Here is a 230053-nt window from a genome sequence, read left to right on the forward strand (position 1 = left end):
CCTGTTTTTGTCCCGTGGGTTACCGAAACCCGGGGGGCCCGGGTCGTTTTCCCGCCGGGGGCCCACGGCTTATCCGTTCACCGGGGCATTTACGGGGTGACGATGTTGAACGACGGGTCCGGAGCGTCGAACAGGCCGACCAGCTTGCCGAACGCGGTGACATCACCGTCGATCTTGATGGCCCCGGACTGCGCCGCCGCCTGGATGTCCTGTCCACCCAGCAGCAGGCCGATCAGGGTGGGCCGGGTCAGGGTGAAGGTGACATCGGCCGCGGGGACCTTGTCGCCGTCGTGCCGATCCCAGTGCAGCAGTACACCATTGCGCAACTGCAGACGCACCGTGCGGTTCTCGTCGGTGAAAACCCAGTCGCTGGCGGCCTTCTCGTGCCACGCCTTGGGGCCGTCGACGCGCAGCGCCAGGCCGTCGAAGACCATGTCGACGGTCATGGCGGCCAGCATGGTCTCCGGCAGTTCCTTGGTCGGCGTGCCGAAGTTGCCGTTGCGCAATTCGTAAGCGCCGGAGAGGAAGAAGTTGCGCCACGGGCCGTTCTCCGCGCCGAAGGCCAGCTGTTCGAACACGTCGGCCTGCAAAGACTTGGCGGCCGCGTTGGTGTCGTCGGCGAAGATGACGTAGTTGACCGCCTGCACCACCCAGCGGTAATCGCCCTCGTCGAAGGACTTGCGCGCCTTGGCCAAGACCGCGTCCGCGCCGCCCATGAATTCCACGTGCCGCTTGGCGCTCTCGACCGGCGGGTGCTCCCACAGGTGGGCCGGATTACCGTCGAACCAGCCCATATAGCGCTGGTAGATGGCCTTCACATTGTGGCTGACCGAACCGTAGTAGCCGTGCGCGGCCCACGAATCTACCAGGGCCGGAGGCATTTCGATGGATTCGGCGATCTCGCTGCCGACATACCCCTGGTTGAGCCGGCGCAGGGTCTGGTCGTGCAGGTAGGCGTAGAGGTCGCGCTGCAACTCCATGTACTCGACGAGACGCTCGGTGCCCCAGGTCGGCCAGTGGTGCGAGGCGAACACGACATCGGAGTCGCGACCGTAGAGGTTGATCGACTCGGTGAGGTACTGCGACCACACGTGCGGGTCGCGCACCAGCGCACCGCGCAGGGTGAGCAGATTGTGCAGGGTGTGAGTGGCGTTCTCGGCCATGCACAGTGCGCGGAAGTCCGGGAAGTAGAAGTTCATTTCCGACGGCGCTTCGGTGCCGGGCGTGATCTGGAAGACGATCCGGACCCCGTCGATCGTCATCTCCTCCCCGGTGGCGGTGATGTCGTGCGTCGGGGCGATGAGGGTGATGGTGCCCGTCGAGGTGGTCTGGCCCAGACCCGCGCCGACCTGCCCCTTCTCGCCGCGCGGCAGGGCAGCGCCGTACATGTAGGCGGCGCGCCGCGCCATGGCGACGCCCGCGTAGACGTTCTCGGCGACCGCGTGCTCGAGGAATCCGGCGGGGGCCACCACCGGGATGCGGCCGGACTCGGCGTCCTCCACGGTCATCACACCCATGACGCCACCGAAGTGGTCGACATGCGAATGGGTGTAGATCATGCCGGTGACCGGCTTGCGCCCGCGCTGCGCGTAGTACAGCTCGAGACCGGCCTTCGCGGTCTCGGTCGAGATCAGCGGATCGATGATGATCACGCCGGTCTCGCCCTCGATGATCGTCATATTCGACAGGTCCAGGCCACGGATCTGGTAGATGCCCGGAACCACCTCGTAGAGGCCCTGTTTCACCACCAGGCCCGACTGCCGCCACAGCGACGGGTGCACCGAATGGGGGCAGGAGCCCTGCAGGAAGCCGTAGGAGTCGTCATCCCAGACGACCTCACCCTTGTCGTTCTTCACGATGCCGGGCTCCAGCTTGGCGATGAACCCGCGGTCGGCGTCCTGCTGATCGGTGGTGTCGGCGAACGGGAGTTCCTTCAACGCGCGTTGGTTCTGGTCGATGATGAACTTGCTCGGTTCGGTAGCCGCACTCACTGTCTGCCTCCTGTAACCGCCGGGATCTCCGGCATGGATTGGATCGATACAGCTGGTTTCTTGCCCGGGTCGGTGAGTCCGATGACGAGCGCGACACCGCACACCGCCAGCACCGCGACCGTCGCGATGACGATGACCCGCTGGCCGTGGTGCCAATGCCCGTGGTGGAGTGAGTTGTTGCGCACGAAGCTGAGCCCCGCGAGGAACAGCAGGACGATCGCGGCGAGGGCGGGGGCGATGGCCGCCGGATGCCAGCCGCTGGTCGCGGCGTGATTGGCGAACAGGGCCGCGGTGCCCATGGCGGCGATGGCGGTGCGCCGCCAGGCCAGGGCCGTGCGCTCGGCGGGAAAAGTGGGCGGGGCCGTCACGGCCACGCCGTCGCGATGGCCGCGAACACCGACACGACCGCGATACCGGCGGCGAGGATCGGGACCAGCAGCGGGTTGCGCAGCGGCTCACCCCGTTCCATCCGGGTCTGCACGTCACGCCAGTGCGTGTACGCGCCCGCCGCCAGCGCCACCGCGAGCACGATGCAGCTCAGCGAGAGTGCGCGCCGGACACCGGCGTGATGGAACGGCTGCACCAGGGTGTGCACGGCGACACCGGCGGCCAGCAGGCCCAGCGCGGTGCGGATCCACGCCAGGAAGGTGCGTTCGTTCGCCAGGGTGAAGCGGTAGTCGAGGGGTGCCTGGTCCGGCTGACCGGAGTCCTGGCCTGGGTTGTCCACTGTCACCACCTGTCCGGTGTCGCGGCCGCGGTCCGAGTACAGCAAATGATCAGCAATGGCGATCATTCCATGAAATCGGGGACGACGCCCGAGGCTCGATATGGGACAGGGCCGACAAGTGACGCATGCCCGCAGTCTGACCGGCAGACGTCCACGAGACCTCGCCCGTTTCGGGTGAAGTCCCGGCAATCCGATCCCGGCGGGTCGGGCACGGGCCTTCCACGCCGCTTGCGGCTTCAACTGCGGGCGTTCGCCCGCAATTCACGGCCGCCGCGCGGTCCGTTCCCGTACCATCCCGGTTTACCTGCCGAACAAGAGATTTCACGCCGGAGGCGCGCCATGCAGTATCGGCCCACGGCACCGGAGTTGCTGACGGCACTCGCGGATCTGCTGGAGACCACCCTGCTGCCCGCGCTGCCGCCGGACCTACGGCACCAAGCCCGGGTGGGGGCACATCTGGCCCGGATGCTGGAACGCGAACTCACCCTCGACACCGCACCCGAACCGCCGTCCAGCAACGACGACACCCTGGCCTGGGCGGCGCTCGTGCCGATCGTGCGCGCCGATCTGGCCGTCGCCAAGCCCGGTTACGACGCTTGGGAGGGGGAATGAGCGGCGAACTCGCGGAGGGGCTGGCGCGCTTCCTGTCCGAGGACATCGGCCGCGCGGTGACGATCTCGGGGGTCGAGCCGCTGTCGGCGGGGGCGCGGCGACGCAATATCGCCTTCGACGCGGATCTCGGCGGGTGCGTGCTGCGGATGGTCGCGACCCTGGTGCCGGGCAGCATTCAGTTGCTGCCGGTCGAGGTCGAGGCGGACGTGCGGGAGTTGGCGCGCGAGCACGGGGTGCCGGTCCCCCATGTGCTGGCGGTGTGCGGCGATATCGGTTATGCCGGTGAGCCTTTCATGCTCTCGGAGCGACTCGACGGTGAGACGGTGCCGCGCCGCGTGCTGCGGCTGGTCCAGGAGGGCGGCCTCGGTGCTGCCGTCGGCGAGCAACTCGGCCGGGCGATGGCGCTGTTGCACGCCATCGATCCGGAACAGAGTTCACCCGAATTGCCCGGTGCGGCGGTGGGCAATCCCGCCGAACTGCTGCTCGCGGAGGCGGATTCGGCCGTGGCACGATTCCTTCCCGACCGGCCCGTGTTCGCGCTGGCGTTGCGTTGGCTGGCCCGCCACCTGCCCGTCGCCCCGGACCGACTCACCCTGGTACACACCGATATTCGCAACGGCAACCTGATCGTCGGCCCCGACGGCCTGCGCGCCGTGCTGGATTGGGAAGGCACGCAGCGTTTCGGAGATCCGATGCGCGATGCCGCGTGGTCGGCGCTGCGCATGTGGCGCTTCGGCATCGATGATCGCGAGTTCGGCGGCTTCGCCGACCGGGACACCTTCGTGCGCGGATACACCGGTGCCGGAGGCGAATTCGACGCCGACCGTTTCCGCTGGTGGAAGACCGCCTGCACGCTGGCCTGGGGCACCATGCTGGCCGGGCAGGCCGCGGCGTTCCTGGACGGCACCGTGCCCAGCATCGTGATGGCCGCCAGTGGGCGGCGCATCCCGGAGATCGAATGGGATCTGCTCATGCAGATCCGACCCACCGGATCGAGGTGACCGCCATGGATTTCGAGCTGCCCGACCATCTACGCAAGTATCTGGCCGAACTGGACGAGTTCATCGACCGGGAGATCGTCCCGCTCGAGCAGGCCGGGGACAATATCCGCTTCTTCGACCATCGTCGTGAGGACGCCCGCACCGACTGGCATCGCGGCGGCCTCCCCAACGGCGAGTGGGAGGACCTCCTCGACGAGTCCCGCCGCCGCGCCGACGCCGCCGGGCACCTGCGCTACGCCTACCCCGCCGAATACGGTGGCCGCGACGGCTCCAACCTCGATATGGCCGTCATCCGTGAACATCTGGCGCGACGCGGCCTGGGCCTGCACTGCGATCTACAGACCGAGCACGCCATCGTCGCCAACAATGTCGGCCTGCTGCTCATGCACGAATACGGTTCGCCCGCACAGAAATCCGAGTGGATCACCGACCTGGCGACCGGCGAGAAGTTCTTCGGCTTCGGCATCACCGAGCCCGCCCACGGCTCCGACGCCACCTTCCTGGAGACCACCGCCGTCCGCGACGGTGATGATTGGATCCTCAACGGCGAGAAGACCTTCAACACCGGCATGCACCGCGCCGACGCCGACCTGATCTTCGCCCGCACCTCCGGCAACCCCGGCGACGGCGTCGGCATCACCGCCTTCCTCGTCCCCGTCGGCACTCCCGGCTTCACCATCGCCGAATTCCTGTGGACCTTCAACATGCCCACCGACCACGCCCACGTGGTGTTGCAGGACGTTCGAGTCCCGTCCACCACCGTCTTCGGCAAGGAAGGCCGCGGCCTGGCGGTGGTCCAGCATTTCTTCAACGAGAACCGCCTCCGCCAAGCCGCATCCAGCCTGGGCGCAGCCCAATACTGCATCGACCGCTCCATCGCCTACGCCAAGCAGCGCAAGACCTTCGGCACTCCCTTGGCCGCCAACCAAGCCATCCAATTCCCGCTGGTCGAACTCACCACCCAATGCGAAATGCTCCGCACCTTCATCCACAAAACCGCCTGGTCCATGGACCGCTACGGCCCCTTCACCCAATCCGCCCAGGTCTCCATGGCCAACTACTGGTCCAACCGCCTCTGCTGCGAGGCAGCCGACCGAGCCATGCAAATCCACGGCGCCCTCGGCTACTCCCGCCACACCCCCTTCGAACACATCTACCGCCACCACCGCCGCTACCGAATCACCGAAGGCAGCGAAGAAATCCAAATCCGCCGAGTAGCCGGCTACCTCTTCGGCTTCATGCAACAACGAGCCCCGAAGGGAGTGTGACGAACCCACCCCGGATCAAGGAGCGTGGCCATACCGGGTGGTGAGACTCGCGAGGACCTCGGCGACCGCGTCGGAGATCATCCGGCGAACCTCCTCGAGTGGAACCATCTCCGGCTCGGTGCCGTAGGCGAGACGCAGGTCCTGCTCGATCAATCGGCGGATATATGCCGACTTGCTGACACCCAGTTCCCCCGCACGCATGCCACACATCATGTCGAGGTCGTCGGGCAGCTTCACCGAGCGCGCGACCATGCCGGGAGCAGTGTCCGCAGCCGACTCCGGAGCCATCTCGTCACCGAGGTTCAACGACTCACCGGTGGGCCTCAGTCGGGCCGTCAGCGCCTCGATCTCCTCCGGCGTGTTCGGAAATTCGTTCTTCATCGCCGCGACTCCCATTCCTCGAACTCTGAAATCTGTTGCGGGTCAAGATATCCAGCATGGAAGAACTGAATATCGTGACCGATGACCCGGCCATGCACCGCCACCACTCGACCGTCGTCCAGACGTGACCAGATCATCACGGTGTGAATGCCGGTCGCCGGGTCGACCTGCGGCCTCAGCCAGCGTGGCCGAAACTCGAGAAACCATGCGTTCACCAGCCGTCGCAGATCCGAGGATGTGATCCCCTCACCGGCGCGGGCCAAGATCTCATCCAGCCACTCGTTGTATTCGAATCCCACGGCCGCGAGACTACTGCGCCGTACCGACAGACTACCGACGTTCCGCGCAGCATGCCAGCTATGACCGGTTCCGTTGCACCCTTCGCAGAGAAGGCCCTCGCCTCGAAGGCACGCGCGTTGAGATCGAGATCATCGCGCGCCAACTCCGGGTGGTGGGCGTGCACCATTCAAGATCAGGGAGCTCTCACTGCGGAAATTTGTCCGCTTTCCCTCGCTGGCAGCTCCCTGACCTTGCCGCCGCGTTTGTTCGATGTGTGCGTTCGACCTGGGCCGAGTTCAGGGCTCCTGCTCTGGCTCGGCGGGGCCACCGACGTGCCACCACAGGTCGCAACAGGAAGCCAGTAGATGAGTGCGGACGGGTCCGGCGGAACTGCGGTGTGCTCCGGTTGTGACTGTGGAATCCATCAGTAGGTCTCGCACGTAGCCGTCGCGGGTGTCTACGCCGTAGAGGTCGTCGCCGCCTGCGATCGCGAACGGGGTTGCCGGGATGCGCTGGATGCGGTCTTCCACCGACGCGGGGGGCTCCGGGTCGGGCAGGCCGGAGACGCGATAGTTGTGGAGCTGTTCGGAATTGCGGCGTTCTTCGTGAATCTGTTTGCGCGCGATTGCTTCTCGCCAGCGAGTGCCGTCACGGATGTCGTCGGCCGAGAGGATGTCGCCGATGCGCCAGTAGGGTGTCGACAGTCCGTTGGACGCTGCCAGCAGGGCACGATGCTCCGGGTGCAGCGTGCCGCCGAGGTGGCGGTCCAGGGTGTCGAGTTCGGCGTCGGTCGCGCCCGGACGCAGGATCGGCCCGAGCGGTGTCGGCCATGGGGGTGTGGGGTCGCCGATGCGGATCAGTTCGTCGATCTTGGCGACGATCTCGGCGATCGTGGGTGGATCGGTGCGCAGATTGCGGCCCCACCACGGTTGGGAGTATTCACCGAGCTCCGACTGATCGGCGAAAGCCACCATGGCGTCGAGTTCCCGGCGCAGATAGGTGTACAGATCGGGATAGGTATCGTCGTTCGGCAGCGGCACACCGGCACCGGTAGCCAACCGGTGCGCCTGCCCGACGAACAGGTACAGCGTGCCGCTGTAACCGTTGTCGTTCTCGATGACCAGGTGATACTGCGACGAGTCGTGTGCGGCACCGATCTCTTCGGCCCATTCCTCGTACTCGAACCACTCCCTGGTTTGCTCGATCCCGAACTCCCATCGCCGCCCGGCACCGATGTCGTCGGTGCCCAGCAGGCTGTACGAGATGAAGAAATGCTCCCAGCCATTGGCCACAGACAGCAGTTCGCGGTGCTGCGGATCCAGCGACCGGCCCAGCCGGTCCTCGGCAGCCCGCAATTGCTCCTCGGTCGCGGGCGGATTCGGGCGGGTATCGGACTCGTACTCACTGAACTCGACCAGCCGCCGCTTCTGCGCCACCATCTGGTCGATCAGCTCTGCCCACACCGCCCGTCCCAGCCGTACGCCCATCGCGAACTCCCAGCTCCGGCCAATCGACACTCGAAGACAACGGCACAAACCTATCCCGACATGTCAATGTAGCCGAATGGTAGCTATTGAGCGAAGGGTAGCTACCGGCCCACGTGACCTATCGGCTCACCGCCGAAATGACTGCGGCGTTACTGATTTCGAGCAGGCGACGACGTGCCTTCGCATCGTCGGCTTGTGCGTGCGGATGATTCGGTCTGGTGCCGTTGAAATACCGGCCTGTGATCTGCGAAAGGCCCGGATCGCAGATCAGTCGGAGGGTTGCGTCGGCGCCTTCGGCGACCGTACTGATCGGGGTGACGCCGGCTTCGCGCACCATGGTTGTCGCCATGAGGGTGGCTGGGTGCAGGGCGTTCACGGTGACGCCGGTTCCGGAGACTTCCTCGGCGTACTCGATGGTCGCCATGATCATCGCCAGCTTGGCTCTGCAGTAGGCGGCATAGGGGTTGTAGTCGTGCTCAGGGTTCGGATCGTCGAGGTCGATCTCCTGCTGACCAGCGGAGGCTACGTTCACCACCCGCGCCGGAGCCGAGGTCTGCAGTAGCGGAAGCAGTCGCCGTGTCAGTCGATACGGGGCCAGATGGTTTACCGCCCAGATCAATTCGTTGCCGTCGGCACTGAGCGCGCGTTTCCCGTCCGACCGGCCGCCGGAGCCGGCATTGTTGACGAGCACATCCAATCGCGAAGTGCGGGCGATGATCTCGTCTGCCAGCCGGTCCACCTCCGCGAGCCGCGACAGGTCGGCCAGGATGATCAGCGGAGCGTGGCCGCCCGCGGCTGTCACCTCGGCGGCGACCGCAGCGGCCCGATCGGGGTTGCGGCCATGCAGGATCAGTCGGGCACCCGCTGCGCCGAGCCGCACCGCGAGTTCGCGGCCGAGTCCGTCCGTCGCACCTGTGATCAGCACGGTTCGACCGTCCATGCGATCGATATCGTTGTCGCTCATAGTTTTTCCTCGCGTCACTGCATTGCCTCCGCCGTGGCGACGAGCGTGGCCCGGCCCAGGATGTGGCCGGCGATGGTGAATCCGAGCAGAGCCGGCGTGGAGTCGGCGGCGATGCCGAGGTCTTCGACGTCCAGCGCGTGCACGGTGACGAAATAGCGATGCTTTCCGTGTCCGACCGGCGGTGCCGCACCGATGTATCGAGGTAGGCGCGCGTCGTTCGGCAATTGGATGGAGCCGACCGGCAATCCGCTGCCCAGATCGTCTCCGACGCCCTCGGGCAGGGCCGTCGTCGTGGCCGGGATGTTGGCGACGGCCCAGTGCCAGAACCCGGAGCCGGTGGGGGCATCGGGGTCGTACACGGTAACGGCGTAGCTCTTGGTTCCCGCCGGAGCGCCGCTCCAATTCAGTTGCGGGGAAACGTCTTTCCCGCCCGGGGTGCCGGAGGACCACTGCGCGGGCGGCCAGGCGCCGCCGTCGCTGACCGTGCTGCTGGTGACCGTGAATGCTGCCGCCTCGGGGAGGCGGGCGAAGGGATTGTTTGCGCTCATCGTGTCGCGCCTTTCGGGTCGTACCGAACGAACAAAATCGACGATAGCAGAAATAATCGATTATTGGTCAAATCGTCTACGATCGAGCCATGACTCGGTCCACGTCCACCCCACCCCAGCCGGCGAAGCAGATGCTTTCCGAGCAGGTCTACGCACAACTGCAGACCGCGATCATGCGCGGCGAGTACGCGCCCAGCGCCGCGCTCAAACCGCAGGATCTGGCCAGGCAACACGGTGTGAGCCTGGCGGTGGTGCGCGAGGCGCTGGTACGGCTGGTCGGCGAGGGCCTGGCCGAACGGCTCACCAATCGCGGCTTCGCGGTGCCGGCGCTGTCCGCTCAGCGCTGGCAACAGATCGGGGAGGCGCGCCGCACCATCGAGCCTGTCCTGCTTCGCATGTCGATCGAACGTGGTGACGTCGACTGGGAAGGCAATGTCCGAGCTGCCCACCATCGTCTGGCGCGCACACCGGTTTTCACCCCGCAGGACGGCGAGTACTACAGCGAAGAATGGGCCGAGGCCCATCGGGTGTTCCATCGCACCCTCTTGGAAGGATGCGGCAACCCGGTACTACTGGAAACCTTCGACCGCCTGTGGGTCGCGAGCGAGCTGGCCCGCCGCTGGTCGGCCCACCGCGACCCCGAACGCGACGGCGTTGACGAGCATCGCCGATTAGAGGAAGCCGCGCTGGCCCGTGACCCTGACACCGCCGCCGACATACTGACCCGACACCTCACCCTGACGACGGCCGCACTGGCAGGACAAGAAGGCTGACCGCCCCAGCCCGTCTTTTCGACCGGCCGGGGCCCGGTTCGCTCAGTTCAGGAGGCGGCGTTCGGTTGCGATCGCTACGGCGGCGGCTCGGGTGTCGACGCCGAGCTTGTCGTAGATGCGGCCGAGGTGGGTTTTGACGGTGGCTTCGCTGATGTGGAGGGCTTTGGCGATTTCTCGGTTCCCCAAGCCGTGGGCTAGTTGGGCGAGAATGTCGAGTTCCCGGGGAGTCAGGGTGGGTTGAGGGTTTCGGAGGCTGTTGAGCACTCGGTCGGCTATCGGTGAGGAGAGGGTGGTCCGGCCTTGGGCGGCGGCGTGGATGGCGGTGAAGAGTTCTTCGGGGCGTTCGGCTTTGAGGAGGTAGCCCGTCGCGCCGGCGGCGATGGCGCGGGTGATGTCGGCGTCGGTGTCGTAGGTGGTGAGGACCAGGACGTGTGGGGGCGAGGCGGTGGCGGAGGTGATGCGGCGAGTGGCTTCGATGCCGTCCATGTCGCCGCCGAGTTGGAGGTCCATGAGGACGACGTCGGGGTGGAGTCGGGCGGCGAGGGCGACGATTTCGGGGCCGCTGCCCGCTTCGCCGATCACTTCGATGCCGGGGGCGCTGTCGAGTAACGCCCGCAGGCCCGCGCGGACCACCGCGTGGTCGTCGCAGATCGCCAGCCGGACAGGGGAATTCGAATCTGTCACGGGCGCTCCAGGGAATTCGCGGCGGTCACGGTCGGTGCAGGGGCATTCGCGGCGCTCATGGTCGGTCCAGCGGGATTTCGGCGGAGATGACGGTGCCGTCGCCCGGGGCCGATTCGACGGTGAGGGTGCCGCCGAGTTGGCGTAGGCGGGCGTTCATGGCGGGAAGCCCGTGGCCGCGGCCGGGGGCGGCGGGGATGGTGGCAGGGTCGAAACCTGTTCCGTTGTCGGCGATGTCGAGGACGAGGCGGTCGCCGAGGTCGGTGAGGGTGAGGGTGACCGTGGTCGCATCGGCGTGCTCGCGGGTATTCGCCAAGGCGCCCTGTGCGATTCGCAACAGCGCGGCCCCGACTCCGGGAGGTAGCCGGATCGGTGTGCCCTCCACGTGGATTCGCACGGTGAGGGTGTCACCGGCCTCACGCGCGGCCATCGTTTCGAGCGCCGGAACGAGGGAGCCGCCCGCGAGATCGGTGGGGGTCAGATCGTGGACGAAGCGGCGGGCCTCGGCCAGGTTGTGTTCCGCGACAGCCGCCGCGCCGCGCACATGCTCGCGGGCCCGTTCCGGGTCGGTGTCCCAGATTCGCTCGGCGGCCTGCAGCAGCATGCGCTGGCTCGAAAGCCCTTGGGCGAGCGTGTCGTGGATTTCCATGGCCAGCCGCTGCCGTTCGGCGAGGGTGCCTTCGCGGCGTTCGGTGGCGGCCAGTTCGCGGCGGGTGGCGCGCAGGTCGTCGATGAGGGCGGCCTGGCGCTCGGTCTGGCGGCGCAGGCCGACGAACAGCGCGGTGGTCAGCGCGGCGACGGCGGGTGGGGCGAGCAGCAGGTTGGGGTCCACCCAATCGGCGAGTTGCAGTTGGGCGTAGACGACCAAGGCGGTCAGCCCGGCGACCAAGGCTGCGGCGCTGCGCAGCGGCAGGATGCGCAAGCCGGTGTACAGCAGTGGGACCGCGCACCACGCGAAACTGGGTGCCAGGACGACCAATACCGACCAAACAGTCACCAGCAGTGCGAACCACAGGATTCGCCGCGATGCGCGCAGTTCGCTCACCACATAGAGCACGGCAAGCGTGATCGAGAGTCCGATCACCCACGGCATGCGCGGGTTGTCGTGGTGGCGCAGCAGATACCGCAGCAGCGAGGCGGCCAGCAGCACGTAGAAGGCGCTGTGCACGATGGTGACGAGCAGCCGGGCGTCATCGCGAGGCAGCGTCGACACCTGACCGCGAGGCAAGGTCGGCACCTGACCGCGAGGCGGTGTCCCCGGCTGACCACCAGGCGGTGTCGACATCTGGTTGTGAGCGGGCACGCGGGCACCTCCTCGGCGGCATTGACGTGGGTAAACATCCTCATTCTGCCGTGCCCGCACCCGGGTCGGGGTCATCCGATCGGCTGATACGGGTGTCGACCGGACTGCGCGGGGATTCCCACCCACTGCGCCGATGTGGCACGGGCCGCGGGCCAGCAGGCTGGAAGTCGAACAGAGCGAACCGCTTTCACCCGAGTTCCACGGAGGATCCGATATGGCCGAGCAGCAGTCCCATTCCAAGCGCACCAAGCTGATCATCGGCGGTGCCGCCGCGGCGGTCGTCGCGGCCGGTGTCGTCGGCGTCGTGTCGGTGAGCGCCCAGGACCCGGATCCGGGCGCGAAGACGCCGGTGGTCGCCGATGTCGCGAATGCGAATCTGCAGCAGAGCACGCATCTCACGATCGCTGCCGCCACAAAAGCCGCGCAGGCCGCCCTCGACGCCGCGGTCAAGGAGAACCAGCACGTGACGGTCGCCGTGGTCGATCGTGACGGCAATACCGTGGTGACGTTGCGCGGTGACGGCGCGGGTCCACAGTCCTACGAGTCCGCTCAGGAGAAGGCGTTCACCGCGGTCTCCTGGAACGCGCCGACCTCGGTGCTGGCCAAGCGTCTCGACGGCGCACCGCATCTGGCCGACATCAAAGGCACCCTGTTTCTCGCGGGCGGCACGCCGGTCACCGCGAAGGGTGGTGCGCCGATCGCGGGTATCGGGGTCGCGGGGGCGCCCAGTGGCGATCAGGACGAGAAGTTCGCGCAGGCGGGTGTGGCCGCGCTCGGTAGCTGAGAGGCTGCCGCGACCATGGGAAACGGTTGCCGGGTGCGGTATCGGGCGCGCCGACACTCGGCACGATTCCGAACCGGTCGGCAGGGAGTACTACCCTTCTCCCGGTGACCGAGTCCGCTGACGGATTGCTGCCCGACCCTAGTGGGGTCGGGTCCGAGGCGTTTCCGCATGCCGACCGGCTGCGTTTGTTCTCCTTCGCCACGGCCGAGAAACGGGCCGATTACCTGTGGGTGCTGCGGGCTTTCGACACCGCCCGCGCGGCGTACGTGGTGCTGCTGCACGCCTCCGATGTGGCCGACACGCTCAATCGTTGCCCGGGCGCACCGGGATTGACTCCGACCGAGGTCGGGCCGCTGCTCGAGCAGTTGCATCAGTGGGGTGTGCTGGAACGCAGCTATGACGGGACGCGCGCGGCCACCCTGGCCGAGTATCGCAACCGGCACTTCGTCTATCAGTTCTCGCAAGCCGGATATCAGGCATATCGGGCGGTTTCGGATGTGCTGGACGCCCGCCTCGACGAGGCCGCGCTCTCGCGATTGGTGCTGCCGGAACTGCTCGCCGATCTGCACACGCTGTCGGAGGCCAACAAGAGCGCCGACGCGCCCCGCGTCTACCGGGTGCTCAACCGGCTCGACCGCGCGCTGTCGGATCTGGCCGAGCGGGCCGCGCATTTCTACCTGACCCTGGGCGATCTGGTCCGCACCACCGAGGCCACGCCGGAGGCGTTCCTCGCCCACAAGGACGCGCTACTGGCGCACATGCGCGAATTCTCCATGGACCTGGCACGTTTCGCGCCGCGCCTGGCCGCCGCCATCCGCGAGGTGGAGGCCACCGGCGTCGAGGATCTCATCGAACGCGCGGCCCGCTGCGATGAGCGGGTGCTGCTCAACAATGCCGAGCGCCAAGCGGATTGGCGGGCCCGCTGGCAGGGATTGCGGGCCTGGTTCATCGGTGACGACGAGGGCGGGCTGACCGAGTGTGAGCGGCTGCGCGAGGCGACCATGAGCGCCATCGCCGCGGTGCTGTCGCTGCTGCGCCGGGTCACCGAGACCCGCAAGGGCGGGGTCAGCCGCGAATCGGCGTTGCGGCATCTGGCGGGCTGGTTCACCGCGACCCCCAGCACCGAGGCCGCGCACGCGCTCTACGATGCCGTCTTCGGCCTGGGCCGCCCGCGCCACCTGGCCATGACCCATCCGGACGCCGATGTCATTCCCGCGATCCGATCCTGGTGGGACGCACCACCTTTGGAGATCGCCCGCACCCTCGCCGAGACCGGCCGCCCGCCCACACCAGGCGCTCCCGCCCGGCTGCAACGCAATGACGCCGGCATTCGCCGTCTGCGCCAGGTCCAGCTCGACGCCCAGCGCGCCCGCGCCGAGGCGGCCCGCTCCCTCGCCTCGGCCGACCTCCACGAGCGCGAGCTCGACGAGGGCGAAACCGAGGTACTGCTCAAGCTTCTCGACGCCGCCTCCACCGCCTGGGTCCCGGTCAGCGGCCGCGTCCCCGGCACATCCGGCTCGGACAACGGCGTGACCCTGACCGTGTCCGAACACCCCGGCTCCACCCTCGTCCGCACCTCCAAAGGCGTTCTACACCTGAACAATCGCCGCCTGGAAGTACGCGAGACCACCTCGGTCCGCACTGGTAAGTCGGTGCCGCGACCTGATCGGGCGGCGTCGACCCCCGGTCATCGGGCCGCCGGTGGCACCCCGGGGCCGACCGTCGGCGCGCCCGATTCCCCAGCACCAGAGTCCCGCACGCCAGCGCAGGCTTCGGCGGCCACCACCGAGGACCTGGTCGGGTCGGCCCGCGAAGCTTCCGATTCGTCAGCGCCGCAGCAGGATCCGCCGGTGACCACCGCCGACGGCGGGGAGGTGGGCTGATGCATGCGCGGAGTATCGATTCGCTGGCGCTGGACAGTTATCAGCGCGCGGCACGGGTGATTCTCGCGAACCACCTGGTGACTCGGACCTATCCGGATCGTATTGCGCTGCCGTTGCTGCGGCGGTGGGCGACGGAGTTGCGGGAGGATCTGGCCGAGTTGTTCGGGTATCGCCTGGAGGTCACCGAGACCACCGCGCGGTTGTTCCCGGTGCTCGATCGGCTGGAGTCCGGGCGGCCCGCGCGTACTACCGGTGACCGGCTCTTCGACCGCCGCCGCTACGCCTACCTGGCGTTGGGGCTGGCGGCGCTGGGGCGGGCCGGGGATCAGATCACGTTGTCGGAGTTGGCCGATCAGGTCGCCGCCTATACCGAGCGGGTGGAGGGCCTCGAACTCGCGCCGGACCGTGCCGCCGATCGTGACGCGTTCGTGGACGCGGTGGGCTGGCTGTCCGCCCGCGGCGCGGTCACCCTGGCCGACGGTGACGCCGGTGGTTGGGCGAGTGACCCCGAGGCCGGTGAGGCCCTCTACGACATCGACCGGTCGGTGGTCTTCGCCCTGTTCCGGCCGCCCCGCGCGCTGCAGCATCTGCAGAGCGTCACCGGCCTACTGGGCGAGGAGGCGGGCGGCGCCGATACCCGCTCCCCCGCAATGGCTCTCGCGGCACGCAAGGTGCGCCGCGCCTTGGTCGAGCAGCCGGTCGTGTACGCCGACGAGCTCGATGAACCCGAGCGTTCCCTGCTCGCGCAGGAGAAGCTGGTCACCGAGGTCGAGTATCTGACCGGCCTGCGGGCCGAGCGGCGCGCGGAAGGTGTTGCGCTGATCGACAGTTCGGGTCGCCTCACCGATGTCCGCTTCCCGGGTACCGGAACTCTCGCCCAGGTCGCCCTGCTGCTGGCGGGTGAAATCGCTGATCTGGTCCTAGATATCGACAATCCGGTGGAGCGCAGGCCCCGGCCGGAGCGCCCGTTCACCGATCTCACCGAGCAGTTGGACAGCGCCATACCGATGACGACCGTGTTCGCTCCGCTGGCCGATCCCGTCGACATTTTCGGCCCACACGACGATGCGGATATCGAGGCGGAGGAACCGGAGATTCCGGACTACCCGTTCCTGGAATCGTCGTGGATCCGCGACACCGTGCAGATGCTCACCGCCCGCTACGGCAATACTTTTGCCGCGCAATGGCAGGCCGATGTCCCCGGTCTCACGGCCGAGGTGGTGTCGCTGCTGGAACGCCTGCGGCTGGTCGAGCTGATCGACGGCGGCCTGCTCATCCTGCCCGCGCTGGCGCGTTATCGCGGCGCGATCGTGACCATCCGCACCCGTGCGGAGACCGAATTGTTCATCTCCCCCACGCAACTCGGCGCTGAATCATCGACCGGGAACGCGGACAGCTCGACAGAGAAGGGATCCGGGAACTGATGGCCGACCACATTCACGGTGGAGTGCGCTTCGTCCCCACCCGGGCGGGCATCATCAACCTGTGGGACTACCGCGACCAGGAGTTCTGCTTCGCCGACGGGCGGCTGGTGCTGCGCGGGCCCAACGGTTCGGGCAAGACCAAGGCCCTCGAGGTGCTGTTCCCGTTCGTGCTGGACGGACGCATCGAGCCGCGCCGGCTCAACCCGTTCGCGGGCGAGGAACGCACGATGAAGTCGAACCTGTTGTACCGCAAGCAGGAATCGGCGTACTCGTATGTGTGGATGGAGTTCGCGCGCGGCACCTGGGATGCCCCGGAGACGGTGACGATCGGCATCGGGATGCGCGCGACCCGCTCCAACGACAAGGTGACGCGCTGGTATTTCGTCGCCGACGGCCGGGTGGGCGTGGACTTCTCGCTGCTGGGCCCCGACGATCGGCCGTTGACGCGTAAGCAGCTGGCCGAGCAGATCGGTTCCGATGCCATTGTGGATCGGCCGGTGGAGTATCGAAACGCCATCGACGCCCGCATGTTCGGGCTCGGTCAGCAGCGCTACGACCAGTTGATCAATCTGATCCTGACGCTGCGCCGCCCGCAGCTGGCCAAGAACCTGGATCCGCGGGGGCTCTCGCAGGCACTGACCGACGGTTTGCGGCCGCTCGACGAGCAGCTGATCCTCGACGCCGCCCGCTCCTTCAGCGATATGGAGGAGGTGGGCCGCACCCTCGAGGGGCTGATCCAGGCCGACACCGCGACCCGCGATTTCGTGAAGGTGTACCGCAAATATCTTGCCGTGCAGGCGAAGTCGGATATCGACCAGGTGCAGACCCGCCTGGACGCGGTGACCCACGCGGGCACCGCCCTGCATGCCGCCGCGGCCCTGCGCAAACGCCGAGACACCGAACGCACCGCCGCCGAGACCCGCGCCGAGGACGCCGACCGCGCCTACGAGCAGGCCCTCGCCGACCGTGAAACCCTGCAGCGCTCCAGCGCTTACGAGGGCAAACAGCAGCTCGACGACCTCGCCGACGCGGTGCGCCGCCTGGAAACCTCCGCCGCCGTCCACAACGACAAGGCGCTGAAGTCCCGGCAGACCGTGGATCAGCGCGCCGAGGAATCCGAACGCGCCCGCGCCGCCGTCGCCAACGCCTCCTCCGCTCTGGCCCGCGGTGAGGACGAATTGCGTGCTGTCGCAGAGGAAGCGGGCATCGCCTGGACCGCGCTGCCGGAGTCGGCCCGCACCGACCACCTCACCACCACCGTCCGCTCGCATGCCGAGGAACGCGATGCCGACGTCCGCGCCGTCCGCCGCGCGCTCACCCTGGTCGACCAGGCCGTCACCGAGCGCACCCGAGCCGAGCGCGCGGGCCAGCGCGCCATCGAGTTGCGTGATGCCGCCACGGCCGAACTCGCCGAGGCCGAGGCGGAAGTGGCCCTGGCGCGCGCCGATGCCGCGACCGCGCTGCGCGATTGGTGGGACACCCACCGCGAGGTCTACTCCCCCATCCGGACCGGTCTGTTCGAAGCAATCAACGACTCGCTCGCGGCCGTGGGCACCGAGCAGGTCTCGCGACCGAGCAAGGCAGCCGGCAAAGGTAAGAAGGGGCGCGGCGGCGGTGCTGCGGCCCGTGACGGCGAGGCGCGGGGCAGCAGTGCCGGTGACGGCGAGGCCCTGAGCAGCGCGGCCGGTGACAACGCGGCGCGGGGCAACGCGGCCGGTGACGGTAAGACCGCGGCCGGAAGCCGCTCCACGACAACGGGATCCGGTGGTGACGCGCTCGCGGCGGCTGAGACGCGCGCGGCGGTCGCGGCGGCGCTCGAGGACGACACCACGCCCGCTACCCCGGCCGAGGCGCTGGCCGAGCGGACCGAACCGCTGACCGACGAGATCCGCGCGCGGCGGCAAGAGGCGCGTACTCGTGGCGCTCAGGCCACCGCACGAGCGGGTGAGCTGCGCGCCGAGCGCGAATCCGTCGCGGCCGAACGTGACGACGCGCCACCGGCTTTCGCGGCTCGCAGCGATGTCCGGCCGGATCGTCCGGGCGCGCCGCTGTGGCGACTGGTCCGTTTCGCGGACGGTGTCGGGGCGGCGGAGGCCGCCGGTATCGAGGCGGCATTGCAAGCCACCAACCTGCTCGACGCGTGGGTGTGCCCGAGCACCGAGCTGCCCGATCACGCATCCGACCAGTTCCTGGTGCCGCTACCGGCTCAGGAGCGGCCCGCCGGGCGCACGCTCGCCGACGTGCTGGTGGTCGAGGACGACACCGACTCGCTCACCGTGCCGCGACAGACCGTCGCCGATGCGCTCGCCTCGATCGCCCTGCACGAGTTCGCGGCAACCGCCAGCCAGACGGCGCAGCAGGCGTCGGGTGATGCGGCGCAACCGCTTTCGCCCAGCGGCGTCGCGGTCGCCACGGACGGCCGCTACCGCCAGGGCGTCCAGGTCGGCCGCCACTTCAAGGCGGACGCCGAGTTCATCGGCACCACCGCCCGCGCGCGTCGACGTGAGTTGCGGCTGGCTGAACTCGCCGCGGCCATCGACGCCGCCGTGATCGAGGCGGATACCGCCGGGGCCGAGGAGCGGGCCGCTACCGAGGAGCTGGCGCGGATTTCGGCCGCTGCCAAGGCGCTTCCGCGCACCACCGGGGTGACGGCCGCGCTGCGCGGGGTCGCCGAGGCGGCGGGCATGTTGCGGTCGCGGTCGGAGGCGGCCACGCAGGCCGAGAAGGATCTCGATCAGGCGGTGGCCGATTACACCGCCGCCGACAAGAAGGTGCGCGCGATCGCGGCCGATCACCGCGCGCCGCGGGATCCGGCCGAGCTGGATGCTTTGGCTGCTGCGGTAAGGCATTTCGAGAACGCGGGGACCGCGCTGCTGCGCTTGCGCGGGGATCATCAGCGTGAGCACGAGCGTTCGCGGGAGGCCGGGGACCGGCTCGACGAGTCGAAGGATCTGGCCGAAGCGTTCGCGGAGGAGGCCGAGGCCGCGCGCTCCGGGTACGAGGAGCAGTCGCGCAAGCTGGAGATGCTGCGGGAGGCGCTCGGAGCCGGTGCGGCCGATATCGATCGCGATCTCGAGGCCGCCCGCGCGAAGATCGATGCGGCGCGCGCGGAACAGAAGTCGGCTCGCAAGGCGGCCGCCGAGGCCATCGAGGCGGTCGGTACCGCCGAGGGTGCGCATCGGGCCGCCCATGACACGCTCGGCACCGCGTTGGCCGAATTGCTGTCGGATGTCAGGCATCTCGCCCCGTACGCGCGGCCGGATCTGCTGAGCCTACTGGGCGCCCCCGCCGAGAGCCGTTGGCCCAGTAGCGATGCCGCGTGGTCGACGCCGGAGCAGTTGCTCTACCGGATCGAGAACGGGGATCCCGAGCAGGAGCTCACCGTGCTGCCGGTGGAGGTGGCCGGGCTGTTCGAGAATCTCGCCGCCGCAACGGCTTCGGTGCGGGTGGGTGAGGCGGCCCGCAAGTCGACGCGCAGCGCGGTCACCACCGCACTGCAGGAGTTCGACGCCGCGCTGACCGCGGCCCGCCAGGATTACCGCCTGCACTGGGATGCCGCCGACGGGCTGACCGTGGTGCAGGTGCACGACGATCACGGCCTGTCCGCACTCGCCGATTTCGCCGAGCGGATCGGTTCGGCGCGCCGTGACCAGGAACTGCTGCTCACCGACGCGGAGCGCCGCATCCTGGAGGACGCACTACTGACCGGTCTGGCCCAGCAGATCCACGAACGCACCTGTGACGCACGCGAACTCATCTCTCGCATGGGTTCGGAGATGAAGCAGCGCCGGATGTCCTCGGGTAACACCATCGGCGTGCACTGGGTGCTGGCCGACAACCTCTCCGAGCCCGCCCGCGCGGTCTGCAAGCTGCTCGACCGCGACTCGTCGGATCTGACGCCCGAGGACCTCTCCACCATCCGCGCCTACTTCGCGGCCGAGATCCGCACCGCGCGCGCCGCCCACCCGGAGCGTTCCTTCCCCGAAATCCTCGCCGCCACCCTGGATTACCGCACCTGGCGCATCTTCTCCTTCACCATCCTCAGCGTCGACGGCACCGAGGACCGCCTCACCGTGGCCCGCCACAGCGCCCTCTCCGGCGGCGAACAGTCCGTCTCCCTGCACCTCCCGCTGTTCGCGGCCGCCCACGTCATGCTCGACTCCGCCGACCCCCAGGCCCCCCGCCTACTGGCCCTCGACGAGGCCTTCGCCGGCGTCGACGACAACGGCCGCAGCGAACTCCTCGGCCTCTCCGTCCAATTCGACCTCGACCTCTTCATGACCGGCTACGACCTCTGGATCACCTACCCCCACGTCCCCGGCTGCGCCCACTACGACCTCGCCCACTCAGCAGCCGAAAACACAGTAAGCGCCACCCTCCTCGTCTGGGACGCCGCCGACCTCCTCGCCGAACACGACGGCACCGACCTCACCACCGCCCTAGGCTCCCCCAACCGCCGCCGCCTCCCCCACGGCTTGGAGGGCGCGATCCCCATGGACGAGGAACTCGAAACCGTGAGCTGACAACCAAGTTCGCCGCCTTCCACGGCATGATCTGGGCCACCGTCCCGGGGTTCGCGATGCTCAAACTCACCACCGACGACGAGAACCTCGCGTATCTCCTACGCCTGCACCGGATTCCGAATCCCAGGACCGGCCCGTCCGTCTGATCCACCATGGAGTGGTGACACTCGACGGGGGCGACTGCGCACCATCACCAGGCACCACACCATCACCGCAGACACCGCGATCACTCTTCGCGCAACGTCTCACCGACCTGTTCACCGCCGCGGGCAACCCGACGCTCGAACGCGTAGCCGCCGCCACCGACCGCAGGCTGCGGCCGAGCCAAGGCCGCGACGGCGGAAAACCGGTGAGCTTCAAGCGCATCAGCGACTGGCGGGCGGGACGCAATGTCCCGGCCAGGTTCGAGACCTTGTCCCCGGTCCTGGTCACCCTCATCGACCTGGCCCGAGGCACCGGGCAACCCGTCCCGGCGCCCCTCTTCGACCTACGCCAGTGGCATACCCTCTGGAAGGCCGCCGTCGCCTGGCGTTTGGACACCCTCGACCCCGAAGCTTCCTGCCCGTACCGGGGACTGGCCCCCTACGGCACCGAACACGCCACGTGGTTCTTCGGCCGCACCACCGCGACAACCGAATTGACCGAGCGCGTCCGCTCCGCCGCGGCCGGAGGCGGCGGGATCGTCGCCCTCGTCGGCGCCTCCGGCGCGGGCAAATCCTCACTCCTGCAGGCAGGTCTGATCCCGGCGGTCACCGCCGGCATCGAGGGCTGGCAGGTCGCCACCATCACCCCTGGCCCGGATCCGCGCGCCGCTCTCACCACTGCCGTCGAAGGCACGATCGGCCGATGGTCCCCCGGGAAACCCGGTCTACTGGTCATCGACCAATTCGAGGAACTCTTCACCGCCTGCACCGAAGACACGGTCCGGGAGCAATTCCTCACCGCTCTCCAGGAACTGACCAGTGCCGACGAGGAACCTCGCGTGGTGGTCCTCGGCATCCGCGCGGATTTCTTCGCCCGCTGCCTCGACTACCGAGTACTCGAGAACGCCCTCAATGAGCGCGCATACATGCTCGGCCCGATGCGCGCGCACGAGCTGGCCGACGCGGTAACAGGACCGGCGACCCTCGCAGGCCTGCGACTCGAACCCGGCTTGGCGGATCTGGTCATCACCGAACTGCGCGGTCCCGCCGACAATTACGATCCGGGCGCACTCCCACTGCTCTCCCATGTCATGGCAGCAACCTGGAACCACCGCGAAGGCCGCCAATTGACCATCGAGGGCTACCGCAAAACCGGCGGCGTAGTCGGTTCGGTTGCTGGCACCGCCGAAACCGTGTGGAGCAACCTCACCGAACCCCAACGGGCACACGCCCAGCCGCTCCTCGTACAGCTCGTCGACGTTGATCCGGACCACCGGGATACCCGGCGAATCGTCACGCGACAAAGCATCGTCGACAGCTCGGAGGATCCTGGTGCAGCCGGCGCAGTGCTGGAGGCGCTCGTCCGGGCTCGACTGGTCACACTCGATGACCGACATGTCCTGTTCACCCATGAGATCGTGCTCAGCGCCTGGCCGCGGTTGCGGGCCTGGATCGAGGAGGATCGGGTCGGCTATCTGGTCCAGCAGCGGCTGGAATCCGATGCGGCGGATTGGGCTGGGGCGCGACGAGATCCGGCCCTGCTGTACCGGGGACCGCGCCTGGAGTCCGCCGGGGCCGCAGTGGGTCGGCTCCGGTTGCCGCCGACCCGCACAGGCGCGGATTTCCTCGCGGCGGCGCGCCGGTCAGCCCGGCGTGGTCGTCGCCGGACCGCCGCGATCCGGACCGTGCTCGCGCTGCTCGGGGTGGGCATCCTGGTGCTGGCAATAGGGATTGTCGCCGAGGTCAGGATCAGCGAGACCCGGCGGGCCGCAGCCGATCTCGAGACGGTGCTGGCCGAAGCGGACGCCGTGCGCACTGGGGACCCGACATTGTCCGCGGAGCTGGATCTCGTCGCGCACAGCATCAATGCCGGGGACGGAACGGTGCGGTCACGGTTGCTCGCCACTCAGAATCTGCCGCTGGCCACGAGCCTGCCGGGGCATGGGCAGACGGTGCGGGGAATCGCGTTCCAGCCGGGCGGGACGATCCTGGCCACGGGCTCGACCGACCACACCATCCGGCTGTGGCGCACGGCATTACCGAATCCGCAGCAGGTCGGTACGACGATCGACTGCGGCGCAGCGGTATCCGGGGCCGCGTTCACCCCGGACGGGGCAACGCTCGTCGCCGCGTGCGGCACGACGTTGCGAACCTGGAGTGTCGCCGATCCGGCCGATCCGCGTGGGCTCGCCACTGTGGAAACCGGCCGGGCGGTGACCATGATGGCATCGACGACTTCGGGCGGGATGGTGGCGGTTGCCACCGATGACAATGCCGTCGCGCTGTGGAGCCTCGAATCGCCCACCGCGCCACGGCTGATCACCGTACTGCCGGGCACACCCGATCCGGTCACCGCGCTGCAGTTCGTACCCACAAGAGCGTGGCTGGCCGTCGCAGGCGCGAACACGGTGCGGCTGTGGTCGGTGCCCGACGGGCATTCGGGGGTCGCCCTCGGGCCCCCGATCACCGCACCGGACCCCGACATCCAGGCGATCGCCATCGATCCCGCCGGGCGGACACTTGCCATCGGGACGGGCACGACCGAAAGGCGATCCGAAGGTCGCGCGAATGCCGTTGTCTCTCTGTGGGACGTCGGTGATCCGACCCAGGTCCGGCAGCTGGGTCAGCCACTCACGGTCGCACATGAATCGGAGCTGCGCTCCCTGGCGTTCGCTCCCGATGGCGAATCCCTCGCCGCAGGCGATCACTCGGTCGTGACGATCTGGAACATCGCCAACCCCGCCCGGATCTATCCCCTGGGCGAGCCCGTGTCGATCTCCTCACCACCGTGCCCGATCCCGAATACGCTGCAGCCCTGCGTGGACGGCCCGACGGTTCTATCCTTCGGCGCGGATGCGCACACTCTCGCAGTCGGCGGGGACCTCGGTTCGGTGCGAATCTGGTCGCTGCCGCCCGCCGCCATCAGCGGAGTGCTCGGCTGGGGCGCCCGGCCCGTGCTCAGTGACAACGATCGCCTGCTGACCGCCGTTCTCGACCAGGACGCATATCTGTGGGACGTCCGCAATTGGCACGCGCCAAGGCAACTCGCGGATCTGGGACCCGGCCCGTCGGGCGGCTGGGTCTACTCCGCAACCCTCAACCCAGCCGGTACCCTCGCGGCCGTCCCCTCCGGATCGCCACCGACGGTTCGAGTTCTCGATATCGCCGACCCTGCCAGCGTGCACGAATTGTTCGAACTGCCCGATACCGCAGTCGCCTGGTTCGATGGCGTCGCCGACAGCCTCTTGTTCAGCATGCCCCTCGGTGACACTCACGCCCTCCAGATCTGGCGGGTGACCGACCGGACTCACCCCGTCAAGATCGGTCCGCCGGTGACGTTCGACCCGGCTCCGCTACGCGCACAGCCTGACCCCGCACAGACGAGCCAGACCCTGTGGTTCGACGCCGCGTCCGACACGACCCTGATCACGCTGGCCACCGACCTGAAGGCGGACGGTACTGTGCCCTCCGCCATTCGATTCTGGGACTTCTCGGACCCGGCCCATATGCACGAAATCGGCCACATCGACGCCGATCCGGGCCACCCCTTCGCCGCCCAGCGCAGTACCGAAGACGGCGACCTGGTGGTGCTGACCGGAGACCTCTTGCAGACATGGGATATTCACGATCCGACCAATCCGCACAAACTCGGCCCGCCGGTCGCGACCAACGGTCTCAATATCCAGTCGCTCGAGTTCAGCCCTGATCTCGACACCATCGTCACGACGAGCGCCGATTCGTCGGTCCGCCTGTGGGACTACCACGATCGCGCCCATCCACGGCCTATCGGACAGTCCATCGCGCCGACCGCGCCGACTGCTTGGCACCTGAACTTTGCGTCGGCCGACGACCTGATCGGGACTCGCAACGGTGCGATGGCGATCTGGGATCTGGATGAACAGCATGCGATACAACGCATTTGCAACGTGACGCGGGGGGCGCTGAGCCGGGAGGTGTGGGCGGCTCATCTCCAGCGGCTGGCGTATCGGCCGCCGTGCTGACGACGTTTTCTCCAAGGGGTTTGTCCCGAACATCCCACTGGTCCGATCCGGAATCCATTTGGGCGCGAAGGGGGTCGGCAACCCCACTGGACGGGGAGGTGGGAGGGGTTTCCGAACGGCGGTGACTTCCAGCCCAATCCGCGTGTCGCAGCGCGGCGCGCCGTAAGGATTGGACCATCGGCAAATCAACAGTTTCGCGGTTGGGCAAACATCGACTAGAAATGTTCTCCGTGCCCACCGGAATCACCTGTCAGCCATCGGGACTCCTTGGACGGGAGTCCAGATGACAATTGAACATCCGCGCGAGGACGACGTCAGTCAGCTGGCGCAACGGGTCGAGAAGGCCCGGGGGCGGCTGGCCTACCAGTACGATCCCGCGCTCACCGATGCGCTGTCGGAGACCGAGCTGGTCGCCGAGCGCGACCTAGCCGAACGCATTCGCGAGCAGGAGCGGGCTCAACGCTGGAAGCAGGCCGAGGCCGCGGCCGGTCAGGCCGACCGCGCTCGGCAGACCACCGAGGAAATCGAGAAGGCCGACATTCGCGACTTGCTGCTCGCCCGCAAGGCGATCGCCGCACAGCGGCGAGAATCGAGCCCGCACGCCAAACTGGCGTCGCTGTACAAACATCGGGCGTGGAGCCAGCGTGCGCTCGCCGGTGTGGTCGCGGCCGGCATGCTCTGGTCCGCGGTCAACGTGCAGCACAATATCGCGCCGGGCGGTGCGAGCGATCCGCTCTACTGGTTCAGCTACCTGCTCGAAGGCATGATCAGCGTCTGCCTCGTGATCATCATGATCGGCACCAACAAGGTGGCCGAGTGGGGTGTGATCGACAGCCGCCGCCAGGTGGTGGTCGCCGAGATGGCGCTGCTGAGCTTGACGGTCATCCTGAACACCTACCCGTACATCAAGACCGGTAGCTGGTACGACGTGGCCGTGCATGCCATCGCACCGGTGATGATCGGCGTGTCACTGCTGATCCACAATGCCGCGGCCGGACGCTACGGCCTGGCCATCGTGCGCGCCACCGACCAGATTCGGGATCTACCCGACCCGGGCGAACAACTACGCCGCGCCGCACCGACCGTAGTGTCGTGGCCGTCGCGTCCGCAGCCGACGCCCATGCCGACCCAGACCCCGGCGCTGACCGCGGCTCCCGCCGAGTCCGCGCGGACCGTCGAGGCCGAGGCCCAGGTGATCGAGCCGGAGACCCGCGCCACCCGGTCCGAGAGCAACGGCAATGGCAACGGCAAGTCCGAGAGTCATTCGGACAACGGCAAGTCCGTGAACAAGGAGCGCCGTTCCGCCACCGGCAAGCCCCGCAAGGCCGAGGAGGACGAGCGCTCCCCGCTCGCCGACCTGGCCGACCCGGTCCCCCCGCTCAATGTCTACGACACCGGCCAGTTCCGGATCGCCGAGACCCTCGAGCAGGAACTCGCCGAACTCCAGGCCGCCCGCCGCCGCGCCCGCGCCGCGTCGCGCTCCCGCAACGGCAGTGGCCTCGACGACGACTGACATAACTTGTGAGCCGAATCGGCCGATGCCCCAGTGACATCGGCCCGATAAGCCGAACACCCCGGTGATCCGCAGCCAGCGGCCCACCGGGGTGGCGTCGTTTCAGGGGCCTGGATCGACGCAGCCGACACGGGATCGCCCGGCCGGACCCTGAGTGCCGACCGACCCCGAATCGCCCGAGCGGAGCCGTGAAGGGAATCAGCCGCGCGGCACATCTTCGCGCCCTGGCAAGTCTTCGCGCCCTGGCACATCTTCACGCCCTGGTGACCCTCCCAGCGCCGCACGGGAATCGGTTCGAGTCGGGCATGGATCGCCGCACTCGGATCCGGATCGAGTCGGCGGGAACGGAACTCGCGTGGGCCGTACCGAGATCGGTTCGGCCGTCCCGGGATCAGCGCGGCCGAGCGTGGATCGGTGAAGGGAGCAGGGTTCGATTCAGGGAGGCGGAATCGGTTCAGGGAGCAGGAGCCTCGGCCGGGACGACGACGGCCGAGCGGGGTTGGGCCGGGGTGCCCGCGTGCTGGAGGTAGCCGAGCCAGCCGGTGCCGACGAACACCGCGAGCAGCACCGCCGTGGGCAGTTCGAAGATGAACCAGCCGGTGGCACAGAGCACCTCGCGCATGGAGTGGGCGGGACGCGCCGCGCGGGGCGGGCGAACGGTGCGGGTGGCGCGGAGGGGTGGGCGCTGATGCCGGAGTGTGCCGTGATTCGAACGGTACTGCCTGCCCTGCCTGCCCACCGTGCCTCCGTACCTAGAGAAGTGCCGTACCCAGCATGCCCAATCGAAGGTGCGCGCACAGCGGTGAACGACCGGACATTTCGATGTCCGCTCGGGGCGCGCATCAGGCAGTATGCCCAAAGGCCCGGACATCCGGGGCACAATGACCGGACATACCGGCAGGTCTCGAACCCGGTGTGTCGCGCGCGAAATCCGTTCGCCGCCGGGACGGTTTCAGCCGTTGCTGCCGCGCAGCCCCGAGAAGTCGCGCAGCACAACATGATTGCGGTCCACACAGCTGCCGAGCGCGTGGTCGGGGTGTAAACCCAGGTACTGGCTGCGGGTTCGGGTGCTCCAGCGCCGCGCCGCCTCCGACCGCGTCTTGTAGAAGTTGACCATGTATCCGCCCTCGTAGATCCGCACCAGGCTGTACCCGCCCGGGTACTCCTTGACCGCGCCCACCTCGAGGAATTCCACGCCGATCCCGGAGTCCGGGCGGCTCAGCCGATTCCGGTGGGTGTGCCCGCTGTGGTGCAGGAACACGCCGGGTGCGTGCGCGTACAGGCCGTGCAGCGAGGCGGCGCTGAAGCGGTCCAGCACGAAGCCGGGTCCGCCCGGATTGCTCACCGCCGCATGCCTGGTCACCGGATGGTGGCCGAAAACCAGTGTCGGCCGGTCCGGTTCGCCGCGCAGCAGTTCCCGCAGGTGGGCCAGCTGGGGTGCGGCGAGGGTGCCGCCCGCCCCGCGCACCCGGGTGGTGTCGAGCCCGATCAGCCGCAGCCCGCCGACGAAGTACTCGACCAGCCGGTCGCGCGCGTGGAACACCTCACCCCAGTGGTCGGTCTCCTCCGGCGGCCGGATGTCGTGATTTCCTCTGCACGCGAAGTAGTCCCGGCCCAGGGTGCCCCAGTCGTCGAGGCGGGCACGCACGCCGCGCGACTGCTCGGCGGTCCCGGAATCAGTCATATCGCCCGCCACGACGAGCTGGTCCACGGCCCGGTCCGGCAGCCGCAGATCCTCCAGCACGGCCTGCAGCATGAATTCCGGGTATTCGTCGGTGCTGTGCCGCAGCCCTTCGAACAGTCCCGCGAACAGCCCGCTGGCCGGTTCCCCGTAGTGCAGGTCATTGGTCAGCGCCAGGGTGCGCAGCAGTCGCCCGGGCGGTGGCGTCAGGGTGGTGAGAATGCCGGTGGATTCGGGTGTTCCGGACCGCCGGGTCACCAGGGTGCGGGCCGGTGCGGCGCGGCGGCCGTCGGAGTACGCCTCGAAGCGATAGGCCCGCCCCGGTTCCAGATCCCGGATCTCCGCGTAGTGATAGGCCGTGCGCCGCCCCTCGAAATGCCAGGTGCGTGGCGCGGAGCGGCCGTCGGCGGGTGCGATGCGGACCTCGGTGTCGGCCGGGACCGGCCGTAGTCGCCCGCCTCGGGTGCGGGCCCGGGTGGTCCAGGTGATGACGGCCGAATGATCGGTCACCGTGACGACTTCCAGGTCCGAGGCCACCACGTCCTCGCCCTGCGCTCGTCGCGCCTGCGGATCGAACAGCGGGCGCTGAGCCGCGAACAGCGGGCGCGGAGCACGCACGGCCACCGCCGCTCCCGCTGTCGCCGCATTGGCCAGCCACATGGTTCGAAGTCGTGGTTCCAGCATCACATCTCCGTCCGCCGAAGCTCCCTGAAGGCGACGGTACGGTTACCAGATAAACCTCCAGGTGCCCGCACATGACCGATCAGCTTCCAATTTCGGACATTCAGGTCATCTCCGGGCTTTCCGGACGTCAGAACGGTTTGGTGGGCAGGTACTTTCCGTCCAGGGTGATGACCGCGCGCTCGCCGCCCTCGGGATCGGCGACCTTCTTCACCTCGAGCTTGAAGTTGATCGCGGAGATGATCCCGTCCCCGAACTGCTCGTGCACCAGCGCCTTCAAGGTGGTGCCGTAGACCTGCAGCATCTCGTAGAAGCGGTAGATGGTCGGATCGGTCGGCACTCCACCGGGAATCGAGCCGCGCATCGGGATGGTCTGCAGCAGCCGGGCCGCGTCCTCATCGAGGTCGAGCAGTTCGGCCACCGCGAGTGCGGACTTCTCCGGCAGCGGGTGCTGACCCAGGATGGCGGCGGTGACGAACGCGGGCGAGAGCCCGGCCGCGTCCGCGATCTGCTGCCAGGTCAGGTCCTTGGCGATCTTGGCGGCGACGGCGATATCGGCCAGCGCCTCGCGGGCGGTCGGATCGAACTGTGCGTGCACCATTTCGGTGACTCCTTTCGGGAAACCGCTGCTCGCGGACGCGAGAACGGTGGTGTGAGAGGGAATTTCGGATTCAGGCGGCGTGGAATTCGCCGGCGGGATCGAGCGCCTCGACGCGCCCGCTACCGATGTCGTACACCCAGCCGTGCAACGCGAGAGCGTCCCGCGTCAAGGCCCGCGCCACCGCCGGATGGGTGGCGAGGTTGGCCAGCTGTGCCACCACATTGTGGCGAACCAGCGCCGATACCGCTGCGGCACCGGTGATCTCGGGATCGACGCGGGCCCGGGCGGCGTCGGCGTGCGAGAGCCAGTCCGCCACCGCGGGCATCCCCGAGAGGTCCTGCCCCTGTGCCAGCGCGGTCATCGCGCCACAGCCGCTGTGCCCGCACACCACGATGTCGGTGACACCGAGCACGCTCACCGCGTACTCGACGCTGGCGACGACGCCGTTGGCCGCACCCCGCGCATACGGCGGCACGAGATTGCCGGCGGTGCGGATGACGAAGAGTTCTCCGGCCTCCGCGGAGGTGATGAGTTCCGGCACCACCCGGGCATCGGAGCAGCCGATGAACAGCGCACCGGGCCGATGGTCGTCGGCGAGCCGGGCGAACAGTCCGGCCTTGGCCGGGAACACCTCGCGCTGAAACCGCCCGAGACCATCCGTGAGGTTCGGCATGGGAACTCCTCTCCGATCGTTCCGGCCCCCTCGGACCGGCGAGTTCCACACTGCCTGAACTGGCACTATAGTGTCCAAGTCGCACTACTGATCGCATCTATTGCCCTCATCTATAGTTGGCCTGTGACACCAGAACTCCGGCATCTGCGCTATCTGCTGGCCGTCGCCGAGCACGGCAACTTCACCCGGGCCGCCGAGGATCTGCACGTCTCGCAGCCGACGCTCTCGCAGCAGATCCGCCAGCTCGAGCGACTGATCGGGGTGCCTTTGCTGGACCGCACCGGCCGCTCGGTCCGGCTGACCGACGCCGGGGCCGTCTACGCCGAGCACGCCCGGCGAGCACTGCGCGAACTGGCCGCCGCCGATCTCGCCGTCCACGATGTCGAGGACCTCACGCGCGGTCGCCTGCGGCTCGCGGTGACCCCGACCTTCACCGCATATCTGGTCGGCCCGCTGATCGCCGAATTCCGCGCCCGCCATCCCGGCATCACCCTGCACGTGCTCGAAACCGCCCAGGACGCCATGGAATCCGCGCTCCTGGCCGATGAGATCGACCTCGGCATCGCATTCGCCGACACCCCGATCCCCGGCCTCGACACCACCGCCCTGTTCGAGGAGGACCTGAGCCTCGTGGTGGGAGAACACAATCCGCTGGTGCGCGCACCCCGTTCAGCGCGCAAACCGCTGCCGATCGCCGCGCTCGCCGACCAGGAACTCGTCCTGCTCAGCCGCGACTTCGCCACCCGCGGCCACATCGACGACTACCTGGCGGCGCACGGGGTGACACCCCGGATCGCGGTAGAGACCAATGCCGTTCCCTCGGTCCTCGAGATCGTGCGGCACACCACCCTCGCCACCGTGCTGCCGCCCGCCATCGCGCACGCCCAACTCGGACTCGACACCGTCACCCTGGAGCCGCCGATGCCGACCCGGACCGTCGCCCTGCTGCGCCGCGAGCACGCCTATCCCTCCGCCGCCGCGCGCGCGTTCCTGCGGCTGTCCGGGGCGTGGGTTCACGCCCATCTCCCGCCCCCGCGAATTCCGGAGCGGAAAACCGAAATCCAAGCCTGAGCAGCCGATTCCCATGCCGTCCCATGGCGACCGCTCGGTCTGCGGCCGATGGTGGGTCCAACCCGATCCGGGCCCGGCCCGGACCATCCCCGACCCGCTCGCCAGGGAGCCGCCATGAATCCACCGCAGTATTCACCGCTGATCGATCTGCCGTCCGGGCGTTTTCATCCCGGCGGATTCGGGGCGCGGGTGGCGGCGCGGGTACTCGACGCGATGGTCGTCGCCATTCCGGTCGGAATTCTGGCCGCGTTCATCATCGCGGGCTCGGCCGACGACTCCGGTTATTCCACCGACGATTCCGCCTCCGGTGTCGCGGCCGCGCTGCTCATTGTCGCGCTCGCCGTGGCGCTGAGCGGACTCTACGAAATCGCGTTCGTCGCCGCGAGTGGCAGCACCCTCGGAAAACGAGTCCTCGGATTGCGAGTCGTCAACGCCGACACGTCTTCTCCGCCCCGCGACGGCACCGGCACGGGACCGGCCTTCACCCGGTGGGCCACCCTGTTCATTCCCGGTTTGCTGACCGCCGGCGGGTGGACGCTGCTGTGCGTGCTGTCGTGCGCGCGCGGTGGCCCCGGACGTCAGGGCTGGCACGACCGCACGGCCCGCACCTATGTGATCGCCGAACGATAGCGGCGTTGCGGCACCCGATTCGCTTCGCCGACAATCGCCCGAACGCCGTCCGCCGTGCGCAATAATCCCGACAACACCGAATGAGATTGCGGCGCAGTCGAAGCGAGCGGGAGGGTCCGGTGGAGGGGGAATCCGGTGGGGGCCATACGCCCCGGGAGGAATTCGCGCAGCGCTTGACCCAGCTATGGGATTTCGCGGGAAATCCGACGCTGCAGCGGGTCGCCGACGCGGCCAATCAGCGCATGGCGGCGGCGAGCCCGACGGCCAGAAAGGTGAATGCCCAGCGCATCAGCGATTGGAAACGCGGCCGGAATCTGCCCGCGAAATTCGATACCGTGCGCCCGGTCCTGCTCACCCTCATCGAGCTGGCCCGCAAGTCCGGCGCGGAGGTGCCGACCGGACAGCTCGGACTGCCCTTCTGGCGGCAGCTCTGGGTGAAATCGGTTGCCTGGGCACCGGACTCGTCGTGCCCGTATCGCGGCCTGGACTCCTTCCGATCCGGCGACGCCACCCTGTTCTTCGGCCGCGACCGAGCCATCACCGATCTGGTGGCGTTGGTCGAGCGGACCGCGCGGGACGGCGGAGGGGTCGCGGTGCTGCTGGGCGCGTCCGGGGCGGGTAAGTCCTCGCTGCTGGCCGCCGGACTGCTGCCGCACCTGGGTCCGGAATGGACTGCCGCCCAATGCACTCCGGCACTCGGCCCACCGAGAACCTGGCGACCGCGCTCGCGGCCGCAGGCCACGGCCGCCGCTTGATCGTCATCGACCAGTTCGAGGAGCTGTTCACCGGCGGCGCCGAGGACCAAGAGGTCACGGACTTCCTTGCGGGCCTGGGGGACCTCGACCCCGAGGTCACCGTGATGCTCGGGGTGCGCGCCGACTTCTTCGCCCGTTGCCTGGACCACCCGGTGCTGGCCGAGGCGCTCAACCAGCGCAGCCAGGTTCTCGGTCCGATGGGCGAGGCCGAATTGTCCGATGCCATCACCAAACCCGCCCACGCCGCCGGACTCAAACTCGAAAACGGCCTGCCCGAGTTGATCATCGCCGAATTGCTCGGCCTCGGCGGCCACGACGGTTCCGGCACGCTCCCGTTGCTCTCCCACGTCATGGAGGCCACCTGGCAGCACCGCGACGGCAACCGCCTCACCGTCGCGGGCTACCGCGAGGTCGGTGGCGTCGCGGGCTCGGTCGCCAAGACCGCCACCGACGCCTGGCACGAACTGAGCCCCGGAGCCCGCCGCGCCGCAGAGGACCTCCTGCTCGCCCTCGTCACCGTCGGTCAGGGCACCCGCGACACCCGCCGCCAGGTCCCGCCCGGCCAACTCCTCACCCACGCCGCCGATCCCGACGCCGCCCTGGAAGCCCTCGAAACCCTCGCCCACGCCCGCCTCATCACCCTCGACCAGGACACCGCCACCCTCACCCACGAGGTAGTCCTCGACGCGTGGCCGCACCTGCGCAAATTGATCGACGCCGACCGCGAGGGGCTGCTGATCCGCCAGCGCACGGAATCCGATGCGAGCGAATGGGATTCCGGCGGCCGCCATCGAACCCTGCTCTACCGGGGCGATCGACTCCGTCGCGCTCGCGGCGAGCAACGCGGATTGTCCGGCACAGGTACCGAATTCGTCACCGCGGCGACCCGACAGCGGCAACGACAACTGTGGTTGCAGTCAGGACTGGCGCTCACCCTGGTCGCCCTGCTGGTGGCGGCGCTGACCGGATACGTGAACAACACCATCACCAGCCGGGAACGTGATCAGGCGTTCTTCGCGAGCATTCTCAGTGATGCCGATCAACTGCAGGGCAGCGACCCCACCCTCGCCGCCGAACTGACCGCGCTCGCGGCGAATTCCAAGCCCTCGGATCCGAATGTGGTCTCCCGGCTGATCGCCAGTCAGACGCTGCCGCTGGCTACTACCTTCGCCGATCCGCACGGCACCGTCCTGTTCCCCACCTATCTCGACCACGGACTGCTGGCCACCGTCGGATTCGACAAAGTCATCCGCTTCTGGAACACCGGTACGCCCGGGACGGTGACTCAGGCCGGACCTGATCTGGCCGAGCAGGACGAGCACGTCACGAGTATCGCGGGGCGCGGCTCGATCCTGGTGTCCGGCAGTACCGAGCAAAAGGTCCGAATCCGCGATGTCACCGATCCCACCCATCCCGCGCTGCTTGCCACGATCGATGCGGGCGGGCCGGTGGATCGCGTCGCGCTGTCACACGACGGCACGCTGCTCGCCGTCGCCCACGGCCGCGATGTCACGCTCTGGAACATCCACGATGTCGCACGGCCGCAACAGGTTCCGACCCGGTACCCGATCGACGGCCAGGTGTACACGATGTGGTTCACCAGCGGTGATCGGGCCCTGATCACCGGCACCATCGCCAGTGTCGACATCTTCAGCTCCTTCGAGACCGCGACCGTGTGGGCGGTCGACCCTGCCCAGCCCACGGCCCGCAGCGCACGCATCGCGCAGAGTCCGAGCGAGCTGCGGCTGGCACACAATGCCGACGGCTCGCTGCTGGCGATCGGCGATTCGACTGTTCAGCACCAGGATTCGCGCCCCGCCGACAGCGAGATCACGATCGAGCGGATCGATGACCCTTTCAACCCGGCCGTCGTCACCGCGCCCTTCGCAATCGGCGCGGTCGGCGCGTTGATGAATATGGCGATGAGCCCCGACGGCCGTACCCTCGCCGTGCTGAGCCCGCTGGGCACCACGCTGTGGAATCTCGCAGACCTCGCCGATCCGGCCACTCTCGGTGCGCCACTGACCGGCCGGGCCATCGTCTGCCCCGATCAGGCCCGCCGGTGCACTGCCCTGGCACGCCAGTTGCAGTTTGCACCGGACAGCCGCTCGCTGACCATCGGCCTCGAGGGCGGCACGATTCAGCAGTGGTCGCTGCCCACCTCCGTGCTGGCAGGTCCGGCATCTCAGATCCAGCCGCTGGCAGTCAGTCCCGACGGCCGACGCCTGCTCACCTCCGGCGCGGGCGTCGACGCCAACGTGTGGGACATCAGCGATCCCGCCGACATCAAGCTGTTCAACACCGTCACCAAACCCGACTATCAGGCGTCCGCATCACCGGTGGTCGCGAGTCCAACCATCAGCGTCGACGGCAAGTACATCGGTTTGTCGATGCACGGCGTGATGACCCTCATCGACGTCTCGCAACAGGGAAAGACCCGGGAACTGCACACCTTTCCGGACGCGATCAGTCTCGCTTTCCTGCGCGACCGCCAGATCATGCTGGTCATCTACGGCGGCCTGTCGCCACGAATCGAGCTGTGGGACTACACCGATCCCGCAAATCCGGTCCGGCGCGGTGCCCCGATGTTCGTGCAGATCAGCCAGAAGCTGTTCACCACCGGGCTCAACGGCGTGACCACCCGCGACGGCCACACCGGCGTCCTGGTGTCGGACAAGCTCCAGGTCTACAAGCTCTCCGACTTCAGTACCAAACCGGCCGGCAGCATCGATCTGGGCTGGAACGGTACCGGGCGCGGCCTGGCCGTCACGCCCGACGCCGCCTACGTGGCCATGGGCTGGGACAACGGCACCCTGCGCGTCTGGAACATCAAGGACCCCACCCACATCACGCCATTGGGCGACCCGATCCCGGCGACCGGCAATACCGTCTCCGCGCTCGACATCAGCGCCGACGGCAAGACGATGGCGGTCGGCGGCACCGACTCGACGGTGCGGCTGTGGTCGTTCACCGATCCCCGGCATCCGAAACCCCAAGGGGTTTCGCTCACCCCGCAGACCTCCACCACGTGGCAGCTGGCCTTCCACCCGACCGCGAACTATCTGTTCGGCGCGGGTGATGATGGCGCGCTGCGGGCCTGGAACCTCGATCCCCGAGCTGCCGTCCAGCGCCTCTGCACGCTGACCCACACCACCATCGCCGATGATCTCGCGGCGCACTACCCGGACAAGCAGTTGCCCGCGCTGTGCCGGTCGTGAAGGGAGGGGTTCCGGTCCGGAATTCCGGTGGGGGCCAGGTGATCAGGGCAGATGGGTGGGCTGCCGGTAGTGGTGGATGCCCGATTCCCGTGTCCTTTTCTACCGTTTCAATGGTGCCGGTCACCCAGGCCGGCAGCTGCTCCCACTCTCGAAAGTAAGGCCCGACATGCCGGAAGCCCTTCAGTTCGCCAATATCGAACGCCCGCCGGTGTTTCCGGTCTGTCTCGTCGTGGATGTCTCCGGGTCCATGTCGGGGCGACCGATCGATGCCGTCAATCAGGCGTTGCCGGAGATGCAGCGGGCCATTCTGGACGATCCGTCCACCGGGGAGATCGCGCGGATCAGTGTGGTGACGTTCGAGACGCACGCGCAGATCGCGTTGCCGTTGTCGGATATGCACGAGACGCAGTTGCCGATGCTGGCCACCGCCGGGCTGACCAACTTCCACGATGCCTTCACCAAGGCGCGCGAGGCCATCGAGAACGGGATTCGGGGGCTGGGCAAGGGGACTCGATTCTACCGACCGGTCGTGTTCTTCCTCAGTGACGGCGGCAATACCGGGCCGGACTGGCAGCCCGCCTGGCACCAGCTGACCCGGCGTGACGACAAGTACGGCGCGGAGGTGGTCAGTTTCGGGATGGGGCAGGCGGATCGGGAGGCCATCGGGCGGGTGTCCACCGGGCACGCCTTCTTCGCCACCGACACCGACCCGGCCAACGCGGTACGCGAGATCATCAAAACGGTGGTGAACAGCATTCGTTCCACCTCCCGCTCCTTCAACTCCGCCAACCCGGGTTTGTCGATCGCACCCACCGCCGGCCTGACGCCGCTGCCGGTACAGGTGGTCGGCTGATGTTCGAGGACTTCACGAAATACCTGCGCGCCGGGCCGGAACAACCCATCCCGCAACCGCGTCCGACCATCGACTCGCCACCGCACCTGGGCCCCGATTCGCCGCGGCGTCCGGGTACCGACCCGGCATCGCATCCGGGTGTACCGGCAGGCGCGGCACCGCGTCCGGTCGCCGCGCCTCTCGTCCCGGTCCGGTCCGCATCCGCCGCCGAGCCGTGCCCGCCGGTATTCAGGCCGGCCGAGTTGCCCACCCACGCGCCGGTCATCGGCAATCGGATTGTGGCGCAGCCCTATCCGGCGCTGTCGGGTCAGCCGCTGGCCCTGCCCACCCTGCGCGCCGACGGCGGCGTGCTGGGCGGCCGCTGGCTGGCCGCGGCCAGCATTGCCGGTCTCACCCATCAGGCGGACGCCACCACCGCCCAGGATTCCTACTGCGCCGGGTATTCGGTGGACGGGTCGGCGCTGGTGCTGGCGGTGTGCGACGGACTCGGCTATCGCGAGCACACCTCCCAGGTCGGCGCGGACCTGCTGGCCCGGCTGTGTTGCGCGTTCGCGGCGTGGATCGTGCGCGAGCAGGCGCTCGGCGACGGCACCGAGGCGCTGATCAGGGCGGTCGAACAGGCCAATGACCGGCTCGTCGAGATGCAGCGCATGCATCTGCCCGAATGGGAGCCCGCGGATCTGCACTGCACCGTCATGCTGTGCCGGGTGCCGCTCACCGCCGACGGCGGGCCCGCGCTGTTCGCCCGCGCGGGCGACACCGAGGCGTTCCTGCTCCGGAACGCCCAGTACGCAACGGTATTCGCCCCCGATGCCGACGCCGGCCCCACCAATGTGGTGAAAGGCCCGCTCCCACACCAGAATCCGCGCGAGGTACTGCAGGTGACTGCGGTCGACCTCGACGCCGACGCCCTCATCCTTACCACCGACGGCCTCGCCCACGACATCTTCGACTCCCCCGGCACCCGCGAATGGCTGGCCGCACGCTGGGCCGTCCCGTGCGGACCGCACCGCATGCTCGACTCCCTGCGCTACCGCCGCCAGTCCTCCCACGACGACCGCACCGCACTGGTGGCCTGGCTACGGCCCTGGACCGGCGACGAGGTGGACGATGCCGCGGATCTCCGGTGAATCCGGGGCCACCTACGACGTCGAGGACACCCCGATCACCAGTGACGGCGGGCAATCACAGCTGTTCCGCTGCCGCGACACGGCCCGCGTCACCCGGGTCTACAAGCGCTACCACAAACCACTCACCGACCTCGCCGCCATCGGCTGGGTGAGCGAGGCCGCACGGCGCGGGCGCGAGGTGGTGCCCGCCGCCGAGGCCGCGGCGGGCCTGGCCTCGACCGCGGAGAGCTCCATCAACTGGCCCATCGACGTGGTGCGGCAGGGCAATTCGGTGATCGGCGTGGTGCTACCGCTGATCCCGCCGCAATTCTTCCTGCCCGACGGACGCCCGCGCAGCGCCGAATTCCTGTTCATGGTGCGCGACAATCCACCGGCAGCCCGCATCCGGGTAGGTGTCCTGATCCGGCTGTGCGACCTGTTCGTGGTGCTGCAGGACCAGCAACTGGTGCACGGCGACATCTCACCGAAAAACGTGGTCTGGACCGAATCCGGCCCGCACACCTACCTCATCGACTGCGACAGCATCCACCCCGCCCGCTCCACCGCCCACCGCGGCGTCGCCACCCCCAACTGGCAGGACCCCCGACTCGACACCGGCATCATCCAGGCCCACGACCAGTACAGCGACCGCTACGGCCTGGCTCTACTCATGTACCGCGGCCTGTTCCGAAACCCCGGCGCGCCCGCCCTGATCGGCGGAAAACTGTCGCAAGCCACCGGAATTCCCACCGGCACCGATCCCCGCCTGCGTGCACTGTTCGACCGTTCCTTCTCCGACGCCGCCGCCACCGACACCCGCCCCACCGCCACCGAGTGGCGCACCGCACTAACCACGGCATTCCTCACCGCCGACGGATCCGCCTACCGCGCAAGCGCTCTGGACATGCTCGACCGCCACGCCGAGCGGGTAGCGCCCACCCGCCACGCCCGGGTCAACCACGCAACGACTCGAATCCCGCACGCGCCCGACACCACCCGAATTCCAGCCGCGTCGGCGACCACCACCCTGACAGCCACCTCGTCGACCACCACCCTCAGCGGGCCACAGTCCCAGGCCCCGCCTTCCTGGTACCGACCGCAGGGCCCGGCGACCACCGCATCACTCCGACGGCCCCGCCCGCCCCTACCGCCCCCTAGCTATCAACACCGCCGCAACAGGACCGGATGGCTGGTCGCGGGCATCATCGTGGCCCTGATCATCGCTGCGATCGCAACCAACAAACACGACCGCCCCACCTCGAACACGGTGCCGGACACCACAAGTACCGCACCGCGCACCACCCCCGCCGCCCCCGATCCCGCCGCGAGCGCCCGACAGGCCCGTGCAGTCTCCGCCCTGCTCGACCGTTCCCACGCCAGCCGGCTGACCACCGCCGCAGCCATCCCCGCAATCCTCGCCTGCCGCAACGTCGCCCATGAAGCCGCCGAACTGGCCGACACGGAAACCGCACGGCAGTCCGAATACAGCGACGCCTCGCAACTCGACCTCTCGGCACTACCGTCCGGCACAAAACTCAAAACCGACCTGATAGAAGCACTAACCACGTCCTACCTAGCCGACGACGCCTACGCACGCTGGGCCGCCAACATCGCCAACTCCTGCGATTCGACCGCACCCCAAACCGCCGACTACCGCACCGGCAACAACTATTCCGGCCAGGCCACCAAAGCCAAACTCGCCTTCCTCACCGCCTGGAACCCCATCGCCCTCGCCCACAACCTCCCCACCCGAGCCGAGGAAGACATCTGATCCAGCGTCGCTTGGGTGCGCGCCGTACAAGATCAGGGAGCTCTCACTGCGGAAATTTGTCCAGTTTCCCTCGCTGACAGCTCCTTGATCTTGTCGGTGACGGGATCGGCTGTGACGATCCGACCGAACTACCAACACCGTCCTGGCCGGACGAGTTCGTCGACTGCCATGGTGTCCGACGGCGCTGAGTCGTCGGTGGCGATCGCTATCGTTTGGGCGGATCGGTTGTGCTGCAGGGGCTGCCGAGGATTGGCGGAGGAGAATGTGGATTCGGCGCACCGCCGGTTGGCGCGGAAGCTTGGTGGTGGCCGGGGGTTTGGCGGTGACAGTGATGCTGGGCCTGGTGGTGGTTGATCGGCTCGCTTCAAGTAGTGCTCGCTCGGATCCGACGTGCGGGTCGCTGAGTGATGCGCAAGCGCGGAAGCAGTTGACGGAGTACTTCAGATTCGTTGTCCCGCAACAGTTCCGGCTCAAACGAGCAGAGGATCGCTGTACTGGTGACGGGTGGATGGGCGACCCCCGATACGAATACGTCGGCCGCTTCAGCGCGTCGGCATCGTGGCTCGATGAGCATCCTGTCGTGATGCCCGCCAACTACAGCCAGCAGGCCGCCACGTGCGCTGACACCGTACGTTGGCAGCCCATCGGGTTCGATTGCGCGCTCTCGACCTCGATGACTCTTTACACCAGAACGGATTCACCCACGGATCCGTGCTGGGTGTTGGTGAGCGAATCCGCGACATCCGCGGACTTCTACACCGACTGCCAATGGGGATACACCGGCTGACAATCAGCCCATCGACGCCGCAGCCATAGGCCGACGTCCGAGCAGCAGGATGAAATAGCGTGAATGTCTTGGTATCACGATCTTCGGAGGGGAACGTGTTGGAGGGGACGACGGCCGTTACCGGCTACTGGGCGGGAAGCGCTTCTCGCCGATGCTGACTTGCTCGACCGAACGAGTGACAGTCGAGCTCGCTGATCGATCACCGGCAGCCTCGTATCATCGCGGCATGACGATTCCGCTGGCGCGGGCGGTGCGCGGAGTCGCTGTGCGATCCCGGAAATCGCCGGGCAATTGCGCACCCGACTGGGGCTACGCCGTATTGGATTTCGAGCCGATCCCTGCCGGCGAATCCTCGTCGGTCGAGTTCGCCTGTGCGCCCTGCCCGGACAGGGAACTGGGCGACGCCCTCGCCGAGGGCGCTTTGACCGAGCTGGCGGGCACGGGCACCCACGACCCGGCCCGCCGCCGCGGAGATCCGGTCTCAGCGCGAGTGGTGGTCCGCGTCATCGAACAGTCCGAGGTCGATTCCTGCGCGGCGGTCTATCGCGGGCTGGGTGTCTTGGCCGTGCGTGAAATGCTGAACTGTCTCGAGCAGGACCGCGAACCACAACCAATCATCACCCGGATCAGTATCGGATTCCGGCCGTGAACCTGCGGGGTACCGGTTGGGTTAACCAGCGTCCTGTGACGACGGACGAACAAGGATCTCGAAGGGTTCTTTCCCCGGCGCTGCGATCGGGGTTCCACAGATGTATCCCGTGAGATCTGAGGCAAGTCGGAGGATCGGATTGAACCAATCGACTTCGTCGAAGTCGTCCTCCCAATCGTCGGAATCCTCGGTCCAGCCCTTCGACTCGACGTATTCCAGGTACTCATCGAAGGCCATCCTCGCGCGAATCTCGGTCGTGTCGTATCCCGAAATCCGTGGCATGAAGCTGCTATTCGGTGACGCGATTCCCCAGACCTTCCGCCCGTCGCGCCACACCGACACCTCACCGTATCCAGCACCGTCGATCTCCGCTGCGGCGACGATCTCCCGACCAAGCGACAGCAACCCCAAATCCCAAGTATCTTCCAACATTTCGAGAGACCGGTCTTCGACTACCAGGTAAGAGTCGTCAGGCCGCGCAGTACCGGACAGCGGCTGCCTCGGCCACGCCGTGTAAACCCCACTGCGCCGCACACCCAAAGCAGCGCACGCCTCCTCCGCTACCGTGTTACGCAACAACAGCCAACTGGAACTGAACCCCACCGCGATACTCCTTGCATCCGCAGCATTTCCGGACACTCACGCCCGCTCATGCATCACCAGAATGCACTGAGGTGCACGTCTTCTCGACGTTTGCGTTCCAGAATGCATGCTCGTCGAGCATCCGGGACTCGGCTGCCGGCCTGGTGAGGCCGGTGCACTTCTCGGCGGGTTGGGGCCGGCTGGCTCAGCGGTCGCTGGCGTCCGGCAGGCGGGCTGGGCAGGGGGCGTCGGGGACGGTGGCGAGTTCGAAATGCCACCATTCGTTGTCGTACATGCGGCAGAGGCCCCAGTGGTTGCCGTTGTCCTCCAGCCATTGCGCGCCCTCGCGGGGGCCGACGTCGATGGCTTCGCCGGTGACGTGGGTGGATTCGCCGGGGGGTAGTACCCAGCGGCGGGCGGCCTCGGGGCTGCCGTAGGTCTGCAGGCCGTCTTCCCAGAGGGCTTCCTGTTCGGCGGGGGTGCGGTAGCCGGAGGTGATCGAAAGGGCGACACCCTGGTTGTGGGCCTCGGTGGCGGCGGCGGTGTAGGCGGCGGCCAGGCGCGGGTCGAGGCCGTCGGTGCCTGCGGCGATCTCTCGCGCCCGGGGGATGCCCGCACCGGTTGTGGCGCCCGACGCGGCGGGCGAATTCGCCTGTGCCCCGGACTGATTGCCCGGCGCGCTGATCGAGGGGATCAGCGCGCCCGGCGACATGTCCTGGGCGAGTGCGGGAGTCGCGGCGGCCAGGCAACCGCCGACCAGGCCGGCACCGGCGAGGACGGCGACGGCCGTGGCGCGGCGGGTGCGCATCAGACGCGTTCCTTGGAGCGCTCGCGGACGCGCAGGGCGATCGGCTTGGAGGTTTCAGCGAAGAAGTCGTTGCCTTTGTCGTCGACGACGATGAAGGCGGGGAAGTCTTCGACCTCGATCTTCCAGACGGCTTCCATGCCGAGTTCGGGGTATTCGAGCACCTCGACGGACTTGATGCAGTCCAGGGCCAGGCGGGCTGCGGGGCCGCCGATCGAGCCGAGGTAGAAGCCGCCGTGCTCCTTGCATGCCTTGGTGACCTGCGCGGAGCGGTTGCCCTTGGCGAGCATGACGTGCGAGCCGCCCGCGGCCTGGAACTGGTCGACGTAGGAGTCCATGCGGCCGGCGGTGGTGGGGCCGAAGGAACCCGAGGCGTAGCCGTCGGGGGTCTTGGCCGGGCCCGCGTAGTAGACGGCCATGTCGCGCATGTACTGCGGCATCGGCTCGCCCGCGTCGAGGCGTTCCTTGATCTTGGCGTGCGCGATGTCGCGCGCCACCACCAGCGGACCGGTCAGCGACAGCCGGGTCTTGACCGGGTACTTGGAGAGCTCCTCGCGGATCTCCGCCATCGGCCGGTTCAGGTCGATCTTGACGACGTCGCCGCCGAGGATCGAGTCGGTCTGCTCCGGAAGGTAGTGCGCCGGTTCACGTTCCAGCTGCTCGAGGAAGACGCCCTCGGGGGTGATCTTGGCCAGCGCCTGCCGGTCCGCCGAGCAGGACACCGCGATGGCGACCGGCAGCGACGCACCGTGGCGCGGCAGCCGGATCACGCGCACGTCGTGGCAGAAGTACTTGCCGCCGAACTGCGCGCCGATGCCGAAGGACTGGGTCAGCTTGAAGACCTGTTCCTCGAGCTCGAGGTCGCGGAAGCCGTGCGCGGCCATCGAACCCTCGGTCGGCATGTTGTCGAGGTAGTGCGCCGAGGCGTACTTGGCCGTCTTCAAAGCGAATTCGGCCGAGGTGCCGCCGATCACGACCGCCAGGTGGTACGGCGGGCAGGCCGCGGTGCCGAGCGAACGGATCTTCTCGTCCAGGAACTCCAGCATGCGATCCGGGTTCAGGATCGCCTTGGTCTCCTGGTAGAGGAACGACTTGTTGGCCGAGCCGCCGCCCTTGGCCATGTAGAGGAACTTGTAGGACGGGTGCGCGGGATCGCCTGCCTGCGAGTACAACTCGACCTGCGCGGGCAGATTGCTGCCGGTGTTCTTCTCGTCCCACATATTGATCGGCGCGAGCTGCGAGTAGCGCAGGTTCAGCTTGGTGTAGGCGTCGAACACGCCGCGCGAAATCCATTCCGCGTCATCGGCTCCGGTGAGCACGCCCTCGGACTTCTTGCCCATCACGATGGCGGTGCCGGTGTCCTGGCACATGGGCAGGATGCCGCCCGCGGAGATATTGACGTTCTTGAGCAGATCCAGCGCCACGAACCGGTCGTTGCCGCTGGACTCCGGATCGTCGATGATCTTGCGCAGCTGCGCGAGATGCGCGGGCCGCAGGTAGTGGCTGATGTCGTGCATCGCCTCCGCGGTCAGCATCCGCAGCACCTCGGGCTCGACCTGCAGGAAGGTCCGCCCACCCGCCTCGAACGTGCTCACGCCCTCGGTGGTGAGCAGCCGATACGGCGTCTCGTCCTTACCGATGGGCAGCAGATCCGAGTACAGAAAATCAGGCGCGGTCACGAATCGCACTCCTCGAGCAGGGCTGGGGCTGGTCAGCCGACGGTTCAAGCAGACCGACTGTACCGACCCGCCCGCGCGCCTCGATGAGCGGCAGCCGGATCGACGCCGAGCGGGCAGCCCCGGCGGGGGAAATTTGCGATTGCATTTGCACAGACGGAATTCGTTGTGACCGACAGCACCGACTGTCAGACTCGAATCTGTGGCTTATCCGCAAGATGGTCGGCGAAGCACGCTCGGTCCGAGGGGACAGCATCAAACAGCAAGTAGTCCAAGGGCTTTGCAGGCGATCCTCGGCTCCCGATTACGCGCTCTACGGCGGGCCCGGGGCCTCACCCAAACCCAGGCGGCCGGCCTGCTCGGATACCACGCCTCCAAGATCAGTCGGCTCGAGACCGGTTGCGGCGGCTGCCGGCAGGAGGATCTGCGCATCCTGCTCGACCTCTACGGGGTGGACGAGGCCGACCGGGGCAGGTATCTGACCTGGGCGCGGCGCGCGGGGCACGCCTGGTGGCCCGATGACAGCGAGGCCCACGGCGAGGGTTCCTCGCTCGACGCCCTGCTCGATCTCGCGACGGTGCAGCGCATCCGCACCTACGAGCAGTCCGTCGTCCCCGAACTGCTGCAGACACCCGACTATGCCCGCGCACTGCTGCATCTGGTCCACCCGACCCGGCCCGCCGAGGTCATCGAGCGGATGCTCGCGACCCTGCTGCGACGCCAGGCGATCCTGTGGCTGGACCAGCCGCCGGTGCTGTGGATCCACGTCGAACTCACCGCGCTGCGCCGCCGCATCGGCGGAGAAGCAGTGTGGGACAACCAGATCGAGCATCTCGAACGAGCCGCTCGGCGCGCCCGTATCTCCCTGCAGATCGTCGACGACCATCTGAACGAACCGGCCCGCCTCGGCCACGGGTTCACTTCGTTTCGGTTCGCCGACCCCCGCCTGCCCGACCTCGTCTGTCTCCGTCAACTGACCGGCGTCGTCTGCCTCGACGACACCGGGAATACCGATGAGTACCTGCAGGCCCTGGATCGCTTGTCGAGCACCGCAACCCACCGCACCGAAACCCTCGAGCGTCTCGCCGCCCTGCGGGATTGAACCGAGATGACCGACAGGCCATGCGAACGGGTACAGGTTGCACCTTCAACCGGGCGGGTGTTACCTGTGCATGATGCGCTTGCTCGCGGCGGGGAGGAATTAGCATGAGTGCGGAACCCGGGAGTGGAACTGTGGCCGAGACCCGTTGGCTCGACGATGTCGAGATGCGCGCGTGGCTGGGGTACGTGTTCACCCGAGACCTGATTGCCGCTGCGGTGGGGCGGGATTCGCTGCGCATCTCGAATCTGACCTACGTGGAGTACACGGTGCTGGCCCGGCTCGCCGACGCTCCCGATCACCGCCGCAGCTTCGCCGAACTCGCCGCCGTGCTCGAATGGTCGCAATCGCGGCTCTCGCATCAGATCACCCGCATGGAGAAACGCGGACTGGTCGCGCGCGAATCCATTCCCGACGATGCCCGCCGCACCGCCGCCGTCCTCACCGAAAAGGGCGCGCAGGTCCTGGATTCCGCCGCCCCCTCGCATGTCGAGAGTGTGCGTCGTCACATGGTGGATGTGCTGGATCGTGGCCAGCTCACCGCCCTCGCCGACATCTACGACACACTGCTGGCCCACCATCGAAGACCCGAAACCCGCAACGAGCACACCTCTTGACGAACAACCCGTCACCTGGGTTTGGTTTGGGCTGCATAGGGTACTGGGTAAGACTAGGCTCGGCAGCGGCTTCCGACGGAGGTCGGCACCGAGCACACGGCCGGTTACTCGGTCGGCGAAGTGAGCATCCCGACCTTGCCTTAGCGAAAGGGGCAGGAGTTTTCATGTCCGACGTGTCCATCGGTCTCTCGGCGGATTCACTGCCCGCGGGTCCTGTCGACAATCTGCTCCCGCAGCTTGTCGAACACCTGCGGCAGAACCGCACCGAATTGCGCGAGGAGTGGGCACGCCGCATTACCGATGCCCAGCTCCTCACCGCCATGACACCCGAGGAAATCTTCTCGGAGGCCACCTCCGTCTACGACAACTACGTCGAGGTGCTCGAGACCGGTAGCGTCGAAGCGCTGCAGGCCTACGCGCGCGATCTGTCCGAACGCATCATCCCCAGAGGCGTCGAGACCGACGAGGTCGTCGGCATCGTGCTCCTGCTGCGAGACGTGCTGGCCCGCAGCCTCTTCGAGAAATACCAGTCCGACTTCGAATTGCTGAAGCTGGTCCTGGACGCCTACGAACCGGCCGCCAACCGCATCGCCAACACCGTGGCCGTGTCCTTCGTGCAGGAGCGCGAACGCGTCATCCGCCAGCAGCAGGAGGCGATTCGCGAGCTGTCCACCCCTGTTCTCCAGGTGCGCGAGCAGCTGCTGATTCTGCCCATCATCGGTGTGCTGGACTCCCAGCGCGCCCGGCAGTTGACCGAGCAGCTGCTGCGCGCGATCCGCGCCAACCGAGCCAAGGTCGTCGTCATCGACATCACCGGTGTGCCCGCCATCGACTCCACGGTGGCCAACCACCTGGTGCAGACGGTCGACGCGTCGGGGCTCATGGGCGCGAATGTCATCATTACCGGCCTGTCATCGGAAATCGCGCTTACCCTGGTCACCATCGGCCTGGATCTGTCGAAGATGAATGCCGTCGGTGACCTCCAGGGTGGCATCGAAGAAGCGGAGCGTCTGCTCGGCTACGAGGTGTCGCGCGTCACCGATCGCGACGGACGGTAACCAGGGCGGGCAGATGCCGGTACCCATTCTCAAACAAGGCACCTATCTCATTGCGTCGGTGCAGTCAGCACTCACCGACGCCGATACCGAACGCCTGCAGGACGATCTGATGACCTACGTCAGCAGGTATCGGGCCCAGGGCATCATCGTCGATGTCACCGCAATCGACGTAATGGACTCCTTTGCCGCGAGATCGCTGCGTACCATCGCCCACATGACCAAGCTGCGAGGCGCGGAAACGGTCATCGTCGGGCTGCAGCCCGAAGTCGCCTTCGCCATGGTGCAATTGGGACTCACCTTCGAAGGCATGCACACCGCCCTGGACCTCGAAGAGGGACTCTCCTGGCTGGACAAGAAGATCCACAGTCGCAAGGGCAGCCAAAAAGACGGTCGTGATCGTGGCCGCTGACGACGTGGTGATCGCGGTGAACGTGTCCAACGACATCGTGACCGCTCGGCAAGCGGGGCTGGAGTTGGCTGCCAAACTCGGCTTCTCGCTTTCCGATCGCACCATGATCGCGACGGCCATTTCCGAAGTGGCGCGCAATATCACGAGTTACGCGGGCACCGGGGAGATCTTGCTCGGCATCCAGGATCGGGACGGCCGGCGCTCGATGGTGGTGCAGGCCAAGGACAATGGGCCCGGCATTCCGGACATTCCACGCGCAATGGAGGACGGCTTCTCCACCGGACGCGGTCTGGGCCTCGGACTTCCGGGTGCCCGAAGACTCATGGACGGCATGGTCATCGACTCCCAGCCCGGACACGGCACTCTCGTGGAAATGTGGAAGTGGGTGCCCACCGGTGCGTGAGGACGGTTTCATCGGCACGGTCGAATGGGCCGTCGCCGGTCGCGCACTACCCGGGCAACGAGTTTCGGGCGACCGGTCGGTTGTGCTCGATGCGGGCGGCGGCTCGGTGCTCTTCGCCGTGCTCGACGGCCTCGGCCACGGCGCGGCCGCCGCGGACGCCGCGGACCGGGCCGCACAGGTGCTCGCCGAGAATCGCGCGGAGCCACTGGACGTACTGCTGCTGCTGTGCCATCGCGCCATGTCCGACACTCGCGGCGCGGCGGTCTCGCTGGCCCTGTTCGACGCGCGCGACCGCGTGCACTGGCTCGGCGTCGGCAATGTCGAATCCCGCATTGTCGCAGCGGCTCCCGGCAAACCGGCCATTCGCGCCACCGCGCTGCTCTCGGGCGGCATCGTCGGCTATCTGCTGCCCCCGAACCTGCAACCGCAGACCGTGCCCGTGCGCCCGGGCGACCTGCTGCTGATGACCACCGACGGCATCACCAGCGCCTTCGTCGACTCCATCGACCTGTCGAAGCCGACCGCCGAGATCACCGCCGAGATCCTCGCGCGCCACGCCAAGGACACCGATGACGCGGTCGTGCTGGCCGCCCGCCATCGCGGGCATTCCCATTCCTCCCAACCCATTCCGGTCGTGAAGCCATGAGCGAGATCCCGGCGTGAGTGCGGTACTGGCCGCGTTTCGCGAGGCGTACGCCGGCGCGCTGCGGCTGCATCTGCGCACTCCCACCCAGAACAGCCTGGCCGAGGGCTACGAACTCGGCCGACGCGCACTGGTCGAGGGGGTGAGCATTCTCGACCTCACCGAACACCACTTCCGGCTGCTCGAACACGACGGCATCGTGCCCAGCCCCGACGGCACCGACCGCAGCGAGGCGGCGCTGGAGTTCCTGCTGCAGACCATGGCGGCCCTGGACGTGGCGACCCGCGGCTTCCTCGACGGCACCCGCCGCTACGAGCAACAGCGTTCGCGCGCCGACGATCTCGCCGGCCGCGACGCCTTCCGCACCGCACTGGTGGAGTCGCTGCAGGACGGGTTCTTTGTCGTCGACGCGCAGGGCACGCTCGTCGAGGTGAACTCGGCCTTCGGCGCGCTGACCGGATACGGGCCCGACGGCATCCCGTACGCGCTCCCCCACCCCTGGACCGTGCCCGAGGCGCCGCGCTATCCGGACCTGGGCACCGATGCCGCGAGCTTCGTCATGCCCATCCGCCACCGCGACGGGCGGCGACTGTGGCTGGCGGTGTCGACCAGCTCGCTGGTGAAACCCGAAGACGGCGAACGCATTTTCGTCGGCACCCTGCGCGACGTCACCGCCGAGCACGACGCGCAGGCCCGCGATCAGGCGGTCTCGCGGCTGGCGACGGCGGTCGGCGCGGCCACCAGCGTGGTCGAGGTGCTCAGCATCGGGCTCGAGGAACTGCGCCGGGCGGTCGGGGCGGAGGCCGCGGTCGTCTCGGTCTGGCCCAACCGGCACACCGGGCCGGAACTGTATGTCTCCGAGGACAATCCGTACACGGGCGCGGGGATCGCGCCCCATCACACCCAGCCCATCGCCCGGCCCGATCGCGTGCTCGACGGCGGCGAGTCCCGGCAGGTGCTCGACGCGCGGGCGCGCGCCCTGCTGGATCGGGCCCGGCTGCAGCCCGGTCGCACCATGTACGCCATCCCGGAGGGGATCACGAGTTCGGAGGGCATCGTCGCGCCGCTCGGTGAGAGCGGGGATTCGGCGCTGTGGCTGCGCTTCTCGGCCCCGCGCGTCATCACTCCCGGCGATTGGGCGCTGTTCTCGCTGCTGGTCGGCCATCTGAGCCTGGCCGTGCAGCGGGCCCGCAACTTCGATCAGGCCCGGTCCACTTCGCTGACCCTGCAACGCGCCATGCTCGGCCCGATCGAACTGCCGCCACGCTTCTCGGTGCACTACGAGCCCGCGTTGCCGCCGCTCGAGATCGGCGGCGACTGGTACGACGTGGTGCGCCTCGAGGACGGCACCATCGGCGTGGTCGTGGGTGACTGCGTCGGGCGTGGCCTCTCCGCCGCCGTCGTGATGGGCCAGTTACGCACGGCCGCACGGGCATTGCTGCTGCGCGGTGCGGGTCCCGCGCAGTTGCTGGCCGAGCTCGACGCCGTCGCGGCGCGCATCCCGGGTGCCATGTGCACCACCGTGTGCGCGGCGATCCTGGATCCGGTGCGCGGGCTGGTGCGTTACTCCAATGCCGGGCACATGCCCCCGGTGCTGGCCGCGCCCGGTCGCCGGGGACGGCTGCTGGAGGGTGGGCGCGCGGTTCCGTTGGCCACCTTCGATATTCCGCGACGACCCGAGGCCACCACCCCGATGGCCCCCGGCTCCACGCTGGTGCTGTTCACCGACGGCCTGGTCGAACAGCGCGGGGTCGATATCGCCGAGCGGTTCGAGGAGCTCGCCGACGAATTGACCGGTCTCGCCGGGCAATTGCCGCGCGAGGTGGCCGACGCGGTGCTGTCCCGATTGCGCCCCGCCGGTGGTTACGACGACGACGTGGCCATGGTGGTCTACCGGCAACCGCCCGCGACCCTGCGCCTCGACGCGCCTGCGGAAGCCCGTGAGCTGTCGGGCATCCGGCGCGCCCTGCGCGCCTGGCTGACGGCTGCGGCGGTCCCGCACGACACCGCGGTGGATCTGGTCGCGGCCGCGAACGAGGCCTGCAGCAACAGCATCGAGCACGCCTACCTCGACGGGGTGCCCGGCCGGGTCACCCTCAGCGCGGACTGCGGGGTGGACACCCTCACCATCGAGGTGACCGATACCGGCGCATGGCGGCCGCTGCCCGTCGATCCCGGGCATCGCGGTCGCGGCATCGCCATGATGCGGGCCCTCACCGACGATCTCGACATCGATCTCTCCGGTCCGGGCACCCGGGTGCGAATGACGGTGCGACTAATGGCCGTTTCATTCTCGGCCGCCGGGCGGATGTGAATCCGGGCCCACTGGCGCGAATGCGACGGGCGTGTCCGAAGATTGCCGAAAGAGTGCGGTAGCTGCGGGTTTCGCGATAACAGAGTTACCGAACCAGTACCGATCTGGCAGACGATGCAGCGCGAACGGACGGATCATGGCAGATTTAACAAACGTGACCAACACATCGGGAGACGGCTACCCCTTCGCCGACACCATGACCACCGCGGTCACCGAGCGCGACGAGGCGACGGTCCTCACCGTGGCCGGTGATGTCGACCTCGCGACCGCCCCCGCGTTCGAGAACGCCATCGACGCAACGCTCACGAACCGGCCCGCCGCGCTCGTGATCGACCTGTCCGAGGTCAGTTTCCTGGCTTCGGCGGGCATGGCGGTGCTGGTCGGCGCGCACAAGCGCGCCGGCGATACGCGCATCGCGGTGGTGGCGGACGGACCGGCCACCAGCCGCCAGATGAAGGTGACCAGTCTGGATCAGGTCTTCGCGCTGTACCCGACTTTGGAGGAAGCTCTGGGCGCGCTGCGCTGAACTCCCCCGCCTCCCCGAGACTTCAGCGCACAGCTGAGAGCCGTCGACCGTCATGCATGCGGACCGACGGTTGGGAGCCGAACCGATCCTGGACGTACCCGGGGAGTTACCCCGAAAGTTGCGAAATCAGTTGTCACGCCAGCAGTCCCGACCCGGCACAGCCGGGTCGGGACTTCAATGTCAGTCGCAGAGTTCGCGCAGCTGCTCGATGAGCTTGACGCGCTCGGCCGGGGTAGCGGCCATCGGGACCACGTTCAGGGCCGTGACTCCGGCCTCACGGAACGCGGCGACGCGCTCCTTCACGAAACCGGCCGAACCGATCAGGCAGACATCGCGCACCAGATCGTCCGGCACCGCCTTGGCGGCAGCGTCCTTCTCGCCCTTGAGGTACAGCTCCTGGATGCGGTCGGCCTCGGCGCCGTAGCCGTACTTGGTGGCCAGGGTGTGGTAGAAGTTCTTGCCCTTCGCGCCCATACCGCCGATGTAGAGGGCGAGGTGCGGTTTGACCCATTCGCGCAGGCCGTCCACATTGTCGCCGATGGCCAGCGCCGGACCGGCGTAGATCTCCAGATCGCCGCGGGCCGGATCACGCTTGGCCAGACCGGCTTTCACCGATTCGCCCCACACGGCGTCGGCCTTCTCCGGCAGGAAGAAGATGGGCTGCCAGCCCTCGGCCAGTTCAGCGGCCAGCTCGACATTCTTCGGGCCGAGCGCGGCGAGCAGCACCGGAATGTTCTCGCGCACCGGGTGATTGATCAGCTTGAGCGGCTTGCCCAGCCCGGTGCCCTGCCCCTCGGGCAGCGGCACGGTGTAGTACTTGCCCTGGTATTCCAGCTTTTCGCGCTTCCACACCTTGCGGCAGATCTCCAGCGCCTCACGAGTGCGGCCGATCGGCGCGTCGTAGGTGAGGCCGTGGAAGCCCTCGATCACCTGCGGGCCAGAAGCGCCCAGGCCCAGGATGAAGCGGCCGTCGGAGACGTAGTCCAGACCGGCGGCGGTCATCGCGGTCAGGGTGGGCGTGCGGGTGTAGAGCTGCAGGATGCCCGAAGCCAGCTGTACCCGTTCGGTCTTCGCGGCCAGGTAGCCGAGTGCGCTCACCGCGTCGAACGAGTACGCCTCGGGCACGAACACGATGTCCAGGCCCGCACGCTCGAGGTCGGCGACCTCGGCGGCGATCTCCTTGAATCCGTCGGTGTAGTTGATCGACAGTCCGATACGCATGACCCGGACAATACCCAACTAATTGCATAGCCCAGCGGGAGGGTTGCCAAGACCGTCCGCGCCCGGATCGCGACCGCCCGCGGGCGGATTGCCGATCGCGTCCCCCGGGCCGGTACGGTAGGCGGCGAATCGCTCGAATTCCCCGTATCGCCAAGGGAGGCCACCCCGTATGACTCAGGACACCACCACCTTCGGTGACTCGACACTGCGGGGGTACCTGGGCGAACTGGCCGCGAAGGTGCCCGCCCCCGGCGGCGGCGCGGTCGCCGCGCTGCACGCGGCCCAGGGTGCGGCGCTGGTGGCCATGGTCGCGCGCTACACCACCCGCGCCAAGGACGCCGACAATCGCCCGGTCATCGACCGCATCATCGCCGCCGCCGATATCGCGCGCGAGCGCTCGCTGGCTCTGGCCGACGCCGACGCCGCGGCCTTCACCGCCGTCGGCGCCGCCTACAAGCTGCCCAAGGAGTCCGAGACCGAGCAGGCCGCGCGTAGTGAGGCCATCACCGCCGCCCTGCTGCAGGCCGCCCGGGTGCCCGCGGCCGTGGTCGCCGAGGCCGACGAAATCGTCTCGCTGGCAAACGAATTGCTGCCCATCGGCAATCCGAACGTGGTCACCGATATCGGTGCGGCGGCCGACTGCGCGCGGTCCGCGGCGGCCAGTTCGCAGCTCAATATCGCGATCAATGTGGCCTCGCTCGACGGGGCCGCCGGGGCCGAGTTCGCGCCCGTGCTCAAGCAGATCGAGGAAGTCATCGCCCGCGCCGACGCGCTGCACGACGACGTGGTTTCCGCCATCACCCGCTGAGGCCGCCCAAACCGCTTGCCGCTGTACCCCGTTCCGTTATGGAGCGGGGTACAGCCCGTTTCCGGCCCGCTACCGGGCGACACGAACTTCACATAGCTCCCACGCCGGGACAATGGTCACGAACCGGGAACATTTCCGGATGGGACTGATCATCTGGTCATAAGGTGAGGAACCCAGGCCCACACCCTCTCGAAGGGATGGAACGATGCGGAAAGCTCTTCGCGTGCTGTTCGTCGCAAGCTTCCTCGCGGCGGCGGCCGCACTCGGTTCCGGAGCCGCGGGGGCGGCTCTACTCGCACCGAATCTCCCAGCCGTACAGGCAATCTCGCCCGCACCAGGGCAGACCGTCGGCATCGCCGCCCCGGTCACCGTGCAGTTCGCGACCGCGGTCACCGATCGCGCGCAGGCCGAGCGCGCCGTCGATGTCCGGGCCGAGAACTCCCTCGCCGGACACTTCACCTGGCTCGACGACCGGCAACTGATGTGGCAACCGGCCAATTACCTGCCGACCAGCTCGCCGATCACGGTCTTCGCCGGTCGCCAGCACATCAAGTTCCAGACCAACGGCGGCACCACCGCGGATGCGGACATGTCGGCGCACACCTTCACGGTGTGGGTGAACGGCGTAGCCCGCACAATGCCCGCGTCCATGGGCAAGCCCGGCCGCGAAACTCCCGTCGGCACCTTCCCGGTGCTGTCGCACGAGCGCTCGGTCACCTTCGACTCGCGCACCATCGGCATCCCGCTGAGCTCCCCCGAGGGCTACCTGATCACCGGCGAATTCGCCGAACGCCTCACCTGGGGTGGCGTCTACGTCCACTCCGCCCCCTGGTCGGTCGACTCCCAGGGCAACTCGAATGTCAGCCACGGCTGCATCAACCTCGCCCCCGCCGATGCCGAGTGGTACTACGACAACGTCTCCATCGGCGACCCCGTCACCACCCACTGGTGAAATCAAGATCAAGGTGTAATCAGCGCGGAAATCTGTCCGATTTCCCGCGCTGAGTACACCTTGATCTTGTTGGTCAGCGGGCGGATTCGGCCGCTTGGACCACGTGGCGCATGAGGAGGGCGGTGGTCACCGGGCCTACGCCGCCGGGGACGGGGCTCAGGGCGGCGGCCTTGCCGGACACCGAGGGCGCGTTGACGTCGCCGGTGATGTTGCCGTTGTCGTCCTCGTTGGTGCCGACATCGATGACTACCGCGCCCTCGCGGACGTGGTCGCCTGTGATGAGGCCCGCGCGGCCGACCGCGGCGACCACGACATCCGCGGCGGTGGTGACAGCCGGGAGGTCCGTGGTGCGGGAGTGGGCGATGGTGACGGTCGCGTTCTCCGCCAGCAGCAGCTGAAGCAGGGGCTTGCCCACCACGTTCGAGCGGCCGACGACGGTGACCAGGCGGCCCGCGAGCGAGATCTGGTGGAACTTGGCCAGTTCCACGACCGCCTCGGAGGTGGCGGGCGGGAAGCCGGGGAGGCCCGAGGCGAGCAGGCCCAGCGACAGCGGGCTGACACCGTCGACGTCCTTGGCGGCGGCGATCGCCGAGCTGACATCGTCGAGGCCGATGCCCTTGGGCAGCGGGGTCTGCAGCATGATGCCGTCGACGGTCGAGTCCGCGGACAGTTCGGTCAGCTTGGCGCGGATCTGCTCGGCAGTCGCGTCGACGCCCAGATCGACGTTCTCGCAAGCGATTCCGAGACGGTCGGCGGCGCGGTTGAGGGACTTCACGTACCAGGCGCTGGCGGGATCGTCGTTCGCGATGACCAGGGCCAGGCGCGGCGCGGTGCCGTTCTCGGTGAGGGCGGCGGCGCGCGCCTTGGTGTCGGTATTGAGGGCGGCGGCGAGATCCTTGCCGATGAGCGAAGTCGTATCCACGGATAGGAAGCCTATCGCGCGACCGGAATGCGATCGCTCACCGGACCGGACGGGCCCCACGCGCCGGACCGATCCTCTCCGTATCTTTTCGACACGCCCCCGCGCGCGTTTCCACTGTGATCCGGATCAAACCCGCGAAATCAGTTGAGCAAATACCCGACAACGGGGATGGGCAGTCGTATCGTGTCCACATTCGGCTGTGAGCCAATAGCCAGCTAATTGAAGAGATAGCCAGCAAAGCAATGCGTGACACCCTCCGAAAGGTCGACAGCAGTGCAGATCGCCAGGCGTTTCCCCACCTTCCTCGCGGCGGCCGCCGCGGCCCTCACCATTCTGTCCACGGGTACCGCGCATGCCGACGCCGGCGCCCTCTACAACTCCGCGCAGGACAACTTCACCGGCGGAAACGAGGCCGCGGGACTGGCCGACCTGCGCCAACTGCTCAACGAGTCACCGGATGATGCGCAGGCGTTGTCTTTGCAGGCGATCTGGTCGGATTACACCGGCGATCTCATCACCCGCGAGGTGGCGCTCAACCGCCTCAACGGGATCGACGGGCGACTTGCCGACGGCACGCGGAACCTGTTCCGCGCCATCGGTGCCGCCGTGGGCACGCTGCCCAATCCGATTCCGGCGATCGCGGGCCCGCAGACCGGTATCGCGGTGCTCGGCTACGGCCTGCTGCCGGACGGCTCCATGCGGCCCGAACTGGTGAACCGGATGCAGGCGGCCTGGCTGCAGGCGATCGCCTCGCCCATGTCGCCGATCCTGGTGACCGGCGGCAATCCGCAGAACGGGATCACCGAGGCCGCGGCCATGCAGGGCTGGCTGATCGGACACGGCATTCCGGCCAGTCGCATTCTGGCCGACCATCGCGCCGGATCGACCGTGCAGAACGCCCTGTTCGGCGTCTCGATGCTCAAGGATGCGGGCGCGACCAGCGCGATCGTGGTGACCTCCCCCAACCACATTCGCCGCGCCGTCGCCGACTTCATCGTCGCGGGCATCCCGGTGGTCGGCGCGACCACCTCCCTCGAACAGCTGGTCTCCCAGCTGCCGCCGCCGGCCCGCAACAGCCAGCGCGGCATGTACCTCGACGCCAGCCGCACCCTGCGCCTGCCCGCCGAACGCTGACACCCCCGCACAGCTGACCCCCACGCCCGGACCCTGCCCGACTTGGGCGGCCGTCCGGGCGTGCACAATTGTGCGGTGAGCTCCGCCGACACCGACACCCTCGTCGCCCGCCTGCGCGCGGCCGGCTGCGTGTTCGCCGAGGACGAAGCCGCCCTCCTCCTCGAAGCCGCCACCGACCCCGTGCATTTGGAATCGCTTGTCACGCAGCGCATCGCCGGCTTCCCCCTCGAACATCTGCTGGGCTGGGCGGAATTCCGCGGCCTGCGTGTAACGGTCGCGCCGGGTGTCTTCGTGCCGCGCCAGCGGACCGGATTCCTGGTCGAGGAGGCAATCGCGCTGGGCCGCAGACGAATCGATTCCGCCGGGCATCCGCACACCACCCACGCAGACCATTCCGGCGAGCGCCGGACCGCACAATTCGGCCGCGACACGTCTGGATCCGTTGCAGCGGAAGGGATTGTGAGTCGGCAATCCTCGGTAGCACCGATGCCCAGCGCGGCGCCAGGCGACGACGTCCGCATGACATCGTCAAGCGGTGGGACTCTGCCCTCCGTGGTCGGGGCGGTCGAGAGCGCGGCATCACGGCAGGCGCTTGTCGCACTCGATATGTGCTGCGGCTGTGGCGCGCTGGGGTTGGCATTGACCACGGAACTGGCGGCCAACGGCATTCGGGTCGAGTTGACTGCCACCGATATCGAGCCCGCGGCCGTGGTGTGCGCCCGGGAGAACCTTGCGCCGGTGAACGGGCGGGTGTTCGAGGGCGATCTGTTCGGGGCCGTACCCGCGGATCTGCTCGGGCGGGTGGACATTCTGCTGGCGAATACGCCGTATGTGCCGTCGGCGGAGATCGCGTGGATGCCTCCGGAGGCGCGGGATCATGAGCCGCGGCGGGCGCTCGACGGTGGGACCGACGGATTGGATGTGCTGCGACGGATCGCGGCGGTGGCGGTCGAATGGCTCTCTCCCGGTGGGCATCTGCTCGTCGAGGAGAGCGAGGAGCAGGCGGAGCTCGCGGCGGCCGTCATGCGCGGCCACGGGCTGACGGCCCGGATCGTGGAGTGTGAGGAGATGGGTGCGACTGTGGTGATCGGTACGCGAGCATGACAATTCAGGGTGTGCTGTTCGATATCGATGACACGCTCATCGACTACTCGGCGACGGTGCGGATCGGATTCCTGCGGCATCTCGCCGCGGAGGGAGCCCTCGACCGGTTCGACTCGCCTGACGCAGCCGTCGCGGTGTGGCGGGCGATCGAGGACGAAGAGTATCCGCGGTTCGTGGCCGGCGAATTGTCCTTCACCGAACAACAGCAGGTGCGCACCGAGCGGTTCCTCGCGCATATCGGCGTCACCGGCGAGGACCCGATGGCGTGGTTCGGACGGTATGCGGCCCAACGCGATACCGCGTGGGCCGCGTTCCCGGACGCCGCGCCGATCCTGCGCAGTCTCGACGGCCGCGTCCGGCTCGGCGTGATCTCGAACGCCTCGCTGCCGTACCAGATCCGCAAGTTGCGGGCGGTAGGGCTGCTCTCCCATTTCGGGGAGGCGATCGTGTGCTCGGACGAATTCGGTGCCGCCAAACCCGATCCGTCGATCTTCCTGGCCGGCTGTGCGCTGATCGGCCTCGAACCCGGCCGGGTCGCCTACGTCGGTGATCGCTACGACTGGGACGCGCTCGGCGCGAGAGATGCCGGGCTGCAGTCGTTCTGGCTGGTCCGCGATGACGCCGGGGCCACCGCGGCGGACGGCATCACCGTGATCCGCTCATTGGCGGAACTGGATTCGGCGCTCGGCTGACCCTACTGCGCGGCCTTGCGAGCATCGCCCAGCGCGCGGCGCATGCGCAGCAGGTACACGGGAGTCGGTGGGACCCAACCCAATTGGACGGCCTGACCCAGATCGTCGCGGTTGGCCCAATGCTCGATGAGCTTGCCGTCGGCGATGCGCACCCAATGTGACTGTGTCACGGCGAACGTCTTGCCGGTGGACGGAAAGGCCTGGTCCGGCTTGGCATCCGCGTCGTAGGCCACGAAGGTGCCGATCTGGCGGGCGTGCATGGTGGTGTGCAGGGCGACCACATCGCCCTCCACGAGTGCCTCGTGCACCTCCCAGCGCATCTCGCTGAAGGCCGAGCGCAGCCAGAGCGCCGACGCGTAGGCGGCCGCAGGGCCGCGACCGCGGGCCGCCGCCGGTTCGGCCTTGGCTTCCCGGTTCACGGCGTCGGGATGGATGACGGCCTCGAAGTCGGCGAGGTCGCCGTCGGCCATGATCTCGACCGTGCGGATGGCGAGCTTGCGAAGGTCATCGGCGTCGGCGGTCATCATGCCTCCAGAGATTTACGGATTTGGGCTTCGATATCGAGTTGGGCGCGGGCCGCGCTGAGCCCGGCCGTCACATCGGCGGCGGTGCGCTGGGTGGCGGCCGAAACATACTGTGCGACAGCGGCTTCGATGGTTTCGACGCCCTGGGTCGCGGTGGCGCGTTGCGGCTCGCGGGCCGCGGCGGGCAGCACCGCCATGGCCACCAGGCGATCGTCCCACGCCAGCGCGGCCTGTTCCAGTTCTGCGCGCAGCACGATGGTGGTGCCGTCGTCGAGAGTGTTGGCGGTGCGCAGGGCGGTCATGGCGTCGCGCAGGCGGCGGTGCAGGCGCGCCTCCGGATCGTGCGAGCCCGCCCAGGAGGCGGGCGCGCGGGTAGGCGTGCCGGGGATCACCTCGTTGGCGGCCGACGTCGCGGCCTGCTGACGCTTGGACAGCAGCATGACACCGCCGACCGCCGCCGCCAGCAGGATCAGTACTACGAGCACGAGAATCAGCACGGTCGGCTCACTTTCCTCGGTCGATCAATGATGCGTGGTGGTGGGATGCGGTGGCACGGTGGAGTGGCTCGGATGCGCCGGGGTGTGATGCCCGTGTGCGGCGGAGTACACGCCGATGATCACCGCGAGGACGGCGAGCACCGCCAGGATCGCGCCGATGATCTTCACCTTGCTCCACGGCCGATCACCGGCCACCTGACCGGTGAGGCCGTTGATGTACACCTGGTAGGGCTGGTTCATGTAGACGACCGTCAGCAGCCAGATCGGCAGCAGCAGATGCTTGTACGCCAGCCAGTTCCAGGAGGTGTCGAGCCGGTCGATGCTCTGCCGGTCGCCGCCGATATCGGAGCGCACGCTGGACTCGATGGCGGATTCGATGCGCTGCTGCGCCTCCGGGAACGACTCCTCGGCGTCCTTGTCATAGGTGCGGCACAGATGCCCCGCCACGAACTCCGGTGAGTAGGAGCGCGCCTGCTCCACCGGCCACGGCTCGAGCGAGCGAATCCGATTGCGCGCCATATTGTCGTTGGCCAGCACCGGCAGGTCGGCGAATTCATTGCTGACCTCACCCCAGACCGGGGTCCATCGGGTGCGGGTCTCGTAGACGGGATCGCCGTCCTCGTCGGTCCCGACGCGCACCTGATAGTCGTCGCCGCGCTGACCCTGATAGTGACTGTCGGTGTCCGCGTCGTAGGTGAAGTACGCGGTGTACAGGCTAGAGAACGCGCCGATCTGCCGGTATTTGCGGAACTTCGTCGGCGCGAACCACCGTCCCGAGACCCACTTGTCGACCAGCTCGCGAGCCTGCTTCTCCCCCACCAGGAACGGCACCACACCGTCGACCGGCAGGCGAGCGGGCGCATTGTGCACATCGTCACGCTGAATCGGGGTCGCGCAGTACGGGCACCGGGTGGCGGTGAGACTCCCGTTGAATCCGGTGGTGCCACCACAGTTCTGGCACTTCACCTCCCATTCCCCGGTAACCTGCGGCCCGCTCGAGGTGGCCTGCAACTCCCGCAACGCCGCCATCGCGGGCGCCAACTCCCGAGCCTGCACCGGCACATCCGGCGCGGTCACCGGCGACCGATTCCCGCAACTGGGGCACAACAAATCCTGCCCGACCGGATCAAACCCCAACTGCGCGCCACACGACGAACACGGATACGTCCGCGTCAACTCCGTGCTGTGCAACATCGCCCGATCCGGCGCGACGGGACCCGGCTGCGCCGCAGCGTTTTCCGACGCGGGCGCATCCGGAGCCTGCATTCCAGGCACGAACACCGGCGCCACCATCACCGGCTGCGGCACGCCGCCCATCGGCGCCTGCACCGGCTGATTCGGCGCGAATCCCCCAGGCAGCGGCGGCGGCACGGCCCCGCGCTGCGGCATCGGAGGCATCCCCTGCCCGGGCAGCGGCGGCGGACCGGCGGGTGCCCCGGCACTCGGAAGCGGCGGCGGCATTGCGCCTGCCGGCCCGGCATGCCCTGAACCCGGGAGTGGCGGTGGTGCAACAGTTCCCGGCGCAGAGGTCGCGGACGGTGGTGCCGGATAGCTGGATTGCGCGGAGCCGTACGGGCCGCCGACCTCGCCTGGCATCGGCGGCGGTGCACTGCCGGGCCCGGCGGGACCGGGCTGCGGAGGCGAACCCCAGTGACCCTGGCCCGAAGGCTCCTGCGGCGTCCAGGCTGCGGAACCGGTCGGAGCCGGTGCTGCGGGCGGCCATTCGCCTTCGGGGGTGGGCGGTTGCTGCCCGGTGGGGAGCGGGGGCGTCCACGGGCGGGGGTCGGCCGTGTGAGGGGCGGCCGGGTCGCGGGGTGGGAGCGGTGGCGGGCCGGGGCGCTGGGGCTGGTTGTCGTTCATCAGGACTCACTCGGTGCGGCGGACGCGACGGTCGCGCCATTGCGGTGGAAGGGCTTTCGGGGACGCACCGAGTTGTCGGGCGTTCGGGGGCGTTGTACCGCCGTGTGACGGAAGACCCGTCGGCGGGCAAGGATTGCCGACGGGTCGCGGCCGGGGTTCGGGCCGGGCGGACGCTACTGCGGCGGCAGCGGGGGCGGGGTGCCCGGGAGCGGCGGCGGGGTGGCGAAGAGGCCCTGGAGGGCGGGGACGGAGGCGGCGGGCTGCCAGCCTGCCATGCCCTCGCACCAGACGTTGGTGTCGCGGGTGAGGTTGCCGGCCGAGACGTACTGGCGCAGTTGATCGATGGGGAACGGGCCGACGGCCTGGCCACCATTGTCGAAGTGGAACTGCTGCTGGCCGGGCAGCGGCGGCGGGGCGGCCTGCTGCGGGGCGGGGGCGGCCTGCTGCTGCGGCTGGGCGAATCCGCCCTGCATCTGGCCGGCCATTTGACCACCGAGCACGACACCCATGCCGGCCTGCATGGCGGCACCCATGCCGCCGCCGGGGTTCTGGGCCGCGGCGAGCATGGCGTCGGCGGCCTGCATCTGCTGGTAGCGGTTGAGGTCCACATTGTTCATGAAGCCGCCCGCCTCGACGCCGCGCGCGACACCGCGGGTCATGGCCTGCTGGATCTCCTCGGGCAGCGAGATCGTCATGGTGACGCCCTCGACCCCGATACCGAAGCCCGACAGCCGCTGACCGACGAATTCGCGCAGCTTGTCGGACAGTTCGACCTGACGGCCCTGCAGGTCGATGGCGCCCAGACCGGACGCCATGATCATGTCGGAGAAGCCCAGCGCGACATTGGCGCGCAGCTGCTCGCTGAGGGTGTCGGCGTCCACCTCGGCATTGGTGCCGATCATCTGGCGCAGGAACACCTCGATGTCGGTGACGCGCACATTGGCGGTGCCGTTGGCGCGGATCTGCACCATGCGGAAGTCGGGGTCGCGCACGGTGATCGGCTGCGGTGTGCCCCAACGCATATCGGTGACCGCGCGGGTATTGATGAAGTACACCTCGGACCGGAACGGCGAGTTGAACCCGTGCCGCCACCCCTGCAGGGTGGACATAATCGGCATGTTCTCGGTGGTCAGCGTGTAATGCCCCGGCCCGTACTTGTCGGCCAGCTGCCCCCGGTACACGAAGACGGCCTGCTGTCCTTCCCGGACGATCAGCTCCGCACCGTTCTTGATCTCGTTGTCGTAGCGGGGAAATCGCCACGCCAGCGTGCTGCGAGTGTCGTCCAACCATTCAATGATGTCGACGAATTCGCCGCGGATCATGTCGAACAGGCCCATTGCCTTCTCTTTCCTCCCTCGGGCGCGACGCCCTACCCGGCCGAAGTATGGCACAGGTTGCTGAACGCGCGCGGTCACCGTCACGTGGCTATCGAGCCAACCACGATCAGTGTTAATGATTCATGAACCCCCACCCCCACCGCGACCTTTCTCGACGTCCCATGCCTTTTCGCTATCGCCCGGCAGTCGTCAGCGCCGCCGGACGCCGAAGTCGCTAACCTGCGGATTGTGCGTATGGACCTGCTCGTCGGCTTCGTGTTGGCTGTGACACCGATCTGCCTGACTCCGGGGGCGAGTTTCACTCTGGTCACCCAGCGGGTGCTCGCGGGTAATCGGCGGGAGGGCTTGCTTGTAGCGGCCGGGACCGCGACCGGGCTGTGCGTGCACGCCGGTCTCGCCGCGATCGGGTTGTCCGCGTTGGTGATGCGGTCGGCCGAGGCGTTCACCGCCGTTCGGCTTGCCGGTGCCGCCTATCTCGTCTGGCTCGGAGTTTCCACGCTACGCGGCAACCCGAGCCGCGCCGACTCCCCGAAACGCCTGCCCTGGCGCGGGCACAACAGCTACGTCCAAGGTCTGCTCGGCAACGTCCTGAACCCGAAAGCGGCTGCGGTCTATCTGACTTTGGCGCCACAGTTCCTCGACCCGGGTCGGCCGGTGGCTCCCCAGATCGCCGTCTTGGCCGTCGCCCATATCGCCGTGGCGGTCACGTGGTTGGGAGTGTGGACGATGACGGTTTCCGCGGCGCGGCAGACAATCGCCCTGCCGCAATTCAAGCGCGTCATGACCCGGATCACCGGCACCGTGATGATCGCCCTGGGCATCCGAACGGCGCTTGCTTAGCCGCGCCCGTTTTACGGTTGCTTTACATTTTCCCAAGGGGCGCTTTGTATTTCGTGTGCGGGAAGGTGGGAGCGGGCGGGCAAGGCGGGAGTCTCCGCCGTATGCTGGCGCCCGCATTGATCGAGATCTACGGGGAGCTGTTGTGCAGGCGAATATCAAGGGCAGCACGATGCCGGTGCTGGAAATGCAGTTGGGGCCGGGGGAAGCGGTGATCACACCGCACGGCGAATTGTCTTGGATGTCGCCGAATGTGACGATGACGCAGACCACCAGTGCCGCCGGTGGCGGCGGGTTCATGAACTCGCTCAAGCGGGTCGCGGGTGGCGGCGGGCTGTTCATGACGCAGTATCAGGCCACCAACGGGCCCGGCCTGGTGGCCTTCGCCAGCAAGGTGCCCGGCGAGATCGTGCCGGTCGACATTCACCCGCAGCGCAGCGTGCTGGTGCATCGGCACGGCTGGTTGGCCAGCACGCCCGGCGTGAATGTCAGTGTCGCGCTGCAGCAGTCGATCCGCAGCGGCCTCTTCGGCGGTGACGGTTTCCGGCTGCAGCGCCTCGAAGGTCAGGGCCGCGCCTGGATCGAACTCTCCGGCGAACTGACCCGCTACAACCTGGCCCCGGGCCAGACCATGCTGGTGCATCCCGGCCACGTCGGCATGTTCGACCAGACCGTGCAGTTCACCATGACCACGGTCCCCGGCATCCGCAACAAGATCTTCGGCGGCGACGGCTTCCTGCTCGTCGCCCTCACCGGCCCCGGCGAAATCTGCCTCCAGAGCATGCCGCTCCCCAACCTCGCCCACGCCCTCATGCCGTATGTCGGCGCGGAATCCGGCGGCGGTGCCGCGGCGGGCGGCGTCGTCGGAGCGATGCTGCGCGGCTGACCCTGCCGCCCTACGGATCACGCTCGGCCACCGCCGAGCCTGATCCGGGCACCGCGCCCGACCGGCGAAAACCGGTGGCACGGGCAGGTTTCCGTGGCCAAGATGGCGAGGTGAGTTCCTATCGCTTGGCCGAGCCACCGCTGTTCACACGTCTGCGCGATGCTTCCAGTGTGCTGATCGCGGGCGCGGGCGGCGGATTCGATGTCTATGGTGGTTTGCCGCTCGCCGTCGCGTTGGAAGGGCTCGGCAAGAAGGTGCATCTGGCCAACCTGTCGTTCAGCGACCTGCGCCGGATTCCGCTCGAAGACCGGCCCGCGCCAGGCGTCGCCGCCGTCGATCCCGACACCGTCGGCAACGATGACTATTTCCCGGAACGCAGCTTGGCGCGATGGCTGGCGAGCACCGGCCGTGAGCCGATCGTGTACGCATTCCCAAAATCCGGGGTCCGCCCGCTGCGTGCGGCCTATGCCGCTCTCGTCGAACAACTTTCGGTGGACGCCATCGTGCTGGTCGATGGCGGCACAGACATCCTGTTGCGGGGTGACGAGGCCGGGTTGGGTACGCCGCAGGAGGATATGACGAGTCTCGCGGCTGTGGCGGGGCTCGACGGCGTCGCCCGGTTGGTGGTGTCGGTCGGGTTCGGGATCGATGCCTACCACGGTGTGTGTCACGCCCATGTGCTCGAGAATCTCGCTGCGCTGCAACGGCAGCACGCTTTCCTCGGAGCGCTTTCCATCCCGTCGGACAGCCCGGAAGGCATCGCCTATTTCGCCGCGGTGCGCCATGCCCTGGCTGAAACACCCTTACGGCAGAGCATTGTCCATTCCCAGATCGCCTGCGCTTTGCGCGGGGAATTCGGCGATGTCCATGCCACCGATCGCACCGGGAACACCGAGCTGTTCGTGAATCCGCTCATGGCAATGTATTTCGCCGTCGATCTCCCCGCGCTGGCGCGCACGGTCGAATACCTGCCGTTCCTCGAACCGACCGATCACGCTTACCAGGTGGCCCAGGTGATCGAAGCTCATCTGACCTCACGGCCGGAGCCCCGCCCGTTCAGCGCAATTCCGCACTGACCCTCCGGCCGTGATACCCGGGGTCAGCCGTACTCCGGGGTCATCTTGGCCAGCAGACCGTCGATCGTGGGTTGGGTAATGGCCTTCATGAGCGGGGATTCGCTGTTCACGACGACGATTCCGCCTGAGAAGTGGCGGCCCTTCTGCACCTTGCCCTTGGCGGTGTTGTCCATGGTGCTGTATTCGAGTTGGTACCAGCCGTCCTGCGGCTTGAACGAGTATTTCGTGGGCTCGTCGGCGACCAGGGCTGGAAGATCGTCCAAACGATCGTCCAGGACGCGTCTTTCGGTCAGCGTTTTGTAGAAGATCCGGAATCGGATGGTATCGCCGATGTACGCCTTGAGTTTCGGGCCCTTGCCGTGCTCCTGGCGGATACGGAAGGTCAGGTTGCCTTCCGCGAAATACAGGGTGGGAGCACGATCTTGATCCGACGTCAGGTGGGTCAGGTTGGCCCGGATGGCGATACGACGAAGCACGGCCAGGCGCGGGTCGGACGGACCGGTGCTGGTGCTGCTCTCACTGGTCGTAGAACCGATGCTCGAGCTGCTGCTACTGGTTTTACTCGATGACGAACCGGGTTCGGTCATGATATTGCCTCTTCACAGAGAATGCCGGAATTCGAGCATAGGCCCGGATATCGCGCCGTTCGGCCGAGAGTTCTTCGACACCAACGAAATTCGGCATATTCACCACCGACCCGCCACCCGCCCTGCGAATCAATCCGCACGGTCCGTGAAAGTTCCGCCTTCCGCTGAACCCGGTAGGCGCGCGCACCGTGGGAATTGTGTCATCACCGTCGATTCAAGGATCACCATGCGGATATCCGTCTGCTTGTATGCCGGCGTCGTCGCCACCGGACTCGCCGTCGCCGGTCTGCCCACCACGGCCACCGCCGAGCCGGTCCCACCCGGCGGGCTGGTCACGAGTTTCCTTCGCAATCAAGGCACCTACTGTTCGATCATCTGTCCGCTCGGCGCGCAGACGGCCAACACCGTCGTGACCACGGTCCAGCAGGCACCGGGCACGCTGGCCGCCGCCTGGCAGGTCGAGGATCCGGCCCGGGCGCTCGGCGTCACGGCCGCCTCGATCACCGGACCCACCAGCGTTGCGGCACAGCGGGCTATCGTCGCCGACGGCACGATCGTGGCACCGCGGGCGCTCAACGCATTCGAGGTCGGCGTGGTCGGGTTGATGAATGTCGGCCCTGCGGCGGCCGGTGGACTGCCCGCGACCGCCGCAGCCGTCGAGACCGCTCGCGAGGACACCTACGCCGCACTCAACGCGCCCATCGTGCCCGATCCCCCACCGCTCGCCACCCCGCACGATCCGGTGCAGGCCGCGGTCTTGGGCGTCATCGATGTGGGTTCGGCGGTGGCGTTCCCGGCTTTCAACACCGTCTTGACCGCCGCGGTCCAAGCCCCCGACGCCGCCGCACAGGAACTCGCGGCAACCGGCGATCCGGCACAGGCACTCGCCGCGGGAGCCGACACCGTGACCGCGGCAAAGGCCGCCGCCGACACCATCATCGGCGACGCAGTCACCAACGCGATGGACTTGATCGCTCAGGCCAATTCGTAGGATTCGCGCTGGAGGTGGAACTTGTGGCCGGTACTCGTGTCGGTACAGGTGATGCCGTCGGGCATGCTCAGGCAGGTCAGCGTGCCCACCGTGGTGGAGTGGTCGAAGAACAGGGTGGGCAGGCCGTCAGCGGACAGCGCGGCGCCCGCGCAGGAGAAGGCGGGGGTGCCACCCTCGTTGAGGGCGATGGTGTTGCCCCAGCGGCCCTTATCGCACCAGGCGGGGCGCTGTGGTGAGGCGAAGCCGTGGTCGGCGATGTCACACACGATGCTGTTGCCGCCGCCGATGGCGGTGGTGAACTGGCAGGTGATATTGCCTGAGGGGGAACGGAATTGGAGCAGTTGGCCGGGTGCGGCGTGGGCGGTGGCGTCGAAGGTGAGTGCGGTGAGGACGGCGGCTCCCGCCACGAGAACGCGGGTGGTCGTGCGGATTGTCATGGATTCTCCCCGGTCGGTTGTGAGCACCGGAATTCATGATGCGGACCGGGGGTTTCGATCCTCTTACAGTTCGGTTGGATCCGGTAGGCCGGTCATCGCGGTGAACAGGGCGATCATGTCGGGCCACGGCAGCGCGGATGCTTCGACGGGCGCGAAAGCCTTTCTCACCCGGTCCACGAACTCGGGACCGGCGAAGCCGACATACCGGGCGGGGTCGATGCCGAGCCGATCGGCATGGGCGAGGACCGCGGCGTGCAGTCGATTCGCGCTGTCGCGGTGCCCGAGCCGCGACAGTGCGAAGGCGCCGGCGAGCAGGGCGGCGAGTTCCTCGGAGAAGTTCGGTTGTTGCCGAAAGGAATTCAGGGCGCGCCGCAGCAACCGCAGGGCTCGGTGCAGGACCGGCTCGCCCGAGTCGGGATCGGCCAGCAGGCACCAGGCCAGCAGCAGGTCGGTGATGCCCGCACCGGAGGTGAAGCCGCCGCGCACGCTGATCTCGTGGGCCCGGGTCAGGGTGGTGGCGGCCGCGTCGTGCCTGCCGTCCTGGAACTCGACGATGCCCATCCCCCACAGCGCGGCCGCCTGCAGATAGGGCGGGGCGTCACGCCGATCGCACGCCGTGGCGAAGGCCGTCGCGGCCGCCCGCAGCGCGAGGCCGTCGCCCAGGTCCGCCAGCGCATTACAGCGCCGCAGATGCGCTTCGAGCAGCAGCAGTTCGTGGTCGGGATCGGAGTCGTCGAGCAGGGCCATCGCCTCGTCGGCATGCGCGAGCGCCTCCCGGGCCGCGCCGATCTGCGCCGAGGCCAGCGACAGGCCGATCAGGGCGCGGGCGCGATCGGCGGCGGGCGCGGACGGGCACGCGGTCAGGGCCGAGCGCAGCAGCCGCATGCCCTCGGTCGCCACGCCCGCGGTCACCCACAGGTAGGTCAGCGCACCGGTGCTCCGAAGTGCCTGCAGCGGTGCGTGTTCCAGATCGTGGGCGATGGCCACGCGCAGGTTGGGCAGCTCGAGTGCCAGCGTGCGCATCGCCTCGGGCAGCCGGGGTCCGGCGAGCAACGCCACCTGGTCGGCGATCAGCCCGCGCACCCAATTCGCGTGCGCGGCCAGTGATCCGGCGGGATCGGGATCGAGTTCGCGGCAGTGGCGGCGGATCGTCTCCAGCAGCCGGTAACGGGCGCGCCCGGAGCTGACATCGGCGGTGAGCACCGAACGATCCACCAGGGTGGCCAGACTCGCGAAGACGGCGGCACCGGTCCCGGGATCGCGAACGAATTCGGCGGCGTGCCAGTCGAATCCGCCGTCGAACGGCCATAGTCGCAGCAGCAGTGAACGATCCACCTCGGGCAGCTGATCGATGCTCCAGCCGATCGCCGCCGCCAGCGACGGGTGCGGCGAGATCGATCCGCTCGGCGTGGCCCCGAGAATGTCGAGGCGCTCGCCCAGGCGCTCAGCGAGATCGGTGAGCCCGATCGAATGTGCCCGCGCCGCAGCCAGTTCGATGGCGAGTGGCAGGCCGTCCAAGACCTCGCAGACGGTGCGCGCGGCCTTGCGGTCGGCCGGGGTCGGCTGCCAGTCGGCGCGGTGCGCGCGGGCCCGATCGAGGAAGAGCTCGACCGCCCCGGACTCCTCGCCGTCGATCGGCAGCGGGCGCAGCGGCAGCACTCGTTCGCCTTCGATGCCGGTCGGCCGTCGGCTGGTCGTGAGAATCCGCAATCGTGGACATCGCCCCAGCAGCGGCAGGACGAAGTCCAGGTGCTCCACCAGGTGGTCGCAATTGTCGAGAATCAAGACGGCGGACCGATCCCCGATCACGCGCTGCACGGCGGCCATCAGCTCACCGGTGCTCTGGGTGAGCCCGAGGGCCGCCGCGATGGCAGGGACGACCGCGGTGGGGTCGTGCACGTCGGCGAGCCGGACCAGCCAGGTGTCGGGCCGGTCGGCTGCGTGCTCGAGAACGAATCGGGTCTTGCCGACCCCGGCCGGTCCGGTGACCGTCACCAGATGCGATTCGGCGAGCAGCGCGGTCAGCAGCGACGATTCCGCACGGCGGCCGATGAATCGGGTCGAGGGCCGGGGCACCGTGGCGGGCATGACCGCCGGGTCCGCCGGTGCGCTCGGCACGGGTGCGCGCACGAGCAGCAGACCCGGATCGTGTTCGAGGATGCGACGTTCCAGCTCCCGCAGCGCCGGACCCGGCTCGACGCCGAGCTCGTCGACGAACAGGCTTCGCACCCGCCGCAATTCGTCCAGCGCTTGAGCCTGGCGACCGGTGCGATACAGACCCAGCGCGAGCAACTCCCAGCGCCGTTCCCGAAACGGCGTCTCGATGACGGCTTCGCTCAACTCGGCGACGGCCTGTGTGGTGTCACCGCTCGCCAGTCGCGCGGCTTGGAGTTCCTCGACGGCCACATCGTGCAGTTCGGCCAACCGGATCCGCAGTCCGGAAACCTGCAGGGTGTCTTCGAGTTCAGCCCACGGCTCCCCGCGCCAGAGCTCACGCGCACCGGTCAGCTGGTCCGCGGCCGCGCCGGGGTCACCGTCGGCCAGCAGTCGCAGGCCGGTGCCGACCTGCGTGGCGAACAGCTCGTCATCGCATGGTGCGGTGAGGCGGTAGCCACGCGCGGTCCGCTCGATCACCGCACGCCCCTCGGGGCCGAGAGCCGTGCGCAGCCGGTGCACCACGACCCGCATCATGTTCTTCACCTCGTCGGTGAGCCCCGCGCCCCACACCAGCTCGGCCAGCACGGAATCCTCGACCGCGCTCCCGGATCCGGTGGCCAGCGCGGCCAGCATCCGGCGCGGCACCGGACCGCCCAGCTCGCGGGCGACGCCGTCCACCTCGACCTCGATCGGGCCGAGCACCCGGAACACCATCACGACGCCACGGTAACCGACCCGGGCCGGACGCTCAGGGTCAGGCGTTACCGCAGGTCCGCGCGTGCGAGGGCGGCGAGCACGACGGGGGCGTCCAGGAGCGTGGTGTAGCGGGTGATCTGCCCGTTCCGGAGCGTCACGATGTCGATCTGGCTGCTGCGCACGGGGATATCGGTCGGGCGGATCGTCCCGATGAGGGTGCCCACCTGCACGATGCGGCCCCCGGCGTCGAAAAGATGTGCCGTCTGCAGCCGAGTGTCCAGGCAGCTGAGCCGTCGGAGATGGAATTCGAAGAACCCGTCGGGCCCGTAATAGCTACCACCCCACGGTAATCGGGCCGGAATCCGCATCATGAAATCCGGTGCGAGCACGGGCCGGACGCGGTCGAGAGCACCGGCGGCGAGATCGGTGTACCAGTCCGTCACGAGGCTGAGGTCGTCGACGGGTACGGCAGCCCGGTCCGGGTCGGGCCCGAGCCACATCACAGGCAGTGCGAGGTGTGCCAGTCCATGACATCGCCCCAGGCCTGGAACACCGGGTCGGTCCGCAACAGCAGATCGCTGGGAACACCGTCCAGCACGGCCGTTTCCGCGTAGCCCTCGATCAGCGAATCCATCTTGATCTCGGCCGGAGCGGCGGCGGCGAAGGCCTGGGCCCGGGCGGCGGCCTGCCCGCGATCACCCTGGAAGGTGCCGTGGAACAGATCGACGAACAGGTCCGTCACGTACTGGGCCTCCTCGCACTGGTTGTACGCGACGGGCGCGGGAGCCGCCGCCGCGCTCCCGGCACTCGCCGTACCCAGCGCCGAGGCGGCGGCGAGAATGCCCACGAGGGCGGCGGTTTTCGACATGGTGAAACTCCTTCGATCGCGATTTCCGGTGTGGTGACACCCTGTCCGCCCGATGTTTCACCCGGCTTACAGCCCGATGCGGCGAGCTCCCGCCCGGTGCCGCCCGACCGCGATGTAAGCCCGCTGTAATGCCCGCGCCGCACCGTGTAGGGGCCGAACCCGGCGACCCGACCGCCCAGGAGGACCCCCTTGTTCCGGACCAGTGGCGCCTGCCTCGCCCTGCTCGCCGCCACCGTCGTACTCGGCGCCTGCGGTAGCAGCGACAAGACCCCGGCGGCGCCGGGCACGACCACCGCGCCCGCCGCCGTTCCCGCCGCGACCAGCGTTGCAGCGCCGACTTCCGCTGCCGTGCAATCGGGTTCGAGTGGGGACGCGTGCACCGAGGTGCAGTACGAGATCGACCTCGCGCACCAATTGCAGCAGGGCAAGGAGCCCGCCGACCCGCAGGCGGCGATCACTCGGTTGACCGCTTTCGCCCACTCGGCGCCTACCGAGATCCTCGCCAACTACGCGCAAGCCGAGACGGTGATCTGGGGCCACATCGATCACCGTGGGGCGGATCAGATCAACAGCGACGCCATCAACGCCATCCTCGACAAACTCACCCAGTGGAAGAGCAGCCACTGCTGACAGGAAGGCACGCCATGACCTACATGCACTCGGGCACAAGGGAAGTCGCCATCCGCTGCATCCGGATGATGGGCGACGGCGCGCGCGAGGAGTTCGACGCGCTCGTCCACCCGGACGCCGTCAATCGCGAAGGCAAGGCCGAGCCCGCCGCGGCACGCACCCGTGGCCCGGCGGCCTATTGGGCCAGCGCCCTGTGGCTGCGCGACGCCTTCTCGGAGCTGAACTGGGAGATCCACGAAATCGTCGCCTCCGGGGATCTCGTGGTCCTGCACACCACCATGTACGGCCGCCAGACCGGCCCGTTCGTCGTCTACGACGACAATGCCCGCCCCGCGCAGGCGTTCGCGCCCACCGGGAGAACCTTCGCGGTGACCCAAACCCATTGGTGCCGAGTCGTCGACGGCCGAATGGTCGAGCACTGGGCCAACCGCGACGATCTCGGCCAAGCCACCCAATTGGGTTGGGTGCCGCCGACCCCGCCCTTCCTCGTCCGGTCGCAGTTGGCATTGCGCCGGGCTCGCCGCGCCGCCGCGACTTCGTGAGACGCGCCGATCACCGTCGCCGCGAACCTATTTCGGTTTCCGATGCTCGGCGATCTCCGTCGCGGTGGTGCTGTCGAGTTCCAGCGGCCCCGGCGTGACCTGACCCTGGTACTTGATCGCCGAACCGATCTGGCCGCCGTTGTAGATCAGGGCCGCCCAGTCGTTCTGGGTGGTGAGCACGTTCAACGCGTCATCGTCGTTGATCGAGACCGCGACCGGCTTCGGCCCGATGGTGAGGTCGCAGTTCCAGTCGATCGGCTTGTCCGCGGACTGTGGCGGGGTCACCGCCCACTGGTTCCAGTGCTGGCAGTAGTAGGTGGTGCGCCAGCCGGCAGCACCCGGACCGAGGCCCTTCGACTCGTCGAGCCGATTCTCGTCGAGGTCGGGCAGGGTGAGCGCGGAGTAGCCGAAGTAACCGGTGCCGTCGGCTCTGGGCACTCCGGCGGTCTGGAACGAATAGTTCAGCACGCTCAGGTAATTCGGCTTGAAGTTGATGTCGTCGTGACCACCGTGATGCAGTCCGAGGTTGTGCCCCAGTTCGTGAATGAACGTGCCGACCAGGGTGTCGTCGGAGGGATGCTCACCCCACCCGCACGGGGCCGTGGACCGGAACGCCACGAGGAAGGTGTCGCCCGGCAGCTGCGGTGAGTTCCCGCTCGAACAGCCACCGTCGTAGCCGTAGGCCCACACCATGTAGTGGAAGACATGCTGCCGCTCGGGCGCGAAATACTGGTCCTTCAGCTGCTGCAGCCCAGCGAGCATGGGGTTGAGATCATCCGTCGCGGGCACCGGATTGCCGCCGCCGAGATCATATTTCCCGTAGTGCGGTGCCGGTTTCGCCGGTGGCGGGCTGGCGCTCGTCCCGGACCCCGAGGCCGATCCCGACGCCATTGCGTCCGCGGATCCCCCGGAACCGCTCGCCGATCCGGAATCCAGAGCGGGCGTGGTCCGCGGCGGCGGAATGGGCGCACCTCGGGGGCCGAGGTCCAGATGGATATTGATCCCGGTCTTGTTGTCCGGGTTGGTGACCGGGCTGGAGGCGAACACCTGCGTGATCCGGTCCAGCACCGCGTCGGAGGGTTCCCGGCCCGCCATGTAGTCCATCTCGACGAAGATGTCCTTGTGGTTCGGGTCCGCGCCCATGGCCGGCAGATCGATGTCGACGATGCCGTCGCCGTCGGTGTCGAGGCCGTAATTCTCCCAGGTGTCGGGCAGCCCGTCACCGTCGGTGTCCACGGTGTCGCTCAGGGTGCCGACCGGAGCGCAATGCGCTGCGGGCGCTTGACCCACCACCAGAGCCATGGCGGCGGCGAGGGTTCCGACGAGCACGCGAGTCCTCATTGCTCGCCGAGACTAGAGGCCTGCGACGTCCCGACCTGCTACGACACTCCGGCACCGCGAAACCGGTACCGGAGCCTCGTGATCGAACCCGGCTACTTGCGCCCGGTGAACTCGTCCATCGAGTGGTAGACGCCGACAGTGTTGAGGTAGAAGTCGCGCAGCTTCAGCGGCAGCAGACCGGAGATGGCCCGGTTGAGCCGCGAGGTCCAGGGCAGGACCACCAGGGCGGCACCCTTCTTCATCTCCTCCCAGGAGGTGTCCACGACCTCTTCCTGGTCCAGGATCGGGGTGAACCAGAAACCCTTGGCGCCGTCGAACATTCCGGTATTGATGTAGGTCGGGCACACCGTGGTGAACTTGACGTGCTCGTTGCCGGACTGCTCGAGTTCCAGGCGCACCGAATCCGACCAGCCCAGCGCCGCCCACTTGGAGGCCGCGTAGACGCTCATGCGTGGGTTGGCCACCAGACCGGCGGAGGAGGCGATGTTCAGCACCCGGCCCTCACCGGAGGTGTTGGCCACCATGGCGGGCAGGAACTCCAGGGTGATGTACATGGGGGCAAGCGAATTGATCGCCATCGTCTTGTCGATGTCGGCGCGGTTCGCGGTCTCCCAGAAGTAGCCGTTGCCGCGCACGATGCCCGCATTGTTGACCAGCACGTCGATATCGCCGACCTCGCCGCGCACCGTCGCCGCGACCTCGGCGATGGCGTCACGGTCGGAAACGTCCACGACGTAGTGGTGAATCCGGCTGCCGCCCTGAGCCGCCAACTCGGCCGCGGTCTCCTTCAGCGTGGTCTCGTTGATGTCCCACAGCACCACGTCGGTCGCGCCCTCGGTGACCGCCCGCTGCGCGAAGGACTTGCCCAAGCCCATGGCGGCGCCCGTGACCAGGACCTTCATGCCCGCTACCGTTTTCATACCCCTGCATACCCCTGTCGTCGGTTCGGCGGAATCACTTCTGCCGCAGTGTCTTCATGACGCCCAGGTAGAGCGTCATGGTCTTGGCCCACAGCTGTTCGGACATGCCCGGCAGCGGTGCGATGGGCAGCCCCCGCTGCACCGCGATGGTCTGGGTGTCGATGTATTTCAGCAGGCCCTCGGGGCCGTGCCGGCGACCGGTGCCCGAAATGCCGAGTCCACCGGAGGGTGCGGCGACCGAACCCCAGGCGGCGATGAAGCCCTCGTTCACGTTCACCGATCCGGCGCGCACACGGGCGGCCACCTCGCGGCCGCGGCTGATGTCGCGACTCCACACGCTGGCATTGAGGCCGTAGGCGGTGTCGTTGGCCTGGGCGACGGCCTCGTCGTCGCTGTGCACGCGGTAGAGCGAGACGACCGGCCCGAAGGTTTCTTCGCGGTAGACGGTCATGCCTTCGCGCACGCCCTCGAGGACGGTCGGCTCGTAGAAGTAGGGGCCCAGCTCCGGGCGGGCCTTGCCACCGGCCAGCACGATCGCGCCCTTGGCGACCGCGTCGTCGACATGCTTGCTGACGGTGTCGATCTGACGCGGGAAGGTCAGCGACCCGATCTCGTAACCGAAGTCGAGGGTCTTGCCGAGGCTCAATTCCTTGGTGTGCCCGACGAATTCGGTGACGAACTGGTCATAGACCTTGTCGTGCACGTAGATTCGCTCGATCGATTCACACAGCTGACCGGCCGAGGCGAAGCAGGCCCGCACCGCGATCTTGGCGGCGGCGGAGACATCGGCGTCCTCCAGCACCAAAAGCGGGTTCTTACCGCCCAATTCGAGGGAGTAGCCGATGAGCCGCTCCCCCGCCTGCTGGGCGATGGTGCGCCCGGTCGCGCTGGACCCGGTGTAGTCGACGTAGTCGGCACGGGCGATGACCTCGGTGCCGACCACCGCGCCGCGCCCGAGCACGGCCTGCCACAGGCCCTTCGGCAGGCCCGCGCGCTCGGCGATATCGATGGCCCACAGCAGGGTCAGCGCGGTCTGGTTGTCGGGTCGTCCGATGACGGCATTACCCGCGAGCAGTGCGGGCAGCGCATCCGAAGCGCCCAGGGCCAGTGGATAATTCCACGGCGAGATGACCGCGACCACACCCTTGGGGCGGTTGCGCACCTCGACCTGGGTGAGCACCGGCATGACGCCGCGCGGCTTGCGGTGCGCCAGAATCGATTTGCCCTCGGCGGCGTAGTAGCGGGTGTTGACCGCGACATCGGACACCTCGTCGAAGGCGTGCACGCGGGACTTGCCGGTCTCGAGCTGGATGATGTCGAGAATCGTGTCCTGCTCGGCCAGTACCAGATCGTGGATGCGCCGCAGCAGTGCCGCGCGCTCCCCGACCGGAACCCGCGCCCACTTCTCCTGCGCGGTGCGCGCGGTGGCGAAGGCGGCCTCGATATCGGCGACCGAGGACTGCGGCAGGTCGGCGATCTTGGCTCCGGTGGCGGGCGCGAACACCTCCACCGACGGGGCGCCACCCGCGACGGCATGGCCGAGCAGCCGCCCGACCAGGTCGAAATCAAGCGCGTCGGCGGCAGCGAGCTGCGGGGCAGTCGACATTGGTCGCCCTCTCGAGGAGTCGTGTCCGGGTGGATCCCGCTATTAAATGAACATCAGTGTTACATGAACACTGGTGTTAGATTAATGGACGTGACGCCCACCATGTCAACCCCAGCGAGCCCCGCGGCCCGTCGCGGCCGCCCGCCGCAGACGGAACAGCAGGCCGACCAGGTGCGCGCCCGCATCATGCTGGCCACCGCCGAGGTCTTCGCCGAACAGGGTTCACGCGGATTGAACGTCGCCCGCATCATCGAGAAGGCCGGGCTCGCGCGGCCCACCTTCTACCGCTACTTCGCCAACGCCACCGAACCCCTGCACGCGCTGCTGGCCATCTCCAACGAGGATCTCGTCGGCGGCATCCGCGCGGCCCTGGATCGCACCGAGCAGCCGGTGGAACTGGGCATCAACATGATCGAGGCGTATCTGCACTGGGCGGGCGGCCACGGCCAGATGCTGGCCCCCCTCTTCGCCGAACTCCACGACCCGGGCTCCCCGGTCTCGGCCTACCGCGAGCAGGCCATCGAGGACATCCGAATCCTGGTGCGCGCCAAGATCGTCGCCCTGGGCCGCCCGGCCCCCACCGACCTCGACCTCGACACCGCCCTGCAGACCTGCGAATTCGTCGTCTACCGCATCTCGGCGGCCGCCCCGCACGGCGAACCGGACACCGACACCATCGACGCCGCCCGCCTGACCATGGTCCGCGGCGTCCTGGCCATGCTCGGTATCCGCGAGGACATCGAATACGCACTCACGATTCCCGGCCTGTTCGAATCGGCCGACGAGGACTGATCCGAAACTAACCGCATCAACCGGTTAGCAATATACGATTCGCCGGATTACGCTCGGCCCATGCCGGAACCCACTCCACCCCAGGCAATCTCGACCGTCACCCGCACCATCCTCCAAGACGTACCGGTGACCCCCGCCAAACTCACCGACCGTATCCAAACCCGCCGCATCTGCATGCCCGCCGGCACCGTCGCCGGCCTCCACACCCACAACGGCCCCGTGGTCGGCAGCATCGTCTCCGGCACCGTCGCCTACCGGGTCGACGGCGAGCCGCAGATCATCCTCGCCCCCGGTGACGTCTTCTTCGAACCGGAAGCCACCCGCATCGCCCAATTCGACGCCCTCGACGAGGACGTCGTCTTCCTCGGCCACTTCCTCCTGACCTCCGACCAGGAACCGGCCATCGAGTTTCCGACCGCCTGAAACGACGCAACGCCTGCACCGCGGATAGGCTTCCTGAGCTGCGGAGAGTTTCCTTTTCAGGTGCGCTGGAGTCGGTATCGGTGGCGGTGCTGGAGGACAGGGCCGCGCTGAACGGAGGAGCGGCGAATGCGTCAGGGAATGAAGTTCGGGCTTTATCTGCCGACCGGGGTCGGGCATCAGTTCACGAGCGGCAGCGATCCGGTGGCGGCGTACGAACGCATCACCGAGCTGGCTCGCACGGCCGAGGAAGCCGGATACGAGACGGTGTGGGTGCCGGATCATTTCGTGCCGTTTCCGCCCGCACCGAACTATGTCTTCGAGAGTTGGACCACGCTGACGGCGCTGGCTCGGGACACCGACCGGATACGGATCGGGCAGATGGTGACCGGGAACGGGTATCGCAATCCGGCGTTGCAGGCCAAGATGGCGTCGACACTGGATGTCGTCTCGCGCGGGCGGCTCACCTTCGGTATCGGGGCGGGGTGGTTCGAGGAGGAATACGCCGCTTACGGTTACGAATTCGAGGATGCGCCCACGCGGCTGCGGCGGCTGGACGAGGCCGCCCGCATCATCCGTTCGCTGTTCACCGAGCCGGTGACCACGTTCGACGGCAGGTACTACCAGGTCCGCGACGCGATCAACGAGCCGAAAGGCGTGCAGCGGCCCCATATCCCGATACTGATCGCGGGGGCCGGGGAGCAGGTCACGTTGAAGCTGGTCGCGAAGCATGCCGATGCCTGCAATGTGCAGGTGTCGCCGGAGGAGCTGCGGCACAAGTACGGCGTCCTCGAGAACCATTGCGACGCCGTCGGTCGCGACTACGACAGCATCAGCCGGACCTCGACCAGCTACTGCATCATCGCCGACTCCGATGCCGAAGCCCGCGCCCAGGTGCCGCCGTGGGCACCGATGGTGTTTCCGGGAGCGCTGGCAGACTATGGACTGATCGGCACCCTCGACACGATCCGCGAACGGATCGCCGCCTACGAAGACGCCGGTGTCGATGAACTCCTGATCGGCTTCCACAACGCCCTCGACCCGGACGTGGTTCGTGACTTCGCCAAAGAATTCATCCGGCCCTGAGCCTGCCGCGGTCGGCAGCGACGAGCGGTTCGTCGCCGATACCGAACGGTATCGGCGCGAGCTGCTGGCGCACTGCTATCGCATGGTCGGCTCGGTACACGAGGCCGAGGATCTGGTGCAGGAGACCTACATTCGCGCCTGGCGGGGGTTTGCGGCGTTCGAGGGCCGGGCCTCGGTGCGCACCTGGCTCTACACCATCGCCACCAATGTGTGCACGACCGCGCTGGGCGACCATCGGCGGCGGGTGCTGCCCGCAGGGCTGGGCGGCGCGTACGAAGGGCCGGACACGCCGCCGAATCCCGAAGCCGGCAACGGGATTTCATGGCTGCAGCCACTACCGGACGCCTTGATCACGCCCTCGGCGGATGATCCCGAAGCCTCCGTGATCGACCGCGAATCACTACGGCTCGCACTGGTGGCCAGTCTGCAGCACCTGCCCGCGCGGCAGCGAGCGATCCTGATGCTGCGCGACGTGCTGGCCTTCAGCGCTGCCGAGACCGCCGAAATGCTCGGCACCACAACGGCGGCCGTGAAAACCGGCCTGCGCCGAGCCCGCGCGCGCCTCACCGATCTGGCGGATCCCGCCGATCTACTCGAACCCACAGACCCTCGCGCCCAGGCCCTGCTGGAGGGTTACATCGCCGCCTTCGAGCACTCCGACGCGCACCTGCTCGAACAGGTCCTCCGAGCCGACGCCACCCTGGAGGCAACACCTTTCAAGAACTGGTACGCGGGCAAGCTGGCCTGCATCCGCCAACTCCGAAAGTACGTTCTCGGCGCGCCCGGCGACTGGCGCATGTTCCCCGCCCTCGCGAACGGCCAACCGGCCGTGGTCACCTACCACCGCGACGAGCACGGCACGATGGCCCCGTACGGCGCTGCGGTATTGACACTCACCGCGACCGGTATCAGCAGAGTGGTCGCCTTCCAGGACTCGACGCTGGTCTCCGCGTTCGGCTTCCCCGCAGCGCCTCGGCAGTAATGCCCCACCGCGCTCAGTGCGCGGGCGAGCACCCTGCCAACAGGAACGTCGCGATGCCAGCGGCCGCCAAGCCGAAACCCCCGGTTGCAACGGCGTCGTGATTGTTCTTCGGCCTCAACTCGTGGGGATCGAACTCTTGGACGTCGATGTCACCGCGCCTGGCGTAATCAGAAAAGAGTTGAATTGCCAGCCGGCGTCGGTCGATTCGGAACAGGACGGGGGCGGAGTCCAGGGAACCGGTTGCGAGACAAACGGGCCCAGATACGGGGTCGCGTGGTCCATAGCGAATCGGTGCGGCACGTCATCGGCCAGCAGGACGCCGCGGCGCGGCTGTGCGATCGCGTACTGCACAGCTGCCAGGACTCCGGCTGCCACCTGCACGGTCGTCGCGTTCTGACCGGCAACCAGGTCGCGGGAAGCGTCGATGTCGAGCAGGGATCCCGTCCACCGACTCCGAAAATCGTGACCCATGATCAGGCAGCCCAGTTCGTCGCGGCCGGAGACGACATCGTCGGTCATAATCCGGTGCCGCGAAGGGAATTCGGCATGGCCCGTGCCGAGTTCGGCGAGGCTTGCAAGCGCCGGGCCGCAGGGTCGGTAGGCGTAGCACACCGTGGGCCGATAGCGAGGCGCTTCCGGACCATCGACCGTGAGATGCTCGGATATCGAGAAGGTGTCACCGTGTGCAATGGCCATCCCGTCGATCGCTCCCGACGGCACCCACGATCGGATCCGGGTGTCCCGACCGGTGGAGGTCAGGAGGATCTGGTTCCGCGGTCCTACCCGGTGGGATATCGCGTCCAGCGGCAGCAGACATTCGTGTGTTCCCCAGCCGATCTCGGACGGGGCCATGGCTTCCCGGTACAGCTCCTCGGGGCACCAGGTGTTGGCGAACTCGTTGTCGTGATTCGCATCCGCGGAGATCTGAGTGTCGTGTTCCGCGAGATGGATCACCCGAACCCGGAGTAGTTCGGCGAGATGGTTGTAGGCACCGGATCGCCGGGCCGAGTCGATCCGCTCCCGGCGCCTGCCCGGCCCGACGTACTCACTCATCCACTCGTCGGCGATGTCATCCAGTCCGGTCTTCACGAAATGCGACATCAACCCTGGGTTAGCGCCGTGTTCGACGATCGCCGTCGGGCCACCGTTTCCGCCCCACTTCTCGATTGCGGCACGCAAGCCGAGATGTCGTGCGTAAACCGTCGGCTGATGAGCGGGGTTCGCATCGCGCGCCGTCGGGCGTTCGTCCCACAACCCAACGGACGTATTGATGTAACGCACCCCCTGTGCGTGACACCAGTCGAGCATGGCGACGGTGTCGATATCACACGCCAGGTCGATTACCAGATCGCCGGCGGCGACCTCTTGCCGAAGCACTTCTCGATAGTTCTCGCTGGTGACACGTTGCCGAAGGAACTGCGCGCCCCGACCTTCCACCCATCGGATGCTTTCAGGAGCCGGGACACAGTCGAGCACGGTGTACTTCGCCGGATCCAGTCGTAGATGTCGAAACAGCAGCGGAAGCACCGAACGGGATACGGCACCGAGGCCGACCACCAATACTCGACCCGGCATGAACATCGCCAGCACCTCCTGGGGCCGCAATCGCCCCGTTTGTGCTGGCGGCCAGTCGATTTGGCGGTCTGCCAGCTGGAACGGGGATTGCCGGAGCATACTTGAGCCCGTTGGATTCAGCGGTTCCCGGGGGATGCCGACGCCCACCGGCGCCCTCGCGATAACGGAAGTGCAGGATGGACAGCGAGCTCGCGCTTGAAATCTCCGACCCCGGCCAACTGCGTGCCCTGGCGGGATGGTTGGAGGCGACCCGAGGGGTCACGGCGACCAGGACACCCACCGCTTCGGCTCCCAATGAGCAAGGCGCTCTGGACATTCTGACGGTAGTGGGAAGCAGCCAAGTGTTGATCATGGCGATCAAGACGCTGCCCGCCTTCCTGTCGTCCCGAAGGTCGAATTTCGCCATCAATGCGACGGTGCACGGACGTGACATCGAATTGACCGCATCCAATGTGGCGGATGGCGCGGTCATCGAGCGAATCATCGAACTGCTGCGTCGAGACAAAGCCGATGGCTGACCCGGACTTCACGCGCTCGCAGGCGGTGTTGATCGGTACCTCCCGATATGCAGAGTTGAGACCCCAACTGCCTTCGGCGACGAACAGCCTCGATCGTATGTACGACCTCCTCACCGGACCGTTGTGCGCCTGGCCGACGGTGCGGGTCGAGAAGATCGCCGACCGCCCGAACCCTGACGGACTCTCCGATAAGCTCGTTGATTTATTCTCTGCCGCAACAGATGTGGCCCTCTTCTACTATGTGGGTCACGGCCAGCTCGACAACTTCGACCAGTTGTGCCTGTCACTGGTGAACTCGCGGGAGAAGCCCGCCGAGCGTCGCGCGACGACGAGTCTCACCTTCGACGATGTCCGCAAGGCAATGAGTTCGAGCAAAGCGAGAACGAAGATCGTCATACTCGATTGCTGTTTCTCCGGTCGCGCCATCACCACGCATGGTGTACTCGGCGGGGTCGATGTCGCAGACCTGACGCTCGGCACGGGTGCGTACACGCTGGCGGCCACGGGCGAGTACAGCACGGCATGGTTCGAAACAGATGCGGAAACTCTCCGACCGCAGACCTACTTCACGAAGTATCTGGTCGAACTGGTGGAGCGTGGTGTCCCGAACCGTTCCGAAAGTCTCACTCTCGGGCAATTGGGTGACATGCTCACCGAAAAGCTGGCAGCAGACGGCAAACCCAGTCCGACCCGCCGCACCGTCGACGCGGTGAACGATTTTCCGTTCGCACGCAACGCGTATACCTGGGGTGGTGCGGTCGACTACCTCAGCCTCACCGACTGCCACCAGACGACCGTGCGGGTGGACGGCGAACTCTATTGCGTAGCATTCGCACCTGACGGGTCGACGATCGCGGCGGGCTCTGGAGAATCCGCTTTCGTATGGGACCTTCCGGCCGCGGACGGCCAACAGCCTGCGCACGTACTCGCGCATCCTCGATTCGTGTACTCGCTCGCCTACTCCACCGACGCCAGGACTCTGGTCACCGGATGCGAGGACGGTGGGGTTCGCTTCTGGGACCTGGCCACCGGTCGACTCGACCGCGAAGAGTTGAACGCCCACAACGATGCGGTATACGCGGTCGCGATGTCGGGCGACGGCCGCTATCTCGCGACCGGCAGCTACGACTGCACCGTCATCGTGTGGAGACTCCCCGGCAGAACCCGAGTCGAGACGTGGCAGTTGACCGGCCGAGTGAGTTCATTGGCATTTCCCAGCAGCGGCAACGTCCTCGCGATCGGCACTCACGACAACGTGATTCACCTATGGAACTTGGATACCTACGCGAAAAACGAACTGGGGCGCCACACGAGTTCCGTCGAGTCGGTCGCGTTCTCGAGAAACGGAACGAGACTCGCATCATGTGGCCTGGATAAAACCGTCTGTCTTTGGGACGTACTCGGAAAATCGCTGATACGCAGCATGTCCGCGCACCAATACCTGGTCAAATCCGTCGCCTTCTCCCCCGACTCCACCACGATCGCCAGTGCGAGCTGGGACAAGACGCTACGACTGTGGTCGGTCGCGGGCGGAATGCCCCAGCGAATACCGTGGTGGGATGACCGTCGTTTCCGATGGCATTCCGACTGGATCTGGGCCGTCGCTTTCTCCGAGGACGGGCGCACGATAGCGACCGCTGGATCGGACGGCGTGCTGAGCCTGCTGTCGTTTGCCTAGAGCTCGACCAGGCCCGGCCGATTGACCGAAATGTCGGCCGGTACCGCCGATTCGAATGTGTGGTTCACGAGCGGCGGCGCGCACCGACCAGCAGGAGGATCGCGACGCCGGCGGAGATCGAGCCGAAAATGGTTCCGGCCTTCGCGGCGTTGTGAGCACCCTTCGTCTCGGACCGCGTCATCTCCTCGGCGTTGAGTTCCTGGAAACCGACACTGCCTCCGGTCCGGCGGCACACATCACCGGCATGCATGACTTGGCCTGCGCAGGTGGGGTTTTCGGGGGTGATGGTGCGCGACAGGTTGGGGACGTTGAGGAACAGCATGACGGCGGCGAAGAGGCCGAAGATCGCCGCCCAGACTACGTAAGCGGTTCGGCCCGAGGAAGATCCGGCGGGTTTGGCTTCCGGCGTCGACCGGGATGCCTGCGGTACCGACTGCGAGGGGGGTGGTGTCGGCTGCGCCCGCGCGGACCGCGCCTCGGCTTTGCGGTCCTTCTCGGCCTGATCCCCATACGGCTCGATCTGCCCGTACTCCCCGGTGATCTCATACGGCAGCGGATACGGGTCGCCGAGGACCGTCAGCGCATGCTTGCGTCCGGTCGACTCTTCGCGCGCCGTCACAACGGTCCGGCCATTCGCCTCGATGTCGAATTCGACCTCGATACGTGCGGTACCGCGCGGAGCCGGTGGGATGCCGTTCACCTCGATCACGCCCAGCCGCTGATACCCGTCCGCCGGGACCTGCCCGCTCTGATAGATCCGGATGTGCGCGGTGGTCTGGTTGTCGACCGTCGTAGTGAACGTCTCAACACGTTTGGTGGGATACGTGGTGTTGCGCTCGATGAGCGTAATGAAGACGTTCTTGCCGGTGACGATGCCGAGTGAGGCGGGGATGACGTCCAGCATCATGATGTCGCGCACGGTGCCCTCGAGGGCGGCGGCCAGCAACGCCGCGCCGCTCACCACGGCTTCACCGAGATCCCAGCCGCGGAAGGGTTCTCGGCCGCCGGTGAGCTCGCCGATCATGGCGGCGAACGCGGGCGTGCGGGTGGCATTGCCGACCAGGACGACCTGATCGATGTCGCCGATCGACAACCCCGCCCTCGACACCGCCCGGTCCACGATTGTCCGGCAGCGGTCGGTGAGATCGTGGGTCAGTCGCTGCACCTCGACTCGACTGAGCTGCTCCTCGAGCAGCACCGGCATCCGCCCTGGGACAGGGATATTGGGCAGTGTGACGGTGGTGGCATTCACGCTCGACAGTTCGATCCTGGCGCGTTCGGCGGCAGCCAGCAAATGCTGTGCGGTGGGAGCGTCGACTCCGGAACCTGCGCCCAGCCGTTCCAGCCAGTAGTCGACAATGCGCCGATCCCAGGCCCGGCCACCCAATTCGTTGTCACCGGCCGAACTACGCACTTCCACGACGCCCTCGCCGATCTCGATGACCGCGGCACCGAAAGTGCCCGCACCCAGATCGGTCACCAGGATCGTCCGCTCGCCACCGTCACGGTAACCGAACGCGAGGCCGGCCAGGCTCGTCTCCGCCACGAGGCGGACGACCGGCAAGCCCACCGACTCACACGCCAGATACGCCGCACGCCACTGTGTGTCACCGAAGGCCGTCGGGACCGACACCACCGCGCCGGTCACCGGTTCGCCCAGATGCGCCTCGGCCGCTTGTTTCAGTTGAGCGAGCATCTGCGACGGCGATCCGCTCACCGGACCGGCGATCACCACCGGCCGCCCGCCCTCCACGATGCTCGCCCGCGCGCTGCTCGTTCCCAGATCGATACCGATCCTGCGTCCCATGATGCCCCTCCCTCGTGCGTCAGTGACCTTGCCATATCAGCACGGCCACTGCACATTTCGAGACGGGCTAGAACGCCTTCCGGAACCGGATGGCGGGGTCGGTGAGCTTGCCGTAGCGCAGCTTCGGGAGGTCACGCAGGTAGTTCATGTGGAGTTTCCAGGGTGCGCGGTCGCCCTGTTTGGGAAGGATGTCGAGGGAGCGCAGGACATAGCCGGGCTCGAAGTTCAGGAAGGGCGCGGTGCCGACGGAGGGGTCGCGGATCGGGGTGGCCGACGCGTAACCGTGGGCGTCCATGTGGCGGAGCAGACGAACGACGTACTCGCACACCAGGTCTGCCTTGAGCGTCCAGGAAGCGTTGGTATAGCCGATGACGAATGCGAAGTTGGGGACGTCCGACAGCATCATGGCCTTGTAGGACATGGTGTCCGGGAGATTGATCGCGCGGCCGTCCACCGTCAGTTCGACGCCGCCGAAGGGGATGAGGTTCAAGCCCGTGGCGGTGATGATGAGGTCGGCGTCGAGGTCGCGTCCGGAGGCCAGCCGCAGTCCGGTCTCGGTGAAGGTGTCGATGCGATCGGTCACCAGATCGAGCTGATCGCGGCGAATCGCACGGAACAGATCCCCGTTCGGCGACAGGCACAATCGCTGATCCCACGGCTTGTAGCTGGGGTTGAAGTGCGTATCGATGTCGTAGCCCTTGGGCAGCCACCGCTCCTGCCAGCCACGAATCCACGCACGCATCCGCTTCGGATACCGCTGCGAGAGTTGATACATCAGCGTACTGAGCCCGACATTCTTGGCGCGGGCCAACGCATACGCGGTGCGCGCGGGCAGCAATTTCCGTGCCCGATCAGCGAATCCGTCCCGCGCAGGCATCGAGATGATGTACGACGGCGACCGCTGCACCATGGTCACTTGCGCCCCCTGCTCGACCAGCGCGGGCCCGAGCGTGACCGCCGTGGCCCCCGACCCGATGATCACCACCCGCTTACCGTCGACATCGACCTGCCCCGGCCAATGCTGGGGGTGGATGATCGGCCCCGAAAACCGTTCCATCCCTGCGAAATCCGGCGTGTACCCCGCGTCGTACCGGTAGTAGCCGGAGCAACTGAACAGGAAATCCGCGGTGAAAACCACACTCTCCCCGTCATGCTCCGCGGTCACCGTCCACCGGTTCTCCCCCGACGACCACTCGGCCCCCACCACCTTGTGCCGATACCGAATATGCTCATCGATCCCGTTCTCGGCGGCGGTATCCCGCACATACGCCAGAATCGATTCCCCGTCCGCAATGGCCTTCTCCCCCAGCCAAGGCCGAAACCGATACCCCAACGTGAACATATCCGAATCCGACCGAATCCCCGGATACCGGAACAGATCCCACGTCCCCCCACTCCCCTCCCGCATCTCCAGCACCGCATACGTCCGCCCCGGAAACGCCCGCTGCACATGATAAGCAGCATCGACCCCGGACAACCCCGCCCCGACGATCAGCACATCCACATGCTCAAACACAGCAGCCATAGCACCAGCCTATCGACACCGGCACGATGCGCCCACAGGCAAAGCCTCAGCTGGCCCGGTGTATCGGATGAACTCGCGATAGGGCGCGCTTCGCCTCCGCGAGTGAGATCAATTGATCCTCGCCGTCCAGTTCGGCGACAGCGGACTCCGCCCATTCCCTGATGAGCGTCGAGACGCCGATATTCCGTTCTTCCGCCAACTGCTTCAGTCTCGCGTGCAACTGCAACGGCAACCGGATCGAGGTCGTCACCACAATGTCCTCACCGGACTCGAGTCGCGGCGGCACCTGGTCTGCCGGCACCGGATCATCGCTGAAAACCAGCCGATCCATGAACGCGGCCGTCTCTTCCGGACTGGACGGAAAGTCCTTCTCGCTCATCCTCGACTCTCCTCTTCCCACCGCTCGAAGACTTTCAGCTCAGGACTTGGCGGACCTCATACGGCTCGATTCCGATCAGATGTGCCAGTGCCCAGTCCTGCCACTCGAACCCCATGCGGCAATACTATGCTCATATTATCACTGGTAGCAGCGCTTCTTGGATATCTATCGGGAGTATCGCTGCCAACGCGGACCGCCAGGGTCAGTCGCGGTGGCGGAGGCCGCTGGCTCGGAGGACTCTGCGGGCGATGGCGGCTCGGATGGATTCTTCGGTGCCGAGGATGCGGACGTGGGTGCGGGCTCGGGTGACGGCGGTGTAGAGGAGTTCTCGGGTGAGGAGGGTGGATTCGGGGCCGGGGAGGATGGTGGTGACGGTGTCGTATTGGGAGCCCTGGCTGCGGTGGATGGTCATCGCGTAGACGGTGGTGACGCCGGGGAATTGGGTGGGGTGCACGAGGTAGGGGTCGGTGCCGCGTTGTAGGGCGGCGCGCAGGGTGCCGTCGGGCATGCGGACGATGACGCCGGTGTCGCCGTTGTAGACGCGGGCCTCGTGGTCGTTGGCGGTGACCAGCAGCGGCTGGCCCGGATACCAGTGTCCGGCACCGGGATCGGTGCTGATACCGGCGGCGACGACCCAGCCGGCGGCGAGCCGGTCCCAGCGTTCGACACCGTAGGGGCCTTGGCGATGCGCACACAGCAGGCGGTGGGATTCGAGGGCGGTGAGCGCGGCGGCCGCGTTTCCGGCCAGCGCCGCGTCGGTGGCGTCGCGGGCGGCGCGCAGCACGTCGGCGCGGACCGCGGTGATGTCGTCGGGTGTGTGCAGGGACAGTTCGTCGCCGCCGTCGGTGAGGAGCGCCAGCGCGGTATCGGCGTCGCCGGCCCGGATGGCGACGGCCACCTCGGCGATGCGGCCACCGAAGCGCCGACCGCGGGTGAGGCGGACGATGCCGCCGCGCAGACGTTCACGCTCGCGGCCGGAGAGCGCGTCCGGGTGGGCGGCGCTGTCGCGCAGGTCCCCGCCGAGGATATTGTCCAGCGCCGGATTCGCCTGTCCGGGAACGGGTCCCGCCACCAGATCGGCGAGCACCGCGCCCGCGTCGACGGAGGCGAGCTGGTCGGGGTCACCGACCAGGACCAGCCGGGCGTCGGGGCGGACGGCGGGCAACAGCCGGCTCATCATGGTCAGCGACACCATGGAGGTCTCGTCGACCACGATCACGTCGTAGGGCAGCCGGTTGAATTCGTTGTGCTTGAAGCGGCCCGCGCCACCACGCTGCCAGCCGAGCAAGCGGTGCAGGGTGGCGGCGGTCAGTTCGGGCAGGCCGATGTCACCGGCCTGTTCGCGCACCGATTCCTGCATGCGCGCGGCCGCTTTACCGGTCGGGGCGGCCAGCGCGATGCGCAGCGCGGGCGCGCCCGGCATCGCCTGCTGATGCGCCACCAGCAGGGCGAGCACCCGGGCGATGGTGTGGGTCTTGCCGGTGCCGGGGCCACCCGCGACCACGGTGGTCCACTGGGTCGCGGCGAGCGCGGCCGCCAGTCGCTGCCGGTCGGGCGGTTCACCGGGCCCGGCCTGGTCGGGGAACAGCCGATCCAGTTCGCGCCGAACCAGTTCGGCGTCCACCATCGGATGGGAGGCGGCCCGCTCGGTCAGCACCCGGCGGATGGTTTCCTCCTGCCGGTAGTACCGGTCGAGGTACAGCAGCGGCCCAGTCTGCGCCGCACCGGGCGGGTCGATCAACCGCAGCGGCCGCAGCGGCCCGGCCGGGCTGCCGGTGACCAGCGGACTCACCCGCAGTGCGGCGATGACGGATTCGACGTCGGGCCAGGGCAGGGTGGCCGGGTCGATGGCCGATTCCTCGGTGCCCTCGGCATCCACGCCGATCTCGTGCATGCGCCGCACTTCCAGGCACACCGACCCGGATCGCACCGCGCGCACCGCCAAGGCAGTCGCGAATACCGCCGCCTCGGAACGTTCCCCGCCGAGTCGGGCCAACCGCAAGGCGACATGCAGGTCGGCGGCCGACAGCACGCCGGCATTGTTGAACACCTGCAGTAATCCGGTTCCGCGCTGCGCCAATTGAATCGAGGTCATCGGCCCACTCCAGTCTCACCGGCCAGCACTGCGGTATCACCGGCGAGCATCGCGGACAGTTCGACGACCAGCCGCGTGGGCGGCTGCCAGTCGAAAACTCCTGCGCCATCCGGGGTTTCCGGTCCGATCATGCCGCGCACGAACAGGTAGCGGATCCCGCCGAGATGCTGGTCCGGGTCGTAGCCAGGCAGGCGCCACCGCAGGTATCGGTGCAGCGCAACCGAATACAGGATGGCCTGCAGCGGGTAGTGCGAACGCATCATCTCCGCACCCATGCGCTCGTAGGTGTAGTGCGCCACGGTCAGGTCGCCGGTGCCGAGCCGGTTGGTCTTGTAGTCGACGACGACGAAACGCGGTCCGGCGGTGCGCAGTACGGCGTCGATACTGCCGGTGAGGAAGCCACGCAGCGGGGTGTCGTCCAGATGCGCCAACTGGTCGGCGTAGGGGCCGAAGACGTCATCGCCGGGGACGTGGCGACGCCACAGGTCGGCGATGCGAGGCACGGTGACCCGTCCGGCGGTGGGTTCGTCGCCGCCCGCGAGGGGCAGTTCGAAATCGAGCTCGCTCAACCGATCCCGGGTCGCGACCCCCGCCAGCGTGCCGAACCCGATCGGCGTGTGCATCACGGCCAGCAGCGCGGCCGAGAGCACCTCCGGGTCGGCGTCGAACATCTGCTCGCCGACCGCGTGCAGGCAGCGCGCACGGATCTCGGCGGCCAGATCGGCGGCGTCGGTGTCGACGTACTCGAGCACCTCGTGCACGAGCGTGCCGAATTCCGCGCCGTAGGGCAGCGAATTCATCAGCGAGGGTGCGGCTCCCGCGAACACGTCGACCTCGTCGGCCAGCACCGAAGGGGTAGCGGGTTCGTCGGCGACGCCGCCCTCGGGCAGATCGCTCGCGGGCAGCGCGTCGTGCGCGCCCGCCGTCAGCGCGGAGTACGAGGTACGCCGCCAGGCCTGATCCAGGGTGCGGTCGAAACGCGCGACCGCCAACGGCTCGGTGGCGGTGGCGGTGTCGTCGAGCGGCAGGCGGGCGCGGTTGATCTCGCGCACCGGTTCCACCGCGATCACACCGGGTTCGGCAGCCGCCGCCCATTCCCGAATCCGTTCCAGCGCCACCGAATCCGCGGGCACCGGCACCTTGTCGGCCACGGCCGGACTACCCGGTTCGCGGCCCAGCAGCATGCGGTGCAGCGGCGCGGTCTGGGTGTCGAAGGCGGGCGCCCACCAGGCGACCACCTGCGCGCCCGCGCGGGTGAGCCCCACGTACAGCAGCCGCAGTTCCTCGGCCTGCTCCTCGTCCTCGGCCCGCTTGCGGCGGCTGCTGTAGCCGGGCGCGTCGGGCCCGCCGACATCGAGTACGCGGCGGCCCTGCTCGTCGTGGAACAGCAGCGTCGGCGGATTGCGCATCTTGCCGGTGTCCCAGGCGAAAGGCAGGTATACGACGGGGAATTCGAGTCCCTTGCTGGCGTGCACGGTGGCGATTTGCACCGCCTCGGCATCGCGGTCCAGCCGGCGGCTGCGACCGGCCACACTGCCCGATGCCGGATCCCGGACCCGGTCGGCGAGCCAGCGGGTGAGCGCGGACAGTCCCATACCCTCCCGCAGCGCGGTCTCGTCGAGCAGCTGCGCGATCTGACGCAGGTCGGTGAGCTGTCGTTCGCCGCCCTCCAGGGCGAGCAGGCGCGGCGCGAGTTTCGTTTCGGCGCTGAGGCGTTCGGCGACCGCGGCGAAGCCGGACCGGGCGAACAGTCGCGCGCAGTCCCGCAGGTCCGCGCTGAGACGTCCGACCAGATCCGCACCGCCCGCGTCGATCTCGGCCGCGCTCAACCCCAACAGCGGGGTTCCGGCGGCCAAGCGCACCCGGTCGCCACGATGCGGCTGTTCGAGCGCGTGCAGCACCCACAGCCAGTCGGTGGCCGCGGGTGTACCGAAAACGCTTGCGCCACCGGCCAGCACGGCGGCGACACCCGCGGCCTCGAGTTCCTTGCGCACCAGATCCAGCTGCTTGTTGTAGCGCACCAGCACCGCGATATCACCCGGGCCGATGGGCCTTTCGGTCGGCGTCCCCGCATCGATGCGCATCCCGGAACCGAGCAGGCCGACGATATCGGCGACCACGTCGATGGCGACCCGCTCACGCTGGCGGCCCACGGTCGGATACCCGGACCGGTTGAGCGGTCCCGCGCCACTGCGCGGCAGGCACCGCAGCCGCAGCGGCGTCACCAGTTCCGGCGGGCCCGACAGCCGCGAGAACGGCCTGGTCGCGGCCACCCGGTGCACGGTGATCTCCTTGTGCCCCAAGGCCGCACCGCCCTGGAGGTGTTCGAGAGCGGTCAGCAGTCCGGCGTCACTGCGCCGGTTGGTGGTGAGTTCGCGCTTGCCGTCGGCGTGCGCGACCGCGTCCAGGTAGCTCAGCACCTCGGCCCCGCGGAACGCGTAGATCGCCTGCTTCGGGTCGCCGACCAGCACCAGCGTCGCATGCCCGTGGAAGGCGCGGCGCAGGATGTCCCATTGCAGCGGATCGGTGTCCTGGAATTCGTCGACCAGTGCCACCCGATACCGGTCGCGGATCCGCCCGCAGGCCAGCGGACCGTGCTCGGGATCGGCCAGCACGCCGTGCAGCAGCACCAGCAGATCGTCGAAGTCTCGCAGGCCCGAAAGCCGTTTGCGCCGAGCGGTTTCCACTCGTGCGGCCGCGGCGAAGGCCACTCGCTCGCCCGCCGGATCCTCCTCGGACTCGGCCTCGGGCTGCAGCAGGGCGTGGGCGTCACCCACCGCCGCGGCGGCCAGCCGTTGCGCGTCCGCGGCCGGGAAGGGCGCACCGCCGCGCGCGTACCGGCTCAGGTACAGATCGTCGGCGACCGTGGACACGACATCCTCGATCCCCTCGACCAGCCGCACCCCCGGATCCTGCTCCCCCGCCAGCCCCAGCTCATCGAGCATCCGCTGACAGAAACTGTGCGTCGTCGCGATGGTCCCCGCGTCGAAGTCCGACAGCGCGGCCAGCAGCCGCTCCCGCCGCGCCGCGATCTCCCCCGGATTCCCTTGCGCGAGATGCCGAATCAACTCATCGCTCGACGCGAGCGCCCGCTCCGGATCCCCCAGCGCCGTCGCCACCCCCACGAACCGATCCCGAGTCCGCTCCCGCAACTCCTGCGTCGCCGCCCGGCTGAACGTCACCAGCAGCAACTGCGAGATATCGATCCCGCCCTCGGCCACGAACCGCACCGCCAACCCGACGATGGCATACGTCTTCCCGGTCCCCGCACTGGCCTCCAGCACCGTCGTCCCCACCGGCAGTGGCCCGGTCAGCTCGAACCGATTCGCCGAATCCTCCGGCCCCGCAACCGAACCGGCGACATCTCCGGACCGGCTGGTCGACCCGTGCGAGGCGGCACCGGCCACCAACCCGGAGTCCCACAGTCCCTCGCCGAGGGCCTCCGCGTCGGGCACGTCGCCCGGACGATCCGTGCCCGAAGCCCCGCCTCCGATAGCCGCATCGGCGGCCGAAGCTGTTGCGCCGGAAGCCCGTTCGCCGACCGTCGCGGCCGGACTCGGTTCGACCGTGGCGGGCAACTCGAACAGGTCCGGGGCCTCGGGCACCGGAGGCGAGCTCTCGCGGCGGCGGCGGGACTCGCCCACCGGGCCCTCGCTGCTGCGTCGGGTGCGTGGGGCCGGACGGGGTGACAGTTCTTGATCGGTCAGGGAGAAGAGGTCGTCCGTCATCCGCACGCACCGCCCGAATCCAGGCACAGCCGCCGGGTGCCGCGCGCGGGGTCGGCTGCGGGCACGGTGCGACGTCGGGCTGGGGTGCGGGACAGGATGTTCCTCCTCGGGGCGGTCACGGCTGGCCTTGATTCTCGTTGGTGAGCAAGGGATTCCAGAGGCGGCGCGCCAGTTCGCCGAAACGGGTGGGTTCGGGGTCGGTGCCGGGTGGGGCGGGGGCGGCGGCCTCGGTGAGCTGGTCGAAGCGCGGGGACGGGCCGAGGATGTGGCGGAAGTAGCGGTCGGTGTGTTCGCCGAAGCGGTCGTCGAAATCCTGTTCGGCGGCGTGCAGGGCGTCGTCGGTGGTGGCGCCGGCCAGGCGGCGTTCGGCGTAGGTGGCCGAGGCGGACGGGGCGATGGGCAGCGGTTCGGACAGGCCCTCGTCGCGCAGCAGCACCAGGTCGCGCAGGATGCCGCGGGCCAGGGGCGCGGTCGGCGAGGTGAGAGTGGACTGCCAGGCGGGGCGGTGATGTTTGCCGCGGCCGATGGTGATCGCACGCCAGGACTGGTGGGTGCCGGTGGCGGCCAGCGCAAGCAGCCGAATCCAGGCCGCCATCCGATGTTTCGGGGCCAGTCGCGAGAACGTGGTGCACAGTAGCGCGTCGTCGTGCACATCCGGGACGGTGCCGGTGAGGCGGCGGCCATCCCCCAGATCGACGGCGATATCGATGGTGCGCGCGGGAATCTCGTGCAATGGCCGGGCCACCCGCACCAACTGGTCGACGGTGCCCTCCACCTCGTCGAGCACGGCCGCGCCCATGGTGAACGGCGGCAGGGTGCCGCGCCGCCATTCCGCGGCGCGCAGCACATTCGGGTCCGCACCGGTCAACCGGGCCGACAGCATGCGCTCGCCCATATTCCATTTGGTCAGGCCGTCGAGTTCGATGGGGAGGCGATCGGCGATCTCCTCCTCTTCCTCGGGCACCCGAATTCCCAGGCGCTGCCACAGGAATGCCCGCACCGGATGTTCGGCGAAGGCCACCAGATCCGCGAGTTCCACATCCCCGCGCTCGGTCCCCGGCAGCGGTGTGGGCAGAAACAGCGGGCGCGGCGCCGGCGCCCGGCCCGCGGCCTGCGCCCCCGCCAACGCGACGGTGTCGAAGCTGAACGGATTGTCGATACAGAAGTTGCGACGGTCGAAGGGCTGCAACGGATGCCGCGTCACCACCCGTTCCAGCGCGGCCGCGCCGACATGCGCGCGCACGGTGTCGAGGAGTTCGGCCAGGGGAATGGCCGGTGGTCGATGGGCGCCGGACACCGGGTCGGATCCGGTGTGCAGCAGGATCAGTCGCTCGCCGGTGGCCATGATGGCGTCCAGCAGCAGCTGCCGGTCCTCGCTGCGCGGATCGCGGTCACCGGGGACGCGATGCCGCGCCAGGGCGTCGTCGCCGTCGACGCCGCCGGTGCGCGGGAACACCTCGTCGTCGAGCCCGAGCAGCACCACCACCCGGTGCGGCACCGAACGCATGGGCACCATGGTGCAGACGGTCAGTTCCCCGGTGCGGAAGTTGGCGCGGGAGGGCCGCCCGGCCAGCCGCGCGTTCAGCAGCGCCCCGATATCGCTGAGCCGCAGCGGAATCCGACCGGCCGGTTCCAGCGCGGCGGTGAGTTCCCGGCGGGCCTGCACACCGATCCAGCCCTCTTTCGCGGGCATGTCCGTCAGCAAATCCAGCGCCCGCCCCAGCACCGCCGACCAGTCGGCCGCGGGACGCGCCGAACCCGCCGGTTCGTCGAGGGTGGACCCGCGCAGGTCGCGCAGGCAGACCGCGAGCCGATCCACGAATTCCGCGAACCGCCCGGCCAGGTCGATGTCATTGCTGTCCACATCGTCGAGCGGCAGCACCAGATCCAGCCAGTCCTCGCTGGATTCGCCCGCCGCCACCCCGAGCAGAATCCGGTCCACGGCCGCGTTGAGGGTGTTCTGCGCGAAGTCGCCGAGCCCGAACGCCTGCCGTTGCCGCAGCCCGATACCCCAGCGCGCACCGGTCTCGCCGGCCCATTCCCGCAGCCGCTCGACGTCATCGTCGTCGAAGCCGCAGCGCAGCCGAACCGGTTCGGCCGCACACAGATCCAGCGCCTCGGTCACGGTGACGCGGCCGTCTGCCAGCTCGAGCAGGGTGCCGATCACATCCAGCAGCGGATTGACCGACCGCTGCGCCCGGTCGGCCAGCCGCACCCGCAACCCGTGCGCGGGATGCCCCGGCTCTGCGGGCGAATGCGGCGACGCGGGGAGCGCCCACTGCCCGAACGCCGCCCGCACCAGCGGCCCGTAACTCTCCACATCCGGGCACAGCACGATGACATCACGCGGTTCCAGGGTCGGGTCGGCGGCGAACGCGCCGAGCAAGGCGTCGCGCAACACCTCCACCTGCCGGGCCGGACCGTGACAGGAATGCACGGCGATGGTCCCGTCGGCCAGGCTCGGCTCCGGCATCAACGACCAGCGGTCCTGCCGGATCGCGGCCTGCAGTTCCGACAGCAGCGTGCGCGGGCCGGCGGCGGGTGCCTCCGGCCGCGGGTGATAGGTGTCGATGTGGTCGTAGCCCGCCAGCCGCTGCTGCAGTTCCCGCACATCCCGCCCCAGGGCCGACAGCAGCGGATGCCGCACGCGCACACCGGCATTCGGGATCACCTCGGCGTCGGCGAGCTTGGTCCACAGCGCCGGACTGGGATGCACCAGCCACAGGTGCACACCGCGCCCCGACGACAGCGCCGAAAGCACTTCGAGCTGATCGGTGCTCAACCGCGTCACCCCGAACAGCGAAATCCGTTCCGGCAGCGACACGATCGACGGTTCGACCCGCAGCCGCACACACGCCGAGGCCAGCCGCTCGGCGCGACTGGGCACCCCGACCACCCCGCGCACCCGCCGCCACAGCAGCGGCTGCCACAGCAGATCCGGCGGCAGTGCGTGCCCCGCCCCGTCGGTGTCGTGGCCCGCGGCCCAGTCGGTCACCATGGCCGGACGCTGCGCGCCGTAACTGTCGAACAGCGCCGCGATCCGTGCGGCCGTCGCGTACCGCCGCCCGACCCGATACCCGCCGGGGTCACCATTGCCCAGATGCCGGGCGAGCACGGCGGCCCACGGCTCGGCGAGTACCTCGTCCAGCACCGGCAGCACCGTCCACACGAGCCGCTCCGGCGACCACGGGTCCTGCTCCGGATCCACGCCGGTCGCCTCCGCCAGCACCGCACCCACCAGTGCGGCCGGATCGGCGAAATCGATATTGGCCGCGATGCCGTCGGTGCTGGATCCCGTGTCGGCACAGCCCAGTACGGTGGCCAGGCGCTGTTCGAGCCAGCGTTCGATGCCCTTCGCGGGCACCGCGACCACTTCCGGGGTGAACGGATCGCCGAGCGGATCGGCGAGCAGCTCGGCCAACGCGTCGGCAAGCGTATCCGCTCGTTCGGCCCGGTGAATGTGCACGAGCTGTGTTTATACAGTTGGCGAACGACATGCAAACACCACCCCTCCCGGCTCGCCGGGTGACCCCTGCCACACGCCACGGATTTGCTCGGGCGCGTCACCCGGGAATTCAGGTGTGGTATGCGACAGTGCGTTTCGGGGAGGTTCGGAAGTTGGTCAGGAAAGGCTGGTTCACATCGATGTCTGCGTCGGTGATTCCCCTGGTGCCGAGAACCGGATTCACGGTGCGCCGGGTGGGAGACCGTTGGGAGCTCGTCAACTCCCGGCATTACGGCCGCGGCGTCGTACTCCAGTCCTGGCCGCGCGACCGGCACAGCGAGGCATTCGAGCACTGCTACCGCCTCAATGGCCGCAGTATCGAAGAGCTACAGGCGGCTTTCCACTGAGAACCGCGAAATTCGGTGCGACAGTGTCGATTCGATAACAGAAGCGCCGACGTCCTGCAAGACGTGCGTATAGGGCATATCACCCTCTATTGTCTTCCCTCGTGCGTTCCCCCAAGGCCCGGCGCGTGGCCTCCTCCGCTTGTGTCCTCGCTGCCGCGGCCCTGATTCCGGCCGCGCCCGCGTTCGTTCCCGTGGCCGGCGCCGTTCCGGTGCACACGCAGGGACCGGTCGCCGGTTTCGACGCCGACATGAGCAATCGCATTGCCGCGGTCGACAATTACCTCGCCACCCGCCCCGGCATCACCGGTTATGTGATGCGCGATCGGGTCAGCGGCGGCATTTATCGAAACGGCAACGCCGACACGAACTTCTGGACCGCCTCCACCATCAAGCTGGCAATCGCGGAGGATCTGCTGAACCGCGCCCGCGTCGGCGCGATCCAGCTCGGCCCCGACGACCGCGCGCTCATGGAGTCGATGCTGGCAACCTCGAACGACAATGCCGCCGACATCCTCTGGAACAAGTACGCCGGCATCGACCGCATGTCGTTCAACAACGCCTTCCGCGCCAACGGCATGACCGGGCTGGTACCACTACCCCCGACCACCAATATCGAGCAGGTCAAGCTCTTCCCGGACTGGGGCTTCCAGCAGTGCTCCCCCGCCGACCTCGATCGGCTGATGGACAACGTGCTCACCCGCATGCACCCCGACGATCGCGCCTACCTGCTCGACCGGATGCGCCGCGTGGACACCAATCAGCACTGGGGTGTGTGGGGCGCGGGCGCGGCCATGAACCCGGGCCTGAAGAACGGCTGGTCCGACGAGCAGGGCGGCTGGGTGGTCAATTCGGTCGGCTTCGCGGGTCCCGGTGAGCGGTACACCCTCGCCATCATGACCGAGCAGGGCGATCAGGGCGGTTACACCGACGGCGCCGAAACCACCACGCATGTGGCGCAATTGCTCTTCCAGGGCCGCTGAATTGCTCTTCCGGGGCCGCTGACACCGGCTGCCCCTGGTCATCGACACAGCCTGTTCGCGAATCCTCGGGGACCGACCGCCGATCTTGTATCTTTAACAAAGTTGTCTAAAAGGTCTGTTTTCGGTCGGTCCTGATTGGGCTGCGCTACTCACACTGCACTACCGTTACGGGTGAGTTGTCGTGGTTTCACCGTCTGTCGAGGAGCAGGAACTAGATGAACGCCGAGAATTCCGTCGCGCAGCGCCATCGGGTGGTGGTGATCGGGTCCGGGTTCGGTGGACTGTTCGCCTGCAAGCACCTACGCAAGGCCGATGTCGACATCACGCTGATCTCCAAGACCTCCACGCACCTGTTCCAGCCGCTGCTGTACCAGGTCGCGACCGGCATCCTGTCGGTCGGTGAGATCGCCCCCGCCACCCGCATCGTGCTGCGCAAACAGCAGAACACCCGGGTCATCATGGGCGACGTCACCGATATCGACGTCGAGGGCGGCACCGTCACCTCGCGCCTGCTCAACCAGGACTACGTCACCCCGTTCGACAGCCTGATCGTGGCCGCGGGCGCGCAGCAGTCCTACTTCGGCAACGACCATTTCGCCACCTATGCCCCCGGCATGAAGACCATCGACGACGCGCTCGAACTGCGCGCGCGCATCCTGGGCTCCTTCGAAGAGGCCGAACTGGCCACCGATCAGGAGACCCGCGACCGCTTCATGACCTTCTGCGTCGTCGGCGCGGGCCCGACCGGCGTCGAATTGGCCGGGCAGATCGCCGAACTCGCCGACCGCACCCTGGACGGCACCTTCCGCAATATCGACACCCGCGACGCGCGCGTCATCCTCATCGAGGGCGCGGGCGCGGTGCTCGCGCCGATGGGCCCCAAGCTCGGCGGCAAGGCCAAGGCGCGGCTGGAGAAGATGGGCGTGGAGATCCAGCTCAACGCCATCGTCACCAATGTCGACGCGCGCGGCGTGACGGTGAAGGATCCCGACGGCACCGAACGCCGCATCGAATCCGCCTGCAAGGTGTGGTCGGCCGGTGTGCAGGCCAGCGAGCTGGGCAAGATCCTGGCCGACAAGTCCAAGGGCACCCAGACCGACCGGGCCGGTCGCGTCATCGTCGAACCCGACCTGACCATCAAGGGCTACCCGAACGTCTTCGTGGTCGGCGACCTGATGTCGGTGCCGGGTGTGCCCGGGCAGGCGCAGGGCGCGATCCAGGGCGGCACCTACGCGGCCAAGGCCATCAAGGCCGAGACCGAGGGCAAGCAGAAGGTCGAGGACCGCAAGCCGTTCAAGTACTTCGACAAGGGCTCGATGGCCACGGTGTCGCGATTCAACGCGGTCTGCCAGGTCGGCAAGCTCGAGTTCAGCGGCTTCTTCGCCTGGCTGGCGTGGCTGGGTCTGCACCTGTGGTACCTGGTCGGCTTCCGCAGCCGCTTCGTCACCGTGCTCGAGTGGATGGTCTCGTTCCTGGGCCGTCACCGCGGTCAGATGGCCGCCACCGAGCAGTGGGTGTTCGCACGCCTCGCGCTCGAGGCCCTCGACGATCCCGATGAGGCGCGCCGCCTCGCCACCCAGATCGGCACCGAATCCGCTTCCGGCAACGGCAAATCCGTGGCGAATGACAAACCGGGCGGATCCACCGCGCAGCGCGCGGGCTGATCGCACGCATTCCGCGCGGTCTCGATAGCGGCCTGACCGGGCTGCGAAGTCCCGACCAATCCGGCACACCGGCCGGATCCGAATGTTCGACATCCGTTGACATTCGGGAGAGAGGTCATTCATGGGCAAACGCCAACCGGTCGATTTGGTACGAGAGACGAGCGCGGTGCGGCGACGCCTGGGTTCACTGGCGGTCGCGGGTGCGCTGCCGCTGGTCGCCGCCCTGGCTACCGCGGGAACCAGTGCCGCGGAACCGGTTTCGTCCGACGAGAACCAACCGGCCGTGGTCGACAACCAGCCGGCCACCACCCAGCCCGGCGGCACCGACGCCGGACAGGGCATGGTGGTCGACACCCCGTTCGGCAAGTTCGCGGTCCCGATGCCGCAGGCCATGGCCGATAAAGCACACGCCTACCTGGACGCCACGGCGGCCGAGGTCCAGCCCGCGGACGCCACCGACGCCGTCGCGGGCGACACCGTCGAGGCCGACCCGCTGGTTCCCGCCGGTCCGGTCGCGCCCGTGCGGGTGGGCCGCAATTCCGTCACCGGGGTGCGCGACATCCCCAATTCGCCCCTGGCACCGGTGGATCAGAGCAAGCTGCACCAGCCGGACCCGATGGCCGCACCGGAGGTCGCGCCCATCGCCGCGCCCGAGGGCAAGCTGCGCTTCGGTGACACCCAGATCGACATTCCGGCCTGGATGACCCCCGAGCAGGCCGCGGACGTGAACGCGGTCGCCGCGGGCGCGGAGGCCGATCTGGCCCGCACCTACGATTCGGCCGGTTTCGAGCCGAGTCGTTCGGACCGCATGGCCGCACAGACCGTCGGCACCGCCGCCGTGGGCGCTGCGGTGGGCGTGGGTGTCGCCGCCCCGCTCGAGATCGCGGGCGGGGTCATGGGCGGATTCATCGGCGCGATGGCGGGCACGCCGTTCGCGCCCGCGGGCTGGGTCTTCGGCCCGGCGGTGGGTGCGACCGCGGCCGCCAGCCTGATCGCTGTCCCGGCGGCGACCGTCGGAGCCGTCATCGGCGGCGCGGCGGGCGCGGTGAACGGGTACCTGGCACCGGCCACCCCGGCCGGGGCGGTCGATGCCCCGGCTCCGGCCGGTGCACCGGTTGCCGATGCGGTAGCTATCCAGGAGTGATCGTCGCTCTATCGAGGCCGGAATCCCTCACCAGGGATTCCGGCCTCTTCGGCGTTCCCCTACCGACGAGTTAGCTAATTTTCAGTTATAGCAACGATTTTCATCGGTCCGTTTCCTCACCAATCCGGGTGACCGGTGGGTTCGAATGTCGAGCGTCCGATGTTCACCTACAGAAAGGTCCTCATGGCCGCAGGTAAGCACCGAGCACTGAACCCCCATCGCAACAAGGTCGGAAATGTGGTGGCGGCAGGCGCGGTTCCGCTAGTTTTGGCGATCGTCGGATCGGGCGCAGCCAATGCCGCCCCGGCCGAGGTCGCTCCGGTGGCGCAGCACGACGATGCGCCCAAGCCCCAGTGGCCCGCCGCCGATTCCCCGAATGTCAATCCCTATGAGGGCCTGCACATTCCGGGCGACACCAAGAGTTCCATCCAGTGGTCGCGGCAGGCCCCGGACAAGAGCTACCTGGCCCCCGTCGGCGTGCTGCACCCGCCCGCCCCGGTTCCCGCCGTGCCTCCGATCGCCCCGCCCCCGGGCATGTTCCGGTTCGGCGACGTGCAGGTCCCGGCCCCCGATTGGATCGACAAAGAACAAGCGATCCAGATCAATGACAACTCCGCACAGGTCGAGGCGAATCTCGCCACCTTCCTCGACTCGATCGGCATGGAGCGCAGTCGCTCCGACCGCATCGCGGGGCAGACCATCGGCACCGCCGCCATGGGCGCTGTCGCCGGAGCCGCCACCGCCGCCCCGATCGAACTCAGTTCCGCCGTCGTCGGCGGTGCGCTGGGTCTGGTCGTCGGTGCCGGACTGTTCCCGGTCGGTCTGGTCGCGGGTCCCGCCCTCGGCGCTGCCGCGGGTGCCGCGGTGATCGCCGTCCCGGCAGCCGTCGCGGGTGCCGCGGTCGGTGCCGCCGTGGGTGCGGTGAACGCGTTCAACGCACCACCTCGCGTCGTCGGTGACTGATAGCTCTCGGTAATACCTGCGACGACAGCCGCTTCAGCTAGCAGATGTGCGCTCGCGGCGGGAACCGGCGGTGAGGTCCGTTCCCGCCGCGCACGCGATCGGTGCGTGCGCGGCCGAAACCCGGTTTCGCACAGCCGAGCCCAGCCTTGCCAAAGATGTGCTGGGAGCACAATTTGTGATCCCGAGGCGGCGGCAGCCAGCCATTGACGTGCTGCGGAACCGATGGTAATCAGGACATTTGTCCGTTCAGGACAAGACGTTTGCTCCGTAGTGTCCAATGCATGGACATACCTTCCGCGAACCGTAAAGGGCTGAGTCTCTTCGCCCTGATCATGATTGGCATTGGTTCGATCTTCGGATCGGGCTGGCTGTTCGGCGCCGGGCAGGCGGCGCAAGTCGCCGGACCCGCCGCGATCCTGGCCTGGGTGATCGGTGCGGTGTTCATAGGCTTGATCGCCATGTCGTACGCGGAGGTGGGCGCGGCCTATCCGTTCCCCGGATCCATGGCCCGCTTCGGTGCCATCTCGCACGGCCCGGTGCTCGGTTTCATTACCGGCTGGGCGGTTTGGGTCGCCGTCGCCGCCCTGATTCCCATCGAATCCATTGCCAGCACGCAGTACATGTCGTCGTGGAGCTTCTCCTGGGCACAGGGTCTGATGAAGGACGGCTCGCTGACCCTCGCGGGCATGGGCATGGCGTTCGTGCTGACCGTGGCGCTGTGGCTGTGCTGCTACTGGTCCGTTGGCCTGCTCGCCAAGATGAACAATCTGCTGACCGCGGTCAAGTTCGGCATTCCGGTGCTGGCCGTCGTCGCCCTCATCGCGTCGGGCTTCCACACCGAGAACTTCACCGGCTACGGCGGTTTCGCGCCGAACGGCTGGTCCGCGGTGCTGACCGCGGTGAGTACCTGCGGTGTCGTGTTCGCCTTCAACGGTTTCCAGGCCGTGGTCAATCTCGGTGGCGCGGCGAAGAACCCGGGCAAGGCCATTCCGGCCGCGCTCGTCGGCGCCCTGTCGATCGGCCTGGTCATCTACATGCTGCTGCAGATCGCCTTCATCGGTGCGGTCCCGCCGGAGCAGCTCGCCGAACACGGCTGGGTCGGAATCAATTTCAACTCGCCGTTCGTCGATATCGCCAAGCTCCTCATGCTGGGCTGGCTGGTGATCATGCTCCAGTTCGGCGCCTTCATCTCGCCGTCCGGCGCCAATATCGCGAACGTCGCCTCGGCGTCGTACATGGTGCAGAACCTGGCCGAGTCCGGCTTCTTCCCGAAGAAGCTGCGCGAGTCGCACCCCGTCTACGGCACCGCGCGTCCGGCGATGTGGCTGAATCTCATCTTCTCGCTGATCCTGCTGGTGACCGTCGGGCACAGCTGGCACGCGCTGTCCGGGATCGTCTCCGCGGCCATGGTCATCTCCTATCTGATCGGCCCCATCGCGGTGGGCGTCTTCCGCAAGACCAAGCCCGAACTGCCGCGGCCCTTCCGGCTCCCGGCCGCCAATGTGATCACCCCGCTCGCCTTCACCCTCGCCGGCTGCGCACTGTTCTGGACGCACTGGCCCAACACCGGCCGCATCGTGTTCATCACGCTGCTGTCCGTGCCGATCGCCGTGGCCGTGCTCTGGCGTCGTGGTGAGCGCACCATCATGCAGCAGCTCGCACCGGCGTGGTGGATGATCGCCTTCCTGATCTTCATGTCGATCGTGTCCGCCCTGGGTTCGACCGAATTCGGTGGCAGCGGCCTGATTCCGGGCGGCGTCGACATCGCGCTGGTGGCCGTGGCCGCGCTGGCCACCTACTACTGGGCCGTGCGTGCCGGTGTGAAGGCACACGAGTCGGGCCTGCCCGGCCCGGATCCGGTGCTGGACGCCGAGCCCGAGAGCGTTCCCGGTGACGACATCATCGGCACCGAGCGCGACCGCAATCTGCAGCACGCCTGAGTAATTCACCCTTCCCGCCCGAGCAGTCAAAGGTCTGGTCATGGCACTCTCTGTCTTCGATTTCTTCTCCATCGGTATCGGTCCCTCCTCTTCCCACACCGTGGGCCCGATGCGCGCGGCACAGTTCTTCGCCAACCGGTTGAAGGAAGACGGCCTGCTGAGCCAGACCGCTTCGGTCCGCGTCGAGCTGTTCGGTTCGCTCGGTGCGACCGGCCGCGGCCACGCCACTCCCAAGGCGGTCCTGCTCGGACTGGAGGGACACTCCCCCGCCACCATCGATCCGGATGTCGCCGACACGGATGTGGCCCGCATCCGCAGCACCAAGCGGCTGCGGCTGTTGGGCACCGAAATCGGTGACAGCCACGAGATTCCGTTCGATGAGCCGACCCAGCTCATCCTGCACATGCGCCGGGCGCTGCCGTACCACGCCAATGCGATGACGCTGTTCGCCTACGACCGCGACGGGGTGCCGTTGCTGGAGAAGACGTACTACTCCGTCGGCGGCGGGTTCGTGGTGGACGAGGACTCGGTGTGCGCCGATCCCGACAAGGACGACACCACCGTGCTGGCCTACCCGTTCCACACGGGGGCCCAACTGCTCAAGCACGCTCGTGATACCGGACTTTCGATCTCCTCGCTCATGCTGGAAAACGAGAAGGCTTGGCGCAGTGAGGAGGAGATCCGCACCGGACTGCTCGACATCTGGAAGGTCATGCAGGAGTGCGTCACCCGCGGGCTGAATCGTGAGGGGATTCTGCCCGGCGGGCTGCAGGTCAAGCGGCGGGCCGCCTCCTCCGCGCGACAGTTGCGCGCCGAGGGCGATCCGATGATGCATCGCACCGAGTGGACCACCATCTACGCGATGGCCGTCAACGAGGAGAACGCAGCGGGCGGGCGGGTCGTCACCGCGCCGACCAATGGCGCGGCCGGGGTACTGCCGGCGGTGCTGAGCCACTACGTCGACTTCGTGCCCGGCGCGGATGAGGAGGGCATCATCCGATTCCTGCTCACCGCAGGCGCTATCGGCATGCTCATCAAGGAGAACGCATCGCTGTCCGGTGCCGAGGTCGGCTGCCAGGGTGAGGTCGGGTCGGCGTGCTCGATGGCCGCGGGAGCGTTCGCCGAGGCCATCGGCGGCACCCCCGAACAGGTCGAGAACGCGGCCGAGATCGGCATGGAACACAACCTCGGACTGACCTGCGATCCGGTCGGCGGGCTGGTGCAGATCCCGTGCATCGAACGCAACGGCATGGCAGCGGTCAAGGCGGTCACCGCCGCGCGGATGTCCATGCGCGGCGACGGCAGCCACAAGGTCTCCCTCGACGATGTCATCAAGACCATGAAGGAGACCGGGGCCGATATGAGCGTCAAATACAAGGAGACGGCGCGGGGTGGACTCGCGGTGAACCTCACCCAGTGCTGAGCATTCCTCGGCGCTGAGAGTCCTTCGGGCTCAAGCCATCAACAAGCGGGCGGTACGCGTGAACAGCGTGCCGCCCGCAGCCAATGGCAGCAGGGCCGCGTCCAGGCCGGAGACCTCGGCGGGCCGCTCGTTGGGATAGGTGAGGACGCTCTCGACAGCGCGGGGAGCGGTCAAAGCGTCGTCGGTGACGGCGTCGGAGCCGAGTTCGAGGCGATGCCGCAGCAAGGGTGTCGTGCCCACGTCGGCGGTCAGGTCACCGCTCCAGTAGCCGTGGTCCTCGCCGGTGCGGCCGATCTGCACGCGTTCGCGAAGCCGCAGGCGCGCACCGGGTTCGAGTCGGACGGTGGTGAAGGTTTCGTGCACCGCGCCGCCCGCGACCACTGTCGGTTCGGGGTCGAAATCCAGCTCGCCGCCCGCGGCCACGTCGAAGCGCCAGTGCGCCACCGACTTCAGGGTTTCGCGGCCCGGCAGGGCAATGGTGGCGGCGACCGAGCGGACGCTCAGGCGCGCACCTTCCCCCACGGAGACAACGATATCCAGCACGTCGCCACCCAAAGGTGTGGCGGCCGTGCCGATCAGATGCACCGTGTCCACGCCGGTGTGCCGCGCCGCCAGGCCGCCGACCGCGTGAATGTGCGGCAGCGTCCCGGCGGTCGCGGTGATGCGGAGCTCAGTGCGAATGGGCAATGCCCGCTGCCGCATCGTGTTCGGCGGCCAGGCGCAGCTGTTCGCGCACCCAGGTCAGCACGGGCGTCGCGGCCGGATCCTCGGTGAGCGAGGTGAACACGAACGGCCTGCCCTCGCGCACCTTGGTCGAATCCCGGTCCATCACCGACAGATCCGCGCCGACCATCGGCGCGAGATCGGTCTTGTTGATCACCAGCAGATCCGACCAGGTCACGCCCGGGCCGCCCTTGCGCGGCACCTTGTCGCCGCCGGCCACGTCGACGACGAAGATCTGCACGTCGATCAGGCCGGAGGAGAAGGTGGCGGTCAGGTTGTCGCCGCCGGATTCGACGAGGATGAGATCCAGCGGCGGGTTCGCCTCGATCAGATCGTCGATGGCGTCCAGGTTCGCGGTGATGTCGTCGCGGATCGCGGTGTGCGGGCAGCCGCCGGTCTGCACGGCGGTGATCCGCTCGTCGGCCAGCACCGCGTGACGACGCAGGAAGTCCGCGTCCTCGGTGGTGTAGATGTCGTTGGTCAGCACCGCCAATGACAGTTCGTCGCGCAACTGCCGGCACAGTGCCGCGGTCAGAGCGGTCTTCCCCGACCCGACCGGTCCCCCGATCCCGATCCGCAGCGGCTCGCCGGGCGTGCGCTCGCGCTTGGGGCGGTCATGGCTGTGGTCGTGCGGTTCACCATCAATGAGGTGAGGTGGCATGTTCGGCTCCTTTCACCCCCATCCTTACCCAGCGGTGTAAACCGGGTGTTACCTCCCCGGCGATCGGCTACGACGCGAACAGTGGTAGCTCACGACGCGGATGCCGTTCGGCGAGCACGTCCTGCAACGGGTCCGAGAGGGCCGCAAGGGATTTCACGGCCTCCCGCGCGGTCGCATCGCAGACCGGCGCCAGCCGGATGGTGCAGGCGGCGATCGCCGCGGGATCCAGCGCCAAGAGCCGCTGGGCGGCGGTGGCCGCACCGGTCATGGTGGTGTAGACGAGCACCGACGCGATGTCCTCGGGCGAGGCGTCGCAGGCGACGGCGACCATGCCGAACACCGTGGACAGATGCGGGCGTGGGCCGAGCGCACGCCAATCGACCTGCGGCCACACCTGTTTGGCCAGGCGCAGCAGTCCGCGGCCTTGGGCCCGGGACGCCGCGCGCGCCGACGGGGACGGGGTGCGCGCATCGGCCTCGAGCTCCGCCCGCTCCGCGCCGAGCGTCCCGGCGGCAACGGCCGCGGCCAGTGAAGCCGCCACCAGGCCGGAGGTCCGCACGCGCCGACGCAGGTACAGCTCCACCGACGGCACATCGCGCAGCAGCCCGGAGGCCACAGCCTCCTCGACCCCGCCGGAATGCACGTGCCCGCCGATCGGCAGACGCGAATCGGCGAGCGTGAGCAGGGTGGCCAGACTCATCGGCGTCCCTCGGCATTCCACATGGCCCCGATCCTAAGGCTCGGGCCAGGCACGCCATGCCCACGCACGGCTCCGAGGCGCATCGAGGCCCCGCAACCCTGACCAGCTTTCAAGATCAGGGAGCTCTCATCGCGGAATTCTGTCCGAATTTCCGCGGTGAGAACTCCCTGATCTTGTTGTCGTTGATGGGCACGCGCGGGGGGCAACCCGGCTACGGTGGGACACGTTCGAAACTGGAACGCGTTTCAGTGCGGGTCGCGGATGGAATGGAGACAGGTATGGCTGGCGACGAGGCCGGGCGGTTCGGTGGACGGGTGGCCGTGGTGACCGGGGCGTCCTCGGGGCTGGGGCGCGCGGTGGTGGAATCGCTGCGCGCGGGCGGGGCGAAGGTGTTCGGGGTCGGGCGGGACAAGACCCGGCTGGCGGAGGTTCTCGACGGGCCCGAAACCGGTTGGCTGGCCGCCGATCTCGCCGATCCGAGCGCGTCCAGCGAGGTGGTGCGGGCCTGCGTGGAACAGTTCGGTGGGATCGACATCCTCGTGAACGCGGCCGGGGCGCACGTCATGCGCCACACCGCCGATGTCACCGACGCCGACTGGCAGCACGAACTGGCGGTCAATCTGAGCGCGCCGTTCTTCCTGTCGCGGGCCGCGCTACCGTCGCTGCTCGAACGCAAAGGCTGCATCGTCAACGTCTCCTCGATCGCGGGCCTGGAAGGGCAGGCGTACTCGGCCGGTTACTGCGCGGCCAAGCACGGTCTGATCGGGCTGACTCGTGCCATGGCGCTCGAATTCGACAGCCGCGGAATCCGTATCAACGCGGTCTGCCCCGGCGGCATGACCACGCCGATGGTGCAGAACTTCACCTTCCCCGAGGATCCGGACTACACGCTGATCATGAAGATCGCGGCCGCGCGCGGGCTGATGGAACCGGCCCAGGTCGCGAATGTCATCGCGTTCCTGTGCTCCGACGACGCCTCGGCGGTGCACGGCGCGATCTACAGCGTGGACAACGGCAAGATGGCCTGACCACCGGACTCGCTACCGAACCCGCTGCGGCTCAGGAGTTTCCGGCCCACGCCAGCAGCTTGTCCACCGGCCAGGTGTTGACGACCCGGTCGGCGGGCACGCCGCAGTCGAGGGCGCGTTGCGCGCCGTAGCCGAGGAAATCGAGCTGGCCGGGTGCGTGGGCGTCGGTGTCGATGGAGAAGTCGCAGCCGATGTCGAGGGCCAGCTTCAGCAACCGGGTCGGCGGGTCGCGGCGTTCCGGGCGCGAGTTGATCTCGACGGCGGTGCCGTGATCACGGCAGGCGGTGAAGACCTGTTCGGCATCGAAGCGTGATTCGGCGCGGGTACCGCGATTGCCCTCGACCAGGCGTCCGGTGCAGTGGCCGAGCACGTCGGCGCGGCCGTCGGACACCGCGCGGATCATCCGCCTGGTCATGGCGGCCGAGTCCATCGCCAGTTTGGAGTGCACGCTCGCCACCACGATGTCGAGGCGGTCGAGCAGTTCCGGTTCCTGATCGAGGGAGCCGTCGTCGAGGATGTCGACCTCGATGCCGGTGAGGATGCGCATGGGTGCGAATCGCTCGCGTAGTTCGTCGATGACATCGAGTTGTCGACGTAGTCGGTCCGGCGAGAGTCCGTTGGCGACCGTCAACCGCGGCGAGTGGTCGGTGAGGGCGCAGTATTCATGGCCCAATGCGGCCGCCGCGGCCATCATTTCCGCGATCGGGGCCACTCCGTCCGACCAGTTCGAATGCACGTGCAGATCGCCTCGCAACGCCGCCCGTAACTCGCCGCCGCCCAGGTCCTGCGCGGCGGTCCGCAGCGCGACCAGGGCATCGGGCTCACGACCCGCCCAGGCCTGGGCGATCACCGCGGCGGTTTTCGGGCCGATGCCGGGCAGGGACTGCCAGTTGCGCGATCGCCCGAGCTGCTCACGTTGCGCATCGTCGAGGCGTTCGAGGATGTCGGCGGCATTGCGGTAGGCCATGACCCGCCGGGTGTCCTCACGGGCGCGGTCCTTGTAGTACGCGATCTGGCGCAGAGCGGCGACAGGATCCATGCCTCCAGTCTGCCCCCGCCGACCCCGGCTACCCGACAGATTTGCGGATCATCAACAGCACGGCCGCCAGACCCGCCACGATGATCAGCCCGTAGTGCCCGGGCGAGTGGGCGTAGTCGAGGGTCGCCACCGCGACGACGATCGCGATCAGCAGAAAAAGTAGCCGCTTCACCATTGACTCCCACCCGTTCGCTCCTACCGTAGATGATCGAAATCCCCTGCGTCACATACGAATCAGCTATGGGCAGCGCTGAAACACCGAAAGGCGGCACAGTGGCGACAACACGGCCGCCACGGCCGATTCGCTGCGGCCTGTTACCTTTCGGCCGCTCCTGCGTCATATCAGCAACGACGGAAACCGTGGCCGCACGAACCCGCCGCGCCTCACCAGCAGAAGCCCTGCTGCGGGACTACGAGCAATGCGGTCATGAAGAAGATCGCCACCGCTGCCGCGAGTGCGGCGAGTCCCACCGTTATGCGGTCGCGTCGGATCAAGGCCACGATCGCGAACGGGGTGACCCACAGGAGGCCCGAGCCCAGAACCCAGGGAATGCCGGTCGGATTCATCTGCGGATGCGCGTTGGCTTCCGTGTCGCAGCGGTTGTCGGCCACTGCGAGAGCGCTGATGAGGAGCAGAAAGATGCCGGCGTAGTAGATCCATGCGGCAGCGGCGATCATGCCGAGTACCCACCCCACGACCCGCCGCACAACAGGTGCAGAAATCGTCATGGTCTCGATGGTCGGCGCAATGCCGTTGGCGCACATGAGGGGATCTACTCGTTTCAGTGCTCGAGTCGTTTCAGTGCTCGAGCCTGCGGGTCATTCGGCCTCCGGCGGAACGGAAGTGGGCCTTGCCGTCGCGGATGTCGTGGTAGGAGACCAGGAGTTGGCGGGAGTAGCCGGTGAACATGTCCAGGGGTAGGCCGGCCGGGGCGAAGAGGTGCCGGCCGACGGGGGTGAAGCGGCGGGTCATGGTGGGGATCGAGCCGCCGGCGAAGGCGGTGAAGACGCGGCGTTGGGTGTCGTCGGCGGGTTCGTAGGTGGCGGCTTCCTCCAGTGCGCCGTCGACCGCGCGGACATCAACGCGCATCTGATTGGAGCGGTAGGTGCCCGTGTAGGGGGTCAGGTCGGCGACCTCGATCTGGCCGGTGATCAGGTCGGGGACGGTGATGCCGAGGCAATCACGCAACAGCGACAACAGGATTCGGTCGAACAGGCCCATGGCGCGGGCGTCGTTGCCGTAGGCGGCGAACACCAGGTCGTGGCCGGGCACCGCGACCAGTACGGCCACGCCGCCGGGCGATGCCCCCGAGTGTGAAAGGACGGTGATGTCGCCGAAAGGCATGAGCAGCCAGCCCAATCCGATCGGCGGGATGTGCGGGGTTCCCATGCTGTAGGTGACGGTTTGCATGCGCGCCACCGACTCCGCCGACAGCAGCCGCGTGCCGGACGGCGCGATGCCGCTGTCGAGGTGGGTGCGCCCGAAGGCGAGCAGGTCGCCCACGCTGCCGATCGCCGAGGAACCCGCGGGGCCCCAGGAGTCCGGGAGTTTGAACAGTTCGGTGCGTCGTGAACCTGCCGGATCGGGGAAGTGCCCGATCGCCGTGCTGCGCAGGATCGCCCGCTCAGCCGAGGTGCACGAGTCGCCCATCCCGGCGGGCGCGAACAGATCCTCTTCCAGCAGTTGGTGATACGGCCGCCCGGTCACGGCCTCGAGCACCCGGCCCGCGACGATCATGCCGCCGTTGGAGTAGCTGATGTACTCCCCGGGCGCGAACAACGTGCCCACCTGCTCGGCCATGCCCGCGACGGCGACGCGCAGCGAATCGGGGCCGTTCACGTCCGGCATGTACAGGTCCGCGTCGATGCCGTTGGTGTGCGAGAGCAGATGCCGGATCCGGATCTCCTCCGCGCCGGGTGTCGCGAGCCGGAAGTCGGGCAGGTAGGTGCACACCCGCTCGTCGAGATCGATGCGGCCACGCTCGACCTGCCGCATGATCAGCGTCGAGGTCATCATCTTGGTGACCGAGCCGAACAGGAATCCGGTCTCCGGGCGCATCGGCGCTCCGGTCACCACATTCGTGAGGCCCTGGGCGATCACCTCCTGCTCGCCGGCGTGATACACGCCGACCACGACGCCCGGCACTCCGCTCGACGCGCAGAAGTCCGTGACCATTTCCCGCAGCGCATTGTCGTTTCGTAGCGCATTGTCCGACATTGCCATTCCCTCGAATCTCGGTTCCCGTGGCCGGAACCTCCCGGCCGCCTGTGGGAATGACATTGCGCGGTGGCGCTGACAGCACGCCGACAGTCCACCGACAGCCGATATCGCCCGTCAGAGCGCCACGAGTTCCACCCAGTTCGGATTCCATCCGACTTGGCGGCGATCCACCACGGTCAGCGCGCCGGTCTCCGGCTCGACGGCGTAGGACGTGACCGCGTGCGACTGCTCCCCCGCGGCCACGAGGTAGCGCCCGGCGGGGTCGATTCCCATTCCACGCGGGCAGGTTTCGGTGGCGGTGTGGCCGAGCGGGGTCAACGCACCGGTGCCGGAATCGACCCGGAATCCGGCGATGGTGCTGGAGCGCCGTTCGGAGACATACAGCAGGCGGCCGTCGGGCGTGAGCTTCAACTCGGCCGTCCAGGGATCGCCGATGCCTTCGGGTAGCACTGAGACGGTGTCGAGCGGGGTGAGATGGCCGGTGCCGGAATCGAACTCGTAGCTTCCGACGGTGCCGTCCAGCTCGTTCGTGACATACACCAGGCGTCCGCCCGGATGGAATACGAGGTGCCGCGGCCCCGCGCCGGGCTTGGTGGCGACGAACGCCGGACTGTTCGGCGTGGCCCGCCCGGTCCGGCGATCGAAGAGGTACTGCAGCAAGGCATCCCCGCCGAGAGCCGCCGCGAGCAGGTACCGGTCGGACGGATCGGTAATGATCGAATGCGCATGCGGCGGTGTGGCCAGCACCTCGACCGGCTGCGCGGCCACGACACCGTCCATGCCGATCGCGTTCACCGAGATGGCATTTCCGGTGTAGGACGCGGCGAGCAGGTACCGCCCACCGTGGTCGGTGGAGAGATACGCCGAATTCTCCGGCAGCGGCACCGTCGTCTTCCGACGCAATTCGCCGGTGCCGGAATCGATCTCGAAGCAGGCGACCGACCATGGCACCGATCGCACCGACGCGTAGAGGTGGCGGCGGTCGGGCCCGACCGTCAGCGGCATCACCGTGCCGCCGACGGCCACCGTCTGCACGGGTGAAAGCATGCCGTCCGCACCCAACCGCAGCACCGAGATATCGCCGCTGCCGGCGTTGGACACATACGCGACAACCGTCATGCCATCCGCCCCGCGCGCGCCCGCAGATCCAGTTCGATCTCTTCCAGGCTGCGCCCCTTGGTCTCCGGCACATACCGCCGCACCAGCACGAACAACACCACGCTGACCGACGCGAAGATCCATGCCGAATAGCCCAGGCCCAGATGATTCGGATCGCTCATGACCGGGAACAGGAAGGTGATGGCGAAGGTGGCCGCCCACAACACCGTCGACGCGGTGGCCGTCCCGATGCCGCGCACCCGCAGCGGGAAGATCTCCGCGATCATGACCCAGACGACCGCGCCCCAGCCCAACTCGTACCCGACCCAGTAGAGGTTGAGCACGATCAGGCTGATGATGCCGGTGCCCGTGCCCTTACCCATGGTCAGCACGGTTAGGCCGAGCAGGAACAGCGACAGCGCCATGATCACATTGCCCAGCAGCAGCAACGGCTTTCGACCCCAGCGGTCGACCATCAGGAACACCCAGGCGGTGAAGATCAGTTTGACCGTGCCCATGATCGTGGAGGCGAACAGCGCGTTCTGGGTGCCGAATCCCAACTGCTTGAACATATCCGGCGCGTACAGGTTCACCGCGTTGGTGCCCGCGAACTGCTGACCGACGGCCAGGATGAGCGCCACCACCAGCGCCGGGCGCGCCCAGCGGGTGGTCAGATCCCGCAGTCGGCCGCGCTGTTCGCCGTCGAGGCGCAGCACGTCGCGGATGCTGTCCAGGGCCGCGTCGGGGTCCTCGTCACGGTGCGTCTGTTCCAGCACCAGGCGGGCTTCCTCGTCGCGACCGGCCTTGACCAGCCAGCGCGGTGTTTCCGGCAGCGTGAACAAGCCGAAGAACAGAATCACCGCGGGCACCGCCGCCAGACCGAACATGAGCCGCCAGTTCCCGGAGCCGCTCAGCGCCCAATCGACGATGTAGGCGATGAGAATTCCGGACACGATCATCAGCTGGTTCAGCGTCGACAGCGCGCCGCGCACCCGCGTCGGTGCCAGCTCCGACAGATACATCGGCACCGTCGCCGACGAACAGCCCACCGCGATGCCGGTAATGAACCTGGCCACCACCATGAATGGGTAACTGGGCGCGAAAGCACAGGCCAGCACGGCGGCGGTGAAGATCACCGCGGCCACCATGATGGTGGGCCGGCGGCCGTACCGGTCGGCGAGCCGACCGGCCATCATGGCGCCGAACACCGCGCCCGCCGCCAGCGAGCCGCCGATCACGCCCTTGGCGAAAGAGTCCAGATGCCAGGGCTTCACGATGAACAACAGGACACCGGAGATGACGCCGAGGTCGTAGCCGAACAGGATGCCGCCGAGTGCTCCGAAGAAGTACAGGGAGGAGACGTTGATCCGCCGTCGCTGGGCGGGCGTCGTGGCCGATTGCTGCATGGGTGACGTTCCTTTACTGCCAATCGAGTGTGCCCAGGCTCACATGCTCGATGGGCGAACACAATACGGATTCCGATGCATGTTCGGTATCAGCTCATGCGTTCACGAATGTGAATATTCAGATCGGGTTCGCCTGTCCCAGCGGGGTTTCCAGGAACGCACCGCCGATGTGTTCGGGCAATGCGCCCGGCGGCACCCGATCCGCGAAGCGCTCGGCATCGTCGAGGCTGCGATAGCCGATCGCCTCCGCCTCCCGCAGCGACACCACGGCACGCGTGTTCGCCGAAACACCCCACAGCACGCGATATCCGGGCTCCTCGGTGGCCAGGCACGCCTCCAGCAGTCGCGCGCAGTCGTCCGGCGACATCCACAGCGACAGCTGCCGCACGTCGGCGGGCTCGTCGAAGCAGCTGCCGATGCGCAAGCAGGACACGTCGATTCCGAAACGCTCGTGGTAGAGACTGCCCAGCGCCTCCAGCGCGGCCTTGCTCACGCCGTAGTAGGTGTCCGGCCGCGGGGTGCTCTCGCCGGGCAGCCCGCCGGGCCCGGCCTCCCCGATCCGGCGATAGCCAACCGCGTGATTGCTGGAGGCCAGCACCACCTTCGGTACGCCGGCGATGCGGGCGGCCTCGAGCACGGTGCGCGTGCCGTCGATATTGACTTCGAGGATCCGTGCCCAGTCGTCCTCGCGGCTGATCCCGCCGAGGTGAATGATCGCCTCCACGTCCACGCAGGCCGCGGCCATCAGGTCGGGGTCGTTGAGGGAGCCGGTGACCAACTCGACTTGCTCACCGGGTGCGGCCGGCTCGAGCGGCGCGAGATCCAGCAGCCGCAATACCCGATCCGGACGGGCCAGGCGGGGGCGCATGAGCCGCCCGAGATTGCCCGCCGCGCCGGTGATGAGAACGCGGTGAATCGACATGGGTGAACTCCTCGGTCAGCGGAAATATGGTCGTGGTCAGCGGATTCCGGCCTGCCGCAGGCGGCGCGCCAGTGCTCCGGCGGCGTCGTGCACCAGCGCGCCGATGCGGTGCTGTTCGGCTTCGGTGGTCCGGTTCGACGGCATCGAGCAACTCAGGGCATCGGTGGCCGGGAGCCGGTAGGGCACCGCGGCCGCCGCGCAAGCCACCCCGGCGGTGCCCTCCTGCCATTCGGTCGCGTAGCCGCGGTCCCGGATCACGGTGAGCTCGGAGAACAGGACTTCACGGTCGGTCACGGTGTGTTCGGTGCGCGCGGGCAGCGTGCCGGGCAGCAGCGCGGTCAGCTCGCCGTCGGACAGTTCGGCCAGCAGCACCTTGCCCAGTGCGGTGGCGTGGGCGGGCAGGCTGCGGCCGACCCGCGAGATGAGATGGTCGGAGCTGTGCGATTCCCGGGTCTCCAGGTAGACCACCTCGCCACCGGAGAGCCGGGCGTAGTGCACGGTGAATCCCGTTTGCTCGCGCAGCCTTTCGAGGGTTTCGGTGGCGTACGGGATGGCCGGGTCGCGGTCGAGGTAGGCGGTGCCGCAGACCAGCGCCCGCATGCCGAGCCGGAATCGGGTGCCGGTGTCATCGGCGTCGATCCAGCCCACGTCGAGCAGGGTGCGCAGCAGGCCGTGCAGGCTCGAACGCGGAAAACCGGTGGCCTCGTGCATCTCCGCCAGCGACAGCCAGGACGGCCGCGCCGCGAACACCTCCAGCACCGCGATCGCCCGGCGCGCCGATTTCACTCCGCTCGAACTCTCGTCGTCTTCGGCGCGGTCCGCCGGTCCCCGACGCTGCATGACACTCCTGAAGTCTGAATCCCATCCGATTTCCGATCGTATTCAGATACATGAACTTTCGTCCGATACTTTCTCGGCATCACTTGATGCCCAATCGATGTTGGACGGGTATCAGATGAAGACGGCAGACTATCGGCCATGCTGTCCCTGGAACATGTGCGCGGATTCGTGGTGGTCGCCGAGGAGGGCAGCTTCCGGCGCGCGGCCGATCGACTGCAGATGACCCAGCCGCCGCTGAGCCGGCAGATCCAGAAGCTCGAGCGCGATATCGGTGTGCTGCTGCTGGATCGGACCCAGCGGCAGGTGGAGCTGACCCCCGCCGGCACGGTGTTCCTCGCCGAGGCCCGGCGACTGCTGGCCCTCGCGGAGGCGGTTCCGGCCACCGCGCGCCTGGTGGCCGACGGGCAGACCGGCACGGTGCGCATCGGGTTCACCGCCACCGCGGGTTTCGGCTTCCTGGGCGGATTCCTCAATCAGCTCTCGCTGGCGCTGCCCGCGGTCGAGCTGGTGCTCAGCGAACTGGTCAGCGCCCTGCAGTTCGACGAATTGTCCAGCGGCAAGCTGGATCTGGCGATCGCCCGGCCACCCTTCGACCGCGTCGAGTTCGACGGGCGACCGGTACATCGCGACCCGCTGGTGCTGGCGGTGCCCGCGGGGCATCGGCTGGCAGCGGGCGGTCCGATCGCGGTGCGCGAGCTGGAGGGTGAGCGAATGCTGATGTACGCACCCGGTCCCGCACGCTATTTCGCCGAGTTGATGAACCGGGTATTGGCGGGCGTCTCCTACGACCCGGCCGACCGGGTGACCCAGGTGCACACCATGCTCGCGCTGGTCGCGGCCGGACGTGGCGTGGCGTTGGTCCCGGAGGCGGCGAGCCGTCTGAACCCGGAAGGCGTGCGCTACCGCCATCTGTCGGGCGTGAGCGAGCGCGCCGAACTGTACGCGGTCTGGCGGCGGCATCCGGCCAATCCGGCCCTGCGCCGCGTGATCGACCTGCTGGAGACCTGGCCGGACGCCTGAGAAAGAGAGAGCACTGTGCCCCAGATGTCATCCGACACCATGGCGGCCCGAGACCTGGGACCGGTCCTGGGTCGCGGCCTGCTGTCGTTCCCCGTCACCCACTTCGACGCCGAACTGAACGTCGACGAGGCCGCCTGCCGCGAGCACATCGCCTGGCTGGCCCAATACGATGTGGCCGGGCTGTTCGCGGCGGGCGGCACCGGGGAGGGATTCTCGCTGACCACCGCCGAGATCGACCTGGTGGTGCGCGCCGCGGTGGCCGAGACCGCCGGGCGGGTGCCGGTGCTGGCCCCCGCCACCGCCGGTACCGCCGTGGCCGTCGAACAGGCGCGCAATGCCGAAGCGGCCGGGGCGCAAGGGATCCTGTTGCTGCCGCCGTATCTCACCGAGTCGGGGCCCGAGGGTCTGCTCCAGCATGTGGCGGCGGTCTGCGCGGCCACCTCGCTGGGGGTGATCTTCTACAGTCGCGCCAATGCCCGCGTCGATGACGTGACCGTGGCCCGGATGGCCGAGCGCTGCCCGAATCTGATCGGGTTCAAGGACGGCGTGGGCGATATCGAGACGATGACCCGCATCTACGCCCGCCTCGGCGACCGGCTCACCTATATCGGCGGGCTGCCGACCGCCGAGACCTTCGCGCTGCCGTACACCGAAATGGGTGTCACCACTTACTCTTCGGCGATCTTCAACTTCGCGCCGGAGTTCGCGCTGGCCTTCTACAAGGCGGTGCGGGCGCACGACCGCGAGACGGTCTACGCGCACCTGCGCAACTTCGTTCTCCCCTATCTCGACATTCGCGACCGCACACCGGGATACGCGGTGTCGATCATCAAGGCCGGGCTGACCGCGGTGGGCCGCCCGTCGAGCCGGGTCCGCCCGCCACTGACCGACCTGGACGCGGCCGAGCTGGCCGAACTCACCGCGCTCGTGGAAAGGATTGCCTGACATGGCTTCTCCCGCCGTGCTGGACCGCATCACCGGGGTGCGGATCTCCTCGGTGACACTGCCGCTGCCGGGCGGCATCAGCGATGCGAAGGTGCTCACCGGGCGGCAGCGGCCGATGACCGAGGTGGCGGTGTTGTTCGCCGAGATCACCACGGCCGCCGGGCTCGAGGGCATCGGGATCGGCTACTCCAAACGCGCCGGTGGTCCAGGGCAGTTCGCGCACGCTAGGGAGCTCGCGCCGCTGCTGCTGGGCGAGGATCCCAGCGATATCGCGAGACTGTGGGACAGGTTGATGTGGGCGGGTGCCTCGGTCGGCCGCAGCGGCCTGTCGGTGCAGGCGATCGCAGCCTTCGATGTGGCGCTCTGGGATCTCAAGGCCAAGCGCGCGGGGCTGCCGCTGGCCAAATTACTCGGTGCGCATCGGGATTCGGTGCGCTGCTACAACACCTCGGGCGGATTTCTACACGCGCCGATTGAAGAGGTGCTTGATCGGGCGACCCAGTCGGTCGAGTCAGGCCTCGGCGGCATCAAGATCAAGGTCGGGCATCCGGAACCCGGTGTGGATCTGAGCCGGGTCACGGCCGTGCGCGAGAAGATCGGCGATGGCGTACCGCTCATGGTGGACGCCAACCAGCAGTGGGATCGGCCGACCGCGCAACGCATGTGCCGCGCCCTCGAACCCTTGCGGCTGACCTGGATCGAAGAGCCCTTGGACGCCTACGATTTCGCCGGGCACGCACGGCTCGCACAGACCTTCGACACCCCGATCGCCACCGGTGAGATGCTCACCAGCGTCGCCGAGCACAGCGAGTTGATCCGGGCGGGAATCGATATCGTGCAGCCGGACGCGCCCCGCGTCGGCGGCATCACCCGCTTCCTCGACATCATGGCGCACGCACACCGCGAACAACTGCAACTGGCACCGCATTTCGTGATGGAGGTGCACGTGCACCTGGCCGCCGCGTACCCGCTGGAACCATGGGTGGAGCATTTCGAATGGTTCGATCCGCTCTTCGAGGAGCGCCTCCAGATCCGCGACGGGCGCATGCACCTGTCGGGGCGGCCGGGCCTGGGTGTGACGCTCAGCGAGCAGGCCAGGGCGTGGACCGTCGCCGAATTCGAGGTCCGCTCATGATGGTCCGCCCCCTGACGTATCAATCGATTCCTGTGATGTGGAGGACCTAATGATCGTGGACACGCCCCCGGAACGGATCGACGAGATCGTCGCGGCAGCCACGCGGGCCGCCACACAACTAGCGGAATCCACCCCGGCACAGCGCGCGGCCTGGCTCCATGCCGCCGCCGACGGACTCGACAAGGCCGGTGACGAGCTGATCGCGTTGGCAGTCAGGGAAACTCACCTGCCCGAGCAGCCACGACTGCGATCGGAGCTGGCGCGCACGGTATTTCAGCTGCGCCTGTTCTCCGAAGTGCTCGATGACGGCGAATTCCTGCGTGCCACCATCGATCACGCCGACCCGGCCTGGCCGATGGGACCGCGCCCGGACATCCGGCGCACCGTGGTGCCGCTCGGACCTGTCCTGGTGTTCACCGCGAGTAATTTCCCGCTCGCGCTCAGTGTGGCCGGACACGACACTGCCGCCGCACTGGCGGCGGGCTGCCCGGTGATCGTGAAAGCGCATCCCGGACACCCGGAATTGTCCGCGCGCACCCGCGATGTACTGGTGGCGGCGCTCGCCGCGGCCGGTGCGCCGGAGGGCGTGTTCGACAACATCTACGGCGTCGACGCGGGGACGACCGCGCTGCGGCATCCGGACATTCAAGCCGCCGCCTTCACCGGATCGGTGCCCGGCGGGCGCGCCCTGTTCGATATCGCCAACGCCCGGCCACGGCCGATTCCCTTCTACGGCGAGCTCGGCAGCCTGAATCCCGTGGTGGTGACCGCCGGTGCGGTGACCGCGCGCGGCACCGAGATCGCGCGCGGATTCGTCGGATCCTTCACCCTCGGCGCCGGGCAGTTCTGCACCAAACCCGGACTGTTGCTGCTGCCGGTCGGGCACGGGCTCGAGCAGGATTTGCTGGATGCCGTTGCGGCAGTGCCCGAACAACGGATGCTCAACGACCGCATCGCGGCGGGTTACCGGGCCGGGGTCGCGGTACTGCGCGAACAGGCGAGCATCGCGCGGCTGGTCGCGCCCGACCTCGACCCCGGCGACGACTCCGGTTTCCGGCCCACGCTGCTGCGCGTGCGCGCTGCCGACTTCCTCAGCGATCGTGAGATTTTGGATCGTGAATGCTTCGGCCCCGAGTCGATGATCATCGAATACGACGGGAAGGAAGAACTGCGCGCCGTGCTGAACGCCCTCGAACCCGGTCTCACCGCCACCGTGCACGCGGAAGACTCCGAGCACGAACAGGTCCGGATGTTGCTGCCGCTGCTGACCCGGCTGGCCGGACGGCTGCTGTGGAACGGCTGGCCGACCGGCATCACACTGTCGTGGGCCCAGCAGCACGGCGGACCCTACCCCGCCACCACCAGCCCGCAGTTCACCTCCATGGGTGCCGCCGCCATCGAGCGATTCCTGCGCCCGGTCGCCTGGCAGGACTTCCCCGACGCGCTGCTGCCCGCCCCGCTGCGGGAAGCCAATCCGTGGCGACTGCCCCGGCGCGTAGACGGAAAACGCTGACGCCCCCATCGATCCCGGCAATCCGACAGGACCACGCACCATGACCACCGACCTGCCCGTCATCACCGATGTCCGGCTCACCCCCATCCTCATCGCCGACCCGCCGCTGCTGAATCTGTCCGGCGTGCACCAGCCGTACACGCCACGGCTGATCGTGGAGTTGGTCACCGACGGCGGGATCGTCGGCCTCGGCGAAACATACGGGGACAGTGCGTATCTGACGCGAGCACACGAGCTGGCGCGAGAACTGGTCGGCCTACCGGTGAGTGCGATCAACACCATCGGCGGACTCGGCCGCGCCGAGAGCACGCTCATCGACGCCACACCCGCCGCCAGCGGACTGCGCGGCGCGCTGACCACCGACAAGATCCGACTGTCGGTGGTGTCGGCGTTCGAGGTCGCGGCCTTCGACGCCCTGGGCAAGCATCTGGGTGTACCCGTGCACACCCTGCTCGGCGGCAAAGTGCGTGACCGGGTGGAATATTCGGGCTACCTGTTCTACAAGTGGGCCGAACACCCGGACGGCGATGTTCCGGCCGATCCGTGGGGCGCCGCGCTCGATCCCGACGGCATCGTGGCCCTGGCCCGGAAGTTCCTGGTACACGGCGGTTTCCGCTCGTTCAAGCTCAAGGGCGGCGTCTTCGCGCCCGACGAGGAGATCGCCGCGATCAAGGCGCTCGCGCAGGCCTTCCCGGGTGCCCCACTGCGACTGGACCCCAACGGCGGCTGGTCACTACCGACCGCACTGCGAGTGGCCGAGGAACTCACCGGCATCGTCGAATACCTGGAGGATCCCACCGCCACCGTCGAGGACATGGCCGAGGTCCACCGCCGCAGCGGAATCCCCCTGGCCACCAACATGATCGTCACCTCCCTGGCCGAAGTGAAACCCACCTTCGACCTGAACGCAGTACAGATCGTGCTCTCCGACCACCACTTCTGGGGTGGCCTGCAGGCCACCCGCGACCTCGCCGCCACCTGCCGCGCCTACGGCAAGGGCCTATCGATGCACAGCAATACCCACCTCGGCATCAGCCTGGCCGCCATGACCCACGTAGCCGCCACCGTCCCAAACCTGGCCTACGCCTGCGACACCCACTACCCCTGGCAGTCCGAGGACATCATCACCGACCGCTTCACCTTCACCGCCGGCGCCCTCGACGTCCCCGACCTCCCCGGCCTCGGCGTAAACCTGAACCACGACACCCTCGCCCGCCTCCACGAACGCTGGACCACCATGCCCGCCATGCGCGAACGCGACGACACCGCCGCCCTGCGCCGGGCCGAAGCCAGAATCCACGCCTCCCGATCAGAGCACAATTGGACCACCGCTCCCTAGACACACAGCCGGTCAAGTGGCGCCCCAAAGCACACCCACACCGACGCACTATCCACCGTTGCTGACGCATTCCGCGCTATCCCCGGCGACCAGCGCAACCTAGCCGAAGGTCAACGAGCACATGTCATCTCTGGACCTTCGTGGTATCCGCTCATGCCGATGTCCGAGCAGTTTCAGGGGACGACGAAGGGCTGCCTGCATCGTTTCACGACCTGATATCGGTGTGGCCGCGGGCGTGCGCGAAGTCGAGGAACCGTTCGCACATTGCCGCGTCAAAAGCCTTGGCACGCTCGATTGTGTCCCAAGTAGTGAACCGGGCGCGGCGTAGATACCAATCCATCAGCTCGGCCGCATCTACGGCCCGGCCATCGTGGAGTGCCAGAACGACGACTCCCCGCAGTCTGGTGGGATCGGGGTTGTTCTGCTCGACACCCATCGTGCTGGGTTGCCGTCCGAGGTCCAGTAGCTTGTCGATACTGTTCCGTTCGGATATCCAGCCATACACCCAACTACGCAGCATCATCATGAAGCGGTCGACAGCTGGTGCGATGTCGGACTCACTGGCGATCCAAATCTTCTGCGAAGAAGGGTCGAATCGGGAGTAGAAGTAGCCGAAGGAGACAGACTCGAGATAACTGCTCTGCCAACGGTCGGCCATCTCTTCGGCGACGCTGGTCAATGCCCCAGGTGACACCTCACGGAGGACCGCTGCGACAGTGTCGGACACCATCTGAACGTCGGCGGCAAGACTCAGCCCATCATCCCAGCGCAGCCTCACAAGTAGAGCCGAAGTCAGTCCTGGGACCTCGATTTGCGGTGCGGTGAACCACAATCTCCGCCATGCGGGATAGCGCCTTCCAGGCTGCTCGTTCGGGATATCGTCGAGCGCCTCGGACGGCAGGTATCCCTCTGCCGCAAGTGTTCTCGTCAGCTCGGCGGAGATCTGCTTCATCAAACGCGCGGATCGTGCGCCACTCATTCCCTCGCCTTGCCTTCGACGTGATATCTATCCAAGCAGCGCTCCACCGCTACTTCTTCCCGTACGAGGATGCGATCCGACTGGCCCGATCGCAACCACTCCAGAGCCGTTGCGGCACGCATATCCGCTCATTGCCGCATCCCGCGCGGTCCCCGGTCGCCAGCGGAACCCAGTTGAAGTTCAACGGCCCCTTGACATCTCGGGACCGCCGCGGTGTTTGCTCATGCCGAGTATCGTGAATCCCTCCATCACGACACTGTGCCAGACGGCACAGTGGTCGCATGAGCCGCAAGGGACCCGAACGCCCAGCGTGTGCGATCTGTCGGGCGCCGATGACACCGATCGTGTACGGCCTGCTCCCGTACCCCATAATGCTGAAAGTCGAACGCGGCGAGATCATTCGGGGCGGTTGCGTTGCCGACCCTGATTCACCGAGTTGGGGGTGCAGGGCATGCGATGACAATGATTCCCACGGACTTCCGAGTTTCATGCGTGGACAGCGCTGACGGTCCGGCCACTACCAAGCGATGGAAAGGTGCGACCGGGCAATCGACGAGGACACGACCCACTCCTCGCCTTCCTGGAACTCCGCCGGCCCTGGCAGAGACAACTGGACTTACCCACTGTGTCCTCCAGTTGCCGACACTGAGTACCGCGATATCGCTCAGGCGACGGTCTCTGCGCTGAGAGATGTACTCAAAATCTCGGAACCGCAGCAGCTTTCGATCACCAATGAGGGCTATCTCGGCGAGCAGCCCGATGTCTCCGCGATGGGGCTGTGTGAGTCACAGGAGTGATAACAGTGCGAACCGCGAGCCGTGATCAGCGCTTCTTGACTACCCCTGATCTTGTCGCTGACGGCCACTCGAACGCGTCCGGGCGACCAGAACGAACGCCTCGCGCCGGTAGCGGATGTCCTGCGAGCGATTGCCTAGCCTGTACTGCAGGCTCATCGCGTGGTATCGATCGTGCTGGTTGTGGTCTCGAGGTTCACCCGTAGTGATCGGATCCGACACACGACGTTCTGCGCATCTGGTCGAGAACCACTGCAGGGTAAGGCATTCTGTCGTGCCGCCACCCGCGCGCCATCGAGTTCGACAGCACCACATCAGCCGTGCGCGCCGGTTCGGATCGATATCCACCAATGCTCATGGTCCAGCTCGTTCGGTTGCTGCGAGCTGTCGTCGGCCAACCTGGCGCGTCTGGATTCGGTTCGGTGGAGAATCTCACCGCGCCGGGCAGTAGGCGAATACCTTGAGGCCCACGCATCGAGTCGCCCTCGGTGGGAACGGCGCACGCCGTTAGTCGACCATGCGGTGCAGGTCGGCTTCATCGAAGACGGTCATCCATTCTGCGCCGACGGCTCGGTAGCCGAAGCGGGCGTTGAGGGCGTTGATCACTGCGGGCATGTGGGCTGCGCCGTAGACGACGGCTACGATCTCGCGGCGGTCATGGCGTTCCTCGTAGACCTGGGAGAGGGTTGATACCAGGTCGGCGTCGCGGTCATGGATCGCGAACTCGGTCATGCGGCGGGAGCGCATCCGGATTTCGGAGTTGTCGTTGATCTCGAATCGGTTGCGCAACAACCATCCTCGGCCGCCGAGGGCCATGACCACCACGTAGAACGGAATCATCAGCACGAGGTCCAGGAACGACAGCAGGTCCAGCCGCTCCCGACGACTGTGACTCGACTGCGCGTCGGGCCACAGGGTGGGTATCCCCAGTGCCTCGTAGTCGATGTCCTGGTGCACCAGCTGCCACGCGGCGCGCTGGAATGTGAGCCGCATGGCGAGCATTATCGCCATGCCGGTCGAGCTGGGCATGTCCCAGCCCTCCGCGACGACCAGGTCGCACTCCCGCAGCCGCTCCCCCACTTCGCGATAGAACTCGGGCTTTCCGATGTGGATCATCGGAAACAGCCGGAACGTCAACGGCTTTCCCCGCGCTCGCAACTCGATGATCGCCGATCGCAACCCGAAAACGCTGTACTCGGTGATCTGCACCGCCCACCCCCATGGCCGGCAACGGGGCCCGATATGCCCGATTGCTGTCCCCCGAATGGTACGCGGCACCAGCGATTTTGACCTCAACCAATATTGAGGTTGCAAGGTGGACTCGGACGGAAATCCCCAGACAGAGGAGTTGTCGTGCGAGCCATTCGACTTCACGAGTTCGGACCGGCGGAGAACCTACGGTACGAGAGCGTCGCGGACCCGGAGCCCGGACCCGGGCAGGTGCGCATCGTCGTCGCGGCGGCGGGGGTTCATCTGCTGGATACCTCACTGCGGCAAGGGATCGTCAGCGGGCCCATGCCGTTGCCGGAGTTGCCGACGGTGCCGGGGCGAGAGGTCGCCGGGATCGTCGACGCGGTCGGGCCGGAGGTCGACGCGAGCTGGATCGGACGCCGGGTCGTCGCTCATATCGGACAGGTGCCCGGCGGATATGCCGAACTGGTGGTGACCGAAGCCGAACGGCTGCACGAGATTCCGGAGGGTCTGGACGAGGGTGCGGCGGTGGCCATGATCGGCACCGGGCGGACCGCGTTGGGGATTCTCGGATTCGCCGACATCGGTCCGGAGACGGTGGCGCTGGTCCCGTCGGCGGCGGGCGGGATCGGGACGCTGCTGGTGCAGTACCTCGTGACGGCAGGCGCGACGGTGATCGGGCTGGCGGGCGGAAAGGCCAAGGCGGATCAGGTGTACGAGAACGGCGCGGATCTGGCGCTGGACTACCGAGATCCGGCGTGGCCGGAGGCGGTGCGCGCCCGCTACGGGGAGCGGCCCGCGACCCTGCTGTTCGACGGTGTCGGCGGCGAGGTCGCCCGGGCGGGGGTCGACCTGCTCGCCAAGGGCGGGGTGCGGCTGGTGTTCGGATGGTCGGGTGGACAGGTCGAGTTCGACGAGGCGGCGCTGGCCGAACGGGGAGTGACCTCGCACCTGGTGCTCGGACCGCCGATGCTGGCGCGCGGAGGCGGGTTGCGCGCCTTGGAGACTCGGGCGCTGACCGAAGCCGCGGCGGGACGACTGCGCCCGGCGGTACAGAGTTTCCCGCTGACCCAGGCCGCACGGGCACACCGGGCACTCGAGCAGCGGCAGACCACCGGGAAGGTGGTGCTGATCCCCTGAACGGCCGGCCCTATTCGCCTGCGCGGCGGCCCAATCCGCGTTCCATGAAGCGTTGCGCGGCCCCGCGCCGCAGATCCGACAGGGCCTGGACCGGGCCGGTCCACCAGGGCGAGATCTCCAGAGGTCGCGTGACGACGGCGTGGCAGATGAGATTGGCGGCCTCGTCGGCGGTGAGGCCGGGCACGCCGGAGAAGTCGGTGGGCGCGCTCATACGGGTGTGAACCAGCGGCATGTAGACCGAGGTGGTGGTGACGCCGTCCGCGGCGATCTCGGTGGCCACCGTGCGCAACCAGATGTCGAAGGCGCCCTTGGACGCACCGTAGGCCGACCAGCGCGGGGCGGGCGGCATACGCAATCCCCACGTGGAGATGTTGACGATGTGCCCGCGCCCGCGTTCACGCATGCTCGGCAGCAGGGTCAGCAGCAGCCGGACCGGGCCGAGATAGTTGACGTCGATGGTGCGGGTGAAATCGTGGAAGCGGTCATAGGATTCGTCGAGCGGCCGGCGAATCGAACGGCCCGCGTTGTTGATCACCACATCGACCCGGCCGTGCTCGGCCAGCAACGCCTGCCCCAGCTCGGCCACGGCCTCGAATTCGGTGATGTCGGAGACGTAGACGTGCGCGGTGCCGCCCGCCGCGCGAATATCGGCGGCCACCGCCTCCAGGTCCTCGGCAGACCGCGCGATGAGCAGCATGGTCGCACCCGCCGCACCCAGCTTCTTGGCCGCCGCCTTCCCGATGCCGTGGGACGCGCCCGTCACCAGGATGACCGTCTCGGAGACGGCCTCGCGCAAGGCCTTCTCGCGCGGGCGCGAGGTCGGATAGAAGATGCGGGTCGCCACGCGTTCGGCGAGCGGGCGGCCGTTGGACCCGGATTCGTTCGCGCCGGATTCGTTCGCGTTGTTCGGAGCATCGTGCTCAGCCACGCCTCCGAGCCTAACCGGCGGCCCGGTATGTGAACGGGAAGTGAGTGGAAATACCCTGGCCGCGAGACGGATTCCCGGACCAGTATGGGGGCGGTACTCGGGGGGAAGGACATCATGACAACGCAAGCGCCGGAACAGGCAACGCCACAACACGTCTCGATCTGGGGGTGGATCGCCCGCGGGCTGGTCCTGGTGGTGTTCGTCCCACCCCGCCTGCTCTGGGAGGCGATCAAGGCGATACCGCGCCTGATCGCCGCCGCATTCCGGCTGTTCACCGAGCATCTCGCCAAGCCGCTGGCGATCTTGTTCCGGGACTGGGTCTTCCGGCCGCTGCGCAATTTCGTGCGCAACTACCTGTGGCATCTGCTGATCCAGCAACTGCTCTTCGGCGTGATCCTCACCCCGTTGGGCGCGTTCCTGCTGGCCTACCTGCTACGTCCGATCCAGCGCGCCATCGAGGAATGGCTGTGGCGGCGCGTGCTGAAACCGGGCATCCCGTGGATGTTCCGCCACCTCGTCCTTCCGGTCGCCACCGCGATCGTGCGGGTGTTCGTGCTGGCGTGGACATGGCTGATCGTCTGGCCGATCGCCACCACCTGGCGGCAGGTGATCCGGCCCGGCGGCCGCTGGTTTCTCGTGCACGTGGTCGAGCCGATCGATACCTGGGTGCGGCGCTGGATCCTGGGTCCGGCCACCCGCGCGGCCCGTGCGATCGGGCGGACCCTCCGTACGACCGTGGTCTTCCTGGGCACCTGGCTGATCATGTGGCCACTACGGCAACTGTGGCGCTGGATCCTGCGTCCGCTGCTGCTCGCGCTGGCCGCGATCGTGGTCTTCGGCTGGAAGGTGGCCACCACCGTCGTCGCGGTGACGGTGGTGGCTCCCTGCCGCTGGCTGAATCGGACTGTCCTGCAACCACTGTTCGCGGCGATCGCGCGCGCCTGGCGTGCCTTGGCCGCGCCGGTGCGCTGGGCCTACCGGAATGTGGTCATGCCGTGGCGGTCTCGGGCCGCTGAGGTGTGGACGCTGGTTTTCGGCCGCTGAAGAAGGCGATCGCCGCCATCGTGGCCAGCAGTACCGCACCGGTGGTGGTGGCGACATGCATGCCGGTGACGAAGGATTCACGCGCCGAGTCGATCTGCGCGGTATTGCCTCCAGCCTCGGCGAGGGTCTCGCCCAGGGTCGGCCCGAAGTCGCCGCCGGAGCGGAACACCAGCGCCGCCAGCGAGCCCAGCAGTGCCAGGCCCAAGCCGTTGCCGAGTTCGAAGCTGGTCTCGGAGATGCCGACCGCCGATCCGGCCCGCTCGGGCGGGACCGAGGACACCGCCACCTCCGACACCAGTGTGAACGCGATGCCGAAGCCCGCGCCCGCCACCACGGAACCCGCGATGTACCAGCCGATTCCACCGTCCACGCCGACCCCGAGCAGCATCAGGTTGCCCAGGGCGGCGGTGCTCAGCGCGAGCACGAAGGTGGTCTTGGTGCCCAGGGCCCGCCCGATCCGTGCGCCGCTCATGGAGAACACGAACACCACCACGGCCCCCGGAATCCCGAGCAGCGCGGATTGCAGGGCGTCGCGGCCGGTCACCGATTGCAGGTACATGCTGGTCAGGTAGCTCATACCGGCCAGCGACAGCATGCCGACGGTGCTCGAGCCGATGGCCACCGAGAACAGTCCGCGCCGGAACAGGCTCAGATCCAGCAGCGGTTCGGCCAGGTGCCGTTGCCGGCGGATGAACGCGGTCAGCAGCAGCACGCCGAGGATTCCGATGCCGATGGACGGCAGGTCGATGCCCTCGGCCGCGCAATGCTTGATGGCGTAGACGATCGGCAGGATGCCACCGATGGACAACAGCACGCTGGCCCAGTCGAGGGGCCCGCGCCCGGCTTCGCGATGTTCGGGCAGCAGCAGCGGCCCGAAGACCAGCAGCACCAGCAGCACCGGTGTGTTGATCAGGAACACCGAACCCCACCAGAAGTGGTGCAGCAGCACGCCGCCGATGATCGGCCCGACCGCCGACCCGCCCGCGAAGAACGCCGTCCACACGCCGATGGCGGTGGCGCGCGCCCGGGTGTCGGGGAACAGGGTGGAGATCAGCGCGAGGCTCGAGGGCAGCAACGTCGCGCCGCCCACACCCATGAGCGCGCGGGCCGCGATCAGCACGCCCGCGCTGGGCGCGAAGGCCGCCAGCACCGAGGCGATCCCGAACACGGTGGCACCGGCCAGCAGAATATTGCGACGCCCGATCCGATCGCCGACATTGCCCATGGTGATGAGCAGGCCCGCGATCATGAAGCCGTAGATGTCGAGGATCCAGAGCTGTTGCGTGGCAGAGGGATCCAGGCTCTGGGTGAGGGTCGGCATGGCCAGGTACAGCACCGACATGTCCATCGACACCAGCAGGACCGGCAGCAGCAGCACGGCCAGCCCGGCCCAGGCGCGGCGCGGCGTCTTCGCGTCGGGGCGCGCGAGGGTACTCGTCATGACCTATCCTTCGGCTGATTCGGGGCGGACAACGCTCGTTAGTCACACAGGCCGCGCGTACGGCGTACGCGCGACAACGGGTACAGTGTACGCATACCGGTGCGGGAAGGAAACAATTCGTCCGATGACCGAGGCCAAGCTCACCCGGGCCGCCATTGTGGACACTGCCATCACCCTGGCCGACGAGTCCGGGCTCGACGCCCTGTCCATGCGCCGCATCGCCGAACGCATGAACGCGGGGGCCATGTCGCTCTACCGGCACATCCCCAACAAGGACACCCTGCTCGCGGCCATGACCGATGAGGTCTCGCGCCGCAATCCCTACCCCGACGCCACCGGGCAGCACTGGACCTGGCGCGACCGCGTGCGCATTGCCGCCGATGTGGATTGGCGGCTCTACCAGGAGCATCCGTGGGTGCTGTTCACCTTCGCGGTGCCGCGCTACAACTTCGGCGAGCACAGCCTGATCGTGCTGAACTGGCTGGTCGAGGGCTTCCTCGAACTCGGGGTCGACGCCCGCGAGGCCACCCGCATGTCGCTGTCGGTGTGGAGTTACATCGCCGGCGTCGCCCTGCAGGAGGTGAGTGTGCGGCTGCTGCAGGGCCGCGACGCCCAGGCCGAGGAGCGTTCGGGTTTGACCGCGCTGCTCGACGGCGACCCGCACTGGCCGACCCCGCCCGCACTGGCCGCGCTCGAAGGCACCGGCGATACCTCGCTGCTGAATCCGGAACACCTGCTCGACACCGGGCTGGCCGCCCTCTGCGACGGCTTCGAGGTCCGCACCAAGCGCTGATCCGGGCACCGATGAATCCGCCCATTCGGCGTCGTCTGCATGTTTGCAGCGGCTGCAACACTGCGGCATCTGCGCCTGTGCACCGACAGCTCTGGACGAGGAGACCGTATGCCCGCCGACCCCATCCCCGGCACGCCCCGCTGGTTCGACGTCAGCGCCCCCGACATCGCCGCCACCGCCGATTTCTACACCGCACTGTTCGGCTGGACCGCAACCGATCTCGGCCCCGAGGCGGGCCACTACACCCTGCTGCTGCAGGACGATGCCCAGGTGGCGGGCATCGTCTCGGCCGAAAACCCCGACGGCACGGTCAAACCCGCGGTCTGGCTGCCGTATTTCGCCGTCCCCGACACCAAGTCGACGGTGACGGCCGCGGTCGAGGCGGGCGCACAGGTGTTCGTGCCGCCGACGGATGTGTTCGGCCGCTTGGAGTTCGCCATTCTCACCGACCCGGACGGCGCGCCCTACGGTGTCTCGCACCCGTTCACCGATCCGGGCACCGAGCGGTGGGCGCAGGTGCACAACCCGACCTGGGTCCAGTACGCGGCGGTGCGCACCCCGGCGGATGCCATGGCCCATTACGCCGAGGTGCTGGGCCTGACCTACCGCAATGCCGCGTGGGAGACCGCGACCGAGAACGCCTATCAGGCGCTGTCCGCGCCCGGCACCGGCGAATTCGGTGGCGCGCACCGTGCGGGGCCGGGCGAGCCGGCCCCGTTCTGGTCGCTGGTCATCCGGGTGGCCGACGCCGACGCCATCGCCGAGCGCGCGGTCACCTTGGGCGGCAAGGTGGTACAGGAACCGCACGACAATCCCGGACCGTCGCGCCTGGCGGTGCTCGCCGATCCGGCGGGCGCGGTCTTCTCCATCATGTATGTCGGCTGATCAGTTCTCGATCTCCCCGTCGAGGTAGACCCACGCGCCGTGGTCGCGGCGGAATCGGCTGCGCTCGTGCAGTTCTCCCGCCGCGCCCCCGGCGCGGTAGTGGGCCCGGAATTCCACCGTGCCCTCGGTGTGGAAGGGCCCGCCGGTCGCGGTGAGGATCTCGAGCCGGTCCCAGCGCAGGGCCGGATCGAATTCCACGTCGGCGGGCCGGGTTTCGGGGTCCCAGCTGCGCAGCAGATACGCCTCGTCGTGAACGGCGAACGCGCTGAAGCGCGAGCGCATGAGCTGTTCGGCCGTACTGGCCGCCGCCTCGCCCCGATGCAGCCGCCCGCAGCATTCCGCGTAGGTCGCGGGCAGCCCGCACGGGCAGTGCTCGGGCAGCGGCGGTGAGGCGGGGCGGCGGGCGGCGGCGTTGCGGCGCTTGGACATGGGCTCAAGCGTAGAAGCTGCGCCCGACGAGCCCGCCGGACACCGACCACACCTCGATGATCTGCCCGTTCTCGAACTTCAGGATGTCGGTGCCGCTGAGGTCGCGTGCCACGGTGCCGTCCGCGCCGACGATCCGGGCCCCGTAGGGCCGGGCGATGAATCCGGTTCGGGCGTCGGTCATCTCGACGACCGGCTCGCCCTGGGAGCGGTATTCCAGGCCGGGCACCTCGCCGCGGAACTTGTCGATCTGGGCCGCGAAGGCGGCCGGGGTGTGGATGTCGTCGTAGATCTCCGCGCCCGGCTGGGCGTAGCGCAGCGTGAATTCTGCGGCCATGATCTCCTCGGCCAGGGTGAGGTCGCCGTTCCACATGGCCGTCCAGCGCTCGAACAGGTCGATGGCGTAGTCGCGCATCTCAACTCCAATAGTCTCATTGATACTGTCTGACGGGATCAATGTATAGTCTCACCGATATGGTGTCAACCGCAGACAGCATGGCGTCGACCGAAAGGGGTTGCCGGATGGCCGAACTCGGCCCGCAGGACCACATCGTGCTGGGTCTCATCGCCCGGCACGGTCCGCTGACCCCCTACGACCTCAAGGTGCGCCTGGAGGAAAGCGTCGACATGTTCTGGCCGATCCCGCACGCCCAGCTCTATCGCGTGCCGCCGCGACTGGCCGAGCAGGGCCTGCTGCGCGAGGAGGCCGAGGAGGGCGGACGCCGCCGCCGCGTCTTCCATCTCACCGACGCCGGGCGCGCCGAACTCGGCCGCTGGCTGGGCGATCCGTTCGCGGCACAGCCGGAGACCCGCGATCCCGCACAGCTGAAACTGTTCTTCGCCGACCTGGGCGCGCCCGGCGATGTGGCGGCGCTGGCACGCAATCAGGCTGCCGAGCACCGAATGTGGCTCGACAAGTATCGCGAGCTGTACGAGGAGATCGATCCGGAAGACCGGGTCCGTGCGGTCTCGCGGGCGCGGCTGCTGCGCCTCGGCATCATGCACGAGCAGGCGTACGTGGACTACTGGGAGGAACTGGCCGCCGATCCCGGGCGCGGTCCCGGCAGACGACAGTGATTGCCCGGCAGGCGGTTACGAGGCCCGCCCGGCGGGCGTGACCGTCACCGAGGTGGAGACATTGGCCCGCTGATCGGAGTCCGAGTCGGTGGATCCCGGATGCTCACCGCGATAGAGGACGACCGCCAGCACGCCCACCATGACGACCAGCGCCGCGACCGGAGCGACCACGAACGCACCGTGACGCAAGCGCTCGAGCACGCCCGGAACCGGGGTCGGCGCGGCTTCCTGCGGGGCCATGAAGGCGGGCGGCGGGAAGGTCGGGCCGTACGGATCGCTCATCTGTACGACCGTATTGTTCGACCCGAACCAATGCCAAGCAACTCTTTGGCAAACATGCCGAATTCGAGTGAGCCGGCGGCCATCCGCCCAGCTCAACCGCGGTGAGTGAGCTCCGACTCAGTCGTCCTCACCCAGCACGACCGCGTACGCGAGCCCGTCCCAGCCCTTTCCGCCAACCGTTTGCAACACCGTGCCCTCGAGCCGCGGCTCGGCCGCGATCAATTCGATGACCTCGCGGCTGGCCCGCACCGCCGCGTCCGCCGAATCCGCGTCGGCGATGCCACCATTGCGGACCACATTGTCGACGATGATCACCGAGCCCGGCCGGGTCAGCCGCAGCGCCCACCGCACATAGTTGGAGTTGTTGACCTTGTCGGCGTCGATGAACACCAGATCGAACGGTTCGGGCTGCTGCTCGGCCAGCACCGGCAGCGTGTCCAGCGCCGCACCGACCCGGATCTCCACCCGCTCCCCCACGCCCGAACGATCCAGATTCACCCGCGCCACCTCCGCGTGCCTGGGCTCGAATTCGAGGGTCACCACCTGCCCGGATTTACCGACGGCCCGCGCCAGCCAGGTGGTGCTGTACCCGCCGAGCGTGCCGATCTCGAGCACGCGGCGCGCCCGCACCGACTTCGCGATCAGATACAGGAACTTGCCCTGCGGCGGCGACACGTCGATGGCAGGCAGCCCCGCCGCCGCATTCGCCGCAAAGGTCTCCGAATCCCCGTCTCCCACCAGGGTTTCGACAAGATAGCGGTCAACTTCGGCCCACTCGGAAGTCGTCATGACCCCACTCTGCCACCGTGCGCGGCGCACTCCCAGCGTTGTACTCGAGCCGAGAGATTTCCCTCAGGAGTTGACCGCGTCGGCCAGCCTGGGCAGTTGCCGCAGCGGATTGTGGTGTTCGATCTCCATGCGCTGATCCGCGTCGAAGATGTCGCCGAGGCCGGGGGCCGGGTCGTGGGAACCGGTCTGCGGCAGGGTGAGCGCGCTGAAGGGCCAGTCGGAGCCGAACACGATGTGGTCGCGTCCGGTCACCTGCAGCACGCTGGCCATGGCGGCGGCCGAACCGCTCAGCGCGGTGTCGTAGTAGAACCGCGAGATCTGGTTGCGGGTATCGAGGATCGACGGTTTCGGCAGGTCGTCGGGCCACAGCTGACCGAGTACCGATTGCGAGGCGAGCGAGATCCGGTGCGACAGGAACGGCACGGTGCCGCCGGCGTGCGCGAGCTGGAAGCGGATGTCCGGATAGCGCTGGGTCATTCCGGTCACCATCATCATGGTCGCGGCCCGGGTGGTGTCGAAGGTGAACTCCTCCAGGAAGTCCGGCAGTGGCAACCCGGGCTTGGCATTGTCGGGGATGGCGGCCGGGTGCACGAACACGTAGGCGCGGCGCTGGTTCAGCGCGATCATGAGCGGTTCGAAGCGCGGGTCGCCCAGGTAGACACCGTTATAGGCGGACAGCAGGATGACCCCGTCGAGATGGAGGTCGTCGAGGGCGTAGAGCGCTTCGCTGATCGAGGCCGCGATATCGGGCATGGGCAGGACCGCGAACGCGCCGAAGCGCTTCGGGTTCGAGGTGAACAGTCCCGCGGCATAGGTGTTGCAGTATCGGGCCATATCGGCGGCTTCCTTGCCCGCGAGGAACGACACGCCCGGATCCGATACCGAAAGCGCCTGTGCCTGAATGCCGTAGTAGTCCATGAACGCCAGCGCCTGCTCCGGCGACCAGTCCGGCGTCGGATAGCCACCGATGGTGAGGTGTCCGTGGTCGAGCAGCGCGGCCCGGTAGTCCGGCGGCAGGAAGTGGGCGTGCAGGTCGATGCGGTAGGTGCCGGTCGGCGCGGGCTGCTGGGCACGGGCGGGCGCGGTGGGCCCGCCGGGCAGCGCGGCCGCGGCCAGGCCGAGCGCGCCGGCCACGCCGCCGCCCAGCGCACTGCGGCGATTGAGGACGGTGCGGGCACCCGGGCGGAAGTGGGTCACGGCGTTCGCCTTTCGATCATGATCGAAATCGGTTCTGATACTTTCGTCAGAGACGATTTCGGTGACGGTTTCGAGGGAGTGAGGGGCCGATGGCGGCAGAGGCGCACGCGGCCGAGGTGCCGGCGGGAGCGACCGAGGTGCGGACCCGCACCGACCGGCGGCGCGAACGCACCCGCAACGCACTGCTGGGCGCGGCCCGGAAGTTCCTGTCGGAGGGGCGTTCCGCGGTCAGCATCCAGGAGATCACCGATGCCGCCGATGTCGGATTCGGGTCGTTCTACAACCACTTCAAGTCCAAGGACGAGCTCTTCGACGAGGTGGTGCGCTCGACGCTGGGCATCTACAGCGAACTGCGCGACGGCATCGTGGCCCGCTACAGCGATCCGGCCGAGGTGTTCGCGGTCAGCTTCCGGATGACCGGGCGGCTGCAACGCCAACTGCCCGAAGCGGTCCGGGTGATCCTGAACTCGGGTACCGCGATCCTGCTGCGCGACGAGGGCTTGGCCCCGCGCGCCCGCCACGACATCATGGCCGCGCAGGAGTCGGGCCGCTTCGAGCCGATGGACCCGGATATGGCGGTGATGGCGGCGGGCGGCGCGCTGCTGGGCCTGCTGCAATTGCTCGACGCCCGACCCGATGCGGACGCGGACGCGCTCACCGATGAGATGACCTTCCACGTACTGCGCATGTTCGGCATGACCAAGCGCGCGGCGGAGAAACTCACCACCGGCGAATTGCCGCCGCAGCCACAACTCTGAGCGTCTCATCGACCGCCGGCCACCAGGTCGAGCGCGATATCGGTGAGCAGGTCCTCCTGACCGCCGACCAATCGGCGGCGTCCGGCCTCCACCAGGAGCGCGCGCACGTCGACTCCATAGGTCGCGGAAGCTTTTTCGGCGTGCCGCAGGAAACTGGAGTACACGCCCGCGTAGCCGAGCGTGAGAGTCTCGCGGTCCACCTGGACCGGGCGGTCGAGCAACGGCCGGACCAGGTCGTCGGCGGCGTCGGTGAGGGCGACGAGGTCGGCGGCGTGCTCCCAACCGGTCAGGTCGGCGACCGCGACGAAGGCCTCGAGTGGCGTATTGCCCGCTCCCGCACCGAGACCCGCCAACGAGGCGTCCACCCGGACTGCCCCCTCCTCGACCGCGACCACGCTGTCGGCCACGGCGAGGGACAGATTCTGATGGGCGTGGATACCGATCTCGGTGTCATCGCCGAGGACCCGGCGGTACGCGCGAACCCGGTCGCGGACCCCGGCCATGGTGAGCCGTCCACCCGAGTCGGTCACGTAGACACAGTGCGCGCCATACGATTCCATGAGCCGCGCCTGCCCGGCGAGCCCCTCGGGGCTGTTGAGGTGGCTCATCATGAGGAAGCCGGAGACGTCCATGCCGAGCTCGCGGGCGCAGGCGATGTGCTGGGCGGCGATATCGGCCTCGGTGCAGTGGGTGGCGATCCGCACCGAGCGCACGCCGAGGTCGTGGGCGCGGCGCAGATCGGCGATGGTGCCGATGCCCGGCAGCAGCAACGTGGTCAAGCGTGCGTGGGTGAGCGCGCCCGCCGCGGCTTCGAGCCACTCCCAATCCGTATGGCTGCCCGGCCCGTAGGTGAGGCTGCCGCCGTGCAGGCCGTCGCCGTGGGCGACCTCGATGGCGTCCACCCCGGCCGCGTCCAGGGCGGCCGCGATGGTGGCGACCGTGGCGGGGGTGATGCGGTGGCGCAGCGCGTGCAGGCCGTCGCGCAGGGTCACGTCCTGTAGGAATACGCGGGTCATCGGGCGGGCTCCGGAGTCGGCGCGGCCGGGATCGCGGCCGCGGCAAGGCATTCGGCCACGCGCAGGGCGGCCGAGGTCATGATGTCGAGGTTTCCGGCATAGGCCGGGAGATAGTGGGCCGCGCCCTCCACCTCGAGGAACACCGACACCTGATGGGTGACCGGTGCGTTCCCGGTCAACGTGTGCAGGGCCGCATCGGGGGCGAGCGGCGTGATCTGCACATCCTGTTTGAGGCGATACCCGGGCACGTAGGCGGCCACCTCGGCGACCATGGCAACGATCGATTCCCGCACGGCCGCTTCGTATTCGGAGTCCGGATCATTGATCAGCGCCAGCACGGTATCCCGCATGACCAGCGGCGGTTCGGCCGGATTGAGCACGATGATCGCCCGCCCCCGTGCTGCCCCGCCCACGACTTCGAGGGCGCGCGAGGTGGTTTCGGTGAACTCGTCGATATTGGCGCGGGTGCCGGGCCCGGCCGACTTCGATGCGATCGAGGCCACGATCTCGGCGTACGGCACCGCCGTGACGCGGGAGATGGCGGCCACGATCGGAATCGTGGCCTGTCCGCCACAGGTCACCATATTCACGTCGGCGGCATCGCGATGCGTCTCCAGATTGACCGCCGGAACCACGAACGGGCCGATTGCCGCCGGAGTCAGATCGATCAGCCGTTTGCCGTAGGGCGCGAGCGCCGCCGAATTGGCGTGGTGCGCACCGGCGGACGTCGCGTCGAACACGATGTCGATCTCGCCGAACTGCGGCAGGGCGATCAGCCCGTCCACCCCGTCGGCGGTGATCGGCACCCCCATCCGCGCCGCCCGCGCCAGCCCGTCCGACGCCGTGTCGATCCCCACCATGGCGGCCATCTCCAACGTCTGCGACAGCCGCATTACCTTGATCATCAGATCGGTGCCGATATTGCCCGACCCGATGACCGCCACCTTCGTGCGATTCACTGTTCCTCCAGCGTGAAGTCGACGGCACCGAGAACACCTGTGCTGTCGGATAATTCGGATCGCACCCGATCCCCGGGGTGCAGCGGCACCATCGGCCCGAGTGCGCCGGAGAGCACGACCTCCCCCGCCCGCAAGGGCTCCCCGAGGTCCCGGGCGGTGCGCGCCAGCCAGGCCAGCGCCTCGAGCGGATCACCGAGACAGTCCGAACCGGTTCCGGTGGACACGATCTCGCCGTTCACCGTCATCTCCATCGCGATCTCGCGCGGCTCGAACTCACCGAGCGAGAGCCGCCCGCCCCCGAGCACGAACCACCCGCTCGATGCGTTGTCGGCGACGGTGTCGGCAAAGCTGATGTCCCAGCCCGCGATCCGGCTGTCCACGATCTCGAGCGCGGGTGCGGCGTAGTCCACGGCCGCTCGCACGCTCGCCGCGTCCAGGCGGCCGGCCGCGAGGTCCGCGCCGAGCACGAACGCCAGCTCCGCCTCGATCCTGGGTTGCAGCAGCCGGGGCCGGTCCGCCACCGCGGTGCGAGCGGCATCCATATCGCCGAAGAGCACCCCGAAGTCCGGCTGGTCCACACCGAGCTGCCGCTGCACGGCGAGCGAGGTGAGCCCGATCTTGCGTCCCACCCGCTGCGCACCCGCGCGCAGCCGTTCACGAACACCCGTGCGCTGCACCGCATACGCCAGCGCGATATCGCCGGCACCGATGAGACCACGCACCGGCGCACCCGGTTCACCCGTAGCCACCGCCCGCGCCAACCGCGCCGACGCCTCCCGCACCTGCGGGGAATCGATCGAGGCCGATGTCATAGCACCTCCTCCGCATCGCTGTCCTTGTCCATCGAGCCGCGCGACCGGATCCCGCTGACCAACGCCCGCGACTCCCGCTCCCGCACCGGCCCAGCCTCTTCCATGGGCCGAGCCTCATCGCCAGCCGGCGAAGCAACCTCGCCCTCGCTCGGCGAAGCCACCGCACGCACGGCGGCGCGGCGCAGGTCGCGTCGCTCGGGCGACATTTGCGGCACATCTGCGGGATCCACCGACCCCGACCGGCTGCGACTTGCCGCCGGCTCTTGTGCCACTGGCTCATCCGGTTGTGCGGCCTCACCACCGCGTTCCTCGAAGGGCATGCGGTCGCTGGTGGCCGGGCGGAGTTGCGTGCAGAGCTCGCCGATCAGTTGGTGGGTGTGTCCGGGGTTGCTGCTGCCGAATACGAACCGGTCGGGCCTGAGCAGGGTCACGCTGCCGACCGGCGCGCCTCCCTTGGCAAGCCATCGGGTCAATACGCCGGTGTGGTCTTCCAGGTCGGTGAGATCGGCGTTCTCGCCGCGACGTTCATCCGGGCTGCCTTGCGGTCGTCCGCCGAGCGGAAAGACCGTGACGAACCGGACGTTCAGGGCGCGCAATAATGTCAGGTCCTCGACGGACAGTCCGGCGCGTGGGTCGACCGCATGTCCCAGCAAGGAAAAGCTCAGGCCGAGTGCGTCATCCAGGCGAATGATGCGGCCGTCGTGAGTGCGGACCTCCGGTTGCGGGACGAGCGTGCCCTCGTGGCCGCGCCAGGCACGGCGAGGCAAACCCAGGTAGGCACCGCGTCGGAAGCGCGGGGACGGCTTCATTTTCGCGGCGCGGATCCAGCCGCCCAGGCCCGGGACTCGCACGGCCGCTGCCAGTCCTAGGTCACGAGCGGTGGCCAGGACGGGGTTGCCGAGGGAAACCAGGTGTTTGTTGAAGACCGAGAGGTCGATCATGGCCTTGGCGTGGGGGCGGCGTTCGGATTCGTAGGTGTCCAGGATGCTGTGGTCGGCACCGTGTTTCAGGATGGCGGCCAGTTTCCAGGAGAGGTTGTCGGCGTCGCGGACACCGGAATTCATGCCCTGGCCGATGAATTGGGGTGTCATGTGGGCGGCGTCGCCCGCGAGCAGGATGCGGCCATCGCGCCAGCGATCGGCGAGGACGGCGTTGAAGGTGTAGACGAGTTTGCGCAGCACCTCGACCTGGTCGGGGTCGACGAAGCGGGCGATGTGACGACGGACGGTGTCGGCGTCCTCCATCTCGGCTGCGGTTTGGGTGTCGGTCAGCATGAATTCGAAGCGGTGGTGCCCGCCGGGTTGCGGGCAGGACACGATGGGCAGGCCCGGATCGCAGACGAAGTCGAAGTAGGGCAGGTGGCGGAAGGGGTCCGCGCCGTCGCGGGCCTTCAGGTCGACCACCAGCCAGCGTTCAGGAAAGCTGGTGCCGCTCATGCCGATGCCGAGTCTGGTGCGGACCACGCTGCGGCCGCCGTCGCAGCCGACCAGGAATCGTGCCCGCACGCGTTCGGCAGTCGCGGGATCGGTGTCCGGTGTGCCGCTGCCGTATCCGGTGCCACGGCATTGCGCGTGCTCGACGGTCACGCCGTCTGCGTCCTGGGTGAAATCGAGAACTTCGCGACCGCGCCGCACGGTGACGTGCGGATATCGCGCGAGCGCACGCTCGAGGCCGGTCTCCAGATACGGCTGGTACAGGAAGTTCACGATCGGCCAGCCGAGCGGCCGTGCGGTGCTGTGGAACTGGACGAGCACCCGGCCGTCGCCCCGCACCCATTGCACCGTGGAGTCGACGTTCATGTCGGCGGCCAGTTCGTCGGCGACACCGGCGGTTTGGAAGATCCGCATGCCTTCGTCGTCGGTATAGACGGCACGCGCCATGCCGTAGAACTCGGGTTCGCGTTCGAGCACGAGCACCCGGATGCCACGTCGTCCGAGCAGGTTGGCCAGGGTGAGGCCGGTGGGTCCGAGCCCGGCGATCACGACCTCGTAGTCGGTGGTCATGACGGTCCTCCGGTGAGCTGCGGGACGGTGATCTCGGGGGTGGTGACGGTGCGCAGGGCCTGGCGGAACTGTCCGAATTTGGTCAGCACCGTCTCCCCTACCGCGCTGTGCCCCCACACGCTGATGCCCCGGTAAGTCGCAGGCTCCCAGGTGGATTCGAGTTCCGGCCCGATGACCAGGGGGTTCCAGCCGACCTCGAGTTCGAATCCGGACGGCGTGACGCAGTAGAACGACAGTTCCCGGTCGTTGGTGTGCTGCCCGACCGACCATTGCATGCGGAATCCCTGCTCGGTCACCCGCCCGAACGCGGCGAGCATGTCGTCGAGGCTCGCGGACTGGATATTGATGTGCTGCACCCGGGTTCGCAGCGGGTCGATCCGGACGCCGCGAATATTGGCGATGGCGATCGAGTGATGGCGTTCGTTGACCCGCAGGAATCGGATCTTCATCCGCAACCCGGAGATGTTCTCGTCGATGTAGTCGGTGAGCCGGGAGTCGAACACGGTCCGGTAGTAGTCGCGCATCGCCTCCGGCGCGCGCGACACGATGGCCACATGCCCCAGTCCGGCCTCACCGGTGACCCAGCCGGTGCTGAGCATGCGCAGCGGCTGGGTGCTGGTGACCGGCCGCGTGAAGATCTCCTGCGCAATGCCTTTCGGCCCGGCGAACCGCCACAGTCGTTCGACGCCGCGCACCGCCGCGTCCTCGGCGCTGCCCTCGGCGACCGGCACCCCGCGCCCGGTGAGCCGGGCCAGGATGCGGTCGAAGGTCTCGTGGTCGTCGACCTGCCAGCCCAGCGCGGTCACGTCTTCGGCGGGGCCGCGCTGGATCAGGAATCGGCAGCTGTGCTCGTCGAGCCGGAAACGCAGTGCGCCACCGTCGATCTCGTCGACGTGCAGGCCGATGGCGTCCGCGCCGAAGCGCCGCCATTCGGCGCGCCGATTCGACTGCACCACCACGTATCCCAGATGCACCGCGCCGAACACCGATGCGGCATCGCTTCGAAGGAGCTCGCTCATCTGTCAGCCCTCGAGGAAGGCGATGGCGAGGGTGTTGAACAGCTCCGACCGCTCCCACTGCACCCAATGCCCGGTATTGGCGGCCAGGTACAGATCGCAGTCGGGCATGACGCGGGTCAGCATCGGCCCGCCGTCGGGCCGGTTGACCTTGTCGTCCGCACCCCAGATCACCAGGGTGGGGTGAGAGACCTTGCGCAGCCGCGGATCCCGCGTGAAGTCCGTCCGCCACAAGGTGCGCAATGCCAGCGGGCCGGACGGGCGGCGCAGCGGCGGATTCGCGATCACCGCGGGGTCGACGCTGGCCTGATACCGCTGCTCGACCAGTTCTTCGGGCACGGAATCGCCGTCGAAAACCAGGTAGTCGCGGATGAATCGACGGATCTTGTCCCGGCTCGGCCCTTCTCCCCGGTAGTAGTCCAGCAGCGCGTTGAGCCCGGCCGTCGGCAGCGCCCGCGTGGTCCCGACCCCGCCGGGACCCATGAGCACCATCCGCCCGACCCGCGCGGGCGCTTCGATGGCCAGCCGCAGCGCGGCCGCACCACCGTAGGAGTTCCCGACCAGATGCGCGGACTCGATGCCGAGTTCGTCGAGCAGCCCGGCCATCGAGCGCGCGAGATACCCGAACGGGTCGGACTGGTCGATCCACTTCTCCGACCGCCCGTATCCCGGCAGGTCCGGCACGATCACCCGGAACCGCCGCGCGAACGCCGCGACATTGCGCGTGTAGTTCGCCATTCCGCTCGCGCCCGGCCCGCCGCCGTGCAGCAGCAGCACCGCCGGTCCCGATCCCGTCTCGACGACGTGGATCTCGCGTCCGCCGACTCGTACCGTCCGCTCGGTGACGCTCTCGTCGATGCTCGTCACAGCCACCTCCATGCCCGTTGTTGATGAAATCATCAATTACGATCATTTCCCTTGTCAAGGCGTAAATGATGAAACCATCAGAAATGGGGTCGGGTGGGCGGCCGACGGGCATACGAAAAACGCCGATGCCCTGCAGGGCATCGGCGTTCTCGGAGGTGGATCAGGTCAGAACAGGAAGTACCGCTGCGCCATGGGCAGTTCGGTGGCGGGCTGTTCGGCCCAGACCTCGCCGTCGATGCGGACTGTGAAGGTGTCGGGTTCGACCTCGATGCGGGGCATGGCGTCGTTGTTGGGCATATCGGCCTTGGTACGACGGCGAACGTTGGCCACCGGCACCAGTTTCCGGTTCACCCGCAGGCGGTTGGCCAGGCCGTCCTCGATGGCCTGCTCGGACACGAAGTGCAGTGAGGTCGCCGCCGCAACGCTCGGGGCAGCCCCGAACATGGGACGCGGCAGCACCGGCTGCGGGGTCGGAATGGAGGCGTTGGCATCGCCCATGGCGGCCCAGGCGATGGCACCACCCTTGAGGACCGCGTGCGGGCGGACCCCGAAGAAAGCGGGCTCCCACAGCACCAGATCGGCGAGTTTGCCGACCTCGATCGAGCCGATCTCGTGGTCGATGCCATTGGCGACCGCCGGGCAGATGGTGTATTTCGCGACATAGCGTCGCACCCGGTTGTTGTCGGCGGCCCCGTCGCCGGGCAGCGCGCCGCGACGGCGCTTCATGACGTGCGCGGTCTGCCAGGTGCGCATCACCACTTCACCGATGCGGCCCATGGCCTGCGCGTCGGAACCGATCATGGAGATCGCGCCCAGATCGTGCAGCAGATCCTCGGCGGCGATGGTGGAGGGGCGAATCCGGCTCTCCGCGAAGGCCAGATCCTCCGGAATGGACGGGCTCAGGTGGTGGCACACCATGAGCATGTCGAGGTGCTCGTCGAGGGTGTTGACGGTGTGCGGCCGGGTCGGATTGGTGGAGCTGGGCAGCACGTTGAGATGCGAAGCGACGGTGATGATGTCGGGTGCGTGGCCGCCGCCCGCACCCTCGGTGTGATACGAGTGGATGGCCCGGCCACGAATCGCGGCGAGGGTGTCCTCCACGAATCCGGCCTCGTTCAACGTGTCCGAGTGCAGCGCCACCTGCACACCCGACGCGTCGGCGACATTCAGGCAGTGATCGATGGCCGCCGGGGTCGTGCCCCAGTCCTCGTGCAGCTTGAAACCGCCCGCGCCGCCGCGCAACTGCTCCCACAGCGCGTCCTCACGCACCGTATTGCCCTTGCCCAGCAGCAGGATATTGACCGGCCAGGAGTCGGTGGATTCCAGCATGCGGGCCAGATGCCAGGCGCCGGGGGTGACGGTGGTGGCCTTGGAGCCCTCCGCCGGACCGGTACCGCCGCCCACCAGCGTGGTGATGCCGCCGGCCATGGCCTCGTCGAGGATCTGCGGGCAGATGAAGTGCACGTGGCAGTCGATCGCGCCCGCGGTGACGATGCGGCCGTTGCCCGCGATGATCTCGGTCGAGGGCCCGACGACCAGGTCCGGGTGCACCCCGTTCATGGTGTCGGGGTTGCCGGCCTTGCCGATGGCGGTGATGCGGCCGTCGCGAATGCCGATGTCGGCCTTGATGATTCCCCAGTGATCGACGATCACCACACCGGTGATGACGGTGTCCGGGGTGCCCTCGGCACGCGTGGCACGCGCCTGGCCCATGGATTCGCGCAGCACCTTGCCGCCACCGAACACGGCCTCGTCACCGGCGAGACCGGGTCCGCCGCAGCGGTCCTCGGTGATCTCGATGAGCAGATCGGTGTCCGCCAGCCGGATTCGGTCGCCGACGGTGGGCCCGAACAGTTCGGCGTAACGGGCGCGGGACAGTTCGGCCATCAGGCATCCAGCTTTCCGGGTGGGGTGAGGCTGATTCCATGCACCTCGCGGGTGCCGCCGAGCGGGACCAGCGAAACCCGCTGCCCCAGGCCCGGTTCGAAGCGCACGGCGGTGCCGGCGGCGATATCGAGGCGGCGGCCGTGCGCGGCCTCGCGGTCGAAGTCCAGGGCGGCATTGGCCTGCGGGAAGTGCACGTGCGAGCCGACCTGCACGGGCCGGTCACCGGTGTTGATCACATCCAGTTCGATGCGGTCGGCACCGGCGTTCAGTTCGACAGTGCCCTCGGCACACAGATATTCACCAGGAATCATGGCCGGTCATCCGATCGGGTGGTGGACGGTGACGAGCTTGGTGCCGTCCGGGAACGTGGCCTCGATCTGGACGTCGTGGATCATCTCCGGGATGCCATCCATGACGTCATCGCGGGTGAGCACGGTCCGGCCGGACGCCATCAACTCCGCGACGGTGCGCCCGTCGCGCGCCCCCTCGAGCACGTGATCGCTGATGATGGCGATCGCTTCGGGGTGATTGAGTTTGAGTCCACGAGCCTGCCGCCGCCGGGCCAACTCGGCCGCGTAACTCAGTAGCAGGCGCTCCTGCTCGTGCGGCGACAGTCGCATTCGGACTCCTCGTCGAATCGCGGGGACGGATCGTCGGACATTGTGGACGACCCGGGTTACCAGCATGTTTCAGTGATCGCGGCGGTACGCGGGTTCAGTTCTGCGCGTACAGGTTCTGCAGTCGCACCTGACCGCGGGCGACCGTGCGCCCCTGCTCGTCGGTGATCACCACGACCCACAGCTGCTGCGAGCGCCCCCGATGAACCGGAGTGGAAACAGCCGTCAACTTGCCCTCCCGCACCGCACGCAGGAAGTCGGTGTTGTTGTTCACCCCGACCACCGAACCGCGATCCCCCAACCAGGCGCTGGCGGCCACGCTCGCGAGCGTCTCGATGACCGTGCAGTAGACGCCGCCGTTGACGATCCCGGCGGGCTGGAACTGCTGCGGGGTCACCACCCATTCGGCAGTCGTCCCGTCACCGGTCAGTTCGGTGAACTTCAATCCGATCGAGTCGGTGAAGGTGCCCTCGCTGAGCTTGTTCATCAGTTCCGGGGTGATATCGGCCATGGACTTGACCGAGGAGAAGGCATCACTCATGACTCCACGTTCGCACGCGTGATCACGATACGAAGCGGCGGGCTCCCCCAAAACTCGGGGAAGCCCGCCGCGGCAGTGGACCGGGGATCACGGCAGCCCTCCGGATCTTCGCTCGGCCCTGACGCCGATCACGAGTGTAGGTCAGGCTTACCTAACAAAGCAAGTCCCTCGGTTGGGTGCGGATGCGGCAGCCCGATTCCGCCATGGCCTCCGGGTAGATTCCAGGGCGTATCGGTTTGCCAGTTCGTCCAGGTTCGACATCGGAGAAGGACGGGACACCGTGGCCGACGGGCAGACGCGGGCAGTGTTGACGGAGTTGCGCACGGCCGCACACCGATTCGTCGATGTGCTCGATGCTTCCGGTGGGGATGCCTCCGACGTGGCCGCGGCCGGGGCGGCCGACTTCCGGACCCGCGCCCATCTGCACGTCGATCTGATATTCGCGCTGTTCCTGGACGGTATCGATCCCACGGCCGAGGCGCTGGCCCCGATCGTCGAGGCGGCTCGCGCATCGGTCCGGCACGGACGCACGCTCGAGGATGTGCTCGATATCCGGTTGGGCGCCATCGAATACGTGTGGAATCAGTTGGTCGCCACCGCCGATGAACCGACCCGGCGAGTGTTGTTCGATCATGCGCTGCCGCTGGCGCGCTACCACGCGATCGTGTCCACCCGCATCGCTGTCGCCTGCGCCGACTTCACCGCCGCCCCGCGCTGGGAACAGCTCGAACTGCGTCACGATCTCGCCGACGCATTACTCACCGGCCGGTCCACCGCAGGCATGCAAGCCGATCCACGCATCCGGCTCGCCGAGGACTATGTGGTCGTGGTCGCGCGGGCCGCCGACCCGGCCCCACGCACGGTCGGCAACCTGCGCCTGCGGTTCCCACACCCGCCCACCGCGCTGGTGCGTGCGGATGCCGGGGGCTGGACCGCGCTGATTCCCGTGCAGCGTGGGGTCGCCGCCACAACCGTGATCGCCGAACTCGAGCGAGCAGTGCTTCCGGTTCGTGACACGCTTCCCCGCTGCTGGCTCGGAGTGTGCGCGAGCCCGGTGCCGGGTATGCCGGAGGCCTTCGTGGAAGCGCGCACGCTGGCCGAGCTCGGCCGGTCCCTCGGCAGCGGCGAGATCGTCTGCCGTCGTGAGCGTTTCCTGCTCGAGTACGCGATCGCGACCGACGCGCAGACCCGTGCACGCCTGGCCCAGGTCTTCGACGCGCTCGACGACCAGCCCGTCCTGACCGAGACCTTCGACGCGTACGTCCGCAACAATTACGAGCTCAACCCCACCGCCGACGCGTTGCACATCCATCGCAACACGGTCACCTATCGGCTGTCGCGGATCACCGATCTCACCGGCTACGATCCCCAAAATCCCACCGAGGCAATGACCTTGGCCGCGGCACGCACCGCACGCCTGCTGTAATCCGTTTCAGGACAGCATTTTCGCCTGTAGAGCGGCGATGTCGGCGTCGGTGAATTTCAGGCCCTCGTGGACATAGTTGTCGAAGCTGCCGTAGCTCTGATTCGCCTGGTCGAAGGCGGCATCCAGGGCCGTGGCCACGACACCGTCTGCGATGTCACCCGGGGCCGCGCCGCGGTAGTAGTTCGACAGCAGGTAGTCGTAGTAGACGGTGTCGCGGTCCACGCCCAGGAGGGTCAGCAGCACGGCGGTGGTCCAGCCGGTCCGGTCCTTGCCCGAACTGCAGTGATAGAGCACGCTGCCGTCGGCCGTGTCGATGATGTCGTGCAGGACCGAGGCGAATCCCTCGTTCGCGCCGGGCGTGGTGACGAAGGCCCGGTACAACTCCGGGCCCGCGGCGTAGGCGGATCGGATCACCTCCGGTGAAGCCTGGCCCACGACATCGATAGTGCGGTAGGTCGCCAGTGGTGCCACCCGGTCGGGGGCCGCGGCGATCTCGAAGCCCAGCCTCAGGTCATCGTCCAACCTCAGGCGGTGCACGGTGAGGTAGGCCAGGGCCTCATCACTCGCCTTGGACAGCTCGCCGGAGCGATAGACGAGTCCGGTACGCACCTGCCTGCCGTCGACCGTGCGGTAACCGCCTATGTCACGGGCGTTTTCGACGCCGAGCAGGGGCAGCGCTCGCTCATCGGCACCGACGATGACCGCGGCGGTCGGGGCGGGCGGTTCGACCGCGGCGGCGGTTCCGGCGGCACCGAGACCCACCGCGACGGCCGTCGTGAACGCAAGAATCAAATGCAGTCCATTCATCGCCCGACTTTCTCGCGGTCGAGGGAAATATGCCACTGGCAATCTAACAGAATATGCGACGTAGATTTCTCTATTTTGACAGACGATCGATAAATGCCACACTGACCGGCAGATCTTCGCCACGACAAGTCGCGAAAATGGATCAGATTTCGAATTCCGATATCGCGTGATTCTCGACACCGGCGCAATTCTGGCGAATGTCCCTATTCTGATTTGCATGACAATCACCGAAGAGCGAGTTCACGAAGGGCCTCTCCACACGGTGGCCCGTAATGCGTGGCAGTCGATTCTGGTCACCGGCACAGTCTCGGTGGCGCTGGGCATCGTGATCCTGGTGTGGCCCGGACCCACCCTGGTCGTCGCCGGTGTCCTGTTCGGTATCTATCTGGTGGTATCCGGTGTGCTGCAACTGATCACGGCGTTCGCCCTGCCCGTCAGCGGCTGGATGCGGGTGCTGTCGTTCATCACGGCGATCTCGTCGTTCGTGTTGGGCTTCTTCTGTTTCCGCAACGACTACCAGGCCATCGGCCTGCTGGCGCTGTGGATCGGTATCACCTGGACCTTCCGCGGCACCGCACTACTCGTGGCGGCCCTGTCGGATACCGCGATTCCGGGCCGGGGCTGGCAGATCCTGCTGGGTTTCACCCTCGTCGCCGGTGGCGGACTGCTGATCATCGAACCGTTCCGTTCGATCACCGCACTGGTCGTGGTCGTCGGCTGCTGGCTGATCGCCATCGGGATCTTCGAGGTGATCTCGGCTTTCCAGGTCAGACACCGGGCCAAGGACGTCCCGGCGGAAATCTGACCATCGCGCATTACTACAGTGGGGACACCGGGTCATCCGGCGCACCTCCCATAGAGAAAACCCTGACAGCGACATCAATCGTGGAAGAGGTTAATCATGGCGAAGGCGTATTTGGTAGGAAGCGGCATCGCATCACTGTCCGCGGCGACATTCCTCATCCGTGACGGCGGCTTCAAGGGCTCCGACATCGTGATATTCGAGGAACAGGGACGCAATGGCGGCAGTCTGGACGCCGCAGGTTCTCCCGAAACCGGATACACCATGCGCGGCGGGCGCATGTTCGAGATCCACTTCGAGTGCACCTACGACATGCTGCGCTCGATCCCCTCACTCGACAATCCGGCGGTATCGGTCACCGATGACACGTTCGCCTTCCACGAGGACTTCGCGTGGGACGACCACGCCCGCTTGATCGACGCGAGCGGGCAGCCGATCGACGCGCATTCGATGGGCTTCACCGAACGCGACCGGCTCGAATTGGTGCGCTGCTTCGCGACACCCGAGCAGCTGCTCGACGGCAAGCGCATCACCGACTGCTTCAGCCCCGCGTTCTTCACCACCAATTTCTGGTGGATGTGGTGCACCACCTTCGCGTTCGAGCCCTGGCACTCCGCGATCGAGTTCCGGCGCTACCTCAATCGATTCGTCCACCTGTTCAAGACGTTCGACAACATGTCGGGGATCTACCGGACCCGCTACAACCAGTACGACTCGATCGTGCGGCCGATGCTGGCGTGGCTCGGCGATCAGGGCGTCACGATCCGCCTCGACAGCAGGATCACCGACGTGCGGCTGGCCGACGGCGACGCGCTCACCGTCACCGGATTGACCTGCCTCAGCGGCGGGAAGACCGAGGACATCACGATCGGCCCGGACGATCTGGTCATGGTCACCAACGGCTCGATGACCGCGAACTCGACGCTCGCGTCCACCGATACGGTTCCCGCCCTGGACACGTCCGGCTCATCCGGATCCTGGCAGCTGTGGCGCGACCTCGCCGCGAAACGGCCCGGCCTGGGCAATCCTGCGGTCTTCGACTCTTCGATCAAGGATTCCACCTGGGAATCGTTCACCGTGACCACCAAGGACCCCACCTTCTTCGAGGAGATGGAGAAGTTCAGCGGCAGCGAAGCCGGCAAGGGCGGCCTGATCACGATGAAGGACTCCAACTGGTTGCTCACGATCGTGCTCAACCATCAGCCGCACTTCCGCGAGCAGCCGGCCGACACCTACGTCTGGTGGGGTTATGCCCTGTTCCCCGACAAGGTCGGCGACCATGTCGCCAAGCCGATGTCGGCGTGCACCGGGCGCGAGATCCTACAGGAAGCGTTGGCGCACTTGGCGATCGACAACCGCGAACGGATCGTGGACAACTCGATCGTGCTGCCCACGATCATGCCCTACATCACCAGCCAGTTCCTGGTGCGTTCCCACGGCGACCGCCCCGACGTCGTCCCCGCCGGTTCCACCAACCTGGCCTTCATCGGCCAATACGCCGAAGTCCCCGACGACGTCGTGTTCACCGTCGAATACTCCGTCCGCACAGCCCAAGTCGCGGTAGCGACCCTGCTCGGCCTCGACACCAAACCCAAACCGGTCTACAAGGGCCAGTACAACCCGAAGGTGCTCGTCGAAGCCTTGGAGACCATGCACCGCCGCGGCAGCAAGCCGAAGGCCCAAGCCGGAGCCTGACCCCGGCACCGATCATCCCTGCCGAGCGCGCCCGTCCCCGCGCGCTCGGCAAGGATCCACACCGCTCGCGTGAAGGTCGGGGTCACGCCAGGCCCGCGACCCAGTCGATCACGGTCTGTGCGTACAGCTTCGGATCGGTGGCGTGCATCGCGTGAGGCGTGTCGGGGAAGGATCGGTAGGTGATGTCCTGGCCGGCGGCGGTGACGAGTTCGCGGACTCGCGCCGCCTGTAGGTCGGACATGGCGCCCAGCAGTCTGCCGGTGGACTCGTCGACGTGGCGGATGTGGTGGGTCAGCAGGACCGGAACCTTCACGTGCGCAAGCATGTTGGCGTGGTCGCAGGCGGCGGTGGCGGTGCCGGTCGCGAAGGCCCTGCCCCACTCAGGGTCGTATTCGCGCAGGGACTGGACACGTTCGGCCGGGGGCGTGCCGTCCTCCTCGCGGGGCATCATCCGGGCCAGACCGGCCAGCAGTTCCGGCGGCAGATCGCGGGGCATGGCTCGCATCAGGCCCTCGACGTTCCCGACCGACCATTGGTCGCCCAGCCATTTGTTCCACAGCAGGAATATCGGCCCGAGGCCCTGCCGAATCGATTGGCCGACGGCCGGATTCGCTTCGGAAGCGAACAGGGGCGGGTCCTCGTAGATCGCCGCGCGGATCTGACCGGGTTCGGCGAATGCCGACAGCCAGGCCGAGAGGGTGCCGCCCGAGGACAGCCCGCTCACGATGGTCGGCCGCGCGATCACCAGGCGGATGAACCGGACCAGATCGTTGCCGAAATTGTCGAGCGTGTAGCGGCCCGGGGTCCAGGTGGACCGTCCCTGCCCGCGCAGATCGACCGCGAAGACGTGAAAGTGGTCGGCCAGCAGCGCCATCGCCTGCTCGTACCCCCACCAGGATTCACCCTGTGCCGGAATCAGCAGCAGGGCAGGAAGATTGGGCTCACCGGCCACGGCGTAGTTCATACGGATCTCGCCGAGGTCGACGGTGCGTTCCGGAAAGGCGTGCGGCACAAAGATGTCCGCGCGATCATCGGCTTCGAGGTATTTCATCATGCCACCCGATTCGATGGAACTCGATCCCACCACTGTAGCTACGACAACACCACGGTGATCAAGATCGCCGAGCGAGCCGGACTGACCAAGAGCACCTTCTTCCGCCACTCCCCTCGAGGACCGGGAGTTCGGCGAACTCGCGCACACGCGCTCTGCAAGAACTCCGGGACGTGACGGCGATCCTGCGCTGTGTTAAGAGGATTGGTGCCGGATGGCTCGCCTTCTGTGCCAACTATGGAATTCGCCCTTCGGGAGTCTGGGGCGTGCGGTGTCTGGCCAACCATCCAGTAGCAATCGTCGGGGTCCCTGGTGAAGGTGATGGTGGCGGCGAGAGCCGCTTCGAGATCGTTTACGCGGTCGGAGCGTCTGACCATCGGTTCCCGGACCTCAGTTCTGCCCAGATACTTGTTCCGACAACCGGATACGGGTGCTCCGCGGCGGAGGAGTGAACCAGGAGGAGGCGTCGGGGCGGGCGAGGAGCGTGCGCTGATCGGGGTCGGTCAGCAGGAATCGAAGAATGGCCAGCAAGGTGTTCGGCTCGCAGACCATCAGGTAGGTCGGTAGCGAGACTCGGTCCGGGGTATCCCACAGCTTGTGTTGCACGGGCTCACGTGGTGCGGTCAACTCGAGCGCGATGACGGGGTATCCGCCGGTCTGGGCTGAGCCCTTCACCTTGGTGGGCACGATCGTGGCGATCTCGTCCCAGGCGACGAACTGTTCCTTCACCCGGCGCAGAACCGGGAACCGGATCACCCGTCGTACACCGTCGGGATAGAGCTCCACGGTCGCAGCGAGATACCCGACCGAGAACAAGATGAACAATACTGCCGCCACTATTGCGGCGATCAGCGCGAACGTCGCGCCGCTGGAGTTGTTCTTGGATGCCGGCAGCAGGTCCGAGCCGACACCGGCGTGCCGGTCGAGCCACGCGGCGATTCCGTACATCGCGCCCCCGCCGAACAGGAACAGCAGCGGAAGGGTGATGCGGCTCGTTCGTAGCGACACCCCGGTTCCGTGGTCGTTTTCCGTGCAGCCGCGCGCGCCGTTGGACAGCCGATCCCCAAGTCCCGATAGGGCGAACAGGAGCATCAGGGCACCGACGAAGAAGACCAAGATGGCCACTGCACCGATCACAGTGAATCCGTTCTTCCCAAAACTCTTTGCGAGCATCACTATCCAGCCGAGTCCGGCGGCAAGGACGAACACCGCCACGATCATCAGCAGGATCGGGCCGACGGCCGAGCGCCTCTCCGGCCACTCAGGTTGCCAATCCACCGATAGAAACTGTTCGCTCCCCGCGGGCTTCGCTACTGCCATAGCTGCTGTATCCCCTTCGAGATTCCGTAAGAGGCGATTCCGCCGATGACGAGTCCCGCGACGAACCCGACCCCGGGTACCACCGCTGTCGGCCGCGTCGGTGGCCGCAGCCTCGGCCCGTTGGCCGCCTCCGCGCACTCCTGGTGATGAATTGGGCGCTTTGCCCGAGCCTCCTCGCGAAGTCCGGACTTCGGCAGGTCGACGTGATCGGCCCGGCGAGCGAGTCACTCACTTCAGGGTGCGTGCCAGGTCGATTGCCGAGGAGATGAGGGTGCGGTCGTCGGGACCGATCGTTTTGCCCGGCGTGACCGTCCCGTATTTGTCGCCGCCGTAGCGTAGCGGCGTGTAGTAGGTGGAGACGAGGACGTGGTCGTCGACGAGGGTCTCGACATTGAGACCCATGCCGTCGCGATGTCCGCGCGAGATGGTGCCGGGGAACAGTGGGGCCGGGATGAGGGTCAGCCGGGCCGAGCTGTTGTCGGTTTTGAAGTCGTTCGCCGATTCGCTGTCGGCCTTCGTGAACGTGACGGTCATCAGCAGGTGTTTGCTGTCGCTGACGAAGTCGCAGGACGTCATGGCGTCGGTGGCCCGGCCGCGCGCCAAGCTCACCGCACCGATGAGCGGCCGAATGCCCTGAATCCGATCACACAGCGGGGGGACGTCGCGGGGGGCGTCCGGAATCGATTGCGGCAGTTTTCCGATCATGTCCTGTGCCACCGCCACCAGTCCGGCTTCGTCGAGCGGCTTGCCGAGCAGATCGCCCAAACTCGAATTGGTGACCATCAACTGGACGTCGCCGTGCTTGACAGCCAGGGTGCTGGTGCCGCTGATCTCGGTCGTTCCGATGACGCCCTTGTCGGATCCCACCGAGACCTGGTGGCGCTTGCTCGGAACAAGTGCGTCGATACTGGAAAACAGCTGACCTACCACGACTCCCACCGATACCGGCGACACGCCCCGGACGCCGGCGTGACACCAGTCGCTGCGGCCGTCCACCGGGTCGACATCACGGCTCAGGCCGAAATCGCCCTTGATGACCCCGTCGGACTTCAGCTTGCCGACGTCGATCAACGTGCATGGATCGAACGCTCGTGGCACGGTCGCCTCCCCGGTGACCCGTCCCCCGCATCCACTCGTCACGGCCACCGCCGCCACCAGCACACCCAGCATTGCTCGACGCATCCGACACCCTCCCTTTTGTCCGCTCCCCGGGTCGTATCGTAGGCACACCGTAGGCCGGGTGCCCGGAAGGTCGGATTCCGTTGAGCTGAGCCATGATGTCGAAGGCTTGTCCGGGCGGTCCGCCGTTCGAGGTCGATTGCGGCTTCCACGGCAGGTGTGAGGGCGGCGTTCGCAAGTCCAGACCCTTCGCGAAGTCTGAATTGTTCAGGCGCCGGCGGACACAACCTAGGGACCGAACCGGGTGAGTCGGGTTGACTCACGAGGAACCAGTGAGCAACCTTGAGATATGCCATCATCTGATGAGGCCAGGCAGGTCGAAGAACTGACCGACCGGCTCGCGACGCGGTTCCCCGCAATCAGCGCCTGGACCATCACCACCGTGGTGCGCGAGATTCATCAGGGCTTCGATGGCCGCCCGGTGCGCGAGTTCGTTCCGCTGCTGGTGGAACGGGTCGCCGCACGAAAGCTGGTGTCGGCCATACGGTAAGGCCGGTGACCGCCGGACCGGCAGGTCGTTCAGTCGCGAACCTTGCGCTGGTGGACGCGCTCCCAGGCGTCGATGGCGGTGTTCCACTGTTCCCCGGACAGGGTGGTCAACGACATGGGGAACAGGCCGTCCTCCTCCTTCTCGATATGCGGCCACAACGTGTCGAGCGAGGCCGAGACCTGTTGCCGCCCTTCGGGAGTGGTCAGATCCGCGGTCGACAGTTCGGCGGCCATGCCGTGGTGTTCGGCCTCCAGCGCTTCGATGTAGTCGGCGCACTCCGGATCCTGGCGCATCACCGCGAACAGACCTTGCTCCTCGCCCGCCCAGTGCTCGAGGAGTTGACGCTGAATTTCCACCAGATCTGTCCGGGCGGTGGCGATGTCGCCGCGTTCGAGGGCGCGGCGGATTTCGCCGGAGAGGTTGTACACCGCCTCGTGTTCGGCGATGAACTCCTTGATCAGTGGCATGTCCCGGCACCCGCAGTAGTGGCACATGTGTGTCAGTGTTGACGGTGTTCGGCCGGATGCCCCGTCGCGACACCCAGTGGAAGGTATCGAACCGGAATGACTACCGAGATCACACTGACCGATGGCGATGTGACCGTGCGGCTTTCGCCCGGCAACGGCGGCCGGATCGCGGGGCTCGCGATCGGGGGGACCGAATTTCTCCGGCAGGGTGAGCATTACGGCTGTTTCCCCATGGCGCCCTGGTGCGGCCGGTTGCGCGAGGGCCGATTCACGGTCGACGGGGTGGGTTATCAGATGCCGTTGACCGCGCCACCGCACGCGATTCACGGGACCGCGCGCGACGGGGCGTGGGATATCGAGGAGAGTTCGCCGACGCACGCGGTGATCGGCCGGGCGCTGGTCGCGCCGTGGCCGTTCCCGGGCCGGGTCACCCAGCATTTCCGGTTGTCGCGTGACGAGTTGGCGATGCGCATGGTGGTGTCCTCGGATGCGGATCGTTTTCCCGCCCAGGCGGGTTGGCATCCGTGGTTCCTGCGGCATCCGACCCCCGGGAGCACCGCGCAGGTGCAATTCCATCCCGCCTGGCAGGAGGTGCGCGGCCCGGACTATCTGCCGACCGGTGAGCGCATCGCCCCGACGCCGGGGCCGTGGGACGACTGCTTCGGCATGCCGGACGGCGTCGATGCGGCGATCGAGTGGCCGGGCCTGCTGCGGTTGCGAGTCCGCAGTCCCGAGCGCTGGGTCGTGGTCTACGACATGGACCCGGAAGCGGTCTGTGTGGAGGCGCAGTCGGGGCCGCCCGACGGGCTCAATACCCTGCCGACCCTCGTGACGCCGGGCGAACCGCTGCGGATCGAGGCGGTCTGGAGCTGGGAACGGTTGCTCTGAGATCACAAGATCGGCGAGGCAGCACATTGACAGCTACCTTCCGTGTTGTACTCGGACCCTGTGCTCATTCAGCAGACGTTGCTGGTGAAAGGGGTTGCGGAGGATGGGCGGAACAAACGGGGCCGGGCCCGGCGAAACGGGAGCACTACTCCTTCGCTCGGCACGCTATTTCCGTCCCGGCAAACCTTCAGCCGACCTGCACAGCGAGGAGCTCGTCGGCGGTCGCTCGGGCGACGTCTTCTATCGCGACCGCTGGAGTCACGACAAGATCGTGCACTCCACGCACGGGGTGAACTGCACCGGATCCTGCCGGTGGAAGGTGTACGTCAAGGACGGCATCATCACCTGGGAGACGCAGGCCACCGACTATCCGTCGGTCGGACCCGATCGCCCCGAATACGAGCCGCGCGGATGCCCGCGCGGCGCTTCTTTTTCCTGGTACACCTACTCCCCGACGCGCGTGCGCTACCCGTACGTGCGCGGTGTGCTGCTGGAGATGTACCGCGAGGCCCGGCAGCGGCTCGGTGATCCGGTGCTGGCGTGGGCCGATATCCAGGCCGATCCGGAGCGGCGGCAGCGTTATCAGCGGGCGCGCGGCAAGGGCGGGCTGGTGCGCTCGACCTGGGACGAGGCGATCGAGATCGCCGCCGCCGCACACGTGCACGCGATCAAGAACTATGGGCCCGACCGGATCGCGGGGTTCTCGCCGATTCCGGCCATGTCGATGGTGTCGCATGCGGCCGGTGCGCGTTTCATGGGTTTGATCGGTGCGCCGATGCTGTCGTTCTACGACTGGTACGCCGATCTGCCGGTCGCGTCCCCGCAGGTGTTCGGTGATCAGACCGATGTGCCGGAGTCCGGCGACTGGTGGGACGCCGCGTATCTGATCATGTGGGGTTCGAACGTCCCGGTGACCCGCACCCCGGACGCGCACTGGATGACCGAATCCCGTTATCGCGGGCAGAAAGTCGTGGTCGTCGCCCCCGACTACGCCGACAATGCCAAATTCGCCGACGAGTGGCTGCATCCGCATCCGGGCACCGATGCCGCGCTGGCCATGGCCATGGGTCACGTGGTCCTCAAGGAATGCTTCGTGGACCGGCAGGTGCCGTTCTTCACCGACTACGTCAAGCAGTTCACCGATCTGCCGTTCCTGGTGACGCTGGTGGAGCGCGACGGCGCGTACGTGCCGGACAAGTTCGTGCGCTCGGCCGATATCGGCGATACGGGCGAGGGCGCGGCCTGGAAGACCGTGTTGCTCGACGCGAAGACCGGTGCGGCCGTGGTGCCCAATGGCTCGCTCGGGTTCCGCTGGACCGAATCCGGCGCCGGCAGTTGGAATCTGGACCTCGGTGAGATCGAGCCCGCGCTGTCGCTGCACGGGCAGGGCACCGGCGTCGAGGTGGTGCTGCCGCGCTTCGACACCGAGGGCGGCGAGCACGGCCAGGGTCGCGGCGAGACGGTGCGGCGCGGGGTTCCCGCCCGGCGGCTCGGCGACACCGGACCGTTGGTCACCACGGTCTTCGATCTCCTGCTCGCCCAATACGGTGTCGCCCGAGACGGTTTGCCCGGCCAGTGGCCGGATTCGTACGCCGACACCGAAACCCCTGGCACCCCGGCGTGGGCCGAGCAGATCACCTCGGTGCCCGCGGCGCGCACCGTGAAGATCGCTCGCGAATTCGCCTCGGTCGCAGAGGAATCCAAGGGCCGCTGCATGATCCTCATGGGTGCGGGCACCAACCACTGGTTCCACTCCGAGACGATCTACCGCTCCTTCCTGTCGCTACTGCTGCTCACCGGCTGCCAGGGCCGCAACGGCGGCGGCTGGGCGCACTACGTCGGGCAGGAGAAGTGCCGTCCGGTGACCGGGTGGGCGACGCTGGCCTCGGCCAACGACTGGTCGCGGCCGCCACGCCAGATGATCGGCACCGCCTGGTTCTTCCTCAATACCGACCAGTGGCGCTACGACCAGTTCTCCGCCGATGTGCTGGCCTCGCCGCTGGGCACGGGCCGCTTCGAGGGCATGACCGGGGCCGATGTGCTGGCCCAGTCGGCACGCCTGGGCTGGATGCCGTCCTACCCGACCTTCGACCGCAATCCCCTCGACCTCGTCGACGAGGCGAAGGCCGCGGGCAAGGAACCCGCCGCCTATGTGGTGGATGAATTGCGCAGTGGCCGTCTGCGTTTCGCCAACGAGGATCCCGACACCCCGCAGAACTGGCCGCGCGTGCTCACCCTGTGGCGGTCGAACCTGTTCGGTTCCTCGGCCAAGGGCGCGGAGTACTTCAGCAGGCATCTGCTGGGCACCCATTCGTCACTGCGCGCGAAAGAGGCCGAGGCGCAGGTGCGTCCGCGTGACGTGGTGTGGCACGACGACGCCCCGGAGGGCAAGCTCGACCTGCTGCTGACCCTGGATTTCCGCATGACCTCCTCGACCATGCTCTCGGATGTCGTTCTCCCGGCAGCGACCTGGTACGAGAAGCACGATCTGTCCTCCACCGACATGCACCCGTACGTGCATTCCTTCGCCCCGGCGGTGGACCCGCCGTGGCAGGCACGCACCGATCACGAGGCGTTCTACGATCTGGCCTCGCGCTTCAGCGAATTGGCGGCGGGGCATCTCGATACCCGCCACGACATCGTGGCGACCCCGCTACAACACGACACCGCCGCCGAGACCGCGCAACCGGGCGGAATCGTGCTGGATTGGCGTGCGGGCGAATGCGATCCGATTCCGGGCCAGACCATGCCGGGCCTGGCGGTGGTGGAACGCGACTACACCGCCGTAGCCACGAAATTCGCATCGCTGGGCCCGCTGGCCGACAAGCTCGGGCTGCCCTGCAAGGGCATCATGCTGCACCCCGACGAGGAGATCGACTACCTGCGCGGCATCAACGGCGTGGTGGCCGAGGGCATCGCGGCGGGCCGCCCGGCCCTGGATACCGCGATCAAGGCCGCCAACACCATCCTGGCGCTGTCGGGAACCACCAACGGGCGCTTGGCGGTTCAGGGCTTCGAGACCCTGGAGCGGCGCACCGGGCAGCACATGGCGCACCTGGCGTCGGAGAAGGAAGGGGTGCGGATCACCTACGCCGACACCCAGGCCGCGCCGCAGCCGGTCATCACCTCCCCGGAGTGGTCGGGCAGCGAGTCCGGCGGCCGCCGGTACGCGCCGTTCACCCTCAATACCGAACACCTCAAGCCCTGGCACACCCTCACCGGCCGACAGCATTTCTTCGTCGACCACGACTGGATCCACGAACTCGGCGAGGCCATGCCGGTGTACCGCCCACCGCTGGATATGAAGCGGCTCTTCGGCGAACCGGCGCTCGGACCCGATGGGCAAAAAGAGGTGACGGTCCGCTACCTGACCCCGCACAACAAGTGGTCGATCCACTCCGAATACCAGGACAACCTGTTCATGCTGTCGCTTTCCCGTGGCGGACAGGCGATCTGGATGTCGGTGGAGGACGCCGAATCCATCGGCGTCGCCGACAACGACTGGATCGAGGCGGTCAACCGCAACGGCGTGGTGGTAGCGCGCGCCATCGTCTCACCGCGCATGCCACGCGGGACGGTGTACATGAACCACGCGCAGGAACGCACCGTGAACGTGCCCAAGTCCGAGACCGACGGCCGCCGTGGCGGCATCCACAATTCGCTGACCCGGGTCCTGCTCAAGCCCACCCATCTGATCGGCGGCTACGCCCAATTGTCCTGGGCTTTCAACTATTTGGGTCCGACGGGCACGCAGCGTGACGAAGTCACGGTGATCCGCCGCCGCGCCCAGGAGGTGACGTACTGATGCGCGTGATGGCACAGATCGCGATGGTCATGAATCTCGACAAATGCATTGGCTGCCATACGTGTTCGGTCACCTGCAAGCAGACCTGGACCAACCGCCAAGGCATGGAATACGTCTGGTTCAACAATGTCGAGACCCGGCCCGGCCTCGGCTATCCGCGCCAGTACGAGGACCAGGACAAGTGGAAGGGCGGCTGGGAGCTGACCCGCCGCGGCAAGCTGCGCCTCAAGCAGGGGTCGCGGGCGTTCAAGCTGGCCAGCATCTTCTCCAACCCGGTCATGCCGACGCTGCGCGACTATTACGAGCCGTGGACCTACGACTATCGCAACCTGACCGACGCTCCCCTGGGTGACGATTACCCGGTCGCGCCGCCCCGCTCACTCATCACCGATAAGCCCATGCAGGTGGAATGGTCCTCGAACTGGGACGATAACCTCGGTGGCGCAGCCGAATTCGGGCCCGAGGACCCGAACGTGGTCAAGATGCGCGAGGAGGTGGGCGAGCAGATCCGCTTCAGCTACGAGCAGGCGTTCATGTTCTACCTTCCGCGTATTTGCGAGCACTGTCTCAACCCGGCGTGTGTGGCCGCCTGCCCGTCGGGTGCGATCTACAAGCGCGCCGAGGACGGCATCGTGCTGGTGGATCAGGATCAGTGCCGCGGCTGGCGGCAGTGTGTGACCGGGTGCCCGTACAAGAAGATCTATTTCAACCATCAGACCGGCAAGGCCGAGAAGTGCACAATGTGCTATCCCCGCGTGGAGGTCGGGCTGCCGACCGTGTGCTCGGAAACCTGTGTGGGACGCCTGCGCTACCTCGGCGTCATGCTCTACGACGCCGACAAGGTCACCAAGGCTGCTCAGACCAAGGACGAAAAGCAGCTCTACCAAGCGCAATTGGAGGTCTTCCTCGACCCGGACGACCCCGACGTGGTCCGGGCCGCCGAACGTGACGGCATTCCCCACGACTGGATCGAGGCCGCCAAACGTTCACCGGTGCATGCGCTGATCAGCAAGTACCAGGTGGCGTTGCCGCTGCATCCGGAATACCGCACCATGCCGATGGTCTGGTACATCCCGCCCCTCTCCCCCGTCGTCGACGCGGTGGCCGACGCCGGATTCGACGGCGAGTCCGCGGGCAACCTCTTCGGTGCGATCGACGCCCTGCGCATCCCGGTGGAATACCTGGCCGAACTGTTCACCGCAGGTGACCCCGAACCGGTGCGGGCGAGCCTGGAGAAGCTGGCGGCCATGCGTTCCCATATGGCCGACATCAACCTCGAGCGGGTGGTCGGCGAGGAGACCGCGGAAGCAGTGGGCATGACCGCCAAGGAACTCGAGGCCATGTTCCATCTGCTGGCCATCGCGAAATACGAAGACCGGTATGTGATTCCGACCGCGGCCATGGCGGATGCGCAGCGGCTCGAGGAGTCGGCGCTGCCCAGCGAATGCAGCCTCGACTACGAGGGCGGGCCCGGCATGGGCGCGGACGGTCCGCTCGGCGGCGGTTCCGGGCGCAAGTCGCTGCCGCTGGTCACCATCGAAAGCTTCCACGCCATGCGCAAACAGCAGACCGCCGACGAGGTCGAGGAGCCCACCCGATGAGTCCGATCAGCGACGAGATCGCGGTCGTCTATCGCATCGCGGCGGCCTGCCTGGCGTATCCGGGCGACGAATTCAACGATTCCCTGCAAGCTTTCGACACCGTGACCGCCGCCCTGCGGCATCCGGCAGGGGCACCGCTGCGCGAATTCCTCACCGCCATCACGCGACTGTCCGAAGCCGCCCACACCACCGCCTACGTGGACACCTTCGATTTCACCAATCGGCACAGCCTGTACCTGACCTGGTGGACCGACGGCGACACCCGCAACCGCGGTATGGGATTGGTGCGGTTCAAGGAGCACTATCGCGCACACGGTTTCGACTTCGACGATTCCGAACTGCCCGACTTCCTGCCCGCCGTCCTGGAGTTCAGCGCGCTCTCACGCACCGACACGCTGCTGAGCGAGCATCGGCCGGCATTGGAACTGCTCCGCATCGCGCTGGCGGAGAAGGGCAACGACTACGCGCTGGTGCTCGCGGCGGTGTGCGCCACCCTGCCCGGGGCCTCGCCCAAGGATCGCGCGCAGGCCAAGGCCATGGCGCGCAGCGGCCCGCCCCGCGAAACCGTGGGCCTCGAACCCTACGGCCACCTGGGAATGCTTCCCCTGCTGACTGGAGAACGTCGATGAGCATCTTTCTGTGGGGCGCACTGCCATACGTCGTGATCGGCCTGCTCGCCACCGGGCTGGCGTGGCGTTACCGCTACGACAAGTTCGGCTGGACCACCCGCTCCTCGGAACTGCACGAGTCGAGGCTGCTCAATATCGCGTCGCCGATGTTCCACTACGGCATCCTGTTCGTGTTCCTCGGCCACATCATGGGCTTGTTCATCCCGCAGTCCTGGACCGACGCGGTCGGCCTGAACGAGCATGCCTACCACCTGATGTCGCTGTTCGCGGGCACCGCGGCGGGCATTCTGGCGATCGTCGGCATCGCCATGCTGATCTACCGCCGTCGCACCAATGCCGGTGTCTTCCACGCCACCACGGCCAATGACAAGGTCATGTACGTGGTGCTGGTCGGTGCGATCTTCATGGGTTTGTGGGCCAAGCTCGCGCACGCGAACATCCACGAGGGCTACAACTATCGCGAGACCATCGCGCCGTGGGCGCGCAGCATCTTCCTGTTGAGCCCTCGCGTCTCGCTGATGGAGTCGGTCCCGGTGCTGTTCCAGGTGCACGCCGTCATCGGCATGGCGCTGCTGGCGCTCATCCCGTTCACGCGCCTGGTCCACATGTTCAGCGCCCCGGTGCAATACCTGTTCCGCCCCTACATCGTCTACCGCAGCCGCGACCCCAAGCAGCTCTCGGAGCGGCCCGCCCGGCGCGGCTGGGAGCGCATCGACGCCGGGCGCTGACCGGCCTGCTCAGGCCGGGTGGGACCAGGTCCAGTTCGCGACTTCGGGGATGTCCTCGCCGTGCTCACGAGTCCAGGTGCGGGCGGTCCAGCGGGCGTCGACCATGTCCTGCCGCAGGGCCGCGGCTTGCTGGCGCAGGCCGGGGACGCGGTCGATGACATCCATGACCAGGTGGTAGCGGTCGATGTCATTGAGCATCACCATGTCGAAAGGCGTTGTGGTGGTGCCCTTCTCCTTGTAGCCGCGCACGTGCAGACCGGCGTGATTGGTGCGCCGGTAGGCGAGGCGGTGGATGAGCCACGGGTAGCCGTGGAAGGCGAAGATGATGGGTCGGTCGGTGGTGAACATGGTGTCGAAGACCCGGTCGGACAGGCCGTGCGGGTGCTCGCCCTCCGGCTGCAGGCGCATCAGGTCGACCACGTTGATGACGCGAATGCGCAACTGCGGCAGCCGCTCCCGCAGGATCGAGGCGGCCGCGAGGGTCTCCAGGGTGGGCACGTCACCGGCACAGGCGAGCACCACATCGGGGGTGGTGCCGGGATCGTCGTTGTGCCCGGCCCATTCCCAGATCCCGGCACCGCGCGCGCAGTGCACCGCCGCTTCTTCGACCGAGAGCCAATCCTCCTGAGGCTGTTTGCCGGCCACCACGACATTCACGTACTGGCGCGAGCGCAGGCAGTGGTCATAGGTAGACAGCAGCGTATTGGCGTCCGGCGGCAGGTAGACGCGCACGATCTCGGGCGACTTGTTCAACACCACATCCAGGAATCCAGGGTCCTGATGGGTGAAGCCGTTGTGGTCCTGCCGCCAAACATGCGACGACAGTAGATAATTCAGGCTCGGGATGGGCAACCGCCACGGCACCGCCGAACTGGCGTCCAGCCATTTGGCGTGCTGATTGAACATGGCGTCGACAATGTGGATGAACGCCTCGTAGCAGGTGAAGACGCCGTGGCGGCCGGTCAGCAGATAGCCCTCCAGCAGGCCCTGGCACATGTGCTCCGAGAGCACCTCGATCACCCGGCCGGTGCGATCCAATTTCACGTCGTACTCACCGATTTCGGCCTGCCAGTCGCGGCCGGTGACGGAGAGGATGTCCTGCAGCCGGTTGCTGGCCAGCTCGTCGGGGGCGAAGGTGAGGAAGTTCTCGGGATTGGCGGCGGTGACATCGCGCAGCCAGGCACCCAGCACCCGGGTCGCCTCGTGTTTGGAAGCACCGGGGCTCGCGACATCGACTCCGTAGGAACGCCAGTCCGGTAGTCGCAGATCGCGCACCAGCGTCCCGCCATTGCTGACCGGATTGGCACTCATCCGCCGACCGCCGACCGGAACCAACTTCAACAATTCCGGTACCGGCTGTCCCGCCGCGTCGAACAGCTCGCCCGGCCGATACGACGCCAGCCACTGTTCCAGCACCGCACGATGTTCCGCGTTCGTGCGCGCCCCGGGCAACGGCACCTGGTGGGCGCGGAAGGTGCCTTCGACCGGTTCACCGTCGACCACCGGTGGGCAGGTCCAGCCCTTGGGGGTACGCAGCACGATCATCGGCCAAACCGGGTGCGCGCCATCGGTGCCCTCGCGGGCGGCACGCTGGATTCCGGCGATCCGGTCGAGACAGCCGTCGAGTGCGGCCGCCATCGCCTGATGCACGGCCGCCGGATCGCTGCCGGACACGATGACCGGGTCATAGCCGTAACCGCGGAACAGCGACACCAACTCCGACTCCGGAATGCGCGCCATAATGGTCGGATTCGCGATCTTGTACTCGTTGAGCGCGAGGATCGGCAGCACCGCGCCGTCGCGCAGCGGGCTGAGGAACTTGTTGGCATGCCAGCTCCCGGCCAGCGGGCCGGTCTCGGCCTCACCGTCGCCGACCACACAGAAGACGGTCAGCTCCGGATTGTCCAGGGCCGCACCGAAAGCGTGCAGCAGCGAGTAACCGAGCTCGCCGCCCTCGTGGAACGAACCGGGCGTCTCCGGCGCGCAGTGGCTCGGGACGCCACCCGGATAGGAGAACTGCGCGAACAACGCTGCCATCCCCTCGGCGTCGCGCGGAATGTGACTGTAGAGCTCGGAGTAGGTGCCCTCCAGCCACGCGCACGCATTCGGTCCCGGACCGCCGTGGCCCGGACCCGCGACGAACACCGCATCCAGATCCCGTGCCAGGATCGCCCGATTGGCGTGCGCCCACACCAGATTCAGGCCCGGCACGGTGCCGAAATGGCCGAGCAGGCGCGGTTTGATCTGTTCGGGGGCCAGCGGAGTGCGCAGCAAGGGATTCGATCGCAGATAGATCTGCCCGACCGCCAGATAGTTCGCCGCCCGCCACCAGGCGTCGATGGTGCTCAATTCGTCCCGATCGAGCGGGCCGGTGCTCTCGTCCAGCCGATACGGGCGCGGCGGCAGCGTCTCCCCGCCGCGGCCGCCGACATTGTCGGCAGAGGTGTCTTCCGCACTGGTCAACCGGGTCATCGGCCGCTTCTCCTCACGTTTCGGGACAGCGCTTCGCGGGACCTTCGACAGTGGAGCCGACGCCCACGCTACCCGTGCCGCCGAACCGCTTCGAGACCGAGCGGTACGGGTTTAGGCTGGCAAATACTTCGTAACCACAAACCAGCGGACCCGGACGGAGCGTTATGGGATACCGACGGGGTTTAGGGGTGGTGTGCGCGGCCGTGGTGTTGACGGTCGCGATGGGGTGCGGGTCATCGACCTCCGACAAATCGAACTCCGATAAAGCGCAGGAGCCCGCCTATGCCGCGACACTGCGGCCCATCATCGAAAAACTGATGAAAGACAATGTGATTCCGGGCGCGGTGGTCGTGGTCCGATCACCCAAGGACGGGAACTGGACCGCCACGTTCGGGACCGGGACGATCGGCAAGAACGTCCCGATGACCGTGGACGACCACTTCCGGTTCGGCAGCAATACCAAGACCATGACCGTCACGGTGCTGATGCAACTGGCGCAGGAGGGCAAGCTCGCCCTCGACGATCCGATCGCCAAGTATTGGCCGGGCGTGACCAACGGTGACCACATCACCCTGGCCCAGCTCGCCGAAATGCGCAGCGGCCTCTTCAGCTACACCTTCGACGAACCGTTCAACGCTTCCCTCGACAACGACCCGCAGCGGGTCTGGACCCCGCAGCAACTGCTGGACATCGCGTTCTCGCACCCGGTCAACTTCGCGCCCGGCGCACAGTTCGAATACTCCAACACCAATACGATCCTGCTCGGGCTCGTCATCGAGAAGGTCACCGGCAAGCCGGTCGCCGACAGTTTCAAACAGCGCATCTTCGACCCGCTCGGGTTGAAACAGACCTCCTTCCCGGCGGCGACGGACAACTCGATTCCGGATCCACACCCGCAGGGCTACGCCTTCGGCACCAATATCTCCACTCTGAAGACCTTCGCGCTGCCGCCCGATCAGCAGGCCGCGGCCCTCGCCGGCACCTTGCTGCCGAGTGACCAGACCACGTCCAGCCCGTCGTGGACCTGGACCGCCGGCGGGATCATCTCGACGGTCGACGATATGACCACCTACGTGCAGGCCCTGGTCGACGGCAAACTCCTCGACCCGCAAATGCAGAAGACCCGCATCGACAGCATTCAACCGATCGACCCGGCCAATCCGGCCATGGCCGGATACGGACTCGGCATCGTCCGTTTCGGCGCACACCTGCTCGGCCACGACGGCCAGATGCCGGGCTTCATGACCTTCATGGGCACCGACCCCGACACCGGCCTCACCATCGTGGTGGCCACCAACCTGGCCACGGTCCCCAGCGGCGAAGGCTCGGCCCTGGTCCTGGTCAAGGGCATGCTCCCAACCTTCTACGGCGCGAACGCCGTACCCGGCGAGGACCCGGCACAACGAGCCACCACCGCCCCGACCCCAACCGGTTAGCCGTCGACGGTCGCGGCGAGCAGCCGACGTCCCAGGGCCCGGACGGATTCGGCCAGCGCTTCGGGATATTCGACGACGAACGCGCGGTCGAGGCCCACGAGCATGGCCGGAACCCAGTCGAGCCGCTCGGCTCGGAGCCGAACCCGTACCCAGGATCCGGCCCCGGTTTCCCCTGCGCCGGAATCGATCTCGTCCACGGTGACGATCGCCGCGGGCAGTTGCGCCCGGACGGTGGCGGCGTCGCCGCGCACCCGCACGGAGATCTCATGCTGGTAGGGCGCGGCGGCCAGGGCGGCCAGTAACTCGGTACCGGGTTCGAATCCCGCAGGCGGAGTGAAGGTACCGGGCGCGATCTCCGCCGTCTCGATCCGGTCCATGCGGAACGAGCGGGATTCCCCACTGGCCGAATCGGTTCCGGTCACGTACCACCGATCGTTGTGCGCGACCATCCCGTACGGGCGCACGGTTCGTTCGGTCCGGTTCCCCTTGCGGTCGGTGTAGGTGATGGTGACCGGACGGCGCTCGCGGGTGGCTTCGGCGAACGCCAGCAGCACTTCGGTCTTCGGCTGGGCGGCAGGCTGGGCCGCTCCGGTGTACTCGACGTCGTGCAACAGCGTGTCGAGCCGGGCGGCAACGACTTTGGGCAACACCCGCCCGAGTTTGGCGGCCGCGCTGTCGGCGGCATGGGCCGAACCCACGCCCCAGCCGGCTCGCCGGGCGGCGACCAGGCCCAGCAGGACGGCGAGCGCTTCGTCGTCGGTCAGCATCAACGGCGGCATCCGATAGCCCGGCGCGAGCCGGTAGCCGCCATACCGGCCGCGCACCGACCGCACCGGAATGTCCAGGTCGGCGAGGTGTTCCACGTACCTGCGAACAGTGCGCTCATCGACACCGAGTCGCTGCGACAACCGGCCGACCGAATGGGTGCCGCCGGTCTGCAGGATCTCCAGCAAGGCGAGCACGCGCGCGGTAGGCCGGGTCATACCGGAAATTTTCCCATCGATACCGGGCGGATCCTGTCCGGTATCGCCTCTACCGTCGCAGCCATGAATCTCGTATCGATCCGCCTCATCACCGCCGACATCGACCGCCTGGTCGAGTTCTACGAACGGGTGACCGGCGTGGCCGCGGTCCGCTTCACCCCGGACTTCGCCGAAATCAACACGGCGGCGGGAACATTGGCCATCGGCAGCACCCGAACCGTGCCACTCTTCGCCGAGGGCAGCGCCCGCCCCGCCGACAACCACACCGCCATCATCGAATTCCGGGTCGACGACGTCGACGCCGAATATGCCCGGCTCACCGACATCGTCGACGTCTTCGTCAATGAGCCGACCACCATGCCGTGGGGCAACCGGTCGCTGCTGTTCCGCGACCCCGACGACAACCTGATCAACTTCTTCACTCGGGTGTAGCGACGTTCAGCAGGCGATACATGGTGGTCCGATCGCTCGGCGAGAGCGCGCCGAGCGTGTCCGCCAGAATCTCGTCCATGGCCCGGCCGCCCGCCCGGTACCCCTCCGCACCCTGCGCGGTCAGCCGATGGCGGATCGCGCGACCGGGCCCGGCCACCCGCTCGAGCAGGCCGCGCTCGATCATGCGTGAGGCCAAAGTGCCCATGGATTGGTCGGTTTGAAAGGTCAACTGCGCCAGCTCGTGCAGCGAGGCGTCGGGATGGTCGTGCAGGTTGCGCAGGACGTCCCACTGCGCCAGGGACAACCCGGTCTCGGCGAGACGGCGGTTGGCTTCACGGTGGTGGTGCCACTGCAGGCGCTTGACGGCCTGGCCGAGTTGCTGAAGGGAAGGTTCCACCGCGTCAGCATAACGCCAAGAATCATCTTCCTTATATAAGGACACTGATATAAGGTTGCTTACATGACTTTCGCTCACATCGACGACCGCGGCACCGGCCACCCGATCCTGTTGCTGCACGGCGGCGCCGGCCCAGCCTCGGTCGGCGGCCTCGCCGACGCGCTGGCCGACCGCTTCCGCGTGCTGACCCCGACCCACCCCGGCTTCGAAGGCACGCCACGACCCGAAAACGTCACCGGCATAGCCGATTTGGCCCAGCTATACGCCGAACTGCTGGACGACCTCGACCTGACCGGAGTGACCGTGGTCGGCAATTCCATCGGCGGCTGGATCGCGGCCGAGATCGCGCTGCTGCACAGTCCGCGAGTCACGAGCGTCGTGATCGCCAATGCCACGGGCCTGGATCTCCCCCAGACCCCGATCGCCGACTTCTTCTCCCTCACCCTGGATCAGGTCGCCGACCTGAGCTACTGCCGCCCCGACGACTTCCGCATCGATCTCAGCAGCATTCCCCCGCAACGCCTTCCGATCATCGCCGGCAACCGCGCCGCCCTGCAGCTCTACGGCGGCACCACCATGGCGGACCCGTCACTGCTCGACCGGCTGCCCGCCGTCACGGTACCGACACTGGTGGTCTGGGGCGCCTGCGACCGCATGGTCCCCGTCGAGCACGGCCGCGCCTACGCCGCGGCGATCCCGGGCGCCCGCTTCGAACTCATCGAAAAGGCCGGGCATCTCCCACAATTGGAGACACCCGACCTCTTCGCCCAACTCGTCGCGGACCGCGCCGCCTGAGAAACGGTCAGACGCCGAGCGCCTCGATGACCAGCCGCGCGGCCGCGGCGCCGGAGTACTGCTGCTGTCCGGTGATCAGATTTCCGTCGCGGACCGCGTGCGCGGTGAATCGCCCGCCCACAATGAAGTTCGTGCCCTCCAGTTTCCGGGCCTCGTCCTCGATGCGGAACGGCTGGATCTGCTGCCCGACGTACGCGTCGGCGTAATCCTCTTCGGAGTTGGCGAATCCGGTCCAGGTGCGCCCCGCCACGGCGAGCCCGCCGTCGGGCAGTTCGGCGTCGAGCAGCACACAGGTGGCGTGACAGACGACCGCGACGAGTTTGTTCGCCGCGATCCGGGCGGCCACCAACTCCTTGATCCGCTGATCGTTACGGAAGGTGTACATCGGCGCTTGACCGCCGACCAGGAAGACCACGTCGTAGGAGTCGGTATCGACATCCGCCAGCCGCAACGAATTCTGCACCAGCGCAGCATGTTCGGGAGAGTTGAGGAAGCCGAGACTGATGAGATCCTCGGCGCTGTAGCCGGTGTCATCGCGCGGATCGCTCCAGCTGTCGGCCTTCAACTCGCCGCCTTCGGGACTGGCGATGTCGATCCGATAGCCGCGTTCCTGGAATTCCCAATAGGGATGGGTCAATTCGGCCCACCAGAAGCCGATGGGCCAGCCGGTTTGCGCGGAAACCGCGGGGTTGGATGCCACGATCAGTACCCGTTTGGGCCGATCGGGGTTCAGGACGTGCACTGTCGCACTCATCGAGGGGCGTCTCTCTACGTGGGGCCGTGGACAGCCGGAATCAGGATGATTACAGCGTTACACGATTACGTAAGAGCCGTGGTTCATCGGTGGGCGACTTCGCCGAGGGCAGAACCGGATTCGACGACTACGACAGGAAGTGGACGACCTCCCAGAGGTGACCGTCGGGGTCCCGGAAGTAGCCCGAGTAGATGCCCCAGGGGCGCTCGTGTGGCGGGCCCGGGATGGTCGCACCGGCTCGCGCCGCGACATCGAGGAGGTGATCCACCTCCTCGCGACTGTCGACCGTGCAGCCCAGACTCATCGCGGAGCCGCCGAGCTGCTCCGGCCCGAGATCGGCATCCTTCGCGAGTTCGGTGCGCGGATAGAGAGAAAGGATCAGACCGTCGTCGAAGGTGAACATGGCGACCGCACCCGCCGGACTCGCGTCCCCGCCGGGGAATTCGGTGCCGATGATCCCCGGCGAGGACAGCCCGAGATCCCGATAGAAACGCAGCGCACGCTCGAGGTCATGCACCGCGAGCGTCACCACATTGATGCGAGCCTTCATCCACATTCTCCCTCGTTCGGCGGCACGGACTCCCGCTCATTCCACCGTCGCGACGACGAGAAGTCTTGAACGAATCGGACAATGCCCGGCCGGGCGCGTGTCGGACTCGCTCAACCGCGCGATGCGGCCGCGTACGGAATGGGTTGGCCCGCGCCGTCGGACGGCGACCAGGGCAGTACCTTGCCGCCGCGGACGAGTTCGCCGTAGTGAGCGGGGTCGACCGGGCCGAGGACGAGATCGAGCAGAGCGAGCGCGGCGCGGGCGGGGGTCGGGGCGTCGGCAACGTTCCACCACAGGGCCGACGTGGGGGTGTTGATCATGCCGGGGCAGACGGCCGCCAACAGGATGCCGCGTGCGAGGTCGGTCTCGCGGCGTTGCGCGGCGAGCGTCCGCACCGCGGCCACCTGGGCGATCTTGGAGGGGATATTGACGAATCCGGGCCACGCGCCGGAGCGGGCGCTGCCGTCGGCGACCGCGTCACGCCAGGCCGCCACCTGACGGTCGACCTCGTCGAGGGATTCCAGGGCGTCGAATCGGTGGTGCAGCACCGGGGCCAGTTGATGCAGGGTGCCCAGCGAACTCGCGACGACGAGCAGGCGGGCGTCGTCGCGCAGGAGCGGGGCGAAGGCGCGCAGCAGGCGGGTGGTACCGAAGTTGTTGACCTGCACGTAGTCTCGGACGATCCGCCGTGGGTCGTCGTCCGGGCCGACCCGCATGACGGCATTGCCGATCACCACGTCCACCCCGCCGTGCCGTGATTTCAGCTGCGCGGCAAGGCGTTCGGCGGCCGCCGGCTCGGCGACATCGAGGAGTTCGCCGCGTACCCGCGCGCCACCGGCAGGCATGGCGTCGACCGCCTCCTGCACGCGGTCCAGATTGCGGCCGGTCAGATAGACGGTGTCGGCAGGGCCCAGCCGCTGGGCCAGTCCCTCGACAAGGGCCAGGCCGAGTCCCTGGGTGGCTCCGGTGACGAGTGCGACCTTGCTCATTTCGTTCATACCCTCACGCTAGGAGCCGGACGGACATGAGGGCAGCGAGAGTTGCTCAAGTCTGGTATGCGTAAATGTCATGACCTTCAGTGATGCGTCGCTGACCGCGCTGCGCGTGTTCCGGGAAGTGGCCGAACGCGGCACGCTCACCGCGGCGGCCACCGCGCTCGGCTACACCCAGTCGGCGGTGTCACGGCAGATCGCGACCCTGGAGCGGGCCGCCGGAACCCCGCTGCTGCAGCGCCGCCACGACGGGGTGGAGCTCACGCCCGCCGGGCGGGTGGTGGCCCGGCGGGCCGCCGCGGTAGTCGACCAGATCGATGCCACCGCAAGAGAATTGGCGGGACTGCCCGACGAGCAGGCCACGGTGCGGCTGGGCTGGTTCGCCAGTGCCGGTGCGGCCGTGGTGCCGTCGGGCCTGGCGCGGCTGCGGCGCACCCATCCCGGCATCACCGTGGTCGGCCGGGAAGGAAGTACGCCCGCATTGGTCCGGGCACTGCGCGCGGGCACCCTGGACCTCGCGCTGGTCGCCTCCGCCCCGCCCTACCGGCCACTGGACGCGGAAACGCCCGCGCTGCAGGTGCAGATCCTCACCGACCGTAGCCTGCGGGTCGCGGTCCCGGCCGATCATCCGCTCGCCCGCGGCGAGCACATCGATGTCGCCGATCTGCGCGGGCAGGCCTGGATCGCGGGTACGGGCGACGATCTCTCGATGGGCGTCTGGCCCGGCCTCGACGAGCGGCCCGTGATCGCGCACACCGTCCGCGACTGGCTGGCCAAACTGCATCTGGTCGCCGCGGGCTGCGGCCTCACCACCATCCCCGCGAGCCTCGCCCCGGCCTGCCCGCCCGGCGTCCGCGCCCTGCCGGTACGCGGCGGACCCACCGAACAGCGCCGTCTCCTGCTCGCCCGCCTACCCGGCCCCGTCCCGGAACCGGTTGCGCGCGTGGCGGAATCCCTGCGCACGATAGCGATCGAATCCGCACGCGGCCACGCGGATCGAGCCCGCGACCGGTGAGCACCGCCCCGGACATGGTCCTGGCCGCGCCGACGAAAAACCCGGCGACGCGGCGAGCCACGTTTGCGAGTATGACCCGATGACCGCGACCGCTCCCCCGATCTTCCACGGCGACTTCGAGGCGCACCTAACCGTGCGCGCCGAGGATGGCGCGCGGCTCGAACGGTATGCCGCCGCAGCGGGATTGAAGTTCGTGCACATCGTGCTCGACCGCGGCCGCGTCCCCGACCAGCCGATGCTGACCGTCCGCGAGTCGGGAGCGTTTCCCGCCGTGCGGGATTCGATCGCGGCCCTCACCCTGCGGCTCGAGCAGGCCGGATTCCCGGTGGTGCGCGCCAAGATCGAGGCCACCCCGTGGGCGACGGGAGTCCCCGCGACCGACGCCGCGGCCCGCGCACTGGGGTCGCACTACTACTTCGAGCACCACATCAAACTGCTGCTCACCCCGGACACCGACGTGCGCGCCCTCACCGGTCTCGCCGTCGCGCTCGACGCACACCTGTCCGCCAATGCCCGGCGCACCCGCGCCGACGGTCGTACCGAACGCTTCGTCACCCAGCGCTGCCGCCGAGTCGGCGACGCCACCGCTGCCGCCCGCCACACCGCACTGCTCGAAGCCCTGCGTGCGGCCGAGTACGAAATTCTCTCCGCCGAGCGGGAATTCGTCGTGCACGACAGCGACGAGACCATCGATGCCGGGTGGATCGACGAAAAAGGAGATCGCTCATGACCTCGACACCGTGGCGCGGGCTCGGTCGCGGCCCGTGGAAATCCACGGCCGTCGCACCCCAGTCCCCGCCGACCGAGCAGGAACGCGCCGACAACGGTCTACCGCCGACGCTGCGACCGGTGCCGGGCGAGGGCGTGCTGCAACGCCCGGTCTTCGATCCGGCCCTGGCGGAGCACCGCATGGGAATGCGGTTGAGCGAGCCGCACTTCGAGGATGCGCGACTGGCCGCCGCCTGGTCAGCGGCCCGGCGGACGGCCATGTCGGTGGTGCTCGCCGCGATCGCCGATTCGCCGTGGCATGACGAGTTGATGCTGCGCGGCAGCGTCCTGCTCCGGGCCTGGTTCGGCGACGTCGCACGCGAACCCGGCGACGTGGACTTCATTGTGCTACCCCAGGATTGGGAGTTTCACAGCGATCGGACCGATGCCTTCCTGGCCGATATCGCCGCGCGGGTGGCCGCCGCGGCCGACGGCTCGCCGACGGTGCGGATCCGGGCCGAGGACGCGGTGGACGACGATATCTGGACCTACGATCGTGTCCCCGGCCGCCGCCTGGTGCTGCCCTGGACCGCCGTGGACCCGCATATCCCTTCCGGCACCGTGCAACTGGACTTCGTCTTCAACGAGGCACCCCAGCAGCCGCCCCGGTGGACCGATATCCCGCTTGCCGGCACGGACGGTCCCGCCGCCCGGCTGCTCGCCGCCACCCCGGAGCTGTCGCTGGCGTGGAAGCTGCTGTGGCTCAGCGAGGATCGCTACCCCGAGGGCAAGGACCTCTACGACGCGGTGCTGCTGGCGGAAAGGTGCCGCCCCGCTCCGGAACTGCTGGCGACGGTCAGCCCGGAGGCGTGGTTCGCCCGACTGCCCGCACTCGGGCTCGACGCCGAGTGGGAGGAATTCGTCAAGGACCGCCCGGATCTGGCCGATCAGGTCGACAGCCTCGCCTGGCGGCTCACCGTGGCGCTGGCCCCGGCCTACCCACAGGACCAGCACTCTTTCTGCGGCGAGGTCGACAGGTGGGTGGCAGGCACGCGGGCGCGGGCCGACAACAGCCGCGACATACCGCAGGACCTTCCGGTCGAGGACCGGATCGAACGGGTGTCCGGTTCGCTCACGGTCTATCGACTCCTGGCCGTGCGCGACGCCTACGACTGCTCGCTGTCGCGTGCCGCCGATCGCATTCTGGCGGCGCGGCTACGCAATTCCGACGTCCCGGGAATCGCCGCGCGGGTGGACCCGCACGCGGTGGCCGAGGTCCTGCAACGCTGGTGCGACTCGCCGAAGGGAGAGTGAGGCACCCGCGTCGCGGTCGGCACGGCAGATAATGCAAGGCGGCCCACCGTGTTGCTGAATCCAGCCGAAGGAGCAGCGTGCGAGCAGGAATTGCCCTCCCGATCTTGGCGGTCGCCCTGCTCACGGCATGCGGCAGCTCCGACGAACCGGCCGCCACGAAGCCCGCCACGCCGGGAGCTCTGATCAGCAAAAGGCCACTCGAGCAGCTGGATCCGGCGCTCTCGGCGGCCGCCGGGTCGTCGACCTACATCCGCTACGAGTCGACGTCTCCCGCCGGTAAGCCGATCGAGGTGTCGGGCGCGGTGTTCCTGCCGCCCGGCGACGCCCCCGCCGGCGGCTGGCCCGTGGTCGCCTTCGCGCACGGCACCTCCGGCGTGGTGAACAAATGCGCACCCACCAACTCCCCCACCCTGTTCGGATCCGCGCCCGCGGTGGAGCAGTTCCTGGCCGGGCATCGCGCGGTCGTGATGACCAACTATCAGGGCCTCGACGGTCCCGGCGACGCACCGTATCTCGACACCCCGTCCTCGGGCTACGACGTGCTGAACTCGGTGCGGGCGGCCCACTCCACCGGTCTGCCGCTGTCGACGGACATGGTGCTCGTCGGCGCGTCCCAGGGCGGGCGAGCCGCGGAATCGGCGGCGGAGACCGCGAAATCCTATGCGCCCGAACTGAAGATCCACGGCGTCGTGCTGCTGTCGCCCGCGCTGGAACTGCGATTCCTCGACGCGGTACGCAATCGCGAACTCAATGCCCCCGACCAGTACCTGGTCCTGCCGTATCTCGTTGCGGCCGTACGCTACAACGAACCCGGCTACCGCTACGACCAAGTCGCGCACGGAAAGCTGCTCGATATCGCGCCGCAGCTGGAGTCGCAGTGCACCGGCGAGACGACCCCCGATGAGCTCGCCATCGCCTCGGCAGGCACCCCCGACGAGGTGAGCTACGTCGACGACGCGGCCGCACAACCCTTCGCGGACCTGCAATCCCGGACCAATCTCCCCAAATCGGCCACCACCCTGCACACCTACATCGTGCGCGGCGACGCCGACAAACTGGTCGACACCGCCTGGTCCAGTGCCGCGATCACCGAAATGTGCACCCTCGGCACCCCGGTCCACGATCTGGTGGTGCCGGGCGGCCACGACGCCCCCGCCGCCGTGGCCGACCAATGGCTCGGCTGGACCTCGGACCTGTTCGCCGACAAGCCCTTCGCTCCGACCTGCCCGCACTGACCCGCGCCGGTCGAGACCCGAGCCGGTCTCGACCGATGCGACAGCGAACCGCGCGGCCCTAGCGGGTGACGCACACCCGGCGGACCGGTAGACCGCGGTCCTCGAACGCGGCCAGCAACGCCTGGCCACGACGGGCGCCGTCGGTGGAGGAGGTGCGGGCCAGCACCGGCACGTAAGTGGCCGCGCCCACAATGGATTCCGCGACCAGCGACCAGAAGCGGCGGCTGCCCAATCCGGCGCAGCGCGCCATCGCCTCCTGAATCAGGCTCAGCGCGGGAATGCAGCGATGCGCCAGCCAGACATAGAGGGCCGCCTCGCACGGGAGGGCGACAATGCCGTCCTGCCCGGTCAGCAGATCGCCGTCGACCACTCGAATCGTGGTGTCCGACAGCCCCGCCCAGTCGATGCCACCGTCATTGTCGGTGTGGATCCACAGATTCTCCAGGCCCGGATCCCAGGCCCGCCCCTCCGACACCACCATGGCCATGACCCGGCCGACGACCGCGTGGATCAGGGCGGTGGCCACCACCTCGGCGGCGATATCGGCATTGCTCATCTCCGCCACGTGGCGGCGGTACATCAATTCGATGCGGCCCTCACGGATCCCGTCGGACAGCCGCCACCAGCGGCGCTTGCCCTGATCGGCCATGGCCGCGACGGCGTACACGCGCGGGTGTTCGGGTTGCAGCGCGCGCAGGCGGTTGCCGGCCAGCCCGAAGGCCAGGCGGGAATCGCGCGGCGGGCACACGGTTACGGGTTCGAGCATCGAACCTCCTCATTCATCGACTATTCGGCCAATGCGAGAACTGCATGGACAACGAGAACGGAAAGATAGGTTAGGCTTACCAGACTTGTCGAGCAATGAAAGCGTCAGGAGTAGTTCGTCACCGTGCCCGCCGTAGTCACCATCAGACGGCGACGTCTGTCCGGACTTCTCGTTCTCGCCGTCCTGCTGCTGCTCGCGGTGGCGGCGAGTATCGCTCTGGGAAGCCGGAATCTGAGCCTCGGCACCGTCTACGACGCCCTCGTCTGCCCTGGTGGACTACCACTTTCGTGCCCGGCCGACACCTCGGCCGCGCAGATCGTGCGCGAATTGCGGCTCCCGAGAACCGGACTCGCCCTGCTGACCGGACTCGCACTCGGCATGGCCGGGGCCCTGATCCAGGGCTACACCCGAAACCCCCTCGCGGACGCGGGATTACTCGGCATCAACGCGGGCGCGGCCTTCCTGGCGGCGCTGAGCATCCATCTGCTCGCGCTCACCACACCCGCGCAATACATCTGGTTCGCCTTCGCGGGCGCACTGCTCGCGGGCCTGGTCGTCTTCGGCGTCTCCGCCCTCGGCGGCGGCAAAGCCAGCCCCCTGAGCCTGGTCCTCGCGGGCGCGGCCGTCACGGCATTCCTGCAGGCCATGACCAATATCGTGGTGCTGCTGGACGGCACCGCGCTCAACACCTACCGGTACTGGGTGGTCGGTGACGTGGCCGGACACGACGCCTCGGTCCTCGGCCAGATCCTGCCCTTCCTGATCGTCGGCGCGATCCTCGCCCTGGCCGCCGCCCCCGGCCTCAACCTGCTCGGCCTCGGCGACGATGTGGCCCGCGGCCTCGGCGTCAACCTCACCCGCAGCCGCATCCTCGGCTTGACCGCCGTCGTCCTGCTCGCGGGCGCCGCCACCGCCGCCGTCGGCCCGATCGCCTTCCTCGGCCTCATCGTCCCCCACCTGGCCCGCTCCATCACCGGCCCCGATCACCGCTGGCTACTCCCCTATTCGGCCCTGATCGGCGCCATCGTCCTCCTCCTCGCCGACACCACCGGCCGCCTCATCGCCCGCCCCGGCGAACTCCAAGCCGGCATCACCCTCGCCGCCCTCGGCGCCCCCTTCTTCATCCTCTTGGTCCGCCGCCGAAAGCTGGTGACCCTGTGACTCTTCCAACACCTCCCACGGGAACCGGCACCGCGGTGAGCTCCGGCGACACAGCGGCAAACGCCCTGGGCAGCGCCGAATCACTCGCCGCGCAGCCCATTCCGGCACGGGGGATGCCGGCCGACGCCGCCCGCGGCGATGCCACCCACAGCGACGGCGATGCAGATCTCCGCCCCATGGAGCACACGCGGCGGGCGCTGCGAGTCGCCGGATTGTCGGTGGTGCTGCGGGTTGGGCCGCTGGTCACCGTTATCGCACTCGCCGCCCTGCTGTTCGGGTTGTTCGCGGTGGATATCTCGGTGGGCGAGTTCCGGATTCCGGTCGGGCGGGTGCTGGATGTGCTGGGCGGCGGGGGGACTCGGGCGCAGCGGTTCGTGATCATGGATTCGCGGTTGCCGCGGGCGTTGACGGCCGTGGTGGTCGGGGCGGCGCTGGGGCTGGCGGGGGCGGTGACGCAGTCGATTCTGCACAATCCGCTGGCCAGCCCGGATCTGCTGGGGATCACCTCGGGAGCGAGCTGCGGGGCGGTCGCGGTGATCGTCGGGATGGGCGGGGTCGGGACGGGTACCGCTGCGGCGCTCGGGGTTTCGGCGGCGGCGCTGGCGGGCGGGCTGCTGACGGCGGTGCTGATCTATCTGCTCGCCTGGGGTCGCACCACGACCGGTGACAGCGGTGTCATGGGATTTCGCCTGGTACTCATCGGGATCGGCGTCAATGCCGCGCTGCTGTCGGTGGTGAGCTGGCTGCTCACTCGCGCCACCCTCACCGATGCCGCGCACGCGCAGCAGTGGCTCACCGGCTCGCTCAATGCCGCCGATTGGTCGGCCCTCATCCCCGCCGCACTCGGACTGGGTGTGGCCCTGCTCATCACAGTCATGTCGGCGCGCTCGCTGGCCGCCCTGCGGTTCGGCACCGACACCACCCGCATGCTCGGCGTGCGCATCCAGACCCAGCAGGCGATGCTGCTGGCCGCCGCGGTGGGTTGCGCCGCACTGGCGACCGCCGCGGTCGGCCCGCTCGGCTTCGTCGGTCTGGCCGCACCACAGATCGCGCGGCGACTGCTGCGCACACCCGGGGAACCGATCCTCGCCTCCGCGCTGGTCGGCGCGATCGCCGTGGTCGGCGCGGACCTGCTCGCGCGCACCGTCTTTCCCATCTCCCTGCCGGTCGGCGTCGTCACCGCCGCGGTCGGTGGCCCGTTCCTGCTGTTCCTGCTCGTTCGCACCAACCGGAAGGCGACCCTGTGACTCTCGCTGCGGATCAAGAACTTTCGACGGAGCACCGGCTCGGCGCGCAGGACGTGCGGCTCGGCTACGGCGACCGCGTCATCGTCGACGGCCTGACGGTCGACATCGAACCCGGCCTGATCACCACGGTCATCGGCCCCAACGGCTGCGGGAAATCGACACTGTTGCGCTCCCTCGGCCGATTGCTGCGGCCGCAGTCGGGCCGAGTCGTGCTGGACGGCAAGGCCATCTCCACCATGAAGACCAAGGACATCGCCCGCATTGTCGGCATGCTGCCGCAGACGCCGATCGCGCCCGAAGGGCTGACCGTCGCGGATCTGGTGGCGCGCGGCCGGCATCCGCATCAGTCGTGGCTGCGGCAGTGGTCGGCCGACGACGAGACCGAAGTGGAAACCGCGCTCGCGCAGACCGGGATCGCCGATCTCGCGGACCGCACCCTCGACGAACTGTCGGGCGGGCAGCGGCAGCGGGCCTGGATCTCCATGGCCCTGGCCCAGGGCACCGACATCCTGCTGCTGGACGAACCCACTACTTATCTGGATCTGGCCCACTCGCTCGAGGTCCTGGATCTGGTCGACCGCCTGCACGACGACTTCGGGCGGACCGTCGTCATGGTGTTGCACGATCTGAATCTGGCCATCCGCTACAGCGATCGCCTCATCGTCATGCGCGCCGGGCGCATCGTCGCCCAGGGCCGTCCCGCAGACATCATCAATGCCGATCTTTTGCGCGAGGTTTTCGGGCTGCGCGCGGAGGTGCTCGAGGATCCGGTGTCCGGTCGGCCCATGATCGTGCCCATCGGCCTGCGCCACGTACACGCGTCCGCTCTGGAAGATATGCCGGTCGACGCGGGGGTATGACCAATCCCACACCAGCTACCACCCGGTTACGACGACCTGTAGTACGCATTCCTGTCGTTGTCTCCGTAAACTTATGGGATGGCAGGTCTTGGTGAACTCGAGAAAGCGGTCATGGACCAGTTGTGGTCCTCCGACGAACCGCAAACGGTCCGGCAGGTCCATGAAGCACTCGCTGAGCGTCGTGAACTCGCGTACACCACGGTGATGACCGTTCTGCAGCGCTTGGCGAAGAAGAATCTGGTAGTCCAGCAGCGTGACGACCGCGCACACCGCTACGCCCCCGTGCACACTCGCGACGAACTCGTCGCCAGTCTGATGTTCGATGCGTTGCAGCAGGCAGACGAAGTCGGCAGCCGCCGCGCGGCACTGGTGCACTTCGTGGAACAGGTAGGCGCGGATGAGGCTGCCGCATTGCGCGACGCACTCGCTAAGCTCGAAGCCACCGAGGTCGCGCGCAAGGACAAACCCGAGTCCAAATAGCTGTAACCTCGGCCCGAGCCCCACAACGCAGTGAGCTGAGGTCATGGACTGGACAGCGCCGGTATTCGCCGGTCTCGCCTTGTTATTGGCGGGACCGGTACCAGCGCTGCTCAGCCGAGCCACCTGGCCCTACCGCAGTCCGCGTGCGGCACTGGTGCTTTGGCAGGCCATCGCGCTGGCCGCCGTGCTCAGCGCCTTCGGTTCCGGACTCGCCATCGCCTCGCGACTGCTGGTGCCCGGCGCGGACGGCCGCCCGACCACCACACCCAGTAAAGAGATCGCCGCGCTCGGCCTGCCGCTGTGGCTGGCCCTGGTGCTCGTCTTCGCGCTGACCCTGCTGGTCGGGGCGCGGCTGATCTGGTCGGTGATCCGGGTCGGCATCCACACCCGCCGCCGCCGGGCCCGGCATCGCATGCTGGTCGACCTGCTCGATCAGTCCAGCGTGCAACGCCAGGCCGCCGACATCCGCGTGCTGGCCGCCGCCGAACCGATCGCCTACTGCCTGCCCGGCATCCGGCAGCGGGTCGTGCTGAGCCAGGGCACCGTCACCAACCTCTCCCACGAGGAACTGACCGCCATCGTCAGCCACGAACGCTCGCACCTGCGCGCCCGCCACGACCTGGTGCTCGAAGCGTTCACCGCCGCCCATGAGGCTTTCCCCCGGGTGGTCCGCTCCAAATCCGCACTGGATTCGGTGAAGCTGCTCATCGAACTGCTCGCCGACGACTCCGCCGTCAAGGTCACCGGCCCCACGCCCTTGGCCCGCGCCCTGGTGGCCTGCTCCAATTCCCCTGCCCCGCAAGGCGCGATGGCCGTCGGCGGCCCCACCACCCTCATCCGCATCCAACGCCTCGCCGGTCCCATCGGCGACCTGCGCATCGCGATCGCCGCCTACCTGGTGGCCGCCGCGATCCTCGTGGTCCCCACCCTCGCCGTCGCCATCCCCTGGCTCGTCGAGGTCAGCCGCCTGGTCAGCCGTGCCTGATCCCCACCCGCCCGTCCCCGAATCCGACTCGGGCGCGGCGGGTTCCGCCATGCCGCCCACCACCCCGAAACCAGCCCAGGAGGCCACCATCCACACCGACTCGTCGCCCGATTCCTCGTCGCTGAACCCGGCGCAGGCAACCGGCAAGCCCGCCGAGCTCGGCCGGGCGGCGGGCCAGGTGACCTTTGCCGATCTGGGGCTGCCGCCGGTGCTGGCGCAAGCCTTGCGGCGCAGCGGGATCGACAAGCCGTTTCCGATTCAGGCGGCGGTGATTCCGGACATTCTGGAAGGGCGCGATGTGCTGGGCCGCGCCGCAACGGGTTCCGGCAAGACGCTCGCATTCGGGCTGCCGATGCTGGTGCGGCTGTTCGGTGCGCCGAGCGCACCCAAGCGGCCGCGCGGGCTGATTCTCGCGCCGACGCGTGAACTGGCCATCCAGATCGAGACCGCATTGGACGAACCCGCGCTATCGCTCGGATTGCGGCTGGCCACGGCCGTCGGCGGGCTGCCGATCAAGAAGCAGGAGGAGCGGCTGGCGCGTGGGGTGGACGTGGTCATCGCGACGCCCGGCCGGTTGACCGATCTACTCGGCCGTAAAGCGGTGGCGTTGGGCGATATTCGCGTGGTCACCGTCGACGAGGCCGATCACATGGCCGAACTCGGGTTCATGCCGCAGCTGACCGCACTGCTCAACAAGGTGCCCACCGACGCGCAGCAGCTGATGTTCTCGGCCACCCTCGACGAGACGATCGACGGTCTGGTGCAGCGCTATCTGCGCGATCCGATCCGGCACACGGTCGGCAGTGCGACGGACGAGTCTGCCGAGACAGGTACGAAAACCGCTGCACCGGGCACTGATTCGCCTCAGGCGGAGACGGATTCGGGCCCATCGACAGGCGGTGAGCAGCGACGGGCGTCGGCGGTGCCGGATATCGCGCACTACGCGCTGCATGTACGCCGCACCGACAAGCGCCTGGTGGTCACCGAGATCGCGGCGCGGGCCGGGCGCACGCTGCTGTTCGTGAAGACCCAGTACGGCGCGGACAAGCTGGCCCGCAAGCTGCGGGAGGAGGGTGTCGGAGCGGTCGCGCTGCACGGCGGCAAGGTGCAGAATCAGCGCACCCGTACGTTGGCGGCGTTCGCGGACGGCACCGCGCCGGTGCTGGTCGCCACCGATATCGCCGCGCGCGGGCTGCACATCGACGATGTCACGCTGGTCGTACACGTGGACCTGCCCGCCGATCCGAAGGACTATCTGCACCGGACCGGCCGCACCGCCCGGGCGGGCGCGTCCGGGACCGTGGTCACCATCGTCACCCCGGACAATCGCGACGAGGCCGCCCAACTGGCCCGGCTCGCGGGCGTCACTCTCGCCGACGAGGAGATCCGGCCCGGTGATCGGCGGCTCGCAGAGATCACCGGTGCACGTCGCCCTTCCGGCCGTCCGGTCGCCGACCCGTCGACTCCCCCGGCCGCCAAAGCCGATACGCGCGAGCAGCCGCGAGTGTGGACGCGCCCCAAGGGCGAGAGCCGCCCGCACAACAAGAAGCGCAAGCCCGGTGCGGCCAAGCGGTCTTCGCGCTGACGCCGACACGTTTGGATGTTCCTACGGACACGCGCGGGAATCCGCCCGGGGTTTCCGGCAATTCGGACGAGATCGAGTTAACTCGAAGCCCCTTTCGGGCAATGGCAAACTTCTAGCTACCATCATGTGGGGCCCCGATCCCATGCGCATCGGCGTCGGGCCCGCCATTCCCCGCAGGGAATCGCGGGCCCGTCCGGGTTCGACCACTATCGACATCATGATCAACCCAAACCTCCTGCGCTACACCGTGATCGAATCCACCGAGGACGGCGGATCGATCTTCGTCGATGCCGAGATCCCTTTGACAGAACGAATTCTCGCGACCGGCGTGCCCGCGATGTCGGTCGGCGGACTGCCCTCGGCCGCGGGAGTGTCGTACCTGCGCAGCACCGAATTCGACAGTGCCCCACACCCGGCCCCCGTCAGACAGTGGGTTGTCATGCTGCGCGGCATGATCGAGGTGACCACCTCCGATGGCGAGCGCCGCCGCTTCGCGCCCGGCGATCTTGTGCTGGCCGCCGACACCGAGGGCCGCGGCCACACAACCGTCGCCGTGGGCCATCCGCCCTTCGAGGCACTGTTCGTCCCGACCTCGTCTTGACGCGGCGAATTCGCACCAATCGCCCCCATTGCGCCGCGAACTCTCAGCATTCAGCTACCATGGGACAACGTGCAGTTTCTTCCCGGGCAGACTCCGCCCTACGACCTGACCTACGACGACGTCTTCCTCGTCCCCCGCCGGACGGATGTGGCGTCCCGGTTCGATGTCGATCTCTCCTCCACGGATGGGACCGGCACGACCATTCCGCTCGTGGTCGCGAATATGACAGCCGTCGCCGGCCGCCGCATGGCCGAGACCGTCGCCCGCCGGGGCGGCATCGTGGTGCTGCCGCAGGATCTTCCGATTCCCGCGGCCGCCGACACCATCGCCTTCGTCAAGAGCCGCTCGCTCACGGCCGACACCCCCGTGGTGCTGGATCCGGAGCAGTCGGTCTCCGATGCGCTGGCCCTCATCCACAAGCGTGCCCACGGTGCGGTCGTGGTGGTCGAGAACGGGAAGCCGGTCGGTGTGGTCACCGAGGCGTCCTGCTCGGATGTCGACCGGTTCGCCCGCCTGAGCACCGTCGTCGACACCGACTTCGTCTCGGCTCCGGCCGACGCGTCGCCGCGTGAGGTCTTCGGCCTGCTCGAGGCCGGACACCGCAATGTCGCCGTGCTGGTCAATCCGGATGGCAGCCTCGCGGGCGTGATGACCCGGACCGGCGCGATCCGCACCGGCATCTACGCCCCGGCCGTCGACGCCAATGGCCAGCTGCGCATCGCCGCGGCCGTCGGCATCAACGGTGACGTCCCGGCCAAGGCCAAGGCCCTGGTCGACGCGGGCGCGGACGTGCTGGTGATGGACACCGCGCACGGCCACCAGCTCAAGATGCTGGAGGCGCTGCGCTCGGTGGCGAGCCTGGATCTGGGCGTCCCGCTGGTCGCGGGCAATGTCGTGGCCGCCGAGGGCGTGCGCGATCTGATCGAGGCCGGCGCGGACATCATCAAGGTCGGTGTGGGCCCCGGTGCCATGTGCACCACCCGCATGATGACCGGTGTGGGCCGCCCGCAGTTCTCGGCCGTGACCGAATGTGCCGCGGCCGCCAAGGAATTCGGCAAGCACGTGTGGGCCGACGGTGGCGTGCGCCACCCGCGCGACGTGGCCTTGGCCCTCGCGGCCGGTGCCTCCAACGTGATGATCGGTTCCTGGTTCGCGGGCACCTACGAGTCGCCCGGTGACCTGCGCACCGACCGTGACGGCAACCGCTACAAGGAGTCCTTCGGCATGGCCTCCAAGCGCGCGGTGGCCGCCCGTACCGCCACCGATTCGGCGTTCGACCGGGCCCGCAAGGCGCTGTTCGAGGAGGGCATCTCCTCCTCGCGCATGCGCCTGGATCCCGAGCGTCCGGGTGTCGAGGACCTGATCGACCACATCACCTCCGGTGTGCGCAGCTCCTGCACCTACGCCGGGGCCCGCACGCTCGCGGAGTTCCACGAGCGCGCCACCCTGGGCGTGCAGTCGGCCGCCGGTTTCGCCGAGGGCCGTCCGCTGCCGTCCGGTTGGTGATCGACCGCTAGAACTGCACAACCGAAACCCGGCGGGTCCGCCTCGGATCCGCCGGGTTTCGCGTGTGCCGACCGCACCATCGAATAATTCGGCTCGGCCCGGCGATGTGATGCGGCCCCGCCGTTCGGAATCCGTAAAAGGCAGCCGGTAATATGACGTGACCGGACCCTGAAGATGGGTATCCGAAGCGCATATCCGCTTAGCAACCCCTGCGAAAGGAACCAGTTGTCACCCGCGTCCGAGGGCGCTTCACAGGAGGGCTCCTCTACCGAGCCGGGTGACAAACCCGGCGTCCACGCAATACCGGCATCGCGAACGGCCAGGTGGTACTGACCGTGTCGGCCGTGTTCACCGTTCTCAGTCTGCTCGGTTTCATCGCTCTGACCGCCGGCACGGCATTGTTCGTCGCCGCCGAGTTCTCGCTCACCGCCCTGGAACGTTCGACCGTGGAGGCCCACGCCCGTGAGGGTGATCGCCGGGCCCGGCAGGTGCGCCACGCGCATCGCACGCTCTCGTTCCAATTGTCCGGGGCGCAGCTGGGCATCACCATCACCACCCTGATCACCGGTTATATCGCCGAGCCCGTGCTGGCGCGGCTGCTGGAGCCGATCTTCCACGCGTTCGGCGTGAGTGCCGGTACCACGCACGGGATTTCGCTGGCGCTGGCCCTGATCATCGCGACCTCGCTGTCGATGATCTATGGCGAGCTGGTGCCCAAGAACATCGCCATCGCCGCACCGCTGTCGACCGCGCGACTGACCGCGGGGCCGATGATCGCCTTCTCCACCACCTTCAAGTGGATGATCCGATTCTTGAACGGGGCCGCCAACTGGGCGGTGCGCCGGGTGGGTATCGAACCGGCCGAGGAGTTGCGCTCGGCGCGCTCGCCGCAGGAATTGGGTTCGCTGGTGCGGACTTCCGCGTTGCACGGGGCGTTGGATCAGCGCACGGCGCAGGTGGTGGATCGTTCGCTCGAGTTCGGTGAGCGCACGGCGGAGGAGCTCATGACTCCGCGCATGACCATCGAAACCCTCGATCAGGACTGCACTCTCGCCGATCTCATCGACGCCGCCCGGGAGACCGGGTTCTCGCGTTTCCCGGTCATCGAGGGCGACCTCGACAACACGCTCGGGTTCGTGCACGTCAAGCAGGTGTTCGTGTATCCGGCCAAGGATCGCCGCAATATCAAGCTGGAGTCCATCGCCAAGCCGGTGCCGATCGTGCCCGCGTCCCTCGACGGTGACGAAGTGCTCGAGCGGGTGCGCCGCGACGGTATGCAGGTGGCGCTGGTGGTCGACGAGTACGGCGGGACCGCGGGCATCGTCACCATGGAGGACCTGATCGAGGAGATCCTCGGTGACGTCCGCGACGAGCACGACGAGGAGGAGGTCGATGTGCGCCGCACCCCGACGGGCTGGAACTGCTCGGGTCTGCTGCGTGTCGACGAGGTCTCCCGCGCCACCGGATACGACGCGCCCGAAGGCGAATACGAGACGCTCGGCGGCCTCGTGCTGACCCGGCTGGGCCGGATTCCGGAGACCGGCGACGAGGTGCTGCTGCCGCAACCGGGCAACCATCAGCTGGAGCAGACACCCTCGAAGGGCGGCTGGATCGCCAAGGTGGAACGCATGGACGGCCGCCGCATCGACCGGGTGCTGATCCGCCCCGTCGACGCCGAGGCCCTCGCGATCTGGGAGCACGACCATGGGTGACCTGTACGCCGTCCTGCTCACCCTGGTGTTGCTGCTGGGCAACGCGTTCTTCGTCGGCGCGGAGTTCGCGCTCATCTCCGCTCGCCGCGACCGCCTGGAAGCGCTTGCCGCACAGGGCAAGCGCAGCGCCAACACGGTGATCGAGGCGGCCCAGAACCTGTCTATGATGCTGGCCGCCGCGCAGCTGGGCATCACCATCTGCTCGATCCTGCTGGGTCGCGTGGGTGAGCCGGCGGTGGCGCATCTGCTCGAGCAGCCGTTCGATCTGCTCGGCGTGCCCGATTCACTGCTGCACCCGATCTCGTTCGCGCTGGCGTTGACCATCGTGGTGATCCTGCACATCCTGCTGGGCGAGATGATCCCGAAGAACATCGCGCTGGCCGGGCCGGAACGCTCCGCGCTGCTGCTGGTCCCGCTGCATTTGGCGTGGCTGCGGCTGGCCAAGCCGTTGATCGCGATCTACAACTTCGCGGCCAATATCACCTTGCGGGCCTTGCGGATCGAGCCGAAGGACGAGCTGGATTCGACCGTGTCGTCGGTGGAGCTGGCGGAGATGTTCGGTGAATCCCGTTCGGAGGGACTGCTGGACGAGGAGGAGCACCGCCGGCTGACCCAGGCGCTGGGTTCCAGTGATCGCATCGTCGCCGACGTGATGGTGCCGCTGGCTTCGACCCGGTCGGTGCCGTTGCGCGGGGACGGCACCACGCTCGGCGATATCGAATCCGCCGTCGCGGAAACGGGTTTCTCGCGGTATCCGGTGCGCGCGGCCGACGGTTCGCTGGTCGGCTACCTGCACGTGAAGGATGTGCTGGACCTGACCGCCGACGACGACGCGGGCCCGGGTACGCCCATCCCCCGCACCGATATCCGTCCGCTGCCGACACTGAGCATGGGCACCACCCTGTTCGAGGCGCTGGCCCGATTGCGGCGCACCAATTCGCATCTGGGCCGCGTGGTCGACAGTCGCGGCAATACCGTCGGCATCGTGGCCCTGGAAGACCTGGTGGAGGAGTTCGTCGGCACCGTCCGCGACGCCACCCACCGACTTGCCGAATGATGAACGTGCGCACCGATTCCACCGTGTTGTCCGGCCCCGCTTGGCGGGGCCGGGCGGCCGCGCACCGGGAACGGGTCGACGCTCTCGTCGGCCCGTATCTGGAACGGCGGGCGGCGGGTTCGAAGCATCCCGTCGTCGACTTCCTGTTCACCTACTACGGCCACAAACCGGCCCAGCTCAAACGCTGGCATCCCGGATACGGTGTGGTGCTGGCCGACGCCGGGGATTACGCGGGATTCCGTGGCTACCACCAGGTTTCCGTCGGCGATTCGACGGGCTGGACCGCCGACCCCGAGTTCCTCGAAAAACGGCGCGACACCGTCGAATTCGTCGCTCGCCTCCTCGCCGCCACCACCACCCGACCGGCCCAGCTGTCCTGTTTCGGCCTGCACGAATGGGCGATGGTCTACCGCACCGACGACGTCCGCCACCAGCAGGTCCCGCTCCGACTGGGCACGACGGGCACCGACGCCGTCGTGGAGTCGATGCAGTTGCGCTGCACCCACTTCGACGCGTTCCGCTTCTTCACCCCCGAAGCGGTCCCGCTCAATATCGAGCCCCTGACCCGCGAGCTACAGGTGGACCGCGAGCAGCCCGGCTGCCTGCACGCCAATATGGACATCTACAAGTGGGGTTTCAAACTCACCCCGCTCATCGGCTCCGACCTGCTGTTCGATGCCTTCGAACTGGCTTGTGCCGCCCGTGAACTCGACATGAAGGCCAGCCCCTACGACCTGCGCGACTTCGGCTACGACCCGATCCGCATCGAAACCCCGTCCGGCCGCGCCGAATACGTGCGCGGGCAAGCCGAGATCGCCGAACGCGCCGCCACCCTGCGCACCCGGCTGCTGGACACCTGCCGCGAACTGCTCGCGCTGTAGGGGTCAGCTCTTGTTGCCGGGACGGCTGACCGGCAGCGAATTGCCGGTCTCCAACAGCGATTTCAGGTCGCTGAGCATGAACGGGTAGCCGCCGCCGAAGCCTTCGGATTCCAGGTCGCCGGAGCTGATGACCGCGATGAGCGGGGCGTCCGTCACGTCGTGGATGACGGTCAGGGCGCAGGTGCCGTCGCCGCGGTCACGAATCTCGTAGCGCAGGTAGGTTTCCGGTTCCGCGACCAGGTTCCCGTCCCCCAGGAAGCGGATACGCGCGCCCAAAAGCGACGGCGGGTCGTAGTCGGTGACCGCACCCCGGATGATGAGCTCCGGCTCGCTGTCGATCGGGCGGGGGCCCGAGGGCGCGAATACCGTGAACGCGCCGCCGATTCGGGGTTCGATCACGCTGCGACCACCGAAGCCGTAGCGGACAGTCCATTCGGGATCGGTGATCGCCTCCCAGATCCGGGCGGCTGTAGCGGCGATGATCACGCGGTGGATCTGCCGTGACTCCGGCCGGGCCCGCGCACGGATGTCGTCGAGGCTCACGATTCCAGGTCCTTCTTCAAGTCGGTGAGGGCGGAGAGCTGCTGTTCGGTAAACTTGTCGATCCAGCGATCGTGGATCAGCCGGATCGGTACGGGGTTGAGGTAGTGCAGCTTCTTGCGCCCGTCCCGGACGGTGGTCACCAGGCCCGCGTCTTCGAGCAGCCGCAGGTGTTTGCCGATGCCGAAGCGGGTCATCTCCAGCCCGGATTCCAGCTCGGTCAGCGTCTGGCCGTCCCGGGCGAACAACGCGTCGAGCAGATATCGCCGGGTGGGATCGGCCAGCGCCTTGAACACCGCGTCCTCGTCCACGCCCCCACCTTATACGAGACCATCCGGTCACATGACCGTTGACATGTGACCTTTTGGTCACCTATCGTCGCGGCATGAACCGATACATCGTTCTCTACCTCGCACCCCTGTCCGTCGCCGAACGATTCGCCCAGGCCACACCCGAGGAAGCCATGAAAGGTATGCAGCTGTGGGTGGATTGGAGCAACCGCCTCGGCAGCGGCCTCATCGACGGCGGTAAACCCCTCGGCAACGCGCGCCGCATCACGCCGACCGGGATCACCGAAACCGACAGCGGCGTCATCGGAATGTCGATCCTGCAAGCCACCTCGATGGACGAGGCCCTGAAAATGGTCGACGACCACCATCACCTGCACTGGGCCGAACAGTGCGAGATCGTCGTCCTGGAAGAACAGCCCCTCCCCGAACTGCAGCAGTAGAGCCGGGCTGTCACAGACAATTTCGTGTCGCCCCTACCGGCCGGTCAGTTTATGGGTTAGCGTTTCGAGACGTAACCGTGACCACATCGGACAACCTGAAGTGCGGTGGGTCACCGAGCTTGTGTTTCGAACGAAGACGGGGGTACCGCGATGGGGCGGTTCACGCGAGTACGCCGGTCCAAGCCGGCGGCAGTACTGGCGGTCACGCTGCTGGGGGCGGCCGTGCTGCCGATGCACGGGGCGGCAGCGGATCTGCAATCCGACATCCTGAACCAGGTCCAGCAGTTCTTGGACGTAGGTCGCACGTCCGTGCCGCGCGCGGACTGCGGCGACGACGCGCTGCCGGAAACCGGTATCCAGGGCGATGTTTCGGCCGATGACCGCAACAGCGGGCGCAGCACGCTGGGGTATCGCTGCAATCTGTCGTTCGTGGGCGGGTATGTCGGCAAGGGTGCGGGCATCACCTCGACGACCTACGACCACTGCTCGTACACCGGGTCGCTGTTCCCGGGCAATATCCTCGGGCCCGCGCAGGGTGTGCAGGTGCTCGACGTCTCCGATCCGGCGAATCCGGTGGTCACCGGCAGCCTCACCGAACCGGCCATGCTGGCGGGCACCTGGGAGTCGCTCAAGGTCAATGCCGAGCGGAAACTGCTGGTGGGCACCGGTGTTCCGGTCGGTGAGGGTGCCGGATACCTGTCGGTGTACGACATCTCCGACTGCGCGCATCCGCGGTTGCTGAACGCGGGCGCGGGCACGAATCTGCTGATGCCGCTGCCGATCACGACGCACGAGGGCGGGTTCTCCCCCGACGGTCGCACGTATTGGGCCTCGGGCATCGCGCCCGGTTTCGTGAGCGCGGTGGATCTGACCGATCCGGCGAATCCGCACGTGATCTGGCAGGGCCTGACCGGGATCGAGGCGCACGGGTTCGGGATCAGCCCGGACGGCAATCGCATGTATCTCTCGGCGCTGGCCGGATTCACGGTGCTGGATATCAGCGCGGTACAGCGGCGCGACCCGAATCCGCAGGTGAACCATCTGGGACGGGTGTTCTGGACGGACGGCATCGCGACCCAGCACAGCATTCCGGTCACCTATGACGGCAAGCCCTATCTGTTCACCGTCGACGAGGGTGGCGCGGGCGGGGTGAAGCTCATCGACATCTCCGACGAGACCAACCCGACCGTCGCGGCCAAGCTCAAACTGGAGATCAACCTGCCGGAGAATCAGGATTCGGCGATGGCCTCGGCCATGGGCGGATCCGTCTTCTCCTACGACGCGCACTATTGCGCCGCCGATCGCCCGACCAATCCGACCGCACTGGCCTGCGGCTGGGAGGAATCCGGCATCCGGGTGTTCGATGTGCGGGACCCGTTCCACGCCAAGGAGATCGCGTACTTCAACCCGCCCGCGCGCAAGGGCCGCAACCTGGAGCTGTGGAATTCACCGCACGCGCTGGCCTCGCTGATCGGCGTCCCGTTCATGGAGTTCCCGTCGGCGGCGCGCGCGATGTTGGAGGGCAAGTTCGATCCGAACCAGGCGCTGTCGTCTCGGACAGGCATGGTGGCGTTCGGCGACCTGTCCACCGACTGGTGCTTCTCGCCGCCGGAATGGCACGGCAGCCAGTTGTGGGCGACCTGCAATGACAACGGGTTCATGGTGTTGCAGCTCGCGGACAACGTCTACACGCCACCCGCCGACCAGCAGTCCGTGGTGGGCTCGTGACGCCGAGCAACCTGCGTAATCGCCTGCGCGCGGCCGGATATCGCTGGCGGCGACCGGCCGGGTTCGCGGTACTGCTGCTGACCGTGTTCACGGCGGGATTCCTGGTGCGGCCCCTGGCCCTCGACGAGAGCCGTTCCGCCGCACCGGTGCTCAACGCCGTCGAGATCGGGTTCAGCCAGGACATGACCTCCCACCACGAGCAGGCGCTGATCATGGTGCTGCGCCTGGATTCCGGCGTGGACCCGACGGTGCGGCGGCTGGCCCAGCAGATCGGTGACAGCCAGCGCATGGAGATCGGCACCATGCTCGGCTGGCTGCGACTGGCCAATGCCGCACCGGACTCGAAGCATCCGATGGCGTGGATGAACACCGCCGCCGCGCACGAACATTCGCCGTCATCCATGGCCGGAATGTCGACCATGACCAGCACCAACGGCACCAGCATGCCCGGCATGGCCACACAGGCCGAGCTCGACGCGCTCGCCACCGCACGTGGCCAGGACGCAGAAGTGCTCTTCCTGCAACTGATGTTGCGTCATCACCGAGGCGGGGTGGCGATGGCAAAGGCCGCCGACGCACTGCTCGCCTCGGGTCCGGTGAAGGAGGCCGCGCGGGGCATGATCACCGCACAGTCCCAAGAGGCGGGGCTGATGACCGTCATGCTCGCCCAGCGAGGCGCGCAACCGCTGTCTTGAGATCCGCGCTCGCTGAAGTGCGCACTCTCGCTGCCGAGGTGGGGTGCGAAATCTCACGAGTCTGGTGGTCGAGGCCCTGGGTATGGTCGAGAGGTCGATCGGCCATGGCGGCCGGGAAAGGGCTGATCTCCACCATGACCCAGGCGGAAGCGCTCACCATTCCCGCGCATATTCATGGCTATCCGGAGCTTGCGTTCGGCGGCCATCTAGCGGGTCTGCTCGCCGCGCAGCTCGACGCCGATACCGTGCGCGTCGATTTCCGCCGGCCGGTCACCGTGAACACCCCGATTCTGCTGTCGCGGCCCGAGTCCGGCCGTGCCACCCTCACCGGCGTCGACGACACCCTGCTGGTTGAGGCGAGTGCGTCCACACTCACGCTCGATCCGGTCCCTACACCTTCCTGGTCCGAGGCGAAGTCCGCGCTCGACGCGGCCCTGGCCTCCCCGTCGCGGCGCATCACCGACTGCTACGGCTGCGGCGCGGCCTGCGAGCCGGGTCGCGGCCTGCGCCTGTTCCCCTGGCGAGTGCCCGGCACGGAGATCATGGCCACCGCCTGGACACCCGATCCGGGTCTGGCCGACGAAACCGGTGAACTGCCACCGGAAGTCGTGTGGTCGGCCCTCGACTGCCCCGGCGGCCTGGCCGGTTTCGTCTTCTCGAAGATGGGTCAGGGCACTTTCACCGCCGCCCTCACCGCGACCCAGCACGCTCCCGTCTTCGCCGGAGCCGACTACATCTCGCACGCCTGGGTGATCGCTCGCGACGGCCGCAAACACACTGTCGGCGTGGCCCTTTCCACTCCCGACGGCGACCTGTGCGCCCTGGCCGAAGCCCTGTGGATCGAGCCCCGGCAAGCCTGACGCCGTCCCCGCGGAACTGCTGAGCGGTCCGCCGTCGATCGTGTCAGACTGTCCGCGTGGCTGAATCGCCCTCGCCGACCGCTGTTCCGGAACCGGCCCCCGCCGTCGTGCCGACCCCCGCTCCCGATCCCGCGAAGTCCGCGCCACCACCCGCCGTCGCCCGGGGAACGCGGTCGTCCGCGGCAGGCCAGACCAATGCCATGGCCCAGGTCATTCCCTGGGCTACCGTCGGTCCCGCGCTGCGCGACTTCTGGTCCAGCACTTACGCTCCCGAAGTCGCCTATACCGACCGCCTCACCGGCAGATTCCGCAGCTGGGGCCAGATCCTGCGCTTCACGGCCCTGGCCGCCAGCGCGATCGTCACCGGTCTGGCGGGTTTCGAGGGTTCGGCCATTCGGGCCGCCACCGCCCTCGCGGGCGGCATCGCCGTCATCGCCACCGGCAGCCCGAGCATCTTCCGCACCGACCAGCGGGTGGCCACCAACCGAGCCGCCCAACAGTCCCTACTCACCGAAGGCTGGCAATTCGTCTCCGGCGCGGGCACTTACAAGGTCCCCCCGACCCCCGAAACGGCCACCGCCTTCATCACCAACGTCGAACAGATCCTCGTCTCGTACACCAACACCTACATCAAGACCATCGACGAACCGGCACCCACCACCACGCCCAGCTAGCCGTCGAGCACGCAATCCCCGCGACCGATCCTCGTCACCCAGCGGGCCGCATCCGCAGCCGCCTCCCTCGTCATTCCGGCGCGCTCTCGGCCGGGATCCACACGGCGTTGTGGATTCCGGCCACAAGCACGCCGGAATGACGAGGTGGGGCTGCCTCCCGGATCCGTGTGGGTTGCCACCCGGGTACCGGGGCGTCCGCTGCTAGAGGTTGGCGATGGTGTGTTCCAGGCGCTCGGCTACCAGGGCTCGGGCCTGTTCGCGGAGGGCGGGGCGGTAGCCGGACGGGTAGACCGGATCGGTCGGCGTGTAGGACTTCAGGACTTCCTTGGCCAGGGTGATCTTGTGAACCTCGGTGGGGCCGTCCGCGATCGCCATGATCTGGGCGTAGGTCATCATGTCGGTGAAGGGGAGGTCGGTGCTGACGCCGATCGCGCCGTGCAGGTGCATGGCGCGTTGGGCGATGTCGTGCATGACCTTCGGCATGGCGACCTTGATGGCGGCGATGTCGTGGCGGACCTTGCGGTAGTCCTGTTCCTGGTCGATACGCCACGCGGTGCGCAGCACGAGTAGGCGGAACTGTTCCATTTCGATCCAGGAGTCGGCGATCTTCTCCTGGGTCATCTGCTTGCCGCCGAGGACGCCCTTGCCCATGGGGCGGGAGACGGCGCGTTCGCACATCATGTCGAAGGCCTTGCGCACCAAGGCGACCGTGCGCATGGCGTGGTGGACGCGGCCGCCGCCGAGGCGGGTCTGGGCGACGATGAAGCCGAGGCCCTCCGCGCCGAGCAGCGAATCCGCCGGGATGCGGACGTCGGTGAAGCGCAGGTGGCCTTCGTGTTCGCTGAAGCCGGGGACGGTGAAGTTCTTCACCACCTCCAGGCCGGGGGTGTCGGCGGGGACGATGAACATCGAAAGCCGCTGGTGCGGGGCGGCTTCCGGGTCGGTGACGGCCATGACGATGTGGAAGGTGGCGAATTCGGCGGCGGAGTTGAACCACTTCTCGCCGTTGATGACCCAGGAGTCGCCGTCGCGGACCGCACGGGTCTGGAAGGCGGTCGGGTCGGAGCCGCCGGTGGGTTCGGTCATGACGTAGCAGGAGCCGATCTCGCCATCGAGCAAGGGCTGTAGGTACTTCGCCTTCTGCTCGGGGGTGCCGAAGTGGGCGAGGATCTCGGCGTTGCCGGAATCCGGTGCCTGACAACCGAAGACGAGCGGGGCCCACATGGAGGTGCCGAGCACCTCGTTGAGCAGGGCGAGTTTCAGCTGCCCGTAGCCGGGTCCGCCGAGTTCGGGGCCGAGGTGGCACGCCCACAGCTGCTGGTCCTTCACCTGCTGCTGCAACGGTTTCATCAGCGCCCGGATCTCCGGGTTCTGCCGGTCGTAGGGGTTGGGGTAGAGCAGGTCGAGGGGTTCCACCTCGGTCCTGACGAACTCCGCGACCCAGTCGAGTTTCTTCTGGTAGTCCGGATCGGTGCCGAAATCCCAAGCCATGATCAGCCTTTCGTGCTCTTGCGGGGTTGGATGAGTCCGTCCAGGACGGTGGTGCCGAGAATGTCGGCGATTTCGTCGGGGGTGTGCTTGCCTTCGGCGCGGTACCAGAAGGTGACCGAATTGAGCATGCCGAGAATGCTGTTGGTGACGACGTGGTCGGCGGTGCGCAGGACGCCCGAGGTTTTGCCCGCGTCGATCACCTGCTGCCACAGCTGTTGGATGCGGTCGCGCAGCTGCTGCAGCTCGCCGGCCCGTTCACCGGTGAGCGCGGCTCCGTCACGCAATTGGATCGCGACGGCCGCGCGGTTCTCGATGATCAACCGGACGTGGCTGTGGATCAGCTTGCGCAGCTTGGTGACCGGATAGTCGGAACCCTCGGCGATCTGCTCGGCCTCGGCGAGCATCAGCCGGGTGTAGTCGCCGAGGATCTCCCACAGCAGTTCCTCTTTCGAGCCGATGTGGTAGTACAGCGCACCACGCTGCACGTCGGCGCGGTCCCCGATCTCGGCGACGCCGGTGCCGTGGAAGCCCTTCTCCGCGAACAGTTCCAGGGCCGCGCGCACGATCCGCTCGCGGGTCTCCCCCGGTGCGGCGGCGGACGCGGGCGGGCGGCCGCGGCGGCGGGCGGGAACCTCGGCGGTCACCGGAAGCCACCGTCCAGGGCCAGGGTCGAGCCGGTGCAGAAGGCCGAGGCGTCGGAGGCGAAGAACAGGGCGGCCCCGACGATGTCGGCGGGTGCGCCGATGCGGCCGAGCGCGGTGTGCCGGGCCAGTTCGGCGGCGAGTCCCTCGGGCCACGCCTTGGAGATGTCGGTGGCGAAGGGTCCGCAGCGGATGGTGTTCACTCGGACGCCCGGCCCGTAGGTGTGCGCCAATCCCACGGTCAGCGCCTCCAGACCGGCCTTGGCGGCGGCATACGGGACGGCCATCGGTTCGGGGTGCGCGGCCTCGATCGAAGATATATTCACGATCGATCCGCCGCCCGCCGCGGCCATGCGGGTGCCGATGAGCGCCGAGAGCCGGAACGGGCCCTTGAGGTTGGTGGCGATCACCTTGTCGAACATGGCCTCGGAAACCTGGTCCAAGCTGGGGTAGAGCAATGACATCCCGGCGTTGTTGAGCAAGACATCGACCTTGCCGAACTCGCTGTAAGCCGCCTCGACGAGCGTCTCGCACTGCGCCCAATCCCCCACATTGCAGGCCACCGCGAGGGCCCGTCGCCCGGTCTTGGCGCGCACGTCGGAGGCTAGTTCCTCACATGCGTCGAGCTTGCGGCTGGCGATGACGACGTCGGATCCGGCCTCGGCGAGGGCGAGGACCATCTCCCTCCCCAGCCCGCGACTGCCGCCCGTTACCACAGACACCTTGCCCGACAAGGGATTTCCCATGAACTGCACCTTCGCGACGAGCCGTCAGAAAATGTTCCACCCAGTACATTAAATGTACCGATCGATACAATCAAGACCCATCGCGCGAGGCCCCAACCCCCGGGCCGCGAAATACCGCCCGGTAACCGCGAGTAATATGACGCGCGTACTTTTTCCACCCGGCTTCTCGAAATGAGGCAGTAGATGACAGAGCGGATTCAGGTCGGCGGGCTGCAGGTTGCCAAGGTTCTCCACGATTTCGTGGAGAACGAGGCCCTCCCCGGCACCGGTGTTGATTCCGCCGCGTTCTGGTCGGGTGCCGAGGGCGTCATCAATGACCTCGGTCCCCGCAACCGCGCACTGCTGGCGGAACGCGACGACATCCAAGCCAAGATCGACGAGTGGCACCGCGCCAACCCCGGCGCCGGCTACGACAAGGCTGCCTACAAGCAGTTCCTGACTGAGATCGGCTATCTCCGTCCCGAACCGGCCGATTTCCAGATCGGTACCGAGAACGTGGACGCCGAAATCGCCACCCAGGCGGGACCGCAGCTGGTCGTGCCGGTGATGAACGCCCGCTTCGCCATCAATGCGGCGAACGCGCGCTGGGGCTCGCTCTACGACGCCCTGTACGGCACCGATGCCATCTCCGAGGCCAATGGCGCGGAGAAGGGTTCGAGCTACAACAAGGTCCGCGGTGACAAGGTCATCGAGTGGGCGCGCAACTTCCTCGACGACGCGGTGCCGCTGATCACCGGCTCGCACATCGGGTCCACCAAGTACTCGATCGAGGACGGCGAGCTGGTCGTCGGGCTCGAGGACGGCACGGAGATCGGCCTGGCCGACAACACCGCGCTGGTGGGTTACCTGGGTGATCCGGCTGCGCCGACCTCGATCCTGTTGAAGCACAACGGTTTGCACATCGAGATCCAGATCGATCCGTCCTCGCCTGTCGGCTCGACCGACACCGCCGGTGTCAAGGATCTGGTGCTGGAGTCCGCGGTCACCACGATCATGGACTTCGAGGATTCGGTCGCGGCCGTGGACGCCGAGGACAAGGTTCTCTGCTACCACAACTGGCTGGGCCTGATGAAGGGCGATCTGGCCGAGACGGTGTCGAAGGTCGGCAAGACCTTCACCCGCACCATGAACCCGGACCGCGTCTACACCGCGCTCGACGGCAGTGAGCTGGTGCTGCACGGTCGTTCGCTGCTGTTCGTGCGCAATGTGGGTCACCTGATGACCTCCGACGCGATCATCGACGCGGCGGGCAACGAGGTCGGCGAGGGCATCATGGACGGTCTGGTCACCGTCCTGATCGCCAAGCACGCCCTCAACGGCGACACCGCTCTGAAGAACACCCGCACCGGCTCGATCTACATCGTGAAGCCGAAGATGCACGGCCCTGACGAGGTGGCCTTCACCAACGAGCTGTTCGGCCGCATCGAGCAGGTCGTGGACCTGCCGGTGAACACCCTCAAGGTCGGCATCATGGACGAGGAGCGCCGCACCACGGTGAACCTGAAGGCGTCCATCCACGCCGCCAAGGACCGGGTGGTGTTCATCAACACCGGCTTCCTGGACCGCACCGGCGACGAGATCCACACCTCCATGGAGGCCGGGCCGATGGTCCGCAAGGCCGAGATGAAGGCGCAGCAGTGGATCAAGTCCTACGAGGACTGGAACGTCGACACCGGTCTGGCCACCGGCCTGCCCGGCAAGGCGCAGATCGGTAAGGGCATGTGGGCCATGCCCGATCTGATGGCCGACATGCTGGTGCAGAAGATCGCGCAGCCCAAGTCCGGCGCGAACACCGCCTGGGTGCCGTCCCCGACCGCCGCCACCCTGCACGCCACCCACTACCACCTGGTGGATGTGTTCAAGCGGCAGTCCGAGATCGCCAAGGGCGGCCCGCGCGCCACCGTCGACGAGATCCTCGAGATCCCGCTCGCCCCCGACACCAACTGGTCTGCCGAGGAGATCCAGCAGGAGCTGGACAACAACTCGCAGGGCATGCTCGGATACGTGGTGCGCTGGATCGACCAGGGCGTCGGCTGTTCGAAGGTGCCGGACATCAAGGACATCGGCCTCATGGAGGACCGCGCCACCCTGCGCATCTCCTCCCAGCTCATGACCAACTGGCTGCGCCACGGCATCGTCACCGAGGCCGACATCATCGCCTCCCTCGAGCGCATGGCCCCCGTCGTCGACCGCCAGAACGCAGGCGACGCGTCCTACTTCCCCATGTCCCCGGACTTCAACGCCTCCATCGCCTTCCAGGCAGCAAAGGAACTCGTCCTCGAGGGCACCACCCAGCCCAACGGCTACACCGAGCCGATCCTCCACCGCCGCCGCCGCGAGGCCAAGGCCTTCAACAAGTCGGTCTAACCCCCAACTTCGGTTGAGCCCCAACGGAATCCCCGGTCGACCCCCGTCGCCCGGGGATTCCTCTTATCCAGGGCCGATCTTCTCCTGAGGCGGTCGGCGTAGGCTGCGACGGGCACCGATTAGTTTCGAGTGGACAGGAGGTCTACCTGTCATGAGGACATTGATCTACGGGCTCGGTGTGTCCCTGGATGGGTACATCAACGACCGTGACGGTGGTATCGACTGGACTTCTCCTGACGAGGAGTTGCACCAGTTTCACAACAACAGGTTCCGCGACCTCGAACTCGCTCTCAACGGCCGGCGCCTCTACGAACTGATGGCCGACTACTGGCCGCACGTCCCTGCCGACGACCCCTCCCCCATCGCGCGCGAGTTCGGCGCTCTCTGGACTGCGAAACCCAAGGTCGTCTTCTCTCGGACGCTCAAAGAAGTCCAGTGGAACAGCACGCTGGTCAGCGAGAACGCGGTCGAGGAAGTCCGCAGGCTCAAGGCCGAGGGAGACGGTGTCATGGAGGTGGGCGGCGCGAGCTTCGCGGCTTCTCTAATCCCCCACAACGTGATCGACGAGTACCACGTGTACATCTCCCCGGTAGTACTCGGTGGCGGAACCCCATTCTTCCCAGCACTGGACAAACGCATCCACCTCCGCCTAACGCAGACAAGGCAATTCAAAACCGCAACCCTGCTCCGCTACACCCTCGCCTGACCAGCGCTCAGGGATTCACCTGGGTCCAGGCGAGCCATTCGGCGTGGTAGGCGGTCCATGGTCCGGGCAGAACGTGGGGCGTGCGTTCGAGTCGTCATAGCAGCTTGCGGGCTGAAGTTGTTGTGCGGCTGTGGTATACAGTCCGGCGATGTCGTGATTCGATGCGGCGGATGCTTGATCGGGGGATGTATGGGACCGGTGTCTCGGCGGACGGTTTTGGGGCTCATGGCGGTTGGGATCGCTGGGGTTGGGGTGGGGAGGGCTGGGGCTCGGCCGGCGCCGGGGGCGTTGGGGGCGTTGGATGGCGGGTTGTTGTGGGGGGTGGGGATGTCGGGGTATCAGGCTGAGGGGCATACGTTCGACAGCAATCAGATTCGGTATATGGGGAAGCGGGATCCTGAGTTGTTGCGGTATCCGGATTCGGCGGATTTTTACGGGCGGTATGCGTCGGATATCGAGTTGCTAGCGGGGTTGGGGGCGGGGGTTTTTCAGCTGTCTATCGAGTGGTCTCGGGTGCAGCCGGAGGAGGGGGTGTGGTCGGAGGAGGGGTTCGCGTTTTACGATCGGGTGTTGGATGCGCTGGCGGCCAAGGGGATTCGGCCGATGTTGGTGCTCGATCAGTGGGTGTATCCGGGGTGGGTGGCTGATCGGGGTGGGTGGCGGAGTGAGGAGATCGTCGAGCTGTGGCTGGCTAATGCGCGGAAGGTGGTGGCGCGGTATGCCGGTCGGGATCCGTTGTGGATCACCTTCTTTCAGCCGTTCAACTCCATCAAATACGAATGGCGTGACGGGGATCTGGCCACGAATCTGATTCCGGAGATGAATCGGCGGATCGGGCTGGCGCACAATGCCATCTACGATGAGATTCATCGGCTGCAGCCGGATGCGATGGTCAGTATGACGGTCGCGTTCTTCTCCGATGTCGCCGACGGATTCACCAATACCTCACTGACGGACCAGGTCGCCGACCGGCTCGACTACTTCGGGGTGGGTGTCTATTACACGCCCACCCTCGATCTGCTCACCGAGAACCCGCTGACGTGGGGTAATCCGTATGCCTGGCAGGTGCAGCCGGAGACGCTGTACTACGCGCTCACCTATTACGCCCGCCAATACCCGGGTAAGCCGCTCTATGTCCTGGACTGCACGCTCTACTCGGTCAACGGTGAACCCCGCGCCGATGGCTATGACCGCGCGGACCACCTGCGGGACAGCGTGTATTGGCTGCAACGCGCGGTCGCCGACGGTGCCCCGGTGATCGGCTTCAACTATTGGAGCCTCACCGACTCCTTCGAATGGGACGGCTACGACACGCGAACGGGCATCTACCAGGTGGACATCCGCACCGACCCGACCCTCACCCGCCGCCCCACCGTGGTCGCCGACGCGTACCGCACGGTGGTCCGGCAGCGCGGTGTCCCCGCCGAATACCGCCCGGTCCGCAAGCCGCAATCCTGTTCGCTGGTGGACCTTCCGGGCAGCTGCCTGGACCCGGTCACCGTCCCGAACTGAATTGCGTTGACCGGCAACGGTATGCGCCGTTCAGGCGCACACCGCCGGTAGCGTGTGCCCGGGTAGCGCGGCCGCGAGTTGCGCGGCGACGGTCTCACGGGTGAGCGCGCATACGCGTGAGACGGCATGCTCGGCATCCAGATCCCACACCCGCAGCACCCCGTTGTCACCGGCCCCGACGAGGAAGTTCGCCTTGGGATGGAAGGCGACCCGCCAGCCCGGCGAACTGGACTCGGTAATGGACTGCCCCAGCGCTTTCGGATGCGCCGGATCGGAGGTGTCCCACAGCCGCACGGTGGAATCGGTGCCGCCGGTTGCCAGTCGCGTCCCGTCGGCGCTGAAGTCCACCGAGTCCACGGTGATGCTGCTGACCGGCAGTGGATCACCCAGTGCCGTGATCCGTGCCGGGTCGGCAATGTTCCACAATTGCACGGTGCCGGAGTTCCAGCCGGTGACAGCGGTCCGGTGATCGGGGCTGACGGCCAGGCCCGCCGCGCCGGAGTCGCGGGCCGCGTCGGCGCTGCCGATCGGTGTGCGGGAATCGCTCTGCACGAACGCTTTCCATACCTGCAGCTTGTCGGTGAGGGAGACGACCAGTTGGCCGTCCCGGGTCTGGGCCAGCTGCAAGCCGTCCGACATCAGCTGCCGCGACACCGGGATCAACACCGGCCCGCCGATCCGCGCCGGTGCGGCCGGATCGGAGATGTCCCAGAACAGCATCTCCGGCGTGGGCAGGGCCACCAGGGTCGCCATCAGGGGCCGATCGGCCGCGAACGCCGCACCGGCCGCTCCCGGAAAGTGTGCCACCTCGTGGGGTTTCGCCGGATCGGTGATGTCGAGCAGGGTCATGACGCCGTGCAGCAGCAGCGCCACGTAGCGCCCGTCGGCGCTGATGGCCGGCACGGCGGTCGCCGAGATCCCGGCCAGCTCGGTGTCCGGGCGTGGGATCGCGCCCAGCAGGCGCACATCGGCAGGATTCTCGATGTCCCAGATGTGGGCGTCGGTCCCCGGCGCGAGGGTGATCATGCGGCGGCCGTCGGAACTGAGTCCGTTGCTCAGCGCTTCGATCGGCCCGGACTGCCCGGCCAGCACGGAATGCGGCAGTGACCAGCGCTGCACCGTGCCATTGCTCAACCCGGCGACGAATTCCTTGCCGTCGGGATCGAATCCGCTGAACACCGGGCTCGCCGAGCACCCCTGCCCGGCACCGGCGCAACGTGCCGAGGCGCCCGCGAGCTGGGTGCCCAGCACGGTGGGCTGCGACAGGTCGGCGAGGTTCCACAGGGTGGTGCCCTCCACGGTCACCGTCGCCAGCACCGAGCCGTCCGGGGTAGCCGTCGCACCGATCAGGGCATCGGCGGCGGCCACGGTGAACGCGCTGCCCACCCGGGTCAGGGTTCCGGATTGCTCCACACGCGCGAACCGCACCGTGCTGCCGAGTGTTCCGCCCGTCGAAGCCTGGCCCTGGTTGTCGGCCACCAGCACCATCCGTTCGGGGCCCACCGGCACGACCCCCAGCCCCGCGCTGCCCTGCTGCACGGTTGTCGGGCTCGAAATACCCTGCACCGGATCGATATTCGTGCTCAGGATGGATTTCACCGTGCCGAATCCGCCCTGGATGCGGTTCACGGCGATGAGCAGGCCGCGGCTGTCTCCGAGGAAGATCGCGCCGTAGGGCATGCCGTCGAGGGGCAACCGGCCGGGCAGCGCACGCGGCGCGGACGGATCGGTGATGTCCCAGAGGATGACCTCGTGCTGGTGGACGACGGCGAGGAAGTGACCGTCGCGGGTCAGGGTCGCGGTCGCTATGGCGTCACCGGTGTCGAGGGTCTGCCGCGACACGGGATGGGCGGGGTCGGCGACGTCCCAGATCCGCACCCGGTTGTCCGAGCCCGCCGAGAGCAGCAGGTTTCCGGCGGACAGCAGCGTGACGGTCCGGTCGGCGGGATCGGCGATCGCGGCGACCGCCTCCCGGGATCCGCGCGCACCGTCGTTGGGCCACAGCCGGATCCGGTGATCGTCGCCCGCGAGCGCCACCAGATCGTGACCGACGAAGGTCATTGCGGTCAGCTTCCCGGAGTGGTCGACGAAACTCGAAGCGACGGGCAGGTTCTGGGTCGCGATCAGCCGCGAGTCGACGTCGGTGTCGTCCGGTCGCATCCGGTGCGCGAGCACGGTCAGTTCCGCTGACAGCGTCGGGTCGCTGCCCTGTACCCGGTCGGCCTCGCTCACCACCGAGTTGAAGAACGCCTGGTCGCGCTCCCGGCCCGCGACACTGGTGTTCACGTACCCGACCAGCGCCGCCACCAGCAGCAGCACCACCCCGAACGCGATCGCCGCCTGTGTCCCGGTGCGTCGTTTGCGTGCGCGAACCGCCGCGTCGAGGAAAGCCTCTGTCCCCCGGGCTGATTCGGCGGGTGGCCGGGCCGGCGACCGCCGGTGGCGGCGGGCTCCTTCCAGGCGATCGCCCCGGTACAGCAGCGCGCCGGAGCGCCCCGAGCGTTCCCAGTCCGCGGCATCGGCGGCGGTGCGCTGGCGGATGAGGTGGCCTTCGCGGTCGGCGTCGAGCCATTCGCGCAGTTGCGGCCACGCGTCGAGCACGACTTCGTGGGCGAGGTAGGCGGTGTCGTCGTCGACAGTGATGAGGCGGGCCTGGGTGAGGGTTTCGAAGGCCGCCGCGGCGTCCTCGGAATGTGCCGCGTGGCTCAGGATTTCATCGCGGGAGACCCGGCGGCGGGTGTCGCGGGTGCCGTCGCCGACATTGACCATGCGTAACAGCAGGTCCTTGGCCGCTGCCTGCTCCTCCGCATTCAGTTTCGCCCAGGCCGTCGTGGCGGTGTGTGCCACCGATCCGGCGACGCCCGCGGCGGCGCGATATCCGGCGATGGTGAGCTGGTTCTTGTCCCGCAGCCGCCACACCGACGCCATCACATGCGACAGCAGTGGCAGCGTGCCGGAACCCTCGGTGCCGGAAAGGTGGCCGAGCCCCACCAGTTCGGCGGCGATCAGTTCGGCGAGGCCGGGTTCGAGCCGGAGTCCGGCCCGGCGTGCGGGTTCGGTGATGGCGGCGGTGATCTCGTCGCCACGCATCGGCCCGAGCACGAAAGTCCTGCGGGTGCAGGCTTCCACGAGTTCCGGCGTTTCCAGACATCGGGCGAAGAAGTCCGCTCGCACCCCGATCACGACCGTCTGTCCCGCGCTCGCCCGGTCGACCAGCCTCCCCAGCACCTTCGCACGAGCCGCGTCGTCGGGTGCCGACGTGAACACTTCCTCGAACTGATCGATGATCGTCAGCTCGCGCCGATCCGAGTGATCCGTGAGCTGCTCTGCCGCTGAATCCTCCGAACGCCAAGGGGTTCCGCTCGCCACGGTCCATTCCTTGCCGAGCGCCGGTACCAGCCCCGCGGCCAGCAGCGAGGACTTCCCCGCCCCCGACGCCCCGACCAGCACGACGATGCCACCGCCGCCCGCCGAGGTCGCCGTCACCAGCTCGACCAGTTCGCCGGTCGCCCGCTCGCGTCCGAAGAACCAGTCCGCGTCGGCGCTGCGGTAGGGATCCAGCCCGGCGTAGGGACAGTTCACCGCCAATTCCGGGGTCCACGAATCGCATTCGCGCCACAGCTGCTGCCAGGCCCGGATGTCGAGGAGTTCCGGCTCGGTCGCCGTGCCGCGCTCGCCGACCAGGTCGATCAAGGTCAGCAGTACCGGCCGCAGCGAATCGAACTGCGCCGGAACATTGTCCCCGCGCTTCCAGGCGCTGATCCGCTGCACCCGCACCGTCCCCCGGGTCGCTGCCGCCCGAGCTCCCCGCCCGCGCTCATTGGCCGCCCGCGCCACCCGATCCATGGTCGGGTCCCCCGCCAGTACCCACAGGTCCCCGAGCCGTCGAACCAGCTCCTCCCGGGGAGTCCCCACCGGCTGCTCCCCATTGCCTTCGACCACAACCACTCCAGATCCCAGCTCGTACTGTGCCGGAACAGATTACGGCCGAGCCCTGACTTCGGCACCGCCATCGAATTCCGGTCGCCTCAGGGCGATTGGGCATCGAGAGCGTCGAGGGCGGCCGTCTGGGTGGCGAAGTTGGGCCGGTCGTCGGGTTGCGGGAGGGGCTGCCAGCGGAAGCCGTATTCGTCGTCCACACCGGTCAGGGTGTCGGCTTGGCGGTTGAGGAAATCGGCTGTGACGGTTCGGGAGTGCCCGGTGTCGAGCAGTTCTCGGTAGGAGCGCACGAAGACGCCCTTGAATACTTCGGCGTCATGGCAGGCGGGGCCCGGGCAGTCCGTGGCAGCGGGCTCCCCCAACAACCCGGCTTGCAGGAACGGTGAGCCGGGACCGGTGGTCGCGGCGGCGATCGCATCGGCGGCACCGAGCAGATCGCGGCTTCCGGTGGCCCGGTACAAGGCCGCCAGCGCACTCATCATGACGCCTTGATCGTAGGTCCAGCGAGTGCCGGGATCGGTTACGCCGCAACTGTTGTCGGCGTCGATATCGAGGTGGTCATCGATCAGGCCGGAGCCGTCGAACAGCGCGTGACCGTGCTGCCGGGTGAACCATTGCCAGGCTTGTTGTGCGCGGCCGAGATAACCGGGGCGGCTTGCCGATTCGACCCTGGTGCTCAGCAGCGCGGTGACCGTCAGGTACAGCCCGTTGGTGATCGTATTGACCTGGGTCCACGGGTGCAGTTGCGGGTCGATCCCGGTCCGGGCCCACCGCAACCCGCCACCGCAGGATGCGGCGCGCTGGGTGTCGGCGCGGTCGGCGATGGCACGCGCAGCGTCGAGATAGCGGGAATCGCCGGTGAGGTCGAAGGCTCGAACCCAGGCCCACGCCCACCACAGTTCGTCGTCGTTGTAGCCGGTGTCCCTGGGAACGCCAGTCCGCGAGACCGATCCGTGCCGGTAGGTCTCGTCGAGATAGCCGAGGTACTGCCGGTCACCGGTGCGGGCCATGTAGTCGATGACCGCGATCAGCGCGTCGGCGCTCTGCCAGGTGCTGGCGTCGTTCTCCCAGAGACCGGTGTCATGGTCGTAGCGGTCCAGCAGCCGTTCCAGCGCCCGCGTCCGACGATCCGGCGGCGGTTCCTGCGATCCGATCCAGCGCGAGCACCGAATCTCCGGCCTGTCGGCGGCTTTTCCGCACGCACGCAGCACGCCGCCCGCGTACGAATGCGGCTGCGTGTGCGCCGCCGTCGAACCCGCGGCGACCGTGACTGTTTCGAGCCGGCTCGCCGAAGCAGCGCGGTCACCGCGCCGGTCGAGCCACACGCTGTCGCCGGGTTGCCCGTTCCCGATCGTCGCTGTCGCCATGTCCTCCACGGCATTCAACGCGATCACCCGTGACCATTGCCGAACTTGCAGCGTCACCGTGCCCGGCGCGACACTCTCCCTCGCCGAATACGGCTGCACCACCAGCAGAATGGCCGCGACCACCAGGACCAGCGCGGCGACTCCCCACCCCGCCCGCCCGCCGCTGCCCACGACCGACACCCTAACCGCCCGAGAGGCCAACGAGCCGAGGGAGTTTCGGCGCGTTGGCCCCGGGGCGGCGGGATTCGGTCAGAGACTGGTGGAGGCGGTGGCGAATTCACCCGCGGAAGCGAGAGCGACATCCTCTTCGACCTCGTGCGGGGTCAGGCGGCGGCCGGAGTTGGCCAGGCCGAACCCGGCCAACAGGGCGGCCAGGGCGAAGAACGCTGCGCCGGTGAGGAAAGCGATCCGGTACGCACCTTCCGCCGGGAGGGCGACGACCGCACCGGTCGGGAGCTTGTGGGCGAGGGTGTCGCTGGTGAGGATGGTGACCACCAGGGCACTGCCGATCGCACCACCCACGGTGCGCATGATCGAGTTGATGGAATTGGCGATGCCGGTTTCCTGCGGGGCCACGTTCGCGACGAGCAGCGCGGGCATAGCGGCATAGGCGATGGCGATCGCGGAGTTCGCGACGATCAGGGCGGCAACGACTTCCGCGCTGGTGGTGTGCAGCAGGGCCAGCGAGGTCAGCGAGCACAGCCCGATGACGCTGGCGATCAGCAGCACGTAGCGCGCACCGATGCGGCCGACGAGGCGTCCGGCGATCGGGCCCATCAGGACCGAGGCCACCGCGCCCGGGAGCATGAACGCCACGCTGGTGCGCAGTACCGAAGCGCCGAAACCGAATCCGGCCAGCGCGCGCGGGGTGGCCACGAAGTAGGTCGCCCCGAGGAACACGCTGAACATCGCGAAGCCGACGCAGAAGCTCGCCAGATTGGTGACCGCGACCGGTCGATGCGCCAGCAGCGAGGTCGACACCAGCGGCGAGCGCAGCTTGGACTGCAGCACCAGGAACCCGGCCAGCACGACGACCGAGGCGATGAACAGTCCGATCACCCGGGCACTGCCCCAACCCCATTCGTGGCCCTGCGAGATCGGCAGCAGCAGGCAGACCAGGCCGAGGCCCAGCACCGCCGCGCCCAGGTAGTCGACGCGTCCGCCCTGACCCGCACGACGCGGCAGCGTGAAGAACGCCAGCGCCAGCACCACGACGGTCAGCACGACGCACAGCCAGAAGATGCGCCGGTAGTCCGCGCCACCCTGGGTCAGCAGACCCGTGGCCACCAGCGCGACACCGCTACCCACACCAAGCGTCGACGCGGTGACGGCCAGTGCCCCGGTCAGCCGTTCGGCGGGCAGTTCGTGGCGCAGCACGCTGATCGCCAGCGGGAACAGTCCGAAGCTGGCTCCCTGCAAGGCCCTTCCGACGATCAGCAGGTCGATGCTGTGCGCCGACGCGGCGATCAGGCTGCCGGCCAGCGTCACGACCAGTGTCGCCAGGATGACGGGCTTGTGCCCGTACACATCCCCGAGTCGTCCGAGCAGCGGTGTCAGGGCCGAGGCGGCCAGCATGGTCGCGGTCGTCACCCAGCCGACGGTCGTCGCCGAGACGCCGAGCTGCAGACCGATCTGGGGAAGCGCGGGCACGGGCAGTGTCTGCGCCATGGCCAGAAGAAACACGGTGCTGGCCATGGTCAGCACGATCGCGGTCGGCGAGACGGAACGCCGATGCTCGAGCGGGGAGGTCATTGCTGGGACTCTACGACGGAATCGACACAGTGTCGATTATGATAGACGCCACGTCTACAGTGGGAATGGAAAGCGCTCTATGGTGAGGTCATGGCAGCGAAGGGCGGACCCAAGGTGAACCAGACCCGAGGCACGACCGAGGGAGTCCGCCGCCGCGGCGCCATGTCGAAGGGCGATCAACGCGAGGGCCAGATCCTCGATGCGACCCGCCACCTGCTGACGAAGAAGTCGATGGCCCATCTGACGGTCGACGACATCACGACCGCGACCGGAATCTCGCGCACCAGCTTCTACTTCTATTTCCCGTCCAAGCAGGCGGTGCTGGCCCGCCTGATGGAGGACGTGAGCGACCGCTACGCCGAGACCCACGTCTGGTTACCGTCGAACGGCCCGCAGCGTGAACTCCTGCGCACCCAGCTGATGGGAGCCGCCGAGGTCTGGCACGACAACAATGCGATTCTGGTCTGCTCGCTCGAGGGTTACGACAGCAGTTATCCCCCGCTGACGGAATTCATCGCCGCCATCCAGACCCGTTTCACCAGCGGCCTGGCCGCCAAGATCGAGCGCGACCGCGCGGCCGGGCTGGCCCCGGAGGGCATCGACTCGGCCACGCTGGCCGCGCTGGTCACCCTGATGCGCGACGGCCGGCTCTCGCAGCTGTCCGCGGCACCCCGCGAGGACCTGACCCGCGATGTCGACGATCTGACCGAAGCGATCCTGCGCCTGGTCTACGGCCGAGTGGACTGACCCCGGCAGTCCGCGTACCGACGGGCCATCTCGGCGGCCTCGGCGGCGACCCGACAGCGAAGTTCCTCAGGCGCAAGGACTTCCGCGCCCGCGCCGAGCCGGAGGATGTCGGGCACCGCCCGATCCAGGGATTCGATGGGCAGGCGGACTTCGTAATACCCGTCGGGGGCCTGGGCGGTCGCAGAGTCCTGCGCGGCCTGGGCCGACGCCGCGTCCAGGAGTTCGGGAAGGCGGTCGAAGGTCTCCGGATTCAGCCGGACCCTGGCCGAATCACGGTGGCGGCGTTGGTCGAAGGATTCGAGATACCCGGCCCAGTAGGCCGCCAGATCGAAGTCCGGTGGCCGCGTGAAAGGGGCGTCGAGAACCTGCAACTCCATGATTCGCGAGATCCGATAGGTGCGCAGCCGGTCGTCGAGGTGGCCGACCAGGTACCAGTTGCCGGATTTCAGGATCAGGCCCAGCGGCTCGGTGGTTCGCGTCACCAGATGCGGTGTGGCCCAGCGAATGTAGTTGAAGCGCAGGGCACGCTCGTTCCAGACCGCGTCCGCGACGGTGGTCAGGTACGGGGTCGGCTCGGCGGCGGTGTACCAGCCGGGCGCGTCTAGGTGGAAGCGTTCGGCGACCCGCCCGGCGCGGTCGCGGAGTTCGGGCGGCAGCGCGGTCATCACCTTCAGGTTGGCGGCGGTGACGATCGCGCCCAGCCCCAGATCGGCGGCGGCGCCGGGCAATCCGGACAGGAACAGTGATTCCGCCTCGTCGGCGGTGAGCAGGTTGAGCCGTGCCCGGAAACCGTCGACGAGGCGGTAGCCGCCCTCGTGGCCGGGATCGCCGTAGACGGGGATGCCCGCCGCGGACAGCGATTCCATATCGCGGTAGACGGTGCGCACCGAGACTTCCAGCTGTTCGGCCAGCTCCTGCGCGGTCACCCGATCGCGCGTCTGCAACAGCAGCAGGATCGACATGAGACGGCTGGCGCGCATGAATTCGATTCTCCCGCAATCCACTGACACTAGATGTCAGTGGAGTGCCGCTACCTTTCCCCTCGTTCCGAACAATACGAATGAGGAGACACCACAATGCCTTTCATCGAAACCCGCACCGGCACGTCATTGTTCTATCGGGACTGGGGCACCGGCCGTCCGGTGTTGTTCCTCGCGGCGGCCGGGATGGACAGCATCGAAGCGCGCGGCGTGATGGCCGATCTGGTGGCGCACGGGCTGCGGGCCATCGCGCTCGACCGTCGCGGCCACGGCCGCTCCGACGATCCCGGACTGGGCTACGACTACGACACCCTCGCCGACGACATCGCCGACCTGATCGAGCATTTGAGCCTGCACCGGTTGGTCGTGGTCGGCCATTCCATGGGCGGCGGCGAGATCGTGCGCTACCTGACCCGCTACGGCAGCGACCGGATCGAACGAATCGTGCTGGTGGCCGCGGCCTTGCCGCTGCTGCTGGCGACCGCGGACAATCCGGACGGCGTCCCGGCCGAGGCGGCCGACGCGCTGCGTGATTCGTGGCGGCATCACCAGGATGTCTGGCTGCGCGACAATACAGATCCCTATCTCGGCGTGGGCCTGCCGGGGTGCGAGGTGAGCCAGGTCGCCCGCGATCGGGTACAGGCGTCGATCTCCTACGACACTTCCTTGCAGGCAATCCTCGAGTGCAATCGAGCGGTGGTGGAGACCGATTTCCGCGCCGAGCTGCGCGCGATCGATGTGCCGACGCTCATCATCCACGGCGACGCCGACGCCTCGATCCCCCTCGACTTCGGCGGCCGCCGCCAGGCCGAACTCATCCCGGGCAGCGAGCTGACCGTCTACGAGAACGCCCCGCACGGCATCTATCTCACCCACGGCCCACGCCTGACCGCCGACCTCCTGGCATTCTTGGATAAATCCCAGGTGGAAGCATCCGAATATGCTGTGCTCCAGCGGAGTTCCGCCGGATCCTGAGCGGCGGTCAGGCTAGGTTGGAGGGCGTGTCAGACATTCTCGACCCGCCCGCCACGCCGCCCCGTCGACGGCGGCTGAAACGGCAACGCAAGAAACGGCCGTTCTGGCAGGAACTGCCCGCCCTGATCGTGATCGCCGCCGTCGCCGTGGCGCTGGTGGTCACGTTCATCGGCCGCCCGTACGTGATCCCGTCGCAGTCGATGGAGCCGACCCTGCACGGCTGCCCCGGCTGTACCGGCGACCGGATCTATGTGGAGAAGCTGAGTTTCGACTTCGGCGACCCCCAGCCCGGCGATGTGATCGTGTTCAAGGGTCCGACCGCGTCCTGGGATCGCGCCTGGACCTCGCGCCGGTCGGGCAATGCCGCCGTCAAGGGGCTCGAGAACGCCATCGCCTTCTTCGGCCTCATGCCGCCGGACGAGAACGATCTGGTCAAGCGCGTCATCGCGGTGGGCGGTCAGACCGTGCAGTGCTGTGATGCGCAGGGCCGGGTGCTGGTGGACGGCAAACCGCTCGACGAGCCCTACGCCCATTACAACCTCCCGTACCGGCCGGGTCTGGCCTACACCGGAAGTGTCGGTACCGGACGCGAATTCGGCCCGATCAAGGTGCCGGACGGCAATGTGTGGGTGATGGGCGACAACCGCAACGAGTCCGCCGATTCCCGCGCCCACGTCGAGGACCAGTACCAGGGCACGGTCCCGCTCTCGGATATCCGGGGCAAGGCGGTGTTCAAGATCTGGCCGCCGGGCCGCATCGGCCCGATCCATTCGCAGAAACCGTGAGGTTCAGCCGACCACGATGACGGACTTGCCGCGGGAGTGCCCGGCGGCGAGGTGGTCGATGGCGAGGGCGGCGTCGGGCAGCGCGAAGGTGCGGGTCACGCGCGGTGCCAGGGCACCCGCGGTGGCGAGTTCGGTGACGGCGCGCAGGCTTTCGGGTGTGGGCAGCGACAGCAGCGCACGCAATCGCTGACGCACGAAGGGCGAGAGCAGTTGGGCGGCGGCGGATCGTCCGAGCCCGCCGAACCAGCGGCCGCCGTTCTCACCGCCGCCGAGGACGAGCGCGCCGCTGTCGCTGAGCAGCGAGCGCAGCAGCGGCAGCGGCCGGTTTCCGGCCATGTCGAGGATGAGATCGTAACGGCCGCTGAGTTCTTCGCTCGTGTAGTCGATGACGTGGTCCGCGCCGAGATCGGTGACGAACTCGGCGGACCCGCCGGAGCAGACGGCGGTGACCTCGGTGCCGAAATGCTTGGCGAGCTGGACCGCGAGGTGCCCGACCCCGCCCGCCGCACCGATGACGAGGACCCGCTGCCCGGATTCGATGCGGCCGGCGTCGCGGAGGCCGATGAGCGCGGTCATGCCCGAGATCGGCAGGGCCGCCGCCTGTTCGAAGCTCAGATTGACGGGTTTGCGCTGCAGTTTGGCCCCGGGGGCACAGGCGAATTCGGCGAAGCTGCCCGGTGCGGTGCCGAAAACCTCGTCACCGGGCCGGAATTCGGTGACCTGCGGGCCGACCGCCTCCACGATCCCGGCGACGTCCCAGCCACGCACCCGTTCCCGGGGTTTGCGCGGGCCCAGCGCCAGGCGCGCGATGCGGGGTTCGCCGGTCATGAAATGCCAGACGCTGGGGTCCACCCCGGCGGCCCGCACCCGCACGAGCACTCCGTCCTGGCCGACTTCGGGGGTGGGAACGTCACGGTAGGAGAGCATTTCGGTGGTGCCGTACGCGTTCTGCGCAATAGCCTTCATTGCTGGTCTTCTTCCGGATACTCGAAGATCTCGTCCAGTGGTGCACGGAACACCCTGGCGATCTGGAATGCCATCTCCAATGATGGCGAGTACTTGCCCTGTTCGATGGCGTTGACGGTCTGCCGGGTCACGCCGAGCCGGTCGGCCAGTTCGGCCTGTGTCATCTCGCCGCGGGAGAACCGCAGCGCGCGAATATTGTTGGTGACCTTGGTCGGCTTCACCATGGCCACATCCCCCGCCGGTAGGCGACGAGTTTGGCGGCCGCGCCCACCACCGCGGACAGCGTGAACCCGAGGTACACGACGTTGGCGATCCAGAACCGGTCACCGTCCGCCATGGCCAGCACCATGGCCGCGACCGCGCCGAGGACGACGAAGCCGTTGCCGACGATCGTTCCGCGCCGGTCGATTTCGCGGTCGCGCTGATCGCGCCGGTCCCGGTCACGCGACCCGATCGAGACGGCGATGCTCGCCACGATCGACGCCACGATGGACCCGCCGACCGCCCACAGCAGCGGCCCGACGTAGGCCACCTCCGGCAGGGCGGTGTGTCGCGCCCGGGTCAGCACGACGATCAGGTAGATCGCGTACGAGACGCCCGCCGCGACACCCAGAATCCAGGTTCGCTTCTCCTCATAGGACACGGGTTCAGTGTAAAGAAACTTCGACATGATGTACAGAATTCTTTACATCGCCGGGCGACCCCACTCCGCCACCACACCATCCCGCTCTCGAATTCCCCTGTGTCGCAGCCGGTTCCCTTCTCCCCGCCGACCCGATAGCGTCGAAGCCATGGCCGATCTAGAAGCCCCGGACCGCATCGAGACGCTCGGCGCGGATTTCTTCGCCGACCCGCACGCCCACTACCGCCGCTGGCGGGCGGACGGCGCGGTCCGGCAGGTCCGATTCCCCGACGGCGTGGTGCGCTGGGTGGTGCTCGGTTACGCCGAAGGCCGCGCCGCCCTGAACGATCCGCGACTGCGCAAGAACGCCGAGCATGCCACCGCGCTGCTCAATGACAAGCGGGGCCTGCCGCCCGCCACCGCCGGTCATATGGTGCTGCTGTCCAACATGCTCAATACCGATCCGCCGCACCACACCCGGCTGCGCAAGCTGGCGACCCGTGCCTTCACCCCGCGCCGGGTGGCGGCGCTGCGCCCGCGCATCGAGGAGATCACCGCCGGTCTGCTCGACGCCATGGCCGGCCGCGACGAGGTCGATCTGCTGCACGATTTCGCGGAGCCGCTGCCGATCACGGTGATCTGTGAACTCCTCGGCGTCCCCTTCGAGGATCGCGCCGACTTCCAGCGGTGGACCCGCGCCATCGTCAGTGTCTCCGGCGAGAACGACGAGAGCTACACCCAGTCGACGGCCGCCATGGGCGCCTACCTGTCGCGCTTGGTCGCGGCCAAGCGCGAGGCGCCCGCCGCCGATCTGCTCTCCGCGCTGGCCGATCCCGCCGATGACGGCGACGCCCTCACCGATCGGGAACTCGTCGGCATGGCGTTCCTGCTGCTGGTCGCCGGGCACGACACCACTGTCAACCTGATCGCCAACGGCACGCTCGCCCTGCTGCGCGCTCCGGCTCGGCTGCACGCCCTGCAGGCGCACCCGGAGGCGATCCCGGACGCGGTGGAGGAGTTCCTGCGCTACGACGGCCCCGTCAATATGGCGACCCTGCGCTATACGGCGGAACCGGTCACCATCGCCGGGACCGTGATCCCGGCGGACGAATTCGTGCTCATCGCACTCTCTTCCGCCAACCGCGACCCCGAGCGTTATCCCGAACCGGAGTCCCTGGACCCCGACCGCGACGCGACCGGTCACGTGGCCTTCGGTCACGGCATCCACTTCTGTGTCGGTGCGCCCCTGGCCCGCCTGGAAGCCCAGACGGCCTTCGCGGCCCTGCTGTCCCGCTTCCCGAACCTGCGGCTCGCGCCCGCCGCCGACACGGTGACCTACCACGCCAGCACGCTGATGCGCGGTCTGACCGCGCTGCCGGTCCTGCTCGACTGACGCCGCTAGCGGCGGCTGAGCGAGACGGGAAGCGCGTTGGGCGACAACACGAAATCGCGGTTGGAGGCGCGCACCCGATGCCCGGGCGTGGGGGTCAGCCGCCACCGCGACAGCAGGGCCGCCGAGGCGAGCGCGATCTCGAGCAGCGCGAAGTGATCGCCGAGGCAGCGCCGCCGCCCGACACCGAAGGAGATCATGGCCTTCTTGGCGGTGTCGGCGGCGTTCTCGGCGTCCCAGCGGTCCGGATCGAAGGTCTCCGGGTGGGTGAACCAGCGCGGATCATGTTGAACCATGTAGGGGCTGAACATGATCGCGGCACCGGCCGGAATGGTGACCTCCCCGATGGGCAGGTCGGCGCTGGCGTTGGCGGCGCTGATCCACGGCCCCCAGAAGCGGATGGTCTCCGACACCACCTGTTTGAGGTACGGCATGGACGCCAGGTGGTGCGGTCGCACGTTCTCGGCGCCGACCACGGAATCCAGTTCCGCGTACAGCTTTTCGAGGATGGCCGGGCGCAGGCTCACCTCGTGCCACAGCCAGCCGGTCAGTGACGCCATGGATCCGACGCCACCGGCCAGCATGAGAATCGCCTCGTCGATGATGTGGTCGTCGGACAGTCGCGCCCCGGTCTCGGCGTCGGTGTGCCGGATGAGCGCGGACACCACATCGTTGAAATCCTCGTCGCGCCTGCGATATTCGCTGACGACCGCGCCGACGGCGGCCCGCAGGTGCCGGGATTTGCTGCGCCACCGGTAGTTCGCGATCACCCGCAGGCGGCGCAGTTGCGGCGGCAGCGCGGTGCGCACGATGACCTGGCTGAGCAGCCACGGCACACTGTCGCGGATCTCGCGGCGCGCACCGTCGCCGAACTCGGCGGTGAACAGGGTCGCCGAGACGGTGTCGAGGACCAGGCCGTGTGCTTCGTCCATGAGATCGACCCGGGTATCCGCCGGCAGCGCCGCCGACCACGCATTGGCGATATCGGCGGCGGCTTCGGCGTATTCGGCCAGCCGGGTCTGGCGCAGGGCGGGCGAGATCATGCGGCGGCGCAGCCGGTGTTCCGGGCCGCGCAGCACATTGACCGCGCCGCCCGCGATATCGGCGATGGCTTCGCGCAGGTCTTCGCGTTCGAATTCGGCGTCGCTGAGGTTGACTTCGCGCAGCAGGTCGGGGGTGGTGAGCACGTATCCGGTCTGGCGGCCGAAGTGCACGCGCACGATCGGTCCGAGGGCCGGCAGCGAGCCGACGAAGCCGGGGGCGTCGGTGAGCGCGCGCAGGCTGTGCCCCAGTACCGGCACGCTGCCCGGGGCGGTGGGGATCTCGGCGAGGGTGCGCGGCATGGGATGCGTCGACGCGGCGGCCACGGCGGCGCCGGCGTCCCGGTATACCTCCAAGACCCGTGCGATCTGCCGGGATTGGCGCACGGCGTCGGCCTGCCCGGCGAGCTGCGCGCGCAGCTCGGTGAGCACCGAGCGGTCCGCGACCAGCTTGCCGAGGGTCGCGGCCATGGCGTCGACGGACGGATCGTCGGTGCAGATGCCCGCGGGCACCGATTCGGCGAGGTCCGGATCGCAGTACACTACCGGCAGTCCCATGGCGGTGGCCTCGAGCAGCACCATGCCCTGGGTGTCGAATCCGGTGGACGGGAACAGCAGTGCGTCGGCGGCGGCCATGGCGTCGAGGCAGGCGGCCTGGGACACTCTGCCGTGCAGGCGAACCCGGTCGCCGAGGCGGCGTTCGACGATGCGTCCGACGGCCGCGCCGTACAGTTCGCCGTCGCCGTAGATGTCGAGCACGCAATCATCGGTGCGCCGCACCGCCTCCAGGGATTCCAGCAGCCGCTTCTCCCCCGACAGCCGCCCGCACCAGACCAGCCGCAGCGGGCCGCCGTCCGCACGCGGCGCCTCAGTGCGCCCGTCGAGGAGCGCGTCGTCGACACCGTTGGAGATGACGGTCAGGGGTCGTGTCATCCCGTGTGCGAGCAGCAGATCCGCGAAATGCCGGGTTGGTGCGATCACCCGGTCGGCGGCCTGCGCCTGCCCGCTGATGGTCTGCCACGCGTGCGCGGCCGCCGCCGATTCCCCGGCGCGGCGCGGTGTCCGGTGGTGCGGCACATAGCGTCCGTGCAGTAGGCGCAGCGCCAGCGCGGCCGGATACGGTGCGGGCGAAGTGTGTTCGATGAACGCGTCGTCGCGGCTCTGCGCGGTGTGCACCAGGGGAATACGATGCCGCCGAGCGGCTTTCATGCCCGCGATCGCGACGCCGTAGGTGGTGTGGGTGTGTACGAGATCGATCGGCCCGCGCGCGGCGAATTCGGCGTCGATGAGCGCGGCATTGCGCCGCGTCGGCGCGACCACCGCGAATCCGTTCACGGCCGGGATCGACAGCGGGTGCAGGGCAACGCTGTCCGGGTCGGTGGCCGCATCGGGCGCGGCGGCCGGATCGGGCGGCACGAACAGGGTGACCCGGTGACCGGCGTGTTCGAGGCCGCGGCGCAGCGCGGCGACCGCGGTCTGCACCCCGCCCAGCGAGGCCGGGTGATAGTCCACGAACATCGCGATGTGCATCGGTGGAACCCTAGTCCGCGCCGCCCCGCTGTGAAATGCCCACATTTCCTGCGTCTGGACGGCGGCGGTCGCACCACCCAGTGTCTACTGATCCCACCATCTGTGTCGAAAGAGGCCGCATGCGCATCGCGATACCGCTGACCGGAACCCGGGGCGACGTCCATCCGGTCGTGGGCCTCGCGGTCGAGTTGCGGCGGCGCGGCCACGAGGTGCTGTTGGGCGCGCCGCCGAATCTGGTCGACTTCGTCACCGCCGCAGGACTTCCCGCGCAGGCCTGCGGACCGGATGTGCAGCAGCTCTACAGTTCCGAGGAGGGTCAGCGCGCGCTGGCGGCCGGGAACACGCTGCGGTTGATGCAGATGGTGGGCAAGCAGATGGCCGAGTACGGCGAGCGGATGAACCACGAGGTCATCGACGTGTGCTCGAAGGCGGAGCTGATCGTGGCGAGCACGGTCACCGAGGACCGCGCGTCCTCGGTGGCCGAGGCGATGGGGGTGCCGCTGGTCAGCCTGCACTATTTTCCGTGCCGGATGAACAGCGCCTACCCGTTCCCGGGACTGCTTCCCGCGCACTGGAATCCGCCGGGGCCGGTCAATCGGGCGACCTGGGCGGTGGCGGAGAATCTGCGCCGGGTCGTGTTCCTGCGCTATCTCAACCAGTTGCGCGGCACGCTCGGCCTGCCGAAGTCCTATACCGGTCCGGCCGCGGCGCTGGCGCGGGCACGGGTGCCCGAGATCCAGATCTATGATCCGGCACTGGTTCCCGGCCTGCCCGGGCAGTGGGACGAGCGCCGCCCCTTCACCGGTTTCCTCACCTTGGACCGGGCCACCCGCACCGCCGTGGGCGAGCTCTCCGGCAGTCATGACGACCTGCTGGCCTGGATCGGATCCGGTGCGCCGCCGGTGTTCTTCGGATTCGGCAGCATGCCGATCCGCGACGCCGCCGCCGTGTTTGCGATGGTGGAGCAGGTCTCCGCGCGGCTCGGTGTCCGCGCCCTGGTGCATGCGGGCTGGAGCGATCTGGATGTCGCCAATACCGTGACCGGCGACCGAATCAAGCTCGTGAGCGCCAATTTCGCCTACGACCTGGTCTTCCCGCTCTGTGCGGCGGCGGTGCATCACGGCGGCATCGGGACGCTGTTCGAGAGTCTGCGGGCGGGTCTGCCGACGGTGGTGTGCTCGGTGTCGTTCGAGCAGCCCATGTGGGGCGGGCAGGTCGAGAAGCTGGGCGTGGGTGCGCATCTGCCGTTCACGGCGATGACCGCCGAGCTGCTCGAGCGCAAGCTGGCCCCGCTGCTCAACGACGAATCCCGCACCCGGGTGCGGGATTTCGCCGCCACGCTGCTGACCACCGGCACCGCCGAGCGCGCCGCCGATCTCATCGAGGCCGCCGCCCGGTGACCTCTCCCGCCCGCTACCTGGTGCCCGACACCCTGGTGATGTTCCGTCGCAGTGCGCGCCGCACGCTGCGCAGCACCGACACCCTGGTCATCTCGCTGTCCATGCCGATCCTGATGATGCTGCTGTTCACCTACGTCTTCGGTGGCGCGATCGAGGTCGGCGGCTCGTATCTGAACTATGTGGTGCCCGGGATCATGCTGCTGTGCACCGGTTTCGGCGCGTCCATCACCGCCGCGAGCGTGTGCACCGATATGACCCGGGGCAGCATCGACCGCTTCCGCACGCTGCCCATGTTCCGCCAGGCGCTCGCCGCCGGTCACCTGAGCGAGGGTTTCGTTCGTACGATGGCCGCCATCGTGATCGCGGTGGGGGTGGCCGTGGTGCTGGGCTATCGGCCCGGTTCCGGCCCGCTGGGCTGGCTGGCCGCCGCCGCAGTGATCGCGTTGTTCGTCATTGCGGTGACCGCGATCTCGGTGGCCTTGGGCATGGCCGCCAGCAATCCCGAGGCCGCCGGCGGACTCACCTACGCGATCACCTTCATCCCGTATGTCAGCAGCGCGTTCGTCCCCACCCACACCATGCCGAGCTGGCTGCGGCCCTTCGCCGACAATCAGCCCGCGACACCGGTCGTGGATGCCGTCCGCAGCCTGCTCGACGGTACCGGTCCCGCCCGGACACCGGCCGCCGTCCTCTGGTGCACGGTGCTCGCCGCGATCGGGTTCGGTTGTGCGGCGGTCTCTTACCGCCGCCTGGCCCACCGCTGAGGTCAGCCGCGGGTCGCCACCACCGCCTGGGCGATGAGTGACAGGTAGAGCGTGAGGATGAACAGGACTGCGGGCAGGATCGGGTAGTCCTCGTCGCTGGAGCGCAGGAAGCGAACGGTGCCGACGGCCGGAATGAGTGTGAGCGCCAGAGGAATCCAGCCGATCACCGCCGCCGCCCCGTGCCGGGTCCACGGCTCGGCCAGCGCTGTCTCGCACAATGCGGCGGCCAGTGCGAGCAGCAGGACGGCGAGGGCACTGCCGGTGTAGCCCAGGGCATTCGAGTAGTACATCTCCCCCGGTCGGGTGAGACGTGAGGTCTTGCGGGCGAATTCGAACTGCAGGAAGGCTCCCGCGAAGACGACCGCCGTCCACGCCACCCGGCCGTGCGCGGCGGCCTCGCCGGTGTCGATGGCCGACAGCACCACGTAGAGGGTCACCAGCAGTTGCACCGGGTAGGTGACCAGCAGGTTGAGCAGGATGTTCGTTCGGACGGTCGCGGAGAGCTGTTCCAGGCCCCAGAGAATCAGGCCGTAAGCCAGGACCGCGGCAATCGCCAGCGCCGAACGCACCGACAGGGCAAGGCTGCCCGCGATGGCCACGACCGCGATCACCGCCATCGCGCCACGCAGCTCCAGGGCGCTGACCGCCCCGGTGACCAGCGGCCGGTCCGGATTGTGGACCCGGTCGTACTCGAGGTCCTTCTGTTCGTCGACCATGCGCAGGTAGAGCAGCACGATGGCGACGACGCCGATGCGGGCGGCGGTCGCGCCGGTGGGATGCCAGCCGTGGCCGGGCGCGGTGAGCAGGGCGGCGGTGCCTTCGAGCGCGAATACCCAGAGGATTCCGTAGAGCAGGTAGTGCGGTTTGTACATCACCCGCGTGAAGCGTGCGATCCGGCCGACCGAGGTGAGAAGCCCCGCCCGGATGGGGTTTTCGGCGAGGTCCGTCATCGAGGCACGCCTCCCGAGGGAGTGGGCCAGCCGTCCCAGCCGGTTACTTCCGTGGCGGGCGTCCGGCGCACCGACCGGTCGGAACCGGGCAGCAGGTGGGCGACCGGGAGCATGGCCACCTGCGTGACCTCGTCGAAGGGAATGCCCAGCAGTTCGGCGATCTCCCGCTCGTAGGCCAGGTGTGCGGTGGTGAGGGTGGTGCCGAGACCCTTGGCGCGCAAGGCCAATTGCAGGTTCCAGACGGCCGGATAGATCGACCCGTAGAAACTGGCGAGCCGCAGCGCCGACGGTTCGGCGGGCGGACGCCCCAGCGAGCACACCAGGATCAGCGCGGGCACTTGCCCGAGATGATCCGCCAGGTGCTGTCCCGATGCCAGATCGGCCAGCTGATCCGGGCGCGGGGTGCGCCCGGAGAGGTTGGCGGCGAACGCCTTCCGGTAGTACTCGCCGATCCGCGCCTTGAGTTCGGGGTCGCGCACCACCACGAACCGCCACGGCTGCCGATTGGAACCGCTGGGCGCGTGCACCGCGATATCCAGGCAGTCACGAATGTCCTGATCGTCCACCGGCCTGGTCAGATCAAGTCGTTTGCGCACGGCGCGGGTGCCGGTCAGCAGGTCGGTGTTCATCGGTGCCCGTCCTGCAGCGGTATCGCGGCGGCGAATTCGAGATCGATGCGGGCGGCCACACCCCCGGCCTGGCGGATCTCGCAACGCACCACGGTGGCGTCGACCCCGGACTCGGTGCGTTCGGCGACACACACGCTGGGCAGATCCAGTTCCACGAACTGGTCGAAAGCGCTGGTCACACTGACCAATCGGCGCGGATCGGCGCCCATGGTCAGCGCGGTCTGACGGCAGGCCTCGATGAGAAGATTGCCGGGCACGTGATCGAGTTGATGGTCGAACAGGATCGGATGGGTGGTGTCGGCGATGACCGCGGCGCGGGCCCGGGCGGGCGTGGCCTCCGGGACGCCGATCACCACATTGCGGGGATTCTCGCGGCCGACCAGGGCCGCCGCCGCGCGCGGACCGGCCGAGGCCGGGGTCTCGAAAGGCCCGAGCCCCAGCTGTTTGCGGTATCCGCGGCGGATCGCGGACCACTGCCGGGGATCGACCCAGGAGAACGACCCGTCGACGGTCCCCATGGCGGCACCGCCGCAGGAGATGTCGAGCACCAGATCCAGTCCCTCGAGTGCCTCGCCGCGCCGGTGCTCGCGCAGCGCCCGCACCCGCAGTTCCAGGTCGGCGGGCGCGGACCCGATTTCCCAGGCGATGCTGTCGATTCCGGTGCCGTTGAAGGTCCGGACCAGGAACGCGCTGTCGGTGGGCACGTCGTAGAACTCGTGGGTGACGGCGATGGACGCCTGCCGCGCGGCCTCCATAACCGCGATCAGATCGTGGTATTCGCCCAGCACACCGGCGTGATCGCCGTAGTGGCCGTGCATGCGGGGCAGTTGCGCCCCCACCACGAAGCTGTCCTCGGCCTCGGCGTCCAGGGAGGTGACGAAGACCTCCGCGACCGCGTGCCGGTGCGCGAGCGCGCGTGGCACGGTGCGGACGTGGCTGGCGCGCACGCCCTTTCGCACGGCGACGGCCGGTGGCACCGGCTGGGTGATTCTCAGGGGCTGTGTGGTGGTCACGGTCTTGCCTCCAGCCAATCGGTCGCGCCCACGGGCCGCAGCGTCTGTGCTCCGGACCCGGTGCGCATCGGTAGTACGTAGGAACCCAGCACGATCAGCGACCACGGATCGAGCGGGCGGCCGGCCGACCAGGCGGCGTCGAGCAGCGCGACGTGGGCGGCGTCGGAGTCGGCGGTGGAGGTGCGGTGATCCAGCGATTCCGTTGCCGCCGCACCCAATTCGGCGCACAGCCGGGCGACGGCGTCGGCGCGGGCGAAGCTGCGGGCGGGGGTTTCGGCGTAGAGTTCGCGGCCCAGCGCTGCCGCGTGCGCGCGGCGGTCGCCGCCCTCGAGCGCACGGGTGAGGACCTCGGCGCGGGTGTCCTCGTCGAAGTAGATGGCGAGTTCGCGCAGCACGTCGGCCGGGTCGTCGGGTGAGTGCACGAGATTGAGCAGATAGTTGTGGCGGCCCAGCAGGTAGCGCAGGTCGCCGGGCTGCCGTTTGCGAGGGTCGGTGGCGCCCTTGGCTTCCGCCAGGCGCACCGGTGTCGGGAGCTGGGCCGCCGGTGCGCGGACCACGAGCACCAGCACATCGGAGATGCCGACCAGCAGGTCCGCCAGTCGCCGCCGTTCCGGTGACGCGATATTCCAGGCGAAGTACCACAGTGCCCGCGCCACATGCCGGTCCACGACGACACGGCGGGCATCGACGACCTCGAAGTCGTTGTCGGCCAGCCAGGTCAGGGTCGGTTCGACCGCGCGGGCGACGATCGCGTCCGGTTTGAGCAGCAGCAGGGAATGCTCAGAGGAGAACCGTTCGGGATCGAGCCCGAGCCGGGTCAGCTGCTCGACGGTCTCGAGAACGTAGGTGTCGGCGAGGTAGGCGTCGACCTTCGCCTTGGACGGGGTCAGTTCGGTCAACAGGCCGTGCAGGGTGTCATCGGTCATGATCGTGCCTCCGCGGTGCCGCCGATTCCATTGCGCGCCAGCATTTCCTCGATGGAAGGCAGTGGCGCGCCCAGGTAACCCGAGTCCAGGCAGTGATCCAGCAGCAGCCGCAGATAGTCCTTGCCGGTGCGCGGGGGCAGCCGGTCGAGCAGGCGGTCGGCGGCACTGGTGTCGAAGCTCAGGCGACGCTGGAAGTAGCTGGTGTACAGGACGCCGATGCGCTCGTAGTACTCGCGCTCGATCGGGTCGAGATCGTCTGCGCGGAAAGAGGATTCCGGGACGAAGGTCGCCACATCGAAGGACGGGTACTCGGCCAGCACATCCGAGACCTCACGCAGCGACAGCGTGTCACGGCCCACCGCGTGCAGGGTGGCGCCGGCCACGGCGTCGAAATCGCCGACGGCGGCGGTGATCACATCCGCGACATGATCGACCGGGGCGAGTGCGAGGGTGGCGTCGTAGCGGCCGGGCAGGGTGCGCAGTTTGCCCTCGACCATGAGCTTCACGACGGTGTAGAGGTTCTTGTACTCGCGGATCGCCCCGTCGCTCAGCGCGCCGGTGACGATGCCGGGACGCACGATCGCCCAGCGCAGCCCGCGTTCCCCCGCTGCGTGGACCAATTGTTCGGCCCGCAATTTGCTCTGCTCGTAGCCGTTTCCGAAGGATTGGCCGGTATCCAGCTCGTCCTCGCGGATGACGCCGTGCCGCAGGCCGCACACGTAGGCGGTGCTCACGTGCACCAACGGGACGTTCCAGGCCAGCGCCAGCTCGATCGCGTGCCGCGCACCGGCCACATTGAGTTCGTCGTAGGTTTCCGGGGTCGCGTCGAAGGCGGTGGTGGCCGCGCAGTGCACGATCAGCTCGACGCGGTCGGCGAGCCCGGACGCGAGTTCCAGGCCGAATCCCGGTTGCCGGATGTCGCCGGTCAACCGCAGGTCCGGTTCGTACGGGGTGCCGTCGTTGCGGCGGATCTGCGAATTGCTGTGCAGCACCGCCGCGACGGTCCGGCCGCTCGCGGAGAGCCGGGCGGCGACCTCCGCGCCGACGAGCCCGCTGGCACCGGTCAGCAGCACGGTATCGCTGGTGCGTGGCAGTGCGGTGTCGCTCATGCGCGCACCTCCAGGGTCCGGGTGACCAGCTCGACGACCTGGCCGACGCGCAGCACGCCGATCAGTTGTTCGGGCCGGTAGCGCGGCAGGTCGAAGCCGCGTTCGAGGACGACGGTGAGTTCCATCAGGCGCAGCGAGTCGAAGCCGAGGTCCTCGATGAGCCGCAGTTCGTCGCCGAGTTCCGCGGCCGGTCGCGGCGCCATGGCGGTGACGAGCTGCCGGATGCGTTGCGCCACGGTGTCTTCGGTGGTCATGACTGCTCGCTCTCTCGCAGGTGGGGCTGCTGGCCGCCGCTGGCCAGCAGGTCGCGGGCCTCGTCCAGCGGCAGCGTGGCGTCGAGATAGCCGGCCAGCCGCAGCCAGTCGTAGCCGAGGGTGAGGGTGCGCTGCCACTGCTCGCGGGAATCGAAGGAGGCGGGGAATTCCGGGCCCGCATCGGCGGCCACTCGGCGCACCGCCGTGACGAGGGCGTCGACGGTGGACAGCGCGTCCAGGGCGTCGCCGCCGTGGCGCAGGGTCTCCGAGAATCGCACGCGGCCCGCGGTTTCCAGGGCGGTGAGCAACGCGTCACGCTCCGGCGACCGTCCCGGCAGCAGCCGGGCGACGGTCCCGCCCGGGTCGACATCGGCGGGCAGCGGGTGAATCCCGTACGCGCTGAGCAACACTCGCACGCTCATGGCGATCAGGCGATGCGCCGCGATATCGGCGACCTCCCCCTGCCCGTCCTTGATGGCCCCGACGAGATCCTCCCGGGCGTTCTCCAGCACCACGTTGGACCACACCAGGTTCAGCCCGCACCCGATGAATCGCGACGCGGACAGCACCGAGAGCGTGGCGATTCCGCCCTCCCGCACCGCACCGGTCACTCCGAGCGCGGGCACCGCCACCACCGGCACCGGCGTATACGGCTGCACCGCCTTACACATCGCCAACGCCGGTTCGAGCACCTCACCCCCACGCCACTGCAACCCGACGAACCCCAACCGCACGAACTCGGCCAGTTCGGCGCCGATCTCGTGCGGTGCCCGGGCCAGGACGTCGCGGACCGAATGCCGGAACACCACCGACCGCCACGCCCGCGCCCCGGCATCCGACAGCACGAAAACCTCACTGTCCGAACGCAACACGTGCAGCCGCCCGGCCAGCGGCCAGGTGGTGACCGCCGGGCGGCGGGTGAAGATCAACGCGTGCGGATCGTCCGCGACCCCGTCCACCCCGAGGTCGGCGGCCAATGCCAGCAACGCCTCCCACCGTCCGTCGGCGCCGACCGCCGGACCGTCGGTCACCGCGCCCGGCACGCTCACCGCCGGAATCCGCGCGGCGCGCCCCGACCCGAGCGGGTCGCCGGTGGGCGCGGTGAGCGCACGGTAGCGGTCGATCAGTGCGTCGGCGCCGACCCGATCCAGCTGCTGCGGCAACCATTTCGTCTCGAGGTAGGTCTCACCGCGCGCGGCCAGCCAGCCCTTCAGACCCTGGACGAGTCCATCCTCCGCCCAGGCCGACGCCTCGTCGTGAGCGCCGAAAGCCCGCAGCGCCACCGCGTAGCGCAGCGCGTGGCGGGCGCGGCCGGTCCACCAGTCGGTGACCCTGGCCGCGAAGGCGTCGTAGGCCAGGATGCCGCGCAGCTCGTCGAGATCGACTGCCCCACTGCGGATCACGCTCGCTCGCAGGAAGCGCTGGCAGCGGTTGAGGACATCCTCGTCGGGCGCAGCGACGGCCTGTTCGAACTGCCGCCGCACCTGAGCGACCGACCGGGTACGTACCTCGACCCGCCGCCCGTCGAGGAACAACACGGTCGGCAAGGTCGGCAGCTCATCCGCCCCCGGAGCAACCACGAGGAAGTCGATATCGGAGCCCGCGTTCCCGAACCCCTCGGCCAGCGAGCCCTCGAAAAGCACTGCGGCAGCCTCGGGAACCGACACCGACCGCAGCGCTGCCTCGAGCAACTGTTCCACCCGCTCGAGCGGCATCCCCGGGGTCCGCGCGGCGGTGGCGGGCTGGGTGAGGGCGTCGGCAGGCTCGTGCAGGACCGCGCCGGCCAGGGCCCCGTCGCGGAACAGCTGCCACATGTGGCGGCGGCGGGGTTTGCCGCTGGAGGTGCGGCGGATCAGGCCGCGCGGGCCGGTGACGATGTGGACCAGGTGGGCGGGGCCGAGGTGGCCGCGAATGAGGGAGCGGGCCTCCGGCATCCAGTCGCCGGGGGCGGTTTCGGCGAAGAGGGCGACGCCCTGGACGCCTGCTTCCACGATGCCGACGGCGGCGAGTTTGCCCTTGGTGAGGCCGGTTTCCTGGGCTACCCGGGATTCGATGTCCTCCATGAACACCGAGCGGCCACGCACCTTGATGCTGGTGCCCATCCGGCCGAGCACGAAAACCTCGCCGCGGTAGAGGAATCCGGCGTCGCCCGTGTAGAGCGTGCCATTCTCCAGGCGAGTCGAGGAGCCTGACGTGGGTGTGCCCGAATAGCCCAGGGCAACGGAATCGCCACGGACGACCATTTCCCCCAGGACGCCGTCGGGCAGTACCCCGCCTTCGTCATCGACGACGGTGACGGTGGATTCGGGGGTGGAGAAGCCCAGGCCGGTGATCCAGCCCGCGCCCTCGACCCGGTGGGTGTCGTCGAGAATGGCCTCCTCGAGCACCGGAACCGGTTCCCCGAAGCGCAGTTTCGGGTTGTCGAGCCGCAGCGCCGTGATCGGCCGCCGGGTCGGCGAGGAGGTCACCATGAGCGTCGCCTCGGCCAGGCCGTAGGCGAGGGTGAACGATCCCATCGAGAAGCCTTGCGGCCCGGTCAGATCCGCGAAGGCCTGCAGGTCGGCGACCTCCACCGGTTCGGAGCCGATGGCCAGGGTCCGCCAGCCGGACAGATCCAGGTCGGCGATCTGCTCCGGCCGCACCCGGTGTGCCACATAGCCGAGGGCGAAAGACGGCGAGGGCGAGTGCTGGGCGTGCGTCATGGCCCGCAACCAGCGGATCGGGTCACGCACGAACTGGTCAGGGCGCATGAGGTACAGCTCGGCTTGATTGGTGACGCCGTTGAGGAACGCGCCCACCAGGCCCATGTCGTGGTAGAGCGGCAGCCAGGAGACCATGGTCTCGCCGGGCCGCCAGTCGATGAGCCGGGAGATCATGCCGATGTTGTTGGCCAGGTTGTGCCAGCTCACCTGCACTCCGCGCGGCGAGCCGGAGGATCCCGAGGTGAATTGCAGCAGCGCCACTTCCGCGGCCGCGGCGAACTCGCGGTCGGCGGGTGCGGCGGGCAGGGTGGCGGCGTTCACGACGAGCGGCTCGTCGGTCCGCCCCGCCGCCACCGCCGCCGCGCGCACGAAGGTCTCGAATTCGGGGGAGGTCACCACCAGTCGCGGCGCGGCCTGCTCGAGGATCCCCGCGATGTGCGCCACGATCTGCTCGAGATCCCCGAACATGGGCGGTGCGACCGGCGTGAACACCCCACCGCACGCCCACACCGCGTAGAACGCCGCGAAACACGGGAATCCGGTCGGCATGATGACGCACGCCCCGTCCCCACTGCTCAGCCCGCCCGCCCGCAGCAGCGCGGTGATCGACCACACCTGCTCAGCCAGTTCGGCGTAGCTGCGGTACTCCCACCCGTCGGCCTCGTCGGCCAGGTGGATGCCGGTGTCCGCGGACGGCGTCAGCAGCCAATTCCGCACGGCCGCTTCATCGTTCACAGGTGCGTTCACTGTTCTCCTTCGGGCGGCACGCGCTGGTCGTTCGCAGGCGGCACGCTCTGGTCGTCGTCGGGCAGCACGCTCTGGTCGTCGGGCAGCACGGTGACCGTGCCGGCGGCGCCGTCGACGCGCAGGCGCATGCCGGTGCGCAGGCGGCGGGTGAGGTCGGGGATCTGGACCACGGTGGGCACGCCGAGTTCGCGTGCCACGATGGCGACGTGGGTGAGCGGGCTGCCCCGCTCGATCACCAGCGCCGACGCCGACGGCAGGGCCGCCACCCAGCCCGGGTCGGTGCGATAGGCGATGAGAATGCCGCCCGCGACATCGCGGGGCTCGTCCACGATGACCGCGGCGCCCTCGACAATGCCTGCGGCGGAAGGGGTTCCGGTCAGGACCGTGCCGGGAGTCGCCGCGTCCGTCGCGGTGACAGGCACCCAGCCCTGGGCGGCCAGTTCGGCATTGCCCAGCCGGGGACCGACTGTGACGAAGCGGGCCGGGGCGACGAGTGCGGAGTCCTTGGTGCGCAAGGATTTCCGACCGGCAACCACCTCACGCAGCACGGTGGCGTCGCCGCCCTCGGACGCGGTGGTGTCGGCCCCGTCGTAGCAGCCGCGCAGTTCCTGCACGGTCAACTGGAAGACATCATCGAATTCGTCGAGCACGCCGCGCGACACCAGGTCGCGGCCCATCACGCGGATCATGCGCTTGACCATGCCGAAGGCCCGGGTCCGGCAGAAGCGCAGCCGCTCCCGGTGCGCGGCGCAACGATTCACCTTGGCGCGCAACCGTTCGTACACGCGTCGCCGCGCCCCGTGGCCGAGGTGCTCGTCGAGGTAGGCGTCGGCCTCCCCGCCGCGGTCGGCGGTGACGGTGTCACCGACCCGGCCGACCGCGCTGCGCAGCATGACGAACAGGTTCGCCGGATTCTCGCGCAGGTCCGGGGTCTCGAGCTTCAATTCGTCCAGGCTGCGGTAGCCGTAGCGGTCGAGGTAGTCGTCGACGGCCGCCAGGAATTCGGCGTGCCCGCCATCGCGTAGCGCGTCGTGGATCTTCTCCGGCGCGGTCGCGTTGAGGAGTTCGGTCAATTCCGGGTCGGCACGCACGAGTCGCGCCAGATCGGTCATGGCGCGTGCCGGTTCGGCGGATTCAACGTCCGCGCCCGGCCCGACCACGGCGTAGAGGAACCATTCCGGGGCTTTGGGCAGGAAAAGCTTGGTGAGCAGGAACATCAGGCCGGTGGTGGTCAGCAGGATGGCGTCGAGCACCATCAGCGGACCCCACCGCTCCACCAGGTCGCGATCCACCGTGCGGTACGCGCGATACGCCTGCTCGCCGGTGAGCGTCCGGTAGTCGAGGGTGTCGTATTCGTCGTAGACGCGGTAGAACTCCGCGCTGAAACGCTCCATCATGTCGTCGATGCCCAGCAGCCGGCGCACATAGACCGCCGTGGTCACCGCCCGTGACCGCAGCCGCGCCACCGGACTGTCGAATTCGAAGGGGCGCAACGTCTTCGCGATCTCGTCGGGCAGCGGCTCGGCCACCCCGAGCGCGGCCTCGAGCACACGCCGATTGAGCGGATAGCCGGGCGCGATGCCGACCATGCGATACCAGTGCAGCAGGTTGTAGTAGACGCGGCCGTGGAAGGCGCCCAGTAGCACCGGCGTCCACGCATCGGTCTGGCGCAACTGTTGCGGCGGCACGCGGAGGGAGGCGGCGTAGCCGCGGTATACGCGTCCGTAGATGTCGGCGGCGGTGGTGAACGTCAGCGGGGAGGTGACGCCGCTGAAGCTCTCGATGATGTTCGAGTTGTCCCAGATCCGCTGTTCGTCCGCGCCTACTTGCTCGCCCGCGCCGCGCAATTCGACGGGCCGGGCGGGCGCGGCCGCGGTGGCGGTGATCGGCCGCGTCTGCAGCAACCACACGCCGGTGTCGTCGATGGCCCATTCGATGTCCTGCGGTGCCCCACCGGCGATTTCGATCGTGCGGGCCAGCGCGGCCAGCTCCGCGACGTCGGCCTCCGTCAGTACCCGCGCACCCCGCAGGGTGTCGTCCACGGCGACGGTCGCGCAGCCCTGCCCGTCTCCGGCATCGACGCGAATATCCTTGTCCCCCACGGCGATATCCAGCAGCGCCCCGGTCTGCTTGTCCAGAATCAGCGAGTCGGCGTCGACCGCGCCGGACACCAGCCCCTCCCCCAGCCCGTAGACGGCGCTGATCACCAGCTCGTCCTGCGCGCCGGTCATCGGATTGCGTGTGAACACCACGCCACTTGATCGCGCGACGATCATTCGCTGCAACACCACCGCCGGTGCGAAGCTGCGAGAAATGCCGTGAGCGAAGGCGTATCGCACCGCTCGCTCGGAGAATGCCGAGGTCCAGCAGTCGCGCACGCGCTCGGTGGCCGCGTCCACGCCGTGCACGTTCAGATGCGAGTCGAACTGCCCGGCGAAGGAATGCTCCGCGCCGTCCTCGGCCGACATCGACGATCGCACCGCGATCGCGTCCGGCCCCACCCGCTCCCACGCCTGCGCGATCTCGGCCCGTACGGTCTCGGGCACCGGAGCCGCCGCCAGCGCCTCCCGCAACCGCGCGGCCGCCGCCACCGCGGCATCCACCTCGTCCAGCGCGGCGAATTCCGCGAGCGTCGCGGTCAGTCCGGCCGCGGTGACGAACTCTTCGAAGACCCCCGTCCCGAGAACCACCCACTCCGGTACCCGCACCCCCGATTCCCCCAGCGCGTGTAACCCTCGCGCCTTTCCACCTCCCTGCACGGCAATATCCGCCGAATCGGACCACGGGCCGAGCAATCGCACAACCACTCCCATCCCCCTGAGGCCAGTCACATCCCAGCGGACGCCGGAGCAAGATCAGGGGTGTTACTTTGGATAATCCACGTTTCAAACATGCACCAGCCCAAGCTTCTTGGGTCTGCCCTACCCCGGCCCGGTCGTAGAGTATCTGCGAGGCGAAACACACACCGTGCGATTCACATTTCGAGTGCCGCACGGCATGACATGGGGAAATCCATTGCGGCCCGGCCTACTCGGGCGGCGGCTCGCGGACCGGCACCGAATCCGGGCCCCGCAGCGGCACGGAACCCGGCGAGAGCTGGATCACGGTGTCGCGCAGCAGGGTTGCCGAGGCGCATGATCACCGCGCCGATCTCGGGCAGTTGCTCGAGCGGTGCTCGCCGGTGTCGGCCGCGCTCAGTCGCGTGGGTGTACCGAAAGCAGCCCCTGGGCCAGCGCGGCGGTGACGGCGGCGGTGCGATCGGTGACATCGAGCTTCCCGAAGGCGCGCTGCAGATGCGTTTTCACCGTTGCCTCGCTGATGTGCAGGACCTGGCCGATCTCGGTGTTGGTCAGTCCGCGCGCGACATGCCCGAGCACCTCCACCTCGCGGGCCGACAGCTGCACCTGCGGGTCACGCACGCGCCGGTGGAGCCGGGCGCTCACCGCGGGCGCGAGCACGGTCTCACCGCGGGCGGCGGCGCGGACGGCGGCGGCGAGTTCGGTGCGGGAGCTGTCCTTGAGCAGATAGCCGCACGCCCCCGCCTCGACCGCGCGCAGGATGTCGGTGTCGGTCTCGTAGGTGGTGACCACGACCACGCGGGTGGCGGGGCAGACGGCGAGAATGCGTTCGGTGGCGGCCGCGCCGTCCACATCGGGCATGCGCAGATCCATGAGCACCACGTCGGGCCGCAGCGCGGTGGCGACGGTGACCGCCTCCGCCCCGCCCGCGGCCTCGGCGATCACGGTGAGATCCGTTTCCCGCGAGAGCATTCCGCGCATGCCCTCCCGCACCACGGGATGGTCGTCGACCAGCAGGACGGTGATCATGCCGGTACCTCGATATCCACCCGGGTGCCCGC

207 protein-coding genes and 3 pseudogenes (1 of these 210 running past the window's edge) are annotated in these 230053 nt (G+C 67.9%); 106 read left to right on the top strand and 104 right to left on the bottom strand.

The features are described from left to right. Window positions 1–89: 89 nt before the first annotated feature. The 3 genes from ACFXHA_RS04020 to ACFXHA_RS04030 are packed head-to-tail and all read right to left on the bottom strand — an operon-like array spanning window position 90 to window position 2784. Window positions 90–1991, bottom strand: coding sequence for an alkyl/aryl-sulfatase (locus tag ACFXHA_RS04020; RefSeq protein WP_379352676.1), 1902 nt, complete (start codon window positions 1989–1991; stop codon window positions 90–92). Next, window positions 1988–2359, bottom strand: a complete 372-nt coding sequence (locus ACFXHA_RS04025) for a DUF202 domain-containing protein (RefSeq protein ID WP_379352677.1) — start codon at window positions 2357–2359, stop codon at window positions 1988–1990. The genes ACFXHA_RS04020 and ACFXHA_RS04025 overlap by 4 nt, the downstream gene beginning before the upstream one ends. Continuing rightward, window positions 2356–2784 carry a YidH family protein gene (locus tag ACFXHA_RS04030; RefSeq protein WP_379352679.1) on the bottom strand — a complete coding sequence of 143 codons (429 nt, stop codon included), beginning with the start codon at window positions 2782–2784 and terminating at the stop codon, window positions 2356–2358. The genes ACFXHA_RS04025 and ACFXHA_RS04030 overlap by 4 nt, the downstream gene beginning before the upstream one ends. A 273-nt stretch (window positions 2785–3057) precedes the next feature. Between ACFXHA_RS04030 and ACFXHA_RS04035 the strand changes: the two genes are divergently transcribed. The 3 genes from ACFXHA_RS04035 to ACFXHA_RS04045 are packed head-to-tail and all read left to right on the top strand — an operon-like array spanning window position 3058 to window position 5599. Next, window positions 3058–3330 carry a hypothetical protein gene (locus ACFXHA_RS04035; RefSeq protein ID WP_379352681.1) on the top strand — a complete coding sequence of 91 codons (273 nt, stop codon included), beginning with the start codon at window positions 3058–3060 and terminating at the stop codon, window positions 3328–3330. Further along, window positions 3327–4331 carry a phosphotransferase family protein gene (locus tag ACFXHA_RS04040; protein ID WP_379352683.1) on the top strand — a complete coding sequence of 335 codons (1005 nt, stop codon included), beginning with the start codon at window positions 3327–3329 and terminating at the stop codon, window positions 4329–4331. The genes ACFXHA_RS04035 and ACFXHA_RS04040 overlap by 4 nt, the downstream gene beginning before the upstream one ends. A 5-nt stretch (window positions 4332–4336) precedes the next feature. Continuing rightward, window positions 4337–5599 carry an acyl-CoA dehydrogenase family protein gene (locus ACFXHA_RS04045; RefSeq protein ID WP_379353444.1) on the top strand — a complete coding sequence of 421 codons (1263 nt, stop codon included), beginning with the start codon at window positions 4337–4339 and terminating at the stop codon, window positions 5597–5599. Between the two features lie 15 nt (window positions 5600–5614). Here ACFXHA_RS04045 and ACFXHA_RS04050 read toward each other — a convergent pair whose 3' ends face one another. The 5 genes from ACFXHA_RS04050 to ACFXHA_RS04070 form a co-directional block, all read right to left on the bottom strand. Continuing rightward, window positions 5615–5980: a hypothetical protein gene (locus ACFXHA_RS04050; RefSeq protein ID WP_379352685.1), complete on the bottom strand. Its 366-nt coding sequence runs from the start codon at window positions 5978–5980 to the stop codon at window positions 5615–5617. Continuing rightward, on the bottom strand, window positions 5977–6279 hold the full coding sequence (locus ACFXHA_RS04055; protein ID WP_379352687.1) for a hypothetical protein: 303 nt from the start codon (window positions 6277–6279) through the stop codon (window positions 5977–5979). Before ACFXHA_RS04055 ends, ACFXHA_RS04050 begins: the two co-directional genes overlap by 4 nt. 276 nt (window positions 6280–6555) lie before the next feature. After that, the gene (locus tag ACFXHA_RS04060) at window positions 6556–7746 is read right to left on the bottom strand and encodes an SMI1/KNR4 family protein (protein WP_379352689.1); all 1191 of its coding nucleotides are present in this window, start codon (window positions 7744–7746) and stop codon (window positions 6556–6558) included. Between the two features lie 118 nt (window positions 7747–7864). After that, window positions 7865–8710: an SDR family NAD(P)-dependent oxidoreductase gene (locus ACFXHA_RS04065; protein WP_379352690.1), complete on the bottom strand. Its 846-nt coding sequence runs from the start codon at window positions 8708–8710 to the stop codon at window positions 7865–7867. A 14-nt stretch (window positions 8711–8724) separates the two neighbouring features. After that, complete coding sequence (locus ACFXHA_RS04070; protein ID WP_379352692.1) at window positions 8725–9258, bottom strand: YbhB/YbcL family Raf kinase inhibitor-like protein; 534 nt, start codon at window positions 9256–9258, stop codon at window positions 8725–8727. A gap of 89 nt (window positions 9259–9347) precedes the next feature. On the opposite strand from ACFXHA_RS04070, the gene ACFXHA_RS04075 reads away from it, so the two are divergent. After that, a complete protein-coding gene (locus ACFXHA_RS04075; RefSeq protein WP_379352694.1) occupies window positions 9348–10031 on the top strand; it encodes a GntR family transcriptional regulator in 684 nt (227 codons plus the stop codon). Between the two features lie 42 nt (window positions 10032–10073). On the opposite strand, the gene ACFXHA_RS04080 is transcribed toward ACFXHA_RS04075, so the two are convergent. Together ACFXHA_RS04080 and ACFXHA_RS04085 are read right to left on the bottom strand one after the other, a co-directional pair. After that, the gene (locus ACFXHA_RS04080) at window positions 10074–10715 is read right to left on the bottom strand and encodes a response regulator (protein ID WP_379352695.1); all 642 of its coding nucleotides are present in this window, start codon (window positions 10713–10715) and stop codon (window positions 10074–10076) included. A 55-nt stretch (window positions 10716–10770) separates the two neighbouring features. Next, window positions 10771–12015, bottom strand: coding sequence for a sensor histidine kinase (locus ACFXHA_RS04085; RefSeq protein WP_379352697.1), 1245 nt, complete (start codon window positions 12013–12015; stop codon window positions 10771–10773). A gap of 214 nt (window positions 12016–12229) precedes the next feature. Between ACFXHA_RS04085 and ACFXHA_RS04090 the strand changes: the two genes are divergently transcribed. The 6 genes from ACFXHA_RS04090 (at window position 12230) to ACFXHA_RS04115 (ending at window position 26286) form a co-directional block, all read left to right on the top strand. Then, on the top strand, window positions 12230–12799 hold the full coding sequence (locus ACFXHA_RS04090; protein ID WP_379352699.1) for a heme-binding protein: 570 nt from the start codon (window positions 12230–12232) through the stop codon (window positions 12797–12799). Between the two features lie 104 nt (window positions 12800–12903). Continuing rightward, a complete protein-coding gene (locus ACFXHA_RS04095; RefSeq protein WP_379352701.1) occupies window positions 12904–14682 on the top strand; it encodes a TIGR02677 family protein in 1779 nt (592 codons plus the stop codon). Next, on the top strand, window positions 14682–16106 hold the full coding sequence (locus ACFXHA_RS04100; protein ID WP_379352703.1) for a TIGR02678 family protein: 1425 nt from the start codon (window positions 14682–14684) through the stop codon (window positions 16104–16106). Before ACFXHA_RS04095 ends, ACFXHA_RS04100 begins: the two co-directional genes overlap by 1 nt. After that, entirely contained in the window at window positions 16106–20629 is a 4524-nt protein-coding gene (locus ACFXHA_RS04105; protein WP_379352705.1) for an SbcC/MukB-like Walker B domain-containing protein, read from the top strand. Before ACFXHA_RS04100 ends, ACFXHA_RS04105 begins: the two co-directional genes overlap by 1 nt. A 160-nt stretch (window positions 20630–20789) precedes the next feature. Further along, a complete protein-coding gene (locus ACFXHA_RS04110; RefSeq protein WP_379352707.1) occupies window positions 20790–24773 on the top strand; it encodes a hypothetical protein in 3984 nt (1327 codons plus the stop codon). A 283-nt stretch (window positions 24774–25056) separates the two neighbouring features. After that, a complete protein-coding gene (locus ACFXHA_RS04115) occupies window positions 25057–26286 on the top strand; it encodes a hypothetical protein (RefSeq protein ID WP_379352709.1) in 1230 nt (409 codons plus the stop codon). 454 nt (window positions 26287–26740) lie between these two features. Here the strand turns inward: ACFXHA_RS04115 and ACFXHA_RS04120 are convergent, their stop codons facing one another. The 4 genes from ACFXHA_RS04120 to ACFXHA_RS04135 form a co-directional block, all read right to left on the bottom strand. Then, complete coding sequence (locus ACFXHA_RS04120) at window positions 26741–27025, bottom strand: hypothetical protein (RefSeq protein ID WP_379352711.1); 285 nt, start codon at window positions 27023–27025, stop codon at window positions 26741–26743. 213 nt (window positions 27026–27238) lie between these two features. Next, complete coding sequence (locus ACFXHA_RS04125; protein WP_379352713.1) at window positions 27239–28651, bottom strand: metallophosphoesterase; 1413 nt, start codon at window positions 28649–28651, stop codon at window positions 27239–27241. 127 nt (window positions 28652–28778) lie between these two features. Further along, window positions 28779–29249 carry a cyanase gene (gene cynS, locus ACFXHA_RS04130; RefSeq protein WP_379352715.1) on the bottom strand — a complete coding sequence of 157 codons (471 nt, stop codon included), beginning with the start codon at window positions 29247–29249 and terminating at the stop codon, window positions 28779–28781. A gap of 70 nt (window positions 29250–29319) precedes the next feature. Next, window positions 29320–29922 carry a carbonic anhydrase gene (locus tag ACFXHA_RS04135; RefSeq protein WP_379352717.1) on the bottom strand — a complete coding sequence of 201 codons (603 nt, stop codon included), beginning with the start codon at window positions 29920–29922 and terminating at the stop codon, window positions 29320–29322. Between the two features lie 123 nt (window positions 29923–30045). Here ACFXHA_RS04135 and cynR point away from each other — a divergent pair, with 123 nt between their 5' ends. The 9 genes from cynR to ACFXHA_RS04180 all read left to right on the top strand — a co-directional run bounded on the left by cynR (window position 30046) and on the right by ACFXHA_RS04180 (window position 40765). Beyond that, window positions 30046–30993, top strand: a complete 948-nt coding sequence (cynR, locus tag ACFXHA_RS04140) for a transcriptional regulator CynR (RefSeq protein WP_379352719.1) — start codon at window positions 30046–30048, stop codon at window positions 30991–30993. A gap of 114 nt (window positions 30994–31107) precedes the next feature. Further along, window positions 31108–31623 (top strand): RDD family protein, encoded by a 516-nt coding sequence (locus tag ACFXHA_RS04145; RefSeq protein ID WP_379352721.1) that lies wholly within the window; start codon window positions 31108–31110, stop codon window positions 31621–31623. Window positions 31624–31742: 119 nt separating this feature from the next. Then, entirely contained in the window at window positions 31743–32378 is a 636-nt protein-coding gene (locus ACFXHA_RS04150) for an ATP-binding protein (RefSeq protein ID WP_379352723.1), read from the top strand. Next, complete coding sequence (locus tag ACFXHA_RS04155) at window positions 32306–35596, top strand: hypothetical protein (protein ID WP_379352725.1); 3291 nt, start codon at window positions 32306–32308, stop codon at window positions 35594–35596. Before ACFXHA_RS04150 ends, ACFXHA_RS04155 begins: the two co-directional genes overlap by 73 nt. A gap of 166 nt (window positions 35597–35762) precedes the next feature. Next, window positions 35763–36449: a VWA domain-containing protein gene (locus tag ACFXHA_RS04160; RefSeq protein ID WP_379352727.1), complete on the top strand. Its 687-nt coding sequence runs from the start codon at window positions 35763–35765 to the stop codon at window positions 36447–36449. Then, entirely contained in the window at window positions 36449–37579 is a 1131-nt protein-coding gene (locus tag ACFXHA_RS04165; RefSeq protein ID WP_379352729.1) for a protein phosphatase 2C domain-containing protein, read from the top strand. Before ACFXHA_RS04160 ends, ACFXHA_RS04165 begins: the two co-directional genes overlap by 1 nt. Then, entirely contained in the window at window positions 37560–39329 is a 1770-nt protein-coding gene (locus ACFXHA_RS04170) for a hypothetical protein (protein WP_379352731.1), read from the top strand. The genes ACFXHA_RS04165 and ACFXHA_RS04170 overlap by 20 nt, the downstream gene beginning before the upstream one ends. Window positions 39330–39837: 508 nt before the next feature. Continuing rightward, the gene (locus ACFXHA_RS04175) at window positions 39838–40116 is read left to right on the top strand and encodes a hypothetical protein (RefSeq protein ID WP_379352733.1); all 279 of its coding nucleotides are present in this window, start codon (window positions 39838–39840) and stop codon (window positions 40114–40116) included. 226 nt (window positions 40117–40342) lie between these two features. Then, entirely contained in the window at window positions 40343–40765 is a 423-nt protein-coding gene (locus ACFXHA_RS04180) for a hypothetical protein (protein ID WP_379352735.1), read from the top strand. Window positions 40766–40786: 21 nt separating this feature from the next. Here ACFXHA_RS04180 and ACFXHA_RS04185 read toward each other — a convergent pair whose 3' ends face one another. The 3 genes from ACFXHA_RS04185 to ACFXHA_RS04195 form a co-directional block, all read right to left on the bottom strand. Continuing rightward, window positions 40787–41368: a hypothetical protein gene (locus tag ACFXHA_RS04185; protein WP_379352737.1), complete on the bottom strand. Its 582-nt coding sequence runs from the start codon at window positions 41366–41368 to the stop codon at window positions 40787–40789. 184 nt (window positions 41369–41552) lie between these two features. Further along, window positions 41553–42155 (bottom strand): M15 family metallopeptidase, encoded by a 603-nt coding sequence (locus tag ACFXHA_RS04190; RefSeq protein WP_379352739.1) that lies wholly within the window; start codon window positions 42153–42155, stop codon window positions 41553–41555. Further along, on the bottom strand, window positions 42155–43831 hold the full coding sequence (locus ACFXHA_RS04195) for a fumarate hydratase (RefSeq protein ID WP_379352741.1): 1677 nt from the start codon (window positions 43829–43831) through the stop codon (window positions 42155–42157). Before ACFXHA_RS04195 ends, ACFXHA_RS04190 begins: the two co-directional genes overlap by 1 nt. 277 nt (window positions 43832–44108) lie before the next feature. On the opposite strand from ACFXHA_RS04195, the gene ACFXHA_RS04200 reads away from it, so the two are divergent. The 8 genes from ACFXHA_RS04200 (at window position 44109) to ACFXHA_RS04235 (ending at window position 50897) form a co-directional block, all read left to right on the top strand. Then, window positions 44109–44930, top strand: a complete 822-nt coding sequence (locus ACFXHA_RS04200; RefSeq protein WP_379352743.1) for a helix-turn-helix domain-containing protein — start codon at window positions 44109–44111, stop codon at window positions 44928–44930. A gap of 104 nt (window positions 44931–45034) precedes the next feature. Then, the gene (locus ACFXHA_RS04205; RefSeq protein WP_379352745.1) at window positions 45035–45544 is read left to right on the top strand and encodes a MarR family winged helix-turn-helix transcriptional regulator; all 510 of its coding nucleotides are present in this window, start codon (window positions 45035–45037) and stop codon (window positions 45542–45544) included. Window positions 45545–45708: 164 nt separating this feature from the next. Further along, window positions 45709–46602, top strand: a complete 894-nt coding sequence (locus ACFXHA_RS04210) for an STAS domain-containing protein (protein WP_033085408.1) — start codon at window positions 45709–45711, stop codon at window positions 46600–46602. Window positions 46603–46615: 13 nt separating this feature from the next. Beyond that, window positions 46616–47011 carry an STAS domain-containing protein gene (locus tag ACFXHA_RS04215; RefSeq protein WP_379352747.1) on the top strand — a complete coding sequence of 132 codons (396 nt, stop codon included), beginning with the start codon at window positions 46616–46618 and terminating at the stop codon, window positions 47009–47011. Then, window positions 47001–47414: an ATP-binding protein gene (locus tag ACFXHA_RS04220; RefSeq protein WP_379352749.1), complete on the top strand. Its 414-nt coding sequence runs from the start codon at window positions 47001–47003 to the stop codon at window positions 47412–47414. Before ACFXHA_RS04215 ends, ACFXHA_RS04220 begins: the two co-directional genes overlap by 11 nt. Beyond that, window positions 47407–48060, top strand: coding sequence for a SpoIIE family protein phosphatase (locus tag ACFXHA_RS04225; protein ID WP_379352751.1), 654 nt, complete (start codon window positions 47407–47409; stop codon window positions 48058–48060). The genes ACFXHA_RS04220 and ACFXHA_RS04225 overlap by 8 nt, the downstream gene beginning before the upstream one ends. Window positions 48061–48073: 13 nt before the next feature. Continuing rightward, the gene (locus tag ACFXHA_RS04230) at window positions 48074–50371 is read left to right on the top strand and encodes a SpoIIE family protein phosphatase (protein ID WP_379352753.1); all 2298 of its coding nucleotides are present in this window, start codon (window positions 48074–48076) and stop codon (window positions 50369–50371) included. Window positions 50372–50567: 196 nt separating this feature from the next. Beyond that, a complete protein-coding gene (locus ACFXHA_RS04235; RefSeq protein ID WP_379353446.1) occupies window positions 50568–50897 on the top strand; it encodes an STAS domain-containing protein in 330 nt (109 codons plus the stop codon). 180 nt (window positions 50898–51077) lie between these two features. On the opposite strand, the gene ACFXHA_RS04240 is transcribed toward ACFXHA_RS04235, so the two are convergent. Continuing rightward, window positions 51078–52118, bottom strand: a complete 1041-nt coding sequence (locus ACFXHA_RS04240; protein WP_379352755.1) for an LLM class F420-dependent oxidoreductase — start codon at window positions 52116–52118, stop codon at window positions 51078–51080. Window positions 52119–52287: 169 nt separating this feature from the next. Between ACFXHA_RS04240 and ACFXHA_RS04245 the strand changes: the two genes are divergently transcribed. Beyond that, the gene (locus tag ACFXHA_RS04245) at window positions 52288–52926 is read left to right on the top strand and encodes a cyclodeaminase/cyclohydrolase family protein (protein WP_379352757.1); all 639 of its coding nucleotides are present in this window, start codon (window positions 52288–52290) and stop codon (window positions 52924–52926) included. Between the two features lie 205 nt (window positions 52927–53131). After that, complete coding sequence (locus tag ACFXHA_RS04250) at window positions 53132–53878, top strand: L,D-transpeptidase family protein (RefSeq protein WP_379352759.1); 747 nt, start codon at window positions 53132–53134, stop codon at window positions 53876–53878. Between the two features lie 73 nt (window positions 53879–53951). Here ACFXHA_RS04250 and ACFXHA_RS04255 read toward each other — a convergent pair whose 3' ends face one another. Beyond that, window positions 53952–54800 carry a bifunctional 5,10-methylenetetrahydrofolate dehydrogenase/5,10-methenyltetrahydrofolate cyclohydrolase gene (locus ACFXHA_RS04255; RefSeq protein WP_379352761.1) on the bottom strand — a complete coding sequence of 283 codons (849 nt, stop codon included), beginning with the start codon at window positions 54798–54800 and terminating at the stop codon, window positions 53952–53954. A gap of 273 nt (window positions 54801–55073) precedes the next feature. Between ACFXHA_RS04255 and ACFXHA_RS04260 the strand changes: the two genes are divergently transcribed. The 4 genes and pseudogenes from ACFXHA_RS04260 to ACFXHA_RS04275 all read left to right on the top strand — a co-directional run bounded on the left by ACFXHA_RS04260 (window position 55074) and on the right by ACFXHA_RS04275 (window position 57730). Continuing rightward, complete coding sequence (locus tag ACFXHA_RS04260; RefSeq protein WP_379352763.1) at window positions 55074–55934, top strand: YdcF family protein; 861 nt, start codon at window positions 55074–55076, stop codon at window positions 55932–55934. Window positions 55935–56009: 75 nt separating this feature from the next. Beyond that, a pseudogene (locus ACFXHA_RS04265) lies at window positions 56010–56273 on the top strand (putative protein N(5)-glutamine methyltransferase); the annotation flags it as partial. A 12-nt stretch (window positions 56274–56285) separates the two neighbouring features. Next, entirely contained in the window at window positions 56286–57038 is a 753-nt protein-coding gene (locus ACFXHA_RS04270; protein WP_379353448.1) for a methyltransferase, read from the top strand. Further along, the gene (locus ACFXHA_RS04275; protein ID WP_379352765.1) at window positions 57035–57730 is read left to right on the top strand and encodes an HAD family hydrolase; all 696 of its coding nucleotides are present in this window, start codon (window positions 57035–57037) and stop codon (window positions 57728–57730) included. Before ACFXHA_RS04270 ends, ACFXHA_RS04275 begins: the two co-directional genes overlap by 4 nt. Before the next feature lie 2 nt (window positions 57731–57732). Here ACFXHA_RS04275 and ACFXHA_RS04280 read toward each other — a convergent pair whose 3' ends face one another. The 4 genes from ACFXHA_RS04280 to ACFXHA_RS04295 all read right to left on the bottom strand — a co-directional run bounded on the left by ACFXHA_RS04280 (window position 57733) and on the right by ACFXHA_RS04295 (window position 61948). Beyond that, complete coding sequence (locus ACFXHA_RS04280) at window positions 57733–58254, bottom strand: ester cyclase (RefSeq protein WP_379352767.1); 522 nt, start codon at window positions 58252–58254, stop codon at window positions 57733–57735. Next, window positions 58254–58751 (bottom strand): hypothetical protein, encoded by a 498-nt coding sequence (locus ACFXHA_RS04285; protein WP_379352769.1) that lies wholly within the window; start codon window positions 58749–58751, stop codon window positions 58254–58256. The genes ACFXHA_RS04280 and ACFXHA_RS04285 overlap by 1 nt, the downstream gene beginning before the upstream one ends. 24 nt (window positions 58752–58775) lie before the next feature. Beyond that, window positions 58776–60140: a hypothetical protein gene (locus tag ACFXHA_RS04290; RefSeq protein ID WP_379352770.1), complete on the bottom strand. Its 1365-nt coding sequence runs from the start codon at window positions 60138–60140 to the stop codon at window positions 58776–58778. Window positions 60141–60784: 644 nt separating this feature from the next. Beyond that, complete coding sequence (locus tag ACFXHA_RS04295) at window positions 60785–61948, bottom strand: SPFH domain-containing protein (protein ID WP_379352772.1); 1164 nt, start codon at window positions 61946–61948, stop codon at window positions 60785–60787. Between the two features lie 234 nt (window positions 61949–62182). Here ACFXHA_RS04295 and ACFXHA_RS04300 point away from each other — a divergent pair, with 234 nt between their 5' ends. The 3 genes from ACFXHA_RS04300 to ACFXHA_RS04310 all read left to right on the top strand — a co-directional run bounded on the left by ACFXHA_RS04300 (window position 62183) and on the right by ACFXHA_RS04310 (window position 64747). Then, window positions 62183–62788, top strand: a complete 606-nt coding sequence (locus ACFXHA_RS04300) for a LysE family translocator (RefSeq protein ID WP_379353450.1) — start codon at window positions 62183–62185, stop codon at window positions 62786–62788. Window positions 62789–62930: 142 nt separating this feature from the next. Beyond that, window positions 62931–63671: a TIGR00266 family protein gene (locus ACFXHA_RS04305; RefSeq protein WP_379352774.1), complete on the top strand. Its 741-nt coding sequence runs from the start codon at window positions 62931–62933 to the stop codon at window positions 63669–63671. A 170-nt stretch (window positions 63672–63841) separates the two neighbouring features. Further along, window positions 63842–64747, top strand: coding sequence for a DUF1152 domain-containing protein (locus tag ACFXHA_RS04310; protein ID WP_379352776.1), 906 nt, complete (start codon window positions 63842–63844; stop codon window positions 64745–64747). A 23-nt stretch (window positions 64748–64770) separates the two neighbouring features. Here the strand turns inward: ACFXHA_RS04310 and ACFXHA_RS04315 are convergent, their stop codons facing one another. Continuing rightward, complete coding sequence (locus ACFXHA_RS04315) at window positions 64771–65334, bottom strand: hypothetical protein (protein WP_379352778.1); 564 nt, start codon at window positions 65332–65334, stop codon at window positions 64771–64773. 226 nt (window positions 65335–65560) lie between these two features. Here ACFXHA_RS04315 and ACFXHA_RS04320 point away from each other — a divergent pair, with 226 nt between their 5' ends. Beyond that, on the top strand, window positions 65561–66325 hold the full coding sequence (locus ACFXHA_RS04320; RefSeq protein ID WP_379352780.1) for a hypothetical protein: 765 nt from the start codon (window positions 65561–65563) through the stop codon (window positions 66323–66325). Here the strand turns inward: ACFXHA_RS04320 and ACFXHA_RS04325 are convergent. From ACFXHA_RS04325 to ACFXHA_RS04340, 4 genes are all read right to left on the bottom strand, one after another. Beyond that, a complete protein-coding gene (locus tag ACFXHA_RS04325) occupies window positions 66310–66762 on the bottom strand; it encodes a DUF6636 domain-containing protein (RefSeq protein WP_379352782.1) in 453 nt (150 codons plus the stop codon). The genes ACFXHA_RS04320 and ACFXHA_RS04325 overlap by 16 nt on opposite strands. Window positions 66763–66825: 63 nt before the next feature. After that, on the bottom strand, window positions 66826–69633 hold the full coding sequence (locus ACFXHA_RS04330; RefSeq protein ID WP_379353452.1) for a BTAD domain-containing putative transcriptional regulator: 2808 nt from the start codon (window positions 69631–69633) through the stop codon (window positions 66826–66828). Between the two features lie 47 nt (window positions 69634–69680). Then, the gene (locus tag ACFXHA_RS04335; RefSeq protein ID WP_379352784.1) at window positions 69681–70115 is read right to left on the bottom strand and encodes a nuclear transport factor 2 family protein; all 435 of its coding nucleotides are present in this window, start codon (window positions 70113–70115) and stop codon (window positions 69681–69683) included. Next, window positions 70115–70483, bottom strand: a complete 369-nt coding sequence (locus ACFXHA_RS04340) for a hypothetical protein (protein ID WP_379352786.1) — start codon at window positions 70481–70483, stop codon at window positions 70115–70117. Before ACFXHA_RS04340 ends, ACFXHA_RS04335 begins: the two co-directional genes overlap by 1 nt. 189 nt (window positions 70484–70672) lie before the next feature. On the opposite strand from ACFXHA_RS04340, the gene ACFXHA_RS04345 reads away from it, so the two are divergent. Continuing rightward, window positions 70673–71113: a hypothetical protein gene (locus tag ACFXHA_RS04345; RefSeq protein WP_379352788.1), complete on the top strand. Its 441-nt coding sequence runs from the start codon at window positions 70673–70675 to the stop codon at window positions 71111–71113. Between the two features lie 14 nt (window positions 71114–71127). Further along, window positions 71128–71655: an ester cyclase gene (locus tag ACFXHA_RS04350; protein WP_379352790.1), complete on the top strand. Its 528-nt coding sequence runs from the start codon at window positions 71128–71130 to the stop codon at window positions 71653–71655. Window positions 71656–71682: 27 nt separating this feature from the next. Here the strand turns inward: ACFXHA_RS04350 and ACFXHA_RS04355 are convergent, their stop codons facing one another. From ACFXHA_RS04355 to ACFXHA_RS04365, 3 genes are all read right to left on the bottom strand, one after another. Next, the gene (locus ACFXHA_RS04355; RefSeq protein ID WP_379352792.1) at window positions 71683–72996 is read right to left on the bottom strand and encodes a zinc-dependent metalloprotease family protein; all 1314 of its coding nucleotides are present in this window, start codon (window positions 72994–72996) and stop codon (window positions 71683–71685) included. A gap of 92 nt (window positions 72997–73088) precedes the next feature. Beyond that, window positions 73089–73898, bottom strand: coding sequence for an SDR family oxidoreductase (locus ACFXHA_RS04360; RefSeq protein ID WP_379352794.1), 810 nt, complete (start codon window positions 73896–73898; stop codon window positions 73089–73091). Window positions 73899–73950: 52 nt separating this feature from the next. Next, a complete protein-coding gene (locus ACFXHA_RS04365) occupies window positions 73951–75522 on the bottom strand; it encodes a succinic semialdehyde dehydrogenase (RefSeq protein WP_379352796.1) in 1572 nt (523 codons plus the stop codon). 90 nt (window positions 75523–75612) lie between these two features. On the opposite strand from ACFXHA_RS04365, the gene ACFXHA_RS04370 reads away from it, so the two are divergent. The 4 genes from ACFXHA_RS04370 to ACFXHA_RS04385 all read left to right on the top strand — a co-directional run bounded on the left by ACFXHA_RS04370 (window position 75613) and on the right by ACFXHA_RS04385 (window position 78802). Then, a complete protein-coding gene (locus ACFXHA_RS04370) occupies window positions 75613–76314 on the top strand; it encodes a TetR/AcrR family transcriptional regulator (protein ID WP_379352798.1) in 702 nt (233 codons plus the stop codon). 60 nt (window positions 76315–76374) lie between these two features. Continuing rightward, entirely contained in the window at window positions 76375–76737 is a 363-nt protein-coding gene (locus ACFXHA_RS04375; RefSeq protein WP_379352800.1) for a cupin domain-containing protein, read from the top strand. A gap of 126 nt (window positions 76738–76863) precedes the next feature. Continuing rightward, window positions 76864–77820: an LLM class F420-dependent oxidoreductase gene (locus ACFXHA_RS04380; protein WP_379352802.1), complete on the top strand. Its 957-nt coding sequence runs from the start codon at window positions 76864–76866 to the stop codon at window positions 77818–77820. Further along, window positions 77789–78802: an RNA polymerase subunit sigma-70 gene (locus ACFXHA_RS04385; RefSeq protein WP_379352804.1), complete on the top strand. Its 1014-nt coding sequence runs from the start codon at window positions 77789–77791 to the stop codon at window positions 78800–78802. The genes ACFXHA_RS04380 and ACFXHA_RS04385 overlap by 32 nt, the downstream gene beginning before the upstream one ends. A 114-nt stretch (window positions 78803–78916) precedes the next feature. Here ACFXHA_RS04385 and ACFXHA_RS04390 read toward each other — a convergent pair whose 3' ends face one another. Then, window positions 78917–80383: a saccharopine dehydrogenase NADP-binding domain-containing protein gene (locus ACFXHA_RS04390; RefSeq protein ID WP_379352806.1), complete on the bottom strand. Its 1467-nt coding sequence runs from the start codon at window positions 80381–80383 to the stop codon at window positions 78917–78919. Window positions 80384–80553: 170 nt separating this feature from the next. Between ACFXHA_RS04390 and ACFXHA_RS04395 the strand changes: the two genes are divergently transcribed. Beyond that, a complete protein-coding gene (locus tag ACFXHA_RS04395) occupies window positions 80554–80895 on the top strand; it encodes a hypothetical protein (protein WP_379352808.1) in 342 nt (113 codons plus the stop codon). Beyond that, complete coding sequence (locus tag ACFXHA_RS04400) at window positions 80888–82573, top strand: caspase family protein (RefSeq protein ID WP_379352810.1); 1686 nt, start codon at window positions 80888–80890, stop codon at window positions 82571–82573. The genes ACFXHA_RS04395 and ACFXHA_RS04400 overlap by 8 nt, the downstream gene beginning before the upstream one ends. Window positions 82574–82637: 64 nt before the next feature. On the opposite strand, the gene ACFXHA_RS04405 is transcribed toward ACFXHA_RS04400, so the two are convergent. The 6 genes from ACFXHA_RS04405 to recC form a co-directional block, all read right to left on the bottom strand. Beyond that, window positions 82638–84380: an Hsp70 family protein gene (locus ACFXHA_RS04405; RefSeq protein WP_379352812.1), complete on the bottom strand. Its 1743-nt coding sequence runs from the start codon at window positions 84378–84380 to the stop codon at window positions 82638–82640. Window positions 84381–84447: 67 nt separating this feature from the next. Beyond that, a complete protein-coding gene (locus ACFXHA_RS04410) occupies window positions 84448–85905 on the bottom strand; it encodes a flavin-containing monooxygenase (protein WP_379352814.1) in 1458 nt (485 codons plus the stop codon). Window positions 85906–85951: 46 nt separating this feature from the next. Then, entirely contained in the window at window positions 85952–86284 is a 333-nt protein-coding gene (locus tag ACFXHA_RS04415) for a ribbon-helix-helix protein, CopG family (protein ID WP_379352816.1), read from the bottom strand. A gap of 202 nt (window positions 86285–86486) precedes the next feature. Further along, window positions 86487–88379, bottom strand: a complete 1893-nt coding sequence (recD, locus tag ACFXHA_RS04420) for an exodeoxyribonuclease V subunit alpha (RefSeq protein WP_379352818.1) — start codon at window positions 88377–88379, stop codon at window positions 86487–86489. Continuing rightward, on the bottom strand, window positions 88376–92107 hold the full coding sequence (locus ACFXHA_RS04425) for a UvrD-helicase domain-containing protein (protein ID WP_379352820.1): 3732 nt from the start codon (window positions 92105–92107) through the stop codon (window positions 88376–88378). Before ACFXHA_RS04425 ends, recD begins: the two co-directional genes overlap by 4 nt. 115 nt (window positions 92108–92222) lie before the next feature. Further along, complete coding sequence (gene recC / locus ACFXHA_RS04430) at window positions 92223–95573, bottom strand: exodeoxyribonuclease V subunit gamma (RefSeq protein ID WP_379352822.1); 3351 nt, start codon at window positions 95571–95573, stop codon at window positions 92223–92225. A 179-nt stretch (window positions 95574–95752) separates the two neighbouring features. Here recC and ACFXHA_RS04435 point away from each other — a divergent pair, with 179 nt between their 5' ends. From ACFXHA_RS04435 to ACFXHA_RS04465, 7 genes are all read left to right on the top strand, one after another. After that, on the top strand, window positions 95753–95959 hold the full coding sequence (locus ACFXHA_RS04435; protein WP_379352824.1) for a hypothetical protein: 207 nt from the start codon (window positions 95753–95755) through the stop codon (window positions 95957–95959). A gap of 89 nt (window positions 95960–96048) precedes the next feature. Beyond that, on the top strand, window positions 96049–96939 hold the full coding sequence (locus ACFXHA_RS04440; protein ID WP_379352826.1) for a tat pathway signal sequence: 891 nt from the start codon (window positions 96049–96051) through the stop codon (window positions 96937–96939). 215 nt (window positions 96940–97154) lie between these two features. Next, complete coding sequence (locus tag ACFXHA_RS04445; RefSeq protein WP_379352827.1) at window positions 97155–98603, top strand: NAD(P)/FAD-dependent oxidoreductase; 1449 nt, start codon at window positions 97155–97157, stop codon at window positions 98601–98603. A gap of 121 nt (window positions 98604–98724) precedes the next feature. Further along, the gene (locus tag ACFXHA_RS04450; RefSeq protein ID WP_379352829.1) at window positions 98725–99747 is read left to right on the top strand and encodes a hypothetical protein; all 1023 of its coding nucleotides are present in this window, start codon (window positions 98725–98727) and stop codon (window positions 99745–99747) included. A gap of 159 nt (window positions 99748–99906) precedes the next feature. Next, complete coding sequence (locus tag ACFXHA_RS04455; protein ID WP_379352831.1) at window positions 99907–100710, top strand: hypothetical protein; 804 nt, start codon at window positions 99907–99909, stop codon at window positions 100708–100710. A 281-nt stretch (window positions 100711–100991) separates the two neighbouring features. Continuing rightward, window positions 100992–102650, top strand: coding sequence for an APC family permease (locus ACFXHA_RS04460; RefSeq protein WP_379352833.1), 1659 nt, complete (start codon window positions 100992–100994; stop codon window positions 102648–102650). 40 nt (window positions 102651–102690) lie between these two features. Then, window positions 102691–104073: an L-serine ammonia-lyase gene (locus ACFXHA_RS04465; RefSeq protein ID WP_379352835.1), complete on the top strand. Its 1383-nt coding sequence runs from the start codon at window positions 102691–102693 to the stop codon at window positions 104071–104073. A gap of 30 nt (window positions 104074–104103) precedes the next feature. Here the strand turns inward: ACFXHA_RS04465 and ACFXHA_RS04470 are convergent, their stop codons facing one another. From ACFXHA_RS04470 to ACFXHA_RS04480, 3 genes are all read right to left on the bottom strand, one after another. Further along, complete coding sequence (locus ACFXHA_RS04470; protein ID WP_379353454.1) at window positions 104104–104754, bottom strand: urease accessory protein UreD; 651 nt, start codon at window positions 104752–104754, stop codon at window positions 104104–104106. Beyond that, on the bottom strand, window positions 104744–105457 hold the full coding sequence (gene ureG, locus ACFXHA_RS04475; RefSeq protein WP_379352837.1) for an urease accessory protein UreG: 714 nt from the start codon (window positions 105455–105457) through the stop codon (window positions 104744–104746). The genes ACFXHA_RS04470 and ureG overlap by 11 nt, the downstream gene beginning before the upstream one ends. A 67-nt stretch (window positions 105458–105524) precedes the next feature. Beyond that, complete coding sequence (locus ACFXHA_RS04480) at window positions 105525–106157, bottom strand: urease accessory protein UreF (protein ID WP_379352839.1); 633 nt, start codon at window positions 106155–106157, stop codon at window positions 105525–105527. A 278-nt stretch (window positions 106158–106435) separates the two neighbouring features. On the opposite strand from ACFXHA_RS04480, the gene ACFXHA_RS04485 reads away from it, so the two are divergent. Next, complete coding sequence (locus ACFXHA_RS04485) at window positions 106436–107185, top strand: SDR family NAD(P)-dependent oxidoreductase (RefSeq protein WP_379352841.1); 750 nt, start codon at window positions 106436–106438, stop codon at window positions 107183–107185. Window positions 107186–107216: 31 nt separating this feature from the next. Here ACFXHA_RS04485 and ACFXHA_RS04490 read toward each other — a convergent pair whose 3' ends face one another. From ACFXHA_RS04490 to ACFXHA_RS04525, 8 genes are all read right to left on the bottom strand, one after another. Beyond that, a complete protein-coding gene (locus tag ACFXHA_RS04490; RefSeq protein WP_379352843.1) occupies window positions 107217–108224 on the bottom strand; it encodes a PHP domain-containing protein in 1008 nt (335 codons plus the stop codon). Between the two features lie 28 nt (window positions 108225–108252). After that, on the bottom strand, window positions 108253–108396 hold the full coding sequence (locus tag ACFXHA_RS04495; RefSeq protein WP_379352845.1) for a hypothetical protein: 144 nt from the start codon (window positions 108394–108396) through the stop codon (window positions 108253–108255). Window positions 108397–108608: 212 nt separating this feature from the next. Then, the gene (locus ACFXHA_RS04500) at window positions 108609–108989 is read right to left on the bottom strand and encodes a hypothetical protein (RefSeq protein WP_379352847.1); all 381 of its coding nucleotides are present in this window, start codon (window positions 108987–108989) and stop codon (window positions 108609–108611) included. 34 nt (window positions 108990–109023) lie between these two features. Then, window positions 109024–110442, bottom strand: a complete 1419-nt coding sequence (locus ACFXHA_RS04505) for a serine hydrolase domain-containing protein (protein ID WP_379352849.1) — start codon at window positions 110440–110442, stop codon at window positions 109024–109026. A gap of 117 nt (window positions 110443–110559) precedes the next feature. Further along, window positions 110560–111564, bottom strand: a complete 1005-nt coding sequence (locus tag ACFXHA_RS04510; protein ID WP_379352851.1) for a lactonase family protein — start codon at window positions 111562–111564, stop codon at window positions 110560–110562. After that, window positions 111561–112949, bottom strand: a complete 1389-nt coding sequence (locus ACFXHA_RS04515) for a sugar porter family MFS transporter (RefSeq protein WP_379352852.1) — start codon at window positions 112947–112949, stop codon at window positions 111561–111563. The genes ACFXHA_RS04510 and ACFXHA_RS04515 overlap by 4 nt, the downstream gene beginning before the upstream one ends. 118 nt (window positions 112950–113067) lie before the next feature. Next, complete coding sequence (locus tag ACFXHA_RS04520) at window positions 113068–113871, bottom strand: NAD-dependent epimerase/dehydratase family protein (protein WP_379352854.1); 804 nt, start codon at window positions 113869–113871, stop codon at window positions 113068–113070. Window positions 113872–113907: 36 nt separating this feature from the next. Further along, window positions 113908–114711 (bottom strand): IclR family transcriptional regulator, encoded by an 804-nt coding sequence (locus ACFXHA_RS04525; protein ID WP_379352856.1) that lies wholly within the window; start codon window positions 114709–114711, stop codon window positions 113908–113910. A gap of 138 nt (window positions 114712–114849) precedes the next feature. On the opposite strand from ACFXHA_RS04525, the gene ACFXHA_RS04530 reads away from it, so the two are divergent. From ACFXHA_RS04530 to ACFXHA_RS04550, 5 genes are read left to right on the top strand one after another with little or no spacing between them, the layout of a single operon-like run. After that, the gene (locus ACFXHA_RS04530) at window positions 114850–115731 is read left to right on the top strand and encodes a LysR substrate-binding domain-containing protein (protein ID WP_379352858.1); all 882 of its coding nucleotides are present in this window, start codon (window positions 114850–114852) and stop codon (window positions 115729–115731) included. 24 nt (window positions 115732–115755) lie between these two features. Beyond that, window positions 115756–116676, top strand: a complete 921-nt coding sequence (gene kdgD, locus ACFXHA_RS04535; protein WP_379352860.1) for a 5-dehydro-4-deoxyglucarate dehydratase — start codon at window positions 115756–115758, stop codon at window positions 116674–116676. 1 nt (window position 116677) lies between these two features. Then, window positions 116678–117811: a mandelate racemase/muconate lactonizing enzyme family protein gene (locus ACFXHA_RS04540; RefSeq protein ID WP_379352862.1), complete on the top strand. Its 1134-nt coding sequence runs from the start codon at window positions 116678–116680 to the stop codon at window positions 117809–117811. A 49-nt stretch (window positions 117812–117860) separates the two neighbouring features. Continuing rightward, window positions 117861–119324 carry an aldehyde dehydrogenase (NADP(+)) gene (locus ACFXHA_RS04545; protein WP_379352864.1) on the top strand — a complete coding sequence of 488 codons (1464 nt, stop codon included), beginning with the start codon at window positions 117861–117863 and terminating at the stop codon, window positions 119322–119324. A 40-nt stretch (window positions 119325–119364) separates the two neighbouring features. After that, complete coding sequence (locus ACFXHA_RS04550) at window positions 119365–120663, top strand: glucarate dehydratase family protein (protein ID WP_379352866.1); 1299 nt, start codon at window positions 119365–119367, stop codon at window positions 120661–120663. A 205-nt stretch (window positions 120664–120868) separates the two neighbouring features. Here the strand turns inward: ACFXHA_RS04550 and ACFXHA_RS04555 are convergent, their stop codons facing one another. After that, entirely contained in the window at window positions 120869–121642 is a 774-nt protein-coding gene (locus tag ACFXHA_RS04555) for a hypothetical protein (RefSeq protein ID WP_379352868.1), read from the bottom strand. Window positions 121643–122943: 1301 nt separating this feature from the next. After that, on the bottom strand, window positions 122944–123645 hold the full coding sequence (locus ACFXHA_RS04560; RefSeq protein WP_379352870.1) for a hypothetical protein: 702 nt from the start codon (window positions 123643–123645) through the stop codon (window positions 122944–122946). 144 nt (window positions 123646–123789) lie between these two features. Here ACFXHA_RS04560 and ACFXHA_RS04565 point away from each other — a divergent pair, with 144 nt between their 5' ends. After that, the gene (locus tag ACFXHA_RS04565; protein WP_379352871.1) at window positions 123790–124767 is read left to right on the top strand and encodes a zinc-binding dehydrogenase; all 978 of its coding nucleotides are present in this window, start codon (window positions 123790–123792) and stop codon (window positions 124765–124767) included. A gap of 10 nt (window positions 124768–124777) precedes the next feature. Here the strand turns inward: ACFXHA_RS04565 and ACFXHA_RS04570 are convergent, their stop codons facing one another. Then, window positions 124778–125695, bottom strand: a complete 918-nt coding sequence (locus ACFXHA_RS04570; protein WP_379352873.1) for an SDR family NAD(P)-dependent oxidoreductase — start codon at window positions 125693–125695, stop codon at window positions 124778–124780. A gap of 114 nt (window positions 125696–125809) precedes the next feature. Between ACFXHA_RS04570 and ACFXHA_RS04575 the strand changes: the two genes are divergently transcribed. Continuing rightward, window positions 125810–126739 carry a hypothetical protein gene (locus ACFXHA_RS04575; RefSeq protein WP_379352875.1) on the top strand — a complete coding sequence of 310 codons (930 nt, stop codon included), beginning with the start codon at window positions 125810–125812 and terminating at the stop codon, window positions 126737–126739. Here the strand turns inward: ACFXHA_RS04575 and ACFXHA_RS04580 are convergent. Next, entirely contained in the window at window positions 126684–128180 is a 1497-nt protein-coding gene (locus tag ACFXHA_RS04580) for an MFS transporter (RefSeq protein WP_379352877.1), read from the bottom strand. The genes ACFXHA_RS04575 and ACFXHA_RS04580 overlap by 56 nt on opposite strands. Window positions 128181–128304: 124 nt before the next feature. Between ACFXHA_RS04580 and ACFXHA_RS04585 the strand changes: the two genes are divergently transcribed. Next, the gene (locus ACFXHA_RS04585; RefSeq protein WP_379352878.1) at window positions 128305–128973 is read left to right on the top strand and encodes a TetR/AcrR family transcriptional regulator; all 669 of its coding nucleotides are present in this window, start codon (window positions 128305–128307) and stop codon (window positions 128971–128973) included. Between the two features lie 108 nt (window positions 128974–129081). Further along, window positions 129082–129858: a VOC family protein gene (locus ACFXHA_RS04590; protein ID WP_379352880.1), complete on the top strand. Its 777-nt coding sequence runs from the start codon at window positions 129082–129084 to the stop codon at window positions 129856–129858. On the opposite strand, the gene ACFXHA_RS04595 is transcribed toward ACFXHA_RS04590, so the two are convergent. Together ACFXHA_RS04595 and ACFXHA_RS04600 are read right to left on the bottom strand one after the other, a co-directional pair. Next, on the bottom strand, window positions 129859–130287 hold the full coding sequence (locus tag ACFXHA_RS04595; RefSeq protein WP_379352882.1) for a YchJ family protein: 429 nt from the start codon (window positions 130285–130287) through the stop codon (window positions 129859–129861). A 4-nt stretch (window positions 130288–130291) separates the two neighbouring features. Then, window positions 130292–130699 carry a hypothetical protein gene (locus ACFXHA_RS04600; protein ID WP_379352883.1) on the bottom strand — a complete coding sequence of 136 codons (408 nt, stop codon included), beginning with the start codon at window positions 130697–130699 and terminating at the stop codon, window positions 130292–130294. Between the two features lie 59 nt (window positions 130700–130758). On the opposite strand from ACFXHA_RS04600, the gene ACFXHA_RS04605 reads away from it, so the two are divergent. Then, a complete protein-coding gene (locus tag ACFXHA_RS04605; protein ID WP_379352885.1) occupies window positions 130759–131361 on the top strand; it encodes a PadR family transcriptional regulator in 603 nt (200 codons plus the stop codon). A 15-nt stretch (window positions 131362–131376) separates the two neighbouring features. Here ACFXHA_RS04605 and ACFXHA_RS04610 read toward each other — a convergent pair whose 3' ends face one another. The 3 genes from ACFXHA_RS04610 to ACFXHA_RS04620 all read right to left on the bottom strand — a co-directional run bounded on the left by ACFXHA_RS04610 (window position 131377) and on the right by ACFXHA_RS04620 (window position 133629). Continuing rightward, window positions 131377–131643 carry a hypothetical protein gene (locus ACFXHA_RS04610; protein ID WP_379352887.1) on the bottom strand — a complete coding sequence of 89 codons (267 nt, stop codon included), beginning with the start codon at window positions 131641–131643 and terminating at the stop codon, window positions 131377–131379. Window positions 131644–131760: 117 nt separating this feature from the next. Beyond that, window positions 131761–132432: an O-methyltransferase gene (locus ACFXHA_RS04615; protein WP_379352888.1), complete on the bottom strand. Its 672-nt coding sequence runs from the start codon at window positions 132430–132432 to the stop codon at window positions 131761–131763. A gap of 63 nt (window positions 132433–132495) precedes the next feature. Next, window positions 132496–133629 (bottom strand): amidohydrolase family protein, encoded by a 1134-nt coding sequence (locus ACFXHA_RS04620; protein WP_379352890.1) that lies wholly within the window; start codon window positions 133627–133629, stop codon window positions 132496–132498. Window positions 133630–133718: 89 nt separating this feature from the next. Here ACFXHA_RS04620 and ACFXHA_RS04625 point away from each other — a divergent pair, with 89 nt between their 5' ends. Next, window positions 133719–134387: a TetR/AcrR family transcriptional regulator gene (locus tag ACFXHA_RS04625; protein WP_379352892.1), complete on the top strand. Its 669-nt coding sequence runs from the start codon at window positions 133719–133721 to the stop codon at window positions 134385–134387. A 5-nt stretch (window positions 134388–134392) separates the two neighbouring features. Here the strand turns inward: ACFXHA_RS04625 and dmpG are convergent, their stop codons facing one another. The 10 genes from dmpG to ACFXHA_RS04675 form a co-directional block, all read right to left on the bottom strand. Beyond that, a complete protein-coding gene (gene dmpG / locus ACFXHA_RS04630; RefSeq protein ID WP_379352894.1) occupies window positions 134393–135403 on the bottom strand; it encodes a 4-hydroxy-2-oxovalerate aldolase in 1011 nt (336 codons plus the stop codon). Then, a complete protein-coding gene (locus tag ACFXHA_RS04635; RefSeq protein ID WP_379352896.1) occupies window positions 135400–136362 on the bottom strand; it encodes an acetaldehyde dehydrogenase (acetylating) in 963 nt (320 codons plus the stop codon). Before ACFXHA_RS04635 ends, dmpG begins: the two co-directional genes overlap by 4 nt. Beyond that, the gene (locus ACFXHA_RS04640) at window positions 136359–137174 is read right to left on the bottom strand and encodes a 2-keto-4-pentenoate hydratase (RefSeq protein ID WP_379352898.1); all 816 of its coding nucleotides are present in this window, start codon (window positions 137172–137174) and stop codon (window positions 136359–136361) included. Before ACFXHA_RS04640 ends, ACFXHA_RS04635 begins: the two co-directional genes overlap by 4 nt. Next, window positions 137171–139177, bottom strand: a complete 2007-nt coding sequence (locus tag ACFXHA_RS04645; protein ID WP_379352900.1) for a bifunctional 3-(3-hydroxy-phenyl)propionate/3-hydroxycinnamic acid hydroxylase — start codon at window positions 139175–139177, stop codon at window positions 137171–137173. Before ACFXHA_RS04645 ends, ACFXHA_RS04640 begins: the two co-directional genes overlap by 4 nt. Next, window positions 139174–140196, bottom strand: coding sequence for a VOC family protein (locus ACFXHA_RS04650; protein ID WP_379352902.1), 1023 nt, complete (start codon window positions 140194–140196; stop codon window positions 139174–139176). The genes ACFXHA_RS04645 and ACFXHA_RS04650 overlap by 4 nt, the downstream gene beginning before the upstream one ends. 3 nt (window positions 140197–140199) lie before the next feature. Beyond that, window positions 140200–141051, bottom strand: a complete 852-nt coding sequence (locus ACFXHA_RS04655) for an alpha/beta fold hydrolase (RefSeq protein WP_379353456.1) — start codon at window positions 141049–141051, stop codon at window positions 140200–140202. Between the two features lie 174 nt (window positions 141052–141225). Then, window positions 141226–142947, bottom strand: coding sequence for an urease subunit alpha (locus ACFXHA_RS04660; RefSeq protein ID WP_379352904.1), 1722 nt, complete (start codon window positions 142945–142947; stop codon window positions 141226–141228). Next, entirely contained in the window at window positions 142947–143258 is a 312-nt protein-coding gene (locus tag ACFXHA_RS04665; protein WP_379352906.1) for an urease subunit beta, read from the bottom strand. Before ACFXHA_RS04665 ends, ACFXHA_RS04660 begins: the two co-directional genes overlap by 1 nt. Before the next feature lie 6 nt (window positions 143259–143264). After that, window positions 143265–143567, bottom strand: a complete 303-nt coding sequence (locus ACFXHA_RS04670) for an urease subunit gamma (protein ID WP_379352908.1) — start codon at window positions 143565–143567, stop codon at window positions 143265–143267. 94 nt (window positions 143568–143661) lie between these two features. Beyond that, the gene (locus tag ACFXHA_RS04675) at window positions 143662–144105 is read right to left on the bottom strand and encodes a PaaI family thioesterase (protein ID WP_379352910.1); all 444 of its coding nucleotides are present in this window, start codon (window positions 144103–144105) and stop codon (window positions 143662–143664) included. A 280-nt stretch (window positions 144106–144385) separates the two neighbouring features. Here ACFXHA_RS04675 and ACFXHA_RS04680 point away from each other — a divergent pair, with 280 nt between their 5' ends. Beyond that, the gene (locus tag ACFXHA_RS04680) at window positions 144386–145531 is read left to right on the top strand and encodes a PucR family transcriptional regulator (RefSeq protein ID WP_379352912.1); all 1146 of its coding nucleotides are present in this window, start codon (window positions 144386–144388) and stop codon (window positions 145529–145531) included. 6 nt (window positions 145532–145537) lie between these two features. Here ACFXHA_RS04680 and ACFXHA_RS04685 read toward each other — a convergent pair whose 3' ends face one another. Continuing rightward, entirely contained in the window at window positions 145538–146338 is an 801-nt protein-coding gene (locus ACFXHA_RS04685; RefSeq protein WP_379352914.1) for a tyrosine-protein phosphatase, read from the bottom strand. 217 nt (window positions 146339–146555) lie between these two features. Here ACFXHA_RS04685 and ACFXHA_RS04690 point away from each other — a divergent pair, with 217 nt between their 5' ends. Then, complete coding sequence (locus tag ACFXHA_RS04690; protein WP_379352916.1) at window positions 146556–147143, top strand: HdeD family acid-resistance protein; 588 nt, start codon at window positions 146556–146558, stop codon at window positions 147141–147143. A 96-nt stretch (window positions 147144–147239) separates the two neighbouring features. Next, window positions 147240–148835 carry an oleate hydratase gene (locus ACFXHA_RS04695; RefSeq protein WP_379352918.1) on the top strand — a complete coding sequence of 532 codons (1596 nt, stop codon included), beginning with the start codon at window positions 147240–147242 and terminating at the stop codon, window positions 148833–148835. Window positions 148836–148917: 82 nt separating this feature from the next. Here the strand turns inward: ACFXHA_RS04695 and ACFXHA_RS04700 are convergent, their stop codons facing one another. Continuing rightward, entirely contained in the window at window positions 148918–149889 is a 972-nt protein-coding gene (locus ACFXHA_RS04700) for an alpha/beta fold hydrolase (protein WP_379352920.1), read from the bottom strand. Between the two features lie 39 nt (window positions 149890–149928). Between ACFXHA_RS04700 and ACFXHA_RS04705 the strand changes: the two are divergent. After that, window positions 149929–150003, top strand: a pseudogene (locus ACFXHA_RS04705) (TetR family transcriptional regulator); the annotation flags it as partial. A 273-nt stretch (window positions 150004–150276) separates the two neighbouring features. Here ACFXHA_RS04705 and ACFXHA_RS04710 read toward each other — a convergent pair. Together ACFXHA_RS04710 and ACFXHA_RS04715 are read right to left on the bottom strand one after the other, a co-directional pair. Continuing rightward, window positions 150277–151107 (bottom strand): hypothetical protein, encoded by an 831-nt coding sequence (locus ACFXHA_RS04710; protein WP_379352922.1) that lies wholly within the window; start codon window positions 151105–151107, stop codon window positions 150277–150279. Between the two features lie 327 nt (window positions 151108–151434). Continuing rightward, window positions 151435–152388, bottom strand: coding sequence for a hypothetical protein (locus tag ACFXHA_RS04715; RefSeq protein WP_379352924.1), 954 nt, complete (start codon window positions 152386–152388; stop codon window positions 151435–151437). A 286-nt stretch (window positions 152389–152674) separates the two neighbouring features. On the opposite strand from ACFXHA_RS04715, the gene ACFXHA_RS04720 reads away from it, so the two are divergent. Further along, window positions 152675–152875: a three-helix bundle dimerization domain-containing protein gene (locus tag ACFXHA_RS04720; protein WP_379352926.1), complete on the top strand. Its 201-nt coding sequence runs from the start codon at window positions 152675–152677 to the stop codon at window positions 152873–152875. 29 nt (window positions 152876–152904) lie between these two features. On the opposite strand, the gene ACFXHA_RS04725 is transcribed toward ACFXHA_RS04720, so the two are convergent. Next, entirely contained in the window at window positions 152905–153342 is a 438-nt protein-coding gene (locus ACFXHA_RS04725; protein WP_379352928.1) for a hemerythrin domain-containing protein, read from the bottom strand. 96 nt (window positions 153343–153438) lie between these two features. On the opposite strand from ACFXHA_RS04725, the gene ACFXHA_RS04730 reads away from it, so the two are divergent. The 5 genes from ACFXHA_RS04730 to narI all read left to right on the top strand — a co-directional run bounded on the left by ACFXHA_RS04730 (window position 153439) and on the right by narI (window position 160993). Further along, window positions 153439–154230, top strand: coding sequence for an aldose 1-epimerase (locus tag ACFXHA_RS04730; protein ID WP_379352929.1), 792 nt, complete (start codon window positions 153439–153441; stop codon window positions 154228–154230). Between the two features lie 103 nt (window positions 154231–154333). Then, complete coding sequence (locus ACFXHA_RS04735; protein ID WP_379352931.1) at window positions 154334–158035, top strand: nitrate reductase subunit alpha; 3702 nt, start codon at window positions 154334–154336, stop codon at window positions 158033–158035. After that, complete coding sequence (gene narH, locus ACFXHA_RS04740; RefSeq protein ID WP_379352933.1) at window positions 158035–159636, top strand: nitrate reductase subunit beta; 1602 nt, start codon at window positions 158035–158037, stop codon at window positions 159634–159636. The genes ACFXHA_RS04735 and narH overlap by 1 nt, the downstream gene beginning before the upstream one ends. Continuing rightward, window positions 159633–160265, top strand: a complete 633-nt coding sequence (narJ, locus tag ACFXHA_RS04745) for a nitrate reductase molybdenum cofactor assembly chaperone (protein ID WP_379352935.1) — start codon at window positions 159633–159635, stop codon at window positions 160263–160265. Before narH ends, narJ begins: the two co-directional genes overlap by 4 nt. Further along, entirely contained in the window at window positions 160262–160993 is a 732-nt protein-coding gene (gene narI / locus ACFXHA_RS04750; protein WP_379352937.1) for a respiratory nitrate reductase subunit gamma, read from the top strand. Before narJ ends, narI begins: the two co-directional genes overlap by 4 nt. Before the next feature lie 9 nt (window positions 160994–161002). Here narI and ACFXHA_RS04755 read toward each other — a convergent pair whose 3' ends face one another. After that, window positions 161003–163465, bottom strand: a complete 2463-nt coding sequence (locus tag ACFXHA_RS04755) for a phosphoketolase (protein ID WP_379352939.1) — start codon at window positions 163463–163465, stop codon at window positions 161003–161005. 221 nt (window positions 163466–163686) lie between these two features. On the opposite strand from ACFXHA_RS04755, the gene ACFXHA_RS04760 reads away from it, so the two are divergent. Further along, window positions 163687–164901, top strand: a complete 1215-nt coding sequence (locus ACFXHA_RS04760; RefSeq protein ID WP_379353458.1) for a serine hydrolase domain-containing protein — start codon at window positions 163687–163689, stop codon at window positions 164899–164901. Here ACFXHA_RS04760 and ACFXHA_RS04765 read toward each other — a convergent pair. Beyond that, entirely contained in the window at window positions 164898–165884 is a 987-nt protein-coding gene (locus tag ACFXHA_RS04765) for a helix-turn-helix transcriptional regulator (protein ID WP_379352941.1), read from the bottom strand. The genes ACFXHA_RS04760 and ACFXHA_RS04765 overlap by 4 nt on opposite strands. 63 nt (window positions 165885–165947) lie before the next feature. On the opposite strand from ACFXHA_RS04765, the gene ACFXHA_RS04770 reads away from it, so the two are divergent. Continuing rightward, on the top strand, window positions 165948–166316 hold the full coding sequence (locus ACFXHA_RS04770; RefSeq protein WP_379352943.1) for a VOC family protein: 369 nt from the start codon (window positions 165948–165950) through the stop codon (window positions 166314–166316). Here the strand turns inward: ACFXHA_RS04770 and ACFXHA_RS04775 are convergent. After that, a complete protein-coding gene (locus tag ACFXHA_RS04775; protein ID WP_379352945.1) occupies window positions 166303–166713 on the bottom strand; it encodes a MarR family winged helix-turn-helix transcriptional regulator in 411 nt (136 codons plus the stop codon). The genes ACFXHA_RS04770 and ACFXHA_RS04775 overlap by 14 nt on opposite strands. Window positions 166714–166776: 63 nt before the next feature. On the opposite strand from ACFXHA_RS04775, the gene ACFXHA_RS04780 reads away from it, so the two are divergent. Next, the gene (locus tag ACFXHA_RS04780; RefSeq protein WP_379352947.1) at window positions 166777–167508 is read left to right on the top strand and encodes an alpha/beta fold hydrolase; all 732 of its coding nucleotides are present in this window, start codon (window positions 166777–166779) and stop codon (window positions 167506–167508) included. 7 nt (window positions 167509–167515) lie between these two features. Here the strand turns inward: ACFXHA_RS04780 and ACFXHA_RS04785 are convergent, their stop codons facing one another. The 3 genes from ACFXHA_RS04785 to ACFXHA_RS04795 form a co-directional block, all read right to left on the bottom strand. Next, on the bottom strand, window positions 167516–168262 hold the full coding sequence (locus tag ACFXHA_RS04785; RefSeq protein ID WP_379352949.1) for a type 1 glutamine amidotransferase domain-containing protein: 747 nt from the start codon (window positions 168260–168262) through the stop codon (window positions 167516–167518). Window positions 168263–168389: 127 nt separating this feature from the next. After that, entirely contained in the window at window positions 168390–168812 is a 423-nt protein-coding gene (locus tag ACFXHA_RS04790; RefSeq protein WP_379352951.1) for a VOC family protein, read from the bottom strand. A gap of 110 nt (window positions 168813–168922) precedes the next feature. Continuing rightward, a complete protein-coding gene (locus ACFXHA_RS04795) occupies window positions 168923–169810 on the bottom strand; it encodes an SDR family NAD(P)-dependent oxidoreductase (protein WP_379352953.1) in 888 nt (295 codons plus the stop codon). A 70-nt stretch (window positions 169811–169880) separates the two neighbouring features. Here ACFXHA_RS04795 and ACFXHA_RS04800 point away from each other — a divergent pair, with 70 nt between their 5' ends. From ACFXHA_RS04800 to ACFXHA_RS04815, 4 genes are all read left to right on the top strand, one after another. Next, window positions 169881–170819, top strand: coding sequence for a LysR family transcriptional regulator (locus ACFXHA_RS04800; protein WP_379352955.1), 939 nt, complete (start codon window positions 169881–169883; stop codon window positions 170817–170819). A 79-nt stretch (window positions 170820–170898) separates the two neighbouring features. Then, window positions 170899–171549, top strand: a complete 651-nt coding sequence (locus ACFXHA_RS04805; RefSeq protein WP_379352957.1) for a hypothetical protein — start codon at window positions 170899–170901, stop codon at window positions 171547–171549. Next, window positions 171546–172841, top strand: coding sequence for a nucleotidyl transferase AbiEii/AbiGii toxin family protein (locus ACFXHA_RS04810; protein WP_379352959.1), 1296 nt, complete (start codon window positions 171546–171548; stop codon window positions 172839–172841). Before ACFXHA_RS04805 ends, ACFXHA_RS04810 begins: the two co-directional genes overlap by 4 nt. 77 nt (window positions 172842–172918) lie before the next feature. Beyond that, window positions 172919–174076 (top strand): lipase family protein, encoded by a 1158-nt coding sequence (locus tag ACFXHA_RS04815; protein ID WP_379352961.1) that lies wholly within the window; start codon window positions 172919–172921, stop codon window positions 174074–174076. A 58-nt stretch (window positions 174077–174134) separates the two neighbouring features. Here the strand turns inward: ACFXHA_RS04815 and ACFXHA_RS04820 are convergent, their stop codons facing one another. Continuing rightward, window positions 174135–174842: a hypothetical protein gene (locus ACFXHA_RS04820; RefSeq protein ID WP_379352963.1), complete on the bottom strand. Its 708-nt coding sequence runs from the start codon at window positions 174840–174842 to the stop codon at window positions 174135–174137. 123 nt (window positions 174843–174965) lie between these two features. On the opposite strand from ACFXHA_RS04820, the gene ACFXHA_RS04825 reads away from it, so the two are divergent. From ACFXHA_RS04825 to ACFXHA_RS04875, 11 genes are all read left to right on the top strand, one after another. Beyond that, complete coding sequence (locus ACFXHA_RS04825; RefSeq protein ID WP_379352965.1) at window positions 174966–176003, top strand: FecCD family ABC transporter permease; 1038 nt, start codon at window positions 174966–174968, stop codon at window positions 176001–176003. A 176-nt stretch (window positions 176004–176179) separates the two neighbouring features. Continuing rightward, entirely contained in the window at window positions 176180–177250 is a 1071-nt protein-coding gene (locus tag ACFXHA_RS04830) for a FecCD family ABC transporter permease (RefSeq protein WP_379353459.1), read from the top strand. Beyond that, entirely contained in the window at window positions 177247–178110 is an 864-nt protein-coding gene (locus ACFXHA_RS04835; RefSeq protein WP_379352967.1) for an ABC transporter ATP-binding protein, read from the top strand. The genes ACFXHA_RS04830 and ACFXHA_RS04835 overlap by 4 nt, the downstream gene beginning before the upstream one ends. 78 nt (window positions 178111–178188) lie before the next feature. After that, window positions 178189–178590 (top strand): BlaI/MecI/CopY family transcriptional regulator, encoded by a 402-nt coding sequence (locus ACFXHA_RS04840; protein WP_379352969.1) that lies wholly within the window; start codon window positions 178189–178191, stop codon window positions 178588–178590. 43 nt (window positions 178591–178633) lie between these two features. Next, complete coding sequence (locus tag ACFXHA_RS04845) at window positions 178634–179575, top strand: M48 family metalloprotease (protein WP_379352971.1); 942 nt, start codon at window positions 178634–178636, stop codon at window positions 179573–179575. Next, window positions 179568–181160: a DEAD/DEAH box helicase gene (locus tag ACFXHA_RS04850; protein ID WP_379352973.1), complete on the top strand. Its 1593-nt coding sequence runs from the start codon at window positions 179568–179570 to the stop codon at window positions 181158–181160. The genes ACFXHA_RS04845 and ACFXHA_RS04850 overlap by 8 nt, the downstream gene beginning before the upstream one ends. 217 nt (window positions 181161–181377) lie before the next feature. Continuing rightward, a complete protein-coding gene (locus ACFXHA_RS04855; RefSeq protein WP_379352975.1) occupies window positions 181378–181761 on the top strand; it encodes a hypothetical protein in 384 nt (127 codons plus the stop codon). A gap of 69 nt (window positions 181762–181830) precedes the next feature. Beyond that, window positions 181831–183267: a GuaB1 family IMP dehydrogenase-related protein gene (locus ACFXHA_RS04860; protein ID WP_379352977.1), complete on the top strand. Its 1437-nt coding sequence runs from the start codon at window positions 181831–181833 to the stop codon at window positions 183265–183267. 335 nt (window positions 183268–183602) lie between these two features. Continuing rightward, complete coding sequence (locus ACFXHA_RS04865) at window positions 183603–184979, top strand: hemolysin family protein (protein WP_379352979.1); 1377 nt, start codon at window positions 183603–183605, stop codon at window positions 184977–184979. Continuing rightward, window positions 184972–186036 carry a hemolysin family protein gene (locus ACFXHA_RS04870; protein ID WP_379352981.1) on the top strand — a complete coding sequence of 355 codons (1065 nt, stop codon included), beginning with the start codon at window positions 184972–184974 and terminating at the stop codon, window positions 186034–186036. Before ACFXHA_RS04865 ends, ACFXHA_RS04870 begins: the two co-directional genes overlap by 8 nt. Next, window positions 186036–186917, top strand: coding sequence for a 3-methyladenine DNA glycosylase (locus tag ACFXHA_RS04875; RefSeq protein WP_379353461.1), 882 nt, complete (start codon window positions 186036–186038; stop codon window positions 186915–186917). Before ACFXHA_RS04870 ends, ACFXHA_RS04875 begins: the two co-directional genes overlap by 1 nt. Window positions 186918–186920: 3 nt before the next feature. Here the strand turns inward: ACFXHA_RS04875 and ACFXHA_RS04880 are convergent, their stop codons facing one another. Next, window positions 186921–187460, bottom strand: coding sequence for an SRPBCC domain-containing protein (locus ACFXHA_RS04880; protein ID WP_379352983.1), 540 nt, complete (start codon window positions 187458–187460; stop codon window positions 186921–186923). Next, window positions 187457–187768, bottom strand: a complete 312-nt coding sequence (locus ACFXHA_RS04885; RefSeq protein WP_379352985.1) for an ArsR/SmtB family transcription factor — start codon at window positions 187766–187768, stop codon at window positions 187457–187459. Before ACFXHA_RS04885 ends, ACFXHA_RS04880 begins: the two co-directional genes overlap by 4 nt. Window positions 187769–187842: 74 nt before the next feature. On the opposite strand from ACFXHA_RS04885, the gene ACFXHA_RS04890 reads away from it, so the two are divergent. The 5 genes from ACFXHA_RS04890 to ACFXHA_RS04910 all read left to right on the top strand — a co-directional run bounded on the left by ACFXHA_RS04890 (window position 187843) and on the right by ACFXHA_RS04910 (window position 192144). After that, a complete protein-coding gene (locus tag ACFXHA_RS04890) occupies window positions 187843–188187 on the top strand; it encodes a hypothetical protein (RefSeq protein WP_379352987.1) in 345 nt (114 codons plus the stop codon). Between the two features lie 150 nt (window positions 188188–188337). Further along, a complete protein-coding gene (locus ACFXHA_RS04895; RefSeq protein WP_379352989.1) occupies window positions 188338–189915 on the top strand; it encodes an LVIVD repeat-containing protein in 1578 nt (525 codons plus the stop codon). 23 nt (window positions 189916–189938) lie between these two features. Then, window positions 189939–190610, top strand: coding sequence for a DUF305 domain-containing protein (locus tag ACFXHA_RS04900; protein ID WP_379353463.1), 672 nt, complete (start codon window positions 189939–189941; stop codon window positions 190608–190610). Between the two features lie 104 nt (window positions 190611–190714). Next, window positions 190715–191470, top strand: coding sequence for a PaaI family thioesterase (locus tag ACFXHA_RS04905; protein ID WP_379352991.1), 756 nt, complete (start codon window positions 190715–190717; stop codon window positions 191468–191470). A gap of 56 nt (window positions 191471–191526) precedes the next feature. Beyond that, on the top strand, window positions 191527–192144 hold the full coding sequence (locus ACFXHA_RS04910) for a DUF4231 domain-containing protein (protein ID WP_379352993.1): 618 nt from the start codon (window positions 191527–191529) through the stop codon (window positions 192142–192144). Window positions 192145–192345: 201 nt separating this feature from the next. Here ACFXHA_RS04910 and ACFXHA_RS04915 read toward each other — a convergent pair whose 3' ends face one another. The 3 genes from ACFXHA_RS04915 to ACFXHA_RS04925 are packed head-to-tail and all read right to left on the bottom strand — an operon-like array spanning window position 192346 to window position 195022. Then, complete coding sequence (locus ACFXHA_RS04915; RefSeq protein WP_379352995.1) at window positions 192346–193635, bottom strand: acyl-CoA dehydrogenase family protein; 1290 nt, start codon at window positions 193633–193635, stop codon at window positions 192346–192348. Between the two features lie 2 nt (window positions 193636–193637). After that, window positions 193638–194279, bottom strand: coding sequence for a TetR/AcrR family transcriptional regulator (locus ACFXHA_RS04920; RefSeq protein WP_379352997.1), 642 nt, complete (start codon window positions 194277–194279; stop codon window positions 193638–193640). Continuing rightward, window positions 194276–195022, bottom strand: coding sequence for an SDR family NAD(P)-dependent oxidoreductase (locus ACFXHA_RS04925; RefSeq protein WP_379352999.1), 747 nt, complete (start codon window positions 195020–195022; stop codon window positions 194276–194278). Before ACFXHA_RS04925 ends, ACFXHA_RS04920 begins: the two co-directional genes overlap by 4 nt. Window positions 195023–195205: 183 nt before the next feature. On the opposite strand from ACFXHA_RS04925, the gene ACFXHA_RS04930 reads away from it, so the two are divergent. The 3 genes from ACFXHA_RS04930 to ACFXHA_RS04940 all read left to right on the top strand — a co-directional run bounded on the left by ACFXHA_RS04930 (window position 195206) and on the right by ACFXHA_RS04940 (window position 199607). Then, the gene (locus ACFXHA_RS04930) at window positions 195206–197389 is read left to right on the top strand and encodes a malate synthase G (RefSeq protein WP_379353001.1); all 2184 of its coding nucleotides are present in this window, start codon (window positions 195206–195208) and stop codon (window positions 197387–197389) included. A gap of 151 nt (window positions 197390–197540) precedes the next feature. After that, window positions 197541–198095 (top strand): dihydrofolate reductase family protein, encoded by a 555-nt coding sequence (locus tag ACFXHA_RS04935; protein WP_379353003.1) that lies wholly within the window; start codon window positions 197541–197543, stop codon window positions 198093–198095. 225 nt (window positions 198096–198320) lie between these two features. Then, window positions 198321–199607 carry a family 1 glycosylhydrolase gene (locus ACFXHA_RS04940; RefSeq protein WP_379353005.1) on the top strand — a complete coding sequence of 429 codons (1287 nt, stop codon included), beginning with the start codon at window positions 198321–198323 and terminating at the stop codon, window positions 199605–199607. 30 nt (window positions 199608–199637) lie between these two features. On the opposite strand, the gene ACFXHA_RS04945 is transcribed toward ACFXHA_RS04940, so the two are convergent. The 4 genes and pseudogenes from ACFXHA_RS04945 to ACFXHA_RS04960 form a co-directional block, all read right to left on the bottom strand. Continuing rightward, window positions 199638–201767 (bottom strand): WD40 repeat domain-containing protein, encoded by a 2130-nt coding sequence (locus ACFXHA_RS04945; protein ID WP_379353465.1) that lies wholly within the window; start codon window positions 201765–201767, stop codon window positions 199638–199640. Between the two features lie 387 nt (window positions 201768–202154). Further along, window positions 202155–203453: pseudogene (locus tag ACFXHA_RS04950) on the bottom strand (AAA family ATPase); the annotation flags it as partial. A 182-nt stretch (window positions 203454–203635) separates the two neighbouring features. Then, entirely contained in the window at window positions 203636–205084 is a 1449-nt protein-coding gene (locus ACFXHA_RS04955) for a glycoside hydrolase family 76 protein (RefSeq protein ID WP_379353007.1), read from the bottom strand. A gap of 78 nt (window positions 205085–205162) precedes the next feature. After that, window positions 205163–206665: an MFS transporter gene (locus tag ACFXHA_RS04960; RefSeq protein ID WP_379353009.1), complete on the bottom strand. Its 1503-nt coding sequence runs from the start codon at window positions 206663–206665 to the stop codon at window positions 205163–205165. A gap of 90 nt (window positions 206666–206755) precedes the next feature. On the opposite strand from ACFXHA_RS04960, the gene ACFXHA_RS04965 reads away from it, so the two are divergent. Then, a complete protein-coding gene (locus ACFXHA_RS04965) occupies window positions 206756–207412 on the top strand; it encodes a TetR/AcrR family transcriptional regulator (RefSeq protein ID WP_379353011.1) in 657 nt (218 codons plus the stop codon). Here ACFXHA_RS04965 and ACFXHA_RS04970 read toward each other — a convergent pair. Continuing rightward, on the bottom strand, window positions 207394–208392 hold the full coding sequence (locus ACFXHA_RS04970; protein WP_379353013.1) for a helix-turn-helix transcriptional regulator: 999 nt from the start codon (window positions 208390–208392) through the stop codon (window positions 207394–207396). The genes ACFXHA_RS04965 and ACFXHA_RS04970 overlap by 19 nt on opposite strands. Before the next feature lie 96 nt (window positions 208393–208488). Here ACFXHA_RS04970 and ACFXHA_RS04975 point away from each other — a divergent pair, with 96 nt between their 5' ends. Both ACFXHA_RS04975 and lepB read left to right on the top strand, forming a co-directional pair. Further along, entirely contained in the window at window positions 208489–209367 is an 879-nt protein-coding gene (locus ACFXHA_RS04975) for an alpha/beta fold hydrolase (RefSeq protein WP_379353014.1), read from the top strand. Between the two features lie 26 nt (window positions 209368–209393). Then, complete coding sequence (gene lepB, locus ACFXHA_RS04980) at window positions 209394–210152, top strand: signal peptidase I (RefSeq protein WP_379353016.1); 759 nt, start codon at window positions 209394–209396, stop codon at window positions 210150–210152. A gap of 3 nt (window positions 210153–210155) precedes the next feature. Here the strand turns inward: lepB and ACFXHA_RS04985 are convergent, their stop codons facing one another. From ACFXHA_RS04985 to ACFXHA_RS04995, 3 genes are read right to left on the bottom strand one after another with little or no spacing between them, the layout of a single operon-like run. Further along, window positions 210156–211118, bottom strand: coding sequence for an NAD(P)-dependent alcohol dehydrogenase (locus tag ACFXHA_RS04985; RefSeq protein ID WP_379353018.1), 963 nt, complete (start codon window positions 211116–211118; stop codon window positions 210156–210158). Beyond that, the gene (locus tag ACFXHA_RS04990) at window positions 211115–211342 is read right to left on the bottom strand and encodes a helix-turn-helix transcriptional regulator (protein ID WP_379353020.1); all 228 of its coding nucleotides are present in this window, start codon (window positions 211340–211342) and stop codon (window positions 211115–211117) included. Before ACFXHA_RS04990 ends, ACFXHA_RS04985 begins: the two co-directional genes overlap by 4 nt. Beyond that, window positions 211336–211761, bottom strand: a complete 426-nt coding sequence (locus ACFXHA_RS04995) for a hypothetical protein (RefSeq protein ID WP_379353022.1) — start codon at window positions 211759–211761, stop codon at window positions 211336–211338. The genes ACFXHA_RS04990 and ACFXHA_RS04995 overlap by 7 nt, the downstream gene beginning before the upstream one ends. Before the next feature lie 148 nt (window positions 211762–211909). Between ACFXHA_RS04995 and ACFXHA_RS05000 the strand changes: the two genes are divergently transcribed. Further along, entirely contained in the window at window positions 211910–213133 is a 1224-nt protein-coding gene (locus ACFXHA_RS05000; RefSeq protein ID WP_379353023.1) for a cytochrome P450, read from the top strand. A gap of 5 nt (window positions 213134–213138) precedes the next feature. Here ACFXHA_RS05000 and ACFXHA_RS05005 read toward each other — a convergent pair whose 3' ends face one another. Beyond that, entirely contained in the window at window positions 213139–215700 is a 2562-nt protein-coding gene (locus tag ACFXHA_RS05005; RefSeq protein ID WP_379353025.1) for a cytochrome P450, read from the bottom strand. Between the two features lie 119 nt (window positions 215701–215819). Here ACFXHA_RS05005 and ACFXHA_RS05010 point away from each other — a divergent pair, with 119 nt between their 5' ends. Both ACFXHA_RS05010 and ACFXHA_RS05015 read left to right on the top strand, forming a co-directional pair. Next, on the top strand, window positions 215820–217100 hold the full coding sequence (locus tag ACFXHA_RS05010) for a glycosyltransferase (RefSeq protein WP_379353027.1): 1281 nt from the start codon (window positions 215820–215822) through the stop codon (window positions 217098–217100). Continuing rightward, on the top strand, window positions 217097–217864 hold the full coding sequence (locus ACFXHA_RS05015) for an ABC transporter permease (protein WP_379353029.1): 768 nt from the start codon (window positions 217097–217099) through the stop codon (window positions 217862–217864). The genes ACFXHA_RS05010 and ACFXHA_RS05015 overlap by 4 nt, the downstream gene beginning before the upstream one ends. Before the next feature lie 2 nt (window positions 217865–217866). Here the strand turns inward: ACFXHA_RS05015 and ACFXHA_RS05020 are convergent, their stop codons facing one another. From ACFXHA_RS05020 to ACFXHA_RS05065, 10 genes are all read right to left on the bottom strand, one after another. Then, window positions 217867–218814 carry a hypothetical protein gene (locus tag ACFXHA_RS05020; protein WP_379353031.1) on the bottom strand — a complete coding sequence of 316 codons (948 nt, stop codon included), beginning with the start codon at window positions 218812–218814 and terminating at the stop codon, window positions 217867–217869. Continuing rightward, window positions 218811–219443: a nitroreductase family protein gene (locus ACFXHA_RS05025; RefSeq protein WP_379353033.1), complete on the bottom strand. Its 633-nt coding sequence runs from the start codon at window positions 219441–219443 to the stop codon at window positions 218811–218813. Before ACFXHA_RS05025 ends, ACFXHA_RS05020 begins: the two co-directional genes overlap by 4 nt. Continuing rightward, on the bottom strand, window positions 219440–220456 hold the full coding sequence (locus ACFXHA_RS05030) for a ScbA/BarX family gamma-butyrolactone biosynthesis protein (RefSeq protein ID WP_379353035.1): 1017 nt from the start codon (window positions 220454–220456) through the stop codon (window positions 219440–219442). The genes ACFXHA_RS05025 and ACFXHA_RS05030 overlap by 4 nt, the downstream gene beginning before the upstream one ends. Further along, window positions 220453–221382, bottom strand: a complete 930-nt coding sequence (locus tag ACFXHA_RS05035; protein WP_379353037.1) for a nucleoside-diphosphate kinase — start codon at window positions 221380–221382, stop codon at window positions 220453–220455. Before ACFXHA_RS05035 ends, ACFXHA_RS05030 begins: the two co-directional genes overlap by 4 nt. Next, window positions 221379–222491: an SDR family oxidoreductase gene (locus ACFXHA_RS05040; protein ID WP_379353039.1), complete on the bottom strand. Its 1113-nt coding sequence runs from the start codon at window positions 222489–222491 to the stop codon at window positions 221379–221381. Before ACFXHA_RS05040 ends, ACFXHA_RS05035 begins: the two co-directional genes overlap by 4 nt. Further along, window positions 222488–222745: an acyl carrier protein gene (locus ACFXHA_RS05045; protein WP_379353041.1), complete on the bottom strand. Its 258-nt coding sequence runs from the start codon at window positions 222743–222745 to the stop codon at window positions 222488–222490. Before ACFXHA_RS05045 ends, ACFXHA_RS05040 begins: the two co-directional genes overlap by 4 nt. Next, a complete protein-coding gene (locus tag ACFXHA_RS05050; RefSeq protein WP_379353043.1) occupies window positions 222742–226194 on the bottom strand; it encodes an AMP-binding protein in 3453 nt (1150 codons plus the stop codon). Before ACFXHA_RS05050 ends, ACFXHA_RS05045 begins: the two co-directional genes overlap by 4 nt. Next, complete coding sequence (locus ACFXHA_RS05055; RefSeq protein ID WP_379353045.1) at window positions 226191–229007, bottom strand: phosphoenolpyruvate synthase; 2817 nt, start codon at window positions 229005–229007, stop codon at window positions 226191–226193. Before ACFXHA_RS05055 ends, ACFXHA_RS05050 begins: the two co-directional genes overlap by 4 nt. Window positions 229008–229388: 381 nt before the next feature. After that, window positions 229389–230021, bottom strand: a complete 633-nt coding sequence (locus ACFXHA_RS05060) for a response regulator (RefSeq protein WP_379353047.1) — start codon at window positions 230019–230021, stop codon at window positions 229389–229391. Continuing rightward, window positions 230018–230053 carry the end of a sensor histidine kinase gene (locus ACFXHA_RS05065; RefSeq protein ID WP_379353049.1) on the bottom strand. The gene runs 1149 nt beyond the window's last position, so only the last 36 of its 1185 coding nucleotides appear in the window; its start codon lies beyond the right edge, outside the window — the gene reads right to left on this strand; it ends in the stop codon at window positions 230018–230020. The genes ACFXHA_RS05060 and ACFXHA_RS05065 overlap by 4 nt, the downstream gene beginning before the upstream one ends.

The sequence above is a fragment of the Nocardia sp. NPDC059240 genome (assembly GCF_042753865.1).
GTDB lineage: Bacteria > Actinomycetota > Actinomycetes > Mycobacteriales > Mycobacteriaceae > Nocardia.

Bases quoted from the DNA above. Each gene is read 5' to 3' on its own strand.
- ACFXHA_RS04030 (WP_379352679.1), bottom strand. From the start codon at position 2,784: ATGATCGCCATTGCTGATCATTTGCTGTACTCGGACCGCGGCCGCGAC.
- ACFXHA_RS04035 (WP_379352681.1), top strand. From the start codon at position 3,058: ATGCAGTATCGGCCCACGGCACCGGAGTTGCTGACGGCACTCGCGGAT.
- ACFXHA_RS04040 (WP_379352683.1), top strand. From the start codon at position 3,327: ATGAGCGGCGAACTCGCGGAGGGGCTGGCGCGCTTCCTGTCCGAGGAC.
- ACFXHA_RS04045 (WP_379353444.1), top strand. From the start codon at position 4,337: ATGGATTTCGAGCTGCCCGACCATCTACGCAAGTATCTGGCCGAACTG.
- ACFXHA_RS04050 (WP_379352685.1), bottom strand. From the start codon at position 5,980: ATGAAGAACGAATTTCCGAACACGCCGGAGGAGATCGAGGCGCTGACG.
- ACFXHA_RS04060 (WP_379352689.1), bottom strand. From the start codon at position 7,746: ATGGGCGTACGGCTGGGACGGGCGGTGTGGGCAGAGCTGATCGACCAG.
- ACFXHA_RS04065 (WP_379352690.1), bottom strand. From the start codon at position 8,710: ATGAGCGACAACGATATCGATCGCATGGACGGTCGAACCGTGCTGATC.
- ACFXHA_RS04070 (WP_379352692.1), bottom strand. From the start codon at position 9,258: ATGAGCGCAAACAATCCCTTCGCCCGCCTCCCCGAGGCGGCAGCATTC.
- ACFXHA_RS04075 (WP_379352694.1), top strand. From the start codon at position 9,348: ATGACTCGGTCCACGTCCACCCCACCCCAGCCGGCGAAGCAGATGCTT.
- ACFXHA_RS04090 (WP_379352699.1), top strand. From the start codon at position 12,230: ATGGCCGAGCAGCAGTCCCATTCCAAGCGCACCAAGCTGATCATCGGC.
- ACFXHA_RS04100 (WP_379352703.1), top strand. From the start codon at position 14,682: ATGCATGCGCGGAGTATCGATTCGCTGGCGCTGGACAGTTATCAGCGC.
- ACFXHA_RS04105 (WP_379352705.1), top strand. From the start codon at position 16,106: ATGGCCGACCACATTCACGGTGGAGTGCGCTTCGTCCCCACCCGGGCG.
- ACFXHA_RS04115 (WP_379352709.1), top strand. From the start codon at position 25,057: ATGACAATTGAACATCCGCGCGAGGACGACGTCAGTCAGCTGGCGCAA.
- ACFXHA_RS04125 (WP_379352713.1), bottom strand. From the start codon at position 28,651: ATGCTGGAACCACGACTTCGAACCATGTGGCTGGCCAATGCGGCGACA.
- cynS (WP_379352715.1), bottom strand. From the start codon at position 29,249: ATGGTGCACGCACAGTTCGATCCGACCGCCCGCGAGGCGCTGGCCGAT.
- ACFXHA_RS04135 (WP_379352717.1), bottom strand. From the start codon at position 29,922: ATGCCGAACCTCACGGATGGTCTCGGGCGGTTTCAGCGCGAGGTGTTC.
- ACFXHA_RS04145 (WP_379352721.1), top strand. From the start codon at position 31,108: ATGAATCCACCGCAGTATTCACCGCTGATCGATCTGCCGTCCGGGCGT.
- ACFXHA_RS04155 (WP_379352725.1), top strand. From the start codon at position 32,306: ATGCACTCCGGCACTCGGCCCACCGAGAACCTGGCGACCGCGCTCGCG.
- ACFXHA_RS04160 (WP_379352727.1), top strand. From the start codon at position 35,763: ATGCCGGAAGCCCTTCAGTTCGCCAATATCGAACGCCCGCCGGTGTTT.
- ACFXHA_RS04165 (WP_379352729.1), top strand. From the start codon at position 36,449: ATGTTCGAGGACTTCACGAAATACCTGCGCGCCGGGCCGGAACAACCC.
- ACFXHA_RS04170 (WP_379352731.1), top strand. From the start codon at position 37,560: ATGCCGCGGATCTCCGGTGAATCCGGGGCCACCTACGACGTCGAGGAC.
- ACFXHA_RS04175 (WP_379352733.1), top strand. From the start codon at position 39,838: ATGGGCGACCCCCGATACGAATACGTCGGCCGCTTCAGCGCGTCGGCA.
- ACFXHA_RS04180 (WP_379352735.1), top strand. From the start codon at position 40,343: ATGACGATTCCGCTGGCGCGGGCGGTGCGCGGAGTCGCTGTGCGATCC.
- ACFXHA_RS04190 (WP_379352739.1), bottom strand. From the start codon at position 42,155: ATGCGCACCCGCCGCGCCACGGCCGTCGCCGTCCTCGCCGGTGCCGGC.
- ACFXHA_RS04205 (WP_379352745.1), top strand. From the start codon at position 45,035: ATGAGTGCGGAACCCGGGAGTGGAACTGTGGCCGAGACCCGTTGGCTC.
- ACFXHA_RS04210 (WP_033085408.1), top strand. From the start codon at position 45,709: ATGTCCGACGTGTCCATCGGTCTCTCGGCGGATTCACTGCCCGCGGGT.
- ACFXHA_RS04215 (WP_379352747.1), top strand. From the start codon at position 46,616: ATGCCGGTACCCATTCTCAAACAAGGCACCTATCTCATTGCGTCGGTG.
- ACFXHA_RS04235 (WP_379353446.1), top strand. From the start codon at position 50,568: ATGACCACCGCGGTCACCGAGCGCGACGAGGCGACGGTCCTCACCGTG.
- ACFXHA_RS04240 (WP_379352755.1), bottom strand. From the start codon at position 52,118: ATGCGTATCGGACTGTCGATCAACTACACCGACGGATTCAAGGAGATC.
- ACFXHA_RS04245 (WP_379352757.1), top strand. From the start codon at position 52,288: ATGACTCAGGACACCACCACCTTCGGTGACTCGACACTGCGGGGGTAC.
- ACFXHA_RS04250 (WP_379352759.1), top strand. From the start codon at position 53,132: ATGCGGAAAGCTCTTCGCGTGCTGTTCGTCGCAAGCTTCCTCGCGGCG.
- ACFXHA_RS04275 (WP_379352765.1), top strand. From the start codon at position 57,035: ATGACAATTCAGGGTGTGCTGTTCGATATCGATGACACGCTCATCGAC.
- ACFXHA_RS04280 (WP_379352767.1), bottom strand. From the start codon at position 58,254: ATGACCGCCGACGCCGATGACCTTCGCAAGCTCGCCATCCGCACGGTC.
- ACFXHA_RS04290 (WP_379352770.1), bottom strand. From the start codon at position 60,140: ATGCCGCAGCGCGGGGCCGTGCCGCCGCCGCTGCCTGGGGGATTCGCG.
- ACFXHA_RS04295 (WP_379352772.1), bottom strand. From the start codon at position 61,948: ATGGGCCTGTTCGACATGATCCGCGGCGAATTCGTCGACATCATTGAA.
- ACFXHA_RS04300 (WP_379353450.1), top strand. From the start codon at position 62,183: ATGGACCTGCTCGTCGGCTTCGTGTTGGCTGTGACACCGATCTGCCTG.
- ACFXHA_RS04315 (WP_379352778.1), bottom strand. From the start codon at position 65,334: ATGACCGAACCCGGTTCGTCATCGAGTAAAACCAGTAGCAGCAGCTCG.
- ACFXHA_RS04320 (WP_379352780.1), top strand. From the start codon at position 65,561: ATGCGGATATCCGTCTGCTTGTATGCCGGCGTCGTCGCCACCGGACTC.
- ACFXHA_RS04325 (WP_379352782.1), bottom strand. From the start codon at position 66,762: ATGACAATCCGCACGACCACCCGCGTTCTCGTGGCGGGAGCCGCCGTC.
- ACFXHA_RS04330 (WP_379353452.1), bottom strand. From the start codon at position 69,633: ATGGTGTTCCGGGTGCTCGGCCCGATCGAGGTCGAGGTGGACGGCGTC.
- ACFXHA_RS04335 (WP_379352784.1), bottom strand. From the start codon at position 70,115: ATGTGGCTCGGGCCCGACCCGGACCGGGCTGCCGTACCCGTCGACGAC.
- ACFXHA_RS04340 (WP_379352786.1), bottom strand. From the start codon at position 70,483: ATGTCGAAAACCGCCGCCCTCGTGGGCATTCTCGCCGCCGCCTCGGCG.
- ACFXHA_RS04350 (WP_379352790.1), top strand. From the start codon at position 71,128: ATGACCTACATGCACTCGGGCACAAGGGAAGTCGCCATCCGCTGCATC.
- ACFXHA_RS04355 (WP_379352792.1), bottom strand. From the start codon at position 72,996: ATGAGGACTCGCGTGCTCGTCGGAACCCTCGCCGCCGCCATGGCTCTG.
- ACFXHA_RS04360 (WP_379352794.1), bottom strand. From the start codon at position 73,898: ATGAAGGTCCTGGTCACGGGCGCCGCCATGGGCTTGGGCAAGTCCTTC.
- ACFXHA_RS04365 (WP_379352796.1), bottom strand. From the start codon at position 75,522: ATGTCGACTGCCCCGCAGCTCGCTGCCGCCGACGCGCTTGATTTCGAC.
- ACFXHA_RS04375 (WP_379352800.1), top strand. From the start codon at position 76,375: ATGCCGGAACCCACTCCACCCCAGGCAATCTCGACCGTCACCCGCACC.
- ACFXHA_RS04380 (WP_379352802.1), top strand. From the start codon at position 76,864: ATGCGTCAGGGAATGAAGTTCGGGCTTTATCTGCCGACCGGGGTCGGG.
- ACFXHA_RS04390 (WP_379352806.1), bottom strand. From the start codon at position 80,383: ATGTTCATGCCGGGTCGAGTATTGGTGGTCGGCCTCGGTGCCGTATCC.
- ACFXHA_RS04395 (WP_379352808.1), top strand. From the start codon at position 80,554: ATGGACAGCGAGCTCGCGCTTGAAATCTCCGACCCCGGCCAACTGCGT.
- ACFXHA_RS04400 (WP_379352810.1), top strand. From the start codon at position 80,888: ATGGCTGACCCGGACTTCACGCGCTCGCAGGCGGTGTTGATCGGTACC.
- ACFXHA_RS04405 (WP_379352812.1), bottom strand. From the start codon at position 84,380: ATGGGACGCAGGATCGGTATCGATCTGGGAACGAGCAGCGCGCGGGCG.
- ACFXHA_RS04410 (WP_379352814.1), bottom strand. From the start codon at position 85,905: ATGGCTGCTGTGTTTGAGCATGTGGATGTGCTGATCGTCGGGGCGGGG.
- ACFXHA_RS04415 (WP_379352816.1), bottom strand. From the start codon at position 86,284: ATGAGCGAGAAGGACTTTCCGTCCAGTCCGGAAGAGACGGCCGCGTTC.
- recD (WP_379352818.1), bottom strand. From the start codon at position 88,379: ATGACCTCGATTCAATTGGCGCAGCGCGGAACCGGATTACTGCAGGTG.
- ACFXHA_RS04425 (WP_379352820.1), bottom strand. From the start codon at position 92,107: ATGACGGACGACCTCTTCTCCCTGACCGATCAAGAACTGTCACCCCGT.
- ACFXHA_RS04435 (WP_379352824.1), top strand. From the start codon at position 95,753: ATGTCTGCGTCGGTGATTCCCCTGGTGCCGAGAACCGGATTCACGGTG.
- ACFXHA_RS04445 (WP_379352827.1), top strand. From the start codon at position 97,155: ATGAACGCCGAGAATTCCGTCGCGCAGCGCCATCGGGTGGTGGTGATC.
- ACFXHA_RS04450 (WP_379352829.1), top strand. From the start codon at position 98,725: ATGGGCAAACGCCAACCGGTCGATTTGGTACGAGAGACGAGCGCGGTG.
- ACFXHA_RS04455 (WP_379352831.1), top strand. From the start codon at position 99,907: ATGTTCACCTACAGAAAGGTCCTCATGGCCGCAGGTAAGCACCGAGCA.
- ACFXHA_RS04460 (WP_379352833.1), top strand. From the start codon at position 100,992: ATGGACATACCTTCCGCGAACCGTAAAGGGCTGAGTCTCTTCGCCCTG.
- ACFXHA_RS04465 (WP_379352835.1), top strand. From the start codon at position 102,691: ATGGCACTCTCTGTCTTCGATTTCTTCTCCATCGGTATCGGTCCCTCC.
- ureG (WP_379352837.1), bottom strand. From the start codon at position 105,457: ATGCCACCTCACCTCATTGATGGTGAACCGCACGACCACAGCCATGAC.
- ACFXHA_RS04480 (WP_379352839.1), bottom strand. From the start codon at position 106,157: ATGAGTCTGGCCACCCTGCTCACGCTCGCCGATTCGCGTCTGCCGATC.
- ACFXHA_RS04485 (WP_379352841.1), top strand. From the start codon at position 106,436: ATGGCTGGCGACGAGGCCGGGCGGTTCGGTGGACGGGTGGCCGTGGTG.
- ACFXHA_RS04490 (WP_379352843.1), bottom strand. From the start codon at position 108,224: ATGGATCCTGTCGCCGCTCTGCGCCAGATCGCGTACTACAAGGACCGC.
- ACFXHA_RS04500 (WP_379352847.1), bottom strand. From the start codon at position 108,989: ATGTGCGCCAACGGCATTGCGCCGACCATCGAGACCATGACGATTTCT.
- ACFXHA_RS04505 (WP_379352849.1), bottom strand. From the start codon at position 110,442: ATGTCGGACAATGCGCTACGAAACGACAATGCGCTGCGGGAAATGGTC.
- ACFXHA_RS04510 (WP_379352851.1), bottom strand. From the start codon at position 111,564: ATGACGGTTGTCGCGTATGTGTCCAACGCCGGCAGCGGCGATATCTCG.
- ACFXHA_RS04515 (WP_379352852.1), bottom strand. From the start codon at position 112,949: ATGCAGCAATCGGCCACGACGCCCGCCCAGCGACGGCGGATCAACGTC.
- ACFXHA_RS04520 (WP_379352854.1), bottom strand. From the start codon at position 113,871: ATGTCGATTCACCGCGTTCTCATCACCGGCGCGGCGGGCAATCTCGGG.
- ACFXHA_RS04525 (WP_379352856.1), bottom strand. From the start codon at position 114,711: ATGCAGCGTCGGGGACCGGCGGACCGCGCCGAAGACGACGAGAGTTCG.
- ACFXHA_RS04530 (WP_379352858.1), top strand. From the start codon at position 114,850: ATGCTGTCCCTGGAACATGTGCGCGGATTCGTGGTGGTCGCCGAGGAG.
- kdgD (WP_379352860.1), top strand. From the start codon at position 115,756: ATGTCATCCGACACCATGGCGGCCCGAGACCTGGGACCGGTCCTGGGT.
- ACFXHA_RS04540 (WP_379352862.1), top strand. From the start codon at position 116,678: ATGGCTTCTCCCGCCGTGCTGGACCGCATCACCGGGGTGCGGATCTCC.
- ACFXHA_RS04545 (WP_379352864.1), top strand. From the start codon at position 117,861: ATGATCGTGGACACGCCCCCGGAACGGATCGACGAGATCGTCGCGGCA.
- ACFXHA_RS04550 (WP_379352866.1), top strand. From the start codon at position 119,365: ATGACCACCGACCTGCCCGTCATCACCGATGTCCGGCTCACCCCCATC.
- ACFXHA_RS04555 (WP_379352868.1), bottom strand. From the start codon at position 121,642: ATGAGTGGCGCACGATCCGCGCGTTTGATGAAGCAGATCTCCGCCGAG.
- ACFXHA_RS04575 (WP_379352875.1), top strand. From the start codon at position 125,810: ATGACAACGCAAGCGCCGGAACAGGCAACGCCACAACACGTCTCGATC.
- ACFXHA_RS04580 (WP_379352877.1), bottom strand. From the start codon at position 128,180: ATGACGAGTACCCTCGCGCGCCCCGACGCGAAGACGCCGCGCCGCGCC.
- ACFXHA_RS04585 (WP_379352878.1), top strand. From the start codon at position 128,305: ATGACCGAGGCCAAGCTCACCCGGGCCGCCATTGTGGACACTGCCATC.
- ACFXHA_RS04590 (WP_379352880.1), top strand. From the start codon at position 129,082: ATGCCCGCCGACCCCATCCCCGGCACGCCCCGCTGGTTCGACGTCAGC.
- ACFXHA_RS04595 (WP_379352882.1), bottom strand. From the start codon at position 130,287: ATGTCCAAGCGCCGCAACGCCGCCGCCCGCCGCCCCGCCTCACCGCCG.
- ACFXHA_RS04600 (WP_379352883.1), bottom strand. From the start codon at position 130,699: ATGCGCGACTACGCCATCGACCTGTTCGAGCGCTGGACGGCCATGTGG.
- ACFXHA_RS04605 (WP_379352885.1), top strand. From the start codon at position 130,759: ATGGTGTCAACCGCAGACAGCATGGCGTCGACCGAAAGGGGTTGCCGG.
- ACFXHA_RS04610 (WP_379352887.1), bottom strand. From the start codon at position 131,643: ATGAGCGATCCGTACGGCCCGACCTTCCCGCCGCCCGCCTTCATGGCC.
- ACFXHA_RS04615 (WP_379352888.1), bottom strand. From the start codon at position 132,432: ATGACGACTTCCGAGTGGGCCGAAGTTGACCGCTATCTTGTCGAAACC.
- ACFXHA_RS04625 (WP_379352892.1), top strand. From the start codon at position 133,719: ATGGCGGCAGAGGCGCACGCGGCCGAGGTGCCGGCGGGAGCGACCGAG.
- dmpG (WP_379352894.1), bottom strand. From the start codon at position 135,403: ATGACCCGCGTATTCCTACAGGACGTGACCCTGCGCGACGGCCTGCAC.
- ACFXHA_RS04640 (WP_379352898.1), bottom strand. From the start codon at position 137,174: ATGACATCGGCCTCGATCGATTCCCCGCAGGTGCGGGAGGCGTCGGCG.
- ACFXHA_RS04645 (WP_379352900.1), bottom strand. From the start codon at position 139,177: ATGACCACCGACTACGAGGTCGTGATCGCCGGGCTCGGACCCACCGGC.
- ACFXHA_RS04650 (WP_379352902.1), bottom strand. From the start codon at position 140,196: ATGAGCGAGCTCCTTCGAAGCGATGCCGCATCGGTGTTCGGCGCGGTG.
- ACFXHA_RS04660 (WP_379352904.1), bottom strand. From the start codon at position 142,947: ATGGCCGAACTGTCCCGCGCCCGTTACGCCGAACTGTTCGGGCCCACC.
- ACFXHA_RS04665 (WP_379352906.1), bottom strand. From the start codon at position 143,258: ATGATTCCTGGTGAATATCTGTGTGCCGAGGGCACTGTCGAACTGAAC.
- ACFXHA_RS04670 (WP_379352908.1), bottom strand. From the start codon at position 143,567: ATGCGACTGTCGCCGCACGAGCAGGAGCGCCTGCTACTGAGTTACGCG.
- ACFXHA_RS04675 (WP_379352910.1), bottom strand. From the start codon at position 144,105: ATGAGTGATGCCTTCTCCTCGGTCAAGTCCATGGCCGATATCACCCCG.
- ACFXHA_RS04685 (WP_379352914.1), bottom strand. From the start codon at position 146,338: ATGAATGGACTGCATTTGATTCTTGCGTTCACGACGGCCGTCGCGGTG.
- ACFXHA_RS04690 (WP_379352916.1), top strand. From the start codon at position 146,556: ATGACAATCACCGAAGAGCGAGTTCACGAAGGGCCTCTCCACACGGTG.
- ACFXHA_RS04695 (WP_379352918.1), top strand. From the start codon at position 147,240: ATGGCGAAGGCGTATTTGGTAGGAAGCGGCATCGCATCACTGTCCGCG.
- ACFXHA_RS04700 (WP_379352920.1), bottom strand. From the start codon at position 149,889: ATGATGAAATACCTCGAAGCCGATGATCGCGCGGACATCTTTGTGCCG.
- ACFXHA_RS04710 (WP_379352922.1), bottom strand. From the start codon at position 151,107: ATGATCGTGGCGGTGTTCGTCCTTGCCGCCGGACTCGGCTGGATAGTG.
- ACFXHA_RS04715 (WP_379352924.1), bottom strand. From the start codon at position 152,388: ATGCGTCGAGCAATGCTGGGTGTGCTGGTGGCGGCGGTGGCCGTGACG.
- ACFXHA_RS04720 (WP_379352926.1), top strand. From the start codon at position 152,675: ATGCCATCATCTGATGAGGCCAGGCAGGTCGAAGAACTGACCGACCGG.
- ACFXHA_RS04725 (WP_379352928.1), bottom strand. From the start codon at position 153,342: ATGCCACTGATCAAGGAGTTCATCGCCGAACACGAGGCGGTGTACAAC.
- ACFXHA_RS04730 (WP_379352929.1), top strand. From the start codon at position 153,439: ATGACTACCGAGATCACACTGACCGATGGCGATGTGACCGTGCGGCTT.
- ACFXHA_RS04735 (WP_379352931.1), top strand. From the start codon at position 154,334: ATGGGCGGAACAAACGGGGCCGGGCCCGGCGAAACGGGAGCACTACTC.
- narH (WP_379352933.1), top strand. From the start codon at position 158,035: ATGCGCGTGATGGCACAGATCGCGATGGTCATGAATCTCGACAAATGC.
- narJ (WP_379352935.1), top strand. From the start codon at position 159,633: ATGAGTCCGATCAGCGACGAGATCGCGGTCGTCTATCGCATCGCGGCG.
- narI (WP_379352937.1), top strand. From the start codon at position 160,262: ATGAGCATCTTTCTGTGGGGCGCACTGCCATACGTCGTGATCGGCCTG.
- ACFXHA_RS04755 (WP_379352939.1), bottom strand. From the start codon at position 163,465: ATGACCCGGTTGACCAGTGCGGAAGACACCTCTGCCGACAATGTCGGC.
- ACFXHA_RS04760 (WP_379353458.1), top strand. From the start codon at position 163,687: ATGGGGTGCGGGTCATCGACCTCCGACAAATCGAACTCCGATAAAGCG.
- ACFXHA_RS04765 (WP_379352941.1), bottom strand. From the start codon at position 165,884: ATGACCCGGCCTACCGCGCGCGTGCTCGCCTTGCTGGAGATCCTGCAG.
- ACFXHA_RS04770 (WP_379352943.1), top strand. From the start codon at position 165,948: ATGAATCTCGTATCGATCCGCCTCATCACCGCCGACATCGACCGCCTG.
- ACFXHA_RS04780 (WP_379352947.1), top strand. From the start codon at position 166,777: ATGACTTTCGCTCACATCGACGACCGCGGCACCGGCCACCCGATCCTG.
- ACFXHA_RS04785 (WP_379352949.1), bottom strand. From the start codon at position 168,262: ATGAGTGCGACAGTGCACGTCCTGAACCCCGATCGGCCCAAACGGGTA.
- ACFXHA_RS04790 (WP_379352951.1), bottom strand. From the start codon at position 168,812: ATGAAGGCTCGCATCAATGTGGTGACGCTCGCGGTGCATGACCTCGAG.
- ACFXHA_RS04795 (WP_379352953.1), bottom strand. From the start codon at position 169,810: ATGAACGAAATGAGCAAGGTCGCACTCGTCACCGGAGCCACCCAGGGA.
- ACFXHA_RS04800 (WP_379352955.1), top strand. From the start codon at position 169,881: ATGACCTTCAGTGATGCGTCGCTGACCGCGCTGCGCGTGTTCCGGGAA.
- ACFXHA_RS04805 (WP_379352957.1), top strand. From the start codon at position 170,899: ATGACCGCGACCGCTCCCCCGATCTTCCACGGCGACTTCGAGGCGCAC.
- ACFXHA_RS04810 (WP_379352959.1), top strand. From the start codon at position 171,546: ATGACCTCGACACCGTGGCGCGGGCTCGGTCGCGGCCCGTGGAAATCC.
- ACFXHA_RS04820 (WP_379352963.1), bottom strand. From the start codon at position 174,842: ATGCTCGAACCCGTAACCGTGTGCCCGCCGCGCGATTCCCGCCTGGCC.
- ACFXHA_RS04830 (WP_379353459.1), top strand. From the start codon at position 176,180: ATGGAGCACACGCGGCGGGCGCTGCGAGTCGCCGGATTGTCGGTGGTG.
- ACFXHA_RS04840 (WP_379352969.1), top strand. From the start codon at position 178,189: ATGGCAGGTCTTGGTGAACTCGAGAAAGCGGTCATGGACCAGTTGTGG.
- ACFXHA_RS04845 (WP_379352971.1), top strand. From the start codon at position 178,634: ATGGACTGGACAGCGCCGGTATTCGCCGGTCTCGCCTTGTTATTGGCG.
- ACFXHA_RS04855 (WP_379352975.1), top strand. From the start codon at position 181,378: ATGATCAACCCAAACCTCCTGCGCTACACCGTGATCGAATCCACCGAG.
- ACFXHA_RS04870 (WP_379352981.1), top strand. From the start codon at position 184,972: ATGGGTGACCTGTACGCCGTCCTGCTCACCCTGGTGTTGCTGCTGGGC.
- ACFXHA_RS04875 (WP_379353461.1), top strand. From the start codon at position 186,036: ATGAACGTGCGCACCGATTCCACCGTGTTGTCCGGCCCCGCTTGGCGG.
- ACFXHA_RS04890 (WP_379352987.1), top strand. From the start codon at position 187,843: ATGAACCGATACATCGTTCTCTACCTCGCACCCCTGTCCGTCGCCGAA.
- ACFXHA_RS04895 (WP_379352989.1), top strand. From the start codon at position 188,338: ATGGGGCGGTTCACGCGAGTACGCCGGTCCAAGCCGGCGGCAGTACTG.
- ACFXHA_RS04905 (WP_379352991.1), top strand. From the start codon at position 190,715: ATGGCGGCCGGGAAAGGGCTGATCTCCACCATGACCCAGGCGGAAGCG.
- ACFXHA_RS04915 (WP_379352995.1), bottom strand. From the start codon at position 193,635: ATGGCTTGGGATTTCGGCACCGATCCGGACTACCAGAAGAAACTCGAC.
- ACFXHA_RS04925 (WP_379352999.1), bottom strand. From the start codon at position 195,022: ATGGGAAATCCCTTGTCGGGCAAGGTGTCTGTGGTAACGGGCGGCAGT.
- ACFXHA_RS04930 (WP_379353001.1), top strand. From the start codon at position 195,206: ATGACAGAGCGGATTCAGGTCGGCGGGCTGCAGGTTGCCAAGGTTCTC.
- ACFXHA_RS04935 (WP_379353003.1), top strand. From the start codon at position 197,541: ATGAGGACATTGATCTACGGGCTCGGTGTGTCCCTGGATGGGTACATC.
- ACFXHA_RS04940 (WP_379353005.1), top strand. From the start codon at position 198,321: ATGGCGGTTGGGATCGCTGGGGTTGGGGTGGGGAGGGCTGGGGCTCGG.
- ACFXHA_RS04945 (WP_379353465.1), bottom strand. From the start codon at position 201,767: ATGCGACCGGACGACACCGACGTCGACTCGCGGCTGATCGCGACCCAG.
- ACFXHA_RS04960 (WP_379353009.1), bottom strand. From the start codon at position 206,665: ATGACCTCCCCGCTCGAGCATCGGCGTTCCGTCTCGCCGACCGCGATC.
- ACFXHA_RS04965 (WP_379353011.1), top strand. From the start codon at position 206,756: ATGGCAGCGAAGGGCGGACCCAAGGTGAACCAGACCCGAGGCACGACC.
- ACFXHA_RS04970 (WP_379353013.1), bottom strand. From the start codon at position 208,392: ATGCGCGCCAGCCGTCTCATGTCGATCCTGCTGCTGTTGCAGACGCGC.
- ACFXHA_RS04975 (WP_379353014.1), top strand. From the start codon at position 208,489: ATGCCTTTCATCGAAACCCGCACCGGCACGTCATTGTTCTATCGGGAC.
- ACFXHA_RS04985 (WP_379353018.1), bottom strand. From the start codon at position 211,118: ATGAAGGCTATTGCGCAGAACGCGTACGGCACCACCGAAATGCTCTCC.
- ACFXHA_RS04990 (WP_379353020.1), bottom strand. From the start codon at position 211,342: ATGGTGAAGCCGACCAAGGTCACCAACAATATTCGCGCGCTGCGGTTC.
- ACFXHA_RS05000 (WP_379353023.1), top strand. From the start codon at position 211,910: ATGGCCGATCTAGAAGCCCCGGACCGCATCGAGACGCTCGGCGCGGAT.
- ACFXHA_RS05005 (WP_379353025.1), bottom strand. From the start codon at position 215,700: ATGCACATCGCGATGTTCGTGGACTATCACCCGGCCTCGCTGGGCGGG.
- ACFXHA_RS05010 (WP_379353027.1), top strand. From the start codon at position 215,820: ATGCGCATCGCGATACCGCTGACCGGAACCCGGGGCGACGTCCATCCG.
- ACFXHA_RS05020 (WP_379353031.1), bottom strand. From the start codon at position 218,814: ATGACGGACCTCGCCGAAAACCCCATCCGGGCGGGGCTTCTCACCTCG.
- ACFXHA_RS05025 (WP_379353033.1), bottom strand. From the start codon at position 219,443: ATGAACACCGACCTGCTGACCGGCACCCGCGCCGTGCGCAAACGACTT.
- ACFXHA_RS05035 (WP_379353037.1), bottom strand. From the start codon at position 221,382: ATGACCGATGACACCCTGCACGGCCTGTTGACCGAACTGACCCCGTCC.
- ACFXHA_RS05040 (WP_379353039.1), bottom strand. From the start codon at position 222,491: ATGAGCGACACCGCACTGCCACGCACCAGCGATACCGTGCTGCTGACC.
- ACFXHA_RS05045 (WP_379353041.1), bottom strand. From the start codon at position 222,745: ATGACCACCGAAGACACCGTGGCGCAACGCATCCGGCAGCTCGTCACC.
- ACFXHA_RS05055 (WP_379353045.1), bottom strand. From the start codon at position 229,007: ATGGGAGTGGTTGTGCGATTGCTCGGCCCGTGGTCCGATTCGGCGGAT.
- ACFXHA_RS05060 (WP_379353047.1), bottom strand. From the start codon at position 230,021: ATGATCACCGTCCTGCTGGTCGACGACCATCCCGTGGTGCGGGAGGGC.